223 protein-coding genes and 3 tRNA genes (2 of these 226 running past the window's edge) are annotated in these 225,910 nt (G+C 65.8%); 112 read left to right on the top strand and 114 right to left on the bottom strand.

What is annotated here, in order from left to right:
- Positions 1-1,477, top strand: the 3' portion of a protein-coding gene (locus EUV02_RS09205; RefSeq protein WP_135245942.1) for a TonB-dependent receptor. 605 nt of this gene lie to the left of the window's left edge; only the last 1,477 of its 2,082 coding nucleotides appear in the window; its start codon lies off the left edge, out of view; the stop codon is at positions 1,475-1,477.
- On the opposite strand, the gene EUV02_RS09200 is transcribed toward EUV02_RS09205, so the two are convergent.
- Positions 1,474-2,280 (bottom strand): GDSL-type esterase/lipase family protein, encoded by an 807-nt coding sequence (locus EUV02_RS09200; protein WP_166430578.1) that lies wholly within the window; start codon positions 2,278-2,280, stop codon positions 1,474-1,476. The two genes, EUV02_RS09205 and EUV02_RS09200, sit on opposite strands and share 4 nt — an antisense overlap.
- Positions 2,281-2,377: 97 nt before the next feature.
- On the opposite strand from EUV02_RS09200, the gene EUV02_RS09195 reads away from it, so the two are divergent.
- Positions 2,378-3,853: an NAD-dependent succinate-semialdehyde dehydrogenase gene (locus EUV02_RS09195; protein WP_135245940.1), complete on the top strand. Its 1,476-nt coding sequence runs from the start codon at positions 2,378-2,380 to the stop codon at positions 3,851-3,853.
- A 100-nt stretch (positions 3,854-3,953) separates the two neighbouring features.
- On the opposite strand, the gene EUV02_RS09190 is transcribed toward EUV02_RS09195, so the two are convergent.
- Positions 3,954-4,799, bottom strand: a complete 846-nt coding sequence (locus EUV02_RS09190; RefSeq protein ID WP_166430577.1) for a kinase — start codon at positions 4,797-4,799, stop codon at positions 3,954-3,956.
- Positions 4,800-4,889: 90 nt separating this feature from the next.
- Between EUV02_RS09190 and EUV02_RS09185 the strand changes: the two genes are divergently transcribed.
- A complete protein-coding gene (locus tag EUV02_RS09185) occupies positions 4,890-6,029 on the top strand; it encodes an epoxide hydrolase family protein (RefSeq protein ID WP_135245938.1) in 1,140 nt (379 codons plus the stop codon).
- Here EUV02_RS09185 and EUV02_RS09180 read toward each other — a convergent pair.
- Complete coding sequence (locus tag EUV02_RS09180; RefSeq protein ID WP_135245937.1) at positions 6,026-7,858, bottom strand: DUF885 domain-containing protein; 1,833 nt, start codon at positions 7,856-7,858, stop codon at positions 6,026-6,028. The two genes, EUV02_RS09185 and EUV02_RS09180, sit on opposite strands and share 4 nt — an antisense overlap.
- Before the next feature lie 102 nt (positions 7,859-7,960).
- Between EUV02_RS09180 and EUV02_RS09175 the strand changes: the two genes are divergently transcribed.
- Positions 7,961-8,629, top strand: coding sequence for a metallophosphatase domain-containing protein (locus tag EUV02_RS09175; RefSeq protein ID WP_135245936.1), 669 nt, complete (start codon positions 7,961-7,963; stop codon positions 8,627-8,629).
- Positions 8,630-8,685: 56 nt separating this feature from the next.
- Here the strand turns inward: EUV02_RS09175 and EUV02_RS09170 are convergent, their stop codons facing one another.
- Positions 8,686-9,534: an SDR family NAD(P)-dependent oxidoreductase gene (locus EUV02_RS09170; RefSeq protein ID WP_135245935.1), complete on the bottom strand. Its 849-nt coding sequence runs from the start codon at positions 9,532-9,534 to the stop codon at positions 8,686-8,688.
- A gap of 149 nt (positions 9,535-9,683) precedes the next feature.
- Here EUV02_RS09170 and EUV02_RS09165 point away from each other — a divergent pair, with 149 nt between their 5' ends.
- Positions 9,684-10,493: an enoyl-CoA hydratase/isomerase family protein gene (locus EUV02_RS09165; RefSeq protein WP_135245934.1), complete on the top strand. Its 810-nt coding sequence runs from the start codon at positions 9,684-9,686 to the stop codon at positions 10,491-10,493.
- Here the strand turns inward: EUV02_RS09165 and EUV02_RS09160 are convergent.
- Positions 10,480-11,724: a TCR/Tet family MFS transporter gene (locus tag EUV02_RS09160; RefSeq protein ID WP_135245933.1), complete on the bottom strand. Its 1,245-nt coding sequence runs from the start codon at positions 11,722-11,724 to the stop codon at positions 10,480-10,482. The two genes, EUV02_RS09165 and EUV02_RS09160, sit on opposite strands and share 14 nt — an antisense overlap.
- Positions 11,725-11,787: 63 nt before the next feature.
- Between EUV02_RS09160 and EUV02_RS09155 the strand changes: the two genes are divergently transcribed.
- Positions 11,788-12,120 carry a hypothetical protein gene (locus tag EUV02_RS09155; RefSeq protein WP_135245932.1) on the top strand — a complete coding sequence of 111 codons (333 nt, stop codon included), beginning with the start codon at positions 11,788-11,790 and terminating at the stop codon, positions 12,118-12,120.
- Between the two features lies 1 nt (position 12,121).
- On the opposite strand, the gene EUV02_RS09150 is transcribed toward EUV02_RS09155, so the two are convergent.
- A complete protein-coding gene (locus EUV02_RS09150) occupies positions 12,122-12,865 on the bottom strand; it encodes a carbonic anhydrase family protein (RefSeq protein ID WP_135245931.1) in 744 nt (247 codons plus the stop codon).
- 118 nt (positions 12,866-12,983) lie between these two features.
- On the opposite strand from EUV02_RS09150, the gene EUV02_RS09145 reads away from it, so the two are divergent.
- Positions 12,984-13,211: a sulfurtransferase TusA family protein gene (locus EUV02_RS09145; protein WP_135245930.1), complete on the top strand. Its 228-nt coding sequence runs from the start codon at positions 12,984-12,986 to the stop codon at positions 13,209-13,211.
- An 858-nt stretch (positions 13,212-14,069) separates the two neighbouring features.
- Here EUV02_RS09145 and EUV02_RS09140 read toward each other — a convergent pair.
- Together EUV02_RS09140 and EUV02_RS09135 are read right to left on the bottom strand one after the other, a co-directional pair.
- A complete protein-coding gene (locus EUV02_RS09140) occupies positions 14,070-15,575 on the bottom strand; it encodes a flavin-containing monooxygenase (RefSeq protein ID WP_135245929.1) in 1,506 nt (501 codons plus the stop codon).
- Positions 15,576-15,716: 141 nt separating this feature from the next.
- Positions 15,717-17,261 carry a peptide ABC transporter substrate-binding protein gene (locus tag EUV02_RS09135; RefSeq protein WP_166430576.1) on the bottom strand — a complete coding sequence of 515 codons (1,545 nt, stop codon included), beginning with the start codon at positions 17,259-17,261 and terminating at the stop codon, positions 15,717-15,719.
- Between the two features lie 101 nt (positions 17,262-17,362).
- Here EUV02_RS09135 and EUV02_RS09130 point away from each other — a divergent pair, with 101 nt between their 5' ends.
- The 18 genes from EUV02_RS09130 to ftsZ all read left to right on the top strand — a co-directional run bounded on the left by EUV02_RS09130 (position 17,363) and on the right by ftsZ (position 37,332).
- On the top strand, positions 17,363-18,367 hold the full coding sequence (locus EUV02_RS09130) for a cysteine synthase A (protein WP_135245927.1): 1,005 nt from the start codon (positions 17,363-17,365) through the stop codon (positions 18,365-18,367).
- A 224-nt stretch (positions 18,368-18,591) separates the two neighbouring features.
- Positions 18,592-18,753, top strand: coding sequence for a hypothetical protein (locus tag EUV02_RS09125; protein ID WP_243445839.1), 162 nt, complete (start codon positions 18,592-18,594; stop codon positions 18,751-18,753).
- A gap of 379 nt (positions 18,754-19,132) precedes the next feature.
- On the top strand, positions 19,133-19,597 hold the full coding sequence (locus tag EUV02_RS09120) for a division/cell wall cluster transcriptional repressor MraZ (protein WP_166430575.1): 465 nt from the start codon (positions 19,133-19,135) through the stop codon (positions 19,595-19,597).
- Positions 19,594-20,529: a 16S rRNA (cytosine(1402)-N(4))-methyltransferase RsmH gene (rsmH, locus tag EUV02_RS09115; RefSeq protein WP_135245924.1), complete on the top strand. Its 936-nt coding sequence runs from the start codon at positions 19,594-19,596 to the stop codon at positions 20,527-20,529. The genes EUV02_RS09120 and rsmH overlap by 4 nt, the downstream gene beginning before the upstream one ends.
- A gap of 3 nt (positions 20,530-20,532) precedes the next feature.
- Positions 20,533-21,192 (top strand): hypothetical protein, encoded by a 660-nt coding sequence (locus EUV02_RS09110; protein WP_135245923.1) that lies wholly within the window; start codon positions 20,533-20,535, stop codon positions 21,190-21,192.
- The gene (locus EUV02_RS09105) at positions 21,192-22,937 is read left to right on the top strand and encodes a peptidoglycan D,D-transpeptidase FtsI family protein (protein ID WP_135245922.1); all 1,746 of its coding nucleotides are present in this window, start codon (positions 21,192-21,194) and stop codon (positions 22,935-22,937) included. Before EUV02_RS09110 ends, EUV02_RS09105 begins: the two co-directional genes overlap by 1 nt.
- A complete protein-coding gene (locus EUV02_RS09100; RefSeq protein WP_135245921.1) occupies positions 22,934-24,361 on the top strand; it encodes a UDP-N-acetylmuramoyl-L-alanyl-D-glutamate--2,6-diaminopimelate ligase in 1,428 nt (475 codons plus the stop codon). The genes EUV02_RS09105 and EUV02_RS09100 overlap by 4 nt, the downstream gene beginning before the upstream one ends.
- Positions 24,358-25,746, top strand: a complete 1,389-nt coding sequence (locus tag EUV02_RS09095) for a UDP-N-acetylmuramoyl-tripeptide--D-alanyl-D-alanine ligase (RefSeq protein WP_135245920.1) — start codon at positions 24,358-24,360, stop codon at positions 25,744-25,746. Before EUV02_RS09100 ends, EUV02_RS09095 begins: the two co-directional genes overlap by 4 nt.
- The gene (gene mraY / locus EUV02_RS09090) at positions 25,743-26,822 is read left to right on the top strand and encodes a phospho-N-acetylmuramoyl-pentapeptide-transferase (protein ID WP_135245919.1); all 1,080 of its coding nucleotides are present in this window, start codon (positions 25,743-25,745) and stop codon (positions 26,820-26,822) included. Before EUV02_RS09095 ends, mraY begins: the two co-directional genes overlap by 4 nt.
- Positions 26,819-28,090, top strand: coding sequence for a UDP-N-acetylmuramoyl-L-alanine--D-glutamate ligase (gene murD, locus EUV02_RS09085; RefSeq protein ID WP_135245918.1), 1,272 nt, complete (start codon positions 26,819-26,821; stop codon positions 28,088-28,090). The genes mraY and murD overlap by 4 nt, the downstream gene beginning before the upstream one ends.
- Positions 28,090-29,295, top strand: coding sequence for an FtsW/RodA/SpoVE family cell cycle protein (locus EUV02_RS09080; protein ID WP_135245917.1), 1,206 nt, complete (start codon positions 28,090-28,092; stop codon positions 29,293-29,295). The genes murD and EUV02_RS09080 overlap by 1 nt, the downstream gene beginning before the upstream one ends.
- Positions 29,292-30,389 carry an undecaprenyldiphospho-muramoylpentapeptide beta-N-acetylglucosaminyltransferase gene (gene murG / locus EUV02_RS09075; RefSeq protein WP_135245916.1) on the top strand — a complete coding sequence of 366 codons (1,098 nt, stop codon included), beginning with the start codon at positions 29,292-29,294 and terminating at the stop codon, positions 30,387-30,389. The genes EUV02_RS09080 and murG overlap by 4 nt, the downstream gene beginning before the upstream one ends.
- Positions 30,386-31,837 carry a UDP-N-acetylmuramate--L-alanine ligase gene (gene murC / locus EUV02_RS09070; RefSeq protein WP_135245915.1) on the top strand — a complete coding sequence of 484 codons (1,452 nt, stop codon included), beginning with the start codon at positions 30,386-30,388 and terminating at the stop codon, positions 31,835-31,837. The genes murG and murC overlap by 4 nt, the downstream gene beginning before the upstream one ends.
- Positions 31,834-32,745, top strand: coding sequence for a UDP-N-acetylmuramate dehydrogenase (gene murB, locus EUV02_RS09065; protein ID WP_135245914.1), 912 nt, complete (start codon positions 31,834-31,836; stop codon positions 32,743-32,745). Before murC ends, murB begins: the two co-directional genes overlap by 4 nt.
- On the top strand, positions 32,742-33,665 hold the full coding sequence (locus EUV02_RS09060; protein ID WP_135245913.1) for a D-alanine--D-alanine ligase: 924 nt from the start codon (positions 32,742-32,744) through the stop codon (positions 33,663-33,665). The genes murB and EUV02_RS09060 overlap by 4 nt, the downstream gene beginning before the upstream one ends.
- Positions 33,662-34,540, top strand: a complete 879-nt coding sequence (locus EUV02_RS09055) for a cell division protein FtsQ/DivIB (protein ID WP_135245912.1) — start codon at positions 33,662-33,664, stop codon at positions 34,538-34,540. The genes EUV02_RS09060 and EUV02_RS09055 overlap by 4 nt, the downstream gene beginning before the upstream one ends.
- A complete protein-coding gene (ftsA, locus tag EUV02_RS09050; RefSeq protein WP_135245911.1) occupies positions 34,537-35,820 on the top strand; it encodes a cell division protein FtsA in 1,284 nt (427 codons plus the stop codon). The genes EUV02_RS09055 and ftsA overlap by 4 nt, the downstream gene beginning before the upstream one ends.
- A gap of 75 nt (positions 35,821-35,895) precedes the next feature.
- Positions 35,896-37,332, top strand: coding sequence for a cell division protein FtsZ (gene ftsZ / locus EUV02_RS09045; protein WP_135245910.1), 1,437 nt, complete (start codon positions 35,896-35,898; stop codon positions 37,330-37,332).
- Positions 37,333-37,398: 66 nt separating this feature from the next.
- On the opposite strand, the gene EUV02_RS09040 is transcribed toward ftsZ, so the two are convergent.
- From EUV02_RS09040 to EUV02_RS09010, 7 genes are read right to left on the bottom strand one after another with little or no spacing between them, the layout of a single operon-like run.
- On the bottom strand, positions 37,399-38,067 hold the full coding sequence (locus EUV02_RS09040; protein WP_243445838.1) for an aquaporin: 669 nt from the start codon (positions 38,065-38,067) through the stop codon (positions 37,399-37,401).
- Complete coding sequence (arsC, locus tag EUV02_RS09035; protein ID WP_135245909.1) at positions 38,060-38,479, bottom strand: arsenate reductase (glutaredoxin); 420 nt, start codon at positions 38,477-38,479, stop codon at positions 38,060-38,062. Before arsC ends, EUV02_RS09040 begins: the two co-directional genes overlap by 8 nt.
- A 13-nt stretch (positions 38,480-38,492) precedes the next feature.
- Entirely contained in the window at positions 38,493-40,181 is a 1,689-nt protein-coding gene (locus EUV02_RS09030; protein ID WP_207790150.1) for an alpha/beta hydrolase family protein, read from the bottom strand.
- A gap of 5 nt (positions 40,182-40,186) precedes the next feature.
- Positions 40,187-41,386, bottom strand: coding sequence for a M20 metallopeptidase family protein (locus EUV02_RS09025; protein WP_135245908.1), 1,200 nt, complete (start codon positions 41,384-41,386; stop codon positions 40,187-40,189).
- Between the two features lie 23 nt (positions 41,387-41,409).
- A complete protein-coding gene (locus EUV02_RS09020; RefSeq protein ID WP_135245907.1) occupies positions 41,410-41,745 on the bottom strand; it encodes a 2Fe-2S iron-sulfur cluster-binding protein in 336 nt (111 codons plus the stop codon).
- Positions 41,742-42,917, bottom strand: coding sequence for a cysteine desulfurase family protein (locus tag EUV02_RS09015; RefSeq protein WP_341533708.1), 1,176 nt, complete (start codon positions 42,915-42,917; stop codon positions 41,742-41,744). Before EUV02_RS09015 ends, EUV02_RS09020 begins: the two co-directional genes overlap by 4 nt.
- The gene (locus EUV02_RS09010; RefSeq protein ID WP_135245906.1) at positions 42,875-43,963 is read right to left on the bottom strand and encodes a cysteine desulfurase family protein; all 1,089 of its coding nucleotides are present in this window, start codon (positions 43,961-43,963) and stop codon (positions 42,875-42,877) included. Before EUV02_RS09010 ends, EUV02_RS09015 begins: the two co-directional genes overlap by 43 nt.
- A 100-nt stretch (positions 43,964-44,063) precedes the next feature.
- On the opposite strand from EUV02_RS09010, the gene EUV02_RS09005 reads away from it, so the two are divergent.
- Together EUV02_RS09005 and EUV02_RS09000 are read left to right on the top strand one after the other, a co-directional pair.
- Complete coding sequence (locus EUV02_RS09005; RefSeq protein WP_135245905.1) at positions 44,064-44,711, top strand: alpha/beta hydrolase; 648 nt, start codon at positions 44,064-44,066, stop codon at positions 44,709-44,711.
- A 423-nt stretch (positions 44,712-45,134) separates the two neighbouring features.
- Entirely contained in the window at positions 45,135-46,295 is a 1,161-nt protein-coding gene (locus tag EUV02_RS09000) for a serine hydrolase domain-containing protein (protein ID WP_135245904.1), read from the top strand.
- On the opposite strand, the gene EUV02_RS08995 is transcribed toward EUV02_RS09000, so the two are convergent.
- Together EUV02_RS08995 and EUV02_RS08990 are read right to left on the bottom strand one after the other, a co-directional pair.
- Entirely contained in the window at positions 46,274-46,852 is a 579-nt protein-coding gene (locus tag EUV02_RS08995; RefSeq protein ID WP_135245903.1) for a BLUF domain-containing protein, read from the bottom strand. The two genes, EUV02_RS09000 and EUV02_RS08995, sit on opposite strands and share 22 nt — an antisense overlap.
- Before the next feature lie 361 nt (positions 46,853-47,213).
- On the bottom strand, positions 47,214-47,816 hold the full coding sequence (locus tag EUV02_RS08990) for a BLUF domain-containing protein (protein ID WP_135245902.1): 603 nt from the start codon (positions 47,814-47,816) through the stop codon (positions 47,214-47,216).
- Positions 47,817-47,965: 149 nt separating this feature from the next.
- Between EUV02_RS08990 and EUV02_RS08985 the strand changes: the two genes are divergently transcribed.
- Entirely contained in the window at positions 47,966-48,862 is an 897-nt protein-coding gene (locus EUV02_RS08985; RefSeq protein WP_135245901.1) for a hypothetical protein, read from the top strand.
- Here the strand turns inward: EUV02_RS08985 and EUV02_RS08980 are convergent.
- The gene (locus EUV02_RS08980) at positions 48,851-49,963 is read right to left on the bottom strand and encodes an anhydro-N-acetylmuramic acid kinase (RefSeq protein WP_135245900.1); all 1,113 of its coding nucleotides are present in this window, start codon (positions 49,961-49,963) and stop codon (positions 48,851-48,853) included. The genes EUV02_RS08985 and EUV02_RS08980 overlap by 12 nt on opposite strands.
- Before the next feature lie 18 nt (positions 49,964-49,981).
- Here EUV02_RS08980 and tyrS point away from each other — a divergent pair, with 18 nt between their 5' ends.
- Positions 49,982-51,199: a tyrosine--tRNA ligase gene (gene tyrS / locus EUV02_RS08975; RefSeq protein WP_135245899.1), complete on the top strand. Its 1,218-nt coding sequence runs from the start codon at positions 49,982-49,984 to the stop codon at positions 51,197-51,199.
- A 7-nt stretch (positions 51,200-51,206) separates the two neighbouring features.
- Here the strand turns inward: tyrS and EUV02_RS08970 are convergent, their stop codons facing one another.
- Positions 51,207-51,701, bottom strand: coding sequence for a tetratricopeptide repeat protein (locus tag EUV02_RS08970; protein ID WP_135245898.1), 495 nt, complete (start codon positions 51,699-51,701; stop codon positions 51,207-51,209).
- A gap of 176 nt (positions 51,702-51,877) precedes the next feature.
- On the opposite strand from EUV02_RS08970, the gene EUV02_RS08965 reads away from it, so the two are divergent.
- Genes EUV02_RS08965 through EUV02_RS08955 form a run of 3 tightly spaced genes read left to right on the top strand, consistent with a single transcriptional unit; the run spans position 51,878 to position 53,586 of the window.
- Positions 51,878-52,462 carry a hypothetical protein gene (locus tag EUV02_RS08965; protein ID WP_135245897.1) on the top strand — a complete coding sequence of 195 codons (585 nt, stop codon included), beginning with the start codon at positions 51,878-51,880 and terminating at the stop codon, positions 52,460-52,462.
- On the top strand, positions 52,459-53,169 hold the full coding sequence (locus EUV02_RS08960; RefSeq protein WP_207790149.1) for a cytochrome c3 family protein: 711 nt from the start codon (positions 52,459-52,461) through the stop codon (positions 53,167-53,169). Before EUV02_RS08965 ends, EUV02_RS08960 begins: the two co-directional genes overlap by 4 nt.
- A 21-nt stretch (positions 53,170-53,190) precedes the next feature.
- On the top strand, positions 53,191-53,586 hold the full coding sequence (locus EUV02_RS08955; RefSeq protein WP_135245895.1) for a cupin domain-containing protein: 396 nt from the start codon (positions 53,191-53,193) through the stop codon (positions 53,584-53,586).
- An 81-nt stretch (positions 53,587-53,667) separates the two neighbouring features.
- On the opposite strand, the gene recG is transcribed toward EUV02_RS08955, so the two are convergent.
- Positions 53,668-55,734 carry an ATP-dependent DNA helicase RecG gene (recG, locus tag EUV02_RS08950; protein WP_135245894.1) on the bottom strand — a complete coding sequence of 689 codons (2,067 nt, stop codon included), beginning with the start codon at positions 55,732-55,734 and terminating at the stop codon, positions 53,668-53,670.
- Between the two features lie 72 nt (positions 55,735-55,806).
- On the opposite strand from recG, the gene EUV02_RS08945 reads away from it, so the two are divergent.
- Together EUV02_RS08945 and mfd are read left to right on the top strand one after the other, a co-directional pair.
- Positions 55,807-56,088: a succinate dehydrogenase assembly factor 2 gene (locus tag EUV02_RS08945; protein WP_135245893.1), complete on the top strand. Its 282-nt coding sequence runs from the start codon at positions 55,807-55,809 to the stop codon at positions 56,086-56,088.
- A gap of 106 nt (positions 56,089-56,194) precedes the next feature.
- A complete protein-coding gene (mfd, locus tag EUV02_RS08940) occupies positions 56,195-59,788 on the top strand; it encodes a transcription-repair coupling factor (RefSeq protein ID WP_135245892.1) in 3,594 nt (1,197 codons plus the stop codon).
- Here mfd and EUV02_RS08935 read toward each other — a convergent pair.
- Both EUV02_RS08935 and EUV02_RS08930 read right to left on the bottom strand, forming a co-directional pair.
- A complete protein-coding gene (locus tag EUV02_RS08935) occupies positions 59,676-60,323 on the bottom strand; it encodes a DsbA family oxidoreductase (RefSeq protein WP_166430574.1) in 648 nt (215 codons plus the stop codon). The genes mfd and EUV02_RS08935 overlap by 113 nt on opposite strands.
- 14 nt (positions 60,324-60,337) lie before the next feature.
- Complete coding sequence (locus EUV02_RS08930; protein WP_166430573.1) at positions 60,338-62,164, bottom strand: putative bifunctional diguanylate cyclase/phosphodiesterase; 1,827 nt, start codon at positions 62,162-62,164, stop codon at positions 60,338-60,340.
- A 127-nt stretch (positions 62,165-62,291) separates the two neighbouring features.
- On the opposite strand from EUV02_RS08930, the gene moaA reads away from it, so the two are divergent.
- The 3 genes from moaA to EUV02_RS08915 all read left to right on the top strand — a co-directional run bounded on the left by moaA (position 62,292) and on the right by EUV02_RS08915 (position 64,360).
- On the top strand, positions 62,292-63,335 hold the full coding sequence (moaA, locus tag EUV02_RS08925) for a GTP 3',8-cyclase MoaA (protein WP_135245889.1): 1,044 nt from the start codon (positions 62,292-62,294) through the stop codon (positions 63,333-63,335).
- Positions 63,332-64,111, top strand: a complete 780-nt coding sequence (locus tag EUV02_RS08920; RefSeq protein WP_135245888.1) for an NAD kinase — start codon at positions 63,332-63,334, stop codon at positions 64,109-64,111. Before moaA ends, EUV02_RS08920 begins: the two co-directional genes overlap by 4 nt.
- Positions 64,112-64,285: 174 nt before the next feature.
- Positions 64,286-64,360 (top strand) — tRNA-Asn (locus tag EUV02_RS08915).
- A gap of 21 nt (positions 64,361-64,381) precedes the next feature.
- Here EUV02_RS08915 and EUV02_RS08910 read toward each other — a convergent pair.
- From EUV02_RS08910 to EUV02_RS16025, 5 genes are all read right to left on the bottom strand, one after another.
- On the bottom strand, positions 64,382-65,179 hold the full coding sequence (locus tag EUV02_RS08910) for a crotonase/enoyl-CoA hydratase family protein (RefSeq protein WP_135245887.1): 798 nt from the start codon (positions 65,177-65,179) through the stop codon (positions 64,382-64,384).
- 150 nt (positions 65,180-65,329) lie between these two features.
- A complete protein-coding gene (locus EUV02_RS08905) occupies positions 65,330-67,849 on the bottom strand; it encodes an ABC transporter permease (protein WP_135245886.1) in 2,520 nt (839 codons plus the stop codon).
- A 14-nt stretch (positions 67,850-67,863) separates the two neighbouring features.
- The gene (locus tag EUV02_RS08900; protein ID WP_135245885.1) at positions 67,864-68,544 is read right to left on the bottom strand and encodes an ABC transporter ATP-binding protein; all 681 of its coding nucleotides are present in this window, start codon (positions 68,542-68,544) and stop codon (positions 67,864-67,866) included.
- A 12-nt stretch (positions 68,545-68,556) separates the two neighbouring features.
- Complete coding sequence (locus EUV02_RS08895) at positions 68,557-69,867, bottom strand: efflux RND transporter periplasmic adaptor subunit (RefSeq protein WP_135245884.1); 1,311 nt, start codon at positions 69,865-69,867, stop codon at positions 68,557-68,559.
- 66 nt (positions 69,868-69,933) lie between these two features.
- The gene (locus EUV02_RS16025) at positions 69,934-70,065 is read right to left on the bottom strand and encodes a hypothetical protein (RefSeq protein ID WP_279379513.1); all 132 of its coding nucleotides are present in this window, start codon (positions 70,063-70,065) and stop codon (positions 69,934-69,936) included.
- Between the two features lie 181 nt (positions 70,066-70,246).
- Between EUV02_RS16025 and EUV02_RS08890 the strand changes: the two genes are divergently transcribed.
- The 8 genes from EUV02_RS08890 (at position 70,247) to EUV02_RS08855 (ending at position 76,843) form a co-directional block, all read left to right on the top strand.
- Positions 70,247-71,623 carry a sigma-54-dependent transcriptional regulator gene (locus EUV02_RS08890; RefSeq protein ID WP_243445836.1) on the top strand — a complete coding sequence of 459 codons (1,377 nt, stop codon included), beginning with the start codon at positions 70,247-70,249 and terminating at the stop codon, positions 71,621-71,623.
- Positions 71,620-72,960 carry a sensor histidine kinase gene (locus EUV02_RS08885; RefSeq protein WP_135245883.1) on the top strand — a complete coding sequence of 447 codons (1,341 nt, stop codon included), beginning with the start codon at positions 71,620-71,622 and terminating at the stop codon, positions 72,958-72,960. The genes EUV02_RS08890 and EUV02_RS08885 overlap by 4 nt, the downstream gene beginning before the upstream one ends.
- Positions 72,961-73,037: 77 nt before the next feature.
- Complete coding sequence (locus tag EUV02_RS08880; RefSeq protein WP_135245882.1) at positions 73,038-73,340, top strand: YggT family protein; 303 nt, start codon at positions 73,038-73,040, stop codon at positions 73,338-73,340.
- 27 nt (positions 73,341-73,367) lie between these two features.
- Entirely contained in the window at positions 73,368-73,691 is a 324-nt protein-coding gene (locus EUV02_RS08875; protein ID WP_135245881.1) for a DUF167 family protein, read from the top strand.
- Complete coding sequence (folD, locus tag EUV02_RS08870) at positions 73,688-74,572, top strand: bifunctional methylenetetrahydrofolate dehydrogenase/methenyltetrahydrofolate cyclohydrolase FolD (RefSeq protein WP_135245880.1); 885 nt, start codon at positions 73,688-73,690, stop codon at positions 74,570-74,572. Before EUV02_RS08875 ends, folD begins: the two co-directional genes overlap by 4 nt.
- Positions 74,573-74,576: 4 nt before the next feature.
- Entirely contained in the window at positions 74,577-75,224 is a 648-nt protein-coding gene (locus EUV02_RS08865; protein ID WP_135246460.1) for a MarC family protein, read from the top strand.
- Positions 75,217-76,452, top strand: coding sequence for a glycosyltransferase family 2 protein (locus EUV02_RS08860; protein ID WP_243445835.1), 1,236 nt, complete (start codon positions 75,217-75,219; stop codon positions 76,450-76,452). The genes EUV02_RS08865 and EUV02_RS08860 overlap by 8 nt, the downstream gene beginning before the upstream one ends.
- The gene (locus EUV02_RS08855) at positions 76,445-76,843 is read left to right on the top strand and encodes a GtrA family protein (RefSeq protein WP_135245879.1); all 399 of its coding nucleotides are present in this window, start codon (positions 76,445-76,447) and stop codon (positions 76,841-76,843) included. The genes EUV02_RS08860 and EUV02_RS08855 overlap by 8 nt, the downstream gene beginning before the upstream one ends.
- A gap of 149 nt (positions 76,844-76,992) precedes the next feature.
- Here the strand turns inward: EUV02_RS08855 and EUV02_RS08850 are convergent, their stop codons facing one another.
- Both EUV02_RS08850 and EUV02_RS08845 read right to left on the bottom strand, forming a co-directional pair.
- Positions 76,993-77,418, bottom strand: a complete 426-nt coding sequence (locus EUV02_RS08850; RefSeq protein ID WP_135245878.1) for a DUF6841 family protein — start codon at positions 77,416-77,418, stop codon at positions 76,993-76,995.
- Positions 77,415-78,629 carry an argininosuccinate synthase gene (locus EUV02_RS08845; RefSeq protein ID WP_135245877.1) on the bottom strand — a complete coding sequence of 405 codons (1,215 nt, stop codon included), beginning with the start codon at positions 78,627-78,629 and terminating at the stop codon, positions 77,415-77,417. Before EUV02_RS08845 ends, EUV02_RS08850 begins: the two co-directional genes overlap by 4 nt.
- Before the next feature lie 218 nt (positions 78,630-78,847).
- On the opposite strand from EUV02_RS08845, the gene EUV02_RS08840 reads away from it, so the two are divergent.
- The 4 genes from EUV02_RS08840 to EUV02_RS08825 all read left to right on the top strand — a co-directional run bounded on the left by EUV02_RS08840 (position 78,848) and on the right by EUV02_RS08825 (position 82,736).
- The gene (locus EUV02_RS08840; protein WP_135245876.1) at positions 78,848-79,888 is read left to right on the top strand and encodes a zinc-dependent alcohol dehydrogenase family protein; all 1,041 of its coding nucleotides are present in this window, start codon (positions 78,848-78,850) and stop codon (positions 79,886-79,888) included.
- 77 nt (positions 79,889-79,965) lie between these two features.
- Positions 79,966-80,526, top strand: coding sequence for an SOUL family heme-binding protein (locus tag EUV02_RS08835; RefSeq protein ID WP_135245875.1), 561 nt, complete (start codon positions 79,966-79,968; stop codon positions 80,524-80,526).
- Between the two features lie 100 nt (positions 80,527-80,626).
- A complete protein-coding gene (locus EUV02_RS08830) occupies positions 80,627-81,580 on the top strand; it encodes a UDP-glucuronic acid decarboxylase family protein (protein ID WP_243445834.1) in 954 nt (317 codons plus the stop codon).
- Between the two features lie 4 nt (positions 81,581-81,584).
- Positions 81,585-82,736: a glycosyltransferase family 4 protein gene (locus tag EUV02_RS08825; protein ID WP_135245874.1), complete on the top strand. Its 1,152-nt coding sequence runs from the start codon at positions 81,585-81,587 to the stop codon at positions 82,734-82,736.
- Between the two features lie 5 nt (positions 82,737-82,741).
- Here EUV02_RS08825 and EUV02_RS08820 read toward each other — a convergent pair whose 3' ends face one another.
- The 15 genes from EUV02_RS08820 to EUV02_RS08755 all read right to left on the bottom strand — a co-directional run bounded on the left by EUV02_RS08820 (position 82,742) and on the right by EUV02_RS08755 (position 96,128).
- A complete protein-coding gene (locus EUV02_RS08820; RefSeq protein ID WP_135245873.1) occupies positions 82,742-83,374 on the bottom strand; it encodes a class I SAM-dependent methyltransferase in 633 nt (210 codons plus the stop codon).
- Positions 83,374-84,255 carry a glycosyltransferase family 2 protein gene (locus tag EUV02_RS08815; protein WP_135245872.1) on the bottom strand — a complete coding sequence of 294 codons (882 nt, stop codon included), beginning with the start codon at positions 84,253-84,255 and terminating at the stop codon, positions 83,374-83,376. Before EUV02_RS08815 ends, EUV02_RS08820 begins: the two co-directional genes overlap by 1 nt.
- Positions 84,256-84,259: 4 nt before the next feature.
- Entirely contained in the window at positions 84,260-84,817 is a 558-nt protein-coding gene (locus tag EUV02_RS08810) for an LbetaH domain-containing protein (RefSeq protein WP_207790147.1), read from the bottom strand.
- Complete coding sequence (locus EUV02_RS08805; RefSeq protein ID WP_166430571.1) at positions 84,804-85,976, bottom strand: glycosyltransferase; 1,173 nt, start codon at positions 85,974-85,976, stop codon at positions 84,804-84,806. Before EUV02_RS08805 ends, EUV02_RS08810 begins: the two co-directional genes overlap by 14 nt.
- Positions 85,973-87,409, bottom strand: coding sequence for a hypothetical protein (locus EUV02_RS15650; RefSeq protein ID WP_166430570.1), 1,437 nt, complete (start codon positions 87,407-87,409; stop codon positions 85,973-85,975). Before EUV02_RS15650 ends, EUV02_RS08805 begins: the two co-directional genes overlap by 4 nt.
- Positions 87,409-88,200 carry a glycosyltransferase family 2 protein gene (locus EUV02_RS08800; protein WP_243445888.1) on the bottom strand — a complete coding sequence of 264 codons (792 nt, stop codon included), beginning with the start codon at positions 88,198-88,200 and terminating at the stop codon, positions 87,409-87,411. Before EUV02_RS08800 ends, EUV02_RS15650 begins: the two co-directional genes overlap by 1 nt.
- Positions 88,201-88,238: 38 nt before the next feature.
- Positions 88,239-88,967, bottom strand: a complete 729-nt coding sequence (locus tag EUV02_RS08795; protein WP_135245869.1) for an FkbM family methyltransferase — start codon at positions 88,965-88,967, stop codon at positions 88,239-88,241.
- Positions 88,967-89,779 (bottom strand): FkbM family methyltransferase, encoded by an 813-nt coding sequence (locus tag EUV02_RS08790; RefSeq protein ID WP_166430569.1) that lies wholly within the window; start codon positions 89,777-89,779, stop codon positions 88,967-88,969. Before EUV02_RS08790 ends, EUV02_RS08795 begins: the two co-directional genes overlap by 1 nt.
- The gene (locus tag EUV02_RS08785; protein ID WP_135245867.1) at positions 89,763-91,070 is read right to left on the bottom strand and encodes a lipopolysaccharide biosynthesis protein; all 1,308 of its coding nucleotides are present in this window, start codon (positions 91,068-91,070) and stop codon (positions 89,763-89,765) included. The genes EUV02_RS08790 and EUV02_RS08785 overlap by 17 nt, the downstream gene beginning before the upstream one ends.
- Entirely contained in the window at positions 91,067-92,059 is a 993-nt protein-coding gene (locus EUV02_RS08780) for a hypothetical protein (RefSeq protein ID WP_135245866.1), read from the bottom strand. Before EUV02_RS08780 ends, EUV02_RS08785 begins: the two co-directional genes overlap by 4 nt.
- Positions 92,059-93,558, bottom strand: a complete 1,500-nt coding sequence (locus EUV02_RS08775; RefSeq protein ID WP_135245865.1) for an MBOAT family O-acyltransferase — start codon at positions 93,556-93,558, stop codon at positions 92,059-92,061. Before EUV02_RS08775 ends, EUV02_RS08780 begins: the two co-directional genes overlap by 1 nt.
- A gap of 27 nt (positions 93,559-93,585) precedes the next feature.
- Positions 93,586-94,578 carry a Wzz/FepE/Etk N-terminal domain-containing protein gene (locus EUV02_RS08770; protein ID WP_135245864.1) on the bottom strand — a complete coding sequence of 331 codons (993 nt, stop codon included), beginning with the start codon at positions 94,576-94,578 and terminating at the stop codon, positions 93,586-93,588.
- 105 nt (positions 94,579-94,683) lie between these two features.
- Positions 94,684-95,526, bottom strand: coding sequence for a GDP-mannose 4,6-dehydratase (locus EUV02_RS08765; protein ID WP_135245863.1), 843 nt, complete (start codon positions 95,524-95,526; stop codon positions 94,684-94,686).
- 112 nt (positions 95,527-95,638) lie between these two features.
- A tRNA-Ala gene (locus tag EUV02_RS08760) sits at positions 95,639-95,714 on the bottom strand.
- A gap of 90 nt (positions 95,715-95,804) precedes the next feature.
- Positions 95,805-96,128 carry an FYDLN acid domain-containing protein gene (locus EUV02_RS08755; RefSeq protein ID WP_135245862.1) on the bottom strand — a complete coding sequence of 108 codons (324 nt, stop codon included), beginning with the start codon at positions 96,126-96,128 and terminating at the stop codon, positions 95,805-95,807.
- Positions 96,129-96,260: 132 nt separating this feature from the next.
- On the opposite strand from EUV02_RS08755, the gene aroA reads away from it, so the two are divergent.
- Positions 96,261-97,610, top strand: a complete 1,350-nt coding sequence (aroA, locus tag EUV02_RS08750) for a 3-phosphoshikimate 1-carboxyvinyltransferase (RefSeq protein WP_135245861.1) — start codon at positions 96,261-96,263, stop codon at positions 97,608-97,610.
- A 59-nt stretch (positions 97,611-97,669) separates the two neighbouring features.
- On the opposite strand, the gene EUV02_RS08745 is transcribed toward aroA, so the two are convergent.
- From EUV02_RS08745 to wecB, 3 genes are all read right to left on the bottom strand, one after another.
- Entirely contained in the window at positions 97,670-98,533 is an 864-nt protein-coding gene (locus tag EUV02_RS08745) for a CPBP family intramembrane glutamic endopeptidase (RefSeq protein ID WP_135245860.1), read from the bottom strand.
- 290 nt (positions 98,534-98,823) lie between these two features.
- A complete protein-coding gene (locus tag EUV02_RS08740) occupies positions 98,824-99,066 on the bottom strand; it encodes a hypothetical protein (RefSeq protein WP_166430568.1) in 243 nt (80 codons plus the stop codon).
- Positions 99,067-99,302: 236 nt separating this feature from the next.
- Positions 99,303-100,487: a non-hydrolyzing UDP-N-acetylglucosamine 2-epimerase gene (wecB, locus tag EUV02_RS08735; RefSeq protein ID WP_135245858.1), complete on the bottom strand. Its 1,185-nt coding sequence runs from the start codon at positions 100,485-100,487 to the stop codon at positions 99,303-99,305.
- A gap of 161 nt (positions 100,488-100,648) precedes the next feature.
- On the opposite strand from wecB, the gene EUV02_RS08730 reads away from it, so the two are divergent.
- The 9 genes from EUV02_RS08730 (at position 100,649) to EUV02_RS08690 (ending at position 108,401) form a co-directional block, all read left to right on the top strand.
- Positions 100,649-100,822, top strand: coding sequence for a (2Fe-2S)-binding protein (locus EUV02_RS08730; RefSeq protein ID WP_135245857.1), 174 nt, complete (start codon positions 100,649-100,651; stop codon positions 100,820-100,822).
- Positions 100,823-100,907: 85 nt separating this feature from the next.
- A complete protein-coding gene (gene bfr / locus EUV02_RS08725; protein WP_135245856.1) occupies positions 100,908-101,387 on the top strand; it encodes a bacterioferritin in 480 nt (159 codons plus the stop codon).
- The gene (locus EUV02_RS08720) at positions 101,387-101,722 is read left to right on the top strand and encodes a VOC family protein (RefSeq protein WP_135245855.1); all 336 of its coding nucleotides are present in this window, start codon (positions 101,387-101,389) and stop codon (positions 101,720-101,722) included. The genes bfr and EUV02_RS08720 overlap by 1 nt, the downstream gene beginning before the upstream one ends.
- A gap of 198 nt (positions 101,723-101,920) precedes the next feature.
- The gene (gene cmk, locus EUV02_RS08715; protein WP_135246456.1) at positions 101,921-102,553 is read left to right on the top strand and encodes a (d)CMP kinase; all 633 of its coding nucleotides are present in this window, start codon (positions 101,921-101,923) and stop codon (positions 102,551-102,553) included.
- A gap of 196 nt (positions 102,554-102,749) precedes the next feature.
- Positions 102,750-104,489 carry a 30S ribosomal protein S1 gene (gene rpsA / locus EUV02_RS08710; protein ID WP_135245854.1) on the top strand — a complete coding sequence of 580 codons (1,740 nt, stop codon included), beginning with the start codon at positions 102,750-102,752 and terminating at the stop codon, positions 104,487-104,489.
- Positions 104,490-104,637: 148 nt separating this feature from the next.
- Positions 104,638-104,937, top strand: a complete 300-nt coding sequence (locus tag EUV02_RS08705; protein ID WP_279379512.1) for an integration host factor subunit beta — start codon at positions 104,638-104,640, stop codon at positions 104,935-104,937.
- Positions 104,938-104,968: 31 nt separating this feature from the next.
- Positions 104,969-105,055 (top strand) — tRNA-Leu (locus tag EUV02_RS08700).
- 136 nt (positions 105,056-105,191) lie between these two features.
- Complete coding sequence (locus EUV02_RS15645; RefSeq protein WP_166430567.1) at positions 105,192-105,413, top strand: hypothetical protein; 222 nt, start codon at positions 105,192-105,194, stop codon at positions 105,411-105,413.
- Between the two features lie 150 nt (positions 105,414-105,563).
- Positions 105,564-108,401: a CHAT domain-containing protein gene (locus EUV02_RS08690; RefSeq protein ID WP_135245852.1), complete on the top strand. Its 2,838-nt coding sequence runs from the start codon at positions 105,564-105,566 to the stop codon at positions 108,399-108,401.
- Positions 108,402-108,810: 409 nt separating this feature from the next.
- On the opposite strand, the gene EUV02_RS08685 is transcribed toward EUV02_RS08690, so the two are convergent.
- Positions 108,811-110,250 carry an MFS transporter gene (locus tag EUV02_RS08685; RefSeq protein ID WP_135245851.1) on the bottom strand — a complete coding sequence of 480 codons (1,440 nt, stop codon included), beginning with the start codon at positions 110,248-110,250 and terminating at the stop codon, positions 108,811-108,813.
- A gap of 97 nt (positions 110,251-110,347) precedes the next feature.
- On the opposite strand from EUV02_RS08685, the gene EUV02_RS08680 reads away from it, so the two are divergent.
- On the top strand, positions 110,348-111,640 hold the full coding sequence (locus EUV02_RS08680; protein WP_135245850.1) for a metal-dependent hydrolase family protein: 1,293 nt from the start codon (positions 110,348-110,350) through the stop codon (positions 111,638-111,640).
- Between the two features lie 51 nt (positions 111,641-111,691).
- Positions 111,692-113,509: a DUF885 domain-containing protein gene (locus EUV02_RS08675; protein ID WP_135245849.1), complete on the top strand. Its 1,818-nt coding sequence runs from the start codon at positions 111,692-111,694 to the stop codon at positions 113,507-113,509.
- 208 nt (positions 113,510-113,717) lie between these two features.
- Here the strand turns inward: EUV02_RS08675 and EUV02_RS08670 are convergent, their stop codons facing one another.
- The 3 genes from EUV02_RS08670 to EUV02_RS08660 form a co-directional block, all read right to left on the bottom strand.
- The gene (locus tag EUV02_RS08670) at positions 113,718-114,494 is read right to left on the bottom strand and encodes a dienelactone hydrolase family protein (RefSeq protein WP_135245848.1); all 777 of its coding nucleotides are present in this window, start codon (positions 114,492-114,494) and stop codon (positions 113,718-113,720) included.
- Between the two features lie 74 nt (positions 114,495-114,568).
- The gene (locus tag EUV02_RS08665) at positions 114,569-116,128 is read right to left on the bottom strand and encodes a cryptochrome/photolyase family protein (protein WP_135245847.1); all 1,560 of its coding nucleotides are present in this window, start codon (positions 116,126-116,128) and stop codon (positions 114,569-114,571) included.
- A gap of 65 nt (positions 116,129-116,193) precedes the next feature.
- Positions 116,194-117,051, bottom strand: a complete 858-nt coding sequence (locus EUV02_RS08660) for a metal-dependent hydrolase (protein WP_166430565.1) — start codon at positions 117,049-117,051, stop codon at positions 116,194-116,196.
- A 191-nt stretch (positions 117,052-117,242) separates the two neighbouring features.
- Here EUV02_RS08660 and EUV02_RS08655 point away from each other — a divergent pair, with 191 nt between their 5' ends.
- Positions 117,243-117,821 (top strand): TetR/AcrR family transcriptional regulator, encoded by a 579-nt coding sequence (locus tag EUV02_RS08655; RefSeq protein WP_207790145.1) that lies wholly within the window; start codon positions 117,243-117,245, stop codon positions 117,819-117,821.
- Here EUV02_RS08655 and ung read toward each other — a convergent pair.
- The 10 genes from ung to ccoN form a co-directional block, all read right to left on the bottom strand.
- Complete coding sequence (ung, locus tag EUV02_RS08650) at positions 117,818-118,540, bottom strand: uracil-DNA glycosylase (RefSeq protein ID WP_135245844.1); 723 nt, start codon at positions 118,538-118,540, stop codon at positions 117,818-117,820. The genes EUV02_RS08655 and ung overlap by 4 nt on opposite strands.
- 175 nt (positions 118,541-118,715) lie before the next feature.
- Positions 118,716-118,940 (bottom strand): hypothetical protein, encoded by a 225-nt coding sequence (locus tag EUV02_RS08645; RefSeq protein WP_135245843.1) that lies wholly within the window; start codon positions 118,938-118,940, stop codon positions 118,716-118,718.
- Positions 118,930-119,079, bottom strand: a complete 150-nt coding sequence (ccoS, locus tag EUV02_RS08640) for a cbb3-type cytochrome oxidase assembly protein CcoS (RefSeq protein WP_135245842.1) — start codon at positions 119,077-119,079, stop codon at positions 118,930-118,932. Before ccoS ends, EUV02_RS08645 begins: the two co-directional genes overlap by 11 nt.
- Positions 119,076-121,214 (bottom strand): heavy metal translocating P-type ATPase, encoded by a 2,139-nt coding sequence (locus tag EUV02_RS08635; protein ID WP_135245841.1) that lies wholly within the window; start codon positions 121,212-121,214, stop codon positions 119,076-119,078. Before EUV02_RS08635 ends, ccoS begins: the two co-directional genes overlap by 4 nt.
- Entirely contained in the window at positions 121,211-121,678 is a 468-nt protein-coding gene (locus EUV02_RS08630) for a FixH family protein (protein ID WP_135245840.1), read from the bottom strand. The genes EUV02_RS08635 and EUV02_RS08630 overlap by 4 nt, the downstream gene beginning before the upstream one ends.
- Entirely contained in the window at positions 121,675-123,168 is a 1,494-nt protein-coding gene (gene ccoG, locus EUV02_RS08625) for a cytochrome c oxidase accessory protein CcoG (RefSeq protein ID WP_135245839.1), read from the bottom strand. Before ccoG ends, EUV02_RS08630 begins: the two co-directional genes overlap by 4 nt.
- Positions 123,155-124,135 carry a cytochrome-c oxidase, cbb3-type subunit III gene (gene ccoP / locus EUV02_RS08620; protein ID WP_135245838.1) on the bottom strand — a complete coding sequence of 327 codons (981 nt, stop codon included), beginning with the start codon at positions 124,133-124,135 and terminating at the stop codon, positions 123,155-123,157. Before ccoP ends, ccoG begins: the two co-directional genes overlap by 14 nt.
- Entirely contained in the window at positions 124,128-124,298 is a 171-nt protein-coding gene (locus EUV02_RS08615; RefSeq protein WP_135245837.1) for a cbb3-type cytochrome c oxidase subunit 3, read from the bottom strand. Before EUV02_RS08615 ends, ccoP begins: the two co-directional genes overlap by 8 nt.
- On the bottom strand, positions 124,298-125,032 hold the full coding sequence (gene ccoO, locus EUV02_RS08610; protein WP_135245836.1) for a cytochrome-c oxidase, cbb3-type subunit II: 735 nt from the start codon (positions 125,030-125,032) through the stop codon (positions 124,298-124,300). Before ccoO ends, EUV02_RS08615 begins: the two co-directional genes overlap by 1 nt.
- Before the next feature lie 11 nt (positions 125,033-125,043).
- A complete protein-coding gene (gene ccoN, locus EUV02_RS08605; RefSeq protein ID WP_135245835.1) occupies positions 125,044-126,708 on the bottom strand; it encodes a cytochrome-c oxidase, cbb3-type subunit I in 1,665 nt (554 codons plus the stop codon).
- 206 nt (positions 126,709-126,914) lie between these two features.
- Between ccoN and mgtE the strand changes: the two genes are divergently transcribed.
- The gene (mgtE, locus tag EUV02_RS08600; RefSeq protein WP_135245834.1) at positions 126,915-128,327 is read left to right on the top strand and encodes a magnesium transporter; all 1,413 of its coding nucleotides are present in this window, start codon (positions 126,915-126,917) and stop codon (positions 128,325-128,327) included.
- Positions 128,328-128,332: 5 nt separating this feature from the next.
- Here the strand turns inward: mgtE and EUV02_RS08595 are convergent, their stop codons facing one another.
- Positions 128,333-129,022 (bottom strand): head GIN domain-containing protein, encoded by a 690-nt coding sequence (locus EUV02_RS08595; RefSeq protein ID WP_135245833.1) that lies wholly within the window; start codon positions 129,020-129,022, stop codon positions 128,333-128,335.
- A gap of 68 nt (positions 129,023-129,090) precedes the next feature.
- Positions 129,091-129,789, bottom strand: a complete 699-nt coding sequence (locus tag EUV02_RS08590) for a GIN domain-containing protein (RefSeq protein WP_135245832.1) — start codon at positions 129,787-129,789, stop codon at positions 129,091-129,093.
- Between the two features lie 157 nt (positions 129,790-129,946).
- Between EUV02_RS08590 and EUV02_RS08585 the strand changes: the two genes are divergently transcribed.
- Positions 129,947-130,588, top strand: a complete 642-nt coding sequence (locus EUV02_RS08585; protein WP_135245831.1) for a DUF4136 domain-containing protein — start codon at positions 129,947-129,949, stop codon at positions 130,586-130,588.
- Between the two features lie 72 nt (positions 130,589-130,660).
- On the opposite strand, the gene EUV02_RS08580 is transcribed toward EUV02_RS08585, so the two are convergent.
- From EUV02_RS08580 to EUV02_RS08565, 4 genes are all read right to left on the bottom strand, one after another.
- Positions 130,661-131,161 carry a CarD family transcriptional regulator gene (locus tag EUV02_RS08580; protein WP_135245830.1) on the bottom strand — a complete coding sequence of 167 codons (501 nt, stop codon included), beginning with the start codon at positions 131,159-131,161 and terminating at the stop codon, positions 130,661-130,663.
- A gap of 319 nt (positions 131,162-131,480) precedes the next feature.
- Entirely contained in the window at positions 131,481-131,816 is a 336-nt protein-coding gene (gene fdxA, locus EUV02_RS08575; RefSeq protein ID WP_135245829.1) for a ferredoxin FdxA, read from the bottom strand.
- Between the two features lie 102 nt (positions 131,817-131,918).
- Positions 131,919-132,203, bottom strand: coding sequence for a S4 domain-containing protein (locus EUV02_RS08570; RefSeq protein ID WP_166430534.1), 285 nt, complete (start codon positions 132,201-132,203; stop codon positions 131,919-131,921).
- 19 nt (positions 132,204-132,222) lie between these two features.
- Positions 132,223-134,748: a helicase-related protein gene (locus EUV02_RS08565; protein ID WP_243445832.1), complete on the bottom strand. Its 2,526-nt coding sequence runs from the start codon at positions 134,746-134,748 to the stop codon at positions 132,223-132,225.
- A gap of 349 nt (positions 134,749-135,097) precedes the next feature.
- On the opposite strand from EUV02_RS08565, the gene EUV02_RS08560 reads away from it, so the two are divergent.
- Positions 135,098-136,897, top strand: a complete 1,800-nt coding sequence (locus tag EUV02_RS08560) for a M23 family metallopeptidase (RefSeq protein ID WP_135245827.1) — start codon at positions 135,098-135,100, stop codon at positions 136,895-136,897.
- Positions 136,898-137,031: 134 nt separating this feature from the next.
- On the opposite strand, the gene EUV02_RS08555 is transcribed toward EUV02_RS08560, so the two are convergent.
- From EUV02_RS08555 to thrC, 4 genes are read right to left on the bottom strand one after another with little or no spacing between them, the layout of a single operon-like run.
- Positions 137,032-138,111 carry a GGDEF domain-containing protein gene (locus EUV02_RS08555; RefSeq protein ID WP_135245826.1) on the bottom strand — a complete coding sequence of 360 codons (1,080 nt, stop codon included), beginning with the start codon at positions 138,109-138,111 and terminating at the stop codon, positions 137,032-137,034.
- A 51-nt stretch (positions 138,112-138,162) separates the two neighbouring features.
- Positions 138,163-139,032 (bottom strand): class I SAM-dependent methyltransferase, encoded by an 870-nt coding sequence (locus tag EUV02_RS08550; protein ID WP_135246454.1) that lies wholly within the window; start codon positions 139,030-139,032, stop codon positions 138,163-138,165.
- Positions 139,032-140,270, bottom strand: coding sequence for a M16 family metallopeptidase (locus EUV02_RS08545; RefSeq protein WP_135245825.1), 1,239 nt, complete (start codon positions 140,268-140,270; stop codon positions 139,032-139,034). The genes EUV02_RS08550 and EUV02_RS08545 overlap by 1 nt, the downstream gene beginning before the upstream one ends.
- A complete protein-coding gene (gene thrC, locus EUV02_RS08540) occupies positions 140,267-141,670 on the bottom strand; it encodes a threonine synthase (RefSeq protein ID WP_135245824.1) in 1,404 nt (467 codons plus the stop codon). The genes EUV02_RS08545 and thrC overlap by 4 nt, the downstream gene beginning before the upstream one ends.
- 76 nt (positions 141,671-141,746) lie before the next feature.
- Between thrC and EUV02_RS08535 the strand changes: the two genes are divergently transcribed.
- A complete protein-coding gene (locus tag EUV02_RS08535) occupies positions 141,747-142,121 on the top strand; it encodes a VOC family protein (protein WP_243445831.1) in 375 nt (124 codons plus the stop codon).
- Between the two features lies 1 nt (position 142,122).
- Here the strand turns inward: EUV02_RS08535 and EUV02_RS08530 are convergent, their stop codons facing one another.
- The 9 genes from EUV02_RS08530 to EUV02_RS08495 form a co-directional block, all read right to left on the bottom strand.
- Entirely contained in the window at positions 142,123-142,776 is a 654-nt protein-coding gene (locus EUV02_RS08530; protein WP_135245822.1) for an SURF1 family protein, read from the bottom strand.
- On the bottom strand, positions 142,763-143,119 hold the full coding sequence (locus EUV02_RS08525; protein ID WP_243445830.1) for a DUF983 domain-containing protein: 357 nt from the start codon (positions 143,117-143,119) through the stop codon (positions 142,763-142,765). The genes EUV02_RS08530 and EUV02_RS08525 overlap by 14 nt, the downstream gene beginning before the upstream one ends.
- Before the next feature lie 32 nt (positions 143,120-143,151).
- Positions 143,152-143,985, bottom strand: coding sequence for a cytochrome c oxidase subunit 3 (locus EUV02_RS08520; RefSeq protein WP_135245820.1), 834 nt, complete (start codon positions 143,983-143,985; stop codon positions 143,152-143,154).
- A 4-nt stretch (positions 143,986-143,989) separates the two neighbouring features.
- Positions 143,990-144,586: a cytochrome c oxidase assembly protein gene (locus EUV02_RS08515; RefSeq protein ID WP_135245819.1), complete on the bottom strand. Its 597-nt coding sequence runs from the start codon at positions 144,584-144,586 to the stop codon at positions 143,990-143,992.
- A complete protein-coding gene (locus EUV02_RS16020) occupies positions 144,583-144,717 on the bottom strand; it encodes a hypothetical protein (RefSeq protein ID WP_279379511.1) in 135 nt (44 codons plus the stop codon). The genes EUV02_RS08515 and EUV02_RS16020 overlap by 4 nt, the downstream gene beginning before the upstream one ends.
- Positions 144,705-145,655 (bottom strand): heme o synthase, encoded by a 951-nt coding sequence (locus tag EUV02_RS08510; protein ID WP_135245818.1) that lies wholly within the window; start codon positions 145,653-145,655, stop codon positions 144,705-144,707. The genes EUV02_RS16020 and EUV02_RS08510 overlap by 13 nt, the downstream gene beginning before the upstream one ends.
- A 22-nt stretch (positions 145,656-145,677) precedes the next feature.
- The gene (ctaD, locus tag EUV02_RS08505) at positions 145,678-147,333 is read right to left on the bottom strand and encodes a cytochrome c oxidase subunit I (protein ID WP_135245817.1); all 1,656 of its coding nucleotides are present in this window, start codon (positions 147,331-147,333) and stop codon (positions 145,678-145,680) included.
- 12 nt (positions 147,334-147,345) lie between these two features.
- Positions 147,346-148,401, bottom strand: coding sequence for a cytochrome c oxidase subunit II (gene coxB / locus EUV02_RS08500; protein ID WP_243445829.1), 1,056 nt, complete (start codon positions 148,399-148,401; stop codon positions 147,346-147,348).
- Between the two features lie 196 nt (positions 148,402-148,597).
- The gene (locus EUV02_RS08495) at positions 148,598-149,422 is read right to left on the bottom strand and encodes a crotonase/enoyl-CoA hydratase family protein (RefSeq protein ID WP_135245816.1); all 825 of its coding nucleotides are present in this window, start codon (positions 149,420-149,422) and stop codon (positions 148,598-148,600) included.
- A 31-nt stretch (positions 149,423-149,453) separates the two neighbouring features.
- Between EUV02_RS08495 and EUV02_RS08490 the strand changes: the two genes are divergently transcribed.
- Together EUV02_RS08490 and EUV02_RS08485 are read left to right on the top strand one after the other, a co-directional pair.
- Positions 149,454-150,008, top strand: a complete 555-nt coding sequence (locus EUV02_RS08490; RefSeq protein ID WP_135245815.1) for a (2Fe-2S)-binding protein — start codon at positions 149,454-149,456, stop codon at positions 150,006-150,008.
- Positions 150,005-151,681, top strand: coding sequence for a SulP family inorganic anion transporter (locus tag EUV02_RS08485; protein WP_135245814.1), 1,677 nt, complete (start codon positions 150,005-150,007; stop codon positions 151,679-151,681). Before EUV02_RS08490 ends, EUV02_RS08485 begins: the two co-directional genes overlap by 4 nt.
- Positions 151,682-151,739: 58 nt before the next feature.
- On the opposite strand, the gene EUV02_RS08480 is transcribed toward EUV02_RS08485, so the two are convergent.
- Complete coding sequence (locus EUV02_RS08480; protein WP_135245813.1) at positions 151,740-152,453, bottom strand: glutathione S-transferase; 714 nt, start codon at positions 152,451-152,453, stop codon at positions 151,740-151,742.
- A gap of 169 nt (positions 152,454-152,622) precedes the next feature.
- Here EUV02_RS08480 and EUV02_RS08475 point away from each other — a divergent pair, with 169 nt between their 5' ends.
- The 5 genes from EUV02_RS08475 (at position 152,623) to EUV02_RS08455 (ending at position 155,255) form a co-directional block, all read left to right on the top strand.
- Positions 152,623-153,117 carry a hypothetical protein gene (locus tag EUV02_RS08475; protein WP_135245812.1) on the top strand — a complete coding sequence of 165 codons (495 nt, stop codon included), beginning with the start codon at positions 152,623-152,625 and terminating at the stop codon, positions 153,115-153,117.
- 82 nt (positions 153,118-153,199) lie between these two features.
- Positions 153,200-153,391: a hypothetical protein gene (locus EUV02_RS08470; RefSeq protein ID WP_135245811.1), complete on the top strand. Its 192-nt coding sequence runs from the start codon at positions 153,200-153,202 to the stop codon at positions 153,389-153,391.
- On the top strand, positions 153,388-154,266 hold the full coding sequence (locus tag EUV02_RS08465; protein ID WP_135245810.1) for a fatty acid desaturase: 879 nt from the start codon (positions 153,388-153,390) through the stop codon (positions 154,264-154,266). The genes EUV02_RS08470 and EUV02_RS08465 overlap by 4 nt, the downstream gene beginning before the upstream one ends.
- 85 nt (positions 154,267-154,351) lie before the next feature.
- A complete protein-coding gene (locus tag EUV02_RS08460) occupies positions 154,352-154,762 on the top strand; it encodes a hypothetical protein (RefSeq protein ID WP_135245809.1) in 411 nt (136 codons plus the stop codon).
- A 109-nt stretch (positions 154,763-154,871) separates the two neighbouring features.
- Positions 154,872-155,255, top strand: a complete 384-nt coding sequence (locus tag EUV02_RS08455) for a GFA family protein (protein WP_166430564.1) — start codon at positions 154,872-154,874, stop codon at positions 155,253-155,255.
- 3 nt (positions 155,256-155,258) lie between these two features.
- On the opposite strand, the gene yihA is transcribed toward EUV02_RS08455, so the two are convergent.
- The 7 genes from yihA to EUV02_RS08420 form a co-directional block, all read right to left on the bottom strand.
- Positions 155,259-155,936, bottom strand: a complete 678-nt coding sequence (yihA, locus tag EUV02_RS08450; protein ID WP_135245807.1) for a ribosome biogenesis GTP-binding protein YihA/YsxC — start codon at positions 155,934-155,936, stop codon at positions 155,259-155,261.
- Positions 155,933-157,726, bottom strand: a complete 1,794-nt coding sequence (gene yidC / locus EUV02_RS08445) for a membrane protein insertase YidC (protein WP_135245806.1) — start codon at positions 157,724-157,726, stop codon at positions 155,933-155,935. The genes yihA and yidC overlap by 4 nt, the downstream gene beginning before the upstream one ends.
- Before the next feature lie 37 nt (positions 157,727-157,763).
- Positions 157,764-157,976: a membrane protein insertion efficiency factor YidD gene (yidD, locus tag EUV02_RS08440; RefSeq protein WP_207790144.1), complete on the bottom strand. Its 213-nt coding sequence runs from the start codon at positions 157,974-157,976 to the stop codon at positions 157,764-157,766.
- Positions 157,973-158,305: a ribonuclease P protein component gene (rnpA, locus tag EUV02_RS08435; protein ID WP_135245804.1), complete on the bottom strand. Its 333-nt coding sequence runs from the start codon at positions 158,303-158,305 to the stop codon at positions 157,973-157,975. Before rnpA ends, yidD begins: the two co-directional genes overlap by 4 nt.
- Positions 158,306-158,343: 38 nt before the next feature.
- Positions 158,344-158,478 (bottom strand): 50S ribosomal protein L34, encoded by a 135-nt coding sequence (rpmH, locus tag EUV02_RS08430; protein ID WP_135245803.1) that lies wholly within the window; start codon positions 158,476-158,478, stop codon positions 158,344-158,346.
- A gap of 118 nt (positions 158,479-158,596) precedes the next feature.
- Positions 158,597-159,220, bottom strand: coding sequence for a class I SAM-dependent methyltransferase (locus tag EUV02_RS08425; RefSeq protein ID WP_135245802.1), 624 nt, complete (start codon positions 159,218-159,220; stop codon positions 158,597-158,599).
- Positions 159,221-159,348: 128 nt separating this feature from the next.
- The gene (locus tag EUV02_RS08420; RefSeq protein WP_135245801.1) at positions 159,349-159,717 is read right to left on the bottom strand and encodes a hypothetical protein; all 369 of its coding nucleotides are present in this window, start codon (positions 159,715-159,717) and stop codon (positions 159,349-159,351) included.
- A gap of 167 nt (positions 159,718-159,884) precedes the next feature.
- Here EUV02_RS08420 and EUV02_RS08415 point away from each other — a divergent pair, with 167 nt between their 5' ends.
- The 3 genes from EUV02_RS08415 (at position 159,885) to EUV02_RS08405 (ending at position 162,482) form a co-directional block, all read left to right on the top strand.
- On the top strand, positions 159,885-161,393 hold the full coding sequence (locus tag EUV02_RS08415; protein WP_135245800.1) for a YifB family Mg chelatase-like AAA ATPase: 1,509 nt from the start codon (positions 159,885-159,887) through the stop codon (positions 161,391-161,393).
- Positions 161,394-161,416: 23 nt separating this feature from the next.
- Positions 161,417-161,884, top strand: a complete 468-nt coding sequence (locus EUV02_RS08410; RefSeq protein WP_135245799.1) for a DUF805 domain-containing protein — start codon at positions 161,417-161,419, stop codon at positions 161,882-161,884.
- 124 nt (positions 161,885-162,008) lie between these two features.
- On the top strand, positions 162,009-162,482 hold the full coding sequence (locus EUV02_RS08405; RefSeq protein ID WP_135245798.1) for a DUF805 domain-containing protein: 474 nt from the start codon (positions 162,009-162,011) through the stop codon (positions 162,480-162,482).
- 13 nt (positions 162,483-162,495) lie between these two features.
- Here the strand turns inward: EUV02_RS08405 and EUV02_RS08400 are convergent, their stop codons facing one another.
- Positions 162,496-163,737: a dicarboxylate/amino acid:cation symporter gene (locus EUV02_RS08400; protein ID WP_135245797.1), complete on the bottom strand. Its 1,242-nt coding sequence runs from the start codon at positions 163,735-163,737 to the stop codon at positions 162,496-162,498.
- A 144-nt stretch (positions 163,738-163,881) separates the two neighbouring features.
- On the opposite strand from EUV02_RS08400, the gene EUV02_RS08395 reads away from it, so the two are divergent.
- From EUV02_RS08395 to EUV02_RS08385, 3 genes are all read left to right on the top strand, one after another.
- The gene (locus EUV02_RS08395) at positions 163,882-165,216 is read left to right on the top strand and encodes an AmpG family muropeptide MFS transporter (protein ID WP_135245796.1); all 1,335 of its coding nucleotides are present in this window, start codon (positions 163,882-163,884) and stop codon (positions 165,214-165,216) included.
- 89 nt (positions 165,217-165,305) lie between these two features.
- Positions 165,306-166,157 (top strand): l-ornithine N(alpha)-acyltransferase, encoded by an 852-nt coding sequence (olsB, locus tag EUV02_RS08390; protein ID WP_135245795.1) that lies wholly within the window; start codon positions 165,306-165,308, stop codon positions 166,155-166,157.
- 49 nt (positions 166,158-166,206) lie between these two features.
- A complete protein-coding gene (locus EUV02_RS08385; protein WP_135245794.1) occupies positions 166,207-166,746 on the top strand; it encodes a DNA-3-methyladenine glycosylase I in 540 nt (179 codons plus the stop codon).
- A gap of 130 nt (positions 166,747-166,876) precedes the next feature.
- On the opposite strand, the gene EUV02_RS08380 is transcribed toward EUV02_RS08385, so the two are convergent.
- From EUV02_RS08380 to EUV02_RS08345, 8 genes are all read right to left on the bottom strand, one after another.
- Entirely contained in the window at positions 166,877-168,202 is a 1,326-nt protein-coding gene (locus EUV02_RS08380) for a bifunctional folylpolyglutamate synthase/dihydrofolate synthase (RefSeq protein WP_135245793.1), read from the bottom strand.
- A gap of 4 nt (positions 168,203-168,206) precedes the next feature.
- Positions 168,207-169,064: an acetyl-CoA carboxylase, carboxyltransferase subunit beta gene (gene accD, locus EUV02_RS08375; RefSeq protein WP_135245792.1), complete on the bottom strand. Its 858-nt coding sequence runs from the start codon at positions 169,062-169,064 to the stop codon at positions 168,207-168,209.
- Positions 169,061-169,891: a tryptophan synthase subunit alpha gene (trpA, locus tag EUV02_RS08370; protein WP_135245791.1), complete on the bottom strand. Its 831-nt coding sequence runs from the start codon at positions 169,889-169,891 to the stop codon at positions 169,061-169,063. The genes accD and trpA overlap by 4 nt, the downstream gene beginning before the upstream one ends.
- Positions 169,888-171,096 (bottom strand): tryptophan synthase subunit beta, encoded by a 1,209-nt coding sequence (gene trpB / locus EUV02_RS08365; protein ID WP_135245790.1) that lies wholly within the window; start codon positions 171,094-171,096, stop codon positions 169,888-169,890. The genes trpA and trpB overlap by 4 nt, the downstream gene beginning before the upstream one ends.
- Positions 171,096-171,725 carry a phosphoribosylanthranilate isomerase gene (locus tag EUV02_RS15785; RefSeq protein WP_135245789.1) on the bottom strand — a complete coding sequence of 210 codons (630 nt, stop codon included), beginning with the start codon at positions 171,723-171,725 and terminating at the stop codon, positions 171,096-171,098. The genes trpB and EUV02_RS15785 overlap by 1 nt, the downstream gene beginning before the upstream one ends.
- Positions 171,726-171,731: 6 nt before the next feature.
- Positions 171,732-172,409 carry an orotidine-5'-phosphate decarboxylase gene (gene pyrF, locus EUV02_RS08355; RefSeq protein ID WP_135245788.1) on the bottom strand — a complete coding sequence of 226 codons (678 nt, stop codon included), beginning with the start codon at positions 172,407-172,409 and terminating at the stop codon, positions 171,732-171,734.
- Positions 172,409-172,705, bottom strand: coding sequence for a hypothetical protein (locus EUV02_RS08350; protein ID WP_135245787.1), 297 nt, complete (start codon positions 172,703-172,705; stop codon positions 172,409-172,411). The genes pyrF and EUV02_RS08350 overlap by 1 nt, the downstream gene beginning before the upstream one ends.
- A 69-nt stretch (positions 172,706-172,774) precedes the next feature.
- Entirely contained in the window at positions 172,775-173,530 is a 756-nt protein-coding gene (locus EUV02_RS08345; RefSeq protein ID WP_135245786.1) for a competence/damage-inducible protein A, read from the bottom strand.
- Positions 173,531-173,611: 81 nt separating this feature from the next.
- Between EUV02_RS08345 and map the strand changes: the two genes are divergently transcribed.
- From map to radC, 3 genes are all read left to right on the top strand, one after another.
- Positions 173,612-174,433, top strand: coding sequence for a type I methionyl aminopeptidase (map, locus tag EUV02_RS08340; protein ID WP_135245785.1), 822 nt, complete (start codon positions 173,612-173,614; stop codon positions 174,431-174,433).
- Between the two features lie 149 nt (positions 174,434-174,582).
- Positions 174,583-176,166 carry an amidohydrolase gene (locus tag EUV02_RS08335; RefSeq protein ID WP_135245784.1) on the top strand — a complete coding sequence of 528 codons (1,584 nt, stop codon included), beginning with the start codon at positions 174,583-174,585 and terminating at the stop codon, positions 176,164-176,166.
- Positions 176,167-176,384: 218 nt separating this feature from the next.
- The gene (gene radC / locus EUV02_RS08330; protein WP_243445828.1) at positions 176,385-177,026 is read left to right on the top strand and encodes a RadC family protein; all 642 of its coding nucleotides are present in this window, start codon (positions 176,385-176,387) and stop codon (positions 177,024-177,026) included.
- 50 nt (positions 177,027-177,076) lie between these two features.
- Here radC and EUV02_RS08325 read toward each other — a convergent pair whose 3' ends face one another.
- Complete coding sequence (locus EUV02_RS08325) at positions 177,077-177,454, bottom strand: hypothetical protein (RefSeq protein ID WP_135245782.1); 378 nt, start codon at positions 177,452-177,454, stop codon at positions 177,077-177,079.
- A 162-nt stretch (positions 177,455-177,616) separates the two neighbouring features.
- Between EUV02_RS08325 and purB the strand changes: the two genes are divergently transcribed.
- The 3 genes from purB to EUV02_RS08310 all read left to right on the top strand — a co-directional run bounded on the left by purB (position 177,617) and on the right by EUV02_RS08310 (position 180,730).
- Positions 177,617-178,921: an adenylosuccinate lyase gene (purB, locus tag EUV02_RS08320; protein WP_135245781.1), complete on the top strand. Its 1,305-nt coding sequence runs from the start codon at positions 177,617-177,619 to the stop codon at positions 178,919-178,921.
- Positions 178,922-179,041: 120 nt separating this feature from the next.
- Positions 179,042-179,806 (top strand): DUF2189 domain-containing protein, encoded by a 765-nt coding sequence (locus tag EUV02_RS08315; protein WP_135245780.1) that lies wholly within the window; start codon positions 179,042-179,044, stop codon positions 179,804-179,806.
- 54 nt (positions 179,807-179,860) lie between these two features.
- Entirely contained in the window at positions 179,861-180,730 is an 870-nt protein-coding gene (locus EUV02_RS08310) for a peptidylprolyl isomerase (protein ID WP_135245779.1), read from the top strand.
- 115 nt (positions 180,731-180,845) lie between these two features.
- Here EUV02_RS08310 and EUV02_RS08305 read toward each other — a convergent pair whose 3' ends face one another.
- Positions 180,846-182,747 (bottom strand): potassium transporter Kup, encoded by a 1,902-nt coding sequence (locus tag EUV02_RS08305; protein WP_135245778.1) that lies wholly within the window; start codon positions 182,745-182,747, stop codon positions 180,846-180,848.
- Positions 182,748-182,978: 231 nt separating this feature from the next.
- Here EUV02_RS08305 and ald point away from each other — a divergent pair, with 231 nt between their 5' ends.
- The 10 genes from ald (at position 182,979) to EUV02_RS08255 (ending at position 192,983) form a co-directional block, all read left to right on the top strand.
- Positions 182,979-184,076: an alanine dehydrogenase gene (ald, locus tag EUV02_RS08300; RefSeq protein ID WP_135246452.1), complete on the top strand. Its 1,098-nt coding sequence runs from the start codon at positions 182,979-182,981 to the stop codon at positions 184,074-184,076.
- 11 nt (positions 184,077-184,087) lie between these two features.
- Positions 184,088-184,765, top strand: a complete 678-nt coding sequence (locus EUV02_RS08295; RefSeq protein WP_135245777.1) for a DJ-1/PfpI family protein — start codon at positions 184,088-184,090, stop codon at positions 184,763-184,765.
- 45 nt (positions 184,766-184,810) lie between these two features.
- Complete coding sequence (locus EUV02_RS08290) at positions 184,811-186,058, top strand: hypothetical protein (RefSeq protein ID WP_135245776.1); 1,248 nt, start codon at positions 184,811-184,813, stop codon at positions 186,056-186,058.
- 97 nt (positions 186,059-186,155) lie between these two features.
- Positions 186,156-187,460, top strand: a complete 1,305-nt coding sequence (locus EUV02_RS08285; protein ID WP_135245775.1) for an NAD(P)/FAD-dependent oxidoreductase — start codon at positions 186,156-186,158, stop codon at positions 187,458-187,460.
- The gene (locus EUV02_RS08280) at positions 187,457-188,875 is read left to right on the top strand and encodes a UbiA family prenyltransferase (RefSeq protein WP_135245774.1); all 1,419 of its coding nucleotides are present in this window, start codon (positions 187,457-187,459) and stop codon (positions 188,873-188,875) included. Before EUV02_RS08285 ends, EUV02_RS08280 begins: the two co-directional genes overlap by 4 nt.
- Complete coding sequence (locus EUV02_RS08275) at positions 188,872-190,200, top strand: FAD-binding oxidoreductase (RefSeq protein WP_135245773.1); 1,329 nt, start codon at positions 188,872-188,874, stop codon at positions 190,198-190,200. The genes EUV02_RS08280 and EUV02_RS08275 overlap by 4 nt, the downstream gene beginning before the upstream one ends.
- On the top strand, positions 190,200-190,931 hold the full coding sequence (locus EUV02_RS08270; protein ID WP_135245772.1) for an SDR family oxidoreductase: 732 nt from the start codon (positions 190,200-190,202) through the stop codon (positions 190,929-190,931). The genes EUV02_RS08275 and EUV02_RS08270 overlap by 1 nt, the downstream gene beginning before the upstream one ends.
- Entirely contained in the window at positions 190,928-191,866 is a 939-nt protein-coding gene (locus EUV02_RS08265; RefSeq protein ID WP_135245771.1) for an NAD-dependent epimerase/dehydratase family protein, read from the top strand. The genes EUV02_RS08270 and EUV02_RS08265 overlap by 4 nt, the downstream gene beginning before the upstream one ends.
- 2 nt (positions 191,867-191,868) lie before the next feature.
- The gene (locus EUV02_RS08260) at positions 191,869-192,264 is read left to right on the top strand and encodes a GtrA family protein (protein ID WP_135245770.1); all 396 of its coding nucleotides are present in this window, start codon (positions 191,869-191,871) and stop codon (positions 192,262-192,264) included.
- Between the two features lie 233 nt (positions 192,265-192,497).
- Positions 192,498-192,983 carry a lipocalin-like domain-containing protein gene (locus tag EUV02_RS08255; protein ID WP_166430562.1) on the top strand — a complete coding sequence of 162 codons (486 nt, stop codon included), beginning with the start codon at positions 192,498-192,500 and terminating at the stop codon, positions 192,981-192,983.
- 43 nt (positions 192,984-193,026) lie between these two features.
- Here EUV02_RS08255 and katG read toward each other — a convergent pair whose 3' ends face one another.
- Both katG and EUV02_RS08245 read right to left on the bottom strand, forming a co-directional pair.
- Complete coding sequence (katG, locus tag EUV02_RS08250) at positions 193,027-195,201, bottom strand: catalase/peroxidase HPI (protein WP_135245768.1); 2,175 nt, start codon at positions 195,199-195,201, stop codon at positions 193,027-193,029.
- 206 nt (positions 195,202-195,407) lie between these two features.
- Positions 195,408-195,914, bottom strand: a complete 507-nt coding sequence (locus EUV02_RS08245; RefSeq protein WP_135245767.1) for a DUF2306 domain-containing protein — start codon at positions 195,912-195,914, stop codon at positions 195,408-195,410.
- A gap of 91 nt (positions 195,915-196,005) precedes the next feature.
- On the opposite strand from EUV02_RS08245, the gene EUV02_RS08240 reads away from it, so the two are divergent.
- From EUV02_RS08240 to EUV02_RS08225, 4 genes are all read left to right on the top strand, one after another.
- Entirely contained in the window at positions 196,006-197,799 is a 1,794-nt protein-coding gene (locus EUV02_RS08240) for a DUF885 domain-containing protein (protein WP_135245766.1), read from the top strand.
- A 71-nt stretch (positions 197,800-197,870) separates the two neighbouring features.
- Complete coding sequence (locus EUV02_RS08235) at positions 197,871-198,083, top strand: hypothetical protein (protein WP_135245765.1); 213 nt, start codon at positions 197,871-197,873, stop codon at positions 198,081-198,083.
- A 161-nt stretch (positions 198,084-198,244) separates the two neighbouring features.
- Positions 198,245-198,769: a DUF1993 domain-containing protein gene (locus EUV02_RS08230; RefSeq protein WP_135245764.1), complete on the top strand. Its 525-nt coding sequence runs from the start codon at positions 198,245-198,247 to the stop codon at positions 198,767-198,769.
- 57 nt (positions 198,770-198,826) lie between these two features.
- On the top strand, positions 198,827-199,528 hold the full coding sequence (locus EUV02_RS08225; RefSeq protein ID WP_135245763.1) for a DUF3313 family protein: 702 nt from the start codon (positions 198,827-198,829) through the stop codon (positions 199,526-199,528).
- Between the two features lie 135 nt (positions 199,529-199,663).
- On the opposite strand, the gene EUV02_RS08220 is transcribed toward EUV02_RS08225, so the two are convergent.
- Positions 199,664-200,437: an SDR family NAD(P)-dependent oxidoreductase gene (locus tag EUV02_RS08220; RefSeq protein WP_135245762.1), complete on the bottom strand. Its 774-nt coding sequence runs from the start codon at positions 200,435-200,437 to the stop codon at positions 199,664-199,666.
- Positions 200,438-200,546: 109 nt separating this feature from the next.
- On the opposite strand from EUV02_RS08220, the gene EUV02_RS08215 reads away from it, so the two are divergent.
- Positions 200,547-201,092 carry a YybH family protein gene (locus EUV02_RS08215; protein ID WP_166430561.1) on the top strand — a complete coding sequence of 182 codons (546 nt, stop codon included), beginning with the start codon at positions 200,547-200,549 and terminating at the stop codon, positions 201,090-201,092.
- A 19-nt stretch (positions 201,093-201,111) separates the two neighbouring features.
- Positions 201,112-201,876, top strand: coding sequence for an HPP family protein (locus EUV02_RS08210; RefSeq protein WP_341533707.1), 765 nt, complete (start codon positions 201,112-201,114; stop codon positions 201,874-201,876).
- 29 nt (positions 201,877-201,905) lie between these two features.
- Here the strand turns inward: EUV02_RS08210 and EUV02_RS08205 are convergent, their stop codons facing one another.
- Together EUV02_RS08205 and EUV02_RS08200 are read right to left on the bottom strand one after the other, a co-directional pair.
- Positions 201,906-202,916 (bottom strand): NADP-dependent oxidoreductase, encoded by a 1,011-nt coding sequence (locus EUV02_RS08205; RefSeq protein ID WP_135245760.1) that lies wholly within the window; start codon positions 202,914-202,916, stop codon positions 201,906-201,908.
- 44 nt (positions 202,917-202,960) lie between these two features.
- On the bottom strand, positions 202,961-203,830 hold the full coding sequence (locus EUV02_RS08200; RefSeq protein ID WP_135245759.1) for an alpha/beta fold hydrolase: 870 nt from the start codon (positions 203,828-203,830) through the stop codon (positions 202,961-202,963).
- A gap of 107 nt (positions 203,831-203,937) precedes the next feature.
- Here EUV02_RS08200 and EUV02_RS08195 point away from each other — a divergent pair, with 107 nt between their 5' ends.
- The 6 genes from EUV02_RS08195 (at position 203,938) to EUV02_RS08170 (ending at position 211,080) form a co-directional block, all read left to right on the top strand.
- Positions 203,938-204,675: a TetR/AcrR family transcriptional regulator gene (locus tag EUV02_RS08195; RefSeq protein ID WP_135245758.1), complete on the top strand. Its 738-nt coding sequence runs from the start codon at positions 203,938-203,940 to the stop codon at positions 204,673-204,675.
- A complete protein-coding gene (locus EUV02_RS08190; RefSeq protein WP_135245757.1) occupies positions 204,666-206,051 on the top strand; it encodes a protein adenylyltransferase SelO family protein in 1,386 nt (461 codons plus the stop codon). The genes EUV02_RS08195 and EUV02_RS08190 overlap by 10 nt, the downstream gene beginning before the upstream one ends.
- 77 nt (positions 206,052-206,128) lie before the next feature.
- The gene (locus EUV02_RS08185) at positions 206,129-207,376 is read left to right on the top strand and encodes a hydrolase (RefSeq protein WP_135245756.1); all 1,248 of its coding nucleotides are present in this window, start codon (positions 206,129-206,131) and stop codon (positions 207,374-207,376) included.
- Positions 207,373-208,404 (top strand): arginine N-succinyltransferase, encoded by a 1,032-nt coding sequence (locus EUV02_RS08180; RefSeq protein ID WP_135245755.1) that lies wholly within the window; start codon positions 207,373-207,375, stop codon positions 208,402-208,404. Before EUV02_RS08185 ends, EUV02_RS08180 begins: the two co-directional genes overlap by 4 nt.
- Entirely contained in the window at positions 208,391-209,806 is a 1,416-nt protein-coding gene (gene astD, locus EUV02_RS08175; RefSeq protein WP_135245754.1) for a succinylglutamate-semialdehyde dehydrogenase, read from the top strand. Before EUV02_RS08180 ends, astD begins: the two co-directional genes overlap by 14 nt.
- Positions 209,803-211,080 (top strand): N-succinylarginine dihydrolase, encoded by a 1,278-nt coding sequence (locus tag EUV02_RS08170; RefSeq protein ID WP_135245753.1) that lies wholly within the window; start codon positions 209,803-209,805, stop codon positions 211,078-211,080. The genes astD and EUV02_RS08170 overlap by 4 nt, the downstream gene beginning before the upstream one ends.
- 43 nt (positions 211,081-211,123) lie before the next feature.
- Here EUV02_RS08170 and EUV02_RS08165 read toward each other — a convergent pair whose 3' ends face one another.
- The 6 genes from EUV02_RS08165 to lgt form a co-directional block, all read right to left on the bottom strand.
- Positions 211,124-212,002 carry an SMP-30/gluconolactonase/LRE family protein gene (locus tag EUV02_RS08165; RefSeq protein WP_135245752.1) on the bottom strand — a complete coding sequence of 293 codons (879 nt, stop codon included), beginning with the start codon at positions 212,000-212,002 and terminating at the stop codon, positions 211,124-211,126.
- 70 nt (positions 212,003-212,072) lie between these two features.
- Positions 212,073-213,008, bottom strand: coding sequence for a ribose-phosphate pyrophosphokinase (locus EUV02_RS08160; RefSeq protein ID WP_135245751.1), 936 nt, complete (start codon positions 213,006-213,008; stop codon positions 212,073-212,075).
- A 223-nt stretch (positions 213,009-213,231) separates the two neighbouring features.
- Positions 213,232-213,996, bottom strand: coding sequence for a peptidoglycan editing factor PgeF (gene pgeF / locus EUV02_RS08155; RefSeq protein WP_135245750.1), 765 nt, complete (start codon positions 213,994-213,996; stop codon positions 213,232-213,234).
- The gene (locus tag EUV02_RS08150) at positions 213,989-214,510 is read right to left on the bottom strand and encodes a GNAT family N-acetyltransferase (protein ID WP_135245749.1); all 522 of its coding nucleotides are present in this window, start codon (positions 214,508-214,510) and stop codon (positions 213,989-213,991) included. The genes pgeF and EUV02_RS08150 overlap by 8 nt, the downstream gene beginning before the upstream one ends.
- Complete coding sequence (locus tag EUV02_RS08145; RefSeq protein ID WP_424022184.1) at positions 214,507-215,568, bottom strand: class I SAM-dependent methyltransferase; 1,062 nt, start codon at positions 215,566-215,568, stop codon at positions 214,507-214,509. The genes EUV02_RS08150 and EUV02_RS08145 overlap by 4 nt, the downstream gene beginning before the upstream one ends.
- A 108-nt stretch (positions 215,569-215,676) precedes the next feature.
- A complete protein-coding gene (gene lgt, locus EUV02_RS08140) occupies positions 215,677-216,510 on the bottom strand; it encodes a prolipoprotein diacylglyceryl transferase (protein ID WP_135245747.1) in 834 nt (277 codons plus the stop codon).
- A gap of 95 nt (positions 216,511-216,605) precedes the next feature.
- Here lgt and EUV02_RS08135 point away from each other — a divergent pair, with 95 nt between their 5' ends.
- From EUV02_RS08135 to EUV02_RS08120, 4 genes are all read left to right on the top strand, one after another.
- On the top strand, positions 216,606-217,790 hold the full coding sequence (locus EUV02_RS08135) for an acyl-CoA dehydrogenase family protein (RefSeq protein ID WP_135245746.1): 1,185 nt from the start codon (positions 216,606-216,608) through the stop codon (positions 217,788-217,790).
- A 153-nt stretch (positions 217,791-217,943) separates the two neighbouring features.
- Complete coding sequence (locus EUV02_RS08130; protein ID WP_135245745.1) at positions 217,944-219,083, top strand: acyl-CoA dehydrogenase family protein; 1,140 nt, start codon at positions 217,944-217,946, stop codon at positions 219,081-219,083.
- Position 219,084: 1 nt separating this feature from the next.
- Complete coding sequence (locus tag EUV02_RS08125) at positions 219,085-220,800, top strand: class I adenylate-forming enzyme family protein (RefSeq protein WP_135245744.1); 1,716 nt, start codon at positions 219,085-219,087, stop codon at positions 220,798-220,800.
- Positions 220,800-221,345 (top strand): HD domain-containing protein, encoded by a 546-nt coding sequence (locus tag EUV02_RS08120; RefSeq protein WP_135245743.1) that lies wholly within the window; start codon positions 220,800-220,802, stop codon positions 221,343-221,345. Before EUV02_RS08125 ends, EUV02_RS08120 begins: the two co-directional genes overlap by 1 nt.
- 57 nt (positions 221,346-221,402) lie before the next feature.
- Here the strand turns inward: EUV02_RS08120 and EUV02_RS08115 are convergent, their stop codons facing one another.
- Both EUV02_RS08115 and EUV02_RS08110 read right to left on the bottom strand, forming a co-directional pair.
- Complete coding sequence (locus tag EUV02_RS08115; RefSeq protein WP_135245742.1) at positions 221,403-221,915, bottom strand: hypothetical protein; 513 nt, start codon at positions 221,913-221,915, stop codon at positions 221,403-221,405.
- A 72-nt stretch (positions 221,916-221,987) separates the two neighbouring features.
- Positions 221,988-223,532, bottom strand: a complete 1,545-nt coding sequence (locus tag EUV02_RS08110) for a DUF1254 domain-containing protein (protein WP_135245741.1) — start codon at positions 223,530-223,532, stop codon at positions 221,988-221,990.
- Positions 223,533-223,621: 89 nt separating this feature from the next.
- On the opposite strand from EUV02_RS08110, the gene EUV02_RS08105 reads away from it, so the two are divergent.
- Positions 223,622-224,647 carry an AraC family transcriptional regulator gene (locus EUV02_RS08105; protein WP_135245740.1) on the top strand — a complete coding sequence of 342 codons (1,026 nt, stop codon included), beginning with the start codon at positions 223,622-223,624 and terminating at the stop codon, positions 224,645-224,647.
- Between the two features lie 93 nt (positions 224,648-224,740).
- Here the strand turns inward: EUV02_RS08105 and EUV02_RS08100 are convergent, their stop codons facing one another.
- Entirely contained in the window at positions 224,741-225,607 is an 867-nt protein-coding gene (locus EUV02_RS08100) for a DMT family transporter (protein WP_243445827.1), read from the bottom strand.
- Between the two features lie 21 nt (positions 225,608-225,628).
- Positions 225,629-225,910, bottom strand: the 3' portion of a protein-coding gene (locus tag EUV02_RS08095; protein WP_135245739.1) for a hypothetical protein. The gene runs 186 nt beyond the window's last position; the window shows 282 of its 468 coding nt (coding positions 187-468); its start codon lies off the right edge, out of view — the gene reads right to left on this strand; it ends in the stop codon at positions 225,629-225,631.

Here is a 225,910-nt window from a genome sequence, read left to right as displayed (position 1 = left end):
CAACTGGGACCGCGGCGACGGCTATATCCTGATTCCCGCCAACCAGGCCGGCCCCGTCGATGTGCCGGCATGGTACGACAGCAAGAACATCGCGCTGCGCTTCATCGTGCCGGCGGGCGAGACCACCGAACTCCAGGTCGGCGCGCGCGGCTTCACCGACAACCGGCTGCGCGGCATCGAAGGCACCGAGTCGACCAGCAAGGGCGCCGACGCCAGCGTCCGGCTGATCGGCCGCGGGCGCTGGGGCTATGAAGTGCTCGGCTATGTCCAGGCGCGGCAGTTCAGCTCGGGCTTCGTCTCGGTCAACGCCAGCCGCACCATCGCGACGCCGTCGCTCGACCAGTTCAGCACGCCCGCCAACGGCTACGGTGCCAAGGTCGAATTGCGCCCGCCGGTGGGTGCGAACCAGACGCTGCAGATCGGCGCCGACTTCCGCATCAACAGCGGCACCGACAACGAGAAATTCCGCTACCAGCTCGGCCGCTTCACGCGGCTGCGCGACGCCGGCGGCCAGACGCGCTCGGCAGGCATCTATGTCGAAGACAGCTGGAACGCCACCGAACAGCTGCTGCTCACCGGCGGCGCGCGGCTCGACAGCTGGCGCATTTCAGACGGCCATCTGCTCGAACGCGACCTGCAGACCGGCACGCCGACGCTGACCGAAATCTACCCCGACCGTTCGGGCACGTTGCCCACCGCGCGTGCCGGGCTGGTGTGGACGCCGCTGCCGCCGCTCGACCTGCGCGGTGCCGCCTATATCGGCTTCCGGCTGCCGACGCCGAACGAACTCTACCGGCCCTTCCGCGTTGGCAATGACGCCACCGCCGCCAACGCCGCGCTCGACCCTGAAAAGCTGCGTGGCGCCGAAATCGGCGTCGACTGGGCACCGCTGCCCACCGCCAAGCTCAGCGTCACCGGCTATTGGAACAAGCTCGCGGGCGCGATCACCAACGTCACGCAGGGCTTCGGCCCCGGCGTCTTCCCGCAAGTCGGCTTCGTCGCGGCGGGCGGTGCCTACCGCGTCCGCGAAAACATCGATGCGATCACCGTCTGGGGGCTTGAGGCCAACGCCAACCTGACGCTCGGCGACTGGAGCGCGCAAGGCTCGCTGTCCTGGGCCGACCCAAAGGTCGAAGCCAGCGGCGTGGCAGCGGCGCTAAACGGCCTGCGCCCCGCCAACGCGCCGGTATGGATGGCCAGCGGCACGCTCGGTTGGAGCCATGCCGGCATCAACGCCAGCGCGACCTTGCGCTATGTCGGCGAGCAGTTCGACGACGACCTCAACCAGCGCCCGCTACCGCCCGCCACGACGTTCGACGCCGCCGTCACCGTGCCGCTGCGCTACGGCCTCGCCGCCACCGCCCGCGTCGAAAACCTGTTCGACGAACTCGTCGTGTCGGGCATCTCCAGCACAGGCACTATCGACCGCGCCACCCCGCAGACGTTCTGGATCGGGCTAAGCTGGACGCGCGACTAGCGCGGTGTGGCGCGCGCTGCCGCGAGCGCCGGCACCAGTCTGTCGCGCCAGACGCGGTAGCCGGCCTCGCTCGGGTGCAGGCCGTCGTTGAACAGCTTGGTTTGCTGCAGCCCCGCCGTATCAACGAACGCCGGATACAGGTCGAGCCAGACGACATAGGTGTTGAATGGCGGCGACTTCGCCAACGCCGCGAGCTTCGCGTTGATCGGCTGGACGAGGTCGCGGTTCTTGACCGGGTCATTCGTAGGCAGCAGCGATTGCAACAGGATGCGCGTGCCAGGCTTGCGCGCGTGCACCGCCTCGACCACCGTCTTGACGCCGGCGAAGATGCTGTCGACCGCGGGGTTTTCGGCATCGAAGCTGTTGTTGATGCCGAGCATCAGCACGACGAAATCGGGGTTGAGATCGGCGCGGTCAAGCTCACCCTTGCCACCCGCCGACGCCGGCAGCAGCCGGAACAGCACATGTTCGATGCGGTCGCCCGACACGCCGAGGTTGATCGCGGTGTTGGCCGGCACCGCGCCGCCGAAGCTTTCGTCCCAAACGGCGCGGCCGCAATACAGCCCCTTGAACCACGGGTTTTCGCCAAGGTGCCAGAAATCGGTGATCGAATCGCCCAGAAACACCAGCTTCACCGCTGACAGGTCCTTGGTGTCCGCCAGCATCGCGGTGATGTCGGCCTCGCGCTTCTGCCAGTAATCGACGCGCGCTGTCGGTACGGTGGAGGCGAACTCTGCCGCCGCTGCACTGCCGCCCACACCCAGCGCCAGCACCGCCGCCAACAGCCACTTTTGCAATCGCATCCTCAATCCCCCGCCCATATGATTTGTCAGCATAGCACTGGAGCCGCCCGCCTGAACCCACTAAGACGTGCGGCATTGATTTGCCGAGGATTCCCCCATGCTCGATACGACCGCCGAACGCACCCGCCTTGCTCTCCAGCGCCCCGACCTGCTGCGCGAAGCCGCGTGGGTGAACGGTGAGTGGGTGACCGCGACCGAAACCATCACCGTCACCAACCCCGCTAATGGCCGGCCGATCGGCACGATCCCGGCACTGGGTGCAGCGGAAACCGAAGCCGCCGTCGCTGCAGCCGCCGCCGCCTTCCCGGCCTGGGCCGCCATGACCGCCAAGGCGCGCGGCGACATCCTCAAGCGCTGGCACGCGCTGATGATGGCCAACGCCAGCGACCTCGCGCGCCTGATGACCGCCGAACAGGGCAAGCCGCTCGCCGAGGCCACCGGCGAAATCGGCTATGCCGCGTCGTTCCTCGAATGGTTCGCCGAAGAAGGCCGCCGCGCTTACGGCGAAATCATCCCCGGCCACTTCCCCGACCGCCGGCTGAGCGTGCTGCGCCAACCGGTCGGCGTCGTCGCTGCCGTCACGCCGTGGAACTTCCCCGCCGCGATGATCACCCGCAAGGTCGGCCCGGCGCTCGCTGCCGGCTGCACCGTGGTGCTGAAGCCCAGCGAGCTGACGCCGTTTTCGGCACTGGCACTCGCGGTGCTCGCCGCGGAGGCCGGCGTCCCGGCGGGCGTGTTCAACATCGTCACCGGTCATGCCCCGCCGATCGGCGAGGTGTTGACCACCGACCCGCGCGTCCGCAAATTCACCTTCACCGGCTCGACCGCGGTCGGCAAGATGCTGGCGGCCAAGTGCATGGGCACCGTCAAGAAAGTCTCGCTCGAACTCGGCGGCAACGCGCCGTTCATCGTCTTCGATGATGCCGACCTCGACGCCGCCGTCGAAGGCGCGCTGGTCTCCAAGTTCCGCAACACCGGCCAGACCTGCGTCTGCGCCAACCGCTTCTACGTCCAGGCCGGCATCCACGACGCCTTCGCCGCCAAGCTCGCCGCGCGCGCCGCCGCAATGAAGGCCGGCGACGGCCTCGACGGCCCGACCGAACAAGGCCCGCTGATCGACGGTCGCGCCGTCAAAAAGGCCGCCGCCCACGTCGCCGACGCCCTCGCCGGCGGCGCGACGCTGGTCACCGGCGGCAAGGCCACCACCGGCGACTTCTTCGAAGCAACCGTGCTCACCGGCGTCGCCGCCGACGCGCTGCTGACCCGCGAGGAAACTTTCGGGCCGGTCGCCGGCATCGTCAAATTCGACACCGAAGCGCAAGCCATCGATTACGCCAACCGCGGCCAGGCCGGGCTCGCCGCCTACCTCTATACCCGCGACGCCGACCGCATGACTCGCGTCTCCGAAGCGCTCGAATACGGCATGGTCGGCATCAACACCGGCCTGATCTCGACCGAAGTCGGCCCGTTCGGCGGCTGGCGCGAAAGCGGCCTCGGCCGCGAAGGCTCGCGCCACGGGCTGGAGGAATATCTGGAGATGAAGTTCCTCGTGCGGCAGGTGGCGAGCGCCTAGAGATTCAAAGAGCCTCCGGCGGGCAGGCCTCAGGCCTGCACCAATAGTTTGCGGGCGCCCCACATGCGCCGACGTAGGTTCCGGTGGCGCCGACCCAAACCTATGGTGCAGGCCTGAGGCCTGCCCGCCGGAGGCCCTTGGTCTTCAACCCCGTCAGCCGGTGCGCGCGGTCAATGCTCACCACATAATCCGCGCGGCGCGGTAGCGAGCGCCGCATCGCGCGTGACAGGCGTTCGTAGTGCGCCATGAAGTCGGCGACTTCCGCCATGCTCATGCCGCGGCCGGTGGCGGCGCGCAGTTCGGCTTCCTGTTGTTGGCGCCACGCCAGCGCGGTCGCATAGGCCGGCGTTTGCAGCCAGACCAGCGCGTCGGCCTTTGCGAACAGCGGTACATAGTCAGCCGCCAGTCGCGCGTTGACCCAGCGTCGCCAGATGCCGTGCGGGTCGGCTTGTGCTTCCAGCGCGTTGACCGGTCGCGCCAGTGCGGCAGCGCTTTGTGGCCGCGCGCCGATGCACCAGCCTTCAAACAGCAGCACATCGACCGGCGCGTCGACAATCCGCGGTTCCGCCGCGCGGTCATCGCGGCTCTTGTCGAATACCGGCAGCGCGACCGGCGCGTCGCCGTGCAGCAGTGCGTCGATCAGCTTGTGCCCCAGCGCCACGTCATGCGTGCCGGGCACGCCGCGCGTTGCCAGCAGCGGGTGGACCTGCTGCGCCAGCGCCGCGCGCGTCGCCTTGGGCAGATACAGGTCATCGAGCCCAAGCACCGCGACGCGCAACCCGACGCCGCCCTGCAACCGTGTCGCCAGCGCCGCCGCGAGCGTCGACTTGCCGCTCCCTTGCGGCCCGGCGATGCCGATCAGCTGTGCCCGCCCCGCACGGCGACGTGCCGCGAGTGCCGTCGCCAGCATCTCCACCACGTCGATTTCAGGCTGCGTTTCGGCCACCGCCATTGTCCCCATTTTGCCGCGCCGCACCCTATACAAGCCGCACGCCTTGGTCATAATGACCGTGCATCAAGTCCGGGGAAAGCCACCATGTCCGATACCGTCACGCCGTTCACGCTCGCTGTCCCGCAGGCGCAGCTCGATGACCTTGCGGCGCGGCTGGCGGCGACGCGCTGGCCCGAAAAGGAAACCGTGGCCGACTGGACGCAGGGCAGCCCGCTCGCCAAGGTCCAGGCGCTCGTCGAGCATTGGCGCACCCGCTACGACTGGCGCGCCTGCGAGGCGCGGCTTAACGCGCTCGGCCAGTTCAAGACCAACATCGACGGGCTCGACATCCACTTCCTCCATGTGCGCTCGAAGCATCCGGACGCGCTGCCGCTGATCGTCACGCACGGCTGGCCGGGGTCGGTGATCGAGTTCATGAAGGTCATCGGGCCGCTGACCGACCCGACCGCGCACGGCGGCAAGGCCGAAGACGCCTTCCATGTCGTCATGCCGTCGCTGCCGGGCTTCGGCTTTTCGGGCAAGCCGACGCAGACCGGCTGGGGCGTGCCGCATATTGCGATGAGCTGGATCAAGCTGATGGAGCGGCTCGGCTACACACGCTGGGTGGCGCAGGGTGGCGACTGGGGCGCCGCCGTCACCACCGCAATCGGCGTCATCAAGCCGCCGGCGTGCGCGGCCATCCACGTCAACATGCCGCTGATTTTCCCCGGACCCGAAGACATGGCCGACCTGACGCCGATGGAGGCCAGCGCCGTCGCCGGGCTCCAGCATTATCAGGAGTGGGATTCGGGTTATTCGAAGCAGCAGGGCACGCGGCCGCAGACGCTCGGCTACGCGCTGGTCGACTCCCCCGCCGGCCAGGCGGCGTGGATCTACGAGAAGATGTGGGCGTGGACCGACAACCAGGGCAACCCCGAAGACGCGCTGACGATGGACGAAATGCTCGACAACATCATGCTCTACTGGCTGCCCGCGACCGGCGCGTCATCGGGGCGGCTATACTGGGAAAGCTTCGGCAGCTTCGGCTCGCAGCAGCTCGACCTGCCGGTGGGCGTCAGCATCTACCCCAAGGAAATCTTCCGCTCGTCGCGGCGCTGGGGCGAACGCCACATGTCGAACATCATCCACTGGAACGAAATGCCCAAGGGCGGGCATTTCGCGGCATGGGAGCAGCCGGCGCTATACGTTGGCGAGATCCGCGACTGTTTCCGGCAGGTGCGCTAGCCCGCCTTCTTCGCCGCAATCCAGTCATCAACGCGGCGTTCGAGGATCGGCAACGGCTGTGACCCCGACGCAATCAGCAGGTCGTGGAAGCCCTTGATATCGAACTTCGGCCCAAGCTCGGCCTCGGCCCGCTGCCGCAGCTCCATGATCTTCAACATGCCGATCTTGTAGCCGGTCGCCTGCCCCGGCAGCGTGATGTAGCGGCGGACTTCGGAGCGCGACGCTTCGGGTGACTGGCGGCCGGTCTTGATCATGTAGGCGACCGCCTCGTCCTCGGTCCAGCCGCGCGCGTGGATGCCGGTGTCGGTGACCAGTCGCGCGGCGCGGAACAGTTCGGCGTCGAGCCGCATGAAGTCGCTGGCGGTATCGGGGTAAGCACCGATTTCCTTGCACAGCGCCTCGGCATACAGCCCCCAGCCTTCGCCGAACGCGACATAGCCCGTCACCTTGCGGAACTTCGGCCCGCCGCTCTGCCGCACCTGGATGTCGCCCTGCATGACATGGCCCGGCACGCCTTCGTGGCACATCAGGTCGATGGTTTCGGCGGGGTCCTTGGTATCGCCGACGAGGTGGAGATAGACGCGGCCGGGCCGCGCACCGTCGGGGCTGGGTGGTGCTGCGTGCGCGGCGCCACCGGCGACTTCGCTGAACGCCGGTTCGCGCACGACCTCCATCTTGTACGCCGGCAGCGTGCCGAAATAGGGCGCGAGCAGCGTACGGTTGCGCGCGACAGCGGCGTTCGACGCGGCGAGATATTCGGCGCGCGCCGCATCGTCATACGGCCGCGGCGGGAACAGCCGGGCGCGCTCTGCGTAATAGGCCTCGCGGTCCTTGAAGCCGTCCTTGCGCGCCAGCGCATCCTGTTCGGCCTCGATCCGCGCGACTTCCTTCAGGCCGATGGCATAGATCTGGTCGGCGGTCAGGTCGGTCGTCGTGTTGAGCCGCAGTTCATTGGCGTAATAGGCCGCGCCGCCGGGCAGCGAGATCGCGCCGACGCGGCCACTCGGCGCGGTCGGCAGGTCGGCGCGCGCCCAGGCGATGACGCGTTCATAGGCGGGCTTGATGCCGAGCAGCGCAGTGCGCGCTTCGCCGAGCAGCGCGTCGGCTTCGGCGCGCGGCAGCTTGCCGGCTTTGACCAGCGCCTCGGTCTTGGCGTTGACATCGGCCCATAGCGGCGAGTCTGGACCCGGCCCGAACGGCGCGCCGGTGATGAGCGTCTCGCTGCCGGCGATGATGCGTTCGATCTGGAACTTCGGCGCGCGTATCCCCGCGGCGTCGCTGACCTTGCTGCGTGCGATGGCAGTGTCGAGCACCGCCGGCAGCCCGCGCAGCCGGGCGATATAGTTCTTCAAGTCGACGGTATCGGCGACGGCGTGGGTGTTGACCAGAAAATCGGGCAACTGGCTGTGTGCCGAATAGAGGAACGAATAGAAGGGCGGGCGATAGATGCGGTTGGCCTGCGCCAACGCCGCGCGGTCGGCCTCGAGCGCCCAGATGTCGTAATTGACGCGCGCTTCGGGCGACAGCTTCTCACGGTCGAACTGCGCCTTCATCCGCGCCACGCTGGCGTTGCGCCACGCCAGTTGCTGCGCGGCGGCGGCTTCGCTGATGTCGTTCCAGCGGTCACCGCCAGCCTTGATGCCGAGCCGTGTCGCGAGCTGTGGCTGCTGCTTGACCCATTCGGCGAACTCGGCGTCGAGGAACGCCGTCAGCCGCGCATCCTCGCTGGCAGTGGCTGCAGAAACGGGCGCCGCGGCGCCGGCGCTCGTGGCAGGCAGCATCAGCCCCGCCATCACTGCTGCCACGCCGATTTTGAAGCTGATTTTCATGCTGATTCCCTGTTGGTTGCAGCAACCATAGGCGTTGGCCAAATCGCGGTGAAGCCCTTCTTCGCGGCTGGCCGAATTCGCTGGTGCTGCTAAGCTTATGGCATGGAAACCCGCGTCACCGTCATCAGCGACACGCACTGCCGGCACGGCGAATTCGACCTGCCGGCGGGCGACTTGCTGATCCATTGCGGCGACATGTTCGACCTGTTCAGCAAGCCGCCGCAGCGCCTGTTCGGCCGGACGCCGGACCGTATCGCGGAAATCGATGCGTGGTTCGGGCGGCAGCGTTTCGACCGGATATTGTGCATCGGCGGCAACCATGACCGCGAGCTTGAAGCGGCGCTGGGGCGCCAGCCGCAACCGTTCCGCAATGCGCATTTCCTGCACGACGAGACGGTCGAGTTTCGCGGGCTGAAAATCCACGGCGCGTCATGGGTACCGTTTCTGCCGCGCCATGCCTTCTTCAAGGGGCCGGCAGGGCTCGCCGATGCCTGGGCGAAAGCTCCACCGGGCATCGACATTCTGGTCACGCACACGCCGCCGCAAGGCATCCTCGACGCCGCGCGCAGCGGCAAGTCGTTGGGGTGCCCGGCGCTCGCCGATGAACTGCCGCGCATCGCGCCGCGCGTGCACTGCTTCGGCCATGTGCACGCCAGCGCCGGCCAGCGCAAAATCGGCGAAACGCTGTTCATCAACGCCGCGTCGATTGAAAGCGGCACCGGCAAAATGCTGCCGCCTGTCAGCTTCATACTGACCTCACGCCTCGGCTGAGCCCGCCAAAATCCGGGTGCAGGGCCAAGGCTCTGCCCGCCGGAGGCTCTACCTCCTCAATGCCGCGGCACGCGGTCACGGATGCGGTCGAACCCGGCCTTGATGTTGGCGAAGCGCGCCTCGACCGCCGGCTCGAACTGCGTGTCGGTGAAGATGTAGGGCCAGTCGTTCTCGATGCCTTCGCGCACCAGCTCACCGACATAGAGCGGGTCGATGCCGGCTTCGAGCGCGCTTGAAAACGCCTTGATGAAGTCGGCGATCGGGCCTTCGGTCGGCGGTGCCACGACCTTGACATCGAAGCGCGACGGGATGTTGCGCGTCGAATTCATGATGTTGGTGCGGATGAGGCCGGGGCACAGCACCGACACACCGATGCCGCGCTCCGCCAGCGTGATGCGCAGCCCTTCGGACAGCGCAACGACGGCGTATTTGGTCGCGTCATAGGCGGGGTTCGTGGCGGCGACCAAGCCGGCAATCGACGCGGTCGAAACAATGTGCCCGCCCGGCCCCTGGCGCTCGATCAGCGGCCCGAAAATCTCGAAGCCCCAGACCACCGACAGCAGGTTGACGCCGATGACCCAGTTCCAGCCGCCATCGCTCCACGTGCCGTAGTTGCCACCGCCGCCGACGCCGGCGTTGTTGACCAGAATATCGACGCGGCCGAAGCGCGCCATCGTCGCATCGGCGCCGGTCTGCAGCGCTTCCTTGAGCGACACGTCGGCGACGACGCCCTCGACATCGGCGTTGGTGCGCTTCAATCCCGCCACCGCGGTGTCGAGCGCGTCCTTTTCGATATCGCACAGCATAACCTTGACCCCGGCCTGCGCCAGCGCGGTGGCAATCCCCAGCCCGATGCCCGACGCTGCGCCCGTGACGAACGCCACCTTGCCGACCAGATCCTTCATGCCCGTATAACTCCCCAATGCTGCATTATGCTGCGCAGCATAGTCGGGGCTGCCCCGCAAAATGCCAAGCGGTTTCGCAAGCGTCTGCGCGCTGGACGCGGCAGCGAAAATGCGGAACATGGCCGCTTGCATTCTTAGCGGAGACGAACATGACCAACATCCACCCCGACCAGTTCGAAGTGACGCGCTACACCCTGGTCGACCATGTCGCGACGATCACGCTCGACCGGCCGCATCGGCGCAACGCGCTCAACCCGCGCGCCTATGCGGAGCTCGAGGCGGCGTTCCTGCACGTCCAGTCCGACCCCGAAGTGCGCTGCGTCATCGTGACGGGGGCCGAAGCCAGCTTCTGTTCGGGCGAGGATGTCGTCGAGATGCTGACCGGCAAGGGCCCGACCAAGTCCGCGACGCTGCCGCGCGTGCGGATGCCGGCGACGCCCGCGGCGATGGCAGCGCTCAATTGCGACCGGCCGGTTATTGCCGCAGTCAACGGCCCGGCGGTCGGCTGGGGCATGGAGCTGTCGCTGTTCGCCGATATCCGCATCGCCGCCGACACCGCCAAGTTCGCCGAGCTGTTCATCAAGCGCGGGCTGATCGCCGACATCGGCGGCATGTGGCGGCTTCCCGCCATTGTCGGCCCGTCCAAGGCCGCCGAACTGCTGTTCACCGGCGATGTCATCGACGCCGCGGAAGCGCTGCGCATCGGGCTGGTCACCAAGGTTGTGCCGTTCGCCGATTTGATGGCGGAGGCGAACGCCATGGCCGCACGCATCGCCGCCAACCCGCCGCTGGCGCTGCGCTACATGAAGGAAGGCCTGCGCCGCACCAGCTACGGCGACCCCCACGACATCGGCGGCTGGGCCATCGAAACCATCTTCAAGCTGATGGGCACCGCCGATCACCGCGAAGGCGTCGCCAGCTTCATCGAAAAGCGCCCGGCGGTGTTTACGGGGAACTGAGCGGAGCCTCCACCGCGTCGCGCATCCGCATCGCGCGCCCAAACAACAGCAGCGCCCCGACCGTCAGCAGTGCCGCCATCACGAAGGCCGCGCCGGGCAGCTGGAACGGCGCGGCGGGTGCGGTGAAGAACGCGAACGCCTGCGTCATCACCAGCGGGCCAATGATGGTCGCGAGGCTGAACAGGCTGGCGACCGCGCCCTGCAACTCGCCCTGCCCCGTCTTCGCGGTCAGGTTCGACATCAGCCCCTGCAGCGACGGATAGACCACCCCCGACAGCGCCGCGACGAGGATGCCGGGGTACATCATCCACCCCGCGCCGGCGAAGGCGTAGGTCAGATAGCCGGCAATCGCGCTCAGCCCGCCGGCGACCACCAGCGTGCGCTCACCAAAACGCTGCACCAGCCGCCCCATCAGCAACCCCTGCACCAGGATCGAGCCGACGCCGACCGCCGCAAGACTGGTGCCGACCTGCGCCGGCGTCCAGCCGAAGCGGTAGATGGTGTAGAAACTCCAGGTCCCCTGCAGCGCCTGATGGCCGAGCACCCACAGGAATGTCGCGCTCGCCAGCGCCAGCACCACCGGCTGCGCGGCGCGCAGATGCAGCAGCGCACCCACCGGATTGGCGCGGCGCCACTCAAACGCCCGGCGGTGTTCGGCGTCGAGGCTTTCGGGCAGGATGAACCAGCCATAGGCGACGTTGAGCAACGCCAACCCGCCCGCCACGTAAAACGGCACGCGCAGTCCGTAGGTCGCCAGCATGCCGCCCAGCGCCGGCCCGAGGATGAACCCCAGCCCGAACGCCACGCCGATGCGGCCGAAGTTGGCGGCGCGCTTTTCCGGCGGCGAGACATCGGCGATATAGGCGTACGCGGTGTTGAACGACGCGCCGGTGATGCCCGCGACCAGCCGCCCGGCAAACAGCCATGCCAGCGTCGGCGCGAACCCCATCGCGAAATAATCAACGCTGAATGCCGCCAGCGACGCGAGCAGCACCGGTCGCCGCCCGAAGCGGTCCGACAGCGCCCCCATCACCGGCCCGAAGACGAACTGCATGACCGCATAGCCGAACATCAGCCAGCCGCTGATCTGCGCCGCACCTTCGATGCTGCGGCCGGTCAATTGCACGATCAGCCCCGGCAGCACCGGAATGACGATGCCGAAGCCGATGCTGTCGATCAGCACCGTCACCATGATGAAGGCAAGGCCGTGGTTTGTCCTGCTGGCCGCCATGAATTCCCCCGAAACGCCGCGCAAACCTAGCGCAGCTATCAAGCTGCCGCCACTGCGGTTAGAGTGGCGCTGAACCGGAGGGTCGCCGCCATCATCCTGATACCCATCCTGACGCTGGCGATGCTGCTGCTATTGCTGATCAAGTTCGGCCGTCGCAAACCCGCAGCCGCGTCCGAAACGCCGCCGGTCGCCGAACCCGACTCCGGGCTGCACCACAACTACGGGCTGCCAACGCTGCCCGGGGCGACCGATGGCGACTTCTTCGGCACCGCCGAACCCGATGACGGGGACTTCCGCAGCGGCGGCGGCAGCTTCGGCGGCGGCGGTGCCACCGGCGACTGGAGCGATGACGGCGACGGCGACGGCGACAGCGGCAGCGACGGCAGCAGCGACTAGCTCAGACGAGCGCGATCTTGCCGGTGCTGATGTCGTACATCGCGCCGACCAGCTTGATCTTCCCGGCCTTCTCAAGCTTGGCGAGCACCTCGCTGCGTTCGCGGATGGTGTCGATGACCATGCGGACATTGGTCACCGCCACGGCATCGACAAAGCCATAATTCTTGCCGCTGCGGTCGCCGCTGTACTCGGTCGCATCGACCGCCGATTTGAAGCGCGCCAGCAGCAGCGTCAGGTTGCCGAGCACGACATTGTCGATCGCGCCCTTGATCGCGCCGCACTTGGTGTGGCCCAGCACCATCACCACCTTGGCACCGGCCACCGCGCACGAAAACTCCATCGAGCCGAGGATGTCGTCGTTGACGGCATTGCCGGCGACGCGCGCGCTGAAGGTGTCGCCGATGCCGAGGTCGCAAATCGCCTCGACCGGCGCGCGTGAATCGATGCACGACAGCGTCACCGCCATCGGATACTGGCCCGACGCGCTCGACCGCATTTCGGCAAGAAAATCGCGCTGGCGGTGGACGCCCGACAGGAAACGCGCATTGCCGTCGAGCATCGCCTGCACGACCTGGTCGGGGGTCATCGCGTCGCGCTGCGCCTGCGTCAGCGACGCGGCGCGCGCGCCGTCGGCCCAGCCCAGTCCGCCGACCAAGGCCAGCCCGGCCGCCAGCCCGCCGCCGACCAGTCCGCGCCCGAGAAACCCGCGGCGATCCACGGCGCAGCAATCATCATGTCCGGTCATTTTTGCGTCCCCCAAGTCGTTGCGGCGACAAGTCTGACATGGCGCCAAATGGCTGGCAAGCCGCAGTGCGGTGGCGGGGCGGTGGCGGTCCGCGACGGCCGTGCTACAAGGGGAGGCAATGGAAAATGTCACGACAATCGATGCACGCGGCCTGCGCTGCCCGCTGCCGGTGCTGCGGCTGGCGGCAGCTGCGCGCGATGCCGCGCCAGGCCGCCGCTTCGACCTGATCGCCGATGACGCCGCCGCCGCGACCGACGTGCCGGCGTTCGTGCGCGAACGCGGCTGGGCAGCGCTCACCACCGCACCCGCCGCGCACGGCGCGACCTGCTACAGCATCACGGTGTAACCAAACCCCTCTTCTCCCCTCCCGGAACGGGAGGGGCGTCTCGCGGCACGCGAGCGGGGTGGGCTTCCTGCCCTCTCGAGGAAGAAGGAATAAGCACACCGCAAACGCGATTCTTCTTGACATTACGAACCTAATAGGTTATTAGATCAATCAAGGCGGCGAGGAATGGGAGTTCCTCGTCCAACCTGTCCGGGCTCACGATCGCCACTTGCGTACCCGGGCGTGACGTCTCACCGCCGCGCTTTTCAGCCCCGCGCTCTGTTAGATCGGGAACTTCAGCTCCAAGTGTTCCAAGGAGGACACCTCTACCCTAGTGCTAAACTTTGTACTGAAACCAGTGCTGACCCTAGTGCTGGCGGCGTAAGAAACCGCAAAAACGTCCTCCGCTACCGGCTATCCCGATCAACGTCACAAAGCCTGCCTCTTCCCGATGACCAAGCAACCCTCCCAAGGACGCCGTCATCGGGAAGAGGATTATCTCCACCGTGGCGGTGGGGGTCAGTACCCAAGGACGATGGACCGGGGCGGGGATATCCGCTGGCCGGAAATTCGTCGTGGGTGAGCGCCTTGCCTGAAACCGGCTCCACCAAACAAAAAACCCGCTCATCCCGAGCGAAGTCGAGGGACAAGCCCACGGTTGGGCATGTCCCTTGGCTTCGCTCGGGATGAGCGGGTTTGGATTCTTTTGAATGGCTCGAAAGCAGCGGGGTTGAAGGCCATTCGCGTCAAGCCAGCTGCGCGTGCAACCGGCGGTCCGCTCTACCCCTCCACCATGCGAAGAGCATGGTCCCCCTCCCCGAAGCCGGGGATGATCGAGAGTGGGCAGACCCGGGTCTCGCCGGGCCTGCCCAAATCAGCTCAATCGAAGCGCAGGCGCCCGTCGTCGAGATTGATTGCCGGGATCGAATCCTTCTCGGCCCAGTAATCCTGGCTGTGCTGCCATTCGGGCTTGTCGCCGCGCTTGGGCATCAGGTGCATGCCGCGCATCAGATAGCCGGGGTTGAAGTTTTCGGGGTCGATCCACGGCCCGAGCTTCATGTCCTTTTCATCGTCGCGCAGTTGCGGCACGACGCGCTTGGCACCGCGGCGGTCCATGTCATTGAGCAGCTTGCAGACGAAGTCGGCGACGAGTTCGGTGCGCAGCGTCCAGCTGGCGCGGAAATAGCCCATCACCCAGACGAGGTTGGGTACGCCGGTAAACATCATGCCGCGGTAGGTGACGGTGTCCGAAAACACCATCGGCTTGTTGTCGATGACAAAATCGATGTCGCCGAGCACGTTGAGGTTGAACCCCGTCGCGGTGACGATGATGTCGGCCTCAAGCTCCTTGCCCGACTTGAGCAGGATGCCCTTGGCCGTAAAGCGGTCGATCTCGTCGGTGACGACATCGGCCTTGCCGGCGTTGATGCCCTGGAACAGGTCGCCATCGGGAATGAAGGCGATGCGCTGGCGCCACGGCCGGTAGCTCGGCGTGAAGTCCTTTTCGACCGGATAGTCGGGCCCGAGGAAGGCGCGGACGCCGGCGAGCAATTCGTCGCGGACAGTGTCCGATTCCTCGATGGCGCGGCGGGTGAACACCGCCTGGTCATAGAGCACCTTGCGGCGGACGATTTCGTGGATCCACATCGGGTCGATGTCGAGTTCGACGAGCGTGTTGTAGAGCTCGTTCTCGTTGCGGCCGGGGATGAAATAGGTCGGTGAACGCTGCAGCAGCGTGACGTGTTCGCAGTCGCCGGCAATCGCCGGCACCAGCGTCGCGGCGGTCGCGCCCGAGCCGATGACCAGCACGCGCTTGCCCTTGTAGACGAGGTCTTCGGGCCAGGTCTGCGGGTGGACGATGGTGCCCTTATAGTCGCTCATGCCCGGCCAATCAGGGGTGTAGCCCTTGTTGTGGCGGTAATAGCCCTGGCACATGAACAGGAAGTTGGCGGTGAAGCGCAGCTTCTCGTCGGTGTCGGTGCGGACCGCGTCGATGGTCCAGAGGTTGTCCTTGCTCGACCATTCGGCGTGGACGATCTTGTGCTTGTAGCGGATGTGGCGCGCGAGGTCGTTCTCCTCGATGACCTCGCCCATGTACTTGTTGATCTCCTCGGCAGTGGCGATCGGCGCCGTCGTCCACGGCTTGAAGCGGTAGCCGAAGGTATACAGGTCGCTGTCCGAACGGATGCCGGGGTACTTGTGCGTCAGCCAGGTGCCGCCGTGGCTTTCGAGTGCCTCAAGCACCACGAACGACTTCTGCGGGCATTGCTGGCCGAGGTGATAGGCCGCGCCGACGCCCGAGATACCGGCCCCGACAATCAGCACGTCGAAGTGTTCGACGGCGGCGGTGGACGCGGGACGTGCGGCGGTGGTGGTTGCGGTCATGACAGTCTCCCCAGAGCTGGATTTAGAGATGTTGCTAGCGCCATCTGACGTGGCGATCTTTGATGCAAATCAACCTTGCCATCGCAGCCTGCCGCCAGCCCGTCAATTCGCCATATCGTTTCCGTCGGCGAAGCCTGGCTATCAGTTGATCAGCCGGCGGCGCTGGTTCTTGGTGAGTCGCGCCAGCGGATGGTGGCCGCCGGGGTTGTCGACCCAGCCGCTGACCTGCGGGCTGACCAGCGACCAGCGCACCGGCACGAACAGTGAGATCATCGGCGTGTCGATCAGCATCAGCGATTGGGCCTGGCCGAGCGCCTCGACGCGCTTGGGCGGATCCTTGACTGTGAGAGCCGCGGCGACCAGCGCGTCGGCGTCCTTGTTGCAATAGCCGCCGATGCGCGCCGCGCAGCCCAGCGGGGCCAGCAGCGCCCAGGGCGTATCGACCGGGCTGGCGCGTTCGACGACGGCGAGATCGAAGTCGCCAGCGGCCATGGCGCGGGTGTAGGCGGCATCGGGCTCGGCCAGCGTTTTGGTCTCGACACCAAGCGCCTGCCAATCCGCCGCCACTGCCGCCGCGACCACGGCATGGCCGCGCCCGGCGGGCAGTCGCAGGTTGACGGTGAGCGGGCGGTCGGGGCCGTAGCCGGCATCCGCCAGCAGCGCGCGCGCCGACGCCAGCCGCTCCTCGACCGACAAATGGCTCCAACTTGGCTGCACCGGCGCCGCGACCAGTGAGTCGGGCAGCAGCGCCGCCAGTGGTGGCACATCGTCGGCGGTGAACAGCCGGCGCACCAGCGCCTCGCGGTCGATTGCCATCGCCAGCGCCGTGCGCACCCGGACATCGGCGAGCGGCCCGCTGCGGACGTTGGCGACATAGCCATAGACACCGCGCACCGGCTCGACATGCAAGGTCGCCGGCTTGGTCAGCGCGCGCACCTCGCCGAGGCTACCGATGCCACCGCCGACCACGACATCGGTCGCGTCACGGGTGAAGCGCGCCACTGCCGCCGTCGGGTCGGCGGTCGCGGTCAGGTTGAGCGCACCGAGCTTGACGCTGTCTGCCGCGTGGAAATCGGGGTTGCGCTTGAACCGCTGCTGATCAGGCACGGCGGTTTCGCCGGTATCGCGCAGGAACGCCCCGTTGACCGGCGCATTGCCGCCGCTGCGCCGCACCGTCGCATCGGGCAGCGCCAGCAGCTGCAACAGCTCGGGCATTGGCGCCGACAGCCGAATCTCGACGATGTTGTTCACCGGCGCACTGATGCCGAGCGTCCGCGGCGCCAGCCGGCCAGAGGCAACCTGCGGGGCATTGACGATGCGCCCGAGCAGCGGCTTGAGCGTGCTGCGACTGGCGGGCGCCAGCAAGCGCTGGAATGACAGCACGACCTGTTCGGCAGTCACCGGGCGACCGTCGCTCCACTTGGCCGCGCGCAGCCGGAAGATGACGCTGAGCCCGTCATCGGCAATGCGCCAGCTCGTCGCCAGCCCCGGTACGGTCTGACCCGCGGCATCGAACTGCACCAGCCCCTGGCTGGTAACGTCGAGGGCCTGCTGCCGCATCAGCGTTTCGGCGCGGCCGCCGTCCCCGACGCTGTCAACGCGCAGTGTCGCGCCGCCGCCATCGCTGTCCGGCTTGCACGCGGCGAGACCCACCACCAGCGCCACAGCGAATGCGGCCCGAAGCACGCGATGGGATGGCAAGCTGGACATCCCGCCAATCTAGACAGCCGGCGCCGCACGGGCAACGCGCACTTGAAGCCTAAGGTGCGTGCCGCTAAGCCGGAGGCATGGATAGCCACAAGCAACCCGCCCGCGACGTCCTCGAACTGATCGGCAACACGCCGCTGGTGCGGCTGCGCGGGCCCAGCGAAGCGACCGGCTGCACCATCCTCGGCAAGTGCGAGTTCATGAACCCCGGTGGCTCGGTCAAGGACCGTGCGGCCGCGTTCATCGTCGCCGATGCCGAAGCCCGCGGCGCCCTGCTGCCCGGCGGCACGATTGTCGAAGGCACGGCGGGCAACACCGGCATCGGGCTGACCGTCGTCGCCAATGCCCGCGGCTACAAGACCATCATCGTCATGCCCGACACCCAGTCGCAGGAAAAGCAGCAGACGCTGCGCGCGCTTGGTGCCGAGCTCATTCTGGTCCCGGCGGCGCCATACAGCAACGCCGCGCACTACGTGCACACGTCGCGGCGCATTGCCGAGGAGACGCCGGGCGCGGTCTGGGCCAACCAGTTCGACAATATCGCCAATCGCCTCGCGCATCTGCGCACCACGGCGCCCGAGATCTGGGCGCAGACCGATGGCAACATCGATGGCTTCACCTGCGCCGTCGGCACCGGCGGCACGCTGACCGGCACCGGTATGGGCCTTAAGGAATTCAACCCCGATCTGGTGCTGGCGCTGACCGATCCCGAAGGCGCGGCACTGTACAATTGGTTCGCGCACGGCGAGCTACGGGCAGAGGGCAACTCGGTGTCCGAAGGCATCGGACAGAGCCGCATCACCGCCAACCTCGAAGGGCTGTCGGTGGACACCCAGTTCCGCGTGCCCGACACCGAAGCGCTGGGCTATGTCCATGATTTGCAACAACATGAAGGCCTGTGCCTGGGCCTTTCGTCGGGCATAAACGTTGCCGGTGCGGTACGGCTGGCGCGCGATATGGGCCCCGGGAAAACCATCGTCACCATCTTGTGCGACTCGGGTCTGCGCTACCTTTCGACGATCTACAATCCGGCCTGGTGCGCCGCCAAGGGACTGCCCGCGCCGCCATGGCTGCGCGACGCTTGAGGCACGTCCGATTTGTCATAAACCTGACATTAACCTATTCTGTGCCTATATAGGTGCATCCAAGGCGCGTCGCGCCGGGCAATTCACCCGGCATTTCACGTCGATTGTCACTGCGCACGCACAAGCGTTCGGTGCGCGCAGCGGCAGGCCAAAAGCCGGAGTAGAGTAGCATGCAACGCGTTCGAGTAGGCCTTACCGGGCTTGCCGCAATTTTCCTTCTCGTCATGATTGCCGCCGCGGGCCTGAAGCCTGCGGCCAAAACCGTCCAGCCACAAGGACAGGGCGAAACGCTTGCCGTGCTTGGTGTCGCGCCGAGTTCGGGTGACGCTGTCAAATCGGCGCAAACTACCACGACGACTCCCGAGCGCCGCCCCAGCAAGACCTGACAGCGGCCACGTTCAAATACCGCATCGATACCTAGTCTTCCCGAGCTCTCGCGCGGCCCGAAGTGCTGCGCGCGCGAATCAGCGGCCCACCAGCATTGAATATCACGCCCGCGTCCACAAAGTTATCCACAGGCAATCTTTACCAGATCAAAAGTAGAACATATAATTTTCGCATTTCACAAAGCCCGAAAATCCGCCATTTCTGCCAAATATGCTACTCTGACCCACGTTTTCCCATTGTTACCCATCAAATCCCATGATAACGCTTCTGCACAGTGTATGCGGGGCTGTATCACCCATGATCCGGTAGTGCGCCTCGCAACGGACTAGGCGCGAACGTGGGAAGGTTCGCGCCCTGACGGTGAGGGCGGGACAACAGGTGACGGCGTTTTTCTTCCACGGCTATGCGTTGAACGCGGTCGACGCGAAGAACCGGCTGTCGGTGCCGTCGGGCTATCGTGACACCAACGAAAAGCGCTCGGGCGAAAAGCAGCTGATCGTCGGCCCCGCCGAACGCGCGCCGTGCCTCGTCGGCTATGACGTACTGCGCTTCGAGCGGCTGCAGGCTCAGCTCAACGAGCGCTTTGCAGGCAACTATTCGGACGAACGCGATGATTTCGCGCGCGATGCCTTCGGTCTCAACGAAAGCCTGCCATACGACGAGACTGGCCGCATCATCCTGTCGCAGTCGCTCAAGTTCGCCAGCGGCATCGACAAGCTGGCGTTCTTCATCGCCGCCGGTGACTATTTCGAAATCTGGCACCCGCAACGGCTGATCGAGCACAAGGGCGCGACCAGCCCCGTCGGGCGTATCGTCCAGCAACTGCTCGACGCGCGCAAATGACCGCCGCTCCGCATATCCCCGTGCTGCTCGACGAAGTGATGGCAGCGCTGACACTGGCCAATGGCGACATCTATGTCGATGGCACTTTTGGCGCCGGCGGCTATACGCGCGCCGCGCTTGCCGCGGGCGCGCGGGCCTATGGGATCGACCGCGACCCGCAGGCGCTGGCGCGCGGCGCGGCACTGGCGGCTGAGTTTGCTGGCCAGCTGACGCTGATCGATGGTCGCTTTGCCGATATGGACAAATCGCTGGAAGCACTCGGCGTCACGCAGGTCGACGCCGTGGCGCTCGATATCGGCGTGTCGTCGATGCAGCTCGACCAGGCCGAGCGCGGCTTTTCGTTCATGAACGACGGCCCGCTCGATATGCGGATGAGCAGCGACGGCCCGACCGCTGCCGATTTCCTCAACACTGCGGACGAATCCGAAATCGCCGATGTCATCTTCCAGCTTGGCGACGAGCCGAAAGCGCGTCGTATCGCACGCGCCATCGTCGCCGACCGGCCGCTGACGCGGACCTCGGAACTGGCACGGCTGGTGCGCAGCGTCTGCGGCTACAAGCCCGGCGGCAAGGACCCCGCCACCAAGACGTTCCAGGCCATCCGTATTCACGTCAACGACGAACTCGGCGAGCTTGATGCCGGACTGCGCGCCGCTGAACGACTGCTGCGCCCGGGTGGCCGCTTGGCGGTGGTCAGCTTCCACAGCCTCGAAGACCGCGCCGTGAAGGGATTTTTGCGTAGCCGTTCGGGCAACGAACCTGGCGGATCGCGCCATTTGCCGCAAGCCGGCACCACCGGCCCTGCCCCGACCTTTTGCGCACCGGCAAAGCCGGTGCGTGCTTCCGAAGCCGAAGCGGCACGCAACCCGCGCGCCCGCTCGGCCACGCTGCGCGCGGCAACGCGTACCGCAGCCCCAGCCTGGAGGATTTGACCCATGTCGAGTTCATTTGGTCGATCGCGCTTCATTGGCAATGGCGCACTGATCTCGGTCGCCATGCTGGCTGCACTGGGGTGCTACACGATTTCGCTCAAGGTGTCGTCCGAACGCGCCGCCGTCGACAAGCTGCGGGCGCAGGTCGTTGCCGACGCGCATGACATCCGCATGTTGCAGTCCGAAGTCCGCACCCGCGCCCGCCTACCCGAGTTGCAGCGTTGGAACGATACGGCGCTCGCGCTGAGCCCGCCCAAGGTTGGGCAGTTTGTCCGCGACGGCGTCCAGCTTGCCAGCTACGCCCCCGGGGCACCGCATCAGGCGGCACCGGCGCCGGTCGCGACGGCGCCTGTCAACGTCGCGCCGGCTACTGCCGCGCCGGCGCCGGTTACCGCCGCACCGCTGCTGCCGGTCACACCGCGCACGGCAAACCAGCTCGCGCCTGGCATGAAGACTATCAACTATGCCGTCTCAAGTGCCAGCCGGCCAAGGCTGATCACCGCACCGGCAGCAATGGCGCCGGCAGTCGCAACCAAAGTGCCGGCCAAGCCTGCGGCGGTCTCCGCTGGGCTCGATTCGTCACTGGTTGAGTCGGTCACCAGCGCCGCCGCTGCCGCGCCGGCAGTCGTTGACAACACCAGCACGCCGAAGGCGCCGATGTAATGACGGCGCTGCCGCTCCGCTCTGAAATCCTGTCGGGCGCCGTGGGGCGCCCGCGTTCGGCAGCGAGCAGCCCCATTCAACTCGCCGGCCAACGCCAGCAGACGTTGGCGCTCGGGCGTCAACGGCTGATGACCGGGCTGTTGCTGTTCTGCATTGCCATCGGCGTACTCGTCCTGCGGCTCGCCGATCTATCACTGCTGCAAGGACGTCCGACCGTCGGTGCCAACCGCAGCACGGGGGCAATTCCGGTGCGCGGCGACATCTATGACCGCAACAATGTCGAGCTGGCGCGGACGTTTGAGGCCTATGGCATCGCTGTGGCGCCGCGCAAACTGGTCGGCAATCCGCGCGTCCTCGCCGAACAAATTGCCGCCATCCTGCCCGACAAGACCGTAGACGGCATCTACAAGGAACTGACGGCGCGCAACTCGTTCCGCTACATCTCGCGCCGCGTGCTGCCTGAGCAGGCGAAGCGTATCAACGACCTCGGCGAGCCAGCGATCACCCTCGAACGCGAGCCCGAGCGCCTTTATCCCAACCTCAATCTGGCCGCGCATGTGATCGGCTATGCGGTCGACGGTGTCGGGAAGGTCGGCGTCGAAAAGGCCTTTGACCACCGGCTGTCCGACCCGTCGACACGCGGCACGCCGATGCATCTGTCGATCGATGCACGTGTCCAGCAAGCTCTCGAAAGCGAAATGGGCGCCGTGCTCGCCGACCAGCGTGCCCAAGGTGCTGCGGGCATCGTCCTCGACGTCCAGACCGGTGAGGTGCTTGCGCTCGCGTCGCTGCCCGATTTCAATCCAAACGCCCCGGGCAAGTCCGATCCGGCGACGCGATACAACAAGGTCAGCTACGGCGTCTACGAACTGGGATCGACGTTCAAGACTCTGACGATCGCGATGGCGCTCGACACGGGTGTCGTTACCAGCATGAACCAGAAGTATGATGCGACCAACCCGATCCGCATCGCTGGCTTCACCATCCACGACGATCACGCGCTGCGCCGTCCCGAAACCATCCCAGAAATCTTCATCCATTCTTCGAATATCGGCACCGCCAAGATGGCTGCCGAACTCGGCCGCGATCGACAGCGTGCGTATCTCGACAAGCTCGGCTTTCTGAAACAGGCCGAGATCGAGCTGCCCGAGCGTGCGTCTCCGCATTTTCCGCCGCTGTCGAACTGGGGCGAACTCGCGACGATGACGATCGGCTTCGGCCACGGGCTGTCGGTTAGCCTCGTCCACCTCGCCAGCGCCTATGCCGCGGTGGTCAACGGCGGCGTGCTGCGGCCAGCGACATTGCTCAAGGTCGAACCCGGCCACGCGCCCGCGGGCACGCGTGTGTTCAGTCCCGGCACGTCGGACACGATGCGCGCGCTGCTGCGGCTCGTCGTCACCGACGGCACAGGGCGCAAGGCCGACGCGCCGGGCTACCGCGTCGGCGGCAAGACCGGCACTGCCGAAAAATTGTCGGGTGGCCGCTATTCCAAGCACGCCAACGTTTCGACCTTCGCAGCCGCGTTTCCGATGGATCACCCGCGCTATGTCGTGGTGACGATGATCGACGATCCGCAGGGCAGCAAGGCAACCTATGGCTTCCGCACCGCGGGGATGGTGATCGCGCCCGCGGTGTCGCGGATCGTCCAGCGCATCGGTCCGATCCTCGGCGTCACCCCCGACGTCAACAAAGACGTAGATGTCGCAGCGCTGCTCAGCGAGATCCACGACAAGGCCGCCGAATGAAACTGGGGGCGCTCTACCCTGCTGCGCCGACCAGTGCCGCTGACCTGCGTGTCAGCGGTTTTGCGCTTGATCATCGCAAGGTTGCGCCGGGCACGGTATTTGGCGCCTTTATCGGCACGCGCTTCAATGGCGAGGATTTCATCGCAGATGCCATCGCCAATGGTGCCGTCGCGGTCGTGGCACGGCCCGAGGCCGTCGTCGAAGGCGCACTGCACATTTCCGATGCGGAGCCGCGTCGCGTGTTCGCCCGCCTTGCTGCAAAGTTCTTCGCACCCTTCCCCGCAACTACCGTGGCCGTCACCGGCACCAACGGCAAGACGTCGACCGCTGAACTGACGCGGCAACTGTGGCGGCTGGCCGGTCATGTCGCCGCGAGCATCGGCACGCTCGGCGTCACTACCGCCAACGATCAAGTCTCGACTGGGCTGACCACGCCCGACGTCGTCACCTTTCTGGCCAATATGGCAGGGCTGCAGCGCGAGGGCATCACCCACGCAAGCTTCGAAGCCTCGAGCCACGGTCTGGCGCAGTATCGCACCGAAGGACTGCCGGTTGCTGCCGGGGCCTTCACCAATCTGAGTCGCGACCACCTCGACTATCACGAGACGATGGAGGCCTATTTCGCCGCCAAATTGCGGCTATTTAGCGAAGTCGTCGATGCCGATGGCGCCGCCGTGATTTGGGCCGATGATGCCTGGAGCGAGCGCGCCATTGCGGCGGCGCGCGCCCGTGGCCTCAAGCTGCTGACCGTCGGGACGCTCGGCCAAACTATCCGCATGGTATCGCGGACACCAACCCAGCTTGGCCAGACGCTCGAACTCGAAGCCGGTGGCAAGGCGCACAAGGTCATCCTGCCGCTGATCGGCGCCTATCAGGCCGCTAATGCGCTCGTCGCTGCAGGGCTGGTACTGGCGACCGGCGGTGACCTGGCCACGACCCTCGGCGGGCTGTCACGCCTGCAACCAGTGCGCGGGCGGCTCGAACGCGCGGTCATCACTGCGGCGGGTGCGCCGGTCTATGTGGATTATGCCCATACGCCCGACGGGCTTGTCGCGGCGATTGCGGCGCTGCGGCCGCATACGCGTGGCAAGCTGCATCTGGTCTTCGGCGCTGGCGGCGACCGCGACACCGGCAAACGTCCGCAAATGGGCGCCATCGCCATCGAGCAGGCCGACGTCGTCATCGTCACCGACGACAATCCGCGCAGCGAGGATCCGGCAAGCATCCGCGCGGACATCATGGCAGCGGCCGCCGGCGCCACTGAAATCGGCGACCGCCGCTCGGCAATTGCGGCTGCCATCAAAGCAGCCGACGGCGATGACGTCATTCTGATTGCCGGAAAGGGCCATGAACAGGGCCAGATCGTCGGCAACCGCGTACTGCCGTTCGATGACGTGCAGGTTGCGCGCGAGTGCGCCCAATGACCGCCCCGCTCTGGACAGCAGACGCGATTGCCACAGCCACAGGCGGCACCGTATCCGCGCCGTTCAATGCGGGCGGTGTCTGCTTCGATTCGCGTGAAGTCATCGGCGGCGAATTGTTCGTGGCGCTCAAGGGCGAAACCACCGACGGCCACCGCTTCATCCCGACTGCGCTCGAGCGCGGCGCTTCGGGACTGCTGGTCAGCACGCCGGCCGGCGCACCGCATGTGCTGGTCGCCGATACTACCGCCGCACTCGACGCACTTGGTCGCGCTGCACGGGCACGTACCGCCGCCACGATCATCGGCGTCACGGGCAGTGTCGGCAAGACGGGAGTCAAAGAGGCGCTGCGTGCCGCGCTCGACCGTTTCGCGCCGGGCCACACGCATGCGTCGGTCAAGTCGTACAACAACCACACCGGCGTGCCGCTGAGCCTGTCGCGGATGCCCGCCGATAGCCGCTTCGGCGTCTTCGAAATGGGCATGAACCATGCCGGCGAATTGGCCGCGCTGACGCAGCTGGTGCGGCCCAACATCGCGATCATCACATGGATTGCCAGCGCACACCGTGAATTCTTCGCCAGCGAGGAAGCGATTGCCGACGCCAAGGGTGAAGTGTTCGGCGGGCTCGAGCCCGGCGGCATCGCCATCATTCCGTTCGACAGCATCCACCGCGACCGACTGATCGCCCATGCCAAACCGCACGCGGCGCGCATCATCACCTTCGGTCTGGGCGAAGGCGCCGATGTTCGCGCACTCGATTATGCCATCCTTCCCGATTGCACCACCGCCACCGCCGATGTGCTGGGCACGCGGCTGACGTTCAAGGTTGGCATGGCGGGCCGCCACTGGCTCGGCAATGCGCTCGCGGTGCTCGCCGCCGTGCAGGCCGCCGGCGGCGATCTGGCGCTCGCCGGACTGGCGCTCGCCGAACTGTCGGACCTGCCAGGGCGCGGCAAGCGGCTACGTATAGCGCGTGGTGACGGCAGCGCCGTCATCATCGACGAAAGCTACAACGCCAACCCCGCTTCGATGGCGGCGGCACTTGCAGTCCTCGGCGAAATTCGTCCGTTGCGTCGCGGTCGACGGCTTGCCGTGCTCGGCGCGATGCGTGAACTCGGCAGCGGCTCGGATGACTATCACCTTGGGCTCGCCAGCGCTGTCGCGGCCGCCGGGGTCGATCGCGCTATTCTGGTTGGCGACGAAATCAAACCGCTTGCAGCAACGCTTCGGCAGAAACTCAGCACGCTCTATGTGCCTGATGCGGCGGCTGCGCTCGCGGCGGTGAACGGCGAACTCGCCGAGGATGATGTTTTGCTCGTCAAGGGCTCGAACAGTGTCGGCCTCGGCCGGCTGGTGGCTGAACTGCAGGGGGATGTGGCGTCATGATTTATGTGCTCGCCGACCTGGCCGGCTTCGAAGGCTTTTCCAACCTCTTCCGCTACATCACCTTCCGCAGCGGCGCAGCGCTAATCACTGCGCTCGCCATTGCGCTGATTGCCGGACCGCGCTTCATTATCTGGTTGCGCAAGATGCAGGGCAAGGAAGGCCAGCCGATCCGCGAAGACGGGCCGGCATCGCACCTCATCACCAAGCGCGGCACCCCGACAATGGGCGGCCTGCTCATCCTGATTTCGATGACGCTTTCGACCTTGCTGTGGATGGACCTTGGCAACGGCTACACCTGGGCGTGCCTGTTTGTGACGCTGGGCTTCGGCGCGATCGGCTTCATGGATGACTATGACAAGGTCACCAAGCGCTCGCACAAGGGCGTTTCAGGCCGCATCCGGCTGTTGATGGAGTTCGCCATCGCTGGTGCCGCATGTGCCTGGGTAGTCTGGTACACAGGTGATTCAACGCTGTACTTGCCGCTGCTCAAGGACGGCGGGCTGGCGCTCGGGCTGTTCTACATCGCCTTTGCATCGTTCATCATCGCGGGGTTCGGCAATGCGGTGAACTTGACCGACGGGCTCGACGGGTTGGCGACGATGCCGGTCATCATTGCGGCGCTGACGCTGGGCGTGATCGCCTATCTCGCCGGCAACATCAAATTCGCCGACTACCTCGGCATCCACCATGTCGCCGGCTCGGGCGAGCTGGCCATCTTTACGGCGGCAGTCATCGGCGCCTGCCTCGGCTTCCTGTGGTACAACGCGCCGCCGGCCGCGGTGTTCATGGGCGATACCGGCAGCCTCGCATTGGGCGGCGCGCTCGGCATGATCGCCGTCATTACGCGTCACGAAATCGTGTTGCTGCTAATCGGCGGGCTGTTCGTGCTCGAAACCGTCAGTGTCATCGTCCAGGTCGTCAGCTTCAAGACCACCGGCAAGCGCGTCTTCAAGATGGCACCGATCCACCACCATTTCGAACATCTCGGCTGGAGCGAGTCGACCGTGGTGATCCGCTTCTGGATCGTCGCGATCGTGCTGGCGCTCGCGGGTCTCGCCACGCTGAAGCTGCGGTGATCACGGCAAACGCCTTTCGCGGTAAACGCTACGCGGTCTACGGCCTGGCGCGCACCGGCAAGGCGGTCATCGACGCGCTGGTCGCGAGCGGCGCCGATGTCGTCGCCTGGGACGATAAGCCAGTAGCGCGCGAAAGCTGTGCGGTGCCGCTGGTGGATCTGCATGACGCGAAGCTGGTCAGTCTTGACGCATTGGTGGTGTCGCCCGGCGTGCCGCTACGCACGCATCCGCTGACGCAGCGTGCAGCCAGCGCCGGCGTCAAGATCATCGGCGACATCGAACTGTTCGCCCAGGCACGTGCCGAACTGCCGCCGCACCGCGTCGTCGGCATTACCGGCACCAACGGCAAATCGACGACCACGGCGCTGATCCACCATCTACTGCAAAGCTCCGGAGTGAGCGCACGGCTTGGCGGCAATATCGGACTGCCGATCATGGCGCAGGAGCCACTGCCCGCCGGCGGCGTTTATGTCCTCGAGCTGTCGTCGTACCAGCTTGACCTGACTTTCAGCCTCGACTGCGACGTCGCGGTGCTGCTCAACATTACCCCCGACCACCTCGACCGCCACGGCGACATGGCCGGTTACGCCGCAGCCAAGGCGCGTTTGTTCGCGATGCAGTCGGATGCCCATACGGCGGTCATCGCCGCCGAAGACGATTACACGCGTGCCATTGCCGCCTCGGTCAGCGCGAAGCTGGTCACCGTAGCCGCCGCCGACATCGGCGCCGAACAGGCCGACTGGCCGAGCCTGCAGGGTCCGCACAACGCCCAGAATGCCGCCGCTGCGATTGCCGCAGTGCGCGCGCTGGGACTAACCGACGCGCAAATCGCTGCCGGATTGGCGAGCTACCCCGGCCTCGAACACCGCATGGAGCGGGTGCGCGAGTTAAACGGCGTGTTGTTCGTCAATGACAGCAAGGCGACCAATCCGACGTCGACGGCACCGGCGCTCGCTGCCTACCCGCGCATCCACTGGATTGCCGGCGGCCTCGCCAAGACTCCCGAACTCGACGCCTGCCTGCCGCAGCTTGGCCATGTCGCCGCCGCCTATCTGATCGGCGAGGCGATGCCGGTGTTCTCTGCAATCTTGAAGCCGCATGTTCCCGTCATCGAAGCCGGCACGCTCGATGTCGCGACGCGCACTGCCGCTGCCGCCGCACGCCCGGGTGACACGGTGTTGCTGTCACCGGCCTGCGCCTCGTTCGACCAGTTCAGCGATTTCGAAGCGCGCGGCCGCGCCTTCGTCAGCATTGTGGAGAGTCTGTGATGGCATCACGCGCCGCCCCCGCCAATTCGCTGACTAACTCGCTGTCGGCAACGCTGTCGCGCAACAACCGTTCGGCGCTGGGCCGTTGGTTCTGGACGATTGACCGGCCGCTGCTGGTCATGGTGTTGATGCTCATCGGCTGCGGCGCATTGGCGGTGGCTGCGGCATCGCCCGCAGCAGCGCATCGTTATTCGGGCGGCACAGTGGTCGTCGGCGATCTGTATTACCTCAAGCGCCAGATCCTGTGGATCATTGCCGGCGTGCCGTTGATGCTGGCGGTTTCGATGCTGCCGATTGTCTGGGCCAAGCGCCTGGCGATTGGCGGTACGGCGTTCTGCATCGTCGCGCTGATGCTGGTGCCGATCCTCGGCCATGAAGCCAATGGCGCGACGCGCTGGCTGCAGTTGCCGGGGTTCGGCTTCCAGCCCTCCGAGTTCCTCAAGCCACTGTTCATCGTGACCACGGCGTGGCTGCTGTCGGCACGCATTGAGGACCCGACGATGCCGACAATGCAACTATCGTTCCTGTTGCTGCTCGTCGTCGCGGGGTTGCTCGTCAAACAGCCCGATTTCGGCCAGACGGCATTGTTCAGCGCGGTGTGGCTGGCTCAGGCGGTGCTCGCCGGCATGGGGCTGTCGGTCATCGGCATCCTCATCGTTGTTGCCGCCGGTGGCATCGGCGTCGCGTATCTGTTCGTGCCGCACGTCACCAGCCGCATCGACCGTTTCATCACCGGCGGCGGCGACACCTATCAGATTGACCGCGCGCTCGACTGCTTCCGCGCCGGCGGCCTATTCGGTACCGGTCCGGGCGAAGGCCGGATGAAGTTCAAGCTGCCTGAACCGCACACCGATTACATTTTTTCGGTGATCGGCGAGGAGTTCGGCGCCATCGCCTGCATGCTGCTGGCAATACTATATCTTGCGATTGTCATCCGGGTTTTGCTACAACTGCTTGATGAGGAAGATCCCTTCATCTTTCTCGCAGCGGCGGGGCTAGTGACACAATTCGGACTTCAGGCGGCGATCAATATGGCCGTGAATCTCAAGCTTTTGCCGTCCAAGGGCATGACGCTGCCGTTCATCAGCCATGGCGGGTCGTCGTACCTCGCGCTGGCGATCGGCATGGGTCTTTTGCTGGCGCTGACGCGACGTAATCCGTTCCTCAAGGCGTCGCCCTATGCGCGCCGCTGGCAGGCGGCGTGACCGCTGGCCGCCCCTTCGTACTCGCCGCCGGTGGCACCGGCGGTCACATGGTGCCCGCGCATGTGCTGGCAACTGAGCTGCGCGCGCGCGGGCATGCGGTCCACCTCGTCACCGACGCGCGCGGCCTGCGCTTTCCCGGACTCTTTGAAGGTTTCCCGCGTACGGTCGTCGATGCCGCAAGTACCGGTCGCAGCGGCATGCTGGCGTTGCCCAAGGTCGCCGCGAGCATCTGGCGCGGCCGCGGCACGGCGCGCCGGCTGTTCGCCGACATCCGCCCGCGCGCTGTCGTCGGCTTCGGCGGCTATCCGGCGCTGCCCGGCCTGCTGGCGGCACTGTCGATGAAGCTGCCCACCGTCATCCATGAACAGAACGCCGTGCTCGGCCGCGTCAACCGCTTCCTCGCGCCGCGCGTCGACCGCATTGCCACCAGCTATGCCAAGGTCCGCCGCCTCGCTGCCGGCTGGGCGGGCAAGACGGTGTTGACGGGCAATCCGGTGCGCCCCGAAGTCATCGCCGCACGCGCCGTGCCGTTCCTTGCCGATGCGCCGCGGCTGCGGTTGCTTGTCACCGGCGGCAGCCAGGGCGCCAGCATCCTGTCGCAGGTCGTCCCCGCAGCGGTTGCCGCACTGCCCGACGCGTTGCGCGCGCGGCTAGATGTCGTGCATCAGGCCCGCGACGAGGATGCCGCCGCCGTCACCGCCGCCTACCGCGCCGCTGGCATTGAACCAACGGTCGCCGCCTATTTCGTCGACCTGCCCGCCGAAATCGCCGCCAGCCATGTCGTCGTGGCGCGCGCCGGAGCGTCGACGGTTGCCGAACTCGCTGTCGCCGGGCGCCCGTCTATCCTCGTGCCGCTGCCGATTGCCACCGACGACCACCAGACCGACAACGCCCGCGCCATTGCCGACCTGGGTGGCGCGCAGGTCATTGCACAACCGGCGTTCACGCCTGCTGCGGTCAGCGCTGCACTCGTCACCTGGCTGGGCGATCCCGTGGCACTGGCGCGCGCTGCGGCCGGCGCACGACTGGCCGGCCGTCCTGATGCCGCGTCGGCGCTGGCCGACCTTGTTATTGCCGTTGCGGAGGCCGCATGAGTACCCGTCCCACTCCGCTCGTCTCGCCGGCGTTCGGCCGCCAGCTCGGCACGATCCACTTTATCGGCATCGGCGGCATCGGCATGTCGGGCATCGCCGAAGTCATGCACAACCTCGGCTTCAAGGTGCAGGGCTCGGACGTCGCCGAAGGTTATGTCGTGCAGGGCCTGCGCGACCGCGGCATCAATGTCACCATTGGCCACAAGGCCGAAAACCTCGGCGACGCAGCCGTTGTCGTGACTTCAACCGCGATCCGCCGCGACAATCCCGAAGTCGAGCGCGCGCTCGAACGCCGCATCCCCGTTGTGCGACGCGCCGAAATGCTTGCAGAGCTGATGCGACTGAAGTCCTGCGTCGCCGTCGCCGGAACGCACGGCAAGACCACCACGACGTCGATGGTGGCAGCGCTGCTCGATGCCGCAGGCTTTGACCCGACGGTCATCAACGGCGGCATCATCAACAGCTACGGCTCGAACGCCCGGCTTGGCGCCGGTGAGTGGATGGTTGTTGAAGCCGATGAAAGCGACGGCAGCTTCTTGCGGCTCGGCGGCACGATCGGCGTCGTCACCAACATCGATCCCGAACACCTTGATCACTACGGCAGCTTCGACAAGGTCAAGGACGCCTTCGTCCAGTTCGTCGAGCATGTGCCGTTCTATGGCGCCGCCGTCCTGTGCATCGACCATCCCGAAGTCCAGGCTATCCTGCCGCGCGTGCAGGACCGCCGCATCGTGACCTATGGTTTCAGCGCGCAGGCCGATGTCCGCGGCGAGGCCGTGACGCCAGTGCCGGGCGGCAACCGCTTCGCGGCCGTCATCCGCAACCGCGACGGCAGCACGCGCCGTATCGACGATCTGATGCTGCCGATGCCCGGCCGCCACAATGTCCAGAATGCGCTGTCGGCGGTCGCCGTCGCGGTCGAGCTCGGCATTGCCGATGCCGACATCATCACCGGCTTCGCACGCTTCGGCGGCGTCAAGCGACGCTTCACCAAGGTCGGCGAAGTCATCGTCGAAGGCGGCACTGCGACGATCATCGATGACTATGGGCATCACCCCGTCGAGATCAAGGCTGTGCTGGCCGCCGCGCGGGAAGGCGCACAGGGCCGCGTCATTGCGGTGGTCCAGCCGCACCGCTTCACGCGGCTGCAGTCGCTGATGGCCGAGTTCCAGACGGCGTTCAACGATGCCGATGCGGTGCTGGTCGCGCCGGTCTACACGGCGGGCGAAGCGCCGATCCCCGGCGTCGACAGCGATGCACTGGCGACCGGACTGAAGCGCGCCGGCCATCGCTCGGTCGGCACCGTGACCGGCGCCGATGACCTTGCCGTGCGCCTTGCGGCGATGATTGCCCCCGATGACATGATCATCTGCCTGGGTGCCGGTGACATCACCAAATGGGCCGCCGGCCTGGCCAGTGCCATCAACACCGCGCGGGGTGGCGGATGAACGCCGCGCCGCGCCTTGCCCATCCCGCCCTGCCGCCGCTGCGTGGTAGTGTTGCCGCGCATGCCAGCCTTGCCGACTTCATCTGGTTCCGCACCGGCGGCGAGGCCGAGTGGCTGGTGCGTCCTGCCGATGTCGATGACCTGTCGACCTTCCTGACAGCACTGCCCGCCGATGTGCCGGTGCTGCCCGTCGGCGTCGGGTCGAACCTCATCGTCCGCGATGGCGGCGTCCCCGGCGTTGTCGTTCGCTTGCCGAAGCGTTTTGCATCGGTCAGCGTGGAAAGCGATGTCGTGACGGCGGGTGCGGCAGCCATGGGCATCACCGTCGCCAGCGCGGCGCGCGACGCATCGCTCGCGGGCCTGGAATTCTTGCGCGGCATCCCCGGCACGGTCGGCGGCGCGGTGCGGATGAACGCCGGTGCCTATGGCCGCGAAGTCGCCGACTGCCTGATCGACGCGACCGTCGTCCACCGGGATGGCCGCGTCGAAACTTTGGCTGCCGCTGCCTTGGGCTTTTCGTATCGCCATTCGGGGCTTGAAGACGGCGCCGTCGTGGTCAGCGCGCGGTTTCGTGGTGTCCCCGGCGACAAGGCCGCGGTCACCGCCGAAATGGATCGCATTGCTGCCGAGCGCGAAGCCTCACAGCCGCTGCGCTCGCGCACCGGCGGCTCGACGTTCAAGAATCCGCCGGGCGAGAAAGCCTGGCAGCTCGTCGATGCGGCCGGCTGCCGCGGGCTGAAGATCGGCGGCGCGCAAGTCAGCGAAAAGCACACGAACTTCCTGCTTAACACCGGCAAGGCGAGTAGTGCCGACATCGAAGCGCTGGGCGAGGAAGTCCGGACGCGCGTCAAGGCGCAGTCGGGCATTGAACTCGAATGGGAAATCCAGCGCGTGGGTGTGAAGCAATGACGGCACGGCTTCATGTGGCCGTGCTGATGGGCGGGTGGTCGAACGAGCGCCAGGTCTCGCTGACGTCGGGTGCGGGGATCGCTGCAGCATTGCGCCGCATCGGCCACAAGGTCACCGAAATCGACATGGACCGCGATGTCGCGTTGCGGCTGCGCGAGATTGCACCCGATGTGGTGTTCAACGCGCTGCACGGCACGCCCGGCGAAGACGGCACGGTGCAGGGCATGCTCGACCTGATGGGCCTCAGATACACGCATTCGGGGCTGACCGCCTCGGCGATTGCCATCGACAAGCAGCTCACCAAGGCGATCCTCGCGCCGCGTGGCATCCGCATGCCCGGTGGCCATGTCGTCAAGTCGGCATCGCTGCACGACGGCGACCCGCTGCCGCGCCCCTATGTACTGAAGCCCGTCAACGAGGGCTCGTCGGTCGGCGTTGCCATCGTTACCGACGCATCGAACTATGGCAATCCGATCGCACACTCTGCCGAAGGCCCGTGGCAGCAGTTCGACGAACTGCTCGCCGAGCCGTTCATCGCTGGCAAGGAACTGACCGTTGCGGTGCTCGACGGCGAGGCGTTGGCGGTTACCGAACTGATGCCGACGCAGGGCTTTTATGACTATGACGCCAAATACACCGACGGACTGACCGTTCACCAATGCCCCGCTGAATTGCCCGCCGACGTCACGCAGGCGGCGATGAAAATGGCGGTCGATGCGCACATCGCGCTGGGTTGCTGCGGCGCGACGCGCTCGGATTTCCGCTACGATCCCGCGCAGGGCCTGGCCGGACTTTACCTGCTTGAGGTCAATACCCAGCCGGGCATGACTCCGCTCAGCCTGGTGCCCGAGCAGGCCAAGTATCGCGGTATCGATTACGACGCGCTGGTAGCGCGTATTGTCGCGAGTGCGCTGGCATGAGCAGCGTCGCCCTCAAGCGCGGCGAAGTCCGCAAGCGCCCTGCCGCGCGGCGCCCGGCGCCACAACCATCACTGCGGCGCATCGCAGTGCCAATTTCGGCGGCCGTATTGCGCCGCAACGCCATTACGGCGTTCATCTTGTTGGCGCTGGCGGCGGGCGTGGTGGTCATCACCCTGCTCGGACTGCCGCAGCAATGGTGGATGGCGACCGCGCAGGCCGCAGGCCGCGCCGGCTTCGAAGTCAAGCATGTCGAGGTTGCGGGCGTTCAAAAGGCACCCAAGTTGAAAATCTATGGTGCCACGCTCGATGGTCCGACCAACTCGATGCTGCTCGTCGATCTTGATGCAACACGCGCCAGACTGCTCGCACTGCCTTGGGTTGCCGACGCCAGCGTTTCGCGACGACTGCCCGATACGCTGCGCGTTACGATCGTCGAGCGCGCGCCGATGGCGCTTTGGCAATACCAGCATCAGCTTACGGTCATCGACAAGAGTGGCAGAAAGCTGACTAACGAGAATCTTCTGGAATATGCCAAGCTGCCGCTTGTCGTCGGACCGGGTGCCAACATTCAGGCGCATGACTTGCTGATGCTGCTCGCGACCCAGCCCGATATCGCTGACAAGGTCGATGCCGCGACGTTCGTCGGCACACGTCGCTGGGATGTGCGTTTCAAGTCGGGCGAGACGCTGGCGCTGCCCGAAGGCCGTGCAGCGGCCGCCAAGGCGCTCGCCAGCTTCGCCAAGCTCAACCGCAGCAACCAGCTGCTCGACCGCGGCTTTGCGCGCTTCGACATGCGCTTGCCCGGCAAGATGACAGTGCGGGTGCGCAGCGACGCCGGCAGTACCAACCCTACGCCGCGCGAGATGTCGATATGAGCGCCGCCAAGGTAAGCCGCGGCGTCGGCCGCAGCGAACGCACCATTGCCGTGCTCGATGTCGGCACGTCGAAGGTCGCTGCGTTGATCGCGATGATCGGCAGCGAAGGTAATGAACCGCGTGTCATCGGCACCGGCCAGCGCGCCTGTCAGGGTGTCCGGCGCGGGCTGGTCGCCGACATGGAAAAGACCGAAAGTGCGATCCGCGCGGCGATGGACCAGGCCGAACGCAGCGCCGGCGTCACGGCCGATGCTGTGTATGTCAACATTTCTGCAGGCGGGCTCGACAGCGAGGTCGTCACCGTTGAAATCGACATTTCCGGCCATGCCATCACCAAGATCGACATCGACACGTTGCTCGCCGCCGGGCGCGCCCGCATCGACCCCGGCACCCGCGCCGTGCTGCATGCGCAACCGGCGCTTTACACGATCGACGGGCTGACAGGCGTCGCCAATCCGTTTGGCTTCCATGCCGACCGTCTAGGCGTCGACATTCATGTCGTCACCGCCGAGACGCCGCCGATCCGCAATCTCGACCTTGTCGTGCGCACTGCCCACCTCGGCGTTCACACTATCGTCGCCGCGCCAGTCGCTTCGAGCCTCGCCTGTCTGGCGCGAGAAGAACGCGAGCTTGGGGTCGCGCTGGTCGAAATTGGCGCAGGTGTCACCAATGTCGCGGTGCACGCTGGCGGGCAGCTTGTCGGCCTCGCGTCGATCGCCATGGGTGCCGGCGATATCACCAACGACATCGCCAGCGCCTTTGCCACCAAGCGCAGCCATGCCGAGCGGCTGAAGACCCTGCATGGTGCTGCCATCACCGTGCAAAAGGATAATCACGAAGTCATCGAGATCCCGCCGGTCAGCGATGACGAAGGTGCCGAGGGCCAGCGCGTCCCAAAGGCGCAGATTGTCGGCGTCATTCGCCACCGCCTCGACATGCTGTTCGGCGAAGTGGCCAAAAGCCTGATCGCCATGGGCTTCACCGGCCCGCAGGCGCGTCAGGTCGTGCTGACCGGCGGTGGCGCGGAACTCAAGGCCATCGCCGATTTCGCCCAGGGCGTGCTGGGCCGCAACGTCCGCATTGCCCGCCCGCGTGGCCTCACCGGATTGCCCGACGCCCAATCGAGCTGCGCCTTCGCAACGCTCGCCGGGCTCGCACTGTTTGCCGCCGAAGACGTCCCCGACCTGTGGAACAAGGGACCGACACCTGCACCATCCAACCCCCGCAGCGGCGGCGGGCGCTGGCTCAACATGTTCGATCGCCTGAAGTCATCAATCTGATCCAAGACCAAGAAACGAACTTTACCGCAACAAGGCCCAATCCGGGCGCCAAACAGGGATAGAGGGAGACCTGAAATGCTTGAACTGAAACGACCCGAACTGACCGAGCTCAAGCCCCGGATTACCGTTATCGGTGTCGGCGGCGCGGGCGGCAACGCAGTCACCAACATGATCAACGCCAATCTGCAGGGCGTCGATTTCGTCGTGGCGAACACCGATGCACAGGCGCTCGCCGCCAGCCAGGCCGAAACCCGCATCCAGCTCGGCCTGAAGATCACCCAGGGCCTGGGCGCCGGCTCGCGCCCCGAAATCGGCCGTGCTGCCGCCGAGGAAACCATCGACCAGCTTGATGCCAGCCTCGAAGGCGCGCACATGGTGTTCATCACCGCCGGCATGGGCGGCGGCACCGGCACCGGTGCGGCCCCCGTCGTCGCCCGCGCGGCGCGCGAAAAAGGCATCCTGACCGTCGGTGTCGTCACCAAGCCGTTCGCGTTCGAAGGCATCCGCCGGATGCGTTCGGCCGAAGAAGGCATCGCCGAACTGCAGAAGCACGTCGACACACTGATCATCATCCCCAACCAGAACCTGTTCCTGATCGCCAACGCCAACACGACCTTCAAGGAAGCGTTTGCGATGGCCGACCAGGTCCTGCACCAGGGCGTGCGCGGCATCACCGACCTGATGATCATGCCCGGCCTGATCAACCTGGACTTTGCCGATATCCGCACCGTCATGTCCGAAATGGGCAAGGCGATGATGGGGACCGGCGAGGCTTCGGGCGACAACCGCGCCATCGAAGCCGCAGAGAAGGCCATCGCCAACCCGCTGCTCGACGAAGTCAGCATGCGCGGCGCCAAGGGCGTCATCATCAACATCACCGGCGGCGATGACCTCCGCCTGATGGAAGTCGATGAAGCCGCGACCTATATCCGCGAAATGGTCGATCCCGAAGCCAACATCATCGTCGGCTCGGCGTTCAACCCCGACCTCGACGGCGTGATGCGCGTGTCGGTGGTCGCCACCGGCATCGACGCCGTCGCCCGCACGCCGTCGGTGGCCGTCCCGACCAAATCGTCCGAATGGGGGGGCGTCCGTACCGCCTTCCCGACCACATCAGCGGCACGGCCGGCGACACCTGCGGTTGCCGAACCGGTGGTCGCGGCGGTTGTCGAGTCTGTCGAAATCGAGGAGGCGCCGCTGGTCCTCGAAGCCCCCGAAGTCGCCGAGCTCGATCTTGAGCCCGTCGAGGAAGCACCGGTTGCCAGCTTCCGCTTCACCCCCGGCGACCAGCCAATCGCTGCCGTCACGGCACCGGTCGAGCCCGAGCCGATGGTGCTCGAAGACGAAGCCGAGGCCGAACCGGCGCCTTCGCTGTTCCAGAAGATGCTCAACCTCAGCCGCTCGACCAAGCCGGCGCGTCCAGCAACGCTGGCGCCCGAGCCCGAAGTCTCGACCGATGCCGGTGCCGACATGGAGATCCCGCGCTTCTTCAAGCGCCAGATTAACGACTAGGCCATCGGACTTTGAAACGTCTCGACCCGCGTCTGCTAACCACCGCAGACGCGGGCCGACCCTGCGTCAGCGGTGAGGCACGTCGAACAGCTTGCGCGCCACAACCGCAGCAAGCAGCGCGCCGGCAAATTGCGCCGCAACGAACCCCGGCACATCGACTGGCCGGATACCGGCGAAACTGTCGCTGAGTGAGCGCGCTACAGTAATTGCCGGATTGGCGAAGCTGGTCGAAGCAGTGAACCAATAAGCTGCGCTGATATACAGCGCCACCGTCGCGGGCACCCATGCCGACCGGTGGCGCACCGTGCCGAGGATCGTCAGCACCAGGCCAAAAGTTGCGACGCCTTCGGCGAGCCATTGGCCGCCGCCGGTGCGGACGTGGCTCGAAAGCTGCCAGATCGGCGCTTCAAACATCGCATGCGCTACGCAGACGCCGATGATGCCGCCGCCGAGCTGGACCAGCGCGTAGGCCAACGCGTCGGCGCGCCCGAGATCACCACGCAATGCCATGACCAGCGACACCGCTGGATTGAAGTGGGCCCCGGAAACCGGCCCGAAGACCGTGATCAGCACAAACAGCATCGCGCCGGTGGCGAGCGTGTTGGCGAGCAAAGCCACCGCGACATTGCCGCCCGCGAGCTGCAACGCCATGATGCCCGAGCCCACGACGGTAGCGAACAGCAATGCCGATCCGAGTGCTTCGGCCACCAGTCGGCGCGCCAACGATTCAGGCATTGTCGGACTTGCGCGCGGGTACGACTTCGCCGTCTTCCTTGGTGAAGTCGGTCGCCAGCGGGGCGTCGAGCAGGCCGAACACCAGTTCCGACGGCCGGCATAAGGCGGTGCCCTTGGGCGTCACCACAATGGGCCGGTTGATCAGGATCGGTTCGGCCAGCATGGCGTCGAGCAGTGCGTCGTCGGAGAGCGCCGGATCGGCGAGGCCGCGCTCGGCATAGGGCGGCGCCTTTTCGCGGATCAGTGCGCGGACACTGCCGCCGCTTGCCGCGACCAGCGCCTTCAGCGTGTCGCGTGACGGCGGTGTTTTCAGATACTCGATGACCTGTGGTTCGATGCCCGCCGCGCGGATCATCGCTAATGTGTTGCGCGAGGTCCCGCAAGCCGGGTTGTGGTAGATGGTAACGGTCACACGCAGGTTCCTTTCAGCCAAATTGCGTCGCGGTGCCAGCGACGACGTACCAAGCGACAAGCAGCGCGCTCAGCAACGCGCCGGGGATAGCGCTCGCGGTACGCCGCCAACATGCCACGGTGATGACACCGAGCGCGGCGAGCAGGGGAATGAACTGGATGGCGATGACGGTAGTCAACGGATCGAAGCCGGTGGGCAGACGTCCGGTGGCAAACAGCAGCGCATAGTCGAGCCCGAGTAGCAGGGCGAAGCCGCCCGCGAGCGCACCGACGGCGACGAATGTCTGGCGCCACGGCCCCTCGCCCGCGACCATCAACCGGCCGAGTAGCGCGCGCTGGCTGACAATGAAGAACAGCAGCATCGGCAGCAGGTAGATGGGCAGCATCCGCGCCTGCGCGGCGCTGAGCGGTTTGAGCGCGACGACCCAGAAGCGCAGATCGACGATGAACAACGCAGCGATGGCCTCAACCAAGGCATAGGCAAACCCAACAGTCAGCAGCGCCAGGGCCAGCGAACGGCCCCAATAGGGCGCGACATAGGGCACTGGCGGCTGGCGGCGGTCGAGCGCCCAGGTGATCGCGGCATTGACCAGCATCCACAATACGACCTGCGTGCTGACGGTTTGCGGCAGCAACGCGCTGGGCGGCAGCAACAAAGTGACGGCGATGAACACCGGTAGTAGCGTCAGCGGCGGCACCAGCGTTGTCAGCCAGAAGCTCCGGCGCCATTGCGCGTCACGGCGGCGCACGCGCGGTTCGGGAGTGCGGCGCAAAGGCGCAAACGGTGGCAGCGCTAGCAACCGACTGAACGCGCCGACAAGCAACGGCACGATGCCAGCCAGTGCGACGCCGGTGGCGAGTTCCTTGGTCAGCCAGATGTGATCGGTCAGCGCGCGCGGCTCGCCGCCTTGCAACGTGCGGCCGAACCAGTCGAGGCTGTCGGCGACGGCGGCATGGCTGATGTGATCGCCTGGATGCGTGGCGACCGGCGTCGTCAGCCGGCGCGCGGTACCGGCAGCGATGTCACCGTAGATGCGGCCGGGGATGACCGGCGAAGTCGTGCCGAACAGCGCCTGCAGTTTCGGGCTGGTTGCAACATCCTGTGCACGGTCGACACCCCACATGATCGTCGAGAATTCATCGAAACGGCTGAACACCACCGCGACGTTGCGCGGCCAGCTTGGCGTGCCGTCGGCAGCAAACGGCTTGCCCGTCGATGACCCTTCGAGGACTATAGACCGGTAGCCGTCGGGCAGCGCGGAGGCCGCCGCCAGCACCGTCCAACCGCCCATGCTATGACCTTCAAGGCCGATGTTGGCGGTATCGACATAGGGCAGTGACCGCAGGTAACGCAGCGACGCCGGACCGCCGAAGCCGTTGGCAAACGCCGGGCCGCTACTATAGCCATGCCCCGCTTGGTCGATTGCCAGCACTACATAGCCGCGGCGCGCGAATTCGATCGCGAAGGCGCTCTGTGTTTCAGCGGTGTTGATATAGCCATGCACCGCAAGGATGGCGGGGGCCTTGTGCGCCGCATCGACACCGGCGGGGATATAAAGCAGCGCGCGCAAGGTCGTGCCATTGTCGCCGGCAAAACGGATGTCGGTGACACGCGTGCCGTCCGCCGACTGGATGCGCGACGCCGCCCAGCTGCCGCCAATGACCAGTAGAAGGCCGAGCACCAGCAGCCAGAACCCGCGCACCGGGGCTACTCCGCGAACCCCTCCGCAAGATAGCGTTCGGCCAGCGCGCAGTGCAGCGCGACACCGCGGGCCAGCACCGAGTCGTCGATGGTCATGCGGTTCGAATGCAACCCGCAGCAGCTGTGCCAGCCGGTGGCGACCGGCGCCGCGCCCAGGAACATCATCGCGCCGGGCGCGCGCTGCAGGACATAGGCGAAATCCTCGGCGCCCATCATCGGCGTCGGCATTGTCGCCCAGGCGTCGGCGCCGAACACGTCCTGTACGGTGCGTTGCGCCAGCGCGGCGGCGCGGCTGTCGCAGACGGTGACCGGGAAGCCTGTCTCGATGTCGATTTCGGCGGTGGCGCCGTAAGCCAGCGCGGTATGTTCGACGATGGCCTTCAATCCGGCGTGCATCGTGTCGCGGGTACGTTCGGACAGTGTGCGCAAGGTGCCCCACATCTTGGCTTCGGCGGGAATGACGTTGTCGGTCGAGCCCGCCTCGATGCGGCCAAAGGTAACGACGGCGGGGTCAAACACAGAAATCGTCCGGGTGATATAGGTCTGGATTGCGCCGACAATCGCGCACGCCACCGGAATCGGGTCGAGCGCGTCGTGCGGCATCGAGGCATGGCCGCCTCGCCCGTTGACGGTGATGCGCAATTTGTCCGACGACGCCAGCAGCGGCCCGGCACGGCCGGCGAACACGCCCGCCTGCATGTTGGGCGACATATGCAGCGCGAACGCGGCGTCGGGCAGCGGGTCAATCAGCCCGTCATCGAGCATGTGGCGCGCACCGTGCCAGCCTTCCTCGCCGGGCTGGAACATGAACAGCACCGTGCCGGCCAGCCTGTCGCGCTTGGCGCACAGCACCTTCGCCGCACCGACGAGCATCGCGACATGCGCGTCATGGCCGCAGGCGTGCATCGCGCCATCGGTCTGCGAGGCATAATCGAGCCCAGTGTGTTCGGTCATCGGCAGCGCGTCCATGTCGCCGCGCAGCAGCACGGTGCGGCCGTTTGCAGCACCCTTGAGCACCGCGATCAGCCCGGTGGTCGATGGCCCCTCGCGGAATTCGAGCGGCAGCCCGGCAAGCTCGGCCTTGATGCGCGCGGTGGTCTTGGGCAGGTGCAGCCCGACTTCCGGTTCGGTGTGGATGGCACGGCGCAATGCGACGGTTTCGGGGAGCAGCGCATCCGCATCGGCGGTCCAGTCGGTCAGCAGCATCGTCGTCTCCCCCGGGTTTGTTGTCAGCGCCGCGACATGTCGACCGCCGCGGCAGGCATCCGCACTTCAAGGCTTTCGAGTGCATCGGTCAACCAGATTTGGCACGCCAACCGCGAGGTCCGCCCGACGCCGGCGGCGAAGTCGAGCATGTCCTCCTCCTCGTCGGTCGGCGGCGGCAATTTGGCAAAGTCGGCGGCGCCGATCAGCACATGGCAGGTCGAGCACGCCATCGCACCTTCGCAGGTGCCTTCGAGCGGCTGGTCGTTGACCTGTGCGAGGTCGAGCAGCCGTGTGCCGGGCTTGGCCTCGACCTCGGTCACGCTGGCGCCATCGGCGGAGATGAAGCGCACCAATGTCATGCGGCGCGACCTGCTTTGAGCCGCGCGACGACTGCGTTGAGTTCAGAGGCGGCAGTGTCGATGTCGGCTTCGGTGGTGAAGCGGCCCCAGCCGAGGCGCAGGCTGGCACGCGCCGCTTGCGGCGAGCGCCCGAGCGCCAGCAGCACATGGCTCGGCCGCCCCGACTGTGCCGCGCAGGCCGAACCCGACGAAACCGCAATGCCGCGCAGCGACGACAGCAGCCGCTCGCCGGCGATGCCGATGACTTCGAAATTGAGATTGCCCGGCCAGCGCGGGTCGAGCGCGCCATTGATGCGATAGTCGAAGTCGAGTTGGCCGAGCAGCCGGTCGCGCAGCCTGCGGGCATGCGCCTCTCCCGTCTCAAGTTCGGCCTGCGCCAGCGCCGCCGCCGCACCGAGTCCGACGCACAGTGCCGTCGGCAGCGTGCCCGAACGCCCATCCTCCTGCCCGCCGCCTTGGAGCAGCGGTTCGAGTTCGACGCCGTCGCGGATGTAGAGTGCGCCGATGCCCTTGGGCCCGTAGCATTTGTGCGCGGTGACGCTGAGCAGGTCGATGCCGAGCGCGTTGACGTCAACGGGCATTTTGCCGAAGCCCTGAGCGGCGTCGCAGTGCATCAACGCGCCGTGCCGATGCGCGATGCCGGCAATATCGGCGATCGGCTGGATGACGCCGATCTCGTTGTTGACGAGCATAGTTGAGACCAGCGCGACTTCATCGCCCGACACGGCAGCTTCGACGTCGTCGATATCGACCAACCCGTCTTCGCCGACCGGCAGCACCGTCAACGTCGCGCCGAGCCGTTCGAGGTAGCGCGCGGTTTCGAGCACGCAGCTATGTTCCGTCGCCACCGTCACGATGCGGTTGCGGCGCTGCCCCGGCGCGGTGAGCACGCCCTTGAGCGCCCAGTTGACCGACTCGGTGGCGCCGCTGGTGAACTGCACGCGGTCGGGCGCCGCGCCTATCAACACCGCCACCTGTTCGCGCGCCAGCGCCACGGCGGCGGCGGCCTCATAGCCCCAGCGGTGCGCCGAATGCGGGTTGCCGAACTTTTCGACGCCCCAGGGCTCCATCGCGGCGGCCACACGCGGGTCGAGCGGCGTCGTCGCGCCATAGTCGAGATAGACCGGCATCATGCCGCGCGGCTCGCCTGCCGCGCCGCCAGCGCTTCCCACGCGGCGGCAAAGCCATCGATTTCGGCCTCGGTGGTCAACCAGCCGAGACTGACGCGGATCGACTGGCCGGCCAATGCCGGGGCAATCCCCATCGCGGTCAGCACATGGCTGGTGGTCACCTTGCCCGATGAACACGCCGCGCCGGCGCTGACCGCAAAGCCGGCCAGATCGAGCGCCATGACCTGCGTCGAGGCGGCGACTCCGGGCATCGCGAGGTTGCTAATAGTTGGAAGGCGGGGTGCACCGGCGCCGTGAACGATGGCGCCCGCCGCGCGCAGTCGTGTTTCGAGCCGGTCGCGCAACACACCGACACGGTCCTGCCAGCCGGCGTCGGCGGTACGTGCCACGAGTGCGGCGGCAAAGCCGGCAATGCCGGGCAAATTCTCGGTGCCGGCGCGGAAGCCGCGTTCCTGGCCGCCGCCGCGCTGGACGCCGACAAGGTCTTCGGCGCAGCGCGCGATTAGCGCGCCGACACCCGGCGGGCCGCCGAGCTTGTGCGCCGACACCGCGACAAAATCGCCGTGCGGGCAGGCGATTTTGCCGGCACCCTGCACCGCATCGACGAGCAGGCGGCCACCCGCCGCATGGACCAGCGCCTGCACGTCGGCCAATGGCTGCAGCGCGCCGGTTTCATTGTTCGCCTGCATCACAGCGACCAGCGCCGGGCCGGCTGCGAGCAGCTTTTCGAGCGCATCAAGGTCCACACGGCCTTCGCCGTCGACCGGGATGATTTCGGCACCCGCCGCCTGCGCGCGCACTGCATCATGTTCGACCGCCGACACCAGCCGCCGCGTTGCGACCACGCCGTTCAACGCCAGCCCCAGCGCCTCGGTGCCGCCGCTGGTGAACACCAGCGCCGACGGCTGGCAGCCGAGACCGCGCGCGATGCCTTCGCGGGCGTCCTCCAGCGCGGCATGCGCGGCACGGCCGGCGCGGTGCACCGATGACGGATTGGCCCAGTGCGCCGCCGCCACCGTCATCGCTGCCACCGCTGCCGGATCGATCGGCGCGGTCGCGGCATAATCGAGATAGGCGGGTGCGTTCAGCTTGGGCTCCGGCGGTTTACGTTGCGATTTTGGCGCTGGTGACTATATAGACGCCAACGGTGCCCGAGCGCACCCCCTCACCTCAATCTGCGCAGGTCCGATGCCCGAAGTCATTTTTGCCGGCCCCGAAGGCCGCCTCGAAGGTCGTTACCAGCCCGCCAGCCGGCCGCGTGCCCCCGTCGCCATCCTGCTCCACCCGCATCCGCAGGGCGGCGGCACGATGAACAACAGCATCGTCATGGCGATGTACAACACGTTTGTCCGTCGTGGGTTTGCGACGCTGCGCTTCAACTTCCGCGGCGTCGGCCGCAGCCAGGGCACTTTCGACAACGGTGTCGGTGAGCTGTCGGATGCCGCGAGCGCGCTCGACTGGATGCAGCAGTTCAACCCCGAAGCATCGACGACCTGGGTCGGCGGCTTCAGCTTCGGCGCGTGGATCGGCATGCAGCTGCTGATGCGCCGCCCCGAAGTGCGCGGCTTCCTCAGCATCGCACCGCCCGCCAACATGTACGACTTCACCTTCCTCGCGCCATGCCCGTCGTCGGGCCTGATCGTCGATGGCGGGGCCGACGAAGTCGTGACCGGCAGCAGCGTCCAGAAGCTCGTCGACAAGCTCAAGACGCAGCGCCACATCACCATCGACCATGCGACCATTCCGGGCGCCAACCACTTCTTCGAGCATGAGATGCCCGATTTGATGAAGGTGGTGGATGCTTATCTGGACAAAAGGCTCAGCGCGGACCGCTAAGGCGTAGCGCAGCCAGCGCACAAGGCGAGAATTGCCCTTCGCGATTTTCGACTTGGGCGCGGACTCGCGCAGGCCCGGCCGGCGGGTCGGGCGGACACCCCGCCCGAACCCGTCCGACGGCGTGGCTTTGCCACGACGGGCCGCTTGAACCCCTACATACCTAAAACCCGCTCATCCCGAGCAAAGTCGAGGGACATGCCCAACTGTCGGCGCGTCCCTCGACTTCGCTCGGGATGAGCGGTGTTGGTTTATTTTCAATGCAACAGAGTACAGTTGCGCGATTCGCCCACCTCAACAATCGCAACAACTTGCGCGCCGAATCTGGTCAGTCTTTACGGGTCCAGCGTTATTGCGCGTGCACGCCCTCCATCCTAAGCTTTCGTTGAACGCAAATCATTACGTTATGATAACGAAAGCAACGCCATGACCATCGCCCAAGCTCTGTCCGCCGCATCGGCGCAGCACCTTACCCCCGGCTTCGTCGCTGCCGCGTCGCACAACGGCAAGTCATTGTTTTCGCAGGCCTTCGGCAGGCTGGCGCCCGGCACCCCCACCCCGATGACCGAGGACTCCATTTTCTGGCTCGCCTCGATGACCAAAGCGGTGACCGCGACCGCCGCGATGCAGCTCGTCGAAGCCGGCAAGCTCGACCTTGACGCACCGCTGGGCAACCTGCTCCCCGAACTCGGCCGCGCGCAGGTGTTCGACGGCTTTGCCGCCGATGGCAGCGTCAAGTTGCGCGCCCCCAAGCGCCCGATCACACTGCGCCACCTGCTCACCCACACCTCGGGCCATGTCTATGACATGTGGAACGCCGACTTCGCCAAGGCGGCGAAGGTGCTCGGGATCCCGAGCCTTGGCACCTCATTGAACGCCGCGTTGAACACACCGCTGATGTTCGATCCCGGCACCAACTGGGAATATGGCATCGGTATTGATTGGGCCGGCAAGGCGGTCGAGGCGGCGTCGGGCAAAGCGCTCGACGCCTATGTCGAAGACCATATCGCCGCACCGCTGGGCATGGTCGATACCAGCTTCACCCCGCGCGCCAGCTGGGCGACGCGCCACGCCGGCATGACCGCACGCGCCGCCGACGGCAGCATCGCCACGATCGATTTCGCCACAGCCGAAGACCCAGAATTCCACGGCGGCGGCGGCGGGCTGCACGGCACGGCGCATGATTATCTGCGCTTCCTGCAGATGGTCCTGAACGGCGGCACGCTCAACGGCGCGCACATCCTCAAGCCAGAAACCGTGCGCGTCATGCAGGCCAACCACCTTGGCGACGTCGCCCTGCGCACACTGACCAGCGCCGCGCCGCACCTGTCAAACGACCTCGATCTGGCACAGGGCGCCCCAGCGCACTGGGGGCTGAGCTGGCAGATCAACCCGGCGCCCGGCGCCGATGGCCGCAGCGCCGGCAGTCTCGCCTGGGCCGGGCTCGCCAACTGCTACTATTGGGCGGACCCCGCGACCAACGTCGCGGGCGTGCTGCTGATGCAGATGCTGCCGTTCGCCGACGCGCAGGCGATGGCGCTTTTCGGGGCTTTCGAGCGCGCGGTCTATGCCGCAGTGAATGCGTGATCGCCCGCATCTAGCGCCAGGGCGTCAATGTCGCCGCTGTCGCGTACGTCGGCTTCGACCATCAGCCGCACCAGTCGGTTGATTTCGCCGCGCGCGCCGAACGCCGACGCGGTGATCGCCCGGAATGTCATGCGGCCGACAAAGCTCGCGGGGCCGGCATAGGACGTCGACCAGCCGTCGAACTGCCTGGCGCCCACTTCGCCTTCTTCAAGCAACAAGCCATTGGCGTGGCGCGGGTCGCTGCGCAGCGCCGCCAGGCAGTTTTCGACGTCGGCGCGCGGCCCTTCGAGCAGTTGCGCGAAGCCCCTTTTGGTCAACATCAACCCGCCGGTCAGCCGGAATGCCCGCGCCCGTGCGGCCGTTTCGGCGCGGATATCGTCGATGCAGCACTCGAGCGTGTCGTCCGCAAGCCCGTGTTCGCCGAGATAGAGGATTTGATAGAAGCGCCAGCCAGTGGAGTCTGCAGTTGCCGCGCAGTTGCGACCGCGGTCCCTGTCGCAATCGGCGGTTCGCTGACCCCGTCGTTCAATCAGACACCCGATACATGTTGTTGCCATCCCAACAACTCCATCCAGAAACCAGAAAAGTGTGCGTTGCCGCGCATCGACGAAGAAACGTCACGCGGCGCCAAAGGTTCCATCGACGTCACAAAAAAATCGGCAAAGCCAATGCAACTGAATGCAACTAGGTGCACTGGTTGCATTTTTTCATTGCGGGTAGGGTTTGTTTCTCGCACGCGACAGGCAATCCTGCATCGCAGGCATGCCCGACTGACGTGCGCGATCACCACCTGCAATGACGGCTTTTTGCTGCCGATGGATATTGCTGTGCGCTACTGCCTTTGGCACGGGCGTGCTGCTGATGCAGATGCTGCCGTTCGCCGGCGATGGCGCAGTTCGGCGCGTTCGAGCGCGCGGTTTATGCCATGTTCGGCGCCTGATCGGCGACGGCTTGCAGCGCGGCATCAAGGCCGACGTCGTTGCAGTCGCCGGCTTCAAGCATCAACCGGACGAGTCGATTGATGTCGCCGCGCCCACCCAGTGCCGCGCCGGCGATTGCCCGGAACATTGTGCGGCCGATGAAGCTTGCGGCATCGGCATAGGACACGGACCAGCCACTGAACTGCCGCGCGCCGACCGCGCCTTCCTCGACCAACAGCGCATTGGCGTGGCGCGGGTCGCTCTTCAGCCCGGCAAGGCATTCTTCGACCTCGTCACGCGGACCTTCCAGCAGTTGCGCAAATACGTTCTTGGTCAACATCAGTGCACCGGTGAGCCGGAATGTCCGCGCCCGCTCGGCCGTTTTGGCCTCGATGTCGTCGATGAAACCGTCGAGCGCCGCGTCCGACATCCCGTGTTCGCCAAGGTAAAGAACCTGATAAAAGCGTCGGCCAGTTGGCCCCGTCGTCGCCGCGCAACTTGCCCCGCTACGCAAGTTGCAATCGACAGTCCGTTGATCGCGCCGCTCGATAAGACACCCAGTGCACTTCGCTACCATCACAGCTGCTCCCTCCAGCAACATCAAAAAGGCTTTGATATGCAGAGTTAATGAAATTAGTTACATTAGTGAAACGTGCAGCGACAGCCTTAGCGATGCATTAAATATGTGCAACCCTTGCATTTTTGCAGTTTGTGTCGCATTTGTTTCGCCTGTGTGACGGGTGGTTTTGCATGGCCAGCTTTGCGACAAAGCTCGAATTGATCCTCAAGGCGCTATCAATCTCGCGCGGCCGCGCTGCCGCCGAAATGGGCGTCGACAAGCCGCTGGTCGGCCGCTGGGTTTCCGGTGCCGTCCACCCTTCGGCACGCAGTCTCGAACGGCTGACTGTATGGATTGCCGGCTATCAAGCGGGCTTTTCACTGCTCGACTGGGATGTCGATATCGCCGAGCTGGCGAAGCGGTTTGGTGTCACGACACCGCCGACGTTGCGGCTTCGCCCCGACGATGTCCTCGAACCGTTGCTGGCCGCGCCCTTGATCGAGGAGGCGCGCGACAATGTCGCACGTCGTGGCTGGGCGTATGAGGGTTTCTGGCGCTCGACGCGACCATCAGCACTGGCCCCCGGCAAATTCATACGCGAACATTTGATGATCAGTTGCAACGGTGGCGGCGCGATGGTGATTGCGCTGGGTGCCGTGAAGATGCGGCTCGATGGCTACGCCGTGTTGTTCGACAATCAAATGCTCGCATTCGTCGCCGACAGTGAAAACACCAACCTCGTGTTCGCCATATTGAATCTGGTCGCAAGGCTGAAGGCCGAAGTGCTCGACGGCCTGACCCTCACGCGCCTCGCCGATTCGAGCGGTTCACCGGTCGCCGAGCCGGTGCTGCTCGAACGCGTCGGCGACCTGTCGGGCAATGACGATGCCGATAAGGCGACGTTCGAGGCGCTGTGCGCACAGAGTACGGTGATCCCGGGCGAATCGGTTCCCGACGATGTGCGCCGCCACCTGTGCCGCGACTTTGGCCCGACGGCGTTCGCCAATGGCGGCGAACTGCTGCTGGTCATGCGCGCCTCACAGTCGATGGCGCGCGGGCCGCTGTTCGAACCGCCATCAGGGGCGTGAAATCACCCCGCCGCACATCGGGGCTGCGACGCCGGTGGTTTGCGGGAAGCTGATCGGCAGGCCCATAAGCGTCCGCGCACCGAGATAGGCAAAGGCTTCGGCTTCGAGCGCGTCGCCGTTCCAGCCCGCCGCTTCGACAGGCAACGTTTGGACGCCGGTTCGCGCCGCCAGCATCGCCATCAGCGTCGCATTGTGGCGGCCGCCGCCGCAGACCAGCAGCCGCAACGGGCGCGCGGGGACGTGGTTGAGCGCCAGCGCGACGGTCACCGCGGTGAACGCCGTCAGCGTCGCGGCGCCGTCGGCGAGGCTGAGCCCGCGCGCCGCGCCGAGCGAGAAGTCGTGGCGGTCGAGCGATTTGGGCGGTGCAAGGTCGAACCACGGCAGGTCGGCCATTGCCGCGACGACCTGTTCGTGGACACTGCCCGACGCGGCCAGTGCACCGCCGGCGTCATGGCTCAGCCCGGCTTCGGCGCGGACCCAGTCGTCGATCAGTGCATTGCCGGGGCCGGTATCGAACGACCCCCAGTCGTCACCGGCAAACCAGGTAATGTTGCCGACGCCGCCGAGGTTGAGCACCGCGACCGGCCCCTGGCTGCGGAATCCCGATACCAAAGCGCGGTGATAGGCAGGGGCCAAGGGCGCGCCCTGCCCGCCGCTTTCGACATCGGCGCAACGGAAGTCATGCACGACGGTGATGCCGGTTTCGCGCGCCAGCAGCGCGCCGTCGCCGATCTGCCACGTCCAGCGCCGGTCGGGGCGGTGCGCGATGGTCTGGCCGTGGAAGCCGACGAGCGCGACATCGGCCGCCGCCACGCCGGCCTGCGCCAGCAACGCCTTGACCGCCGCTGCGTGCGCGAGCGTCTGGTCGCGGGCCACCGCGTCAATTTCGGCGTGCGGGGCCGGTCGTTCCATTGTCAGCGCCGCCGCAATCGCACCGCGCAGCCGCGCGCGCATCGGTTCGTCATAGGCGACGCTGTGGAATGCCAACGGCGCCACCAGGTCATGGCCGTCGGTGCGGATCAGCGCCGCATCGATGCCGTCCATCGACGTGCCCGACATCAGGCCCACCGCGAGCAGACTTTCGCTAGCCCCCGTGCTCATGCTAGGCACCCTCCCGCCATGACATACAAATCCGAATTCCTCCGTGTCCTAGACGAGCGCGGCTATCTCCACCAGATCACCGACGCCGACGCGCTCGACGCAGCGGCGGCGGGCGGCGTCGTGTCGGCCTATGTCGGTTTCGATTGCACCGCACCGAGCCTGCATATCGGCAATCTCGTGTCGATCATGATGCTGCGCAAGCTGCAACAGACCGGCCACAAGCCGATCGTGCTTTTGGGCGGCGGCACCACCAAGGTCGGCGATCCGTCGGGCAAGGATGCCGGGCGCCAGCTGCTCGATGACGCGCGCATTGCCGGCAACATGGCGACGATCAAGCGCATCTTCGAACGATTCCTGACCTTCGGTGACGGCCCGACCGATGCAGTGATGGTCAACAACGCCGACTGGCTCGACAAGCTGGAATACATCCCGTTCCTGCGCGACATCGGCCGGCATTTTTCGATCAACCGGATGCTGACATTCGATTCGGTCAAGCTGCGGCTCGACCGCGAGCAGCCGCTGAGCTTCCTCGAATTCAACTACATGATCTTGCAGGCTTATGATTACCTCGAACTGTCGCGGCGCTTCGGCTGCCGGCTGCAGATGGGCGGGTCGGACCAGTGGGGCAATATCGTCAACGGCACCGACCTTATCCGCCGCGTCGACAGCAAGGATGCGTTCGGATTGACGACGCCGCTGATCACCACGTCGGACGGCGCCAAGATGGGCAAGACGGCGAACGGCGCGGTCTGGCTGCACGAGGATTCACTGCCGAGCTATGACTACTGGCAGTTCTGGCGCAACACCCAGGACGCCGATGTCGGCAAGTTCATGCGGCTGTTCACCGAAATCCCCGAAGCCGAAATCCGGCGCTACGAAGCGCTCGAAGGTGCCGAAATCAACACCGCAAAGAAGGCGCTCGCCGACGCCGCAACCGCGCTGTGCCGCGGTGCGGAGGCCGCCGCAGCGGCGGCCGAAACCGCGCGCGCGACGTTCGAGGCGGGCGAGGCCGGCGGCGACCTGCCGTCGCTTGCCATCGGTGCGGATGGTATCGGGCTGCTCGATGCGCTTGTCGGACTGAACATGGCGGCGTCAAAGGGCGAAGCGCGGCGGCTGATTCGCGGCGGCGGCGTCAAGGTCGATGACGTGACTGTCAGCGACGAAGCGCTGCATCTGCCGGGTGCGGCGAAGCTGTCGGTCGGCAAGAAGCGCCACGGCGTGCTGGTCGCCGGCTAAAGTCCGCTCACTGCGGCCACGGCCGCCAGCCTTCGACGCGCTTGCTGAGCACTTCAACTTCGGCCGGGGCGAGTGCCAACTCAAGCCGCTTGGCGAGCTCCAGCGCTTCGGCGCGCAGCTCCGCGTCGCCACGTGCTGCCGCAAGCTGCGCCCATACCCAGGCATCATCGGTATCGCGGTTGACGCCCTTGCCGGCGGCCAGCGCCCGCGCCAGCGCCAGTTGCCCTGGCGCATAGCCGCGGCTGGCAGCGCGGAACCAATAAGTCGCGGCGGTGGCGGGATCGGCAGCAACGCCCTGCCCGCGCGCATACATTGTACCGAGCATGGTTTCGCCGATGGCCGAACCGTGATTGGCGAGCGTGGTGAACTGCGCATGCGCCTGGCTGTAATCGCCCGCCGCGTACGCGCTTAAACCGGCGTCGAGCACGCCCTGCGCCCACGGCATCGCCGCCGACAGCGGTGCCGCCAGCGCCAGCAATGCCCCCAAAACCCAAACTCTCATGCTGCCACGCCTAGCCCGCGCCGCCACGCAGGGCAAGTTTGCTTGGCGCATGATGGAACCGATGCGCGATGTGTGGCTTTGATTAACATCAAGGTTACGGCCGCGAAACGGGTGTATGTTAAAGTTTAACGAGGTGGAAATGTACGACCAACGCGAATTCCGAGGCTGAACCGCCGATGGCTTGGCGCACCAGCATATTGACGCGGGAAATCCTGCCGTTCGCGCTGTCGTTCGCGGCGCTGATCGGCGGCGTGCTGCTGATCGATCTGGTGCTGCATCTGGCGGGGCTGGTGTGGATCGGTCGCTATCTCGGCATTGTCGGCGTCGCGATCATCCTCGGCTCGTTCAGCTATTCGCTGGCCAAGCGCAAATGGATCAAGCCGTTCAACCCCGTCGTGCGGCTGCGCCGGCATGAACGCTGGGCCTGGGCCGGCGCGTTGCTGATTCTGGTCCATGCCGGCATTCACTTCAACGCGTTACTCGCCTGGCTCGCAGTCGGGGCGATGCTGATCAACGTGCTCAGCGGGTTGACCGGCAAGTATCTGCTGCAGCGGGCGCGGGCCCGCATGGGCCAGACGCGCACCGACCTCGCGGCCCATGGTAGCGACCCCGCAGAAATCGAAGCGCAGATGTATTGGGATAGCCTGACCTACGGCATCATCAAGCAATGGCGCAGCCTGCACGTGCCGATCACGCTGGCGTTCGCGGTGCTGGCGCTGGCGCATATCATCAGCACCGCGCTGTTCTGGGGCTGGCATTGAACGGCAAGATCTTCCTCGCGCTGATCGCCGCGCTGCTGGCGGGCATCATCGCGCTGGCGTTCGTGCAACCCTTGCCGATGGTCGGATCGGGGCCGCTGATGCCGGCGCACGCCAAGCTCGCCACCGATTGCTTTGCCTGCCATGTGCCGTGGCGCGGCGTCAGCGCGACGCGCTGCACCACCTGTCACGCAGTAGCGGACATCGGTCGCAAGACTAGCCTCGGCGTCGCGATCGTGCCGCCGAAACCGGGGTTCCACCAGAAACTGGCCGGGGTCGACTGCCTCGGTTGCCACACCGATCACATGGGCGCGCAGCCACCGCTCAGCTTCAGCCATGCGCTGCTGGCGCCGGCGGTTCAGCGCCAGTGCTCGACCTGCCACGCCGCGCCCAAAACGCCGATGCACCGCAACTTCGGCAGCGATTGCGCGAGCTGCCACACCACCAAGGCCTGGGCCCCCGCGACGTTCGACCATGCGCGCTATTTCGCGCTGACCGGCCCGCACAATGTGCCGTGCGCGACCTGCCACATCCGGCAGGATACCTCGCGCTACACCTGCTACGGCTGCCACGAACACCGCCCCGAACAGATCCGCGCCGAACACCGCGAGGTCCGCGCCACCAACCTCGACAATTGCGTCCAGTGCCACCGCAGCGCCGACGGAGAGGGCGGCGAAGGTGGCGAGGGCGGCGAACGCGACGAAGACTGACCCCCCACAAAGGAAACGACCATGAAGGGCTATATCGCCGACATCGAGGAACTGACCGAAGACAACGCCAACTTCCGCAAGGTGCTCTACACCGGAAAGCACCTGCAGCTCGTGCTGATGGCGCTCAAACCCGGCGAAGACATCGGCGCCGAAGTCCACACCACGCACGACCAGTTCTTCCGCGTGGAAAAGGGCAAGGGTGAAATCATCATCGACGGCAAGACCAGCAACATCAAAAGCGGCTTCGCAATGATCGTGCCCGCCGGCGCCAAGCACAATGTCATCAACACCGGTGACAAGCTGATGCGACTTTACACGCTCTACGCGCCGCCGCAGCACGTCGACGGCATCATCGCGCTGACGCGTGCCGATGCCGAGGCGTTGCATGAAGAGTATGATGGGAAGACCACGGAGTAGGTTGAAGGGCCTCCGGCGGGCAGGCCTGAGGCCTGCACCCGATTGTTGGGTGCAGGGGTCACCCCTGCCCGCCGGAGGCCCTTAACCTGACCTCAGCAACGCCACCGCACTATCGCGTTCAAACAGATACAACAGCACCCTCGCGGCGCGGCCACGCTCGCTGTCGAGGCCACCGTCGCGGTCGAGCAGCAGCCGCGCGTCATCGCGGGCGATCGGCAGCAGCGCGGTCATGCGGTCGAGGTCGGCGAGTTTGAATTCGGGTTCGCCTGATTGCTTGTGGCCGAGCATTTCGCCCGCGCCGCGCAGCCGCAGGTCTTCTTCGGCGATGCGGAAGCCGTCGTTAGTTTGCCGCATCAGTGCCAGCCGGGCGCGTGCGGTTTCGGTGATGTCGCCGCCGCGCAGCAACAGGCACACCGAATGCGCGGTGCCGCGCCCGACGCGGCCGCGCAGCTGGTGGAGCTGCGCGAGGCCGAAGCGTTCGGCGGCTTCGATGATCATCAGCGAGGCGTTGGGAACATCGACGCCGACTTCGATGACGGTGGTGGCGACGAGCATCTGCAAGCGGCCCGCGGCGAATTCGGCCATCACCGCGTCCTTGTCGGGTCCTTTCATCCGGCCGTGGACCAAGCCGACGGTGTCGCCGAAGCGCTGTCTCAGCGCGGCGGCGCGGGTTTCGGCGGCGGCGGTGTCGCCCGACTCGGTGCCTTCGACCAGCGGACACACCCAATAGGCCTGCTTGCCCGCCGCAAGGTGGCGCGCCAGTCCGTCGACGACTTCGGGCAGGCGTTCGAGCGCGGTGACGCGCGTTTCGATCGGTTGCCGCCCCGGCGGCAGTTCGTCGAGCCGCGACTGGTCCATTTCGCCGTAAGCCGTCAGTGCCAGCGTGCGCGGGATCGGTGTCGCGGTCATCACCAGCAAATGCGGCGGCACATCGGCCTTGGCGGCCAACATCAGCCGCTGCGCGACGCCGAACTTGTGCTGTTCGTCGATCACCGCCAGCCCCAGCGCCTGATAATCGACCGCATCCTGGAAAATCGCGTGCGTGCCGACCAGAATGTCGATTTCACCGTTCGCCAAGGCCCCGAGCAGTTCGGCACGCGCGCGGCCCTTGTCGCGGCCGGTCAGCAGCCCAACGCGCACCGGCAGCCCGTCGAGCAGGTTGAGCAGGTTCGCATGATGCTGGCGCGCCAGAATTTCGGTCGGCGCCAACAACGCGCCCTGTGTGCCCGATTCGACGGCAGTCAGCAGCGCCATCAGCGCCACCAGCGTCTTGCCCGAGCCGACATCGCCCTGCAGCAGCCGCAGCATCGGCACGGCCTGCGCCATGTCGCCGGCAATCTCGCGCGCCGAGCGTTGTTGCGCGCCGGTCAGCGGCCACGGCAGCCGCGCCAGCAGCGCCTCGGTCAATTTGCCGGTGCCCGCCAGCGGCCGGCCGCGCCGCCGCCGCGCCGACGCGCGCACCAGCAGCAGCGCCAGCTGATTCGCCAGCAGTTCGTCATAGGCCAGCCGATCATGCGCCAGGACCTCGTCCTCGAGCCGGTGCGCCTGCGCCAAAGCGTCGCGCCAGCTGGGCCAGTCGTGCTGCGCCATCACCGACGGTTCGATCCATTCGGCCAGTTCAGGCGCGCGCGCTAAGGCGGCCTGCGCCAACACCCCCATGCGGCGGTTGGTGATGCCTTCGGTCAGCCCGTAGACCGGCTCGCGTTCGGGAATTTGGCTGCGCTCGGAGACCTTGAGCACGAAGTCGGGGTGCGCCATCTGCAGCCCCTGCCCGTAGCGATCGAGCTTGCCCGACACGAGGCGCGCCTCGCCAATCGGCAGCAATTTCCGTGCGTAACCGCCGGCCTGGCCAAAATAGACGAGGTCGATCCAGGTGTTGGCCTTGTCGCGGCAGCGCACCCGCATCGGCGCGCGCAGCCCGCCCGACTGATACGACAGCACCTCGAGATCGATCGTCACCAGCCGGTCGACATAGGCCAGATCCAGTTCGTCGATGTTGACGCGTTCGAGCGCCATTACCGGCAAATGGAACAGCAGATCGACCGCGCGCGTCAGCCCGAGCCGCGCCAATTGCCGCGCCTGTGCGCTGCCGACGCCGGGCAGCGCGGAGACTTCAGCGAACAGCGGGTTGAGGGTTTCGGGGCGCATGGTAAAGGGGAGCCTAGCTGAACGCGCCCGCCGGATAAACCGGTGCGGCGCTAATTGGCGTTGGAGCGCTGCGTGACCGAACCCAAATCACTCGACTTCCGCAAGCGCCGCGCCGCATTCCGCGCCTGGCACCGCGGCACCCGTGAAGCCGACCTGATGATCGGCGGCTTCGCCAACGCTTACCTCCCAGAATGGGACGCCGCCGCGCTCGACTGGTTCGAAGCGCTGCTCGAGGAACAGGACGTCGATGTCATGGCCTGGGCGATCGGCACGCAGGTGGTGCCGGCGCGGTTTGAAAGCCCGTGGATGGAAAAGCTGCAGCGGCTCGATACGATTTCACGGACGATGCGATGATGAAGGGCCTCCGGCGGGCAGGGGGTTGCCCCTGCACCCATATTTGGGGCTGTCAATTCATATGGGTGCAGGGCCCGAGGCTCTGCCCGCCGGAGGCTCTTAGCCGATGATCGACCTGCGCAACTTCGTCACCGCGCGGCGCCCGCTGACCTTGGCCGGCTGCGCCTCGGGCTATTTGCCGTGGCTGATGGCCGATGTTGCGCGGGCGTCGAAGGGGCGCGCGGTGTTCATCGCCGCCGACGAAGCCTCGGCGCGCAGCGTGCTCGACGCGGCGCATTATTTCGCGCCCGAGCTGGCGACGCGCTATTTCCCGGCGTGGGACTGTTTGCCGTATGACCGTGCCTCGCCGTCGATGCGCGTTTCGGCGGACCGCATGGCGACGCTGGCGGCATTGGTTCAACCCAACGAGGGCGCCGAACTGCTGGTCACCACGGTCAATGCGGTGTTGCAGCGGATCCTGCCGCGCGACCGCATGGCGGGGCTGAGCGCGGCGTTGAAGCCCGGGATGCGCATCGACCGTGACCGGCTGGCGGCGACGCTGACCGCGAACGGCTTTGTCCGCACCGACACCGTGGTCGATGCCGGTGAATTCGCGATTCGCGGCGGGTTGCTCGACTTGTTTCCGGCGGGCGAGGAGCATGCGCTGCGGCTTGATTTCTTCGGCGATGAAATCGAGACGATGCGCTATTTCGACCCGGCGACGCAGCGCACGATCGGCGCCTCGACGGGGTTCAACCTGCTGCCGGTCGGCGAGGTGCTGCTCAGCGAAAACAGCATCCGCAACTTCCGCGGCGCCTATCTCGAACGCTTCGGCGCCACCGCGACCGGCGACCCACTCTACAGCGCCATCAGCGACGGGCGACGACTGGCGGGGATGGAACATTGGCTGCCGCTGTTCGAAGCGAAGCTCGGCACGCTGTTCGACTATCTGACGCCCGATTGCACGATCATCCGCGAAGCCGGCGCCGAGGCTGCGATCGAAGCGCGCTTCGAGGCGATTGCCGACTATCACGACAACCGCACCACCGCGCTGACCGCCAAAAAGGGCAGTTACCGACCGCTGCCGCCGCACGCGCTCTACCTCGATCCCGAGGAGTGGAAGGTGCTGTGCAGCGCGCGCCACGTCCATCTGACCTCGCCCTACAGCGTCCCCGAAGGCACCCGCGACACTATCGATTGCGGCGTGCGTTCGGCACGCGATTTCGCCCCCGAACGCGCCGCGCAGGCCAATATCTACGAAGCCGTGCACCATCACGTCGCGACGCTGCATGTCGAGAAAATGCGTGTCGTGCTTGCCAGCTATTCGGCCGGCTCGCGCGAGCGTCTGCACGGGCTGCTTGGCGACCATGGCGTCACCAACACCGTGCTGGTCGACAGCTGGCAGGAGGCGCTGGCGGCCTCAACGGCGGGCCAGGTCGCGCTGACCGTCATTGCGCTCGACCACGGCTTCAGCACACCCGACCTCGCGGTGCTGACCGAGCAGGACATGCTCGGCGACCGGCTGGTGCGGCGACGGCGCTCGGCGCGCAAGGCCGATGCCTTCCTGGCCGAGCTGTCGATGCTGACGCCGGGCGATCTGCTGGTGCATGCCGACCACGGCATCGGGCGCTACGAGGGGCTGGTGGCAATTTCGGTCGGGCGCGCGCCGCACGACTGCGTCTGGCTGACCTATGACGGCGGCGACAAGCTCTACGTGCCGGTCGAAAACATCGACGTGCTGTCGCGCTACGGCTCGGACAGCGACGGCGTCGGGCTCGACAAGCTCGGCGGCGTCGCCTGGGCCAACCGCAAGGCGCGGATGAAGGACCGCATCCGCGAAATCGCCGGCGATTTGCTCAAGATCGCCGCCGAGCGCGCGCTGCGCGAAGCCGACATCATCAGCCCCGACGCGCACGGGCTGGCGGCCTTCGTCGACCGCTTCCCTTATGCCGAAACCGATGACCAGCAGCGCGCCATCGACGATGTGCTGGGCGACCTGTCATCGGGCAAGCCGATGGACCGGCTGGTCTGCGGCGATGTCGGCTTCGGCAAGACCGAGGTGGCGTTGCGCGCCGCCTATGCCGCCGCCATCGAGGGCCATCAGGTAGCCGTCATCTGCCCGACGACGCTGCTGGCACGCCAGCATTTCGCCAACTTCCGCGAGCGCTTCGCTGGCTTGCCGATCGAGGTGCGCCAGCTGTCGCGCCTGGTCACCGCCGCCGACGCCAAGGCGGCGCGTGAGGGCCTCGCGGACGGCACCATCGATATCGTCGTCGGCACGCACGCGCTGCTGGCGAAGTCGGTCGAATTCAAACGCCTCGGGCTGGTCATCGTCGACGAGGAGCAGCGCTTCGGCGTCGTCCACAAGGAGCGGCTGAAGAACCTCAAGACCGACGTGCATGTGCTGACCTTGACCGCGACGCCGATCCCGCGAACGCTGCAGATGGCGCTGACGGGCCTGCGCGAACTGTCGATCATCGCGACGCCGCCAGTCGACCGGCTCGCGGTGCGGACCTATGTGATGCCGTGGGACGAGGTCGTGCTGCGCGAGGCGCTGCTGCGCGAACATTACCGCGGCGGACAAAGCTTCTTCGTGACACCGCGCATCGCCGACCTGCCCGATATCGAGGAATTCCTGCGCGAGAATGTCCCCGAAGTTAAATATGTGACGGCGCACGGCCAGATGGCACCGACCGAAGTCGAGGAGCGTATGAGCGCGTTCTACGACCGCAAGTATGACGTGCTGCTGTCGACCACCATCATCGAAAGCGGGCTCGATATCCCCAGCGCCAACACGCTGATCATCCACCGCGCCGACCGCTTCGGCCTTGCTCAACTCTACCAACTCAGAGGCCGCGTCGGGCGCGCCAAGGTCCGCGCCTATGCCTATATGACGACGCCCGCCGACAGCGTGATGACCGAGACCGCCGAGAAGCGGCTGCACGTGCTGTCGAGCCTCGATTCGCTCGGTGCCGGCTTCCAGCTCGCCAGCCACGACCTCGACATACGCGGCGCCGGCAATCTGCTCGGCGACGAGCAATCTGGGCATATCCGCGAAATCGGCTTCGAACTGTACCAGTCGATGCTTGAGGACGCGATCCTGGCGGCGCGTGCCACCGGTGCCGGCTTGCGTGCGCCCGACGAGGCATTCTCGCCGCAGATCACCGTCGATGCGCCGATCCTGATTCCGGAGGACTATGTCCCCGATCTCAACCTGCGGATGGCGCTCTATCGCCGCCTCAATGAACTCCCCGACCGCGCCGCGATCGACGGCTTTGCTGCCGAGATGATCGACCGCTTCGGGACGTTGCCCGAAGAAGTCGCCAACCTGCTCGCCGTGCTCGAAATCAAGCAATATTGCACGCGCGCCAACATCGCCAAAGTCGATGCCGGCGCGAAGGGCGCGGTGGTGACGTTCCAGAACAACAGCTTCCGCAATACTGCGAGCTTGCTCGACTATGTCGCGCGGCTGGGCGAACGCGCCAAGTTCCGCCCCGACCAGAAACTGTTCGTCGGCGGCGAATGGGGCGGCACCGAGGCACGGCTCAAGGGTGCGCTGGCGCTATCGAAGTCGCTGGCGCGGATTGCCGAAGGCGCGACAGTCAAGCCTACTGTGAAGCCAACTGCGCCGACTGCTCCAGCGCCGAAGCCAACGCCGCCGGCGGCTGTGCCCCCACGACCAGCAGTTTTCCGTTCAAAACGAAGCTGGGAACGCCGGTGATGCCCGAATCGCGCGCGCGCTCGGCCTGATCCTCGATAAGCGTCCGGTCGGCGTCACCGGCCAGCAAGTCGCGGACCAACGCGCCGTCCATGCCCGCACCCTCGGCGATCTTCACCAACACATCGGCGTCGGAGATATCAGCGCCCGCTTCGAAATGCGCCACGAACAGTGCGCGTGCCACTGCGTCAGCGACGCCGGCACCCGCTGCCCAGCGCATCAGCCGGTGCGCGTCGGCGGTATTGGGCAGATGCTTTACCTTTGACAGGTCGAGCGCCAGCCCGGCGTCGGCGGCGGCGGCTTCGACATTCTTGCCGAGCTCACGGGCGCGTTCGACGCTGCCGAACTTGGCGATCATATAGGCGTTGCGGTCGGCGCCCTTGGGCAGCCCGGGGTTGAGGAAATACGGGTGCCAGCGCCAAGCGACGGGCTGGCCGGCGGTCAGCGCCGCATCGAGATTGCGCATGCCGATATAGCACCACGGGCAGATGAAATCGGACACCATGTCGACTGTTGTCACTGCACTTGCTGGCGTCATGGCCAATTCCTCCCTCAACTTGCGATGCGCGGCGCCGGCTGTTCGGCAGCGTCGGCATTCCATGATTTGACGAACACCGCCAGTGCCTCGGCCGACATCGCCGGGGCGCAATGGAAACCCTGGTACCAGTCGCAGCCGGCAGCGGCAGCCATTTCGAGCTGGGTGGCGTTTTCGACGCCTTCGGCCATCACGCACATGCCCAGCCCGTGCGCCATTTCGATGATCGACTGGACGACGATGCGGTCGCGGCTGTCGCCGCCGAAGTCGGCCACCAGGCGCTTGTCGATCTTGACGAAATCGAGCGGAAGCGCGCGCAGATAGGCTAGGCTCGAATAGCCGGTGCCGAAGTCGTCGAGCGCGATGCGGATGCCGTGCGCGCGCAGCCGTTGCAACGTCGCTGCGGCGACATCGAGGTTGGCGATCAGGTCGCCTTCGGTAACTTCGATCATCAACTGGTCCGGCGGAAAGCCGGTTTGCACCAGCGCGCCGACCATCGCCTCGACAAAACCTTCGGCGGCGAGATCGGCGGCAGTGGCGTTGATCGACATGCGCAGGTCGTGCAGGTCGGGATTTGATGCGACCGCTACCGACAGCGCCAGTTCCCGAATTCGGTCACCGAGCAGCACCGCGACCTCGGCGCTTTCGGCGACCTCGAGCAGCGTTTCGGCCGACAGTTGCCCAAGCACCGGATGCTGCCAGCGTACCAGCGCCTCGGCACCGACGATACGCCCGGAACTGATTTCGACTTGCGGCTGGAACACCATCTCAAGTTGGTTGGTGACGAGCGCGGTGCGCAGGTCGGTCTCGAGCCCGGCCATACGCAGGATGCGCTCGGCGCCCGGCGCCGACTGGAACACCTCGATGCTGCCGGGCTCGCGGGCGCGCGCCTGCAACAGCGCGGCGCTGGCCTGGCGAAACAGCACCTCGGTGGCCTCCGCACTGACCACTTCGTGACTGTCCGCCGGTTTCGCCACCGAATCGGCAACCGCAATACCGATGCGACAGCCGAGATGGATGCGGTTGTCGCCTACAATAAAGTCGTCTTCGAACACCGCATTGACCTGTTCTGCCAGCTGCGTCGCGTCCGATAGGCGCACTGGCCCGGGCAGAACGAGCGCAAATTCGGCGCCGGCAAGCCGCGCGACCATGCGGGGTTCGACGGTCTCCAGCGCCGCCGATGCCGACACCACCGCCTGCAACCGCGCGGCGACGTCCTTGAGCACCGCATCGGCAACATTGCGGCCATAGGCGGCGTTGAGCTGGCCGAAGCGCCCGATGGCGACGATCAACAGGATTGCACGCGGGTCATAATCCGACGGCGCTGCGAGGATGAGTTCGAGCCAGCCGCGGACATGCGCCGCCGACGCCAGCCCGGTCAGCGGATCGCGTCGCGAGGCATCGCTGTCGACGCTGCGGCCGCTGGCGACATTGTCGAGCCGTTCGACATGCAGCTGGCTGAAACCGATAGCCGACACCAGCTGTGAATTAGAAAACGGGCTGGTCAGCACATGCGTCGCCCCGGCACGCCCGACCGTCGATTCGGCCTCGGCATCGTTCTTCGACAGCAGGACCAGCAACGCGCCGCGCCGCGCTTCGACCTGCAACGCCAGTTCGCGCGCTGCGCCGAGCCCGGCGACAAAGGCGCCGCGCGCATCGACGATGATGCTCCGCGTTTCGGGGGTGGCGAATCCGGCAAGCGCCTGTTCGAGCGTGCGCACGACCGCTGCATCGAGCCCGGCCTCCACCGTCACCGCTTCAAGCTCGCGCGCGTATCGCGGCGAAAAGATCAGGATCGCGGGATTGTTCGCCTTGAGCATCGGTGGCCAATCATTTTGCGCCATTAATCGTAGCGCGACTGCCTGCATACGGCCAGCAACTTTCGACAAAAGCGCGCGTTCGAGACGTTCCACAAGTTGCCACAAGCGCGCAGGGGTGGACTTCGCACGCGCCAGCGGCCAATTTGGCACCATGGAAACGGTCACCGTAACACGCACGCCGGTCGCGCCGCGGCCATCGACGGCCCCGCTCGTCGATCCGTACGGCCGAGCCATCCGCTATCTGCGGATTTCGGTGACCGACCGCTGTGACTTCCGCTGCGTCTATTGCATGTCCGAAAACATGACGTTCCTGCCCAAGGCCGATGTGTTGAGCTTCGAGGAGATCGACCGGCTGGCGAGCGCCTTCATCCGGCGCGGCACCACCAAGCTGCGGCTGACCGGGGGCGAGCCGCTGGTCCGGCGCGGCATCGTCGAGCTCGTGCAGCAACTGGCGCGCCATATCGGCCATGGCCTAGAAGAAATCACGCTGACCACTAACGGCTCGCAGTTGGCGAAATATGCGCAGCCGCTGTTCGATGCCGGGATGCGGCGGATCAACGTCAGCCTCGATACGCTAGACCCCGACCGGTTCGCGCAAATCACGCGGTGGGGGCGGCTACCGCAAGTCCTCGAAGGCATCGCTGCCGCCAAGGCCGCCGGGCTGCACGTCAAGATCAACATGGTGGCGCTCAACGGCGTCAATGATGACGAATTCGGCGCGATGCTGGACTGGACCGCGGCGCAGGGTCACGACCTCGTGCTGATTGAAACGATGCCGCTCGGCGAGATCGACGGCGACCGCAACGAGCAGTATCTGCCCTTGAAGGCCGTGCGCGCCGAACTCGAACGCACGCGCACGCTCGTCGACCTACCCGATTCGACCGGCGGCCCGGCGCGCTACGTGCGCGTCGCCGAAACCGGCCAGCGGCTGGGGTTCATCACGCCGCTGACGCACAATTTCTGCGAAAGCTGCAACCGGGTGCGACTGACCGCGACCGGCACGCTGTTCATGTGCCTCGGCCAGGACGATGCCGCCGATCTGCGCGCCGTGCTGCGCGCCAGCCCTGACGATGCTGCGCTCGACGTCGCGCTCAATGAGGCCATCGCGCGCAAGCCCAAGGGTCACGACTTCATCATCGACCGCACCGCGCGCGCGCCGGCGGTCAAGCGCCACATGAGTGTCACCGGCGGATGAGCTATAAGTCCGACCGTCTCGCGCTGCTGGTATCGCCGACGCCGCAGGCCGAAGCCGCGGCCGAGGAACTGCGCACGCTGTACGACTGGGTGCCGATTGACGATGCCGAGATCGTCGTAGCGCTCGGCGGCGACGGCTTCATGCTGCAAACGCTGCACGCCGCGCTGCATGAGCGCCGGCCGCGCCCGGTGTTCGGGATGAACCTCGGCACCATTGGCTTCATGATGAACGAATTCAGCGCCATCGACCTGCACGGGCGGCTGCGCAAGGCCAAGGGCTTTACGCTGCACCCGCTGGCGATGACGGCAACCACCGTCGCTGGCGTCACCGTTGCGTCGCCGGCGATCAACGAAGTGTCACTGCTGCGCGAAACCCGCCAGGTCGCCAAGGTCGAAATCAGCATCGACGGCCGCGTCCGCATGGCGGAACTGGCGTGCGACGGCGTCATGGTGGCAACGCCCGCCGGCTCGACCGCCTACAACCTGTCGGCCAACGGCCCGATCCTGCCGCTGTCGAGCGACCTGCTGGCACTCACCCCGATCAGCCCGTTCCGGCCGCGGCGCTGGCGCGGCGCGTTGATCCCCGACGCCTCGGTGGTCGAATTCCGCGTGCTCGAAGCCGACAAGCGCCCGGTCAGCGCGGTTGCCGACCAGCTCGAAGTCCGCGATGTCGCACATGTCCGCATCACCACCGACAAATCGGTGTCGCTCGAACTGCTGTTCGACCCCGAATATGCGCTCGATGACCGGATTTCGCTCGAGCAGTTTTTGAGCTGAGGCTGGGAAGAGCCTCCGGCGGGCAGGCCTGAGGCCTGCACCCATTTGAAGAGCGCCAGACAATCGGGTGCAGGGCCTGAGGCCCTGCCCGCCGGAGGCTCTTCAGCTTCATGCAGATTTAATCCGCTTTGCGCTTGTCGTCCCGCAAACGCATTGCTATAGCCCGCGCCTCGTTCCTCGGTAGCTCAGTGGTAGAGCATCCGACTGTTAATCGGATGGTCGTAGGTTCGAATCCTACCCGGGGAGCCATTTTCCTTACATTGTGCGCGATTAGCGCCCCTCGAACTTGGGTTCGCGCTTGTCGATCAGCGCGCGGACGCCTTCTTCGTGGTCATAGGTCAGGTGCGCGACGGCCTGGTTGGCGGCGGCGAGCTCAAGCGCGGTGTCGTAGCTGATGCCCTGGCCCTGGCGCAGCATGTTCTTGGTCATGCGCAGCGCATGCGGCGGCAGTGCGGCCATCTTGGCGGCCATGGCCAGTGCTTCGTCCATCAACGTGTCATGCGGGACAACGCGGCTGACCAGGCCGTAGCGTTCGGCGGTCGCGGCATCGACGACATCGGCGGTGAAGAACAGCTCGGCGGCGCGGCTCATGCCGATGGTGCGCGGCAGCAGCCAGGTGCCGCCGTCGCCGGGGACCAGCCCGAGCTTGAGAAAAGTCACACCGAACTTGGCGCGGTCCGAGGCTATCCGCACATCGGCCATGCACGCGACATCGCAGCCCAGCCCGATCGCCGGGCCGTTGACGGCGGCGATGACCGGCAGCTGCAACCCGTAGAGCGCGCGCGCGGCGCGGTGGATGTTGGTCCGGTAGCCTTCGCGGATATCGACGCCGCTACCGGCGAACGCGCCGCTGCGTTCGGCCATCGCCTTGATGTCGCCGCCCGCCGAAAAGCATTTGCCCTCGCCGGTCAGCACGATGACGCGAATGGACTGGTCGGCATTGAGTTCGGCACACGCCGCCTCGATCGCCGCACCGTCACCGGGCGCCCCGAGCGCGTTCATCATTTCGGGACGCGTCAGACGCAGAATAGCGATGGCGCCGCGTTTTTCGGTGGCAACAATGGACATGGTTCTATTCCCCAGATGGACGCGCCTGTTTCGGCAAGAAACGCAGCGGCGTCCAGTGGGAAAGCGTGAAGAGCCTCCGGCGGGCAGGGCTGAGCCCTGCACCCTATTATTGGGTGCAGGGGCTAGCCCCTGCCCGCCGGAGGCCCTTTCCTACTCGTACCTCAGTGCCAGTGCCGGGCTGCGGCTCGCGACGCGTAGTGCGTGGCCGATGATCGTCGCGGCAGCGATACCGGCCGCCAGCAGCCCGGCGAGCACGAACCACTGCGGACCGAGGTCGATGCGGCGTGCGAAGCCGTCGAGCCAGTCGCGCATCAGCCACCACGCCACCGGCCAGGCGATGAGGTTGGCGATCAGCACCGGCCGCGAGAACTGCCAGACGAGCAGCCGGACGATGTCGCGGTTGCGCGCGCCGAGCACCTTGCGGATGCCGATTTCGCGGGTGCGGCGCTCGGCGGTGAAGGCGGCGAGGCCGTAGAGGCCGAGGCAGGCGACAAAGATCGCGAGGCCTGCAAAGCCCGCAAAGGTCTTGGCGCGTGCTTCGTCGGCGTCATACTGCTGCGCGACGATGGCATCGGCGAACTGCGCCTCGAACGGCACCTGCGCGGCGTAGGATTTCCACACCGCCTCGACCTTGTCGCGCACAGCACCGGCGCGGGCGGCGTCGACACGCACCACCATGTCGGACATGTAGCTGCGGTCATAGACGAACATAATCGGCTCGACGGGCTCGCGGAACGAGCGCAGCTGGATGTCGGGGACGACGCCGACGATGGTGGTCGGCACCAGGCCAAACTTTTCGTCGACCATGCCGGTGCGGATGGTCTTGCCGACGGCATCGGCGGGGTTGGCAAATCCGAGCTGCTTGGCACCGCTGGCGTTGACCAGGATGTTGATGCCTCGGCCGGCGAGTGCGGCTTGCGCGGCCATGTCGCCTTCGGGGAACTGCGCGTCGTCGTGCGGATTGGCGCGGTCGAAATCGCGGCCGGCGAGCGGCTTCAGCCCCATCGCCTTGAAGAAGCCGGTGTCGACATTGTAGCTGCTCATCAGCACCGGCTGCGGGTTGCCGTCGACGCGCACCAGCGTGTTGATGCGGCTGTCGGTGGCGACGCCGATGGTGGTGCGGCCGACGCCGTGGACGCCGTCGATGCGCCCGATGGCTTCGACCATATTGTCGGCGACCGGCTGGATCTGCTTGCGGCCGATGCCGGTGACCTGGAGCAAGCCGTCGCGGCTGTAACCGGCGTCGGCCGAGCGCGCGTAGAAGGTCTGCGCGGTGACGACGGCAGTGCAGATGGTCAGCGCGATCGACACCGCGAACTGCAGCACCACCAGCGCGCTGCGCAGGCCGCCCGCGCCGAACAGCCGGGCGACGCCGCCGCTGGCTGTTTCAGTGCCCGAGCGGTTCGATTTGAGCACCGGCGCCGGATCAAAGCCCGACAGCACCAGCGCCGGATAGGCACCCGCCGCCAGCCCGACGAGCAGCGTCAGCCCGAGCACCGGCAGCAGCACGCCGCCATCGCCGAAGTAGCGCAGGTTGAGATCGGCGCCGAGGAAGTCCGACAGCCGCGGCAGCACCAGTTCGACGATGGCGAGTGCGACCACCATCGCGAGGCCCGCGACGAGCAGCGATTCGCCGAGGAACTGGATGATGAGCTGGCGGCGGCTGGCGCCCATGACCTTGCGCAGCGCGACTTCGCGGGCGCGGTGGCCGGCACGCGCCGTCGACAGGTTGGTGAAGTTGATGCACGCCATCGTCAGGATGAGCAGCGCGATCAGCGCGAATGTCGTGATGCTCTTGGCATCATTGGTCGGCGTCATCGCCGAATCCGTCGCCGGGCCGAGGTGGACCGCGGTCACCGGCGCCAGCTTCCAGTCGGTGGTATCGCCTTCGCTGACCATCGTGCCGCCGACATTGTTCGGCGCGATGTTTCGCTTTTCCCAGGCGGCGAGGCGCGGTTCGATGTCGGCGAAGCTCTTGCCGGGCTTGAGCTGGACATAGTTGTAGCCGCTGTTCCAGCCATAGGCTTTGTAGAATTCCGGCTGCCAGCCCATCAGATCGGGGTTGAACGGCACCAGATATGCCATCTTGATATGCGAGTTGCGCGGAATGTCCTTGAGGATGCCGGTGACGCGGTAGTCGACGGTCTTGCCGTTGCGGACCATCGACAGCGTCTTGCCCATCGGGTCGGCGCTGCCGAAGCGCTTGGCGGCTTCGGATTGCGTCAGCAGCAGCGAGTTCATGTCGCGGAACGCGGTGCGGCGGTCGCCGCGCACCAACGGCAGCTGGACGATATCAAGGAAGTTGCGTTCGGCCATCATGACTTCGGCAGTGGTCGCTGCGCCGTCCTGAAGGATGACCGGCTTGCCCATGCTGACATAGGCAACCTGCGCGATTTCGGGGAAATCCTTGGCGAGCGTGCGCCCGACGACATAGGCAGACATCTGCTGCGCGCTGGTACGGCCATTTTCGGGATCATTGTGGAAGGTCTGCACCTGGTAGGCGGTCTCATGCCCCGGCAGCCACTGGTCGTAAGTCGTTTCGTAGCGCACGAACAACAGCAGCAGCAGGCACGCCGCCATGCCGATGGCGAGGCCGAGGATGTTGATCAGCGCAAACGCCCGGTTGTTGGCGAGCGACCGAAACGCGACGGTCATGTAATTTTTCAGCATGGCTGGGCGCTCCTTCAGGCGGCGCGGCGGGTTTCGATCAGCACGCGGCCGTCGAGCATGTTGACGGTGCGGCTGGCATAGTCGGCGTGCGCCGGCGAGTGCGTGACCATGACGATCGTCGCGCCGTCGTCGTTCAAGGCACGCAGCATCCGCATGACTTCCTCGCCGTGCGCGGTGTCGAGGTTGCCGGTGGGTTCGTCGGCGAGGATCATCGGCGGTGCCGCGACCACGGCGCGGGCGACGGCGACGCGCTGCTGCTGGCCGCCCGACAACTGGCTCGGGCGGTGGCCGGCACGGTGCGCGATGCCGACCTTGTCGAGCACGGCGTCGACGCGGGTCTTGCGCTCGGCGGCGCTGATTCCGTGATAGAGCAGCGCCAGTTCGACATTCTCGCGCACCGACAGCTCGTCGATGAGGTTGAAGTTCTGGAAGATGAAACCGATGCGGCGCTTGCGGATGTCGGTGAGTTCGTTTTCGGTCAGCCGCGCGACCTCGCGGCCTTCGAGGCTGTAGTCGCCCGCCGTCGGCCGGTCGAGCAGCCCGATGATGTTGAGCAGGGTCGACTTGCCGCAGCCCGACGGCCCCATGATGGCGACGAATTCGCCCGCGTCGATCTGCAGGTCGATGTTGTCGAGTGCGGTCGTTTCGACCGACTCGGTGCGATAGGCTTTGCGCAGTGATGACAGCTTGAGCATGGGGTTCTCCGTTCAGTCGCGGGCGAGTTTGAGGCGGTCCTTGTCGGCAAAGCCGGTGTAGGCCGAGGTGATGACGCGGTCGCCGGGGGCGAGCCCGCCGATGACTTCGATGGTTTCGGGATTGCGGCGGCCGAGGCGGACGGGGCGCTTTTCAGCCGACTTGCCGTTCTTGGCGACGACGAAGACGAAGTTGCCGCCGCTGTCGGTGTAGAAGGCGCCGTTGGGGATAAGCAGCGCCGGCGCCGGATCACCGAGCGTCAGCCGCGGCTGCAGCGTCTGACCGCGCTGCAAGGCGGCGGGTTCGGGGTCGTCGAAGGTCAGGTCGGCGGTGAAGGTGCCGCCCTTCACTTGAGGATAGATTTTGGCGACGGTCAGCGCATAGGCCTTGCCGTTCGTTTCGAGCTTGGCGACCTGGCCAGTGCGGACGCGTCCGAGGTAGAATTCGTCGATATCGGCGACCAGCTTGTTGCGGCCGGCGCTATCGACTTGCCCCAGCCGTTCGCCACGGTTGAGGCTTTGGCCGACTTGCGGGTTGAAGCCACTGAGCGAGCCGCCCACCGGCGCGCGGATGGTCAGCGCGTCGAGGCTGGCGCGCGCGAGCGCGAGGTTGGTGGTGAGCTGCGTCGCCGAGGTGCGCAGCTGCGCCATCTGGCTTGCCTGCAGCCGTTCTTCGGTCGCCAGCGTCTCGGCGGTTATGGCGCGGCGCTGCTGGAGGTATTTGGCCTCGTCCTGGCTGTCCTTGAGCGCCTTGCCCGACACCCAGCCACCGGCGGCGAGCGTCGTGTCGCGTTCAAGCTGGCGCGCGCTCTTGCGCGTCTGCCATTCGATTTCGGCGAGGTTGCGACGGTTTTCGAGACGCGAGCGCTGGAGCTCGAGTTCCTGGCTGCGCATGTTGTTGAGCTGCTGGCTGACATCGGCCTCGCGCGCGATGACATCGAGCTGCAGCGTCGCGTTCGACAGCACCGCGAGCGGCTGTCCCGCGGTGACCGTCGCGCCGTCCTCGACGAGCACGCGGTCGATCCGCCCGCCTTCGACGGCATCGAGATAAACGGTGACCAGCGGCGTGACGCGGGCGCGCAGCGGCACGAAGTCATCGAAGGTGCCGCGGGTGACGGTCGAAACGGTGATGTTGGTCGCATCGATGGTCTGCGAGCCGGCACTGCCGGCGATCATCCACGTCGCAGCGGCGCCGAGCACCAGCAGTGCAGCAGCACCAACAATCAGTCGCGTGCGCAGCGGCAGGCGCTTGCGCTCGATCGGCTTGTCCATGCCGGCGCCGGCTTTGGCGGGCGGTGCTTGGTGGCTGAGGCTGACGACGGTCATTCAATTTCTCGCTTCAAAATGGCCGGCGGGCACGCTGAGGGGCGACGCGCCCGCCGACAAGCACCATCACCGCGGGACTGCGACGGTGTGGGAAAGCGGGGCGGCCTGCAGCGGCGCGGCACTACCGGCGACGATAACGAGCGTCGCGGTGACGGCGAGCATGGCGCTGAGCAGCGTGCGGGGGAGCGTGTTGAGCATCGTTAGATCCTTTCAAGCTGGCCGTGGGGAGAGCGGCCGTGCTCAAGGCAATGCAGGGATCGTGCCAACTTCTATTGCATTGAATTTGAACAATTTTCGTGAAATACCGCGCTGCATCGCCGCAGCCCACTGTTCATTTCCGGACAGAGACTGTACGAATCCGGACAGTGGAGGAACGCACGTGGCGAGTTTCGGCACCGCGCTGATCATTGACGATGATGCCGATGTCGCGTTGTCGGCGCGGCTGCTGTTGCGGCCGCTGTTCGCCGAGGTGGTGGTGGCGCACGACCCCGGCGCACTGCCTGGCCTGCTGGCGGCGCACGACCCCGATGTCATCCTGCTCGACATGAATTTCGCGCGCGGCCAGAGCAGTGGCAGCGAAGGTTTCAAGGCGCTGGAGGCCATCCGCAAGCTCGATCCCGACGCGGTGGTGGTCATTATCACCGCCTATGCCGGCGTCAATATCGCCGTCGAGGCGATGAAGCGTGGCGCCACCGATTTCGTGACGAAGCCGTGGGACAATGCCCGGCTGCTGGCGACGGTGCAGACCGCCGCCGCACTGCGCGCCAGCCGCCGCGATGCCAGCGTCGCGCGCCAGAAAGTCGCCGAAATCAGCAGCACGGCGGCACGCCCCGAAAGCCCGCTGCTCGGCAACTCGGCGGCGATGGCGGGGATTTCGGCGCTGATCGACCGCGTCGCACCGACCGACGCCAATGTGCTGGTGCTCGGCGAGAACGGCACCGGCAAGGAGCTGGTGGCGCGCGAAATCCACGCGCGCTCACGCCGCGCCGACGGACCGTTCGTGTCGGTCGACCTTGGCGCCGTCGCCGAAAGCCTGTTCGATTCGGAGCTGTTCGGCCATGTCAAAGGCGCCTTCACCGACGCGCGCGCCGACCGCATCGGGCGCTTCCAGGCCGCCGACGGCGGCACGCTGTTCCTCGACGAAATCGGCAATCTGCCGCTGCACCTGCAACCCAAACTGCTCACCGCGCTCGAACAGCGGCAGGTCCAGCCGGTCGGCAGCAACCGCAAGATCGGCATCGATGTCCGCATCATCGCCGCGACGAACCTCGCGCCCGATGCGCTGGCCGACGAACGCCGCTTCCGCCCCGACCTGCTGTTCCGGCTCAACACTGTCGAGATTACGCTGCCGCCCTTGCGCGAACGGCGCGGCGACATCGCGCTGCTGCTGGGTCATTATCTCGCGCACTATGCCCGCAAATACGGCAAGCCGCTGCCGGTGCTGCCCGCCGACCTCGCCGCACAACTCGCTGACTATAACTGGCCGGGCAACGTCCGCGCGCTGCGCCATGCCGCCGAGCGCGCCGTCATCCTCGCCGCCGGCAGCGCGTTCACGCCCGAAGACTTCCCGTTGCCGCGCACCGCACCCTCGGTGACGGTCGCAGTGCCCGACACCGACATGAACCTCGAACGCAGCGAACGCCGCATCATCGAACGCGCGCTCGCCAAGCACGCCTACAACATCTCGACCGCCGCCGCCGAACTCGGGCTGACGCGCGGCTCGCTCTACCGCCGCATGGAAAAGCACGGGCTATGACCGGCTCTGCCTTGGGCCGCCGCTTCGATGTGGGCTTGCTGCTGCGCATTGCCGTGCTGCTCGCGGCAGGCAGCGCCTTGGCCTGGGCGATCACCCGCCCCGGACTCTACGCCACCACACTGCTGGCCGGTCTGGCGACCCTCGCCGCGCTGGCCGAACTTTGGAGTTTCCTGCGCCGCACCAACATCATCGTTGCGCGCTTCGTCGAATCGGTCAGCCATGGCGATTTCAGCCAAAGCTTCGACGCTGGCCCGCAGGGCGGCGGCTACGACGTGCTTGGCGCCAGCCTAAACGCCGCCGTCATACAGCTGCGCGACGAACGCAGCGCCACGCAGGACGAAAACCGCTTCCTCGCCGCGCTGATCGACGATGTCCCGAGCCCGCTGCTTCGCATCGACGCCGATGATCGCGTCCAGTTGCTCAACAAAGCCGCACGCCGACTGCTCGGCGGAGCACCGACGGTGCGGCTGGCCGACCTAGCCGCGCACGGGGTCGCCTTTGCCGCTGATGTGACGGCGTTGCGCCCCGGCGAACGGCGCAGCACGCGGCTGGTCATCGCCGGTGCGCCGACTGCGGCGTTGCTGTCCATGGCCGAAGTGCGACAGCCGAGCGGCCCGGTGCGCATTGTCGCGGTGCAGCCGATCCAGCACGAACTCGACCGCGCCGAACTCGCGGCACAGACCGATCTGGTGCGCGTGCTGACGCATGAAATCATGAACTCGATGACGCCGGTGACCAGCCTGTCGGCGACCGCCGCGCAGCTGATCGCCGCCGCCGACACCGGCCGCGACCCCGCCATTGCCGACGCCCGCGCCGCGATCGAAACCGTCGCACGCCGCGCCGAAGGTGTCATGCACTTCGTCCGCACCTACCGCCAGCTGACTCGTCCGCCCGAACTGCGACGCCGCCGTGTCGCGCTGCCCGAAATGTTTGCCGAACTGGCGCGGCTGTTCGCCAGCGACTGGCCGGCGTTACCGCTGACGGTGCAGGTGCCCAATGGCCTTACCATCGATGCCGACCCCGACCTCATCGCGCAGGTGCTGATCAACCTATTGCGCAACGCTGCCGAAGCCGCGTCGGGCCATAGCGATGCGCCGGCAGTGACGCTGGCCGCGACCGCGCTCAAAGGCGGCCGCGTCGCCATCGATGTCACCGACAACGGCCCCGGCGTGCCCGAAGACCAGCGCCAGGACATCTTCCTGCCGTTCTTTTCGACCAAGGCCGAAGGCACCGGCGTCGGCCTCAGCTTGGCGCGCCAGATTGCGCTGGCCCACGATGGCGCGCTGACCTGCGAGGTCGCGGACGGCGGCGGCGCACGCTTCCGGCTGGTCATCTGAGCCGTCAGCGCCATTGTGAGGCGATTGCGCCGCTGCGGGCAAGCCGCTAGACGGAAGCCAGCAAGTTGGAGTGATGCATGAACACCGTTGGCGCCCTCGTCAGTATCATCATCATGGTGTTGCAGTGGATTGTCTGGCTGATCATCGCGCAGGCCATCCTGTCGTGGCTGGTGGCGTTCAACGTCATCAACCTGCACAACCGCTTCGTCGACGGGGTCTACAGCTTCCTCAACCGCATTACCGAGCCGCTGTTGCGGCCGATCCGCAAGGTGCTGCCCGACCTCGGCGGCATCGATCTGTCGCCGATGGTGCTGATCCTCGTCATCATCGTCATCCAGCGCATGCTGCCGGCGCTGCTGCTCGATACCGGGTTGATCTGATCCGATGACGGCGCTCGGGTTGACGCCATGACGGCTTGGTCTATGCACGCTGGCAGCATCCGGCTGGCGGTGCGGGTCAGCCCGCGCGGAGGCCGCAACGCCGTCGAGGGGCTGCGCGAGGATGCGGCGGGTACGCAGCATTTGGTCGTCCGCGTGTCGGCGGCACCGGTTGACGGCGAGGCCAATGAAGCAGTCGAATCCACCGTCGCCAAATGGCTTGGCATAAAGCCGCGTATGGTTGAAATTATCAGCGGCGAAACCGCGCGGGTAAAGCTGCTACGCATCGACGGGGATCCGGTGGCGCTGTCGCGCAAGCTGCAATCGCTCACTGCAACGGAGGTCGCTGCATGAGCGCCAGGATTATTGATGGCAAGGCCTTCGCCGAGGGGCTGCGCGCGCGCATCGCTGCCGCAGTGCCCGAATTCGCGGCGGCCGCGGGCCGGGTACCGGGGCTGGCGGTGGTGCTCGTCGGTGACGATGCGGCGAGCCAGATCTACGTCCGCAACAAGGGCAAGCAGACGATTGAGGCCGGCATGCATTCGGTCGAAATCCGGCTGCCCGCCAACGCCACCCAGGCCGAAGTCGAAGCCGTGGTCGCGTCGCTCAACGTCGATCCGGCGATCGACGGTATCCTCGTGCAATTGCCGCTGCCCAAGCATCTCAACGAAGCGCCGGTGATCAACGCCATCGACCCTGACAAGGACGTCGACGGGCTGCATCCGGTGTCCGCCGGGCGGCTGGTCGCCGGACTGCCGGGGCTGGTACCGTGCACGCCGATGGGTTGCATGCTGCTGCTGCGCGACGTGCTCGGCGATGTCGGCGGCGCCGAGGCGCTGGTCATCGGCCGCTCGCGGCTGGTCGGCAAGCCGATCGCGGCGCTGCTGACCAACGCCAACGCCACGGTGACGCTTGCGCATTCGCGCACGCATGAACTGTCGGCGCATGTCCACCGAGCCGATATCGTCGTCGCAGCTGTCGGCGTGCCCGAACTGGTGCGCGGCGCGTGGATCAAGCACGGCGCCACCGTCATCGATGTCGGGATGAACCGCATCGACGTGGGTGGCGGCAAGACGCGGCTGGTCGGCGACGTGGCGTTTGCCGAAGCCGTGACCATAGCGGGCGCCATTACCCCGGTGCCCGGCGGCGTCGGCCCGATGACGATTGCCTGCCTGCTGCGCAACACGCTGGTCGCGGCGCACGCGCGTGCCGGGCTGGCGCCGCCGCCGGTCTGACGCGGTGCTCGCGCTGTTCATCTCGTCGTTCGTGACGCTGTTCGTGGTGCTCGATCCGCCGGGCTGCGTGCCGATTTTTTCCAGCCTGACCAATGGCGCCAGCGTCGCGCACCGCCGCGTCATGGCGCTGCGTTCGGTGGTCATCGCCAGCATCGTGTTGGTGCTGTTTGCGCTGTTCGGCGAACCGTTCCTGCGCGCGCTCGGCATCAGTTTGGCGGCATTCAAGATCGCCGGCGGCCTGATGGTGTTCCTGATCGCCATCGACATGGTTTTCGAAAAGCGCACCGAACGCCGTGAAAACCGCGCCGAAAGCGTCAAAAGCGCTGCCGCGGCGGCCGCCAAACCGATCGAGGAAGAAGACATTTCGGTGTTCCCGATGGCGATCCCGATGCTGGCGGGGCCGGGCGCCATCGCGGCGATCATGCTGCTGACGGCGCGCACCAACGGCATCGCCGAAACCGCGACCGTCCTCGGTGCGCTGGGTGCGGTGATGCTGTTGACGTTGGTTTCGTTGCTCGCGGCGGGGCCGTTGATGAAACTGATGGGCGCCAAGTTCGAAGGCGCGCTGACCCGCCTGCTCGGCGTTATCCTGGCAGCGCTGGCGGCACAGTTCGTCGTCGACGGCATCAAGGAAAGCTTCAAGCTTGCCTGACCGGCGCGCCTTGCGCTTCGAGCGCCGCCAGCGGGACGAGGTACCGTCGCCCGACCAGATATCGCTGGGGCTCGACTTTGAAACCGGGGCTCCCGAGCTGTCGGTGGTTATGCCGTGCCTCAACGAGGCCGAAACGCTCGCCATCTGCATCATCAAGGCCAAGCGCTTTCTGGTGGAAAACAACGTCCACGGCGAAGTCCTCATCGCCGACAATGGCTCGACCGACGGCAGCCAGTCGATTGCCCGCCAGCATGGTGCACGCGTCATCAATGTACCGGTGCGTGGCTATGGCGCGGCACTCGCCGCCGGCATCGAAGCCGCAGCCGGCCGCTATGTCGCGATGGCCGACGCCGATGACAGCTATGACTTTCTCGGGTTGATGCCCTTCCTCGAACGGCTACGTGCCGGCGACGATCTGGTGATGGGCAACCGCTTCAAGGGCGGCATTGCACCAGGCGCGATGCCGCCGCTGCACCGCTACCTCGGCAATCCGGTGCTCAGCCTGGCGGGGCGCTTGTTCTTCAAAGCCCCGGTCGGCGATTTCCACTGCGGGCTGCGCGCCTTCCGTCGCAACGCCATCCTGCAACTCGGGCTGGTGACCACCGGCATGGAGTTCGCCTCCGAGATGGTCGTCAAGGCGCAACTCGCCGGGCTCAAATTGTCCGAAGTGCCGACCACGCTGGTGCCCGACGGCCGTAGCCGCGCGCCGCACCTGCGCAGCTGGCGCGATGGCTGGCGCCATCTCAAATTCCTGTTGACCTACGCGCCCAAGTGGCTGGCGTTTTACCCCGGCCTGATTATCGGCGGCATCGGGTTGATTGGCACGCTGCTGACCATTCGCGGCACCTTCCACATCGCCGGGCTCAACTTCGGCGTCCACAGCCTATTGCTGTTCGCCACCGGCATCATGGTCGGCGCGCAGTTGGTCAGCTTCGCGGTGCTGGCGCGGCTGTTCGGCGTCCATGACGGGCTGTGGAAGACCACCGACAACATCGAACTGGCGCGGCGCTGGTTCACCATCGACCGCTGCGTGGTCTATGGACTTTTGCTGGTTTTGGCCGGTCTGGGATTCCTGATCTGGGCGGTCGGTGGCTGGGCGGTACTCGGCTTCCACGACATCCATGGCGAACGACTGATGCGTGTGTCGATCATGGCGGTGCTGTTCCTGTCGCTTGGCGTGCAGGCGATGATATCGGGGTTCATCGCCGCGCTGCTCGGCAATGACTGACCGGCCGCGCGACCTGCCGGTCTGGGTCGGCCAGTCGGCACGCTACGGCGTCGTCGGCGTCATCGCGCTTGCCATCGATGTCAGCGTTCTGGAGGTGCTGGTCCGCGTCGGCATGTCGCCGTATCTGGCACGCGTCTTCAGCCTCGCGGTGATGGTCTGCGCCACATGGTGGCTCAACCGCACGCTGACCTTCCGGACCCAGGCCGCACCGACACTGCGCGAATTCGCGCACTATGTCATGCTGGCGCTAGCCGGTCTGGCGCTGAACTACGGGCTTTATTCGGCCGCACTGTGGCTCACCGGCAGCCGCTGGGTCGGCATTGCGCTGGGTACCGCGGCGGCGGCGGTGTTCAACTTCTTCCGCTACCGCAAGCTGTTCGCGCCAGTTTAAGTTTGGAAAAGAGCCTCCGGCGGGCAGCCCTCAGGCCTGCACCTTTGGTTTGGGGCGGTGCTACCACAGCGCAGGCTGGCTTGTGATGTGCCGAGGCAAATTATTGGTGCAGGCCGCGGCCTGCCCGCCGGAGGCTCTTTATCTGGCCCTTATGCCCAGCCCGCGCCCGCCCAGGCATCGACTTCGCCCTGCGCGTCGATGACGACGATGTGCCAGCCCTCGTCGTCCTTGGCCAGCGTGTACTGGCTCGGAAAATGCAGCACCTGTGCACCGGCACCGTCGTCGAAGCGCCATTGCACCGTCGCGCGCGCGGCCTCGTCGGGTAGTGCTTCGATGCTCAAGCCAAGGCGGTGGATCTTGCGAACCTCGTTGTTGCGATATTTGTCGATGAGCTTTTCGAGGTTGACCAGCGCTTCGGCGTCATCTTCGAAAAAGTGGCTGCCGGCGCGTGTGGCGATCAGGTGCGGGAAGCCGAGGCAGTCGAGCAGCGCCTCGACATCGAACGCGTCCCACGCCGCGGTGTAGCGGTCGAAGAAAGCGCCGATTTCGACGTCGAGTTCAGCGTCATCGCTCATGAGCGGTCGCGCTGGCCGAGCAGCCGTAGCCGCAGCGCGTTCAATTTGATGAAGCCCTTGGCGTCGCGCTGGTCATAGGCACCGGCGTCGTCTTCGAACGTCACGATGCGCGACGAATAGAGCGAGTGCGGCGACTTGCGGCCGACGACGTTGACGCTGCCCTTGTAGAGCTTGAGCCGGACGGTGCCGGTGACCTTTTCCTGGCTATAGTCGATGGCGGCCTGCAGCATCTCACGCTCCGGTGCGAACCAGAAGCCGTTATACACCAATTCGGCGTAGCGCGGCATCAGCTCGTCCTTGAGGTGCGCAGCACCGCGGTCGAGCGTGATCGATTCGATGCCGCGATGCGCCGCCGCATAGATGGTGCCGCCCGGCGTTTCGTACATGCCGCGCGACTTCATGCCGACGAAACGGTTTTCGACCAGGTCCAGCCGCCCGATGCCGTGCGCGCGGCCGAGGTCGTTGAGCTTCATCAGCAGATTGGCCGGCGACAGCCCGACGCCGTCGACCGCGACAGCATCGCCGCGTTCGAAATCGACGGTGATGTACTGCGGCGTATTCGGCGCATCCTCGGGATTCACCGTGCGCGAATAAACATAGTCGGGGACTTCTTCCCAAGGATCTTCGAGCACTTTGCCTTCGCTGCTGGTGTGCAGCATGTTGGCGTCGGTCGAGAACGGGCTTTCGCCGCGCTTGTCCTTGGCCACCGGAATCTGGTGCGCTTCGGCGAACCCAATCAGCGCCTCGCGGCTCGTCAAATCCCATTCGCGCCACGGCGCGATGATCTTGATGTCGGGTGCCAGCGCATAATAGCCGAGCTCAAAGCGGACCTGGTCATTGCCCTTGCCGGTGGCGCCGTGGCTGACGGCATCGGCGCCGACGAGACGCGCGATTTCGATCTGCTTCTTGGCGATCAGCGGCCGCGCGATCGACGTGCCGAGCAGATACTGCCCTTCGTAAAGCGCGTTGGCGCGCATCATCGGCATGACATAGTCGCGCACGAATTCCTCGCGCAGGTCCTCGATGAAGATCTGCTTGACGCCGAGCAGCTCGGCCTTGGCGCGTGCCGGCTCGAGCTCCTCGCCCTGCCCCAGGTCGGCGGTGAAGGTCACCACTTCGCAGCCATAGGTCTGCTGCAGCCACTTCAGGATGACGCTGGTGTCCAGCCCGCCCGAAAATGCCAAAACGACCTTCTTGATTTCCTGCGACATCGCGCGTCCTTCGTCCGAAACTATGCGCCGCAGGTCTTAGTGGCCAACGGGGGGATTCGATAGGCATTTTTGCGGATGGCGTCTCCGGCGGGCCGACATGGCGCCGGCACCCGATTGTTTCGGCCTTGCACTGGAACCACTGGCCCGGTTGGGCGTTGGAAGGCTGTCCTGCATCGCGTCGATCTTGCGGGCGACCTGCAACCAGGAGCACGCCGGCCATGAAGGCATTTGTTTACAACGGTCCCGGGAAAATGGCGCTGGAAGACCGGCCCAAGCCCGAAATGTCGCAACCCGGCGACGCGATCGTCAAGGTGTTGAAAACCACCATCTGCGGCACCGACCTGCACATCCTGAAAGGCGATGTCGCCACCTGCACCCCCGGGCGTATCCTCGGCCACGAAGGCGTCGGTATCATCGACTCGGTCGGCACCGGCGTCACCATCTTCAAAAAGGGCGACAGGGTGCTGATCTGCTGCATCACCGCCTGCGGAAAATGTGAATATTGCCGCCGGCAAATGTATTCGCACTGTACGACAGGCGGCTGGATCCTCGGCAACACCATCGACGGAACCCAGGCCGAATTCGTCCGCATCCCCTATGCAGAAACCAGCCTCTATCCGATCCCGAAGGGCGCCGACGAAGACGCGATGGTAATGCTCAGCGACATCTTGCCCACCGGCTTCGAATGCGGTGTCCTCAACGGAAAGGTTTCGCCGGGCGCCACTGTCGCGATTGTCGGTGCCGGACCGATCGGGCTCGCGGCGCTGCTGACCGCACAGCTCTATTCGCCTGCCGACATCATCATGATCGACCTTGATGACAACCGCCTCGCCATGGCGCTCAAGTTCGGCGCGACGCACGCGGTCAACAGCAGCAACGGCAAGGCCGCAGCGACCGTCAAGTCCATGACCGACGGCAAGGGTGTCGACACCGCGATCGAAGCCGTCGGCGTCGCAGCGACCTTCGAGCTGTGCCAACAGCTCGTCGCGCCCGGCGGGACAATCGCCAACATCGGCGTGCACGGCCACAAGGTCGACCTGCATCTTGAAACGCTGTGGTCGCAAAACATCGCGATCACCACGCGGCTGGTCGATGCGGCCACCACGCCGATGCTGCTCAAGACGGTGCAATCGGGCAAAATCGACCCGGCGCGGCTGATCACGCACCACTTCAAGCTCGACAAGATTCTCGACGCCTATGATACCTTTGGGCGCGCCGCCGAAACCAAGGCGCTGAAGGTCATCATCGACAACGACTGAGAGACGGGCGAAATGCTGTCATGAAGCCACTGCATCTGGCCCTTGTCGTCGGCCTCAACCTGCTGGGAGCCCCCGCCATGGCCACCGAAGAACCGCCGTTCACTGTCAGCGTCAAGCAGGGCGATTTCGAAGTGCGCGACTATCCGGCGCTGGTCGCCGCGGAAGTCTCGGTCAGCGGCGACCGCAAGGATGCCGCCTCGAAGGGCTTCCGGCTTCTCGCCGGCTACATCTTTGGCGGCAACACGCGCCAGCAAAGCATCGCAATGACCGCGCCGGTCGTACAGGCGCCCGCCGCCAGCGAGAAGATCGCGATGACGGCGCCGGTACTGCAGACCGGTGGGGACGGCAACTGGGTGGTGCGGTTCATCATGCCGCAGGGTTCGACGCTGGAAACTTTGCCGAAGCCGAACAACCCCAAGGTCCAGTTGCGCGCCATACCGCCGTCGCGGATGGCCGTGGTCCGTTTCAGCGGTCTGGTCGGTCAAGATGCGGTCGACGCCAAGACCCTCGCGCTGACACAGTTCGTCAAGGCACAGAAATTGCAGCCGACCGGCGCGGCGTCGCTGGCGCAATATAACCCGCCTTGGACACTGTGGTTCATGCGTCGCAACGAAGTGATGATCCCGGTCGCGCGCTGAAGCTGCAGTACCTGCCGCAGCTCCGGATGCCTGCCTTCCAGTTGACGCTTTGTAATGCCCCCGCTACCGCTCGCGATGTCTGAAGACGTTGGAGATGTTCATGCTGGCTGCGGCAAAACGCGTTCTGGTGACCGGTGGGGCGGGCTTTCTCGGCTCGCAGCTGTGTGACCGGCTGATCGCCGATGGCCATGACGTGCTGTGCCTCGACAATTTCTTCACCGGCCACAAGCGCAACATCGCGCATCTGTTCGGCCACGACCGCTTCGAACTGATGCGCCATGACGTGACGATGCCGCTGTATGTCGAGGTCGACGAGATTTACAACCTCGCCTGCCCGGCGTCGCCCATCCAGTACCAGATCAACCCGGTGCAGACGACCAAGACCTCGGTCCACGGCGCGATCAACATGCTCGGGCTCGCCAAGCGCACCGGCGCCAAGGTGTTCCAGGCGTCGACCAGCGAAGTCTACGGCGACCCCGAAGTCCATCCCCAACCAGAAAGCTATTGGGGCCAGGTCAATCCGATCGGCCCGCGCGCCTGCTATGACGAAGGCAAGCGCTGCGCCGAAACGCTGTTCTTCGACTATCACCGCCAGAACCAGGTGCGCATCAAGGTGGCGCGCATCTTCAACACCTATGGCCCGCGCATGGACCCCAATGACGGCCGCGTCGTGTCTAACTTCATCGTCCAGGCGCTGACGGGCAAGCCAATCACCATCTACGGCGACGGCAAGCAGACGCGCAGCTTCTGCTACAGCGATGATCTCATCGAAGGCTTCATCCGCCTGATGGACAGCCCCGACGGCGTCACCGGGCCGGTCAACCTCGGCAACCCCGGCGAGTTCACGATGATCGAACTAGCGGAAAAGGTCATCGCGCTGACCGGCTCCAAGTCGAAGATCATCCACGAACCGCTGCCCACCGATGACCCGCGCCAGCGCCGTCCGGTGATCGATCTGGCCAAGTCGGCGCTCGGATGGGAACCCAAGGTCGATCTTGAAACCGGCCTCAAGCGCACCATCGCCTATTTCGACAGCCTGCTGGCCGAAGGCTGACATCATGGCGAATGCGGCCAAGCCGCGCGCCGCGGTCATCACCTCGGGCAATCCGCGCGATGTCGCGACCTGGTCGGGCATCCCGTTCCACATGCTGCAGGTGCTCGAAAGCCGCTTCGATGTCGTCGAAGTCGTTGAGGCGCCGTGGCCGTGGTGGTTCCACAAGTTCGGCAAGCTGCTCAAGCTGGCGGCGCTGGGCCGCTGGGAATATCATTTCTCGGCGCGCTACACGGCGTTCGCCGGGCGTCGGCTGGTGGCGCAACTGAAGGCGGCTCGGCCCGACGTAGTGCTGGCGATTTCGGCGAGCCCGATGGCGCATCTGCTCGTCGATGATTTCCGCGTGGTCAACATCGCCGATGCCACGGTGCGCTCGATGCTCGGCTATTACGACAGCTTCACCCAGCACATGGGTGGCGACGGCAGCGCCGCCAACGCCATTGAGGCCAAAGTCGTGTCGGGGGCATTCCTGTCGCTGTATCCGTCGGCCTGGGCGCGCGATTCGGCGCTGAATGATTATGGCGCCGATGCGGCGCGCACGCAGATCATCGAATGGGGTTCGAATATCGCTGCCGCCACCACGGCGCCGCGCCAGCTGCCCGACGGGCCGCTACGGCTGCTGTTCGTGGGCATCGAATTCGACCGCAAGGGTGGCCCGCTGGCGATTGCCACTGCCGCCGCACTGGCGGCGCGCGGCATCGATTGCCGGCTCGACATCGTCGGTGCGAGTGCCGATTCGTTTGGCGGCACCGTCCCCGCCAATGTCGAATTCCACGGCTTCGTCAGCAAGGCGACGCCCGAAGGCCGCGCCAAGATCGCAGCGCTGTTTGCCGACGCCAATTTCTTCCTGCTGCCAACGCGCGCTGAATGCTTCGGCATCGTCTTTGCCGAGGCCGCATCGCGCGGGCTGCCGACGATCAGTTACGCCACCGGCGGCGTGCCGTCAGCGGTACTGTCGGGGGTCACCGGACAATTACTGCCGCTCGATGCCGGTGCCGACGCCTTCGCCGATGCCATCGCCGCGATCGTCGCGTCACCGACGCGCTACACCGAAATGTCGCGTGCCGCGCTGGAGGATGCCCGCGTGCGGCTCGACTGGGGCGTCTGGGCCGATCGCGTCGCTGCCGCCGTAAGCGCACAGCTCGCCATCGACGGCTGACGCGCTCAGGCGGGGCGCTGCGCCACCAGAATCATCGATTTGGCGAGCGCCGGTATCCGACCGACGCGGGCAAAACCGGTAACGCTGAATCCCGCCTCTTCGAGCAATGCCGTCAACGTCGCGCGTGACCAGAATTTGATATGGCCGTGGTCCCACAGCGCGGTGAAATGCGTGTCGAAGCCGTTCGTCAGCGCAATCGCCAGATTCTTGAGGTAGCCATGATAGGGCGTCGACACGACCGCCGTGCCGCCCGGCGCGGTCAGGTTGAACAGCGTCCGCGCCCAGTCGCGCGGCGCATAGACATGCTCGACGACTTCGAGGCTGATGACGCGATTGAACTTGCCGAACTTCGCGGCGAGGTCATCATATGCCGAGCCATAGTGCAGATCGAGCTCGGGGAAGCGCCGCTGTGCGTTGGCAATGCCGTCGGTCGAGACATCGACACCGCTGACTTTCCAGCCGTGTGTCGCGCATTGCGCGCCGACGGTGCCATTGCCGCAACCGAGGTCGAACAGCCGCGCATCGCCCGCCGGCGGCCCGAGCAGCCGCAGCACCGTCGGCAGCAGATAGTCATGGCTCGCATCGGCGTCGTCGCCGTAATAATTATAGCCGCTGATCGAGGTGGATTCGGTCGCCATCAGATCCTGTGCCCATATTCTGCCGCGACCACTTCGGCGAGGCTGGCGCCCCGACTACGCATGAGCCCGCGGATTTCATAGACCTTCACATCGACCAGAAAGCGGTACCAGCCGCCCTGCAGGCCGTGGAACGCCAGCCCCTGCCAGCCATCGAGAAAGCCGAGCAGGATGAAGTAGCGATAGATGAAATAGGCAAACGCCCGCCCGCCGAGCGGCAGATGCGCATAGACGTTGCGCTTGACCCAGCGCTTGACCCCGGCCTGCCGGCCGATGTCGCCCGCCGCCGCCGAATCGACGCGGGTTTCGCGCAGCAGTTCGTCGATGGCTTCGCGCGTCGCATAGCCGTTGTGCTTCTGCGTCCACCACGTCACCGAATTGAGGTTGATGTCGGCGATATCGCCATCGACATGCGTCACCGCACCATCGACGAGGATATGTTCATCCATCCAGCGATCCTCGCAGCGCCCGCGCCCGGTCCGCCAGACGCGCAGCACGCGCACCGGATAGATGCCGCCCCAGCGGATCCAGCGCCCGAGGAAATGGATCTGGCGGTTGACGGTCAGCCCGGTGGCGGCTTGCGCGTCGAGCCCGGCCAGCGTCGCGGCCAATTCGGGAGTGACGATTTCATCGGCATCGAGCCGCATGATCCAGTCGGTCGTCGCGCCCGCATGGTCGATCGCCCAGTTGAACTGCGTCGCATAGTTGATCCACGGGTTCTGCAGCACATCGGCACCGTGCGCGGCGGCGATGTCGCGAGTGCCGTCATCCGAGCCGCTGTCGACAACGACGATGCGCTGCGCCACGCCGGCGACGCTGGCGATGGCGCGGGCGATGTGGCGCGCCTCGTTGTGCGCCAGAATGATGACGGTCAGGCTGGCCATGGCGTCAGCGCCAGCCCGCATCAGCGCGACGGCGGATGAAGCGCGCCGGCGTGCCGCCGACGATTTCGCCGGTGCCGACGTTACCGAGCACCGTCGAGCGCGCCCCGACCACCGCACCTTCGGCGATGCTGACGCCGGGTGCGACGAACACATCGGCGCCGACCCAGGCGCGGTCGCCGATGCGGATCGGCGCGGCGACGAGCGGAAGCCCCGGCACATCGGGATCATGGCTGGCGGTGCACAGATAGCTGTACTGGCTGACGGTGGCTTCGCGGCCGATATGGATCAGCGCCACGCTGTAGCAATCGACATCATCGGCAAGGCCCGACCCCGGCTCCATAACCAGATTCCACGGCGCCCAGATGCGCGCGCGCGGATACGGATGCACGCCGGCGCCGATGCGCGCGCCAAACAGCCGCAGCAGCAGCCGGCGCCAGCCGTGCAGTGGCCGGGGCGACGGGCGATACAGCAGCACATAGACCACCGCCCACAGCAGCCGCGCCAGCTTGTTGCCCGCCGACAGCACCACCAGCGTCCGCGGCACACGTTCAGACGTCGACAAAATCGGGCTCCCTGCCGCCATGTTCGAGCCAGCGATAGAATGAAGCGGTCGCAGCCGCAATCTTGTCCCAGCCAAAGCGCGCAGCCACCCAGCCATGGCCGCGTTCGCCCATTGCCCGCCGCGCCGCCGGGTCCAGCGCCAGCGCCGCCTGCATGGCATCGGCGAGCGCCGCCGGTGTCGGCGCCACCCACCAGCCGCAACGCTGCTCGGGCAGTTCGGCCCAGGGCGTGCCGTGCGTGGCGATAACCGGCAGCCCTGCCGCCAGCGCTTCGGTAACAACAATTCCGAAGTTTTCGGAAAAACTCGGCAGGATGAATACTGCCGCACGCTTGAACAGCGCGGGCTTGTCGGCATCCTCGACATGGCCGGTGAAGTTCACCCGCGCGTCCAGCCCGAGCCGCGCGACATGGCGTTCGACTTCCGCGCGGTGGCCGCCTTCGTCGGGGCCGGCGATTTCGAGGTTCCAGCCGGCAAACTGCGGTGTCGCGCAGATTGTCGCCCAGGCATCGAGCAGGCCAATTAGATTCTTCTTCGGGTGCAGCCGCGACAAGAACAGCACGGTTTTCGACGCCGGATCGGTGGCGGGCGGCAGCACCGGGCAATCGATACCATTGGCAATCACCGCAATCGGCGTGCGGGGGAACAGCTTGCGGATTGCTGTGCGCTCGGGCTCGGCGGTCGCCAGAAGTCCCGCCGCACCGGCCAGCGCGCGGCGCTGATAGGCCCACCACGCCAGCTTCTTGCGGCCGGCGTGATAGGCCATCGCCCAGGGCTCGAGCATGCCGTGCGGGCTGATGACATAGCGAAGGCGCTGCGCCGCAACGGCGCTATACACCGCGATGTTCGACGGCGCCCAGATGCCGTTGTCATGGATAATCGGCACCTTTCCGGGGTGCGCGGTAGCGGCCGCCGCAATCGCCGCCGCCATGCCGGGATAGCGGGTTAGCAGCGGTCCCCGTAAAGTCGACACGAAGCGCGGCGCCAGCAACGCCGGCGGCGGCAGCACCAGCGCCCCGTCATCGGCAGCGCTGCCGCTGACCAGTTCGACCGCAACATCGGTTTCGGTCAGGGCCGTCGCCAGTGCCGCCACGGCGCGCGCAACGCCGCCGGCGCGGGCCGACAGACTGCCGACAGTGTGGACGGCAACGATATCGGTCATCGCGCCGGCGTGCCGGCCAATGCGGCAAGATGGGGCGGCGATGTGCGGGTTCGATTGGCGACCGCGCACAGCGCCGCCAGCATGCCTGCCATATGGTAGAATTCGCCAATGAACTGCGCGCTGGCGAAAAAGATGACGATGGTCATCGCCGCCATGGGCACCACCGGCGCCAGTGCCGGAATCCGGCGGATGGCCACGGCGCCATCGATCAGCAGCACCAGATACCAGAGCAGGAACAGCCCGAGCCCGATGAAGCCGATTTCGGAAATCAGCCGCAGATACTGCGTCTTGGCGGTGAAGACGCCGCCCAGCGCATACCATTGGAACTCTGGATCGATATAGCGCTGTGCATAAAGATGCGCGTTGCCCAGGCCCACACCGGCAATTGAATCGAGCGGGTGCGCCTGAAAATAGCTGATGATCGCCAGATCAAAATCCTCGACCGCGCCGCTGGCATCGATGCGTTCGATGGTGCGCTGCGCCAGCAGGTCGAAAATCGGAAAACCGCTGGCTTCGATGGCCGCCGCGGTCAGCGCGAACGGCAATATCACCGCGCCGATCATCAAGGCGATGCGCGCGCCCGAAATGCGCAGCCGCACCCCGAACAGCCGTGCCAGCGGGAATTGCACGATGCTGCCGAGTGCCCAGATGAGCAACGCCGAGGTCGACAGCGTCGCCAGCGTCGACAGCGCCAGAAAGAACCAAAGTGCGATCAGCTTGCGCCGCGACACCGCCTTCGATATCGCCCCCACCGCCTGGATGATCAGCATCGCATAGACCATCGCACCGCCGAGCGTGCGCGGCTCGCCGGCAAACGAATTCATCCGGAAGACGTTGATCTTGCCGAACTGGACGACGCCTTCGCTCAGCACGACATGGCCGCCGGCCCAGTTGTTGAAAAATCCGATGGGCATCGGGTTGGTTCCGGTCCCGACCCAGACCACCAGTTGCATCCAGCCGATGACCGCGAGGACCAGCGCCGACAGCACATAGGTCCGCGCCATCGCAGCTATCATATCGGTACTGCGCGCCCACAGCACCACCAGCAGCATCGGGCTCATCGAAAACGTGTACATCGCCATCTGGATGATGGCGCGCGCCGTCGGACCGCGCAGCCCTGTCGTGTTGAGCGCCACATCGGGCACCCGCGCCACTTGCAGCAATGAGGTCAGTAGTGCCCAGAACAACAGCGCCGCCAGCAGCCGCCCGGCCGCCATCGGCACCCCTGTCCAGCCCGGCTGCAGCGACCGCGCGAAGGTGCACAGCAGTAGCGCCAGCATCATGATCTGATAGGCGTTCACCCAGAGCCCGAAGTCGGTGTAGAGCCCACCCCAGGGGATCAGGAACACCATCGCCAGCAGCGCGCGTTCGGGGCGCATGGCGGCCAGCCAGAACGCGAAGCAGACATAGGCGAGGATGAGTAGCAGGCCCATTATCGCCGCTGCTGCAACCGCGCACGCGCCCCGTCGAGCGTCGCTTGTGGATTCCCCAGCCGTCGCGCCAGCAGGTACAGCCGTGCCAGCACGCCGTCGCCAAGCCTTGGCGGCCGGCCGAGCGCCTTGGCGGCAATCCGCGCAACATCGATGCGCATCGCTTCCGCCAAGCGCCCGCTGCCGGTGATTGTATCGCCGTACAGCCGGAACGCCCCGAGCCGGTCAGGTATGTTGACGATGCGGGCGCCGGCCAGCGCCATGTCGATCAGCAATTCAGCATCCCAGCAGGTGCGGTTGGCGATATTGAAGCCGCCGGCGCGCGCAAACGCCGTGGCGCGGAAAAAGCAGCCCTGCTGGATGAAGGTCATCGCGCCGTGTCCATAGGCGCCGCGGCTGAAGCGGCTCGACTGCGCGGTGCGGAGCTGTCGATCATGGTCATCGATGATGACGCCATTGCCGAGCACGACATCGACCGCGGGGTCGGCGAAAGCAGCGGCAACGCGCGCCAGTGCGCCGGGCAGCAACAGGTCATCGGCGTTGATATAGCCGAAAATGTCGCCGCACGCCGCCGCAAAGCCCTTGTTGAGCCCGTCGGCGGGGCCTTTGTCGGGGTCGAGCAGCACCGTCGCGATGCGGTCGCCGTAGCTTGCGATGATCTCACGGCTGCCATCGGTCGAGCCCGGATCGACGACGATATAGTCGAGCCCCGGATAGTCCTGCCCGACAATCGAGTCGATGGCTGCAGGCAGAAACCGCGCCTGGTTGAACGAAATCGTCACGATGGAAATCACCGGCAACGGCGCTCGCACTGGTGGGGCGGCGGAATCGCTCAAGCCGCATCCTCGCGCACGAAGATGGCGTCGATCTGCAGCAGCCGGCCACTCGCTGCATCGGCGAAGCCCTGCCACAGCGTCCATGGCGCGAAGCCGGCGCTGCGCAGCCGTGCCATCATGGCTTCCGCGAGCAGCTGGTCCTGATACAGCGGGGTCAGCGACAGTTCGAGCTGGACGCCGCGCGCCCGCGCCAGCGTCTCGGATGCACCGTCGAGCACTGCACCTTCAAAGCCCTGCGTATCGATCTTCAGGAACAACTGCGACGCAGGCTGCAGCCATGTGGGGGCGATGCTGTCGAGCCGGGCCAGCGGCACCGCTTCCTGCCCGGTATAGCGTGAATCAGGTGCCGCATCGCCATGGCTGTCGAGCATCGGCAGCACCGAACTGCTGACCGAATTGCCCGCAACGTTGATCATCACCTCGCCGTCTTCGGCGCCGATGGCGCCGCGCGGCGCGACATGCCAGTTGCGGTCGCCGGCGCTCGCGGCCGTCAGCGTGGCGTGCGCAGCGGCCAGCGGCTCGAACGACACGATGGACCCGTCATAACCGAGCTTGCGGACCAGCCCGCCATATTGGCCGATGTTGGCACCGACATCGAACAGCACGTCGATACTCTGGCGCTTGAGCACATTGGCAAGCTGCGCGTCGGGCGAATACGCCGGGTTATGACGGCGCAGCTCGAGCCCGGCCCCCAGAAACGCCGATTTGACAATACGCTTCACCATTACGCCACCTGAAACACGATATTGTATTTGTGGACATCACGGTCGCGGTCATAGGGCCGCAACGCTCCGCCCGCGCCAATGACATGCGGCACATAGCCATAGCCTGCCAGCGACGTCATGACCTGCGCGATCGAGGTGTCGAAAATGGCGAGACTGGGCTCGTACAGTTCGATCATCATCACGCGCGGCCGCCGCGCCGGATCACCGAGCAGCCCCGTCGCGCCGGCCAGGATCATGCCCTCGGCGCCCTCGACATCGGCCTTGAGCACATCGATCCGCGCCAGCCCATGCTGCGCTGCATAGCTGTCGAGGCGGACAATCGGCACCGTCAGCATGCGCGCCAGCGACTTGCGGTTGGTGTCGCGGATCGACGAATAGGCGCTGTCTTCGGCCTGCGCGAAGCTCACCGTGCCGTCCTCGCCGCCCACCGCGCACTGGTTGAGCTGGATGTTTTCGAAGCGGTTGAGTTCGGCACTGGCGGTCAGCAACGCGGCATTGAGCGGCAACGGCTCGAACGCATGAACGCTGCCATTGGTGGCGATTTGCGCCATCAGCATGGTGAAATAGCCGACGTTGGCGCCGATATCGATGCAGACGGAATCGGGACGCAGCACCGAGCGCAGGAACGCGGTTTCGTCGATTTCGAAATTGCCGACGAAATGGATAGCGCGCCCGACTTCCTCGTTGGCGCGGACAAGCAACACATAGCCGTTGGTTTCGGTCTGGATCACGCGGGGTATGGCACGGGGCACGCTTAGCAGCGAAGCCTTGTAGCGCAGCAGGGCGAGGACATTGTCAAACAGGCTGGGCATGGGTTTTCCAAAAACGACGCAACGGCTCATAATTGATGAGCAGGGCGATACCATAGATAATCCGTGCCGTCGCAATACCGACAATCCCGAACCGCCCGACCAGTAGCAGCATCGCCACCAGCGTCAGCGCCCCGGCAAACAGGTTCGAAAGCGCTACAAAACGCATGCGACCCAGCCCGAGTAGAATGAAATGTGGCAACACGCCAAGCGAAAGCAACCAATAGGCGATGGCCAACAGCCCCAGGGTCGGCGCCGCCGCGGCCGCAACATCGGTGCCAAGCCACAGCGTCAGTATCTGTACCCGGAACACTAGCAATACGAGCGCGATGCCGGTGGTCGCTGCGCCGAGCAACAACACGCCGCGGACGATCAACCGCTGCACCCGCGCCGGATCGCCTTGCGCCATCGCGCGGCCGACCTTGGGAAACACCACGCTGGCGGCTGCGGCGGCGAAGGCATGCAGCGGCTGCGCCAATTGCGTCGCGACGGCATAGTGCGCCAGCGACGCAGCGCCAAGCGCACTGCCAATGATGAAGCGGTCGGCGACGCCAAACGCCAGCCCGCCGACGCCCTGCAGCCAGCCCCAGCCGGCATCGCGCAGGATGCCATGATGTTCGGCAAGGCTCGGTCGCAGCGATTTCAGCTGCAGCCAGCGTTCGACGACAATGACACGCACCGCCAGCCGCGCGAGTGCGGTCAGCACCAGCGCGGTGTAAAGCGCCGCCAGCGTCCCGAACACCGCAACTGCCGCCACCGAAGCGCCAATCTGCAGCGACCGCATCCACATTTCGATTGTCGCGATGGTGCGAAACCGCTCGCCGCCGCGCAGCGTCGAGGTGAAGACGTTTTCGACTTGTTCGATGAGCGCGATGGCCGCCGCTGTCGCCCCGGTGAGCAGCACCGCATCGCGCGCGCCCATGCGCACCAGGAATGTCCCGCTGCCGACGAGGAACGTCGCGAATATCGCCAGAGCGAGCAGCAACCCGCCGGCCAGCGCGATCGCCAGCGAGCCGCGCACCAGCAGTTCGACATCGTTGCGGTCGCGCGCCGCAATCCCGTGCGCGATGGCGCGCACCGTCGCCGCACCGGTGCCAATATTGAGGAAGGCGCCAAAGCCGATCGTCGCCGAAAGCAGCGCCCATTGGCCATAGCCGTCGGCGCCGAGGTGCTGCAGGAAGAACGGCGTGGTAACCAGCAGCAGCACCGGATACCATGCATATTCGACGACCGACCAGAATGACCCCATCAGCCGCTGCCGGTTTTGCAGGAGCCGCTTCACCTGCAGCTTCATGGTTCAACGCCGGCGGGGGGACAGCCGCCCGCCTTCAGCACGGCGGCCAGCCGCGGTGCCAGCAGCGACGAGTGCGCGTGCTGATGCGATTCAGTGAGATGGTAGCTGGCATCATAGAAATACGACCGCGGATACAGGCTGCGGTTGGGCAGCACCAGCAGGCAGCCGCCGGCAGCGGCATAGTGCCTGCTGAGCAGCACCAGCGCTTCGGGGGCAATTTCCGTGTCATCGAATGTCGTCGGCAGCCCACCAACCACGATGACACCGCGAGCCCGCACTCGCGCAAGTTGCAGGCTGACTTTCGACCAATAATCGGCATCCTCAAAACTCTGCTTCGAGACGCTGAGCTTCGGCAACGCCGCATTGCGCGCCCGATATGCCTGCGCCTTGGCGTCGGTGTGGCCGGTTTCGTCGCCATGCGCGTTCATCGTGGCCAGATTGGTGCGCCGGTCGATCCCGGCGCGTTCGAGCAGCATTTCACCGACCGCTGAAATCGCAAAGCGCAGGTCGAAACTGAACAGCGCGCGCAGCACGCCACGCCAGCCATAGATTTCCGGCAGCCGCCGCGCCGCCGCATGAACGAGATAGGCACCTTCATCGCCGACATCGTCGCGCATCGGATAGGCCGGGTCGTAGTATTCGAGCGGCAGGTACAGCAGGTCACCCGGTCGCATCCTGTCGATATAGGCGTCGATCTGGTACTTCAGGCCAATGCTCGCGGTCGTCGACAGATTGGCGCAAGCGATGCCGGTGTCTTGGGTGATCTGTGCGCAGCTGTGCGAAAAGCGCCCGTTCGACCCAGCCAGAATCAGGATACGCGGCGACGGCGTGGCATCCATGATGCGCTGCTTCTGGTCGATATAGGCACCCATAATGTCGAGCGTCAGCGGTTTGTGCACCAATGTTGCAAACAGAAGCAGGTACGCCGCAATGCCGGCGACGATCGCTGCTGCCATGGCAGCCAGATTGAGAAGGGCGGCGCGCTGCATCAGAACTGGAAATACATGAATTGCTTGGGCGTGGCGAAGAACAGCGCATGCACGACAAACCCGGCGGATGCGCCGATGACCAGCAGTCGCGCGCGGTTCGACATGAAGCGTGCCTGCTTGCCGAACAGCGCGATCGCCAGGCCCGCTATCAGCAGCACGGCCTGCTCGAAAATCCCCATCAGCGTGCCGGCCCCGAGCGTCGGCATGCTGCCGGTGATTGTCGCCCAGCGTCCGAGGCGTGGCAGAAAGTCGACGATCTGCGCCGGCAACACCACACCGTTAAGTCCGAACATGCCGCGATAGATGGCGCCCGCCGTCGCGGCGCTGTCGGCGCGGAACAGCACCCAGGCGAGTACCACCGCGACAAATGTCAGCGCCCAGCCCAGCGCCTGCGCCACAATTCCGCGAAACCGGTCCGGCCCGACGATGACACGCCATAGGTGGTTGATGACCAGCAGCGCACCATGCGCCGCGCCCCACAACACAAATGTCCAGTTGGCGCCGTGCCACAGCCCGCCGAGTAGCATCGTCGTCATCAAATTGACGTGACGGCGCCACGCGCCGAAGCGGTTGCCGCCGAGCGGAATGTAGACATAGTCGCGCAGGAAGTTCGACAGCGTGATATGCCAACGTCGCCAGAAATCGATGATGCTCGTCGACTTGTACGGTGAATCGAAGTTGATCGGCAGCGTCACGCCAAACAGCAGCGACAGTCCGATCGCCATGTCGGTGTAGCCCGAAAAGTCGAAATAGAGCTGCAGCGTGTACGACAGCGCCCCCATCCAGCCATCGACGAACGTCACCGTCTGGCCGCCATGCGCCAGCGTGAAGAACGAATTGGCGAAATCCGCGAGGCTGTCGGCGAGCAGCGTCTTCTTGGCCAGCCCGATGCCGAAAATGCTGAGCCCGGTGTAGAACAGGGGCCAGTTCAGCCGATAGGTTTCGGGCTTGCGAAACTGCGGCATCATCTGCGCGTGATGCAGCACAGGCCCTGAAATCAGGTGCGGGAAATAGGTGACGAATAGCAGATAGTGAATGAACCGGCGCTCGGTGACCTTGCCCTGATAGCAATCGACGATGAAGGCGATTTGCGTGAAGGTGTAGAACGATATCCCGATCGGCAGCACGATGCCGAGCAGGCCGACTTCACGAATACCCGCAGCCCCCAACGCGACATTGGCGTTGACGATGAAGAAGTCGGCGTATTTGAACGTCGCCAGGACCAGCAGATTGACCGCCAGTGCAAAAATCAGCCGCCGCTTGCGCGTCATATCGGCCAATTGCGTTGCTGGCGTGACCAGTATCCCCATCAAATAGTTGAAACCGATCGAGCCCAGCAGCAGCGGCAGCGCCGCAACGCTCCACCAGCCGTAGAACACCAGCGACATCAGCCCGAGCCAGCCCGCCGCAGCGGCGTGGCTGCGGCGCGCGATCAGGAAAAATCCGACCAGCGTGATCGGCAGGAAGCCGAACAGGAAAACAGGGGTGTTGAACAGCATCTAGGGGGTTATCGGTTACGCAGCGTATCAGTTGCTGCGCTTGCGTCGTCCGAACAACATGGCGATGGCGGCACCGAACAGCAGCCCGGCAATCGTGCTGCCGATCAAGGTCGGCAGCGGTCGCGGGCTGGTCGGCCGCAGCGACGCCGTCGCCGGTCCGAACGGTTCGGCAGCAAACGGCGCGGCGTTGTTGACCAGCATCATCTGCTTTTCCTGGTCGGCAATCGAATCGAACAGTACCTGGCGATATTCCGCCATGCTGACGGTGCCGAGCTTGTCGGTGAGATAGGCGATGTTCGATTCAGTGCGCGCGCGCGATTGCTCGCGCAGCAGCTGGTCGGAAACGCGGTGCAGCTCGGTCAGGAACTTGACGGCAAACACCGGGTCGACCGACTGGATCGAGATCGTCACCAGCGGCGTCTTGATATTCTGGTCGATACTGATGTTTTCAGCCAAGAACAGCTGCATCTGTGCCGCGCCCGGCGGCTCCCAAGCATAGACCGGCAGGCCCAGCATGCCGAAGACGGCGTTTTTGGCAGTGCGCGCAGCACTCGCGGGCTCACGCCAGCGCTTGGTCGCGGCATCCCAATGCGGCGCAAAAATCGTATGCATCAATTCGGGGTTGTCGGCCATGCGCTTGGCGACGGCGCGTGATTGCAGTCCCTCGACATATAGCTTGAACGGCGTCGCGGTTTCGCCCGCAAGCCCGCCGACGCCGGCAATCGCGGCGAGTCCGCCCAGCGAGCCGAGACCCGATGACCGCGCGGAAGCCGGCTGCGTCGCCGAAACGCGCAGGCTGGCGGTGTATTCGTAATCGGCATTCCACAGGTAAATCAGTGCCAACAGGGCGAATGCCGCGCCGCCGGCCGCGACCCACCACCATTTGGCACGCAGGTTTTCGAGCAGCGCGCCGAGCCAGCGATGGTCGTCAACGGGCATATTGGCATCAAATTCAGGGACGGGCGGGCTTGCCGCGCCGGCGTTGGCAGCGTTCGCCAGGTCGTTGGACTGCTTTACCATTGTCACCCCAGAACATACTGCCGGCTGGCATAATCGGCTGTGCCGCAATCAGGCAGCGTTTGGCACACGGCCCGACATTCGTCCATAACAGGTTTCAGCCCGCTGTCAGGCCAAATGCGCGCCGGCGCCAGCGGCCTCGCAGAGTGTTTCGACCAGATCCTTGCCGAAGGTATCGGCACGCCAGCGCAGCAGCGTCTGTGCCGGTACCGGGTCGCCGATGACCGCCGCCACCGCCGGCACGGAGAACGCCGGATCGATATCGACATGCGCCTGCCAGTCGAGCCCAAATGTATCGAACGCCTGCGCGACGAAGTCCTGCAAGGCGATGGGCCGACCGGTGCTGATGGCGCAATCGGCGGCGGCGCTGGCCGACAGCATCTTCGTCATCGCATCGACATATTCGGGCGCCCAGCCGATGTCGCACAGCGTATCGAGCGCACCGATGCGCAATTTCTCGCCGCCGCCGTGTTTGCAGGCGTGGGCTGCCTCGACAATGTGGCGCAGCAGCGCGCTGGGCGGCGCGAGGCGCGATTCATGCGCGCCGAGCAACCCCGTCACCGCGAAGACGCCGTGCGATTCGCGGAACTGCCGCACGGCGGCCACAGCCTCGGGCGTCGCGGCCGATGCCGCCGCGAACAGCCGTAAGGCCGGGGCACGGTCGCGGATGGCCTGCAGCCACGTCGTGACGTCGGGCGAGGCGGCGAGGTGATAAATCTGGTCAGGCTGCAGCGTGTCGAGCAGCTTGGCCATCGCATCGGGCGTTGCCGTGGCCGCATCGAAGCGGTGCAGCTTTACCGCATCAGCCACGCCGACAATCGCCAAGCGTGCACCCGCCTGCGCATGCGTATTGCGCGTCGTGGCGAAAACATTGGCCCCGCGCGCCAGCAGCAGCCGCGCCAGATAGGCGCCGTCCTGTCCCGAGCCGCCGACGATCAATGCAAGGGTCATCACGGCCTCCGGAGAACGGCGCGCCGCGTGGCGGACCAGGAACCAAAGAATTTCAATTTCGGATTTGCGCGGAATTTATTTGTTTGGCGCGCTCTGCGCGCCGGGCATGAAGTGGTGGAGCGTAACGGGATCGAACCGTTGACCTCTACAATGCCATCGTAGCGCTCTCCCAGCTGAGCTAACGCCCCGTACCACTTCGTGCCGGCCCCTACTGTGGGGCGGAGGCAGGCAAATAGGCGAATGCGCGGGACAGTGCAAGCCCCGCGCATGCCTGATTTTCAGCCTTCTTCTTCCTGATCGCTGTTGACCACAGTCGACAGGTCGTCGTCGTCACCCAGATCGACATCGGGCGCTTCGGTGTCTTCGGCTTCCGCGACATCGAGATCGAGATCATCGACGAGCACTTCCTGGCCGTCTTCGCTGACAATCGCCGTCGGCTTGGCGGCTTCGAACGGCAGCGGCTGCTTCGACTTCAGAATCGGTTCCGGAATCCACGCCTGACCGCAGGCGATGCAGGTCACCGGTTCATCGATGGTCAGGTCATAAAAGCGCGTGTTGCACTTCGGGCAGGCACGCTTGGTGCCCCATTCGGCTTTTACCACGTCGAGTCTCCAAATTCATTCTGACGCGCCTGCGCCAGCGCGGCTTGGCTGGACAGGCTGTTTGAATCGCCAAGTTCGATTAAGCGCCGCGCCTTGCCACAGCCATGCGGCGCTGTCAAAGCGTGCCCCGATATGAACGCAGATTCCCACACCTCGCAACCCGTGCCCTTGCGGCTGTTTGCCTATGGCCCGCTGGCGGGCACCATCACTGTCCCGGGCGACAAGTCGATTTCGCACCGCTCGCTGATGTTCGGCGCGCTCGCGGTCGGCGAAACCATCATCGACGGGCTGCTCGAAGGCGAGGACGTACTGGCGACCGCCGCCGCGCTGCGCGCCTGCGGCGCCGACATCACCCGCACAGCTACGGGCCGCTGGCACGTCCACGGCGTCGGCGTCGGCGGACTGCTGCAACCGCGCACCGCGCTCGACATGGGCAACAGCGGCACGTCAACGCGCCTGCTGATGGGACTGTTCGCGACGCACCCCATTACCGTGACCTTGACCGGCGACGCCTCGCTGTCGCGGCGGCCGATGGCGCGCGTCACCGAGCCGCTGACGCAAATGGGCGCAACCTTCACCACCGCACCCGGCGGCTGCCTGCCGCTGACGATGGTCGGTGCGGCGCTGCCGCTGCCGATCCGCTACGTGCTGCCGGTGGCATCGGCGCAGGTCAAATCGGCGGTGCTGCTCGCCGGGCTCAACACGCCGGGACGCACCACCGTCGTCGAAAAAATCGCGACGCGCGACCACAGCGAACGCATGCTCGCCGGCTTCGGCGCACAGCTACACATCGAGGACACGCCCGCAGGGCGCGAAATCACCATCACCGGCGAGGCCGAGCTGCGGCCGCAGCAACTCACCGTTCCAGGCGATCCGTCGTCTGCCGCCTTCCCGCTGGTCGCGGCGCTGATCGTGCCGGGCAGCAGCGTCACCGTCACCAACGTCGGCATCAACCCGACGCGCGACGGGCTGCTGCGCGTGCTGGCGATGATGGGCGCCGACATCACCCAGACCAACATCCGCAGCGTCGGCGGCGAAACCGTCGCCGATGTCACCATCAACGCCGGCGTGCTGACGGGTATCGAGGTGCCACCCGACGTTGCCCCCTCGATGATCGACGAATTCCCCATCCTGTTCGTCGCCGCCGCGTTCGCGCACGGCCGCACGACCTTGCGCGGCCTCGAAGAACTGCGCGTCAAGGAATCCGACCGGCTGGCAACCATGGCGGCCGGGCTCATCGCCTGCGGCGCGCGCGTCACCGAACTGCCCGACGGCCTGATCATCGACGGCAGCGGTGGCGAGCCGCTAGCCGGCGGCGCCACCGTCGCCGCCAAACTCGATCACCGCATCGCGATGAGCTTCGCCATCCTGGGTCTCAACTGCCGCGACGCCGTCACCGTCGACGACGCCCGCCCTATCGCCACCAGCTTCCCCGACTTCCTGCCGCTGATGGCGAAGTTGGGGGCGAGCAAGGGGCAGTAGAAGGGCCTCCGGCGGGCAGGGGTGACCCCTGTACCCGGTTATTCAAGCGCGTCTGCGGCTTAGCGTTTCCACATCGGCGGCATCAGGTGGCCGCGGCGGATGGCGATGCGCAGCAGGATCACGCCAGCCGTGGTGCAGAAGACCAGCGCGACGACCGAATGCTCCATCCCGAAACTGCCCCCGGTCAGCAGTTCCGGCCCCACGATATTGGCCTTGAGCAGGCCCGGCGTGGCCGCAGTACCCGACACAGCGCCCGAAAAGACCGCCGACTGGAAATAGTTCCACGCCGAGTGGAACCCCATGCAGATCCACAGACGGCGGGTGACGAGATAGGCGGCGGCGAGCAGCAGACCGGCCTCGATGGAGATATAAATGGCGCCGCCAATCGTCGCCCCCGGGTTCATCAGGTGAAGCAGGCCGAACACCAGCGATGAGACCACGATGCCCGTCCAGCTTCCGAAAACGGCTTCCACCGATCGGAACAGCACGCCGCGGAAAATCAGCTCTTCGAAAATGCCCGACTTGATGGCCAGGGCCAGGTTGGGCAGCAGGAACATCAGCGGATTGAACCCGTCGACCTTGTAGATCCCGAGGATCATCAACGTCACGGCACTTGCTGTGTAGAGGCCCGCCCCGATCATCGCGCCGACACCCCATTCGCCGGCCAGACCCGGCGTAGAGAGTTCGGTCACCTCGCGGCGTTCGATGAACTTGCCATAAGCGACATAAAGCGCAATCGCCGCCAGCCCGAGCCCGATCTGGATCGGAATGTTCAGCAAGGGCCTGTCAAAATAGTCCTCAAGGAACGACTGGGCCTTACCCATGAAGTAGAACAGGACACCGCCCAGAACGATCAGGCGCGTCAATGGAAAATTCAGCACGCGAAACCACAGCGGCTGAGCGGCAACGATTGTATCTGTCATGTGACCCCCTTCTCGCCGCCAGTGCGCGTCGCATACCGTTTTTCATTTGCCGGAAACGGCAAGTCAAGGCCGCCCGCCATCGCGCGAAACCTGACCTGCTTTCGGGTGCGGCATGTTTTTGGACGTAAGCCCCGTCGCCACCAGCTTGGCCGACTTTATGCCGGCCGGGGGCTAGCAAGGGGCTGTAGAAGGGCCTCCGGCGGGCAGGCCTGAGGCCAGCACCCGATTGTTTGAGAATGACCGGAATGGGGTGGGAAGGGGAAGGTCGGCTTTACCGCAGCGCAAACCGGTTAGCGACCAAACGGATCGAGTATGAAGAGGATCATAGGAGCGAGCATCACACCGATGCTGAAGATGCTCGCGATCCTGAGCCAGTGAAATGTTGGCTTTAAACCACCGAAAAGCAGAACAGCGTTGCCAGCGACAATTGTAAACAGCGTACCAAGGGTCGTAAGCAGGCGCGGGTTCGCCGTAGTACCGAATATCCCAGTGATGAGCCAAGCATTTGCCAACCAAAACAGTGCGAGCATCACGGCTACGAACGCCACTTTGCGCTGGACAGGTAGCCTGACTTTGTCTCCGTACGGCATTACAAACTTATGCGCTTCATCAAGGACGCGCGCAACTATCGGCAGCCTTTAGGCAGTGATGACTGCCCGCTTAATGTCTGCAACGGGGTCGTTTGCTGACCGGCAGCTAATGCCACCTCCTCGTCGCTTGCACTAATGCGAGCGAGAAAAAGGGCGCATCAAACAACCGGGTGCAGGGGTCACCCCTGCCCGCCGGAGGCGCTTTTGACCAAAACCTTGCCGCCATATTCGCGCGTCAGCACCGCGACGATGCGTTCGGCGGCGTGGCCGTCGCCATAGGGCAGGCTGGCGCGGGCCATGCGCTGATGTGCGGCGGCGGCGTCGAGCAACGCACGGACGCCGGCGACAATGGCGGTGGTATCGGTACCGACAAGCCGCGCGACGCCGGCGGCGATGCCTTCGGGGCGCTCGGTGGTTTCGCGCAGCACGAGCACCGGCACGCCGAACGCCGGGGCTTCTTCCTGGACGCCGCCGGAGTCGGTGAGCACCAGCGCGGCGCGCTGGAGCAAGTGGATGAACGCCGGATAGTCGAGCGGCGGCACCAGATGCACGCCCGCTACGCCGCCGAGCCCGCACTGCACCGCGGCGCTGACGGCGGGGTGCGGGTGGACGGGCACGACGATGTCGAGCGCATCCGATTGCGCCAGCAGGCGCACCGCGGCGATCACCGAGGCGAGCCGCGCGCCGTGGTTTTCGCGGCGGTGGATGGTCAGCAGCAGCAGGCGTCGCGCCGGACCCAGCATCGCGAACTCACTGTCGAGCAGCGCCGTCACCGCCGGCGCGCGCGCCAGTGCCGCGGCGGTCGCGTGCAGCGCATCGATGCCGGTGTTGCCGCTGACATGGATGCGGTCGGCGGCGATGCCTTCGGCGAGTAGCGCGACGCGCGCCGATGGCGTCGGCGCGAAATGCAGCGCCGCGAACTGCGCGATGGCGCGGCGATGGAATTCTTCGGGGAAGGGTTCGTTGTCATCGCCGCTGCGCAGCCCGGCTTCGACATGCACCACCGGAACGCGCGCATAGGCGCCGGCTTGGGCCGCCGCGAATGCCGTCGCGGTATCGCCCTGGACAATCAGCGCGACGGGCCGGTGGTGCGCCAGCACCGGTTCAAGCGCCGCAAGTACGCCGGCGACGACGCCGAGCGGCGTCTGGTGCGCGCGCATGATATCGAGATCAATGTCGGGGACGATGCCAAAACCGGCAAATGCCGCGTCGAGCAAGTCGCGATGCTGCGCCGAAGCACAGACGACACATGAAAATTGCGGATGGCCTTCTAGCGCCATTATCAACGGCGCAAGCTTGATGACCTCGGGCCGGGTCCCGGCCACGAACAGAAGCGTTCGTCGCGGCGGGGACCAATTCGCCATTGTAACAAGCTACGCTGGTTCGGGGGCGCGGCGCAAGGCGGCATTGCGGCTGCCGATTCCACCAGGGCCTTGCGAGCTTGATGCGAATCACTTGCATTAGTTCATCCACTAATGCTATTGGTTCGCAATTGCCGGAACATGCCGGCATTGGTGGAGGTCGCGTGATCGTTTGTGTGTGCAACGCACTGGGTGAAGCGCAGGTTCGCGAAGCGGTCCGCGCCGGCTCGAAGCGCCCGGCGTGCGCCTATGCCCGGTTCGGTTGCAAGCCCGTCTGCGGCCAGTGCCTGCCGTTCGCGCGCCAGGTCATCCGCGACGAGTCCGCGCGCGCCAACTGATACAGTCGCGGCAATTTGGCCGGTTCTGCGGCGCCCGCAACGGCGCTATAAGTAACCCATTGGCGCATGCAGAAGGGGCTCCCGCATGAAGGGCGACACCAAGGTCATCGAATTCCTCAACGCCGTGCTGAAGGGCGAATTGACCGCAATCAACCAATATTGGCTGCACTACCGGCTGCTCGACAATTGGGGCGTCAAGAAACTCGCCGACTATGAAAAGCATGAATCGGTCGACGAGATGAAGCACGCCGACCGGCTGATGGAGCGCATCCTGTTCCTCGACGGCCTGCCCAACCTTCAGGCGCTCGGCCGGCTGCGCATCGGCGAAACCGTCGAGGAAGTGCTCAAGGCCGACCTCGAACTCGAACACGAAGCCATCGCGCTGCTGCGCGAGGCGATCATCCACAGCGAAAACGTCCGCGACTTCGGCAGCCGCGAACTGTTCGTCGACATCCTCACCGCCGAGGAAGAACATGTCGATTTCATCGAAACGCAGTTCGAACTGATCGCCCGCACCGGCATCCAGAACTACATTCAGCTCAACAGCGAAGCGGCGGGAAGCTGATGGCGCGCATCGACTTCATCGAACTGCCCGCCACCGACATCGCCGCTAGCCAGGCCTTCTATACCGCAGCCTTCGGCTTCGACATGACCGCCTTCGGGCCGAGCTACGCCTGCACGATGGCCGGTGATGTCGACCTCGGGCTTCAAGCCGATGCCGCCGAGGCCACTGCTGCACCGCTGCCGGTCATCCACGTCGATGACCTCGACGCGGCGCTCGCGGCAGTCACACAGGCCGGCGGCGTGCTGACCAAGCCGGCGTTCGGCTTTCCCGGCGGGCGGCGCTTTCATTTTCGTGATCCGGGTGGGAATGAACTGGCGGCGATGCAGGCGGACTAGGGTTTAAGGGCCTCCGGCGGGCAGGCCTGAGGCCTGCACCCAATTGCTGGGACGGATCAACCATCGCGACGTTCGCGTCCGATGCACCGACGCAAGCTTATGGGTGCAGGCCTCAGGCCTGCCCGCCGGAGGCCCTTCGCGCACTTGTCGCCCTCCGCCCTGCCGGTCTATGCCCCACCCATGACTTCGCATCACGCCATGATCATCGCTGTCGACGGCCCCGCCGCGAGTGGCAAGGGCACCATTGCGCGCGCGCTGGGGCGGCAATTCGGGTTACCGCATCTCGATTCGGGCAAATTGTACCGCGCAGTGGCACTGGCGATGTTGCGCGCCGGCCTTGACCCTGGCGATGCGGCGGCGGCAACGACGGCGGCGCAGGCGCTCGACATCGCATTGCTCGACGCACCCGAACTGACGCTCGACACGACGGCGTTTGCCGCCTCGATCGTCTCGGCGCATCCAGGCGTGCGTGCGGCGTTGGTCGCGCGTCAGCGGGCGTTTGCCGACCAGCCCGACGGGGCGGTGATCGATGGCCGCGACATCGGCACAGTTATCGCCCCGCACGCCACTGCCAAACTGTTCGTCACCGCCAGCCCGCAAGTGCGCGCCGCACGGCGCCATGCCGAGCTTGCTGGCCGGGGCGAAGCCGTGGCTCTGGAGACGGTTTTGGCCGATATTCTCGCGCGCGATGCCCGAGATTCGAACCGTGCAGTCTCGCCGCTGGTGCAGGCTGCCGATGCCGCCTTGCTCGATACGAGTGAAATGAGTATAGACGCGGCCGTCGAACGGGCCGTGGCGCTGGTCAAGGCGCAGCTCGCAGCGGCAGCTTGAAGCGAAATTCCTGCATGGACGGGCCCCGAGCCCGTTGCCGTGCGTTTTGCTTTTCCCGGCTGTTTTCGACGGACAAGGGGAGCATGGCATGGTGCCATGCTTCGGCGAAGAACGGGTGGCATGGTGCCATTCGGGGCAATGACCGGACAAGCCGCGCGCTGCGGTCGGCGCCCAAAAAACGAAGGTTATGAACTAGATGGCATCTTCCGCCCAACCGACCCGCGATGATTTCGCAGCCATGCTCGAAAGCTCGCTCGGCAAGAACCAGAGCTTTGAAGGTCGCGTCGTCAAGGGACGCGTCACCGCGATCGAGAATGATCTCGCGGTTATCGATGTCGGACTGAAGTCCGAAGGCCGTGTCGCGCTGCGCGAATTCGCTGCACCGGGCATGAAGGCTGAAATCAAGGTCGGCGACGAAGTCGAAGTCTATGTCGACCGCGTCGAAAACGCCCAGGGCGAAGCGATGCTGTCGCGCGACCGTGCGCGCCGCGAAGGCGCCTGGGACGCACTCGAAACGCAGTATGCCGCGAATGAACGCGTCGAAGGCGTCATCTTCGGCCGCGTCAAGGGCGGCTTCACCGTCGACCTCAGCGGCGCAGTGGCGTTCCTGCCCGGTTCGCAGGTCGACATCCGCCCGGTGCGCGATGTCACCCCGCTGATGAACCTGCCGCAGCCGTTCGTAATCCTGAAGATGGACCGCAAGCGCGGCAACATCGTCGTGTCGCGTCGCTCGATCCTCGAAGAAACCCGCGCCGAAGCCCGCACCGGCCTGATCCAGTCGCTCGCCGAAGGCCAGATCGTCGATGGCGTCGTCAAGAACATTACCGACTATGGTGCGTTCGTCGACCTCGGCGGCATCGATGGCCTGCTTCATGTCACCGACATGAGCTACAAGCGCGTCGGCCACCCGAGCGAAGTGCTCAACATCGGCGACACGCTGCGCGTGCAGATCGTCCGCATCAACCGCGACACGCAGCGCATCAGCCTCGGCATGAAGCAGCTCGAAGCCGATCCGTGGAGCGCTGCAGCTGCCAAGTATCCGGTTGACGGCAAGTTCAAGGGCCGAGTCACCAACATCACCGAGTACGGCGCGTTCGTCGAACTCGAACCCGGCATCGAAGGCCTGGTGCACGTTTCGGAAATGTCGTGGGTCAAGAAGAACGTCCACCCCGGCAAGATCGTTTCGACGTCGCAGGAAGTCGAAGTCATCGTGCTCGAAGTCGATGAAGACAAGCGCCGCATCAGCCTCGGCCTCAAGCAGGCCCAGCGCAACCCGTGGGAAGTCTTCGCCGAAGCGCATCCGGTGGGTTCGATCGTCGAGGGCGAAGTCAAGAACGCCACCGAATTCGGCCTGTTCATCGGGCTCGACGGCGATGTCGACGGCATGGTCCACATGTCGGATATCGCGTTCGGCCTGACCGGCGAACAGGCACTGGCGCAGCACCACAAGGGTGAACGCGTCCGTGCCCAGGTTCTCGAAATCGACATCGAGAAGGAACGCATCAGCCTCGGCATGAAGCAGCTCGATGAAAGCCGCGTCAGCGGCGGCGCCACCGGCGCTGCAGCAGTTGCCGGCGAAGCGGGCAGCGAGTTCAAGAAGAACCAGGTCGTCACCGTGACGATGGTCGAAGCGCGCGACGGCGGCATCGAAGTCCAGGTTGGCGAAGACGGCCCGCTGGCGTTCATCAAGCGTGGCGACCTCAGCCGCGACCGCGACGAACAGCGCCCCGAACGCTTCCAGGTCGGCCAGAAGATCGACGCGATGGTCATTGGTTTCGAACGCGGCAAGAAGCCGATGGTCTCGATCAAGGCCGCGCAGATCGCGCAGGACAAGGAAGCTGTCGAAAAGTACGGTTCGTCCGACTCGGGCGCCTCGCTCGGCGACATCCTCGGTGCCGCGCTCAACCGCGCCAAGGAAGGCAGCGACAAGGCCTAAGCGCCGAACCGCTGACGACCAGCATACGAACATCAGGCCCCGCCGATTGGTTTCGGCGGGGCTTTTTGTCGCGTGCCAAGATTTCGGTGCAATTCCAGTAAAATGGAGTATCGTCTTGCGCTTCGGGGGCTGATGGCGCGAGTCGCGGTTGGTAGATGGGGGATCTATGATTCGGTCGGAACTGGTACAGGCAATCGCGGCGGCGAATCCGCAACTCACCAAGGAAATCGTCGAAAACCTGATCGACACGATATTCGGCGAGATTACCGAAGCGCTGGCCGCAAACCGCCGCGTCGAACTGCGCGGCTTCGGCGCGTTTTCGACACGCGCGCGCGATGCCCGCGTCGGCCGCAACCCGCGCACCGGCACATCGGTGTCGGTCAGCGCCAAGCGCGTGCCCTATTTCAAGCCCGGCAAGGAATTACGCGAACGCCTCAACTTGTCGTAGAGACGCGCACTCGCCAGCTTGCAAAGCCCACGCCCACGTGGCGGAACTGGTAGACGCAAGGGACTTAAAATCCCTCGGCCGCAAGGTCATGCCGGTTCGAGTCCGGCCGTGGGCACCAATATTCAGGTGGTGATTGGCGCGCGCCTTCGCCCATTTGACTAATCGTTGGACATCAACGGCAATATCCGTCATTTTTTGCGTATCGACGCAAGCCTTGGCACTTTGCGATGCTTGCCAGCACGGGGAGACTTGAGATGTCAACGACACGCGGTGGAGATGCAGGAGGTCGCAGCGGCGGCCGCGGTGCGGACGAAGTCGAAGAAGGCACGCGCAGCGGCGGCGACATCAGCAAGCCCAGCGGCGGCCGCGGTGGTGGCGACCTCGGCGGCACCAGCGGTGGCCGCGGCGGTGGTGACGCCGGCGGACGTAGCGGCGGGCGCGGCGGTGACGCCGGTGGACGCAGCGGCGGACGCTAAGACATTGCGCCGGTCGTCGCGACCGGCCTGACGACATGACGCCGGCGCCGGAAATCCAGCGCCGGCGTTGTTGCAATTGCGGGCAACAGGCGCGAATGAACAAACCCGCGCGCCACATCGATCCGACACAACAACAGCTGGTCCGAACCCATGGCCGACACGCCCCCCCCTCCAAGCGACATGCCCGCCGAGGCGCTACGCCTGACCGTCGTCAACGGCGACCTGTCCTACGCGCATTATCCGGTCATCGTCGGGCACTTTGCCGGCGACTCGATTTCCGGCCCCGAAGCACGACTCGATGCGGCGCTCGATGGCGCGCTGTCGCGGCGCTATGCGCTCGGCATCTACCCCGCTAGCGTCGGCAGCGTCACCTATGCCGCGCAACCCGTTGACCGGCGCCCCGGCGGCGTCGTTGTCGGGCTCGGCAATATCGCCGATTTCAGTGCCGGCACGATCCGCAGCGCGCTTATCGCCGGACTGATTGAACTGGCGCTCGGCGAAGGCCAGATCGCCCGCGTCCGCGACACCATCGGGCGACTTGACGGCGGCGCGAACCCGACCCCGCGCAACGGCGCCGCGATGGTGATGATCGGCACGCGCACTGGTGTCGTCTCGATGACCGATACACTGGCCGCTATGCTTGGCGCGATTGTCGAAGCGCAACGCCGGCTCGCCGAACAAAAACTGCGGCCGTTCACCAAAATCCAGATCTTCGCGTACATGGAAGATACCGCGCATACCATCTGGCACACGCTCGACCGGCTGATCGCCACCCCGCAATTCCGCGGCGCCTTCGCGCTCGACGGCGAAGTCGCCTATCGCGACGGCGCCGCGCGGCGCATCGCCCGCGACGACAACCTCGATGCCTGGCGCGCGCTGCAGATCCAGGAGGCTACCCTCGTCGATGGCAGTAAGGGTTTGCGCTTCGCGTCGATCGGCGGCAGCGCGCGTGCCGAAGGCATGCTGGTCGCCGGCAACCGCGAGTTCGTCGATAAGTTCTCCGCAACCATCTACAATGCGCACGAACCCGCTGCTGCGTGGCAGTCCGCCGCGCGGTCGCTGTACCAGCTGATCTGGCCGCCGCAGCTCAAGGCGACGCGCTTCGACAATCGTCACCTGCGTCTCATCCTCGATACGACAGCGGCTTCGCTGCCGTTCGAGCTGATGGACGACCGGCAGGAGCACGAAACCGATCTCGACGGCAGCCGCCCGCCAGCGGTGCGGTTCGGCATCCTGCGCCAGCTCATCCAGCAGGACTATGCACGCCGCCAGACCGCCACATCGGGCGAACGCACTGCGCTGGTCATCGGCGACCCGCACGACGGCGACTGGAACTTCGGCTTCAAACGCCTGCCCGGCGCGCAAGCCGAAGCGTTACAAGTCGCCGACCAGCTCGAAAAAGCCGGCTTCACTGTCACTCGGCTGATCGGCGCCGGCAATCCGCCCGAAACCGTTATCGAACATGTGCTGCGTGGCGGCTGGACTGTGCTGCACGTTTCGGCGCACGGCATTTTCGATTTCACCTTCAAACGCGAGGCCGATCTCGAAGACTCGGGCGCGATTCCCGCCGGCAGCGCACAGCGCTACACCGGCGTGCTGCTCGGCGACCATATCGTCATCAGCCCCGCCATCCTGCAGGCGATGCCCGACCCGCCGACCTTTGCGTTCATCAACTGCTGTGAACTCGCCGCCATCTCACCGCGCTTGGAAGAGCGTTTCCACACCAGCGGCCGCCCCGAATTCGCCGCGAGCTTTGCCGCGCAACTCATCGCCATGGGCGCGCGCGCTGTCATCGCCGCCGGCTGGACGGTCGATGACAAAGGCGGCAAACTATTCGGCAGCGAAATTTACGGGGGCTTGCTGGCCAACAATGCCGGCTTCGGTGAAATCGTCTTGAACGCCCGCACCGCCGTCTATGAGGCCAACCCCGACGACAGCACCTGGGGCGCCTACCAATGCTACGGCGAGCCCGACTGGCGGCTCAGCCCGAAGAACGGCGACGAACCCGCCGCCGCGACGTCGCTGCCGCGCGGCGCGCGCCTCGCCTTCGCGTCACCCGCCGAAGCCATTGCCTTCATCGACACCATTCGCGAGCAGATCGAAGTCGGCTCGGGCCGCAGCAGTAACCGCGACGCGCTGCTCAAGTCGCTGACGACGCTGCACGCCCGCTTCGACAAGCGCGGCTGGCTCGCCCGCCCGCAAGTCGCCGAGGCGCTCGGCCGCGCCTTTGCAGCACTCAACGAACCCGCCACGGCGATCGAGCTGTTCGAACGCGCGCTGCACGAAGACGCGCTGCCGTCGGTGCAGCTGCTCGAACAACTCGCGACACTGCGGCTGCGCACCGCCGTCGCACCGCTCGACGGCGGCGGCTTCGCCCCCGACGCGTTCGACCGCATCGCCGCCGTACGCGCCGATATCGAGGCGCTGTGCAAGATCGCCGGCCCTACTGTCGAACGGCTGACGCTGATCGGTGCCACCTACAAGCGTGAGGCACTTCTGCAATCCGGCGCCGCCGTCGATACGACGCTTGCCACGATGCGCGATTGCTACCGCGCCGCCTGGACCCTCGCGCAACAGCGCGGCGACGCCAATGCCTATTACCCCGGCCAGCTGGTGGTCGAGGCCGGGCTGCTCATCGACCTGCGTGCCGGCCATGCCGCCAGCGACACCACCAAGGCCGACCTCACCCAACTCGCCGCCGACCTCGCTGTTGGAGAGGAACAACTCGACGACTATTGGCACGCCGCCAGCCGAGCCGGCTACCTGCTGTTCGAACAACTTGCCGCCGGCACGCTGTCACAAGCCGCGCACGACGCCATCGTCCACTGCTACGACAAGGTCATGCTCCGCTGCGGCAGCAACTTCGAATTCGAAACCACGCTGTCCGACATGCGCTACATGCGCACCCAACTTGGCACCGGCAATGGCGCGGCGGCGGCGGCATGGATCGCGTCGATCGAGGATGCGATTGCGCGATTGGAGGCGTAGGCTAAGAGCCTCCGGCGAGCAGGCCTGAGGCCTGCACACATTTGAAGTGCCCACAACAATTGAGTGCAGGCCTTACGAAGACCTTACAGCATTCAATCCAAATGGAATGAGTCCGCATAGTTAATATGCAATGCGAGCGAAAGCAAATTGTACGTTAAAGAATAGAAAACATGGTGCGCCCAGGACGATAGATTGCTGACGCAAATATCCGCGTGCGCAATCGTGGTTGAATGCAGAGTATTTGGGCAGGGCCCGCGGCGCTAATCCCACGCACAAATGCCACGTCTATATTGGATGATGCTCTCGGCGCCTATGCCTGGGAAATGAGGAAGCGGCGGCAGCGGCGAACTTGTTCCTGATCTCGACTTGCCCGGGCCGATGTGGCGCCGAGTCAGGGTTAATACGGCTGCTAGCCGGGTTGATTTACCCGCGCCGCCAGTTCGGCCGCGATACGCGCCTGTTGCTCGGCATTGATCGGCCAGCGTGCGGTCAGCGCCGCCGCAATCGCCAGCAGCACTGCGGGTGGTGCGGCGAACATGAACACCAGGCCACTGACGGCGTCTGGCGTGTTCGCCTCGCCCAGTTTGGCGACGAAGCCGATGGCATCAAGCACCTGATAGGTAAGCCCGACCGCCAGCGCATAGCCAAGCTTGCTGACCGCAATCAGCGTCGCGAAGAACAACCCGGTGCGCTGGTGCCCGGTGCGCACCGTCTCGGCGTCGGACAAGTCCGCGAGCATCGAGCGCAGCAGCAACGCCGCAGCGGCATAGGGCAATCCGGCCAGCGCCATCGCCACGGCGGTCAGCGTGAAAGTGCCGCGCGGCAGGAACAACAGGCTGGCCTGGAACAGGGCGTAGATGATCAATGACAGCATTAGTGTGCGATGCTTGCCGATGCGACGCGACAACGCCACCCAGACCGGCGCCGCGAGCAGCCCGGCGATGAAATAGATCAGCAGCAGCAGACTCGATTGCGCCGGGGTGAAGCCGCGTGCAGCCTCGAAAAAGAACATCAGCAGCGCGCCGGCCATGCCCGCTGCCAGCGCGACGAGGAAGTCGATAACCATCAACCGCCGCAGCAACGGAATTTTGAGCACGGCGACCATGTCGCGCAGCCGGTGCGCGTGGCCACCGATAACGGCGCGTTCGGGCACGATGCGCAGCATCGCCAGCACCGCTAGCGGCAGCAACACCAGCACCAATGCACCCATCGCATGGATGCCCGCCGAATGGTTGTTGTCGGGCGTGAACTGCGCCACCAGCGGCGGCACCATCAGCATCATCACCATGCCGAGCACGTTCGCCATCTGCCACCAGCCGAACACGCGCGAGCGTTCGTGGTAATCATCCGACAGTGTCGCACCCCATGCCGTCTGCGCCAGCTGCAACGTCGAATAGCCGACATACATGACCAGCAGCCCGATAAAGGCGCGCAGCGGTGACAGGCCGGGCGGCGCGTAAAAGACCAGCGCAATGCCGGCGACCATCATCACTGCCGACCCGGCAACCCACGGGCGATAACGGCCAAAGCGCGTCGTCGTCCGGTCGATGATGTGCCCGACGATCGGGTCGAGCGGTACGTCGATCAGCCGGACCATCAGAAACAGCAGGCCGACAACCGAGAGGCTGAGCCCGAGCGGGCCCGAATAATAGGGCGGCAGATAGACGACGAACGGCAGGCCGGCGGCCGCAAGCGGCAGGCACGGGGCTGAATAGGCGGCCAGTACAGTCGCCTTGACCCGGTTTTGACCCACGATGCCGATACTCCCGCAAGATTGTCGCGCCGCGTTATCCGCACCGTCGCTGTTTGGTGGCCACCGTGCAGAAACCGGCGCGGCGCGGCAAATCAAAAATGTGCTGCTGCGACAATTGTGTCAGGCCGGTTTGCAGCCGCCGCCAAATGGCCTAGGCTCGTTCGCAACAGAACTGTCACATTCAGGGGGCTCCATGTACAAACTTTTGCTGGCGACAGCGCTTGCCGCAGCTTTGCCGGTCAACGCCGAAATCACCGCGATCCGCGCCGGCCATGTCATCACCGATGCCAGCCAGCCGGCGCGCGGGGCCTCGACCATCCTCGTCGAGAACGGCCGCATCATCGCAATCAACGATGCCGCAGCCGCCATCCCGGCGGGCGCGACCGTCGTCGACATGTCGGGCAAGACGGTGCTGCCCGGCCTCATCGACGTCCATGTCCATCTCGGTGGCTATTCGGATGACCCCTGGTATGCCGGCGTCGCGCCCAAGCGGACCGAGGAATATGCCGTCGCCATCGGGTTGAACAATGCGCTCATCACCGCACGCGCCGGCTTCACGACGGTGCGCGAAGTCGGCGGCGGCCAACGCGCCACCATTGCGGTCCGTGACGCCATCAATGACGGGCTGGCGCCAGGGCCACGCATCCAGACCGCCGGATCCACCCTGTCAATCATCGGTGGACACGCTGACAACACCGTCGGCATCAACCCGGAAATCGGCGATGCGCTCGACAAGATGTATCCGCAGATCGGTGTCTGTACCGGCGCTGACGGCTGCGCCACCGCCGTCCGGCTGGTCGCCAAGTCGCGCGCCGACCTCATCAAAATCGTTGCCACCGGCGGCGTGCTCGATGACGGCAAGACCGGGCTCGAACAGCATTTCACCAACGCCGAAATGAAATCGATCGTCGACACCGCGCACAGCCTCGGGCTCAAGGTCGCGGCACATGCGCATGGTGCCCGCGGTATCGAGGCAGCGGTCAACGCCGGCGTCGACTCAATCGAGCACGGCACCTTCGCCGACACCACCGACATCAACCTGATGAAGGCCAAGGGCACCTATATGGTCGCGACACTGATGGCGATCGAAGGCCTTAAAGAGCATCTCGGCAAGGGCTTCTTCACCCCCAATGTCGAAGCCAAGGGTCTGCAGACAGTCGGCATCCAGGGCAAGGCGTTGGCGGCCGCCTACAAGGCCGGCGTGCCCATCGCGCTCGGCACCGATTCCGGGGTCTACAAACATGGCCGCAACGCCGAGGAACTGCCGCTGATGGTCAAGCTCGGCGGCATGAGCCCGAAGGACGCGCTCTATGCGGCGACGATGGGCGGCGCCAAGCTGATGGGCATCGAGACTGAAACCGGCTCGCTGGTCGCGGGCAAATCGGCCGACCTCATCGCTGTCGATGGCGACCCGCTCACCGACCCCGCAGCCGTGCTCAAAATCCGCTACGTCATGGTCAAGGGCAAGCCGATTTCGTTGCAATAGACACCAAACTGTTTTACCCGACTGACACACTCAAAAATTCCGGGAGACCCCATGATTGTTCGCCTGACCCTCGCCGCGCTGCTGCTCGGCACCGCGCTGCCGGCTGCTGCTGCCCCTGCACCTGCCGCGGCGCCAGTTGCGGCCACTGCCAATACGCCGGCCGCAACGCTGCGCGCGCTGTTCGTCAAGAGCGACGAAGACAGCATGGCGCGCAACCCGGTCAGCGCGCTGTTCCGTGGCGATCCACGTTACGCCGACCAGTTCGGAGACTACATCTCGGATGCTTACATTGCCGCTGAAAAACAGGCAGCGATCGACGAACTCGCGGCGCTCGCCAAGATCGACCGCGGCTCGCTCAGTGCCAATGACCAGATCAGTTATGACGTGTTCAAGTGGCAGCGCACCACTGACCTGCGCGGCCTGCAGCCCGACATCCTGGCCGCCACGGTCGTGCGTCCCATTGACCATTTCAACGGCCTGCATCTGGCCTATGCTGACCTTTCTTCGGGCGAGGGTGTCGCCCCGTTCAAGACCGTTGCCGACTATGAGAACAACCTGAAGCGGCTAAAGGGCTTTGACGGCTTCCTCGACGAATCCATTGTCCGTTTCCGCCAGGGCATGAAGTCGGGCGTCGTCCAGCCCAAGCTCGTCGTCAAGAATGTCATCGAACAGCTCGATGGACTGATCGCGCAGGGCGTCACCGGCTCGGTGTTCTACAAGCCTGTCACCAAATTCCCCGAAGGATTCAGCGAGGCCGATAAGATCCGCCTGAAAAACGAATATGCCGCTGCCGTGCAGAACGGCGTGCTGCCGGCATTCACCCGGCTGCGCGACTTCCTGAAGTCCGATTACCTCCCGGTGGCACGCGACAGTGTCGGCATCTCGCAAATGCCTGGCGGCGCGGCGCTGTATCAGTATCTGATCCAGTCGCAGACCACGACCGACATCACCCCCGAACAGGTCCACGCCCTCGGCCTGTCCGAAGTCGCGCGCATCACCGGCGAGATGGAGAAGGTGAAGAACACCGTCGGCTTCAAGGGCACGCTTCAGGAGTTCTTCGTCGCCGTGCGCGAAGATCCCAAGCAGCACGCGACCAGCGGCCAAGCGTTCGGCGACGGCTTCCGTACGATCGGCAAGCAGGTCGACCTCAAGATCCCGACGCTGTTTTCGACCATCCCCAAGTCGCCGCTCGAAATCCGCCCGGCGCCGGCCTACGCCGAAAAGACCCAGGCGGCGGGCTATTACAACCCCGGCACCCCCGACGGCTCGCGGCCGGGCATTTTTTACTACAACACCTATGACATCAAATCGCGTGCCGCCTACGGCATGGAAACGCTCTACCTGCACGAAGGCATCCCCGGGCATCACTTCCAGATCAGCCTCGCACAGGAAAACACCGACTTGCCGCCGTTCCAGCGCTTCGGCGGCAACACCGCGTTCGTCGAAGGCTGGGCGCTTTACGCCGAAAGCCTCGGCGCCAAGCTCGGCATGTACACCGACCCCTACCAGCTCTACGGCCACCTCGATGACGAGATGCTGCGCGCCATGCGCCTCGTCGTCGACAGCGGCATCCACGCCAAGGGTTGGACGCGCGATCAGGCCATCGCCTATATGATGGCCAATTCGGCAATGAGCCGCACCGACGCCACCGCCGAAGTCGAACGCTACATCGCCATCCCAGGGCAGGCGCTCGCCTACAAGATCGGCCAGCTGCAGATCGCCAAGGTCCGCGCCAAAGCCGAAGCCGCGCTCGGGCCGAAGTTCGATATTCGCGACTTCCACGCGCAAGTACTCGACACCGGCGCACTGCCGATGGCGGTGCTCGAAAGCAAGATCGACGCCTGGATCGCCCGCGGCGGCGGCAAGTAGCGCCTACGCGAATGTGGTCAGTCTTTACGGGTGCTGCGTTTGCGCACGCGGGACCCGCTTAAAGAGCCTCCGGCGGGCAGGCCTGAGGCCTGCACCCGATTGAAGAGCGCCAAACAAATGGGTGCAGGCCTCAGGCCTGCCCGCCGGAGGCTCTTAGCTTTACACTTAGTTTAATTTCGAACTAACTAATTTGATATCAAACTATGAGTCAAGCAAGTCCGAGCCGTTGCCGGAAGAATGCGATGGTCCGCACCTCGGCTTCCTTGCCGGGGCCGCTGGTCGGCAGGTGGATGGTCAGCACTGAATGTGGCGCATAGCCGGTGTTCTGGCGGGCGTCGGCATCTTCGAGTTCGACGCTTTCGAAACGGTCGCCGAATTCCTTGCGGTAGCGCTCGAAGCGCCCGCCGGGCACGAGTTTGTCGGATTTGTAGCGCAGGCCCAGCAGCGTCAGATCCTCGGCCTCGAAGCGCGACCGCGCGCAGGCGATTTCGGCGTCGGAAACGTCGATGGCGCCGTCCTTGCCGCCGCGCAGCGGCAGCGATGGTTGCGACAGCACCGGCGCCACTACCGATGGCTCGGTCATCATCGCGAGCGCAAAGCCACCGGTGAAGCACATGCCGAGGGCGCCGACGCCCGGCCCGCCGCAGTCGGCGTGGGCGTGACGCGCCAGTGCGCGCAGCCAGTCGACAATCGGGCTCGATTTGCCGCCGTTCCACGCGCTGAATTCGCGGCGGATGCAGACATTCATGAACATCTGTTGCACCGCATAGCCCGTCGACAATGGCTTGCCCGGTGTGCCGAACAGGCTGGGCAGAAACACCGTCATCCCCGCATCGACAACACGGTCGGCAAATTCGACGACCTGTGCATGAAGGCCCGGAATTTCATGGATGATGATGACCGCCGGCCCGCTGCCGCGCCGGTACACCGGTCGCGTATATGGCGCGTGATTGAAGTCGGACAGTGCATAGTCTTGAAGTGGCATTGCTGGCGCTCCCCCCGTCATTCAGGCGCCAACGTGGCGGATTGCGCGACAACAGGCAACCGGGGCGGGCCGCGTCAGCGTCGTGGTGTGGCGCCGAGCATCGTCCGCGCCGCTTCGGCGTCGTCGAGCAGCGTCTCGCGTTTCGCTGCGCCAAAGCCGTCGAGCGTCCGGTACGGCATTGCGAGGCGGACATTTTTGCCGAGGACGGTGCGGTTGCGTTCGAGAAACCCCCAGTACAGCCGGTTGAACGGGCAGGCCGCCGCACCGGACTTGGCTTTGACATCGAAGCGGCAGTTTCCGCAATAATCGCTCATCCGGTTGATATAGGCGCCCGAGGCGGCATAGGGCTTCGAGCCGATAATGCCGCCATCGGCAAACGTCGCCATGCCGCGCGTGTTGGGCATTTCGACCCATTCATAGGCATCGGCATAGACCGTCATGTACCAGTCATCGACGGCGTCGGGGTGGACACCCAGCAGCATCGCCAGATTGCCGGTGACCATCAGGCGCTGGATGTGATGGGCATAGGCATGGTTGCGCGTCGTCGCCACGGCATCGGCAACGCACGCCATGTCGGTCTCGGCGCTCCAGAAGAAATCCGGAAGCTTGCGGTCGGCGTCGAGCGCGTTGAACGCACCGTAGCCGGGCATTTTCAGCCAATAAACGCCGCGGACGAATTCGCGCCAGCCGAGTATCTGCCGGATAAACCCTTCGACCGCATTGAGCGGCGCCCGACCGGCGCGGTAGACTGCTTCGGCGCGGCGGCAGGTGTCGAGCGGATCGAGCAGCCCGATGTTGAGCGATGACGCAATCAGGCCGTGCCACATCCACGGCTCTCCGCGCGCCATGGCATCCTGCCACGTCCCGAAGTCGGGCAGGATGTTGACCAGAAAGTCTTCGAGCACCGCCTCGGCCTCGGCTGCCGTCGTCGGCCAGCCAAAGCCGTCGAGGTCACCGAAATGATCGGGATACAGGCGCGCCACATCGGCAATTGCTTCGACGGTGGTGGCGTTGGGCACGGTGCGCGCCCTCGCCGGCGGCCGCAGATCGCGCGGCAGCCGCTGGCGATTTTCGGCGTCGAAGTTCCACCGGCCGCCCTCGGGTTCGGCGCCGTCCATCAGCAGGCCGGTGTCGCGGCGCATCTCGCGGTAGAAAAACTCCATGCGCAATTGCCGGCGCTCGCCGGCCCAATCGCGGAAGCGTTCACCTGAACAGATGAACCGGCGGTCGGCGCGGATTTCGACCGGCACTGCAGCACTATCGGCGAATGCCTGCAGCGCCGTCGCCAGCCGCCATTCGCCGCATTCGGTCATCACAATGCGCGAGCAGCCGGTTTCAGCGAGGCCGCGCGCCAGTTCGCCGGCGATCGAATGGCTGTTCTGTGGCGCGTCGATGCGGACATAGCGCACCCGCAGCCCGGCCGCGGTCAACCGCGCCGCGTGGTTGCGCATGGCCGCGAAAACCAGCGCAATCTTTTGCTTGTGGTGGCGCACATAGGTGGCTTCGTCGTTGACCTCGGCCATCAAGACGATGTCGTTCCGGCGATCGACGCCGTCGAGCGCCGACAACGTGTCCGCCAGCTGATCGCCGAGCACAAGCCGGATCGTGCCGCTACTTGTCGTATCGGTGTTCAAGCTTCAAACCTTCCACAGCGCCGGCGCGACCACGCGATCCCACAATGCCGCGTGGCAAGCAAATGCTAAGCGTTGGTAGGCAATGCCTGGCCCGCCGGATCGGGTCCGCGATAAAAGCGTGTCATGTCCTCGCCGCGTTCATAGCTGTCGAACCAGCTGTCGGCCCAGACCGGCAGGCGTTCGTGTTCGGGGTTGTGCCAGGGCATTTGCGATGCCAGCAGGCCGGCTTGCAGCTTGAGCCGGTCGCGCAGCGGCACCGCCGCCAGTGGATTGCGCACCGGCCGAACGGCGGGGCCTTCATCGACATGGGCAGTAAACAGCGCTGCCATCGTCTCGAAATTCTGCATGACGTGACGCCGGACATGGCGGAACATCCGCATGCGGTAGAAACTGTCGCCGTAGAGCGCGTTGAAGATGATCAGGGCCGAGCTGCGGTGTTCGATTTCCTCGCAGAAGTGCCACAGGAACAGCGAGGAGACGCGCGGGTCGCCATTGCCGAACAAGACATCGCGATGCTCGATGATGGTGCGGAACACCGGTGTGAACGTCGCTTCCAGCGCGGCGGCGTAGCCGAGGTGGAACTTCAAATCATGCCGGTCATAGATGTCGTCATAGCAGTCGATGGTCGCATCGAGCGCCTGCTGCAGGCCGGGATGGCGTTCGATCAGTGCGCGGACGTGGTGCGTATGGCGCAACGAATGCTGCGCCTCCTGAATGCGGAAACCGCGCGCTTCAGCGAGCGCCGCCGGGTCGGTGATCAGCCGCTCGGCGTCAGCGACGGCGCGGCAGAAATAGCGCTCGAGCCCGATGGCCCAAAACGACACCTGGTTCATGAAAAACGAGAAGCCGGGATTTTCGGGGTTCCAGATGAACTTCACCCCCGAAAACTCGAACGGAATCTTGCGAAGCTTCAGGTCAGTCACCGGCCAAACTCCCGACGGTATCTCGATCCATGCAGCGCGCGGCACCGCACCGGCCTTGTCTAACATGAGCCAGTGCTCATATGTTACTCGCGTTTGACCGACACAGCGGAGATGCAGCCTTGCCCACGACACAGCGACCGACCCCAGCTAAGCCGCGGCGTCAGCCCAGGCAGCAGCGGTCGGCGCAGCTTGTGGCGGACATATTCGAGGCGACTGCTCAGGTTTTGGCCGAACGCGGGCCTGAGCGGGCCAGCACCAACCGCATTGCCGAGCGCGCCGGTGTCAGCATCGGGTCGATCTACCAGTATTTCCCCAACAAGGCTGCGCTGTTCGACGCGCTGGCGCAGGACCGTTTCCAGAAGCTTAACGCGCTGACGCTCGACCGGCTATCGCAGGCGATCGACGTGCCGTTCCCGCAGGCCGCCGAAATCGTGCTGCGCAGCTTCATCGACTTCCTCACCGAAAATCCCGGGCTCGGCCGCATCATCGTCGAACTGATGCAGCCCTATAATCGCACGCCAACGCTGATGGTGGCCGAGGCGCAGGCGGTGCAGGCAGCGAAAACCTATCTGATGCGCTTCCACGATACGCTCGCCATCGTCGATCTTGATACCGCAGCGCGGCTGTCGGGGCTGGTCATCGCGGCAGTCGGGACGCGGGTTCTGCTCGACCGGCCATCGCCCGAGCGTCGCGAACTGATGATCCGCGAGACGGTGCGCATGCTGTCGCTGTATGTCGGCGCCGTCCCGCCCGCCACGGACCCCAACTAGCCGGCGTCGGGCAGCGCCCAATCGACCGGCGTGCGCCCGTGCGCCATCAGAAATGCATTCGCCTGGCTGAAATGCCGACACCCCAGAAAGCCGTTGTGCGCCGACAGCGGCGACGGGTGCGCGGCCTTCAGCACCAGATGCCGCGACGCATCGACGAACGCCGCCTTGCGCTGCGCATAGGCGCCCCACAGCATGAACACCACCGGCTGCGCCTGCGCGTTGACGCAGGCGATGACCGCGTCGGTGAAGCGTTCCCAGCCGCGCCCCTGGTGCGACGCTGCCTGCGCCATTTCCACCGTCAGCACGCTGTTGAGCAGCAGCACGCCTTGCTGCGCCCAGCTCTCCAGATTGCCGTGACGCGGACGCGGCAGGCCGAGGTCGGCCTCAAGCTCCTTGTAGATATTGCCCAGCGACGGCGGCGGCCGGACACCGGGCGGCACGCTGAAGCACAGCCCGTGCGCCTGCCCCTCCCCGTGATACGGGTCCTGCCCCAGAATGACGACCTTGACGCTATCGAGCGGTGTCGCATCGAGCGCGTGGAACCACAGTTTCGCCGGCGGAAAGATGCGCTTGCCCGCCGCGCGCTCGGCCAGCAGGAACGCCCTGAGGTCGGCCATGTACGGCGCAGCGAACTCGGCGGCGAGCGGCGCCTTCCAGCTTTCGCCGAGCACGATATCGCGGCTTTTGCGCGTCACTTCGTCGTCGGGCGTCTGGTTCATTGGGCGAGACATGCAACGGGGTCGGAGGGAAGGCAAGAGCGAGGAAAGAGCCTCCGGTGGGCAGGCCTGAGGCCTGCACCCGAAATTTGGGTCGGCGCATCATGCGCCAGCGTGGTTTATGTAGCGCGGCCCAAATACATGGGTGCAGGGGCAAGCCCCTGTCCGCCGGAGGCCCTTAGTCCTGAAGGATCTTCCGCCGCGTCGTGCCGAGGTGGCAGACCTTGGCGCAGTCGGGCATCGGCGCGGGCTTGGTCGGCGCGCCGGGGCTGGCGACCAGCCGCACGCCGTTGCCGGTGCACAGTTCGACCATGCCGCCCGCCGGCATCGCCATTGCCGAGGCGGCGAGCATCCATGCGGCGAGGCAGGCGGGTGCGGCGGTGAGCGGCGACTTAGTCAGCATCTTCGTCCTCGATCAGAATGCGCGCGGCGGCGCCGTCGAGATCATCGAACTGGCCGGTGCGCAGCGACCAGAAGAACGCCGCCAGCCCGCCGAGGCCGAGCAGCAGCGCCACCGGGATCAGGAATACCAGGCCGTTCATTTGGCGTTCGCGGCATTGCGCAGGCGCAGCGCGTTGCCGATGACCAACAGCGACGAGCCCGACATGGCGAGTGCGGCGATCAACGGTGTGACCAGCCCGGCAATCGCCAGCGGTACTGCAATGACGTTGTAGCCGATCGCTAGGGCGAAGTTCTGGCGGACGATGCGCTGCGTGGCGCGCGCGACGCGCACGGCGGTGGCGACCGGCAGCAGGCTGTCACCCAGGAACACCGCGTCGGCGGCGTTCTGCCCGGCGTCGCTGGCCGATGCGGGGGCCATCGAAACATAGCCTGCTGCGAGCGCAGGGCCGTCGTTGAGGCCGTCGCCGACCATCAGCACCTTGGCGCCGTTCGCGGTCAGCGCGGCAATCGCCTCGAGCTTGTCCTGCGGCAGCATCGCCGCCTGTGCGGGCAGCCCGAGTTCGGCGGCGACCGGCGCGACGCCGGTGACGCTGTCACCCGACAGGATCGACCCGGGTAGGCCAAGTGCCGCGAGCTGCGCGACAGCGGCGGCGGCAGCGGGGCGCATTGCATCGGCGAAATCGAGCATCACCGGCGGCGCGTCGCCGATGGTCAGTGCGCAGGCGAGGCCGGCGGCAATCGTTTCGGGACGGCCGAGCGCGACGTTGGCGTCGCCGCAGCGTGCGCTGACGCCAGTGCCGGGAGTTTCGGTGATGTCGGTGAGCGTGGCAGGTGTGATGCCCGACGCTATCAGCGAACGGCGCAAGGCTTCGCTGAGCGGGTGACGGCTCGACTGCGCCAGTGCGAGTGCAACCGACTTCTGCGCGGGCGTCAAAACATCGAGATTGAGCGGTTCGGGACGGCCGAGCGTCAGCGTGCCGGTCTTGTCGAACACCGCGGCATCGGCGTCCGCCAGGCGTTCGAGCGCCGAGCCGTCCTTGACCAGCACCCCGGCGCGCATCAACGCGCCCGCTGCGACGATCTGCGCCACCGGCACCGCGAGCCCGAGCGCGCACGGGCAGGTAATGATCAGCACCGAAATCGCAATCAGCAGCGAGCCGTGCCAGCCGGCACCGGCGATCATCCAGCCGACCAGGCTGAGCAGCGCCAGCGTGTGGACGGCAGGCGCATACAGCCGCGCGGCGCGGTCGGCGATGCGGACGTAGCGTGATTTCGATTGGCCCGCCTGCTCCATCAGCCGCGCAATATCGGCAATCGCGGTGTCGGCGCCGGCGGCGGTGACCTGCACGCGCACTGGCGCGGTCAGGTTGAGCGTGCCGGCATGGACCAGCGCGCCGAGTGCCACCGGCACCGGCACGCTTTCGCCGGTGAGCAGCGAGCGGTCGAACTGGCTGGCGCCGTCAAGCACCACGCCGTCGGCAGCAAGGCGCTCGCCCGTCGCGACATGCATCACCATGCCCGGTTGCAGCGCGGCGGCGGCGCACCAGTAGGTGCGGCCTTCGGCGTCACTGACCAGCGCGCCCGGCGCGGTGTTGCGCAGCAGCGCAGAGACGCCGTCGCGGGCGCGGTCGCGCATGACGCTGTCGAGCCAGCGCCCGGTGAGCAGGAAGAACAGCAGCATGACGGCAGAGTCGAAATAGGCGTGTGCGCCGCCTGTCACGGTTTCGTACAGGCTGAGCGCGCAGGCGAGCGTGACGCCGATCGAAATCGGCACGTCCATGTTGGTGTGGCCGCTGCGCAGCGCCGCCCAGGCCGATTTGAAGAACGGCCGGCCTGCATAGGCGACAGCCGGCAAGGCAATCATCGCCGAAAGCCAGTGGAACAGCTCGCGCGTTGCGCCGGTGGCGCCCGACCATACCGACACCGACAGCAGCATGACGTTCATCGCGGCAAAGCCGGCGACCGCCATCGCGCGCAGCAGTTCGCGGCTATCGTCGGCAGCGTCGGACGCCAGCGCCTGGCCCAGCGGTTGCGCCTCGAACCCCAGCCCGGCAATCGCCGCCTGCATTTCGGGCGGCGTCAGCGCCGGCAAATGCGCGATGGCGACGCGTTTGGCGGTCAGGTTGACGCGCGCGCTGACGATGCCTTCGGTGCGCGGCAGGCCGGTTTCAAGCTTGGAGATGCACCCCGCACAACGCATTCCCGGGACCGAGAATGACGTTTCCGCCAGCGGCGTCGCCGCTAGCAGTCCTTGCGCGGGAAGCGGCGCGTTCATTGCAGCGTGTCGAGCAGCCGCGCCTCGGCTGTGCCCTGATGCAGCTCGACGCGCACCTGCCAGCGACCGGGCGGCAGGCTTTGACGCGCGCGCAGGCTGTGGTCGGCGTCGGTATAGAAGGTCAGTGCGATATCGGGCGCGCGGCCGAGCGGATGCGACGCGACGCCGGTCGCGGTTAGCCCGACGAGCGGCGCGCCGGCCTTGGTCACCAGCAGCATCGGGCTGCGTTCGCTGTCGAGGCTGAGCTTTGTCGTCCAGCCCAGCGCCTTCTGGTCGCGCGCCGCCTGCAGCCAGCCATTGTACTGCTGGCTGGCGACATAGCTGTTATCGACGACGGTGCCGCCGAAAGTGGCGATGGCAAAGCGCGCCATGACCAGATTGACCGCGATGACGACGCCGAAGAACGCCACCAGAATGGCGGTCATGTGATAGCCGGTGAAGCGCTTGGTGGCGGTCTGGCTCATTCTTCCTCCTCCTCGATCGGCTTGGCGCGTTCGAAGTTGGCGACGACGCTGTCGGCTTCGCTGCGGCCGGCACCCGTCGCCTCGTATGTCGCGCTGATCGTCAACGGCGTCCGCTGCGGGCCGGCGCCGGGGGCCGCCACGAACAGCCGCACCTTGGTCACGCTGTCGGCGGGCACCCGCACGCGCATTGTCGACGCCGCGGTCGCGCGGCTGCCGGCTTCATCCCACGCTACCGCACCGGGAACCCCGGCAATCGCCAGCGTGACGACGCGTGGGCGGGTTTCCATGTTGCGGATCTTGACGGTGTAGTTGTTGCGCACCTCGCCGTCCGAAAGTTGGACGAATGCCGGGTTGCGGTCATGCTGCGCGCTGACATCGAGCCGCGTGCGCTGGCCGAGCGTGAACAGCATGGCAGCGCCGATCGACGCCCAGATGGTGAAATAGATGATCGTCCGCGGCCGCAGCAGCGTCTTCAATACCGGCGGCGCGGTGCCGCCGGCCTTTTCGATGACGGCATCTTCAAGCGTCGCATAGTCGATCAGCCCGCGCGGCCGGCCAATCTGGTCCATGACCTTGTCGCAGGCATCGATGCACAGCGCACAGGTGATGCAGCCGATCTGTGGCCCTTCGCGGATGTCGATGCCCGTCGGGCAAACTGAAACACACTGGTCGCAATCGATGCAATCGCCGAGCTTGCCGTCAAAGCTCGCGTCGGTCGTCGCGGCCTTCTTCAGCCCCTGCGTACGCGGTTCGCCGCGCCAGTCCTTGTAGGTGACGATCAGCGACTTTTCGTCGAGCATCGCGGTCTGGATGCGCGGCCACGGGCACATGTAGATGCACACCTGCTCACGCATGAAGCCGCCGAAGATGAATGTCGTCGCGGTCAGCACGCCGACGGTCGCATAGGCGACACTGGGCGCATCGCCGTGGACGAACTCGCGCAGCAACGTCGGCGCATCGGCGAAGTAGAAAATCCACGCGCCGCCCGTCGCAATCGCGATCAGCAACCAGATAGCATATTTCGCCGCGCGTCGCGTCGTCTTGGCGGCGGTCCACGGCGCATTCGCCAGCCGGATCTGCGCGTTGCGATCACCGTCGATCCAGCGTTCGACATGCTGGAACAGGTCGGTCCACACCGTCTGCGGACAGGCATAGCCGCACCACGCGCGGCCGACTGCCGAGGTGACGAGGAACAGCCCGATGCCCGCCATCACCAGCATGCCCGCGACGTAATAGAATTCGTGCGGCCAGATTTCGATCGCGAACATGTAGAAGCGCCGGTGCGCCAGATCGACCAGCACCGCCTGATTGGGCGCATAGGGCCCACGGTCCCAGCGCAGCCACGGCGTGACATAGTAGATCGCCAGTGTGACGATCATGATCGCCCACTTCAGCCGCCGGTAAAAACCATCGACCGCCTTGGGATAGACGCCCTTGCGCTTTTGATAGAGCGGGCTGTTCGGGCTCGTGAGGTCGCTAAGGCTGGACATTGGGAGTCGCCGTTGCAGCGTCGGCAGGTGCTGCAGCCGGCGCCCCCCCGGGCGCAGCTGGGGAAACCGGAGCAGCGACGGTCGCAGCGACCTGTGGCGCCGCCTCACCACCACCGAGCGAATAGACATAGGCCGCGAGCATCTTGATCGTCACCGGATCGAGACGGCTGTTCCAGCGCGGCATGACCCCGCCGCGGCTGTAGGTGATGGTCCGGCGCAAGGTCGCCGCGTCTCCGCCATACAGCCAGATGCTATCGGTCAGCTTCGGCGCGCCGACAGTGCGGCCCCCCTGCCCCTGCGCGCCGTGGCAGACAACGCAGTTGGCGGCAAACAACACGGCACCGCGCGCCGAGGCGGCATCGGGCTTTTGCTGGCCCGAAATCGTCCGGACATAAGCGACCAGGCTGTCGATTTCGGCCGGGTTCAGGATTTCGCCGAACACCGGCATCGCCGAGATGCGGGTTTCATCATGGTCGGGATTGCGGATACCATGCGTCAGCGTTGTCTGGATCGTCGCCAGATCGCCGCCCCACAGCCAGTCATCGTCGTTGAGGTTGGGATAGCCCTTCGACCCGGCAGCACCCGAACCGTGGCACTGCACACAATGCACCTTGAACGCGGCGCGGCCACCTTCGATGGCGGCGGCCATCAGTTGCGGATTGGCCGGCAGCGATTCAATCGGGATATCGGCAAGCGCCTTGGCAATCGGCGCGCGGCGCGCCGCGGCAGCTGCCATTTCGCTTTCGAACTGGCCGTGGCTGCTCCAGCCGAGGAAGCCGCGCGTTGCGCCATTGGCCAGCGGGATGGCCGGGAACAGGAACACATAGACGACGGCAAAGACGATGCAGGCGTAGAAGATCAGCAGCCACCAGCGTGGCAGCGGCGTGTCGAGCTCTTCGATGCCGTCCCATTCGTGCCCGACGGTCGAGGTTCCGGTGGGGGCATCGATGCGCTTGTTCTTAGCCATGATCGTCATCCTCGAATATCATGTTCGCCGCCCGGTCGTTGTGCTGGCTCGAACCCTTGCGAAAGGTCCAGCCGACGAACGCCACGAACAGCACCCCCATGAACACCAAACCCCAGCTGTCGGCGAAGTGCCGCAGCGCTTCATATTCAAGCTGAAGCGACATCAGCGCGGCTTCTCCTGCGCCGCAGCCGCGTCGAAATCGACCAGCGTGCCGAGCATTTGCAGATAGGCAACCAGCGCATCCATTTCGGTCAGGCGCTTGGGGTCGCCGTCAAAGTCGCGGACCTGCGCCTTGGGATAGCGCTTGAGCAACGCCGCGGTATCGGCATCGGGATCGGCCTGCGCCTTCAGATCGGCATCGGCGGCGGCAATCGCTTCTTCGCTGTACGGCACGCCGACGCGGCTGAGCGCGCGCAGGTCGCGACCCATGTCGTGCGCCTTGAGGTCGTTCTCCGCGAGGAAGGCGTAGGGCGGCATGATCGATTCAGGCACCACGGCGCGCGGATCGGTCAGATGCTGGACATGCCATTCGTCCGAATAGCGGTTGCCGACGCGCGCCAGGTCAGGCCCGGTGCGCTTCGAACCCCATTGGAACGGATGGTCGTACATGCTTTCCGCTGCCAGACTGAAGTGGCCATAGCGTTCGACTTCGTCGCGGAACGGCCGGATCATCTGGCTGTGGCAGTTGTAGCAGCCTTCGCGCATGTAGATGTTGCGACCGGCGAGTTCGAGCGGCGTGTAGGGCCGCACGCCCTCGACCTTTTCGACCGTCGAGTCGATCCAGAACAACGGCGCGATTTCGACGATGCCGCCGATTGTCACCACCACCAACGACAGCACCGCGAGCAGCGTGACATTGCGTTCGATCTTCGTGTGGTCGAAGAATTTGCTGGCCATGTCAGGGCTCCTTATTCGGCTGGCGCGGCGGTGGGGGCGAGCGGACGATCGGTCGCCGCATCATACGGCGTCTCGGTCATCGGCGCCTCGTCGCGCAGCTTGCCGGCGATGGTCATCCAGATGTTGTAGGTCATGACCAATGCGCCGCTGAGGTAGAGCAGCCCGCCGGTGGCGCGAATGACGTACATCGGGAACATCGCGTGGACGACTTCGACGAACGAGTAGACGAGGTAGCCGTCGGCCCCATATTCGCGCCACATCAGGCCCTGCATGATACCCGCCACCCACATCGCCGAGGCGTAGAGCACGATGCCCAGCGTCGCGAGCCAGAAGTGCCAGTTGATCATGCGCAGGCTGTACATGCGCTGGCGGTTCCACAGGCGCGGCGTCAGGTAGTAGAGTGCCGCGAAGGTGATCATGCCGTTCCAACCGAGCGCGCCCGAGTGGACATGGCCGATCGTCCAGTCGGTGTAATGCGACAGGCTGTTGACCGTCTTGATCGACATCATCGGGCCTTCGAAGGTGCTCATGCCGTAGAAGGCCAGCGCCAGCACCATCATGCGGATGATCGGGTCGGTGCGGATCTTCTCCCAGGCGCCGTTGAGCGTCATCAGGCCGTTGATCATGCCGCCCCATGACGGCATCCACAGCATGATCGAGAACACCATGCCCAGCGTCTGCGCCCAGTCGGGCAGCGCGGTATAGTGGAGGTGATGCGGACCCGCCCAGATGTACAGGAAGATCAGCGACCAGAAGTGGATGATCGACAGCCGGTAGCTGTAAACCGGGCGCTCGGCCTGCTTGGGCACGAAATAATACATCATGCCGAGGAAGCCCGCGGTCAGGAAGAAGCCCACGGCGTTATGGCCGTACCACCACTGCGTCAGCGCATCCTGCACACCGGCGAACGCCGAGTAGGACTTTGAGCCGAGGTAATAGGCCGGCACCGCCAGATTGTTGACGAGGTGCAGCATCGCGACGGTAATGATGAACGCCAGGAAGAACCAGTTGGCGACATAGATGTGCGGTTCGCGGCGCTTGACCAGCGTGCCGACGAACACCGCAAGGTACGACACCCAGACGATGGTCAGCCAGATATCGACATACCATTCGGGCTCGGCATATTCCTTGGCCTCGGTGATGCCCATCAGATAGCCGGTCGCGGCAAGCACGATGAACAGCTGGTAGCCCCAGAACACGAAGCGCGCGAGGCCGGGGAAGGCCAGACGGGCGCGGCAGGTGCGCTGGACGATGTAAAAACTGGTGGCGATCAGCGCATTGCCGCCGAACGCGAAGATGACCGCCGACGTGTGCAGCGGCCGCAGCCGCCCGAACGTCGTATATTCAAAGCCGAGGTTGAGCGCCGGGAATGCCAGTTGGCAGGCGATGTAGAGCCCGGCGAGGAAGCCCGCGAGGCCCCAGAACACCGTGGCGATGACACCCCAGCGGATCGGGTCGTCGTCGTATTTCGTCTGGTCGGCCGGAGATTTGAGGATGCCGTTGGCGATGCCGTAGACATCGGCGCTGCGCAGCGTCACCACCGCGGCGAGGAATGCCGCAATCGCGACGATCAGCATGTGCACCGCGAAGCCGCTATCGGCGGCAAATGCCATCGCAATCAATGCGAGCAGCGACAGGAAGAACCATCCCGCCGACTTGACCACTAATCCACTCATTGGCCTAGGCCCCCGTTTGCAGTGCTGACGTGAATGCGCTTCAGATAGTCCGTCAATGCCTGTCATTTCGCAAGCGCGATATACGGGATTTCCCCTATTGGCCGGGTCCGCATGCGCGCCTGTGCTGTATGCCCCCGACGCGTTTTCGGCCCGCTTCGTCTGTGGCTCGGCGCTGGCAACTGCGCGCCGTACCGCTATAAGGCCTAATGGCTGATTTGGTTCCAGAAGCAGGCATGGTGCCGGCGACGCGCGAGGTGCTCGAAGACAACCGTCTTCGGCGCGACTTCGTCGACGATGTTGTCGCGGCACTCGAAGCCGATGACAGCGACGGCGCGCGCGCGCTCGCGGCACCGCTGCACCCTGCCGACATCGCCGACCTGTTCGAACTGATTCCCGCCACCTACCGCCAACCGCTCGCCGAAGCGCTCGGCGACACGCTCGACGCCGACGTCATCGCCGAAATGAACGACTGGGTCCGCGAGGCGCTGCTCGATGTGCTCAGCGCTAGCCAGGTCGCTGATGTCGTCAGCGAACTCGATACCGATGACGCGGTGTCGATCGTCGAGGAGCTCGACCCCGACGAACAGCGCGAGGTGTTGCGCGCACTCGACCCCGACGACCGCGCCGCGATCGAAGAGGCGCTGAGCTACCCCGAGGAATCCGCCGGCCGCCTGATGCAGCGCGAGTTGGTCGCAGTGCCCGAACACTGGAGCATCGGCCAAGTCATCGACTTTCTCGGGCTGGCGCCCGACCTCGCCAGCGATTTTTGGGAAATCTTCGTTGTCGATCCCGGCCACAAGCCGATCGGCACGATGCGGTTGTCATGGGTGCTGACGACGCCGCGGTCGATCGCCGTCGCCGATGTCATGCAGCGCGAACAGTCGCTGATCCCGGTCGACCTCGATCAGGAAGAAGTCGCGTTCCGCTTCCAGAAATACGCGCTGATTTCGGCCGCCGTAGTGGACCCTGTCGGGCGCCTTGTCGGCGTCATCACCGTCGATGACATCGTCCACATCATTCAGGACGAGGCCAGCCAGGACGTGCTGCGCCTCGCCGGCGCCGGCGACGGCGACATCAACGAGCCGCTGCGCAAGACGATTCCGGTGCGGATGTGGTGGCTGCTGATCAACCTCGGCACCGCCATCCTCGCGTCGAGCGTCGTTGCGGCGTTTGAATCGACCATCGCCAAACTGGTGACGCTGGCGGTGCTGATGCCGATTGTCGCCGGCATGGGCGGCAACGCAGCAACACAGACGATGACCGTCACGGTGCGCGCGCTCGCCACCAACCAGCTGACCTCGTCGAACTCGCTGCGCATGATCGGCCGCGAACTGGCGATCGCCTGCGCCAACGGGCTGGGCTTCGGCATCCTGATGGGGATCGCCTGCCAGCTCGTCTATCACGATACCGGGCTGAGCCTCGTGCTGTTCGCCGCGATGGCCATCAACAGTCTGGTCGCCGGGCTGTCGGGCGTCATCGTGCCGCTGGTGCTCGAACGCTTTGAAATCGATCCGGCGGTGACGTCGACAGTGTTCGTCACCACCATGACCGACGTCATGGGCTTCTTCTCGTTCCTCGGCCTCGCGGCGCTGTTCGGGCTGACGTCAACGCCCGGCTGACGGGATCAACCGCAGGTTACCGTGCCGCTGCCGGCCTTGCTGACCTTGCACTTGGCACCGCCGTGGATGCGGGCATCGCCCGAGCCGGCAATCGAGACATCGGCGCTGGTCGTGGCATAGGCGTCGATATCGCCCGAACCGGCGATCGAGGCGTTCAGGCTGGTGCATTGCAGCTTGCCGATGCGGACATCGCCCGAGCCGGCAATATCGACATGCGCGGCGCCGCAGCGGCCGGCGGCATCGACATCGCCCGACCCCGCAATCGACAGCCGGACGGTGCCGGCATCGACCGACGGGAAGCGTCCCTCGCCCGATCCCGAAATGCCGGCAGTGAATTCGGGCACCTTGATCTGGTTGACGAGTATCGACCCCGACCCCGACAGGTCGACGCTGCGCAGCATCGGCACGGTGACCGCGACCTTGATCTTGCCGCTGTCCCAATGGACGCCCCAGCCGCTCTTTTTCATGCCGATGCGCAGCGTGCTGCCGTCAACGCGGATGTCCATGCGGTCGAGCGTGTCCTTCGACGCCTCGACGCTGACGCTCGGAGTCTTGCCGGTGGTGACGGTGATGTCGGCCGAGCCGCTGCTCGCCAACTTGTCAAAGCTGCCAACCGGGAAGCTGCGTTGGTCGGCGTGCGCGGCGCTGCCGAGCAGCAAGGCGGCGACCAGAGCGATTTTCGAAGCGTTCGACATGGCGATCTCCTGAATGAGCGTATTGTCTGAATAATACACTCGTTCCGCCACCTGTCCAGCGTAAAAGTTCAGCCGCAGTTCGCCTTGCCGCTGCCGATCGCCGATACCGTGCAGCGCGCGCCGCCGCTGACGCCGACATTGCCGCCGCCGGTGATCGTCACCTTGGCGCTGGTCGTGGCAAAGCCGCGGATGTCGCCCGAGCCGGCGGTTTCCGCGACCAACGTTGCGCAGCGCAGCCGCGCGATGTCGATATCGCCCGAGCCCGTCGATGCCGCCTTGGCATCGCGGCAGCGGCCAGCGGCAACAATCGAGCCCGAACCTGCCGTCGTGAAACTCGCCGCCTGCACGTCGATGGCTGCGATATCGATGCGCCCCGGTCCGGCGAGCGCTGCGGTAAAGCCCGGCGCTGCAACGCGGTTGATGCTGACAGCGCCGGCACCGCGCAGCGCCACATGGTTAATCATCGGCACGGTGATGCGCAGCCTCACCCGCGCCGCGCCGGCGCTCAGCCCGCCGCGCAGTTGCGGCGCGACATCGAGGATGCCGCCCTCGTCGCTGACCACCAGCCGGTCGAGCTCGGCGCGCTCGCCTTGCGCGGTCACGCCCACGGCCTCGCCGGTGACGATGTCCACTGCCGTGATATCGGTCAGGCGAATACTGTCGAAGCGCCCGACGGGAAAGCTGCGTTCGGCAGCCGACAGCGCTGCTGCGCCACAGCATAGTTGCAACACCAGTGCCGCCCGGATTGCCGTCCGCTTGCCCGTCATTCGCGCTCCATTCCGGGATGTCTATTTTGGCCCAAATTGCTGTTACACGAACATGTCGCCCAAACGAAGCGGCATCGCGCCGGGGGCGGCATTGGACTTGACGCCGCCATGCCAATAACGGACATGTCGCCCGTTGGTTCACGGGGAAGGTCAAGCCATGCGTCTCAAAAACATTCTCTCGACAGCGGCGCTCGGCGTCGTGCTCGCTACCGGTCTCGCCAGCTGCGGGCCGACCGATTATTCGTCGGTGACCGTGCTCGCCGAGCCGACGCCCGTCGTCGGCACTACCTTTGCGTGGAAGACTGTCGCGCCGTCGACGCAGCAGGAAATGTATCCGGGCATCGACAATCCGATTTTCCGTCAGCGCGTCGAACAGGCATTCAACACCGCGATGGCCGCCAAAGGCTACCAGCAGGTGTCGGACGCTGCGACCGCCGATCTGGTGCTCGCCTACCGCGTCGGCGTGCAGCAGAAGAGCCAGCTCGATGTCCAGTCGACGCCGGGCGGCTATTATGGCGGTGGCCCGATGATGTGCGGGAGCTTTGGTTGCGGCGGCGGCTGGGGCTGGGGCTATTACGGCCCGCCGCAGACGTCGGTGACGCAGATCAACTACACCGAAGGCGGCCTGATGCTCGATATCATGGCCGGCAAGACCGAAACGCTCGAATGGCGCGCGCTCTACAAGAACCGCGTTACCGCCAATACCGCGACGCAGGCCAGCCTAGATGCCATCGCGGCACGCGTCGTCCAGTCACTGCCCAACGCCGGCGGCATGCCCGCGACACCCGCGAAGAAGTAGCGCCACCAACCCAAAACAAAACCCCCGGCAGCGCGTGCTGCCGGGGGTCTTTTTTTGTGCAGGTCGAAAGGCTCAGGCGGCCTTGAGAACCTGTTCGATCTTGAGCTGCGCTGCCGGCTCGTCGATGTTTTCCATCGCCGCGAGTTCGCGCGCCAGGCGGCCGATGGCGGCTTCGTAGATCTGGCGTTCCGAATAGCTCTGTTCGGGCTGGTCTTCGGCACGGTGCAGATCGCGCACCACTTCGGCGATCGAAACGAGGTCGCCCGAGTTGATCTTGGCTTCATATTCCTGCGCGCGGCGCGACCACATCGTGCGCTTGATGCGCGGCTTGCCCTTGAGCGTCGTCAACGCTTCGGTCAGCGTTGCCTGGCTCGACAGCTTGCGCATGCCGACGCCTTCGGCCTTGTTGGTCGGGACACGCAGGGTCATGCGCTCTTTTTCGAACCGCAAAACATAAAGTTCGAGCTGCGTACCGGCGATTTCAGAGCTTTGAACCTCGACCACCCGGCCGACGCCATGCTTGGGATATACGACATAGTCGCCGACAACGAAGCTGAGCACAGTGGTGGCCATTCGGGGAAGTCCTTTCGTTGTGGGCAGAGATCCTCGACCGCGAAGCGCCATGCCCCGCCCAAAACGGGTGGCCGGCAAATCAGGTCGTTGGAATTCCTGCCCGTCCTTGCAACAATTAGCGTCAAATCTGGCTGTCTGATCGCCTGCAGGTCGGGCAATCGGTCGGCCGAACGAATCTGCGAAAATGTTATCGCAGGCGCTATGTAACAGAAAAATGACTCTAATTCCATGCTTATATGGCACGGCACTGCTACCGGTGGTGGCCCGACCGGGGTGTGCGCACGAACTACAGCATTGCGCGGGGCAGCCCGCGACGGACTCAGCCCTCGCCGGGCTTGTCGGAGAAGAACTTCTCGAACTTGCCGTCGACGCCCTTGAAGGCATCGGCATCAGCGGGCGTCTCGCCCTTGACGGTAATGTTGGGCCAGCTCGCCGACAGGCTGGCGTTGAGTTCGAGCCACTTTTCAAGGCCTGATTCGGTATCGGGCAGAATGGCTTCGGCCGGGCATTCGGGTTCGCAGACGCCGCAATCGATGCATTCATTGGGATTGATGACGAGCATGTTCTCGCCTTCGTAGAAGCAGTCGACCGGGCAGACCTCGACGCAATCCATATACTTGCACTTGATGCAAGCTTCAGTGACCACGTACGTCATCGTCAAATCCCCCGTTGGGTTAGGCTATCGTTGGCCAATTGCTAGACGTGCGCGATAGCCGCCGTCAATGGGGCAATCGGGCTTTTGCAGCCTTTCGGCGCTTCAGCCCGCCGCGGCAGTCTGGCGCAGGTCGGTATAGAGCCGGCTCGCCTCGACATAGGGCCGGCGGGCATCGGCCAGCCCCTCGACACGCACCACCACCACTTCGTCATTGTGCGGGAAACTGACCACCGATCCGGCCCGGACCAGCGCCGAAGCGCGGTCGATGACACGCCCGTCGAGGCGCAGATAGCGGCTTTCGCACAAATGCTGCGCGGCGCTTCGCGATTTCGTCAGACGTGCAAACCACAACCATTTGTCGATCCGCAATCCCTGACCATAGACCAAGTGGGGGGTTCCTTTCTGCTTAATGCGCGGCGCTGCGCGCGGGGTGATCCGCCAGTTTGGCGAAGGGCGAAAAGCTCGGTGGCGGCACGGGTGCCGGGGCGGTGCGCGGCGTCCGCGCCCCGCCCCAGGCAAACGCCTGGTTACCATCGACCGAGCGCAGCCGGTAACCGAGCCCGCGCATCAGCCGGACGAAACCGTCGGGCCGCAGGCCGATGCTCGCCACCCAGGTGGCATCGGGGACGAACGGCGCGCGGCCATCGCGGATGCCGTGGACGGCGCGCGCCAGCCGGTCGACCATGTCGATGCGCACCGCCTGTGCGCCGACGCTCATGAATCCCGCGACGTCGTAGAAGCCCGGCACCACATCGGTGCCGACATCGATGGTGACGCGGCCCGGCGCCGGTGGCGGCGGCAGGGCGTCGAGCCCGAGCGCGCTGCGCTGCGCCACCGCCCATAGCGCCAGCCGCCAGCGCGTCGGCTCGGGGCGCAATAGCTGGTCGATGAACACATGTGCGAAGCCGAGCCGGACGCGGCATTGCGCCAGCAAGCGCCGGTCACCACTGGTCAGCGCGGCGATTTGTGCCGCCACCGCATCACGGCGCAGGCAGCCCATGGTTTCGACCAGTTGCACGACCAGCCCGCGCGCGGCGGGCGAAAACTGCGGCGTCAGCCCCGCCAACTGCATCAGCGGCGCGAGGTGGCGCGACCGCACAGCCGCGACCCAGGCCTTGAGCCGTGCGGCGATGCGCGCGCGGTCCTCGGGGCGCTTGCTCGCGACATCGGCATCGACTTCGATGCGCGGGTTGAGCGTGTCGCGCCCGGCGTGCAGGCTGGCGACGCGCGCACCGTTCCAGGTGATGGCGGGCGGCAGCGTGCCGTTGAACACCAGTTCGAACGCGCTGTCCGCCGACGCCACCAGCGCGGCAGCACGGCGGGAGAATTCGGCGGGCAAATGACGTTCGGCGGCGGCAAGCAGCAGCCGCTTTTCGCTGGCGCGCGCGCTCGGGTCGGCGGCGAAGCGGAAGCCGTTCAGCTTGCCGATCGGCTCGCCTTCGACCGCGACGGTACCGTCATCATCAACAGCAACACGCAGCGCGCCACCGCGCATCTTGAGGTCGCGTAGCAGCAACCCCGTGCGGCGATCGACAAAGCGCTGCGTCAGCGCGGTGTGCAGCGCGTCCGACAATCGGTTTTCAAGGTCACGCGTCCGCTCGGCCCAGTGCGCGGCATCGCCGAGCCAGCCGGGGCGGTTGGCGATATAAGTCCAGGTCCGCACACCGGCGATGCGGTCGGCAATCGAGGCGATATCGCCCGCGACGCTGTCGAGCGCCGCGACTTCGCTGCCGATCCAGCCCGACGGCAGCTTGCCGTCGCCTTCGGTCAGGTGCCGGAAGACCCGGCCGACCAGCCGCGCATGCGCCTCGGCGCCGGTCTTGCGGTAGTCGGGCAGGCTGCAGGCCGCCCAGAGCCGGCTCATCCCCGACCGCACGCCGTGGGCACGCTCCATCGCCCAGGGCTCGCCCGCCAGCCGCTTGAGCACGCCAAGGTCGACGGCTTCATCGCCGCGCACCAGTTCGCCCACCGGCGGCCGTGCCTCGAGCGTCGCGACCAGCTTGGGCATCGAGCTGAAATCGAGCGCGGCGTTGCGCCACACCAAATGCGACAGCGGCGCGAAATGATGGCCTTCGATGCGCTCGATTTCCTCGGGCTCGAACGCGGCGGCGCCCTCGCCGCCCAACTGGACGATGCCGAAGGTCCCGTCGCGCTGGTAGCGCCCGGCGCGGCCGGCGATCTGCGCCATTTCAGCGGGCGTCAGCCGGCGCTGGCGGCGACCGTCGAACTTGGCCAGCGACGCGAACGCGACATGCGCGATGTCCATGTTGAGCCCCATGCCGATGGCATCGGTGGCGACGAGGTAATCAACCTCGCCCGACTGGTACATCGCGACCTGGGCGTTGCGGGTGCGCGGGGACAGGCTGCCCATCACCACCGCCGCGCCGCCCATCTGGCGCCGCAGCATTTCGGCGAGCGCATAGACCTGCGCTGCGGTGAAGGCGACGATCACCGAGCGCTTTGGCAGTCGCGACAGCTTGCGCGGCGGCGTGTAGGTCAAAGTCGAAAACCGCGGCCGCGTGATGATTTCGAAGTCGGGCAGCAAGCGCCGGATCAGCGGCCGCAGCGTTTCGGAGCCGAGGATCATCGTTTCGGCATAGCCACGTGCGTGCAGCAGCCGGTCGGTGAAGACATGGCCACGTTCGGGGTCGGCGCCGACCTGCGCTTCGTCGATCGCGACGAAGGCGACGTCGCGGTCGTTGGGCATCGATTCAACCGTGCACAGGAAATAGCGCGCGCCCTCCGGCACGATCTTTTCCTCGCCGGTAATCAGCGCGACTTGGCTCGCGCCCTTGATCGCGACGACGCGATCATAAACCTCGCGCGCCAGCAGCCGCAGCGGGAAGCCGATCATGCCGCTGGCGTGGCCGCACATGCGCTCGATGGCGAGGTGGGTCTTGCCGGTGTTGGTGGGGCCAAGGACGGCAGTCAACCGACTGCCATGGGGTGCCGGGGTCGCAACCGGCGGACGTTTGAAGGCAAAAGCGCCGCTCACGTCCCTGCCCTATGGGGTGGACCCGGGCAGTGGCGGGCCGAAAGCCTGAGGAAGCTGCGTCGTGGCATCGCGTCCAATACAAGGCAGAATCTACATGTAGTAGCTTACATACTCTGACTCACGATTCAAGTGACCATATAAAGACACTCGCTTCATCGCAATCCGGCCGCTTCCGGGTGCTGGTGCGGTTGACTTGACCCCCATGCTTGGACAGGTTTCGCCGCAGTCGGGGGAAAACGGCGGAGACGGGGTTTTGTACGAGCCGGGGGTGCGAGAGTTTGACACGGTGACAGCCACGCCGGCAGGCAGTGCCTCGCCCCAATTTGCGCGCAACGCGAGCGATGGCTGGGCCGCGCGGCTACGCCGCTTCGGCATCGACAAGCTCGGCGTCGATGTCAGCCGCTTCGATCTCAGCAATTTGCGCGACGTCGATCTGCGCGTCGACCTCGGCCACCGTATCGGCACCCGCGACTGGTGGCTTGGCGCTGCCACCATAACCTTGCTGTGCGCGCTGGCGCTGCGCGGCGGCTTTAGCGTCGCCCCGCTGCCGGTGCCGGCGCGCGCGCCCTATACCGCCAGCCAGGTCGAAGACGCCGCGCCCGATGCCATCGGCCCGCTGGCGCTCGGCGCCGCGACCGGGCGCTACGTACCGCCGACGCGCATGGTAGAGGCACTCGCCGAAGCCCCCGAACGACCACGCATCGAAGCCACCGCGCGCGTCCGCGGCGGCGAAAGCCTGGCGCGCGCGTTGCGCCGCGCCGGTGTCGGCGAGGCCGATGCCGCCACCGTCAACCGGCTCGTCGGCGGCCGCGCCGTCAAGCCGGGCACCGCGATCGATCTCGTGCTTGGCCGCCGCGAGACCAAGTCGGTACCGCGCCCGCTCGATAAGCTGGGCTACCGCGCCGCGTTCGACCTGCGCATCGAAGTGCTGCGCAACGAAGCCGGCGAGCTGGTGCTCAAACGCATCCCGATCGCTGTCGACAACACGCCGCTGCGCATTTCCGGCACGGTCGGCAGCGGGCTGGCACGCGCCGCGCGCAGCGCCGGTGTCCCCGCCAAGGCGGTCGCCGATTACATTCAGGCGATGGGCTATGTCATCGACATGCAGCGCCAGGTCGGCAAAAAAGACCGCTATGACATGGTGCTCGAGCACCGCCGCGCCGAAACCGGTGAAACCGAAACCGGCGGGCTGATCTACGCGGCGCTGACGCCGGCAAAGGGCGACAAGGTCGAATTGCTGCGCTGGGGCAGCGGTGCGGGTCAGTTCTACCGCGCCAATGGCGAAAGTGCGCGCAAGGGGCTGATGCGAACACCCGTCGAAGGCGCGCGACAGACATCGGGCTTCGGCATGCGTTTCCACCCGATCCTGAGCTATTCGCGCCTGCATCAGGGCACCGATTTCGGCGCCGCCTATGGGTCGCCAATCATGGCGGCGGCCGGCGGCAAGGTCATACTCGCCGGCCCGCACGGCGGGCACGGCAACTACATCATGATCCTGCATCGCCCCGGGCTGGCGACGGCCTACGCGCACCTCAGCCGCTTCGCCGTTAAAATCGGCCAGCAGGTCGCGCAGGGGCAGGTCATCGGCTATGTCGGCTCGACCGGGCTGTCGACGGGCCCGCACCTGCACTACGAAGTCTGGGTCAACAATGTGCCGGTCAACCCAATGTCGATCAAGTTCACCGGGGGCACGCAACTCGGCGGCAGCGACATGGGCCAGTTCAAGGCCAAGCTTGCATCAATGCGCAACCTGCACCCCGCCGGCTCGATCGATGACGGCGACGCCGCGCCGATGCAAACCAACCTGACGCGCGCCACGCCGGTTGAGGAAGAACCGCCGGTCGCCGCACCGCCGGTCAAGGAAAAGCCCGTCGCCAAGGCACCCGCGAAAGCCAAAGCCCCCGCCAAGGCCAAGGTGACCAAGAAGGACAGCGCCAAGACGGCCAAGGCCAAGCCATCGTCGAAAACCGCAAAGGCGAAGTCCACCAAGGCCAAACCGGCGGCCAAGTCGAAGGGCGCGACCAAGGCAAAATCTACTTCGAAGGCCAAGACCGCGAGCAAGACCAAGGCGAAGGCCGGGCATTAATTCAAGAGCCTCCGGCGGGCAGGCCTGAGGCCTGCACCCGATTGTTGCCCGTGACACACCAACGGCCTCGGTTGCTACAACACCGGCAGCATATGGGTGCAGGGCCTAAGGCCCTGCCCGCCGGAGGCCCTCACTCAGTTTCGGTCGGGAATTACGCGGTCGCGGCCCAGCCGCTTGGCGGTGTAGAGCGCGCTGTCGGCGCGGGCGATGACGCTGTCGGGGGTGTCATCGGGGTGGTTGATTGAAACACCGGCGGAGAAGGTGATGCGTCCCATGCTGGCGCCGTCGGCGGTGCGGCGGATGATCTGACCGGCGAGTGCGCCGCGCAGCCGGTCGATGGTTGCCATTGCCGCGTCGAGCTTCATGCCGGGCAGGAAAGCGACGAACTCCTCGCCGCCGAGGCGCCCGACGGTGCCGGTTTCGCCGACGCCGAGCGCCAGATGCTGGCCGACGAAGCGCAGCACTTCGTCGCCGAGCGCATGGCCCCGTTGGTCGTTGATGTTCTTGAAATGATCGATGTCGACCATCGCCACCGATAGGTCCTGCTGCGCGTCGGCGGCGTGCATCTGGGCGTTCGATAGCGCCTCGATAAGGCCGCGGCGGTTGAGCAGGCCGGTCAGCGCGTCAGTCACGGCGGCGTTTTCGGCCTTGCGGAGCTGGTCGCGCAGCGCTGCGGTTTCGGCGGCGGCGGCTTCGAGCTCGGTCTCCATGCGGCGGTTGGCGGCGACCATAACCGTGGTGGCGGCACCGAGTGGCTGGATCAGCGCGGCAAGTTCGCCGGCGGTGGCCGGTGCGCGCGCCCCGTTGAGTGCGGCATCGCCGTCGGCAATCGCGCGGCCATAGATGGCGAGGTCAGCCTGGCCGTCACGCAGATGCTGGCTCAACCGGTCGGTCTGTTCGCGTGCGGTTTCGACGAGTTGCGCGATAGCGCTGGCGTCGGATTCGCCACAATGGTCGCGGCGCAGTTGCTTGACCGCTGCCATGTCGATTGGCCCGGCTGCCAGTGCTTCATCGAGCGCGCGGGAAATCGCATGCTCCAGGCCGCCAAGGTAGCGCCAGAACAGGTCATAGACATCGGGCTCGGGCGGCAAGCCGGTCTGCACCAGCAGGTCGCGCAGCCGGTCGAACAACAGCAGTTGCGGGTGGCCGAGTGCGCCGGCAAGGCGGTCGTCGGCGGTGGTGGCACCGGTTGTGGCGGCTGGCGACTGTTCCATTTCGACCCCTTGAAGCTCTGGGTCGAATAACGGCGCTGGGCCCCTATGGCTTTATGCCTGCGCGGCTGTCCAGCGCACAAAAATCGCCGTCGGCAGTAAACGTCCACGCGCTTCTTCGGCAATCGCCATTTCGCCGACCTCGATATGACCGCCGAGTGGCGCGAAAACCTCGGCCACCAGCTCGCCGATGGCGACCGCCGACATGCGGATGGCATAGACCGTCAGCACCAGGAACGACGAGTTCGCGTCGAGCAGCGACCGTGCCAGCGCCACCAGTTCGGGCAGGTCGCGGTAGAGTTCCCAGATCTCGCCGTCGGGACCGCGGCCATATTTGGGCGGGTCGAGGATGATGCCGTCGTAGCGCTTGCCGCGCCGCACCTCGCGCCGCATGAACTTGAGCGCGTCGTCAACCAGCCAGCGCACTGCGCGGTCGCCGAGCCCGCTCAGCCGCGCGTTCTCGACCGCCGACGCCATCGCCTTTTTCGAGGCATCGACATGCGTGACATTGGCGCCCGCCGCCGCGCACGCCAGCGTGCCGACGCCGGTGTAGCCGAACAGGTTGAGCACGTCCTTGCCCTGACTCAGCCGCCCGGCCATCCAGTCCCAGTGCACCGCCATGTCGGGGAAGAACGCCAGATGGCGGAAATTGGTGTTCGCCGCCCAGAACTTCAGCGGGCCGCGCGACAGCGGCCAGCTTTGCGGCACCTTCGCGTCGAGGTTCCAGCGCCCGCCGCCATCCTCTTCGGAGCCGCCGACGAATTCGCCGTGCGCCTGCCAGTCGAGGCTCGCGGGCGTCCACATCGCCTGCGGCTCGGGCCGGATGAAGCGGTAGGGGCCGTAGCGCTCGAGCTTGCGGCCATGGCCGCTGTCGATCAGGCCATAGTCGTCCCAGGCTTGCGTGACGAGCAGTGACAGCTCCATCACGCGGCTTTCCGCACACGCGGGGCGGCGGCGCCGACGCTGGCGCGTGCCACCGGCCCGGCGAGCAGTCGTGCACCCGCCGCGCGCACCATATCGACATCACAGGCGTCGAGCCGCGCAATGACTTCGGCAGGTGGCACGATGCGGCCGCGCAGCAGCAACTGCCGCGCCAGATACTCGGCTTGGCCCGCGGGGCCTTCGAGCGCCATCAGCAGCCCGGCACGCACCTGCGCGCGGGCGCGCGACAGTTCGGCGGGTTCAAGCCCGGCCGCACATTGCGCGAGCACGGTTTCGCTCAGTGCAATGGCGCGCGCGGCGTCGCGCTTGGCGGTCGCCAGATAGACCGAAAACAGCCCGGTTTCGGCATAGGGCGTGGTGCTGGCGTAGATGCTGTAGGCCAGCCCGCGTGCTTCGCGCAGTTCCTGGAACAGCCGCGATGACATGCCGCCGCCGGCTGCGGTGGCGAACAGCAACGCCGCATCATGGTCGGCGTCGTCATGGCCGGGCGCAAGGTAGCCGAGCGTCAGATGCGCTTGTTCGAACTTGCGCGCGTCGTGGCGGACATCACCGGCAAAGCGCCCGGGTACCGCCAACGGTCGCGTGCCGGCAGGCAAGTCGCCAAAGCGCGCCGCGACCAGCGCCACCAGCGCATCGTGATCGACCTTGCCGGCGGCGGAAATGACGCAGGAGCCCGCCAGATAATGTGTCGCCAGCCAGTCGCGCAGCATCGCCGCGTCGAGCCCGGCGATGCTGTCCTCGCTGCCGAGGATCGAGCGGCCGAGCGGCTGGTCGGGAAATGCGGCTTCCTGCAGATGGTCGAAGACAATGTCGTCGGGGGTATCGCGGGCTTCGCCGAGTTCCTGCAACACGACCTGGCGTTCACGTTCAAGCTCGGCTTCGTCGAACGCCGGCGCACGCACCAGATCGGCAATCAGGTCGATGCCGAGTGCCAGATCCTCGGCGAGCAGCCGCGCGTGAAACACCGTCATGTCGCGCGCGGTATAGGCGTTTAGTGAGCCACCGACATCCTCGACGGCTTCGGCGATGGCGCGGGCACTGCGCGTCGCGGTGCCCTTGAACGCCATGTGCTCGAACAAATGCGCGATGCCGTTGACCTGCGCGGTCTCATGTCGCGAGCCGGTATCGACGTGCAACCCGACCGCCACCGTTTCGACCATCGACATCGTCGTCGAGACGATACGAAGCCCGTTAGGCAGCGTGGTCAGCCTGGTGCTCATGCGGTTCGGGCCACCGCACGCGCCGCGATGAAAGCCTCGACCGCGCCGAGTTCGGCGGGCAGCACGTCGTAGCGTTCTTCGCGGTCGAACAGCCCCGAAACCCGCGTCGGCATCGTCGGGCGCACGCCGGCAGCGCGTTCGACGGCGTCGCGGAACTTCGCCGGATGCGCGGTCGCCAGCGTCACCACCGGGCCGTTGATGTCCGCCGCAAAGGCGCGCCCCGCCGCTAGACCGATCGCGGTGTGCGGATCGATCAGCTCGCCGCATTCGGCATAGGCCCAGCGCAAGGTCAGCGCCATTTCGTCGGCATCGACACGGTGACTGTCGAACCAGTTGCCGGCGCGTTGCAGCGCGGCGGGCGGAATGACGAGCTTCTTGTCGGCTTCGAAACCCTGCATCGCGGCGGTCAGCGCGGCAGCGTCGCGGCCGTACAGGTCGAACAGCAGCCGTTCGAAGTTCGAGCTGACCTGGATGTCCATCGACGGCGCCGCGGTCGGTTCGACATGGCCGACCGAATAGTCGCCATTGGCGAGCGCGCGCGCCAGAATGTCGTTGACGTTGGTCGCCACGATCAGCCGGCCGATCGGCAGGCCCATCTGGGCGGCGACATAGCCGGCGAACACATCGCCGAAATTGCCCGTCGGCACCGCGAAATTGACCTTCACGCCCGGCGCCCCAAGCCGCACAGCAGCGTAGAAATAATACACCGTCTGCAGCATCAGCCGCGCCCAGTTGATCGAATTGACCGCCGACAGGTTGAAGCGGCCGGCGAACGCCGGATCGTTGAACATCGCCTTGACCAGCGCCTGCGCGTCGTCAAAATTGCCCTGCACCGCGATGTTGTGGATATTGGGCGCCATCACTGTGGTCATCTGGCGGCGCTGGACGTCGGACACCCGGCCTTCGGGGTGGAGCATGAACACATCGAGGCTGGCGCGACCGGCCAGTGCCGCAATCGCCGCCGATCCGGTGTCGCCGCTGGTCGCGCCGATGATCGTCAGATGTTGGTCACGGCGCGACAGGAACTTTTCGAACAGCAGCCCAAGCGCCTGCATCGCAACGTCCTTGAACGCCAGCGTCGGCCCGTGGAACAGCTCAAGCAGCCAGTGGCGGCTATCGAGCTGCACCAGCGGCGTCACCGCAGCATGCGCGAAGCTACCATAGGCCTGCGCGAACAGCGCGCGCAGCTCGTCTTCGGTCAATGCATTACCGACAAAGCCGCGACAGACGCGCACCGCGGTTTCGACATAGTCGAGCCCGGCGAGGTCGGCGATCTCGTCACGCGACAGCTGCGGCCAGTGGGTCGGCAGGTAAAGCCCGCCATCGCTCGCCAGGCCGGCGAGCGTCGTAGCTTCGAAATCAAGAATAGGCGCGGTGCCGCGCGTGCTGATATATTCCATAAGGCGAGGAGCCTTAGCGATGCAGCGACGGCGCGGCAAGTTTCTGAGGGAAGGCAAGCCAACCATGTTCAGCCATGTGACCCTGGGAACCAATGATCTGGCGCGCGCGACTCCATTCTATGACGCCGTCATGGCGACGCTGGGCTACCGGCAATTGTTCCCGATGCAGGGTGCACTGGCGTATGGCCCCGACGTCGCCGGTCCCAAACTGTTTGTTGTCACGCCGTTCGATCAGGCGCCAGCCAGTGTCGGCAATGGCACGCACTGCGCGTTCATCGCGCGCGACCGCGCGACGGTTGACCATTTTCATACGGCGGCACTTGCCAACGGCGGCAGCGACGAAGGTGCCCCGGGGCTGCGGCCGCACTACCACCCAAACTATTACGGCGCGTATGTCCGCGACCTCGATGGCAACAAACTGCAAGCGGTTTGCCACAGCGCGAACAGCTGAGTTAGTCGCCGCGGCGCCAGCGCCGCACGTAGATGCCGAAGATCGTCAGCAGCACCAGCGCGAAGCCGAACCACTGGATCGCGTACGACAGGTGATTGTCGGGCAGGTCGCCGGGTGTCGGCACGCGCGACGGTGCCAGCGGCGGCACGGACTGCTTGGGTATCAGCATGAAGCGCGGGCGGCTGGCGTCCTTGCCGTAGGGGCGTTCGATGATCAGCCCGTCAAAGGTCGTGTCGACATTGAGCTTTGTCAGCGTATCGGGGCGCTGCGACCAGCCCGCCACGACGACGAACGCCGGCTTGATGTCGGCGGGCGTGCAGTTGACGAGCAGCAGATAACCCGATTGGCCGTCGGCGCTGTCGCCGCCCTTGATGTCATACGGCGCGATACTGCCTGGTGCACAATGAACGCTGGCGCGGCGGTAGAGCAAAGATTTTGCCCCGTCGCGCGCGGCGTTTAGCCCGGCGGCATCGAGCACCGGCATGGACGGCGCTGCGGCAAGCTCAGCGTTCAGGTGGGCTTTCCATTCGCGGCGATGAAGTTGCCAGATGCCGAGCCAGATCAACACTGGCACCATCACCAACGTCATCAGCGTGGCGCCGAGCGGCAGGCCGCTGCGGCGGGTCTCAGGCGGCTGAGGCTCAGTCTGGGCCATCGTTCGCTTCACTGAGAGCGGCGGCGGCTTCGTGGCGGTATTCCATCGCGATCAATATCGCCTTGGCAAGCCGCAGCAGCCCGAGCGTCAGCCCGGTAGCGAGCGGAATCCACAACAGCGCGTGAAGCCAGATCGGCGGCGCAAACGACAGCTCAAGCCACAGCGCGAGGCCGAGGATGATGCCGCCGACGATGAAGATCAGGAACGACGCCGCGCCGTCACCGACATTGAAGCTGGCAAAATCCAGCCCGCAATGCCGGCAGCGCGGCGCGAAGGTCACTACGCCGCTGAACAGCCCGGCCTCGCCGCAGCGCGGGCATCCGCCGCGCAGCGCAGTGAGCAACAAGTCAGGCGTTGGCGGCGGGGCCGGATCGATCAATGCGGGGTATTGGCCAGCACTGCCGCGCCGAAGTTGCTGCCCCAGACGTAGATCGAGATGAACAGGAACAGCCAGACGACGTCGACGAAGTGCCAGTACCATGCCGCCGCTTCGAAGCCGAAGTGCTGCTTTGGGGTGAAGTCACCCTTGTAGGCGCGGATCAGGCAGACGATCAGGAAGATCGTGCCGACGATGACGTGGAAGCCGTGGAAGCCCGTCGCCATGTAGAAGGTCGAGCCATAGATGTTGCCGGCGAACGCGAATTCGGCGTGCATGTACTCCATCGCCTGGATCGACGAGAAGGTCAGCCCGAGCAGAATGGTGAGCCACAGGCCGGTCTTCAGGCCTTCGCGGTCATTGTGGATCAGCGAGTGGTGCGCCCAGGTCACCGTGGTGCCCGACAGCAGCAGGATCAGCGTGTTGAGCAGCGGGAAGACGAACGGGTCGAGCACTTCGATACCCGCCGGCGGCCAGACGCCGCCAACCGCTTCGACATGCGACGGATACAGCGCGGCATTGAAGAAGGCCCAGAACCACGCGACGAAGAACATCACTTCGGAGGCGATGAAAAGGATCATGCCGTATCGCAGGTGGAGTTGGACGATCGGCGTATGGTCGCCGCCATTGGCTTCGGCGATGACCTTTGCCCACCAGCCGTAGAAGGTGAACAGCACGGCCGCGGTGCCGAGCGCGAACACCCACGGGCCGACAGCGGCCTTGTGCATCCAGGCAATCGCGCCCGAGGCCATGATCAACGCCGAGAAGGCACCGATAATCGGCCACGGATCGGGCGACAGAATGTGAAACTGATGCGTTTTGGCAGACGCCATCGAACTACCCCTTCGGTGCGGATTTTCCTTCTACCCGCGTCGCGTTGTCCGCGTCTACCGGGAAGAAGGTATAGGAAAGCGTGATTTCATCGATCCGCGCGGCTTCCTTGTCTTTCAGGATCGCGGGATCGATGTAGTAGCTGACCGGCATGTCGACGGACTCGCCGGGCTTCAGCGTCTGCTCGGTGAAGCAGAAGCAGGCAATCTTGACGAAATATTTGCCGGCGATGTCGGGCGAGACATTGAACGTCGCGCGCCCGGTCGTGGTGCCGGCGGTCATGTTGGTCGCCTTGAAGAACGCCAGCTTGCGTTCTCCGATACCCACCGAAACGCTGTTGGCTTCGGGCGCGAACTGCCACGGCATGCCCGGCGCGACATTGCCGTCGAAGCGCACCTTGACGACGCGGCCCAACGGGTCGGCCTTGACCGGCAGCGTGGCCACATCGACGCGCTGCGTCGTTCCACCATAACCCGTCATCTGGCAGAACAGCCGGTACAGCGGCACGCTGGCATAGGCGAGCGCCAGCATCGCCAGCGCAAAGCCCGCGGCAATCAGCCCGGTGCGACGGCGGGCAACGGCAGAGGCGTCAGCCGTGCTCATATGACGAACTTGACTACGGTGATCACGAAGAACAGCACCGCAAGGCCGCCGAGCAGCAGCCCGAGTGCCTTGTTGCGCGACTTGCGCGCCGCGATGAAGGCTTCGGTCTGGGCGTCGGTCATGCGTTCCATGGGAGGATCCAATAATCGACGACCAGCGCTGCGAACAGCATGAACAGATAGAGCAGCGAGAAACGGAACATGCGCTTTTCGGGCGCCATGTCGGCCGCCAGCGTGGCAGTGTTGCGCCACACCGCAAGCGCGCAGGCGATGAATCCCAGGCCGAACACCAGCGCGGTACCGCCGTAAATCCAGCCGGTCAGGCCGAGCGCCCAGGGCATCAGGCTGACGGGCACCAGCACCAGCGTGTAGAGCAGAATCTGGCGGCGCGTCGCGGTGGCGCCCGCAGTGACCGGCAGCATCGGCACGCCCGCCTTCGAATAATCAGCCTCCATGAACAGCGCGAGCGCCCAGAAGTGCGGCGGCGTCCACAGGAAAATCAGCGCAAACAGCAACACCGGCAGCGCGCTGATGTCGCCGGTCACCGCGGCCCAGCCGATCAGCGGCGGAAACGCGCCCGCAGCACCGCCGATGACGATGTTCTGCGGCGTCCGGCGCTTGAGCCCGACAGTGTAGACCAGCACGTAAAACAGGATCGACACGGCAAGAATTGCCGCAGCGAGCCAATTGACCGCGACGCCCATGATCGCCACCGAACCGACAGCAAACGCCACGCCGAAGTTGAGCGCCTCGCCGCGGTCGACACGGCCGGCGGGCAACGGGCGATTTGCCGTACGCTTCATCAGCGCATCGATATCGGCTTCATACCATTGGTTGAGCGCACCCGCCGCACCGGCGCCAACAGCGACGCACAACATCGCGACGAAGCCGATGACAGGGTGGATATGCCCGGGGGCAACCGCCATCGCGCAGGCCGCGCTGAACACGACGAGCGTCATGACGCGGGGCTTGAGCAGCGCGAAATAATCGCGCCAGTCTGCAAGCCCCGCGACATTTGTCGCTTGAAGTTCACCCGCGACGTAGGTCGCCGGAAGTTCGGTCGTATTCACCCGTGGCAACCTGCGCTGACCATCACTTGATGATCGGCACGGTCTCGAACTGGTGGAACGGCGGCGGCGACGACAGCGTCCATTCGAGCGTATTGGCGCCTTCGCCCCAATAGTTATCACCGACCTTCTTGCCGGCCGCGAGCGACCAGATGACGTTGACGAAGAAGAACAGCATGCCGAACGCCATGATCGCATAGCCGTAGCTCGAGATCAGGTTGTAGTGGGCATAGGCCGCCGGATAGTCCGGAATACGACGCGGCATGCCGTCCATCCCCAGGAAGTGCTGCGGGAAGAACAGGAAGTTCACGCCGATCGTGAAGATCCAGAAGTGCAGGTGGCCCAGCGTGTTGTTGAGCTGGCGGCCGGTCATCTTGCCGAACCAGTAGTAGAAACCGGCGAATAGCGCGAACACCGCACCCAGCGAAAGCACGTAGTGGAAATGCGCCACGACGTAGTAGGTGTTGTGCATGTAGGTATCGATGCCGGCGTTGGCGAGCACGACACCGGTCACGCCACCGATGGTGAACATGATGATGAAGCCGATCGCCCAGATCATCGGCAGCTCGAAGCTGATCGAGCCACCCCACATCGTCGCGATCCACGAGAAGATCTTGATGCCGGTCGGCACCGCGATGATCATGGTGGCAGCGGTGAAGTAGAACTTGGTGTCGACGCTGAGGCCGCTGGTGAACATGTGGTGGGCCCAGACGACGAAGCCGACGAAGCCGATGGCGACCATCGCATAGGCCATGCCGAGGTAGCCGAAGACCGGCTTCTTCGAGAAGGTCGAGATGATCTGGCTGATGATGCCGAAGCCCGGCAGGATCATGATGTAGACTTCGGGGTGGCCGAAGAACCAGAACAGATGCTGGTACAGGATCGGGTCACCGCCGCCTTCGGGCGCGAAGAACGTCGTGCCGAAGTTGCGATCGGTCAGCAGCATGGTGATGGCACCGGCGAGCACCGGCAGCGACAGCAGCAGCAGGAACGCGGTGACCAGCACCGACCAGACGAACAGCGGCATTTTGTGCAGGGTCATCCCCGGCGCGCGCATGTTGAAGATGGTGGTGATGAAGTTGATCGCGCCGAGGATCGACGACGCACCGGCAAGGTGCAGCGACAGGATCGCCATGTCGACAGCTGGCCCCGGGTGGCCCGAGGTGGCAAGCGGCGGATAGACCGTCCAGCCGGTACCGGCGCCGTTGAAGCCCGGAGGTCCGGGCACGAACATCGAGCCGAGCAGCAGCAGGAACGACGGCACCAGCAGCCAGAACGAAATGTTGTTCATGCGCGGGAACGCCATGTCGGGCGCACCGATCATGATCGGCACGAACCAGTTGCCGAAACCGCCGATCATCGCCGGCATGACCATGAAGAACACCATGATCAGACCGTGCGCAGTGATGAAGACGTTCCACAGATGATAGGAGGCGTCGAGGTTGCCCTGCGTGAACCAGGTCAGCCACTGGATGCCGGGTTCGGCAAGTTCGAGGCGCATGATGCCCGAAATCGCGCCGCCTATGATCCCCGCGAAAACCGCGAAGATCAGGTACAGCGTGCCGATATCCTTATGGTTGGTCGAAAACAGCCAGCGCTGCGCAAAGCTCAGCGTCGGGTGATCGTCATGGCCATGGTCGTGGGCGTGGCCATGGGCGTCAAGCGCGTGCTCGGTTGCCATGATCGGGTCCTCTTAGTTGGTCGCAGCCGGCGCGGCGGCCGGTGCGGGCGTTACTTCAGCAGTGGCCGGCGCTACGGGCGCCGGTGCGGCTGGGCCGCCAACTGCGGTTGCGGTCGCGGCGTCGGCAGCCACAGCGGCGTTGCCGGCGGCATCAGCAGCGGCGGGCGCTTCGGGCGTGATGCCGTTTTCCTTCTGCTTGGCGGCGACCCACTGCGCGAACTTCTCCTTCGAGACGACTTCGACAGTGATCGGCATGAAGCCGTGGCGCGTGCCGCAAAGCTGGTTGCACTGGCCGTAATAGACGCCTTCCTTGGCAGCCTTGAACCAGGTTTCGTTTATGCGGCCGGGCACGGCGTCCATCTGCACCCAGAACGACGGGATCGACCAGGCGTGGATGACGTCGACGGCGGTGACCAGCACCTTGACGGTAGTGCCGACCGGCACGACGACGCGATTGTCGGTTTCGAGCAGGTAAGGCAGGTTGGCCTTGTCGGCCTCAGGCTGCGTCAGCGCAATCGCATCGAAACTGAAGCCGCCATTGTCGGGATATTCATATTCCCAATACCATTGGTGGCCGGTCGCCTTGATGGTCAGCTCAGCCTTGGGCGGATCATATTGATTGGCGAGCAGCCGGAACGACGGCACCGCAACCCAGACCAGAATGAGCACCGGAACCAGCGTCCAGCCCACTTCGAGCAGCGTATTGTGCGAATTGCGCGATGCGACCGGGTTTGCCGCAGCGCGGAAGCGGACCATCGTCCACAACAGCAGCAGGATGACGAAGATCGAGATGCCGATGATCAGCGGGTTGAGGATGCCGTTGAGCATCGCCGCGCCTTCTTCGCCAATCGGCGTGAACTGTGTCTGCACGCCGCGTGCGCCCGACGGCTGGCCGATGCCCGCAATGGGGGCCGTCGGCGGCACCGCAGCCGCGGCATTGACGGCCGCCGTGGTCGCTGCAGCCGTCGCGGTTGCGGCGGCTTCCTGCGCCCATGCCGCGCCGCTGGCGGCGAAGCTTGCGATGGCGGCGCCGGTGCCGGCAGCCAGTTGTTTCAGTACGCGCATCATACCCCCGAAGTTCAAATGGCTCCGGCTCGCACCGGAGGGGCAGTGTAATCCGGCAGGTGCCGGAAGGGAAGTTGGCGGCTTATAGGCGCGGCCTGCGCGCTTCGACAAGCGTCCAGTCCGCCGCAGGGGCGGGCAATATGCATTTTTTACAGCTTGTAGCGACAATGCGTCACGCCGGCCCCCGCCCAAAGCAGCGTTACGCCTTGAGATCGGCGAACTTTGCGACGCTGCGGCTGGTCTGCGCGGTCACCGCATTCTTGACATCGTCGCCCTGCAGCATGCCGGCATTCCACACCGCGACATAGTCGAGGCCCTGTTCGATGGTCATGTCGCGGCCGGCGTTCAGCACCTGCTTGATGCCGGTAATCGCCAGCGGCGACTTGCCGGCAATTTCGCGCGCCATCGCCATGCCGGCTTCGATCGCGGCCTCATGGCTGTCGGCAACCTTGTTGAGGAAGCCGTATTGCGCCGCCTCGGCAGCCGGGAAGCGGCGGCCGGTGTAGCAAAGCTCGCGAATCAATCCTTGCGGCAGCAGATACGGGATGCGCTGCAACGTGCCCACGTCCGCCACGATGGCGATGTTGATTTCCTGGATGGTGAAGAAGCAGTCGGCGGTACCGATGCGCATGTCGCAGGCGGTGACGAAATCGACGCCGCCGCCGATGCAACCGCCCTGCACCACCGCGATGACCGGCACGCGGCAGCGGTCAACGACGGTGAAAGTGTCCTGCATGTGCTTGACGTGGCGACGGAATGATTCGCGGGCGCGGCCGAGATCGCTGCTGTCGCCGCCGCCGCCGAGCGAACCGGCCGCCATCTTGAGATCGAGCCCGGCGGAGAAATGCTTGCCCGTCGAGGCGATGACCACGGCGCGGACGCTGGTATCGGCGTCGATCGCTTCGAACACGGTGATCAGCTCGGTCCAGAATGCCCGGTTCATCGTGTTGAGCTCGGCGGCGCGGATCATCGTGACGCGTGCAATGCCGTCCTCGACGGTCAGGCTCAAAGTCTGCAATTCCATTCGGTGTCTCCCCGGTCTAATGAACATCCCCATGACCAAATTCACCGTCAACGGCAACCCCGTGCACTACAAGATGGATCCCGAGACGCCGCTGCTGTGGGCGCTGCGCGATGCATCGAACCTGACCGGCACCAAATTCGGCTGCGGCGCCGGGTTGTGCGGCGCCTGTACCGTCCACATCGACGGCGTGCCGACGCGGTCTTGCCAGGTCAGCATCGGCGCCATCGAAGGCACGCTGGTCACCACTATCGAAGGCCTGTCGGATGACCGTTCGGACCCCGTCCAGCAGGCGTGGATTGCCGAACAGGTGCCGCAATGCGGTTACTGCCAGTCGGGGATGATCATGGCGACGGTGGCGCTGCTCAAGACCAACCCCAACCCGACCGACGCCGATATCGACGCGGCCATCACCAACCTGTGCCGCTGCGCCACCTACCCGCGCATCCGCAAGGCGATCCACCGCGCCGCCGCCAGCCTGACCGCCGGCGGTGCTACCGCCGCTACCCCGGCACCCGACACGACGCTGTCCGAAGCCGCGCGCCGGACGCCAGCGCTCAACCCCAACCCCGCCGGCCGCGCAGAATGACCGCGGCGCGCTGGACGCCCAAGCTGTTCAGCGTATTGAAGGACGGGTACGGCGCCGCCGAACTGCGTGCCGACGCGCTCGCCGGGCTCACCGTCGCCATTGTCGCACTGCCGCTCGCCATGGCGCTCGGCATCGCCAGCGGCGCCTCGCCCGACAAGGGGCTGGTTACCGCGATTGTCGCGGGCTTCTTCATCTCGCTGCTCGGCGGCTCACGCGTCCAGATCGGCGGGCCGACCGGCGCCTTCGTCGTCATCGTCTTCAATGTCATCGCGCAGCACGGCTATGACGGCATGGTGCTGGCCACCGCGATGGCGGGCGTCATATTGATGATCGCCGGCTATGCGCGTGCCGGGCAGTTGGTGAAATTCGTGCCAGCCCCCGTCGTCACCGGCTTCACCGCCGGCATCGCGCTGATCATTGCCACCAGCCAGATCAAGGACTTCTTCGGGCTGAGCATGGCGACGGTGCCCGCCGACTTCCTGCCCAAATGGCAGGCCTATTTTCACGCCGCCGGCACCGTCAACTGGTCCGCCGCCGCGATCGGTGCCGGTGCGCTGGCGCTGATCCTCGTTTTGCGCCGAACCGCCCCGAAGGCGCCAGGGTTCCTGATCGCGATTGTCGCTGCTGCTGTCGTCGTCGCGCTGCTCAAGCTGCCGGTCGACACCATCGGCTCGCGCTTCCCGAACATGCAGGCCGGGCTGCCGATGCCGCACATTCCGGCGTTCAGCCTCGCCAAGGTGCAGGAAGTGCTGCCGTCGGCGTTCACCATCGCGTTTCTGGCGGGGATCGAATCGCTGCTCAGCGCGGTCGTCGCCGACGGCATGACCGGCTTCCGCCACCGTTCGAACCAGGAACTCGTCGGTCAGGGCGTCGGTAACTTCGCCTCGGCGCTATTCGGCGGCATGCCCGCCACCGGCGCCATTGCGCGCACCGCGACCAACGTCCGCAGCGGCGGCCGCTCACCCGTCGCGGGCATGCTGCACGCGGTATTCCTGTTGCTGTTCGTATTGTTCGCCGGCGACCTGATGGCGTTCGTGCCGATGGCGGCGCTAGCAGCGATCCTGTTCATTGTCGCCTGGGGGATGAGCGAAATCGACCGCGTCCGCATGCTGCTGCGCATGCCCAAGGCGGACCGCGTCGTGCTGGTGCTGACGTTTTTGCTCACCGTGCTCGTCGACCTGACGGTGGCGATCGGTGTCGGCGTGACGCTCGCCTCGCTGATGTTCATGGCACGGATGAGCGAGACCGTCGCCATCAACGCCGGCGCCACGATGGTCCCCGAAGAAGGCGATACCGCCGGCAACGGCCAGCGCGACACGCTGCCGCCCGGCGTCGAGGTCTTCCAGATCACCGGCCCGTTCTTCTTCGGTGTCGCCGGCGAGTTGCTCGACACGCTGCGCCGCCTCGGCCAGCCGCCGCGCGTCATCATCCTGCGGCTGCGACTCGTGCCGTTCCTCGATGCCAGTGGCGCCGCCGCGGTCGAATCGTTTGTCGAACAGGCGCACAAACTCGGCAGCAAAGTCATCCTGTCAGGCCTGCAAGCCGGCCCGCGCAGTGTCCTCGCGCACGCCGGGCTCGGTCGCGCCGGCGGCCGTGTGGTGTTTGCGCATGATTATGCCGAGGCACTGGTCAAGGCGCGGGCGCTGACAAGGGCCTCCGGCGGGCAGGCCTGAGGCCTGCACCCATTTGTTGGGTGCAGGGGCAAGCCCCTGCCCGCCGGAGGCTCTTAAATCAGGCCGGCACCCCACCCGGAATCAGATAGCGCGCGAACGGGAAAGTCTCGGCCTTGGCGGCGGCCGTCCATTCCTGCATCCACGGGTGCGCGAGTACCTCGGCGACATAGGCGGCCGACACATCGCTGACCGGCAGACCGTAGGTGGCGATGCGCGTCACGACGGGGGCGAACATCATGTCGGCGGCGCTGAACGTGCCGAACAGGAACGGGCCTTCATGCGCTTCGTCGATCGAATGGAACTTGCCGCGCGCTTCGTTCCACAGCGCATCGATGCGCGCGACATCGGCCAGCACTTCGGGTGACGGCGCGAAATCGGGGAAGTTGAACTTGAGGTTCATCGGGCAGCCCTGGCGGAGTGCCGTGAAGCCGGCGTGCATTTCGGCGCTGATCGACCGTGCCAATGCGCGAGCGGCCCAGTCCTGCGGCCAATAATGCCCGCGGCTGATGCGTGCGGTGCGGACCTTGTCGGCGAGCCAGTCGATGATCGCCAGGCTGTCCCAGATCGCCATGCGCTGGCCGGTGGCGTCGGTGTGCCACAGCGTCGGCACCTTCGATGACGGCAGCTCGCCCTTCGAGCTGCCGGCATCCCATTCGGGCGTGTCCATCGGCAGCACGACGGTTTCAAATTCGAGCCCCGATGCCTTGCAGGCCAGCCAGCCGCGCAGCGACCAGCTGCTGTAGGTGCGATTGCCGATGATCAACGTGTACATGGCGGGGCTCCCTCAAGGTTGTTTGCCCAAGGGTTAGAGCATTTCAGGCACGCGGGTAAGCGCAATCCGCGCTGCGGCCGAATTGTCCATTTCTTGCCAATCGGCAAGCCATGCATCTGTTACCTCGGACCATGCGGCAGGCTGTCGCATCGCTCAGGGGAGAATATTCATGGCTCGCATCCTCCACACGATCATCGCGCTCGCGGCATGCGTCGCGCTGCCCGCCGCTGCGCAGACCACCGTCGCACCCGTACCGGCAACCGACCAGATGGCCGTCGACCAGTCGGCGTGCAGCAGCGCCGCAACGCAGGCCACCGGCTATGTGCCCGGGCAGACGCCGCCGCCGCCAATGACCAACCCCAACGCCGGCGCGCGCGTCAGCGGTGCCGCCGTCGGCGCGGTCACCGGCGGCGCGGTGGGCGTCGCGCAGAACAACAACCATCCCTATGCACCGCAGGGGGTGCAGGACCAGCATCGCCAAGACCAGGCGCAGGCCGGCGCGGTCGCCGGAACGATGGTTGGCGGCGCCAAAGTCCGCCAGGGCCGCCGCGAAACCGCCAAGGCGCAGCAGACCGCAACGACGCAGCAACAGGCGAAGGCGACAGCGTGGGAAAACAGCTACGGCGCCTGCATGACGCAGCGCGGCTACGTCGCGGCAAAGTAGCGCGCTTGCAATTTTGCGGAGTTGTGATACGCATTATCCAAGGCGGGTGAACCGCCACGGGGGCCCGTAACTGGGGAATGCCATGGCCATAATCCGCTTATTGCTGACGTTGCAGCCGCTGCTGTTCGGGCTGGGCTTTCTGGCGCCGCTGGCCGTGCAGATCATCACGCGCACCGGACTGACGCCGCCGTTCGGGCTGACGCCTATGCTCGCCGGGTTGCTGGTCGGCGGCACGCTCGGCGCCATCGCCAACCTGCGGGGCAGCTGGATATGACGGTCCAGCTACCGGTGGATACCGCCACGCTGCGCGCCCGCGAAAAGGCCATCGCCGAAAAATACATTGGCGGCACGCCGTGGCTGATGATCGCCTGGGGCCTCGGCAACTTCACGCTATGGCTGGCGCTGTGGCCGCTGACGCTGACCGGCGCGCTGCCGCTATGGGCCGGTTTCATCATCGCCTGCGTTTGCGTCACGCAGAGCTACCTGCCGTCGCACGATGCCCAACACGATATCATCGTGCCGCGCTCATCGCGCTGGCACTGGCTCAACGAACTGTTCGGCCATATTGTCATCTTCCCGCTCGGCCTGCCGTTCCGCACCGCGCGCACCACGCACCTTGAACACCACCGCCACGCCAATGACCCGGCGCTCGACCCCGACTATAATGTCCATGCCCCCAGCGCCGCCGCCGCCATCTGGAAATCGCTGCAAAACCGCCAGCCGCGTGGCGCCGGCTCGAAACGCTACGGCCAGATCCTGATGGCGCTCGGCACGCCCGACGCCAAGGCGGCGATGATCGACGCGGTGCTGATGAACCTCTTCAACCTCGCGCTGCTCTGCGGCCTCGCGTGGAGCGGCTACGCCATCGAAGCGGCGTTGCTGTGGTGGCTGCCGCGCCAGATCGCCATTACCTACATCAATTTCTACCTGAGCTGGGCGCCCCACCACCCCGCCACCGAGACCGGCCGCTACCGCGAAACCCGCGCGTTCCGCAGCATATGGGGCAACATCGGGTCGAGCGGCATGCAATACCACATCATCCACCACCTCTATCCCAACATCCGCCTCAACTGGACGCCCGCCGCCTTTCGCGAACTGCGGCCGATATTGGAGGCGCGGGGTTGCGAGCTGGGTGGGTTGAAGGGCTGAGAAAGGGCCTCCGGCGGGCAGGCCTGAGGCCTGCACCCATTTGTACTTTGTTGCTGCGGCGGGCTTACGCTGACAAAGTGGCGCGATGCTGTACGCGATTTTCTTAATGCTGGCCGCGGCGAACCCGCAGCCGTTCGCATGGGTGACCTATATTCCCGGCGAGAGCATCATCCACGGCGTTGCCGAAACCGACTCGCGTGATTTGCGGATCGACTGCACCACCAGCGGCAGGCTCGACGTCATCATTTGGTCGGATGTCGCCGCCGCGTCCGGTGCCACCGTGCCGGTTGTCCTCAAGGCCAATGGCAAAAGCTACCGTGTGCCGGCGGTCGTCTTCGATGGTGACATGCCGCAACTCGTCGCGCCTGTGGCGGCCGATCACCCATTCATCCGGGCGTTGCTGCGCGGCCAGTCGGTATCGGTGAACAACAATCCACCCGTCCCGGGCACCGGCGCCGCACAACACCTCAAGCCGCTCATCGCCGCCTGCAAATAACCGGGCGCAGGGGTCACCCCTATCCGCCGGAGGCCCTTCCCCCCGTCAACGACAGAATTGCCACGCCGCCGCTGGCGCGTTTATGTTCGCGCCGCGAGGAGGCTGCGTCATGACCCAAACCGCCCGTTGCTGCTGCGGCGACCTGACGATCACGATTGCCGGTGCGCCGTTGATGAGCGCGATTTGCCACTGCGACAGCTGTAAGCGCCGCACCGGCAGTGCGTTCGGCTGGCAGGTCTATGTGCGCGATGACGATGTCGTGGAGACCATAGGCGCGGCGCTGGTCTATCAGGTGCCTGTCACGCCGCCGGCGGCACGGTCGTTCTGCGCGCGCTGCGGCACGACGCTGTTCTGGAAGGCCGACATCTTCCCCGGCATGACCGGCATCGCGGCAGGCGGGTTCAGCGATCCGCCGACGCCGACGATGTCGGCTTCGAGCAGCAATCGCTGTGTTTGGCTTGAGCTGCCCGCCGGCTGTCACGCCAGCCCGTAGCGGTCAGGCGTTTACCGCCGCCATCACTGCGGCGCGCAGTTCGGGAATCCCCTCGCCCTTCTCGCTGCTGGTGGCGAGCACGGTCGGGAACGCTGCCGGGTGGGTGCGGGCCTGGGCTTCGACCTTGAGGCGGGTGGCTTCGAGCTCGGTCGGCTTGATCTTGTCGCCCTTGGTCAGCACGATCTGGTAGCTGACCGCCGCCTTGTCGAGCAGCTTGAGGATGTCGAGGTCGACGGGCTTGAGCCCATGGCGCGCGTCGATCAGCAGCAGCACGCGCTTCAACACCGCTCGGCCGCGCAGGAAGTCGAACACCAGATTCTGCCAGGCGCGCACGATGTCTTTGGGGGCTTCGGCATAGCCGTAACCGGGCATGTCGATCAGCCGGAAGGACAGCGGTTCGCCGACGTTGAAGACGTTGAGTTCCTGCGTGCGGCCCGGCGTGTTCGAGGTGCGCGCAAGCCCCTGACGCCCGGTCAGCGCATTGAGCAGCGACGATTTGCCGACGTTCGACCGCCCGGCGAAGGCAATCTCGGGCACCTTGGGCTCGGGCAGGAATTCGAGCTTTGGCGCCGACAGCAGGAAGTCGAGCGGCCCGGCAAACACCCGGCGTGCGTCCTCCAGCCGCCGCGCCAGCGCGCGCGGGTCTTCGGGCGGGTCGGACGGGAGTTCGATATCGGTCACTTGCGCTTGGTACTGACTGCCGATGGCGTTGCCTCGATGACCGGCGACGCCGGCATCGGGTATTTCTTCATCATCAGCCACTGCTGCGCGATCGACACGAGGTTGTTGGTCACCCAGTACAGCTGCAGACCGGCCGCGAACGGCGCCATGATGAACATGAAGATCCACGGCATGAACGCGAACACCTGCTTCTGGACTTCGTCCATCGGCGCCGGGTTGAGCTTCTGCTGGACCCACATGGTGATACCCAGCAGCACCGGCAGCACGCCCAATGCCAGGAACCCCGGCGGGTGGAACGGCAGCAGCCCGAACAGGTTGGTGACGAGCAGCGGATCGGGCGCCGACAGATCCTTGATCCACAGCACGAACGGCTGGTGGCGCATTTCGGTCGACAGCATCAGCGTCTTGTACAGCGCGAAGAAGATCGGAATCTGCAGCACGATCGGCAGGCAGCCCGCCAGCGGATTGACCTTTTCCTTCTTGTAGAGCGCCATGATTTCCTGCTGCTGGCGCGGCTTGTCATCCTTGTAGCGCTCCTGCAGCTCCTTCATCTTGGGCTGCACGAGGCGCATTTTCGCCATCGATTGATATTGCTTGTTGGCAATCGGGAACAGCGCGGCGCGGACGATCAGCGTCAGGCAGATGATCGCCACACCGAAGTTCCCGGTAAGTTTGAACAGCCAGCTCAGCAGGTGGAAAATCGGCTGCGCGATGAACCAGAACCAGCCCCAGCTGACGGTGCGGTCGAACAACGGGATGCCGAGATCGGCCTTATACTTGTCGATCAGCGCAACTTCCTTGGCGCCCGCATACAGGTGCGAGACATTCGACGCGCTGGCGCCGGGTGCCACCACCACGGCGGGGTCGAGGAAATCGGTCTGGTAGCGGTCACCCGCGGCGGCCGCGAAATGCGCCGCGACCGGCAGCTTCTGGTTGGGGATCAGCGCGGCAATCCAGTATTTTTCGGTCATGCCGAGCCAGCCGCCGGTGGTCGCATAGCTTTGCGGGCCATCCTCGCGCAGCTTCTTGAAGCTGGTTTCGCTATCCTTCAGACGGCCGTCCATCACGCCCAATGGCCCGACGTGCAGGTTCGACGCATCCTTTTCGTGGAACTCGCCAGTATGGCTGACCAGCCCGTAGGTGCGCACGGTGACCGGCGCAGTACCGGGGTTGGTGACGTTTTGCGTGACGGTGAACATATAGTTGTCATCAACCGCGAGGCGCAGGTCGAACACCACGCCCTTGGGGTTGGTCCAGGTCAAGGTCACCGGCGACGTCGGCGTCAGCTTGGGCGCGGACGCCGTCCACAGCGTATCGGGGCCGGGCGCGTCGGCACCGGTCCAGCCGAACTGGCTGAAATAGGCGCCGGCGGTGCCCGACGGGGTGAACAGCCGAACCGGCGGCGAGTTCTTGTCGATGGTCTGGCCATAGGTCGTCATCAGCAAGTCATCGATGCGACCACCGCGCAGGTTGATCGAGCCCGACAACCGCGGCGTTTCAATCGCAACACGCGGCGACTGCGCCAGCACGACATTGATCGGCTGAACAGCGCCCGCGACGGCGACGCCGGGGACGCTGCCCTGCACGACCGCGCCCGGTGCCGTCGGTGCTGCCGGCTGCGGCGCACCACCGAACCAGGTCTGCATCAGCGTCGGCTGCGGCGCCGGGCCGCCCGATGCGGTTACCGGCACCGGCTGCTTGGGCAGATATTTCTCGGAAACAAAGCTCCAGCCGAGAAAGATCATCGCCGACAGCACGACGAACAGGATCATGTTACGATTGTCGGTCACAGCAGACTTTCAACATTTTGATAGGACGAATCGCCAGTCATGGAACGGGGTCATAGCCTGAGCCGCCCCATGGGTGACAGCGCAATATGCGGTGCAGCCCGAGCCAGCCGCCCTTGATCGGACCGTAGCGCTCGATCGCTTCGATCGCATAGGCCGAGCAACTGGGGGCGAAACGGCACGACGGCGGCAGGATACGCGACAGCGTGACTTGCCACAGCCGGATCGGCCAGATCATCAGCTTGCCGATCATTTGGCGCCGGCGCATTTCGCGAGTGCCTTGCGCAAATCGGCGTCGAGCGCAGCAAAATCGCGCGTCAGCCCGGCGTCGCGGCCAATCAGCACATGGTCAGCACCGGCAATGCCGGCTTCGGGCAAGACCTGCCGCACCAATGCGCGCAGCCGGCGCTTCAGCCGGTTACGCACCACCGAATTGCCGATTTTTTTGGTGACGGTGAAGCCGGCGCGCATCTGCGGGTCGGCATCAAGGCGGTCACGCACCAGCAACAGAAAGCCGGGCGTCGGCGCGCGACGGCCGGCGTAGGCCGCCAGAAAGTCGCGCCGTGCAGAAATGATGATCATGGGTGCCGAAATCGGGTCCGGCGCCGGCGAAACGCGAACTAGGCGCTCAGCTTCGCGCGGCCCTTGGCGCGGCGGTTGGCGAGCACCTTGCGGCCACCCGGCGTTGCCATGCGCGTGCGGAAGCCATGGCGACGGGCGCGCACGAGCTTGCTGGGCTGAAAGGTCCGCTTCATTACATTATCCTCAGAATCAAGGCGGCCAACGCAAGCTGGCCGAAATCAAGGGTGGGCGCATAGCGGCAGCGCGTGCCCAAGTCAATGCACAGCGGGGGCGTGGACGCGCAATACGGCTTCAAGCCGGCGTCGCGGTGCCCCATTCGCTCCAGCCGGCAAAGCGCGGCGTGCCGGGCAGATACATCGACTCGCTCTTGGTCAGGTTGAACCCCGCCGCCTTGATCGTCTCCGACACCGGTCGCGTCAGGTGACAGCCACCGGCGATGCGCTTCCAGATGGGCTCGACGCGGTGCTGCCATTTCTGGACACCGGCATCGGGTGCCAGCCCGTGCTCGCTGAAAAACAGGGTGCCGCCGGGCTTGAGCACGCGCCGCGCCTCGGCGAGCGCCTTGGCCGGCGTGTGTACCGAACACAGCGTGAAGGTGCAGACGATGCTGTCGAAGCTGTGCTCGCCGAAAGGCAGCGCCTCGGCGGTGCCCTCGCGCACTTCGACCAGCAGGCCCTGCGGCCGCGGTGCCTCGGTGGCGATGGCGCGCAGTTCGGCGCTCGGGTCGACGCCCTGGACGCTGATGACGTTCTTGGGGTTGTAGAACGGCAGGTTCAGCCCGCCGCCGATGCCCAGCTCAAGCACCCGGCCCGTGGCGAGCGGCACGACCTTGGCGCGCTGCTTGGCGATCGGCTTGCTGCCGCAGGCGCAGCCGATGACATACGGCAAGATGTGGCGATCATAGAATCCGGTCATTTCGAGCCCCCAATAGATACTGCACTCTTGCAAGCTGCACCTTTCGGCACAAGCCCTGTCAACGAATGATTAACAATTTCAATCGCCGGGTGCCAGCCGTCTGGTGCGACTGTCGGCGCAACGCGACGTCAGTCGCGCGTTGCGGCCGACACAACATCGCGCTGCTGCGGCGGCAGGTCATCCGAATTCGCCGCGACCTGATTAACGGCCGCGGGCGCCGGCACCTTGCGGCGGCGGCGCATGCCCATGTCGGTAATCCGGCCGGCGCGCGGGTAGCGGTGCTGCCAGCGCACATATTTGCGCCGCGCCCACAGCGAGTTCTTCAGGATCAGCGCCAGCCCGAAGCCGAACACGATGATGCCGATCGGAATGGGCTGTGGGACTGTCGCCAGCACCGGCGCCGCGAGCAGCAGGACAAATCCCGCCGCCAGTTGCGCCACGCGCACAGGTTCGCTGCGGATCAACGTCTGCAAGAAAGTGGGACGCGTGCGCTGCATTCCACAGCGATTAGGAGGGGGTTGGCGGGCGCGCAAGGCATCATGGCTTAACGGCGGCCAAGCAGACCTGTGTAGCAGGCTTGTGTGATGCGATTGTCGCGCTACTGTGGCTTCAGGGTCATGGTTTTTGCTGCGGGACAGGTGGCTGTTTCCGCAAAGGAAAATTCATGGTCGCACATGTCGCCACTGTCGCGTTCCTCGGGCTCGAGGCACGCAGCGTCGATGTCCAGGTCCAGATCACCGGCGGCATGGCGGCATTCGTGCTCGTCGGGCTGCCCGACAAAGCGGTAAAGGAAAGCCGTGAGAGGGTGCAGGCGACACTCGACGCCATCGGACTGGCGCTGCCGCCGCGCCGTGTCGTGGTCAACCTGTCGCCCGCCGACCTGCCCAAGGAAGGCTCGCACTACGACCTGCCGATCGCGCTCGGGCTGCTCAGCGCGATGGGGTTGGTGTCGGCCGAGGTGCTCGATCAATATGTCGTCGCCGGTGAGCTCGGGCTCGATGGCCGCGTCGCGCCGGTGCCGGGCGTACTGCTCGCCGCGCTGCACGCCGCCGAGCACGAACTCGGGTTGATCTGCCCGGCCGCGCAAGGCGGTGAGGCAGCGTGGGCGGGCGAAGTCGAGGTGCTTGCTGCGCCCGACCTGCTGACATTGATCAACCACCTCAAGGGCACGCAACTGCTGTCGCCGCCCGTCCGCACCATCGCCGAGGGCAGCTGGCACGGCCCCGACATGAACGAGATCAAGGGTCAGGAAACCGCCAAGCGCGCGCTCGAAATCGCCGCCGCCGGGGGCCACAATCTGTTGATGAGCGGCCCGCCGGGGTCGGGCAAGTCACTGCTCGCCGCCGCCTTGCCGGGAATCCTGCCCGAACTGACGCCCGCCGAGGCGCTGGAGGTGTCGATGGTCGCGTCGATGGCGGGCGAGCTGGAGGGCGGCAAACTGCTGCGCGCCCGCCCGTTCCGCGCGCCGCATCACTCGGCCTCGATGCCGGCACTCGTCGGCGGCGGCGCCAAGGCGCGGCCCGGCGAGGTCAGCCTCGCGCATCTCGGCGTGCTGTTCCTCGACGAACTCCCCGAATTCCAGCGCGGCGTGCTCGATTCGCTGCGCCAGCCGCTCGAAACCGGCGTGGTGATGGTGGCGCGCGCCGCCGCCCACGTCACCTATCCGGCGCGCGTGCAGTTGATCGCGGCGATGAACCCGTGCCGCTGCGGCCATCTGGGCGACGCGAGCCAAGCCTGCTCGCGCGCGTCGAAATGCGCAGCGGATTATCAGGCACGCGTATCGGGGCCGCTGCTCGACCGCATCGACCTGCATGTCGATGTCGCCGCGGTCAGCGCCGTCGACCTGACCTTGCCGCCACCGTCCGAAAGCTCGGCGCAAGTCGGCGCCCGCGTCGCCAAAGCCCGCGCCATCCAGACCGCGCGCTACGCGAACCACAAGGCGCGCAGCAACGCCGAGGCCGACGGCAAGCTGCTCGAGGAAGTCGCCACCCCCGACGAACCGGGGCGCAAACTGCTGACGCAAGCGACCCAAGCGCTGCGGCTGTCGGCGCGCGGCTATCACCGCGTATTGCGCGTCGCCCGCACGCTCGCCGATCTCGAGGGCAGCGCAGGGGTAACGCGGCTTCATTTCGCCGAAGCATTGAGCTATCGTCGGCAAGCGCCGGTGAATTGAACGGCCAACGCGGGGGACAGACAATGGACAAAACGGCAACGCAGTGGATGGTCGAGCCGCTGAAGAAGTACGCGACCTTTTCCGGGCGGGCACGGCGCAAGGAGTTTTGGTGGTTCTATCTTCTTTGTGTTCTCGCCATTGTTGTGTTGTGCATTGCGTTCGCGCTACTCAGTGCTGGTGACGCAATGGGAGTTGCTGCACTGTTGCTCATACCGATTTTGGCGCTTTTCGTACCATTGGTTGCCGTGCAGGTTCGCCGCTTACACGATGTCAATAGAAGCGGCTGGTGGTTGCTGGGTTCGGTTGTCTTGGGAGCGCTAAGCGGCGGAATTGACGCGACAAAATTGCCCCAAACGGAGCCGCTGGCGGTACTACTTGTTGCCTTGGCGCAACTTGGCTTTGGTATTCTCATACTGGTCTGGCTCTGCAGCCGCGGCACCATCGGCGAAAACCGCTTCGGACCGGACCCGCTCGCCGCACCCGATGCATGACTCCATGACGGATGCCCGAACTGACAACTAGCGGTGAAGCCATACTTCATATCGCCGAAGCCTTGAGTTATCGTCGGCAGGCGCCGGTGAATTAAGGGGTTCCGGGCAAGTGAGGGGACACACAATGGACAAGTCGGCAACGCAGTGGATGGTCGAACCGCTGAAGAAGTACGCGACCTTTTCGGGGCGGGCGCGGCGCAAGGAATATTGGTGGTTCCAGCTGTTCGTGATTCTGCTGACGCTGCTGGCGCTTGCCGCTGACGTGATGATCAACGGGCTTGATGCGATGATCGCCGGCGCCACCGGTTATGTCGAGGCAGTGGTATCGCTGGCGCTGTTCCTGCCGTCGGTGGGGGTATCGGTGCGACGGCTGCACGATACCGACCGGCGTGGCTGGTGGCTGCTGATGCCGCTGCTGCCGGCACTGATCCTTGGCGGTGCGGCGGGCGCGATGGCTGTCGGCGTCGAAGGTGCGGGCAAGTGGATGGCAGCCGGCGGCTTGCTGCTCGCCATCACGTCGGTGCTGTTACTCGTCTGGTATTGCAGCCGCGGCACCATCGGTGAAAACCGCTTCGGGCCTGACCCGATAGCCGAGTGACGGTGCGGCGGGCTCAATCCGCAGGTTTCTCCGGCCCGAGCTCGCCTTCCCATTTTGCCACAACTGCCGTCGCCACCGCATTGCCGACCACATTCGTCGCGCTGCGCCCCATGTCGAGGAAGTGATCGACCGCGAGGATGAGCAGCAGCCCGGCCTCGGGAATCTTGAAGAAGCTCAAGGTCGCGGCGATGACCACCAGGCTGGCGCGCGGCACGCCGGCCATGCCCTTGCTGGTCACCATCAGCAGCAGCAGCATGGTGATTTCCTGCCCCAGTGACAGGTCGATGCCATAGGCCTGCGCGATGAAGATCGTGGCGAAGCTGCAATACATCATCGAGCCATCGAGGTTGAACGAATAGCCGAGCGGCAGCACGAAGCTGGCGATGCGCGGCGGCACCCCGAAGCGTTCGAGCGCCTCCAAGGTCTTGGGATAGGCGCTTTCCGAACTCGCGGTGGCGAACGCCAGCAGGAACGGCTCGCGGATCGCCTTGCTCAGCCCGATGATGCGCGGCAGCCCGATGACCACCGCGCCCGCCGCGAGCAACAACAGCCACAGCATCGACAGGCTGAGGTAGAAGCCGCCGATGAACTTGCCGAAGGTGACCAGGATGCCCAGCCCCTCGGTGGCGACTGCGGCGGCGACCGCGGCAAACACCGCGAACGGCGCGAAGTTCATCACATAGCCGGTAATCTTGAGCATCAGCTGCGCCACCGCATCGAGCAGGTGCGTCAGCGGCTTGCCGGTATCGCCCAATGCCAGCAGCCCGACGCCGGCGAACACCGAAAACACCACGATCTGCAGGATCTCATTGGTCGCCATCGCCTCGAAAATCGACTTGGGCACCAGGTGCGTGACAAAGTCCTTGAGGCTGAACGCTGCATGTTCGACCCCCGACGCCGCCGTCACCGGCGGCACCAGCCCGACACCGACGCCGGGCTGCAACCAGTTGACCATGATCAGCCCGAGCGTGATCGACACCAGCGACGCGGCGATGAACCAGCCGAGCGTCCGACCGAACATCCGGCCAAGCGCCGAGCCGTCGCCCATGTGCGCGATGCCCACCGTCAGCGTCGACAGCACCAGCGGCGCGATGATCATCTTGATCAGCCGCAGGAACAGGTCGGTGACAATCGACAGATACCCGGCAATGTCCTTCGCCACATCGGGCGACGCAGCATAGGCATTGACCGCCCAGCCCGCGAACAACCCCGCCACCAGCGCCGCCAGAATGTAATAGGTCAGGCGCTTGCCCATGCACGGTCCCCCTGTCTCGACACCCCAAATGACGCGGGGCGTGGCGCACGCGACGCTGTGACCACGGTTAGCGCGGAAAGTCAGCGAACGCCATATGTGACCGCGGCTGATGACAGCCGCGTCAGGGACGCTATGGTGGCACCCATGACCGAAATGCCCGCTTCCACCGCCCCCGCCGACTGGCGCCGCCACCTGCCGCCGGGCATGCGCCCCTATGCCGAACGCGCGCCGATCGGCGCGCTGCTACTCGGCATTTCGTCGGGGTTTCCGTTCGCAATGATTGGCGCGACGTTGACGACGCGGCTGGCCGAAGCCGGCATCGAGAAAAAGGCGGTGACGGCGTTCGCGCTCGCCTTCCTGATGTACAATTTCAAGTTCCTGTGGGCGCCCGCCATCGACCGGGTGCGGATTCCGCTGCTGGCGAATGCCATTGGCCAGCGCCGGGCGTGGCTGGTTTTGGTCGCGGCCGCCGTGATGGCGGCGGTGGCGTGGCTCGGGCTGGCAAACCCGCAGACATCGCTGTCCACCGTTGTGGCGGCGACCTTGTGCGTGGCATTTGCCGGCGCGACCTATGACATCGTCATCGACGCGTTCCGCATCGAAACGCTGACCCCCGAACAGCTCGGCGTCGGGTCGGGGATGTCGCAATATGGCTGGCGCATCGGATCATCGGCGGCAGGCGCGCTGGCGCTGGTCATCGCCGAGCGCGCCGGCTGGAGCACTGCCTATGTCGCGGCCACGCTTTTCGCGCTGCCGGCAGTAGCGGCGGGCGTGCTGCTCGGCGAGCCGGTACGCCATGCGGTGGTCAAATCGACCAAGCGCGGCTGGGCAGCGGTGAGCGATGCCGTCATCGCGCCGCTCGCCGACTTCATGCAGCGCCCCGGCGCCGGACTGGTGCTGGCGTTCATCCTGATCCACAAGCTCGGCGATACCGTCGCCAACCTGTCGTTCCGGCTGCTGTTCAATGACCTGGGGTTCAGCAAGGACGAAGTCGCCTACTATGACGTGGCGTTCGGGCTGGTGGCGTTGCTCGTCGGCGTGTTCGTCGGCGGCATCCTCTACACGCGGCTCGGGCTCAAGCGCTCGGTGCTGGTCAGCCTGATCCTCATGGCGGTGTCGAACCTCAGCTTCGCGGCGTTGGCGCAGGCGGGCCATTCGAACATCGGCATGGCGGCGGCCATCGGCTTTGAAAACTTCAGCAGCGGCATCGGCGGCGTCGCGGTGGTCGCCTATCTGTCGGCGCTGTGCGACTTGCGCTTCACCGCGACACAGTTCGCGCTGCTGTCGGCGGCCGCCTCGGTGCTCGGCCGCTTCGTCAGCGGCACGACGGCGGGCGCGATGATCGAGGCGCTGGGCTATGTGCAATTCTATCTGCTGACCACCGTCGCGGCGCTGCCCGGCATCCTGTTGTTCGTGGTGATGATGCGGCGTGGGCTCGTCGATGATGTCGCGATTGCAGCGCGCAACGCCGCGCGCTGACTGTCACGCAGCGGTCATGGCCGAGTGACCAGTCTGTCATTTTCGGTCGCTAGGGCAACGCCATGGTGAAACGGCACGGCGGAGCAAGCATGGGCCTTCCAGTACGAACACCCGCGGCGCGGCCAGGCTGGACGCCGGCGCCACCCGAAACGCCGATTCGCGTCGGGCAGCTCGAAGTCCGGCTGGCGCAATCGGGCGTCGAAGTCGCCGCCGCACAAGCGCTGCGCTACAAGATTTTCTACGACGAGATGGGCGCACAGCCGACGCACGCGATGCTGGCGTCGCGGCGCGACATCGATGCGCACGACAATGTCTGCGACCACCTGCTGGTCATCGACCATGACGCCGGTGTCCGCGGGCAAGTCGTCGGCACCTACCGCCTGCTGCGCCAGTCGGTGGCGCAGGCGCATGGCGGCTTTTATTCGGCCGGCGAATATGACCTGACGCCGCTGCTCGCGCAGGCCCCCGCCAGCGGCCAGTTGCTTGAACTCGGGCGCAGCTGCGTCGCCCCGGCCTACCGCAACGCCACCACGATCAGTCTCCTTTGGCGCGGCATCGCCAGCTACCTGCAGGCGCACCGCATCGGCCATTTGTTCGGCTGCGCGTCGCTGCACGGCACCGACCCCGCCGCGCACGCCGCCGAGCTGTCATACCTCTACCATCACCACCTCGCGCCACCCGAACTGCGCGCCCGCACGCTGCCGGCGCATTTCGTCGAAATGGACCGCCTCCCCGCCGAACGCATCGACGCCCGCGCCACCGCACGGACGCTGCCGCCGCTGCTCAAGGGCTATCTGCGCGTCGGCGCGATGGTCGGCGACGGCGCATTCATCGACCGCCAGTTCAACACCGTCGACGTGTTCGTGGTGATGCCGGTGGCGCAGATCACCCGCCGCTATGCCGGCCGCTTCGACCTCGGCGCCGACGCCACCGCCGCTTGACCCCGACGGCTCACGGCGGTTGAATGGCGCCGCGACAGGGGAGTCCGACATGCGCTGCAGCTGGGCCGAGGGCGATGCCGTCATGGCCGCCTACCACGACGATGAATGGGGCGTGCCCGTCCGCGACAGCCGCGCGCTGTGGGAAATGCTGATGCTCGAAGGCTTCCAGGCCGGGCTGTCATGGCGCACCATCCTGCACCGCCGCGACGGTTTCCGCGCCGCCTTCGCCGGATTCGACCCTGAAATCGTCGCGCGCTTCACCGCCGGTGATGTGGAGCGGCTGATGCAGGACCCCGGCATCATCCGCGCCCGCGCCAAGATCAACGCCACCATCGGCGGTGCCCAGGCATTCCTGCGCATGCAGGCTGCCGGCGAGGACTTCAGCGCCTTCGCATGGAGCTTCGTCGGCGGCGTGCCGCTGGTCGGCGACGGCGTCACCGTCCACGCGCAGACCCCGCTGTCGGTGGAAATCTCGAAGGCGCTCAAGGCGCGCGGCTTCAAATTCGTCGGGCCGGTGATCACCTATGCGTGGATGCAGGCGGTCGGGCTAGTCGATGACCATGCGGGGGGTTGTTTCAGGCGAAGCTAAGGGCCTCCGGCGGGCAGGGACTTGTCCCTGCACCCATCAGTTTGGGTGCGCGCAACCATAGCCAACGCCGGGCGGGAGCACCGACCCAATATATGGGTGCAGGGACAAGTCCCTGCCCGCCGGAGGCTCTTTAAACCGGCGCCTGCGCGTTCGCGGCCAGCACTTCACCCGCCAGATGCAGCGAACCGGTAATCAGCACCACCGGCGGCCGCGCGCGGTCGCTGCCGCGGGCGATTTCGGACAGTGCCTCGGCGACGCTCGACGAGGTGCTCGCGGGCAGGCCGGTTTCGCGGGCGATGCGCACCAGTTCGGCGGGGTCATGGTGTTCATGGCGGGCGATCGGCACGGCATAGACGGCGGTGGCGCGGCCGGCGAACGGCTTGAGGAAGCCTGCGGCGTCCTTGGTCGAAAGCATGCCGAGTACGATGTAGAATGGCCGTTCGGCGAGCGCATGACCGCGGAAGGCATCGGCGATGGCGCGGCCGGCGGCGGGGTTGTGGCCGCCGTCGAGCCATACTTCGGCGTCACCGGGCAAGCGCTCGGTCAGCGGCCCCTTGTCGAGTTTTTGCAACCGTGCCGGCCATTCGGCCCAGCCCATGCCGGCCCGCAGCGCCGAATCGGGCACGACGACCGCCGACTGGTGGCGCAGCATCGCGACGGCGAGTGCGGCATTGTCATACTGGTGCGTGCCGGCCAAGCGCGGCAGCGGCAGGCTCAGCTTGCCCGCCGCGTCGCGGTAGTGCAGCTGGCCTTCGTACAGCGCGCAGTCCCAGTCCTCACCGCGCACAAGCGTCTTGGCGCCGACGAGGCCGGCGACTTCGGCGATGCGTGCGGTGACGGTCTTGGGATAGCGCGACAACAGCATCGGGACGCCCTTTTTGGCGATGCCAGCCTTTTCGCGGGCGATGTCGAGGATCGAGTTGCCGAGCCAGCTCTGGTGATCGATGCCAAGCTGCGCGATGCCGGTGACGACGGGGTTTTCGATGACGTTGGTCGCGTCGAGCCGCCCGCCGAGCCCGACTTCGAGGATGCAGGCGTCAGCGGGTGTGCGCGAGAACGCCAGCAGCGCCACCGCCGTCGTCAGTTCGAAAAAGGTGATCGGCATGTTGGCATTGACGTTGAGCACGTCGCGTATGTGGAGCATCAGCGCATCGTCGTCGATCAGATGCCCGGCGACGCGAATACGCTCGTTGAAGCGCACCAGGTGCGGCGAGGTATAGACATGGACGCGCGCGCCCGACGCTTCGAGACAGGCGCGCAGGAACGCCACCGTCGAACCCTTGCCGTTGGTGCCCGCGACATGGAACACCGGCGGCAGCTTGCGATGCGGATTGCCGAGCCGGCTAAGCAGCCGTTCGAGCCGGTCGAGCGACAGGTCGACGGTCTGCGGGTGCAGCTTGAACGCCACCGACAGCAGCGCATCAAGGACCGGGTTTTCGGAGTGCGCTGCCTCCATGCCGTCAGGCAGCCACGCGTTGGCGCATCAGTAGTTCCACCAGCCGCGCCAGGGTCGCGTGCAGGTCCTTGCGCGGCACCACCATGTCGAGCATCCCGTGTTCGAGCAGGTATTCGGCGCGCTGGAAGCCTTCGGGCAGTTTTTCGCGGATGGTGTTTTCGATAACGCGCTGTCCGGCAAAGCCGATCAGCGCACCGGGTTCGGCGATCTGGATGTCGCCGAGCATGGCGTAGGACGCAGTGACGCCGCCGGTCGTCGGGTCGGTCATCACGACGATGTACGGCAGCCCCGCCTCGCGCAGTTCGGCGACCGCGACGGTGGTGCGCGGCATCTGCATCAGGCTCAATATGCCTTCCTGCATGCGCGCCCCGCCGGCGGCGGTGAAGATGATGAACGGCGCGCGGGCTTTGACCGCCGCCATCGCGCCGGTCAGGAACGCCTCGCCCACTGCCAGCCCCATCGAGCCGCCCATGAAGGCAAAATTCTGCACCGCAACCACGGCATCGACGCCGCCGATCTTGCCGGTCGCGACCGCCATCGCCTCGGGCTCACTCGTCGCGGTGCGCGCTGCCTTGATGCGGTCGGTGTATTTCTTCTGGTCGCGGAAACCGAGCGGGTCTTCGGGCACTGCCGGGATTTCGAGGCGAGTATGTACGCCACCGTCGAACACCTGCGCGAAGCGTTCCTTCGGGCCGATGCGTTCGTGGAATTCACACTTCGGGCAGACGCCGAGGTTCTCGTCGAATTCCTTGGTATACACCATGGCATTGCAGGCACGGCACTTGTGCCACAGATTGTCGGGCGTCTCGCGGCGGCCGAGGAAACCGGTCAGGCGCGGGCGGATGCGGGTGAGCCAACTCATTGGGCAGCCTCCTTGCGGGCGCCGTGCACCGCGGTGCTCAGCGAACGGACGAATGCTTCGACCTGCTCTGGCAGGTCGTTGGCGCGGGCTTCGGCAGCCGCGCCGATCAGCGAGACGATGGCCGAGCCGACGACGACGCCGTCGGCATGGCGCGCCACGGCTGACGCGTCATCGGGCGTCTTGATGCCGAAACCCACGGCAATCGGCAGCTTGGTCTTGGCCTTGAGTCGCGCCACGGCAGCGGCGATGTCGGTGGTCGCCGCCGATGCGGTGCCGGTGATGCCGGCGACCGCGACATAATAGACGAAACCCGACGCGCCGCCGAGCACCTTGGGCAGCCGCACTGCATCGGTCGTCGGCGTCGCGAGGCGCACCATGTGCAGGCCGCTGGCTTGCAGATACGGCGCCAGCTCGGCGTCCTCTTCGGGCGGCAGGTCGACGATGATCGTGCCGTCGAGGCCCGCCGCCGCGGCATCGGCAGCAAAGCGCTCGGGGCCATAGCTCAGTACCGGGTTGAAATAGCCCATCAGGATGATCGGCGTGTCATTGTCCTCGAGCCGGTAGACGCGCACCATTTCGAGCAGCTCGCGCAGCTTCATATGGTGGCCAAGCGCACGGATATTGCCCGCCTGAATCGCCGGGCCATCGGCCATCGGATCGGTAAACGGCATACCGAGTTCGACGATATCGGCACCGCCCTTGACCAGCGCGCGCAGCACGCGGGCCGAGGTTTCGAGGTCGGGGTCACCGGCGGTGACGAAAGTGACCAGCGCGGCGCGGTTGGCGGCGGCGCAAGCAGCGAAGCGGGCAGAGAGACGGTCGGTCATAGGCCGAACCCCAGTGCTTCGGCGACGGTGAAGATGTCCTTGTCGCCACGGCCGCACAGATTGGCGATGATGACCTGGTCCTTGGCCATCGTCGGGGCGATCCGGCGCAGTGCCGCGAGTGCGTGTGCGGGTTCGAGCGCCGGGATGATGCCCTCGGTCCGGCACAGCATCTGGAAGGCGTCGAGCGCTTCCTGATCGGTGGCGGATTGATACTCGACGCGGCCGATGCTGTGCAGCCAGGCGTGCTCGGGGCCGATGCCGGGATAGTCGAGGCCCGCCGAAATCGAATGCGCCTCGGTGATCTGGCCGTCATCGTCCTGCAGCAGCAGCGTCTTGTTGCCGTGGAGCACGCCGGGGCGACCACCGGCGAGGCTTGCCGCGTGCGCATCGGTTTGAAGGCCGTGGCCCGCTGCCTCGACGCCGATGATGCGGACGCTTTCGTCGTCAAGGAACGGATGGAACAGCCCGATGGCATTCGAGCCGCCACCGATCGCTGCGCACAGCAGATCGGGCAAGCGGCCTTCGGCTTCCAGTATCTGTTCGCGCGCTTCCTTGCCGATTACCGACTGGAAATCGCGCACCAGCTCGGGATACGGATGCGGGCCGGCCGCGGTGCCGATGATGTAGAAAGTGTCGTGAACGTTGGCGACCCAGTCGCGCAGCGCGTCGTTCATCGCGTCCTTGAGCGTCTTCGAGCCAGATTCGACGGCGCGCACTTCGGCGCCGAGCAGCTTCATGCGGAAGACATTGGGCGCCTGCCGCGCAATATCGCGCGCACCCATGTAGATGACGCACGGCAGCCCGAAGCGTGCCGCGACGGTGGCGGTGGCGACGCCGTGCTGGCCGGCGCCGGTTTCTGCGATGATCCGCGTCTTGCCCATGCGGATGGCGAGCAGGATCTGGCCGATGCAGTTGTTGATCTTGTGCGCGCCGGTGTGGTTGAGCTCGTCACGCTTGAAATAGATTTTCGCGCCGCCGAGTTCCTCGGTGAAGCGCGGCGCATAATAGAGCGGGCTGGGCCGCCCGACATAATGCTTCATCAGATCGTCGAACTGCGCGGCGAACGCCGGATCGGCTTGTGCGGCGCGGTACGCGGTTTCGAGTTCGAGGATCAGCGGCATCAGCGTTTCGGCAACATAGCGCCCGCCGAACGCGCCGAAATGGCCGTTCGCGTCGGGACCTGATCTCAAGCTTGCTGCCACCACTACGCCCTCACTGCCGCGACGAATGCGCGGATTTTCTCGACCGACTTGACGCCCGGTGCGTCCTCGACCCCCGACGACACATCGACCAGCGGCGCCGCCGTCGCGGCGATTGCCGCCCCGACATTGCCGGCATCGATGCCGCCTGCGAGACCCCATGCCATGCCGGGATTGAAATTCCCAAGCAATTGCCAGTCGAAGCGCAGACCGTTGCCACCGCTGAGGGGTGCTCCACTAGGCGCTTTGGCATCCAACAGCAACCGGTCGGCCACGCCTTGCGACGCCTTGACCGCCGCGGCAATGTCGGCGCGCGTCGCGACGCCGGTGGCGCGCCAGACTTCGCGGCCGTGGCGGCGCACCTCGGCGATGCGCGCCGGGGTTTCACTGCCGTGCAGTTGCAACACGTCGACGAAGGAGGCTGCTGCCGCCAGCAGCGCATCATCGGCATCGACAAACACGCCGACGCTTTTGACGTGTGCCGGCAGCCGCGCCGCGAGTGCGGCGGCGGCCTCAAGCGACACGTTGCGCGGGCTGCGCGTCACGAACATGAAGCCGATATGACTGACGCCCGCCGCGACGGCCGCATCAAGCGTGTCGGGCGTCGACAGCCCGCAAATCTTGATCAGCGTCATGACCGGTTAAAGGCTGGCGGCAATGGCCGCCGCTGCCGCCGCCGGATCGGCCGCACCGGTAATCGGCCGGCCAATGACCAGCATCGACGCACCGGCATCGCGCGCGGCGCGCGGCGTCATCACGCGCTTCTGGTCGCCCACCTCGGCGCCTTCGGGGCGCACGCCGGGGACGACGAAATAGCCCTTCGGCCATGCTGCCTTCATCGCGGCGACCTCGTGCGGCGAACAGACGATGCCGTCGAGCCCTGCGGCGCGCGTCAGTCCGGCGAGCCGCGCGACTTGCGCCGCCGCACCGTCGCCGACACCCATCGCCGCCATGTCGGGGTCATCAAGACTGGTCAGCACCGTTACCGCGATCAGCTTGGTCCGCGCCGGGCAGGCCTCGCGCGCCGCCGCAAGCATCGCCGCGCCGCCACCGGCATGGACATTGACCACCGCGAGATCGAGCACCGACAATGACCGCAGCGCACCGGCGACGGTGTTGGGAATATCGTGCAGCTTGACGTCAAGGAAGACCGGCAGCCCGAGTTCGCCGATTGCCCGCACGCCCGCCGGCCCGTTCGCCATGAAGAATTCGAGCCCGAGCTTGAGGCCGCCGACATGCGCGCCGACCGCACGCGCCAGCGCCTGCGCCCGCGCCAGGTCGGGCGTATCGACCGCAACAAAGACCGGATTGGCGCGCACTAGGGCTTCGCGATTGAAATCGGCTCGACGCTGGCCGGCGGCGTGCGCTCGATGACGGTGTCGGTCACCGCCTTTTCGGCGCGCGCCAGCTTACGCTTCCACGTCGTGCGCGACGCGATGTGCATCAGATAGGTCGGCAGGAACCCCGCGAGGAACGCCAGCAGCACCAGTGCCGGCTTCTTGATGACGATCGACCATGGCCCGAGCGCGATATCGACATCGGTCCAGTTGAAGAACACGAACGCCAGAAACACGGCGAACGCCATGCCGGTCAGAATGAGTTTGATGGTCCGCATTGCAAATCCCCCGATAGCGCCAACCGGACTAGAGCCCAAGCCGTAAACGCATCGCTAACGGCGCGCGTTTCAGATTTCGCCGTCGACAGGTTCGAGTCCGGCGTCGCGCAATTCCGCCAGCAACGCCTCGGCGGCCGTCGCCAGCACATGCGGGTCGGTCGACCGCAGCACGAAATTGGCACCGGTGCGGCCGTCGCGCCAGAACGGGTAGCTGCCGATCTGGACGCCGTCATGCGCCTTTTCGACGGCGCCGAGCAGCACCGCGACGCGGCTTTCGGCGGTCCAGGCGCCGACCGAGCGGCTCAGCACCGGTGCGCCGCCCTCGAGCTTGCCATCGAGCGAGGCGAGCATGCCCTGCGTGATCACCGGCACGCCCGCCATGATGAAGATATTGTCGATGCGGATGCCCGGCGCGCCGGTGCGGGCGTTTTCGAGCAAGCTCGCGCCTTCGGGGACGCGCGCCATGCGCAGCCGCGCATCGGTCAGCTTGTCCTTGTAATAGCCCGCCAGAATCGCCCGCGCTTCGGGGTGGATGACGACGCCGACACCCAGCGCCGCGGCAATCGCATCGACGGTGATGTCGTCATGCGTCGGCCCGATGCCGCCAGTGGTGAAGACATAGTCGTATTTGATGCGCAGCGCGTTGATCGCCTCGGCAATCGCGTCCATTTCGTCCGCCACGACGCGCACCTGTTTGAGCCGGATGCCCTGCACGTTGAGCCATTTCGCCAGATAGGCAAGGTTGGCGTCCTGCGTGCGCCCCGACAGGATTTCATCGCCGATGATGATCAGCGCGGCGGTCCAGATGCGTGTTTTATCGGTCATCACGCCGGTTTAGCCGAGCCGCACGCGCGTGGGAAGCGTGGCAATGTTGCGCAGCCGCCGGCGAGTGCCTATTATGCCGCTATGAACATTGCCGAAGATTATGCCGACCTTGACGAGCGCACGCAGGGCATCCGCCTGCACGACGCTGCCGCGTTCGCCGGGATGCGCGCTGCCGGACGGCTGGCGGCCGAAGCGCTCGACATGCTGGTGCCGCACGTGGTGCCCGAAGCGCTGACCATCGATCTCGATGAAATGGTCCGCAATTTCGTGCTCGACCGTGGCGCCGTGCCCGCCACCATCTTCTACCGCGGCTACAGCCACTCGTCGTGCATCAGCATCAACCATGTCGTCTGCCACGGCATCCCCGGCGCCAAGCGCCTGAAAGACGGCGACATCGTCAATATCGACGTCACAGTGGTCGTCGACGGCTGGCACGGCGACACCAGCCGCATGTTCCTCGTCGGCGACGTCGGCGTGAAGGCCAGGCGGTTGGTCGACATTACCTGGGAATGCCTGCAACGCGGTATCGCGGCCGCCAAGCCCGGCAACACCGTCGGCGACATCGGCTATGCCATCCAGTCCTATGCCGAGGCGCAGCGCTGCTCGGTGGTCCGCGATTTCTGCGGCCACGGCCTCGGTCGCGTCTTCCACGACGCGCCCAACATCGTCCACTATGGCCGCCCCGGCCGCGGTGCCAAGCTGGTGCCGGGCATGTTCTTCACCATCGAGCCGATGATCAACCTCGGCAAATATGACGTGAAGCTGCTCGACGACGGCTGGACGGCGGTGACGCGCGACCGCTCGCTCAGCGCGCAATTCGAACACAGCATCGGCATCACCGAGGATGGCTGCGAAGTTTTCACGCTCAGCCCCGCCGGATTGAACAACCCGCCCTACTTCTGAAGCGGCAGCGCTGCGCGGCCCTCCTGAACTTCTGGATTTGTGATAGCTGCCGGTCGGTTACGGCGCGCTGCGAGCAAGCAAGCCCCAAGTCTGCCGGGGTTTACCGAACAGGTCCCGCTTGCTAGCTTCAATAGTCAGGGGGAAAATTCATGAGCCGTCATTTGCTTGCTGCCAGCTTGCTGGCCTTGACCGTCCATTCCGCGGCAGAGGCTGCGGCGCCGGCGCCCCTGAAGGCGGAAGCGACGGCATTGATTGATGCGCGTGCCGGCGAGTTGGCAGGCATGATCGACCAGGTCTTCAGCTTTGCCGAGCCGGGCTTTCAGGAAGTAAAGACCAGTGCCTATCTGGCCGGCATTCTCGAAAAGAACGGCTTCAAGGTTACGCGCGGCGTTGCGGGCATTCCCACCGCGTTCACCGCCACCTGGGGCGAAGGCGGCCCGTTGATCGCGCTGGGCAGCGATATCGATGCGCTTCTCGGCCTGTCACAGACGCCGGGGGTGCCGTTCGCCAAGCCGATGGTGATCGGCGCACCGGGTCATGGCGAGGGACACAATAGCGGCCTGCCGATGATGATCGTTGCTGCCATTGCCGCGAAGCAGGTGATGGAAAAGAACGGCATCAAGGGCCGCATCATGGTCTGGCCGGGTGTGGCCGAAGAATTGCTGGCTACCAAGGCCTATTATGTGCGTGCCGGCCTGTTCAAGGATGTCGATGCCAATCTGTTCGCCCATGTCGGCGATGACCTCGACACCACGTGGGGACCGCTAAGCTATACCGCTGCGCTGAGCGTCGAATACACCTTCCTCGGTCGTACCGCGCACGCCGCCGGCAATCCCTGGGACGGGAAGAGCGCTCTCGACGCTGTGGAGCTGATGGACACCGGCTGGAATTTCAAGCGCGAGCACCTGCCCGTCACCCAACGCAGCCACTATGTCATCACCAATGGCGGCGGCCAGCCCAACATCGTGCCGGGAGTCGCCAGCGTCTGGTATTACTTCCGCGATACCAGCCTGCCCGCCGTCAAGAACATGTTCGGCACCGCCAACCAAATTGCTGACGGCGCGGCACTGATGACCGGAACCAGCGTCACCCACCGCATCCTCGGCCATGCCGCAACCAATTACGGCAACCGCCCCCTTGCCGAAGCGGCCTTTGCCAACATGAAGGCCGTCGGGCTGCCCAACTGGAGTGATGCCGACCAGAATTTCGCGCGCGCCGTACTGACGGGCTTTGATCGCAAGCCGCAGACGCTGGCCAGTGGAGACCCGCACCTGTGGTCACCGCAAAACCCCAATCCCGAACCCAATGCCGGCTCGGACGATATCGGTGACATCATGTGGACGGTGCCGACGATCACCATCCGTTACCCCTCAAACATTCCCGGCATTTCCTATCACAACGTCATGGCCGCTGCCGCGATGGCAACGCCGATCGCCCATAAGGGGGCGGTAGTCGGCGCCAAGGTGGCCGCGCTGACCGTGCTCGACTTGATGACAACCCCTGAACTCGTCGCCAATGCCAAGTCCTGGCAGCAGGAGGTGCAGTTCAAGACCGAGCACTATCAGCCGCTGCTTGGCCCGGACGACCAACCGGCCATCCACCTGAACGCCGACCTGATGGCGAAGATGCGCCCGGCCATGGAAAAATATTATTTCGACCCGAAGAAGTATCGATCCTACCTCCAGCAGCTCGGCATCGATTACGACAAGGTCGCGATACCGGCGAAAAACTGAACGCAATGATCATGCCACTGTTGGTGGCTTGCTCCGACGAAACGGCGTCCTCGACCGCCCCGGACTCGTCGAGCGTTCGTATGAAGCGCCCGAAAAGCCCCGCAAGGGGTTGATTGCAGGGTCGCGGACGCGCACTCTGCACGCAGGGTCGAACATCGAACGGGGGCATGCGCTTGCTGACCGACCCATCAACTGACTCCGTCGGCCACCGAAGCCGGATGCGCGCGCGGCTTTTGGAAGGCGGCGGTGACGCCTTCCTCGACTATGAACTGCTCGAATATGTGCTGGGGCTGGCGATTCCGCGCCGCGATACCAAGCCGCTCGCCAAGTCGTTGCTGCGCGAATTCGGCAGCTTTCCGGCGCTGCTCGCGGCGTCGCCAGCCGAACTGCAGCGCATCGACGGACTGACCGAGGGCGCCGCTGCCGCGCTCAAGTTCATCGAGGCGGCGTCGCTCAGGTCGTTGCGGGCGGCCGCGCTCGACCGCCCGGTGCTGTCGGGCTGGCAGGCGCTGAGCGAGTATCTGCACGCCGCTATGGCACACCGGTCGGCCGAGGAATTTCGCGTCATCTTCCTCAACAACCGCAACATATTGATGCGCGACGAGGTCATGTCGTCGGGCACGGTCAACGCCGCGCCGGTCTATCCGCGCGAAATCGTCAAGCGCGCGCTCGACCTTTCTGCGAGCGCGGTGGTGCTGGTTCACAACCACCCGAGCGGCGACCCCTCGCCCAGCCGCGACGATATCGCGATGACCAAGGCCATTGTCGAGGCCGGGCGCCACCTCGGCCTCGCCGTTCATGACCATGTCATCATCAGCAAGACCGGCCACGCCAGCTTTCGGGCGCTCGGCTTGCTCTGACGCCGTCCCGGCCAGCTGGCGCTAGGCCGACCGGGAGGGCGCCGGGCCGTTTACTGCGGCGTTACGGTCTTGACCGTGGTCTTGGTGGTCGTGGTGTGCTTCGCTATCGCACGCTTATGCGCGGCTATCTGCGCGCTGGTCGCGTAGTGCGTGCCATACATCCAGTGGCCATTATGCATATGGACACCGGCGGGCATGTGCGACGTCGATGTTGTTGCCGACTTGTGCGTCGTTGTTGTCGATGACGTGGCGGGCGTCGTCGTCGTCGTGCTCGACATCGACATCGGATCGGTGGTCGTTGTCGTGGTTGCCGCTGTCGGCGTCGTTGTCGAAGTCGATTGGCGAGTCGTCGTTGTCGATGCCGTCTGGGCATTGGCTGTCGTGGCGAGCAGCATTGCTGCGGCGACAAATAGGATCTTGGTCTGCATCTGGCTTACTCCGTTTGAACAGCAACGTGCTGCCATGGCCGGACAACCAGCGACGTCGAAAAGAGTTGCATCAACGGCCGAGGCGAAGGACCGCGCGCAAGCGAGGGGTTAAACTTGGCGGGCGGCTGTGCTACCCGCGCCGGCATTGAATTGGAGACGAGCATGATTCCGCGTTATTCGCGCCCCGAAATGGTGGCGATCTGGGAACCCGAAACGCGGTTTCGCATCTGGTTCGAGATCGAGGCGCACGCGATGGACGCGCTCGCCGAGCTCGGTGTCGTCCCAAAGGACGCCGCCAAGGCCGTGTGGGAGCGCGGCAAGTTCGAGGTCGAGCGCATCGACGAGATCGAGCGCGAGGTGAAGCACGACGTTATCGCCTTCCTGACCAACCTTGCCGAGCATGTCGGCGATGAGGCGCGCTTCGTCCACCAGGGCATGACAAGCTCGGACGTGCTCGACACCTGCCTCGGCGTCCAGATGGCGCGCGCCGCCGACCTGATGATCGCCGATGTCGATGCGCTGCTCGTCGTGCTCAAGCGCCGCGCCTATGAGTTCAAGGACACGCCGACGATCGGCCGCAGCCACGGCATCCACGCCGAACCCACCACCTTCGGGCTGAAGCTGGCGCAGGCCTATGCCGAGTTCGCGCGCTGCCGCGCACGGCTGGTGATGGCGCGCGACGAGGTCGCGACCTGCGCGATTTCGGGCGCCGTCGGCACCTTCGCCAACATCGACCCGCGCGTCGAGGAGCATGTCGCCAAGGCCATGGGGCTGTCGGTCGAGCCGGTCAGCACGCAGGTCATCCCGCGCGACCGCCACGCAATGTATTTTGCCACGCTCGGCGTCGTCGCCGGCTGCGTCGAACGCCTCGCCACCGAAGTTCGCCATTTGCAGCGCACCGAAGTGCTTGAGGCAGAGGAATATTTCTCGCCGGGCCAGAAGGGCTCGTCGGCGATGCCGCACAAGCGCAACCCGGTGCTCACCGAGAACCTGACGGGTCTGGCGCGGCTGGTGCGCGGCTATGTCACCCCGGCGCTCGAAAATGTCGCGCTGTGGCACGAACGCGATATCAGCCACTCGTCGGTCGAACGCATGATCGGCCCCGATGCGACGGTGACACTCGATTTCGCGCTGGTGCGCCTGACCAACGTCATGGACAAGCTGGTGGTCTATCCCGACCGCATGCTGGCCAACCTCAACAAGATGGGCGGGCTGGTCCATTCGCAGCGCATCCTGCTGGCGCTGACACAGGCCGGCGTCGACCGCGAAGGCGCCTACCGCCTCGTCCAGCGCAACGCGATGCGCGTCTGGGAATCGGACGGCAAGCTGCAGCTGCTCGACTTGCTCAAGGCCGACGCCGATGTGACGGCCGCGTTGCCGGTGGCGCAGATCGAGGCGTTGTTCGACCTGGGGCATCACATGAAGCATGTCGACACGATCTTCGGGCGGGTATTCGGGAAGTCATAAGAGCCTCCGGCGGGCAGGCCTGAGGCCTGCACCCGATTGAAGATACGCGGCTTGCCGCATCGCCTGACTTGATGCACCATCCGCCTCGACGGGGGTCGACGGGGTGGGAGTGTCACGGCGATGGCAGGTCAGGCTCAGGTCGCGCCGGTAACGGTCGCGCGCAATCTCACGACAAATGATCTTCGGGCCGCACTGGCGGCGGGCTGGGCGGACTTCAAGGCCTGTCCGGCATTCGGGCTGTTTTTCGCGTCGATTTACGTCGCTGCCGGGCTGCTGCTGTATTTCGAGCTTTATGCCCGCGGCAAATTTCTATGGCTGATTGTCGCCTCGGCGGGGTTTCCGCTGCTCGCGCCGTTCACCGCGGTCGGCCTCTACGAAGTCAGCCGCCGCCGCGAGGCCGGCCTGCCGATGCGCTGGGGCGCGGTGCTGGGTGCCTCGCGCGGGCGCGGCGACGAACAGATCCTCACCATGGGCGCCATCCTGTTCGTCGCGTTCAGCTTCTGGCTGATGATCGCGCACGGCATCTACGCGGTGTTCATGTCCGAATCGAATTACGGCCCGCAAGGCATCGAACTGTTCATGAGCGGTACCGGCCTCGCGATGCTGATCGTCGGCAGCATCGCCGGGGCGCTGATCGCCTTTGCCTTTTATTCGATCACCGTGATCAGCCTGCCGCTGCTCGTCGACCGCGACCTTGATTTCGTCACCGCCATTATCGTCAGCCTCGCCACCGTCCGGTCGAACACGGTGGTGATGACGATCTGGGCTGCCGTCATCGCGATCACGCTGTTTGTCGCGATGCTGCCGCTGTTCCTGGGGCTGTTTGTCGTGTTGCCAGTACTCGGACACGCGACCTGGCATCTGTACCGGCGCGTTGTCGTCTAGGCTGCTTGACGCTTGACGCTTGCGCGGCTGCGCCAACCTCGGCAGTCTGTCGCGATGAAACATACCCTGCGCCGCCATGCCCTGCTGTTTGCTGCCCTGCTGCTCGCCACCGCAGCCGCACCGACGCCGTCGGATATCGAATCTTCCGCGCCGCCTGCCGCCTGGGCGGCGATAGCGCCCGATGACCTGGTGGTGTTCGATACGCCGCGCGGCAGCTTCATCATGCAGTTGGCACCGCAGTTTGCCCCCGCGCATGTCGCGGCGATCAAGGCGATGGTGCGGCGCGGCGCCTTTGGTGGCGGCGCGGTGGTGCGCGTGCAGGACAACTACGTCGTGCAATGGGCAATTCCCGAAAACAAGGTCGTGCCGGCAGCGCCGCTGCCGCCCGAGTTCGAGCGGCCGCTCGCCGGGCTGACGTTCACGCCCATTCCCGGCCCCGATGCCTATGCCGATGCCGGCGGCTTCATCGACGGCTTCCCGGTCGCGGTCGACAAGGCGGCCAAGACCGGCTGGCTCCAGCATTGCTACGGCATGGTCGGCGTCGGGCGCGGCAATGCCCCCGACAGCGGCGACGGCGGCGAGCTTTACGCGGTCATCGGCCATGCGCCACGCCACCTCGACCGCAACATGGCGGGCGTCGGGCGCATCGTCGCCGGCATCGAGAAGCTGTCGTCACTGCCGCGCGGCACCGAGGCTCTGGGCTTCTACAAGACCGAGCGCGAGCGGCTGCCGATCACCGGCGCCCGCATGGCGAGCGACCTGCCCGCCGGCGCACAGCCGCGGATCGAGGTCATGCTGACGACGTCACCGAGCTTTGCCGATTACATGAAGGCGCGCGCCAACCGGTCGGATGCGTTCTTCATGCGGCCGGCGGGGGCGGTGGATGCGTGCAATGTCCGGGTTCCGGTACGGGCCGGGAAGTAGAGCCTCCGGCGGGCAGGACCTCAGGCCCTGCACCCAATTGTTCGGCGCTCTTCAAATGGGTGCAGGGCCTGAGGCCCTGCCCGCCGGAGGCTCTTAGACCCCTCTACGCCGGGCGCTAGATTTCGACCTGCGAACCCAGTTCGACAACGCGGTTGGTCGGCAGCTTGAAGAACTCCATCGCGCTTTCGGAGTTTGCCAGCATCCACGAGAACAGCTTCTCGCGCCAGATCGGCATGCCCGGGCGGTCCGACGCCAGCAGTGTCTGGCGCGCCAGGAAGAAGCTGGTGTCCATCATCTTGATCTTCGGCCCGCAATTTTCGACGAGCTTGAGCACGCCGGGAATGTCGAGCTCCTGCATGAAGCCGTAGCGGACGACCATGCGGTAGAAGTTGGCGCCGAGGTCACGCACTTCGACACGATCCTCGCCGTCGACATACGGCACTTCGTCGATCACCACGGTCAGGATCAGGATGCGTTCGTGGAGCACCTTGTTGTGCTTTAGGTTGTGCAGCAGCGCATGCGGCACGCCTTCGGGCGACGAGCTCATGAACACCGCGGTGCCGGGCACGCGGATGGCGGCGGTGGCGGCGGACTTGATGAACACCTCAATCGGCATGGCGCTTTCGCGCAACCGTTCCATCATCAGCCGGCGGCCCTTCGCCCAGGTCGTCAGGAAGGTGAAGGTGATGGCGCCGACGAGCAGCGGGAACCAGCCACCGTCGGGCACCTTGGTCAGGTTCGAAGCGAAATAGGCCGTATCGACGATGAAGAACACCGCGAGCATCGGAATCGCCCACAGCTTGTTCCATTTCCAGATGGTCAGGATCAGCACCGAGACGAGGATGGTGTCGATGAACATCGTGCCGGTGACCGCGATACCGTAAGCGGCCGCAAGGTTGGTCGACGACTTGAAGCCGAGCACCAGCAGCACCACGAGGAACAGCAGCGCCCAGTTGATCACCGGAATGTAGATCTGTCCGGCGGCGCGCGCGCTGGTGTGGGTGATCTTCAGGCGCGGCAGGAAGCCGAGCTGGACCGCCTGTTGCGCCACCGAGAAGGCGCCGGAAATCACCGCCTGGCTGGCGATGACGGTGGCAGCGGTGGCGAGGATGACCAGCGGCAGCCGGAGCGATTCGGGTGCCATCAGGAAGAACGGATTGACGACATGCGCCGGCGTGGCGAGCAGCAGCGCGCCCTGGCCGAGATAGTTGAGCGTCAGCGCCGGCAGCACGATCCACAGCCAGCTGATGCGAATCGGCCCGCGTCCGAAATGCCCCATGTCGGCATAGAGTGCCTCGGCACCGGTGACGGCGAGGACGACCGAGCCGAGCGCCAGGAAGCCGCGTAGCGGGTCATCGAGGAAGAACTGCACCGCCCAATAGGGGTTGAGCGCGCCAAGAATTTCGGGGTTGCGCACGGCATTGACGACGCCGAGCACCGCCAGCGTGCTGAAGTAAAAGATCATGATCGGGCCGAACAGCGCACCGACCTTGGCGGTGCCGCGTGACTGGATGACGAACAGCCCGATGAGGATGGTGATGGCGATCGGCAAGACCACCGGCTCGAGCTTGGCCTCAACAACGATCAACCCCTCGACCGCCGACAGCACCGACATGGCGGGCGTGATGATCGCGTCACCAAAGAACAGCGCGGTCGCCATGACGCCGAGCAGCACCAGCCAGCGCGCGCGCCCTGCGCCCGGCGACAGCCGCGAAATCAGCGCCAGCAGGGTCAGCGAGCCACCTTCGCCGCGGTTGTCGGCGCGCATGATGACGCTGACGTACTTGACCGTGACGATCAGCATCATCGACCAGAAGATCAACGAGACGACGCCGAAAATGTGCAGCTGGTCGACCGCCAGCGGGTGATGGCCGATGAAGGTTTCCTTGAACGCGTAGAGCGGGCTGGTACCGATATCGCCGAACACGACGCCGATGGCGCCGACGGCGAGCTTTACCGCACCATCAGGATGATGGTGGCCGGCGCCCGGTTTGGCTTCTGCGGCTTGTGCTGTCATCAGTCCTGACCATGGACCTTGGTGCACGCGAGGCTGCACCGGTTTGAAACGCGGACGATCACGATAGTGTTGCCCCTTGCCGACCTTGCGGTTCCAAAGCCCCAGTCGAGGCGCGGGCGTTAGCACAGTGCCCCATGCCCCGCAACTGTCGCATCCAGGCGTCGCACATTCAGGCGACAAGGCTATTGCCACACGTTATGAATAGCGCGGATTTGTCAGGGAGTGATGACCATGCATGTCGGTGTGCCCAAGGAAATCAAGGTTCACGAATATCGCGTCGGACTGACCCCGCCTTCGGTCGCCGAGCTGACCGCGGCCGGCCACACGGTCACCGTAGAAACCGGCGCCGGCGGCGGCATCGATTTCACCGACCGCGACTATGTCGCCGCCGGTGCGACGATTGTGCCGACCGCCGCCGCGGTGTTTGCCGCCGCCGATATGATCGTCAAGGTCAAGGAACCGCAGTTGCATGAATGCGCGATGCTGCGGCCCGGACAGGTGCTGTTCACCTATCTCCACCTCGCCGCCGACAAGCCGCAGGCCGAGGCGCTGATGAAATCGGGCGCGATCTGCATCGCCTATGAAACCGTCACCGAGCGCGCCGGCGGGCTGCCATTGCTGCGGCCGATGTCCGAAATCGCCGGCCGCATGTCGGTGCAGGTCGGCGCGCATTATCTTGAAAAGGCGCAAGGCGGCCGTGGCATCCTGCTCGGTGGCGTTCCCGGCGTGGCACCGGGGCGCGTGGCGATTCTGGGCGGCGGCGTTTCGGGGGTCAACGCGGCGCAGATGGCGGTCGGCATGCGCGCCGATGTCACCATCTATGACATCTCGACGCTGCGACTCGCCGAAATCGACGACATGTTCGAAGGCCGCGTCAAAACCCAGTTCAGTTCCAAGGCCGCCATCGCGGCGGCGATTGCGCGGGCGCACGTCGTCATCGGCGCGGTGCTGATTCCGGGTGCGGCAGCCCCCAAGCTGGTGACGCGCGACATGCTCAAGCTGATGAAGCGCGGCTCGGTACTGGTCGATATTGCCATCGACCAGGGCGGCTGTTTCGAGACCAGCCGCGCCACGACGCACGAGGACCCCGTCTATGTCGTCGACGGCATTATTCATTACTGCGTCGCCAACATGCCCGGTGCAGTGGCGCGCACTTCGACGTTTGCACTCAATAACGCGACACTGCCGTTCGTGCTGCGGCTGGCCAATCTCGGTGCCGATGCGGCGCTGGCGTCCGACCCTCATCTGGCAATGGGGCTCAATGTCAGCGGCGGGCATATCCGCCACGCCGCCGTTGCCGAGGCGCTCGGCCTGCCGCACGTTGCCTGAGGGGACCGCGCATGGCTTTCCGGATCGGCTTCCTGCTCTATCCCAACCTGACGCAGCTCGACATGACCGGGCCGGCGCAGGTGCTCAGCCGCATGCCCGGCGCGACGGTCGACTTTGTCTGGAAGGACAAGTCACCGATCATGAGCGACTGTAACCTCGCGCTGATGCCGACGCTGACGCTGGCCGACAGCGGCCAGTTCGACATGGTCTGCGTGCCCGGTGGCTATGGCTGCACGGCGTTGATGACTGATGGTGAAATCCTCGACTGGCTGCGCGCGCAGGCGCCGGGCGCCAAGCTGATGACCAGCGTCTGCACCGGCTCGCTGATTCTAGCGGCGGCAGGGCTGCTCGACGGCTACCGCGCCGGTTGCCACTGGGCCTGGGGCGACAGCCTGGCGCTGTTCGGGGCGACCTTTGTGCAAGAGCGCGTGGTGTTCGACCGCGACCGCATCACCGCAGGCGGCGTCACCTCGGGGATCGATTTTGCGTTCAAGGTCATCGAATCGATGCACGGCCGTGACGTGGCCGAAAGCATCCAGCTGACACTGGAATATGACCCGGCGCCGCTTGGTGGCGGCACGCCAGCGACGGCACGGCCCGAAATCCTCAAGATGGTCAAGGCGCTGCTCGACAAGCGGATGGGCGACCGCGTTGGCGAAATCGAAGCCGCCAGCAAGGCGCGGCACTGACGGCAGCTGGAAGGGCCGCGCGGTGAACGGCGGGTTGGGGGCAAGGTGACAGGCAGAACAGAATCCCGCGGCGCATTGCTGCCGTTCATCGCCGCGCTGTTGGCGGTGGCGATCGCCTGCCGCCGGACGATCTTCGGCATGCTGCGCTACGCCGACTACAAGTTCACCGACATTTCGCCGTACAATATCGCCGTCCTGACCCCGAACTATTTCGACAATGGCTTCATCCGGCGCGGGCTGGGCGGCAGCATCGTCTATCTGATCGACGGTGGCACGGCGGCGCATGGCGGGTCGGCCGCCGCCATCTACCAATTCTTCGGTGCGGTCATGCTGGCGCTGCCGATGGCGCTGCTGCTGCGGCGGCTGATCGCGCGCGATGACCGGCTGTGGCGCTGGTTTGCCGTGTTCATGCTGGTGTCGCCGCAGCTGTTCTGGGGCTGGAGCCGTGATCCCGGTCGTAGCGACATGCTGATCTGCGGCATCATCGCGTGGAGCCTGATCGCCGCGCTTGGCGGACGCTTCTTCATTCCGGTGCTGCTGTTGTTCATCGGCTCGCTGATCCACGAGACTGCGATCATCTACGGTGGTCCGATGCTGGTGGCGATGTGGTTTCTGACGCACCGGCAAGGCAAGGTCGATTTGGCGCACGGTATCAGCGCATATGCGCTGCTGATGGTCCTGCTGGCGCTGGCGGCACTGGCGCGCCAGCACTTTGGCGATGATGTCACCGGCATCGCTGCGACGGTGCGGGGTGCACGACTGGTCGCCGACAATGGCCGGATTTTCGACATCGCAACCTATCTTACGTGGAGCGGCTTCCGCTCGATCGGGACCAGCCTGTGCATGGCGTTCAGCGACCGCGCGGTGCCATGGGTGATTGCGGCGTGCTTTGTCGTGCTGCTGGTCAACTGCCGCGTGCTGTTCGACCGCTCGCTGCTGGTCAAATGCCTGCTCGGCTTTGTCGCGCTGGTGCCGATGATCTTCATGTCGGCGATTGCCATCGATCACGGCCGCTGGCTAATGTTTGCGGTCAGCAACGCGTGGCTGGCTGTGGTGGCGGTGCGTGTCATGGGTATCGAGACCGCCCAGCCGACAGTGCGCGACCGCCGCATTTCGGGCGCGCTGCTCGCCGCACTGGTTCTGATGGGCCCGACATCGGCGCATTTCCCGAGCTATCTCGCCGAAAAGCTGATGCCGCGTCTGTTCACCAACAACCACCCGAAGTGGCTACAGGATTGCACTCCCGACTGGCAGGCGACGCTTGGCCCGCCCGAAGCCGTACCGCAGCACTGATCCGCCGCAACAATCAATGCTTGTTGGCGGCGATATAATGTTGCGATATGGCCGCGTCGGACGCGTAAAGGCGCATTTCGGGGGCTAGGGTTTTGAGATGACACGGCTGGTCGTCATCGGATCGGGCGCGATGGGGCTTGCCGCCGCATGGGAAGCGGCGCGCGCCGGCCATGACGTGACCCTGCTCGAAGCCGGTGATGTGCCGGGCGGCATGGCCGCGCATTTCGATTTCGACGGGCTGTCGATCGAACGCTTCTACCACTTCATCTGCACCACTGATTTCGCCACCTTCAAGTTGCTCGAAGAACTCGGCATCGCCGACCGGCTGCGCTGGCGCGCCACCACCATGGGGCATTTTTCGGGCGGAAGGCTGCACGAATGGGGCAATCCGGTCGCCCTGCTGCGCTATCCGGGGCTGAGCCTGTGGGCACGGCTGCGCTACGGCGTGCTGGCGTTCGTATCGACGCGCCGCGACCGCTGGGACGCGCTCGAAACGCAATCGGCGCGCGAGTGGATCACGCGCTGGGGCGGTGCCGAAGTCTATGACAAGATGTGGAAGCCGCTGTTTGACCTGAAGTTTTACGACTATGCCGACCCGATTTCGGCGGCGTGGATCTGGACGCGCGTCAAGCGCATCGGCCGGTCGCGCAAGTCGCTGTTCGAGGAAAAGCTCGGTTATCTCGAAGGCGGCAGCGAAACGCTGGTCACTGCGCTGGCCAATGGTTTCGCCAAGGCCGGCGGCAAATTGCGGCTATCGACCCCGGCGCTGCGCGTCGAAACCACCGATGGCCACGTTACCGGTGTCGTGACGCCCGAAAGCACCATCGCCGCCGATGCAGTCATTTCGACGATGCCGACGCCATTGGTGTCAAAGCTGGTGCCCGACCTGCCCGCGGACTGGAAGGCGCGCTATGATGCCATCGCCAATATCGGCGTGTGTTGCCTGATCTTCAAACTCAGCCGCTCGGTGACGCCGCACTTCTGGGTCAACATAACCGAACCCGGCGTGCCGGTTCCGGGCATCATTGAATTCTCGAACCTGCGCCCCCTCGGCGGCGATACGCCCGGCGGCGACACCATCGTCTATGTCCCCTACTACATGCCGGTCACCCACGAAAAGTTCGGCTGGAGCGACGACGCGCTGCTCGACGAGGCGTTCGCCGCGATCCGCCGCGTCAATCCGGCGGTGACGCAAGCCGATGTGCTCGGCCGCCGCGTCGCACGGTTGCGCCATGCCCAGCCGATCTGCGAGCCGGGGTTTGCCGCGAAGATCCCGCCGGTCGAAACGCCGATTGCCGGGCTGCAAATCGCCGACACCTGTTTTTATTACCCCGAAGATCGCGGCATTTCGGAAAGCGTCCGGCTGGGGCGCGAAATGGCGGCAAGGCTGGGCCAGGCATGAACGCCCCCGTTCCACTCGCTGTCGATGTCGATGGCACGCTGCTGATGACCGACCTGCTTCACGAAAGCGCGCTGCAGTTCGTTGCGCGGCATCCGTTCCAGACGCCGCGGCTGTTCGGCTGGCTGACGCAAGGGAAGGCCGCGCTCAAGGCACAGCTCGCCGACCGTGTCGACCCCGGTGTCGCCGCCTTGCCATTGCGCCCTGAAGTCGTCGCGCTGATCCGCACCGCACAGGCCGAAGGCCGGCCGGTCTATCTCGCCTCGGCGTCAGACTCGCGACTGGTCGAGGCGTTGGCCGACCATATCGGCGGCATTGCCGGCGTCATCGGCAGCGACGGCACAACAAATATGGCTGGCGAAGCCAAGGCGGCGCAACTGGTGGCGCGCTTCGGGCGCGGCGGCTTCGACTATGTCGGTGACACCGCCGTCGATCTGCCGGTTTGGGCGGCGGCGCGCCAGGCGCTGGTGGTGGCGCGCAGCCCGCGGCTGGCGGCGCTTGCGGCGCAGGTCGCGGCCGATACACAGGTGGTGGCGACGCCGCACCGCCGGCTTAAGGACTATGTGCGCGCCATCCGCCCGCACCAATGGGCGAAGAACAGCCTGGTGTTCCTGGCGATGTTCGCCGGCCACAAGCTCAGCATCGAAAACCTCATTCTGTCGACGCTGGCGTTCGTCTGCTTCTGCACCGCGGCATCGAGCGCCTATGTCGTCAACGACCTGCTCGACCTGCCCGGTGACCGCGCACACCCGCGCAAGGCCAGGCGGCCGTTCGCATCAGGGGCGCTGCCGGTGCTGGACGGGGTGGTGCTGGCAGCGGCGATGATGGCGCTGACAATCGGGGTCGTGTCATTCCTGCCACCGCCGTTCATGCTGGTACTGGCCGTCTATGTCGCGACGACGCTGGGCTATTCGATGGTGTTCAAGCGCTATGCCGTCATCGACGTCATCGTGCTCGGCGGGCTCTACACGATCCGCGTCGTCGGCGGCGTCGTGGTGATCCGCAGCAGCGACGCGCAATGGCTGTTGATGTTCAGCCTGTTCCTGTTCCTCAGCCTGGCGATCATCAAGCGCTGTTCGGAACTGGTGCAGCTGCGCGAACGCGGCATCGCCGACACGCCGGGGCGCGGCTACCGCGTCAGCGACCTGGCGGTGCTGCAGCCGATGGCGGCGGCAGCCGGGTATGGCGCCGTGCTGCTGTCGGCGCTTTATGTGTCGAGCTCCAAGGTGGCGCGGCTGTACGAACATCCCAAGTGGCTTTGGCTGATCTGCCCGTTCATCCTCTACTGGATCAGCCGGGTTATGGTGCTGTCGGGGCGCGGCGAGTTGCACGATGACCCGGTCCTCTTCGCGATCACCGACCGGCTGAGCTGGCTGACTGCGGCGGCGGTTGTCGCGGTCGTGCTGGTGTCGGCTTGAACATCCAGCTCGGCGGCTGGGGGCGCTATCCGCGCGCCAGCTGCGCGGTCACCACCCCCGACACCCCCGATGCGGTGTCGGCAACGCTGGCGGCGCTGCCCGACAGCATCGCGCGCGGCAACGGTCGCGCTTACGGCGATTCCGCGCTCAACCCCGATGGCGTTATTTCATCGGCGCGGCTGTCGCACCTGCTGTCCTTTGACGACGCCACCGGCACGCTGACCTGCGAGGCCGGGGTGCTGCTTGGCGACATTACCGATGCGCTGCTACCGCGCGGCTGGTTCGCGCCGGTCACGCCGGGCACGCGGTTCGTGACGGTCGGTGGCATGGTGGCATCGGACGTTCACGGCAAGAACCATCACGGCGCCGGGTCATTCGGCGACCATCTCGACTGGGTCGACCTGGTGCTGCCCGACGGGCGCACGTTGCGCGCCTCACGCGACAGCGAGCCCGAGTTGTTCGCCGCGACCTGCGGCGGCATGGGGCTGACCGGCGTCATCGTCCGCGCCGCATTCCGGCTGCAGCGCGTCGAAACCTCGCGCATCCGCCAGCGGACATTGCGCGCACCCGATCTGGCGGCGGCGCTCGAGATTTTCGAGGCGTCGGCGGCGTCGACATACTCCGTCGCTTGGATCGACGGGCTGGCTGGCGGCGCGCGGCTCGGGCGGTCGGTGGTGCATCTGGGCGAGCATGCGCGATTGGATGAACTCCCGGCGGCCGACCGTGCGACGCCGTTCGCCCGCGCCGCGCGGCGACCGCTGACGGTGCCGATCGACTTCCCGGGGTTCGCGCTGTCATGGCCCACGGTCAAGGCGTTCAACGAATTGGCCTATCACCTGCCCGCGACCGGCGATCGGATGGTCGACCTTGACCCCTATTTCTACCCGCTCGATGCCGTGTTCGGCTGGAACCGCATCTATGGCGCGCGCGGCTTCGTGCAGTACCAGTGCGTGCTGCCGGTAGCCGAAAGTCCGTTGGGGCTGCGGCGGCTGCTTGAAGCGATTGCCGCGGGCGGCGGTGCGTCGTTCCTCGCGGTACTCAAGCGCATGGGGCCGGCGTCGTTCGGGATGCTGAGCTTCCCGATGGAGGGCTATACGCTGGCGATGGACTTCCCCGCGACACCCGCCAATCTGGCACTGCTGGCGCGGCTCGACGCGATTACCGCTGAGCATGGCGGGCGCATCTATTTGACCAAAGATGCCTGCACGACGCCGGCGGCGGTGGCGCGCGGCTATCCCAGGCTCGAAGCGTTTCGCGAGGTGCGGCGGCGCTACGGACTTGCCGGACGCATCGAATCGCTGCAATCGCGCCGTTTGGAGCTGTGATGAACGAAATCAAACACCCCGTGCTGATCATCGCCGCCGGCTCGGATATCGGTGCGGCGCTGGCGCAAGGCTATGCTTCGCGTGGCTGCGAGCTGATTCTGACGGCGCGCGATCCGGCGACCTTGGCGACGTTGAGCAGCGACCTCGAACTGCGCCACCGCGTCGGGGTGAAGCTGGTGGCATGCGATGTCGTTACCACCGACCCCGACGCATTCTTCGACAGCCTCGGCGTCGTGCCCGGCACGGTGGTGATGGTCGCCGGACTGCTGGGTGACCAGGCGCAGGCCGCCGTCGACACCGCGCAGGCCAATGCGATCATGGCGACCAACTATAACGGTCCGGCGCGGTTGCTGCTGGCGGCAGCGCGGCGGATGACGAGCGGCACGATCATCGGCATCAGCTCGGTGGCGGGCGACCGCGGGCGCGCGTCGAACTTCGTCTATGGCTCGGCGAAGGCCGGGTTCAGTGCCTTCCTATCGGGGTTGCGCAACGCGCACTTCAAGGCCGGGCTGCACGTGCTGACCGTCAAGCCGGGGTTCGTCGCGACCAAGATGACCGCCGGCATGGACCTGCCGCCGCTGCTGACCGCGCAGCCGCGCGATGTCGCCGAGGCCATCATCAAGGCGCAACTGGGCGGCCGCAATGTCATCTACACCAAGTCGCTGTGGTGGCTGATCATGACGATTATCCGCCACATTCCCGAAGCCATTTTCAAGCGGCTGTCACTGTGAGCAAATCCGACAAAATCGTCATCACCGGCGGCGCTGGGCTGGTCGGGCAGAATCTTGTCGCGCGGCTGAAGGACCGTGGCTTCAGACGGATCACAGTCATTGACAAGGCAGCGACCAACGCCGGCATCCTGCGCGAGCACCACCCTGATATCGAAGTCATCGCCGCCGACCTCGCCACCGACAACGGCTGGCAGGGCGCGCTGGCCGGCGCCGCCGCGCTGGTCCATGCGCATGCCCAGATCGGCGGGCTCGACCCGGCCGAATTCGTCCGCAACAACCAGACCGCGAGCGAGCGCGTCATGGCGGCGGCGGTGGCAAACGCGGTGCCTTATGTCGTCAACATATCGTCGTCGGTGGTCAATTCGGCGGCGCGCGACGACTACACCGAAACCAAGAAAGTGCAGGAGGCCATCGTCGCCGCGACTGGCATCCCGCAGGTCATCCTGCGACCGACGCTGATGTTCGGCTGGTTCGACCGCAAGCATGTCGGCTGGCTGGCGCGCTTCATGGAGCGCGTGCCGGTGTTCCCGGTGCCTGGCACGGGGCGGTTCCTGCGCCAGCCGCTGTATGCCGCCGACTTCTGCAACGTCATCGTCGCCGCCATCGAACAGCGCATTACCGGCGCCTACAACATTACCGGCCAGGAACGCATCGACTATATCGATCTGGTGCGCGCGATGAAGCGCGCCACCGGCGCCAAGGCGGTCATCGTCCGCATCCCCTACGGCCTGTTCGCGCTGTTGCTGCGGACCTATGCGCTGGTCGATAGCAACCCGCCGTTCACCGAAAAGCAGCTCGCGGCGCTGGTGACGCCCGACGTGTTCGAGGTCATCGACTGGCCGGGCATCTTCGGCGTCAAGGCGACGCCGCTGCAGACCGCACTCGACGAGACCTTCCGCCACCCGGTCTATTCGAAAATCGCGCTGCAGTTCTGACCGTGTCGAAGCAGTTCGCCAGCTTCATCGTGACCGGCGGGATTGCCGCCGGGGTCAACCTCGCGTCACGCTGGGGGCTCAACTGGTTCATGCGCTTCGAGTTCGCGGTTGCGCTCGGCTATCTGGCGGGGATGACGACGGCGTTCGTGCTGGCGCGGCGTTTCGTGTTCGACGGCAGCGGCGGCAGCTGGATCGGCGAGTACGGCCGCTTTGCCATGGTCAATGTGATGAGCTTTCTGGTCGTGCTCGGCGTGTCGGTCGGGCTGGCGGACTACGCATTTCCGGCGATGAACATGACCTGGCACCCACATGACGTGGCGCACCTGAGCGGCGTGCTTTCGCCGATTGTGCTGAGCTTTTACGCGCACAAACACTTCTCTTTTGCCCGGCGAAACTGACCGGTTGCCGAGGGCAATCTGGTCAGTCTTTACGGGTGCAGGGACTTTTGTGGCCCATTCGCAATGCGGCTGGATTTACGCGGCTGGCGCGACGTGCAATCTTCGCCGCACCAGTGCCAGATACAACCGGCAATGCTGGAAATGCGCTGGTCGTGCAAGGCGTACACATTTAACGCTATTGGTGTAGTACGTTCACATCAGGGGGGCCTATGATCCGAACACTTGCCGGCGGCATGCTTATCGCACTGCTGCTCGCGGGCGGCGCCCACGCCACACCGGCCGAGGAGGCCGCCAAGGCCGCCGCCATCGGGCTTGCCGGAAGCTGGCAGTTGGTGCGGTTCGAAAATACCGATGCGAAGGGTAAGGTCGAGAAGCCGTTCGGCGAGCATCCGCGCGGGCTGTTCGTCTATGACAACACCGGCCATCTGAGCATCAACATCACGCGCAACCCGGCAACGCCGCCGTTCGCCAAGGGCGACGACGCCGGCACCGACGCCGAGGTGCGCGCTGCTTACGATGGCTATGTCGCCTATTTCGGCACCTATCGCGTGGACACCGCGAACAATGCGGTGATTCACGTCGTCGAAGGCAGCCTGAAGCCGAGCTACACCGGCACCGACCAGCCGCGGCCGTTCAAACTGACCGGCGACGTCCTGATCATCGGCAAGACCAATACCGACGGTTCGAAAACCTACCGCGAGTTGCACCGGCTGCGTTGAAGTCCGCCGCCGCTCCGGCTGATGAGGGAGCGGCGGCAAAGCCTCATTTCAGGTCGAAGCGGTCGAGGTTCATGAGCTTGGTCCACGCCGCGACAAAGGCGCTGACGAACGCCTTTTCGCCGTCGGCGCTGGCATAGACTTCGGCGAGCGCGCGCAGCACCGAGTTCGAGCCGAATATCAGATCGGCGCGCGTGCCGGTCCATTTGAGCGCCCCGGTCGCACGGTCGCGGCCCTCGTAGATGCCTGCTTCACCGGCGCTCCACACCGTGCGCATGTCGAGCAGGTTGACGAAGAAGTCGTTGCTCAATGTGCCGGCGCGCTGGGTCAGCACGCCGTGGCTGCTGCCGCCGCTGTTGGCGCCGAGTGCGCGCAAGCCGCCGACCAGCACCGTCATTTCGGGTGCGGACAACGTCAGCAACTGCGCGCGGTCGACGAGCAATGCCTCCGCCGACTGGCCGTGACCGGCCGCGAAATAGTTGCGGAAGCCATCGGCGGCAGGCTCAAGCGGCGCGAACGAATGGGCGTCGGTCTGGGCCTGGCTGGCATCGGTGCGGCCCGGCGTGAACGGCACACTGACCGCATGACCCGCCTTGCCCGCGGCGTCCTCGACCGCGGCACAACCACCTAGCACGATCAGGTCGGCGAGGCTGACCTTCTTGCCGCCCGTTGCACCCGCATTGAACGCAGCCTGCACCGCTTCGAGCTTGGCGAGCACTTGCGCCAGTTCGGCGGGGTCGTTGACCCCCCAGTCCTTCTGTGGCGCCAGTCGCAACCGCGCACCATTGGCGCCGCCGCGCTTGTCGCTACCGCGGAACGTCGAGGCCGACGCCCAGGCGGTGCGCACCAGCTGTGCCGTCGACAGTCCCGACGCCAGCAGCTTTTGCTTGAGCGCGGCAATGTCGGCGGCGTCGACCAGCGCATGATCGACCTTGGGCACCGGGTCCTGCCAGATCAGTTCTTCGGCGGGCACCAGCGGCCCGAGGTAGCGGGCGATCGGCCCCATGTCGCGGTGTGTCAGCTTGTACCACGCCCGCGAGAACGCGTCCGCCAGCTGGTCGGGATTCTCGCGGAAACGCTTGGCGATGACCGCGTAGTTGGGGTCCATCTTCATCGCCATATCGGCCGTCGTCATCATCGGCGCGTGACGCTTCGTTGGGTCATGCGCGTCGGGCACCGTGGTGGCGGCAGCCGGATCGGTTGGGCGCCACTGCTGCGCGCCGCCAGGTCCGTGCGTCAGCTCCCAGTCATAGCCGAGCAGCGTGTCGAGATAGCTGTTGTCCCACCGGATCGGCGTCGGCGTCCACGCGCCCTCAATGCCGCTCGAAATGGTGGCATCGCCGTTGCCGCTGCCGAAGCTGTTCTTCCAGCCCAGCCCCTGCTGCTCGATCGGTGCGCCTTCGGGCTCGGGGCCGACATATTTGCCCGGGTCGGCAGCGCCGTGCGCCTTGCCGAAGGTGTGGCCGCCGACGGTCAGCGCGACGGTCTCCTCATCGTTCATCGCCATGCGCGCGAAGGTTTCGCGGATGTCGCGCGCCGACGCCAGCGGATCGGGGTTGCCGTTGGGGCCTTCGGGATTGACGTAGATCAGCCCCATCTGCACCGCGCCGAGCGGGCCCTGCAGTTCGCGCTCGCCGCTGTAGCGCTCGTCATCGAGCCACTTGCCTTCGGGGCCCCAGTTGATGTCCTCGGGCTCCCAGACATCGACGCGGCCGCCGCCGAAGCCGAAGGTCTTGAGCCCCATCGAATCGAGCGCGACGGTGCCCGCGAGCACCATTAAATCGGCCCATGAAATGGCGCGGCCGTACTTCGCCTTGACCGGCCAAAGCAAGCGGCGCGCCTTGTCGAGGCTGACGTTGTCGGGCCAACTGTTGAGCGGTGCAAAGCGCTGCGTGCCGTTGCCGGCGCCACCGCGGCCATCGGCGATGCGGTAGGTGCCGGCGCTGTGCCACGCCATGCGGATGAAGAACGGGCCATAGTGACCATAGTCGGCGGGCCACCAGTCCTGCGAGTCGGTCATCAGGGCGTGCAGGTCGGCCACTACGGCGTGCAGGTCGAGCGCCTTGAACGCCGCTGCGTAATCGAAATCGGCGCCGTACGGGTCGGCGGCGGGTGGGTTGGCGTGCAGCCCGCCGAGGTCGAGCTGCCCCGGCCACCAGTCACGGTTGGACATCACCCGGCTGGCGCCGTGCATCACCGGGCATTTGGCTTCGTCGGTCATCGCGAGTCTCCTGCTGGAAATTGATTATGCCACAGGATGCAGGGTTATCACTCATCAATCCAATCGATTTTATTGGCCTCACTGATTGATTTTGTCGCACACAGTAGAAGAGTCTCCGGCGGGCAGGCCTGAGGCCTGCACCCATTTGTTTGGCGCTCTTCAACCGGGTGCAGGGGTCACCCCTGCCCGCCGGAGTCTCTAAAGCTCTAACCGAACAGCCACTGCCCGAGCAGGCGGTTGAACGGGAAGGTGAAAAATCCGGCAATCAGCAGCGCGCCGATGACCAGCCCGCGCACAGTCGCACGGTGGCCAACGACATTGTGCGCGCGGGCCTGCAGGATCAGCCGCGGCACCATGACCAGCACGAACACCGACAGCAGCGCGATCGGGCTGACCAGCCGGCCGCCGGCGGGTGGGATGGTCAGGCTGAACAGCGCCGTTGCCCACATCGCACCCGCCCAAATCCAGCCGAGCTGGCGGTGGCGCCGGTCACCCTTGCGCCGCGTCAGCATCACCGGCGTCAGCACCAGCACGACGGCGGTGGTGGCGAGGTGGAACCAGATGGTGCGCGGCACCTTGGCCCAGTCGGCATGACCGCGCGCCACGGCGACAATCACGACGGCGAGCAGCGCCCATGCCAAGGCGCCAAGCAGCCGGTCGGGGAGAAGGCGGTCAAGCAGCGACGGACGCACCGGAGGTGCTACACTGGCCATTGGCATTCTCCGCGCGCGCGTTGATAGTGGGACATTAGCTGCCACGGCGCGCATGCTCGCGGCAAGACCATTGATGACAGGGGATTGGCCAATGCGTAATTTGATTTTGGCGGCGTTGCTGGCGAGTGCGGCGACCTGCGCGGCACCGGTGGCGGCTCAAACGACGGCAGCAGCCGTGACACCGGCAACGGCGCAACTGGCGGCGCTGATCAAAGAACATTGGGCCTGGTATCTGGCGAACAACCCGGTGCAGGCGAGCATTCTCGGCGTGCGGTCCGGCGACGGCAAGCTCGGCGATCCGTCGCTCGCCGCCGCCGACCGCCAGGCTGCCGAGGCCGAGGTGTTCATCAAGCGCCTCGACGCCATCGATCCGGCGGGCCTGAGCGAAGCCGACCGACTCAACCGGCTGGTGCTGCGGCGGTCACTGGCCGATCAGGTCGAGGGCAACAAATTCCCGCAGCGGGCGATATTGTTCTCGAACCGCGACGGCTGGCACACCTTCTTCGCAGTGCTGCCCGACCTGACGCCGTTTTTCACAAAGGCCGATTACCTGAGCTATATCGAACGGCTCGAGGTCTATCCGGCGTACAACGCCGCGTCGATCGCGGTGACGCGCACGGCATTGAAGGGCGGCCAGGTGCAGCCGTGCGAGTCGATGATCGGCTTCGAGAAATCGATTTCGGGGACGATTACCGACACCCCCGAAAAATCGGTGTTCTGGGCGCCGTTCGGCAAGCAGCCGACGACGATCAGCGACGCCGACTGGGCGGCATTGAAGGCGCGTGCGGCGAAGGCGATTTCGGGCGGGGTGATGCCGGCGTATCGCGAACTGCTCGACTTCTATGTCAAGGATTACGCCCCCAACTGCCGCAGGACCGTCGGCACCTCCGCGTTGCCGCAGGGCGGCGAATATTATGACTTCCTCGTCCGCAGCTTCACCACTACCAACATGACTGCCGAGCAGGTGCATGCGCTGGGGCTCAAGGAAGTCGCGCGCATCACCGCCGAAATGGACGCGGTGGTCAAGCAGAGCGGCTTCAACGGCGACCGTGCGGCCTATGTGCAGATGCTGCGCACCAACCCCAAATATTATGCCAAGACGCCGCAGGAGCTGATGGAAAAGACCGCGCTGGTCAACAAGACCGTCGACGGCTGGATGCCCAAGCTGTTCGGCACGCTGCCGCGGCTGCCCTACACGATCCGCGAGATCCCCGCCGCGACCGCCGACGGCAACACCACCGCCTATTACAATGAAGGTTCCTATCTGACCGGCACGCCCGGCGTCTATTTCGTCAACACCACGCACCTCGACCAGCGGCCGCTGTACGAAATTCCGGTGCTGTCGGTGCATGAGGCGGTGCCGGGCCACCACCAGCAGATTTCGATCGCGCAGGAAGCGCCGCTGCCCGATTTCCGGCGCTACGCGACATTCTTCACCGCGTTCGTCGAAGGCTGGGGACTGTATTCTGAGCGGCTCGGCATCGAGATGGGGCTGTACGACACGCCCGAAAAGAATATGGGGCGGCTGAGCTACGAGGCCTGGCGCGCCAATCGCCTGGTGGTCGATACCGGCATCCACGCCAAGGGTTGGACGCGCCAGCAGGCCGTCGATTACATGCTGGCGAACACCGCCTTGTCGAAGACCAACATCGACGCCGAGGTCAACCGCTACATCACCGGGCCGGGCCAGGCGCTCGCCTACAAGATCGGCGAGTTGACGATCCGCCGGCTGCGCACCAAGGCCGAAACCGAGCTCGGCACGCGCTTCGACTTGCGCAAGTTCCACGACGCGGTGCTCGAAAACGGCGCGCTGCCGATGGATTTGCTCGAGGCCCACATCGACAGTTGGATCGCCGCGCAAAAGGCGTTGCCGGCGGCAGGTTGACCTGCTGCGACAGCGGCTTCAGTTGACATTCAGCCGCGCGGTGCAAACATGCGTTAACAAGGAGTAACATCATGTTGGGACGCATCATTACCGCCGCCGCCGGCGGCGCCATCGCCAAGCAGGTCGGCGGCGTCGCGGCCGGACCCGTCGGCATGGTCGCGGGCGCGGTCTTGCCGGGGGTGCTGCGCCGGCTCGGGCCGGTCGGCATGATCGCCGCGGCCATCGGCGGCTATGCACTGACCAAGGTCATCGAGAAGCGCCGCGCGGCGGGGCCGACGGTTTAAGGGCCTCCGGCGGGCAGGGGCTAGCCCCTGCACCCGATTGAAGCGCGCCAAATTATGGGTGCAGGGGCAAGCCCCTGCCCGCCGGAGGCTCTTCGCTTGCATTGACAAGCAAAGCGCCCACCCCCAGTTGAAGCGCGCAACACCAAATTGGGGAATTCATCATGTCCGGTCCGCGCATCGCTGCCATCATCAGTCGCTTCGATTCACGCCTCGCCACGCTGCAGGGCCTGCTCGACAAGGCGCAGGCGCAATGGGCGGACGCGGGCAAGGACGCCGGCGCGCTGATCGGCTGCAAGCTGGCCGATGACATGCTGCCGCTGGCCAACCAGATCCTGTTTACCTGCCACCAGCCGAACAACTTCCTCGACTGGGCGACCGGCGTAGCGGTGCCGACCGAACTGCCGGCGACGCTCGCCGAGGGTGCGACGCTTATCGCCGCGACGCGCGCGCGGCTGGCGGCGTTCGATGGCGCCGATGCGCTGCTCGAAAGCGAGAAGGTCATCAGCCTGCCGGGCAACATGGGCATCAAGCTCGACGGCGCCGCCTATGTCGATGACTGGCTGCTGCCGAACTTCTATTTCCACCTCGTCACCGCCTACGCCATCCTGCGCCGCGAGGGGGTCAACATCGGCAAGTTCGATTACATGACGTATCTGGCGCCGCTGGTGCGACCGCTCGGCAATTGACATCGCCGCGGGCGCATGGCCTCCTGAGCCCAACAGACTTGGCTCGAGGATAACCCCATGCGCATGTTTCCGACGATTGCAGCGGCGTTGCTGATCGGCAGCGCCGCCATCACCGCCCAGGCGGCAAACTCACCCGAAAGCTGGTCGGGACTGGTCGAGGTCAACGCCCGCCAGTTCGATTCGGCGTTCCTGCTGCCCGGTGCCGATTTCCGCCCCTATACCAAGGTCATGCTCGACGAGCCGCAGGTGGCTTTCCGCGACAACTGGCTGCGCAGCGTCAACAGCGGCAGCGGGTCGCGGGCCCGCACCCGCGTCACTGAAGCCGATGCCGAGCGCATCCTCGCCACTGTGTCAACCAACACCACCGACATTTTCGCGCGCGAGTTCGAACGCGCCGGCTTCAAGGTAGTGACCGCCGCCGGCCCCGACGTGCTGCGGGTGCGCATCGGCGTGGTCAACCTGTTCGTCAACGCCCCCGACACGCTGAGCGCCGGCCGCTCGCGCAGCTTCACCACCAACGCGGGTGAAGCGACGCTGATCATGGAAGTGCGCGATTCGCAGACCAAGGCGCTGCTCGCCAGCGTCGCCGACCGGCGCCAGACACAGGGCCCGGGCGGCCAGGCGACGACTGTCTCGAACACCGCCGAGTTCAATTCACTCGCGAGCCGCTGGGCGCGGACTGCCGCCAGCGGGGTGGTGGCGCTCAAGGACGCGTCGCCGGTGCCCGAAACGCTCAAGCAAGGGCAGCGGCTTAAGTAGAGCCTCCGGCGGGCAGGCCTTGGGCCTGCACCAATAGTTCGGGTCGTTGCTATCATTTGCAGCGCGGGCTGTTGTCCGCGCCGCCAACAAATTGGTGCAGGCCCAAGGCCTGCCCGCCGGAGGCCCTTATCTACCTCAGCGCCGGCCCTGCCCGTCGTCGATCTTGATATAGGTGCCGGTCACGGCCTCCGAGGCCGGTGACAGGAAGTACAGCAAGGTGCTGTCCATCTGCGCCGGCTGGCCGATGCGCTTGCGCGGGAAATGTTCGCTGATGTCGCCGATGCGCGCCAGCATGCCGTCGAGCATTTCGGTCGAGAAGGCGCCCGGGGCGATGGCGTTGACGTTGATGTCGAAGCGCGCCCATTCGACCGCGAGCGCCTCGGTCATGCGGATGACGGCGGCCTTGGAAATCGAATAGAGCGCCGCGCCGCCGCCCGAATAATCGAACGCCGCGACCGAGGCGATGTTGATCATGCGGCCGGGCTTTTCAGCGGCGATCAGCCGCTTGGCGACTTCGCACGACAGGATGTAGGGCGCGCGGACGTTGGTATCGAGGACGCGGTCGATGAGGTCGAGCGGCATCTTGTGGGCGCGCTGGGCGTCGGGGATGCCGGCGTTATTGATCAGGATATCGATCAGCCCGAACTTGGCTTCGACCGCGGCGACGACGCCGACGAGTGCATCGGCATCGGTGACATCGAGCGCGAACGCTGCGGCAGTGCCGCCGGCGGCAGTGATTTCGGCGACAGCGGCGTCAAGCCGGTCGACACGACGGCCGGTCAGCGCGACCTTGGCACCGCAAGCAGCAAGCACATGCGCGAACCGCAGGCCAAGCCCCGACGAGGCACCGGTCACCAGCGCAACGCGGCCGGTCAGATCATTCGAAACATTGGGTAGTGGAAAGGTCATGGCTGATTCCCCGGTGGTTATGATTTGATGGCGTTGAAGCATGTCGCGACGCGCTTGTCACGCCCGCTTGACGTTTACGTCAATTGAGCAAACACTCCAGGCATCAGCCATGGGGGCCAAACCGATGAAGACGATGAAACTGGCCGGCACAGTTGCAGCGATGGCGCTGATGCTGGCCCTGAGTGCATGCAACAAGCCGGCCGAAACCAGCGCGCCTGTCGCGGCAGCAGCGACCGATACCGCAAAAGTCGATACCGCCGCCGTCGCCGAGTCGGTAAAGGCCGATGTCGCCGGGTTGGTCGCGGCATTCAACGCCCGCGATGCTGCCAAGGCCGTCAGCTATGACGCGCCCGAATATGTCAGCATGATGCACGGCGTGCCCAATGTCGTCGGCCCCGAAGCCGACCTGATCGCCACCAAGGCGCAGGTCTCCGACCCCAACGCCAAGCTGGCGGTCAGCGACGAAAGCGTCGACATCGCGGCATCAGGCGATCTGGCGGTATACCGCGCCACCTATGCCTATACCTTCACCGATGCCAAGACCAAGGCACCGACCACCGAAACCGGCAATTGGGTACTGGTGTTCAAGACACGGCCCGACGGCGCGCGCAAAATCTCGCTCGGGGTGATTTCGGACCTGCCGCCGGCAAGCTGACGCGCATTTCGCGCGACACGTGGCGCCACCGCGCTACAACGCCGGTGACGATGCAAGCTTCGAGGACGGCATGAAGGCGCGCACAGCCCGGCAGTGGCAAATGTTCCAGCCGATTCTGGCGGGCGCCAACGCGCGCGACCGCGCCATTGCCTGCCTAGGTGCGCTGATCGGCATTGCCGCGACCTCGGCGCTGTGCAGCGCGCTGCACCTGGGCGACGTGGCGCTGCCGTTGCTGATTGCACCGATGGGGGCCTCCACCGTTCTACTGTTCGCGCTGCCCGCCAGCCCGCTCGCGCAACCCTGGTCGATCATTGGCGGTCAGGTGGTGTCCGCGCTGGTCGGCATCACCGTCGCCAAGTTCCTCGCCCCGTCAGCGTTCGCCGACGGGCTGGCGGTAGCCGCCGCCATCGCCGGCATGTCGCTGCTGCGCTGTCTGCACCCGCCCGGCGGTGCCACCGCGCTGATTGCCGTCATCGGCGGCCCGGCGATCCATGCGGCCGGCTACAGCTTCGCATTGGTCCCCGTTGGGCTCAACGCCGTGGTGCTGGTGGCGACCGGCATCGCCTTCCACCGGCTGTCGCGCCGCAACTATCCGCACCGTGCGATGCCGATGCCGCCGCCGGTCGCCGGCGAACGGGTGCTGGCGCGCGCCGATATCGATGCCGCACTCGCCGACATGCACGACAGCTTCGACATCAGCCGCGACGACCTTGATGCGCTGTTGCAACTCGCCGAGCATCATGCGGCGGAACGGGTTAAAGGGCCGCCGGCGGGCAGCGGCTAGCCCCTGCCCGCCGGAGGCGCTGTTGTCCCTTACGGCGGCGTGACTTCGACGAGCAGCTTGCCGAAATTGCCGCCGCTGTAGAGGTCCTTGACGGTTTCGGCGGCGTGTTCGAGGCCCTTGCGGATGTCCTGGCGCGTCTTCAGCTTGCCGGTCATCATCCAGCCTGCCATTTCCATCGCGGCCTCGCCGAAGCGCGGCATGAAGTCGGTGACGATGAAGCCGCGCACGGTCAGGCGGCGCATCAGCATCATCGTCCAGATGCCCGGCGGCTCGGTGCCATCGATGTCGTTATATTGCGAGATCATGCCGCACAGCGGGATGCGCCCGAACAGCTTCATCCGCGCCAGCACGGTTTCCATGATCTTGCCGCCGACCTGTTCGAAATTGATGTCGACGCCTTCGGGGGCGAGGCGGTCGAGTTCCTTGCCGACGTCCTGCGACTTGTAGTCGATGCAGGCGTCGAAGCCGAGTTCGTTCACCACATAGTCGCACTTGGCCTTGCCGCCGGCGATGCCGATGACCTTGCAGCCCTTGATCTTGCCAATCTGGCCGACGACTTGCCCGACGCCGCCGGCAGCGGCCGACACGACGATGGTTTCGCCGGGCTGCGGCTTGCCGATATCGAGCAGGCCGAAATAGGCGGTCGGGCCGACAAGTCCGAGCGTGCCGAAGCTTTCAGCCAGGGTGATGCCGGGCAGTTCGGGCAGGCGCGCGAGGCCGGTGCCGTCAGTCAGGATATAGTCCGCCCATTCGCCGAGCCCGGCGTAGAGGTCGCCGACGTTGACGCCGTCCTTGTTCGACGCCGCGACGCGGCCGCAGACGCCGCCGCGCATGCCGGCGCCGATTTCGACGGGCGGCATGTATTGTTCCTGGTCGCTCATCCAGATGCGGTTGGTCGGGTCGAGCGACAGGTAGATGACGCGCAGTACGAACTGGCCGGGGCCGGGTACGGGCATGGCTTCGGTAGTGTAGACGAGGTCGCCGTCGGCGATGTCACCGACGGGGCGGCGTGCGAGTTTCCAGACGTGGCGGTCAGTCATGTTCATCTCCCCAGAAAATTTGCCGCACTTTGGCGGTGGAACGGTCAGCCTGCAAGCTCGGCCAGAAACGCGTCGATGGCCTTGGTGCTGGCGGTTTCGTCGAGCGTAGGTGCATGGCCGACGTTGGCGATCGTCGCGGTCTTAAGGCGCGGCAGCCGCGCCGCCATCGCCTTTTGCGTCGCGGCGCTAAAAATGTCCGACAGCGCGCCGCGCAGCGACAGCACCGGCATGTCGGCGAGCGCATCGAGCGCCGCCCACATGTCATGGCCGGCATCGCCGCCGGGCAAGCGCATCGGGTCGGCGATGTGCGCGTCATAATCGAGCACGATGCGGCCGCTGCTCGAGGCGCGGGCGACGCGGTGCGCGAACACCAGCCACTCCTCGAGGCCCCATTTGGGATAGATGCCGGGGTTGCGATCGGCGAGGTCGCGCGCGGCATGGACCCAGGTCGGCCACGGGCCGCCGTGGCCGACACTGGCACGGACTCGCGCCAGCCCCTTTTCTTCGATCACCGGGCCGATGTCGTTAATGACGGCGGCCGCCATGCGGCCGGGCTGCGTGCTCGGCAGCAGCATCGCCAGCAGCCCGCCGAGCGATGTGCCAATGACGACGACCTTGTCGACACCTGCCGAATCGAGCAGCTGGCCGATGTCCTGCAGGTAGGACAGCGGCACATAGGTCAGCGAATCCTTGGCATAGGCCGATTCGCCACGGCCGCGCAGGTCGGCGCAAAGTACCCGCCAGTCGGGCGCGAGTCGTTCGGCCAGCCGGTCAAAGTCGCGGGCGTTGCGCGTGAGTCCCGGCAGGCACAGGATGGCGGGCCGTTTCGAATCGCCGGCATAGTCGCGGTAGTGCAGGCGCAGGCCGTCGAGCGACCAGTACCAGCCATCGGTATAAGGAGTGTCGGCGCGCATGGTTTTGGTCCGGTTGGAGGCCGGTCAAGGCCCTGTTCAGAAACTTTTGACTATGACTCAGTTATGAGTATATGCTCCGCGATTGGGGATAGGTGAGAAGAATCATTGTGGCAACGCGTGCACTAGAGACGCCGGCCAAGCGCCGTGCAACGACCATCGTAGTCGATGCTGTAAAGGTCGACGCCGCGAAGGCGGATAGCCGCGCGCGTCGTTATGATCCGGCCGAAACGCGCCAGCGCGTGCTCGCCGCTGCCAACATGCTGTTTGCCACCAAGGGCTACGGCGCCACCGGTACCGCCGATATCGCGCGCGAGGCCGATGTTTCGGAAGGCTCGATTTTTTATCATTTCGGTTCGAAGCGCAATTTGCTCGCCGACATTGGCCGCATGTACGGCGAATCGATGATCGAGGTCATGTGGCAGGGCGACCCGCTCGAAGACCTTGAACCCGGCATCATCCTGCGCCGCGCCTTTGAATTCATGTTCCAGCACCGCGAGTGGGAAAAATACACCGACACCGGCTGCGACACTGGCGCCAAGATGGGCAAACCCGCCGGCATCCACGGCAACCCCGAAGCCGAACCCTTTTACCTCAGCTCGCGCGACACCGTCTGCGCCTGGACGACCAAGCAGCACGAAGCCGCCTATGCCAAGCACGGCGGCCCGGCCAACCTCAACATTCCGATCGCTTCGGCACTGACCTATGCAGTCGTCGGCAACGCCATCGAAGCCGTCATGTCGACCACCGATGAAGCCGCGCGCCAGGCTATCATCGACGAAACCATCCGCTTTGTCCGCGCTGCCTATGGCTATGACGACAACGGCCGCATGCTGTCGTGTATCTGACATCGCGCGTCGCCATCCACGAACTGGGTGACGGCTTTTACGACGCAGTGGCACCCGCCGATTTCCCGCAAACCATCCTGCGATTCCGCAACGACCGTGCCGCGGCCGAAGTCGGGCTGGAGGGTCTGGACGATGCGCAATGGTGCACGCATTTCGGGCGCTTCATGCCGTTGCCCGGCAGTCTGCCGCAGCCGCTGGCGCTGCGCTATCACGGCCACCAGTTCCGCACCTACAACCCCGAACTCGGCGACGGCCGCGGGTTTCTGTTCGCGCAAATCGAAGACACGCGCGGTCGCTTGCTCGACCTTGGCACCAAGGGTTCGGGGCAGACACCGTGGAGCCGGTCGGGCGATGGCCGGCTGACGCTCAAGGGCGGCGTGCGCGAGATGCTGGCGACCGAAATGCTGCAGGCGCTCGGGCTGAACACGTCGCGGACCTTCTCGCTGATCGAAACCGGCGAGGACCTGGCGCGCAGCGATGAACCCTCACCGACGCGCAGCGCGGTGATGGTGCGGCTGAGCCACAGCCATATCCGCTACGGGACGTTCCAGCGCCTCGCAGCGCTCGACTTGCCAGAAGATATGCGGCGGCTGATCGACTATGTGCTGCGCCACTATTTTGGCGGCGCGCCCGACATCGCCGATACCGACTCGCAGGTCGCGGCGCTGATCGACCATGCGGTGACCGGTGCGGCGACCCAAGCCGCCGGCATGATGGCGGCGGGGTTCGTCCACGGCGTGCTCAACACCGACAATATCAACATCACCGGCGAGTGCTTCGATTACGGGCCCTACCGCTTTGCGCCGGTGTGGGACCCGGACTTCACTGCCGCCTATTTCGACCATCACGGGCTATACAGTTTCGGGCGGCAAGCGGAGGCGTTGCAATGGAACGTCTTCCAGCTCGCGGGTGCGTTGCGATTGCTGGCCAACGTTGAAACGCTGACCCCGGCGCTCAAGGATTTCGGCGCGCGCTATGATGCGGCGCTGACCGCGGCGCTGCTCAAACGGCTGGGCGTCGCGCCATTGAATGCTGCGGCGGACAGCGCGGTGGCGGTGGCGCTGATGACCGCACTCGAAGCTTCGGGCGTTGGTCTCGACAGCTTCTGGTTCGACTGGCGCGGCGGCAAGCTGCGGCGCAACGCGGGCACTTACGTCTACCCGGGCTTTGCGGCGCTCGCAGAGGCGCTGGAAAACCACGTTGCCGCCGATAATCTGGCGCACCCTTACTGGGCCGATGCCGCGCCGTGTAGCCTGCTGATCGACGAGATCGAGAGCATCTGGGCGGCGATTGCCGAACGCGACGACTGGGCACCGCTCGATGCCAAGGTCGCCGCGATCCGCCGCATGGGCGAAGCCATGGACACACAGCCCTAAACTCACAATAACATCAGGCTGATAGAAATATCACAATGCGTGTGGCGTTTTGCCGGGCTGCGCGGTAAGGCTGCGGCATGATCGAATCCACTGCCTTGCCCACCCCGAAGCTGTCGCCGGTCGAGGCTGATTGCCTCGCCACGCTCGACGCCGCGCGCGAACCTTTGGTGGCGCGCATCGAAGCCTGGGCAGCGATCAATTCGGGGAGCCGCAACAAGGCCGGGCTGGCGACGATGGCGAGCGAACTGGTCGGTGCGTTTGGCGTGCTGGACGGGGCGATGCAGTTGCTCGATCCGACGCCGGTGAATGCCGTCGATGCGACCGGCACGGCGAAGCCGCTGTTCCACGGCCAGAACTTCCATCTGGTCAAACGTCCCGATGCGCCGGTGCGGGTGCTGCTGACCGGGCACATGGACACGGTGTTTGCCGTCGACCACGCGTTCCAGACCTCGAAGTGGCTCGATGCCGACACGTTGAACGGCCCCGGCACCGCCGACATGAAGGGCGGCATTGCTGTCATGCTGGCGGCGCTACAGGTGCTCGAAGCCTCGCCGTTTGCCGGACAGCTCGGCTATGAAGTCGTCATCAATTCGGACGAGGAAGTATCCTCGCTGGGTTCCGGCGCGCTGCTCGCCGATGCCGCCAAGCGCTGCCACCTCGGGCTGACCTATGAACCGGCATTGCCCGACGGCACGCTGGCCGGCGCGCGCAAGGGCAGCGGCAATTTCGCTGCGGTCGTGCATGGTCGCGCCGCACACGCCGGCCGCGAACCCGAAAAGGGCCGCAACGCCATCGTCGCGGCAAGCGACCTCGCGCTGCGGCTCGCGGCGCTGGTCAAATCGATTCCCGGGCTGTCGTGCAATCCGGCGAAAATCGACGGCGGCGGGCCGAACAACATCGTACCCGAAATGGCAGTGCTGCGCTTCAACGTCCGCCCCGCCAGCCCCGAAATGCAGCAGGAGGCGCAGGTCGCGATTGCTGCGGCGATCGCTGCGGTCAGCGCCGACCATGACGTTCACATCCACCTCGACGGCAGCTTCGCGCGGCCGCCCAAGCCGATGGATGCCAACCAGCGGCGGCTGTTCGAACTGGTCAAAGCCTGCGGCCACGACATCGGCCTCAGCATCGGCTGGCGCGACACCGGCGGCGTCTGCGACGGCAACAACCTGGCTGCCACCGGACTTGCGGTCGTCGACACGCTGGGGCCGCGCGGCGGCTCGATCCATTCGGCCGACGAATTTCTGTGTGCCGACAGCCTTGTCGAGCGCGCCAAACTGTCGGCGCTGATTTTGATGCGCGTCGCGCAGAACGGCTGGGTGCGATGAGCTGGCGTGTCCGTCCCGCGCGCGGCAGCGACCTTGATGCGCTGTACGAACTGGCGATGATGACCGGCGGCGGTTTCACCAACCTGCCGCAGGACCGCGACGCGATGGCAGCGCGGCTGGCGCGCTCCGACGCGGCGTATGCCAAGGACATCAGCGCGCCCGATGACGAGCTGTATATGCTCGTGCTCGAAAACAGCGCGACGGGGCGCATCGGCGGCACCGCAGTGGTGTTCAGCCGCATCGGCGTCGAATGGCCGTTCTATTCGTACAAGCTCAACCTGCTCCAGCAGAATTCGAAGGAGCTGAACAAGACCTTTGCGATCCAGTCGCTCAACCTGACCAGCGATCACGACGGCGCCAGCGAAGTCGGCGGGCTGTTCCTGCATCCCGAATTGCGCACCGGCGGGCTGGGACGCTTGCTCGCCAGAAGCCGCTACCTCTTCATCGCGTGCCATAGGCAACGCTTTGCTGAACGGCTGCTCGCCGAACTGCGCGGCGTCATCGACCCCGATGGCGGCTCGCCGTTCTGGGACGGGCTGGGCCGCGCGTTCTTCGGCATGAGCTTCCAGGACGCCGACAGCTTCAACGCCATCCACGGCAACCAGTTCATCGCCGACCTGATGCCCAAGCACCCGGTCTATGTCGCGCTGCTGCCCGAAACCGCGCGCGCCGTCATCGGCCTGCCGCACCCCAATGGCCGGCCGGCGATGGCGATGCTCGAGGCGGAGGGCTTCAGCTATGACGGCTATGTCGACATCTTCGACGGCGGCCCGACGATGACGGTGCGCACCGACAATGTCCGCAGCATCCGTGACAGCCGGCGCGGCGATGTCATGGCGCTGGTCGATGACCATGGCACGATGGGCCGCGCGCTGCTGGCGAGCGGCCAATTGTCGGGGTTCCGCGCCTGGATCGGCCACGCACAATGGGTTGACGGCGCCGAGGCCGCCGGGCTGTTCCTGCCGCGCGGCGAGGCCGAGGCGGTTGGCGTGAAAATGGGAGACAAGGTGCGTCATGTCGGCTTCTGAACTCGAATCGATCGATCCCTGCACCGGCGAAACCGTCTGGCGCGGCGCGGCGGGCAATGTCGATGCGGCGGTTGCCAGCGCGCGCGCGGCGCTGCCGGACTGGGCCGCGGCGGGGCTCGACGCACGCATCGCGCAGGCGCGCAGCTTTCAGGAAGTGGTGCGCGACCAAGCCGACCAGTTCGCAGCGCTGATTGCCACCGAAACCGGCAAGCCGCTGTGGGAGACGAAAACCGAAGTCGCCAGCGTCATCGCCAAGGTCGATATTTCGATTACCGCACAGGCCGAGCGCGCGGGGTCGCGCAGCGGCGAAGTCGCCGGCGTGCGGCAGGCGCTGCGCCATAAGCCGCACGGCGTGATGGGTGTGCTCGGGCCGTATAACTTCCCGGCGCATCTGCCCAACGGCCATATCGTGCCGGCGCTGCTCGCGGGCAACACTATCGTCTTCAAGCCGTCGGAACTGACGCCCGCTGTGGGTGAGTTCATGGCGCAATGCTGGACGACCGCGGGCCTGCCCGACGGCGTCATCAATGTCGTGCAGGGCGCCGGCGACACTGGCCGCGCGCTCGCCGGGCATGACGGTTTGGACGGGCTGCTGTTCACCGGCTCGGCGACCACCGGCGCACATCTGGCGCGGCAGTTTGCCGAAACGCCGTGGAAGATGCTGGCGCTCGAAATGGGCGGCAACAACCCGCTGATCGTCTGGGATGTCGACGACGCGGCACTCGATGCGGCGGCCGCGCTGGTCGTGCAATCCGCCTATCTGTCGGCGGGGCAGCGCTGCACCTGCGCGCGGCGGCTGGTCGTCAAGGACGGCGCGTGGGAGCCGCTGATCGACCGCGTTACCGGCCTCATTGACCGCATCATCGTCGGCGCGCCGTTCGACCAGCCACAGCCGTTCATGGGCCCGGTGATCGACAACCGCGCCGCCGATGCGCTGCAGGCCGGGTTCGCTGGACTGGCGTCGCGCGGCGGCGATGTCATCCGCATGCTGGCGCGCCGCGACATGACCAAGCCGCTGCTCAGCCCCGGCCTCATCGACGTCACCGATGTTGCCGACCGCCCCGACAGCGAAATGTTCGGGCCGGTGCTGCAGATGATTCGTGTACCCGATTTCGACGCCGCGCTGGCGGAGGCGAACAACACGCGCTTCGGGCTGTCGGCGGGGCTGATCGGCGGCGATGCGGCACTGTACGACCGCTTCTGGCAGGCCAGCCGCGCCGGCGTCGTCAACTGGAACCGCCCGACCAACGGCGCCGCCTCTAACGCGCCGTTCGGCGGCATCGGGCTGTCGGGCAACCATCGCCCGAGTGCCTACTACGCCGCCGACTATGTCGCCTGGCCCGTCGCCAGCCTCGAGGCCGACGCCATCGAAGGGTCGATCGCCACGGGCCTGCGCGCGTGAGTCTCGTCGAAATTAACTTCGACGGGCTGATCGGGCCGAGCCATAACTATGCCGGGCTCAGCCTCGGCAATGTCGCGAGCGCGAAGAATGCCGGCGGCGTGTCGAAACCGCGTGCCGCCGCGCTGCAGGGGCTGGGCAAGATGCGCACCGCGATGGGACTTGGGCTGACGCAGGGGCTGTTGCTGCCACTGCCGCGCCCCGACGCATCCGTGCTGCGGACACTGGGCTTTGCAGGAGATGACGATGCCGTCTGCGCCGCCGCCTGGGCCGCCGATCCGGCGCTATTCGCGCAGGTGTTTTCGGCGTCATCCATGTGGACCGCAAACGCCGCCACAGTGTCGCCCGGCCCCGACACCGCCGACGGGCGCTGCCACCTGACCGTCGCCAACCTGTCGACCATGCCGCACCGGAGCATCGAGCACCGCCACACCGAAGCTCAACTGCGCGTCGCGTTCGGCGGCGAAGCGTTCGCGGTACACGCCGCCGTCCCCGCCGTCTTCGGCGACGAGGGCGCGGCAAACCACATGCGCATGGGCAGCGCGCACGATGCCGCCGGCATCGAAATCTTCGTCTACGGCGAACCAGGCGGGCGGTTTCCTGCCCGCCAGAGCCGCCGCGCGTCCGAAGCCGTGGCGCGGCTCAACCAGCTCGACCCGGCACGCACGCTGTTCGTCCAGCAGGCGGTCGCGGCGATCGAAGCCGGCGCGTTCCACAATGACGTCGTGGCGGTGGCCAACGGCCATGTGCTGTTCTGCCACGAACAGGCGTTCGAAAATCCCGCCGACTTCTATGCCGCGCTGACCGTAGCGCTGCCCGGCGCCATCATCGTCGAAGTGCCGGCAAGCGCCGTCAGCCTCAACGACGCGATCACGTCATATCTGTTCAACTCGCAACTGCTGACGCTGCCCGACGGCAGCATGGCGCTAATCCTGCCGACCGAGGCGCAGGAAAACCCCCGCGTCGCGGCGTATCTCGACGGCCTGGTCGCCGGCAACGGCCCGATCCGCAGCGTGCACTTCGTCGCGGTGCGCGAATCGATGAAGAACGGCGGCGGCCCGGCGTGCCTGCGACTGCGCGTCGTCGCCGACCCCGCCACCGTCGATCCGCGCTTCCTGATGTCGCCCGCCAAGGCCGACCGGCTGGAGGCGCTGGTCGCTACGCATTGGCCCGAAGCTATCGCGCCCGCCGACCTCGGCAATCCGGCGCTGTGGGCGCAGTGTCGCGCGGCGCGGGCGGCGTTGTTGGGCGAACTGGATTTGAAAGAATTGGTCTAAGAGCCTCCGGCGGGCAGGCCTGAGGCCTGCCCGCCGGAGGCTCTTACGGCCTTCCAGCCCGTGAACTATTCACTGTCGCCACCAGCAACCGCCCCAGCGGCGCATCGGCCGCATGATGCCCGACCGAGGTCTTGGCGGTCAGCATGAACAGCGTCTTGCCGTCGTCGCCGCCGAGCATGCAGGCGTAGCACGGGTCGCCGGTGTCGATGATTTCGAGCACTTTGCCGCCCTGGGCGATGCGCAGGCACTGCGGTGCGACCGGGTTGGCGATCCAGATGGCGCCGTCGGCGTCGAGCGCGATGCCGTCGGGAATGGCGGGTGTGGTCGGGGCCCAGATGCGGCGGTTCGACAGGCTTCCGTCAGGGGCGGTGTCGAACGCGGTGAGGACGCCGGCGAGCGTTTCGCCGATGATGAGCGTGCGGCCATCGGTGGTGATGACGCTGCCGTTGGGGAAATGCATGTCGGTGGCGGCGACGGACACGCTGCCGTCGGGTGCCACCAGCGCCAGCTTGGCAGTGACGTGGTCGCCGAACACGCTTTCGGTACCGCGCGTTTCGAGTTCGTGATCGAGGTTGAAACCGAAGTTGCCGACATACGCGCGGCCCTGGCTGTCGACGACCATGTCGTTGCAGTGGAAGGTCGCAATACCTGAAAGGTCGGCGTGAACACTGACGACGCCGTCCGCGGTGCGCCGCAGTAGCTGGCGCTTGGTCATGCTGACGATGAGCATCGAGCCATCGGGCATCCAGCCCAGCCCCGACGGCTGGTCGTCGATGGTGAATTCGGTGCGCAGGTCGCCCGCCAGCGATACCGATTTGACCGCGTGCGCGTAAAAGTCGCTGAACCACAGCCGGCCGTCATGCCAGCGCGGGCCTTCGCCGAAATAGATGCCATCGGCCAGTATGCGTGTCGTGCTTGCCATATGGACTCCCCTTTTTTCGGAGGAGGCTAGCATAGCCCGCGCGGGCTTCGAAGCGCTTGCCGCGCGCGCCTTAGTCGAACAGGCTCGAAACCGACGCCTCGTCCGAAATCCGGCGCATCGCCTCCGCCAGCAGCGGCGCAATCGTCATCGTGCGGATTTTCTTCGCGGCGCGGACGGCTTCGACGGCGCCGATCGAATCGGTGATGACGAGTTCGGTAAGCTCGCTGGCTTCGACGCGGGCGACAGCGCCGCCCGACAACACGCCGTGGCTGACATAGGCGGTGACGCCGATGGCGCCGGCGGCGGTCAGCGCGACGGCGGCGTTGCACAGCGTGCCGGCCGAATCGACGATGTCATCGACGAGCACGCAGAAGCGGCCGCGGACGTCACCGATGATGTTCATCACTTCGGATTCGCCGGCCTTTTCACGGCGCTTGTCGACGATGGCGAGCGGGGCGTTGCCGAGGCGCTTGGCGAGCGCGCGGGCGCGCACCACACCGCCGACGTCGGGCGACACCACGGTCAACGGCTTGCCGCCATATCGCGCCTCGATATCGGCACTCATCACCGGTGCGGCGTAGAGATTGTCGGTCGGGATATCGAAAAAGCCCTGGATCTGTCCGGCATGCAGGTCGACCGACAGCACGCGGTCGGCGCCGGCGACGGTAATCAGATTGGCGACGAGCTTGGCAGAAATCGGCGTGCGCGGGCCCATTTTGCGGTCCTGGCGGGCATAACCGAAATAGGGAACGACGGCGGTGATGCGCTTCGCCGAGGCGCGCTTCAGCGCATCGATGCAAATCAGCAGCTCCATCAGATTGTCGTTCGACGGTGCCGATGTCGGCTGGATGACGAAGACGTCCTCGCCGCGGACATTCTCGTGAATTTCGACGAAAACTTCTTCATCGGCGAAGCGCCGGACGGCCGCCTTGGTGAGCGGCAGTTCGAGATACGCCGCGACCGCCGAAGCAAGCTCGGGATTGCTGTTGCCCGCCAAGATTTTCATGGATTGTGTCCCCGACCCGCCGATGGGGGCGTCATAGCCGCGCTGTCATGGAACGGCAACAAGGTGCGCGCTTGAAACGGGCAAAATTGTAGAGCCTCCGGCGGGCAGGGCCTTGGGCCCTGCACCCGAATATTGGTGACGTGCCACTGCGGCCAGCGCTGCTTTGCATGCACCGGCGCAAAATCCCGGGTGCAGGGCCCAAGGCCCTGCCCGCCGGAGGCCCTTAACCCAATGCAATCACAGACAATTGCCGCCCATAGTCGCCCTCGCCTGCATGCGTCGTGCGGCGGAAGCTGAAATAGCGGTCGGGCTGGGCGTAGGTGTCCTGTCCAAGCAATTCGATATGGCGCAGGCCCTCGGCGGCGAGGCGGCTGGCGACCATGGCTTCGATGTCGAACTGGAAATGGCCGGGCTTGCCGGGGATGAAGAAGCGGTCGTGTTCGGGATCATCGGCGAGAAAGCGGTCGCGGAAGCCCGAATCGACCTCGTAGCTGCGTTGCGCAATACACGGCCCGACGGCGGCGGCAATGTTGGCGCGGTCGGCACCGAGCGCTTCCATCGCGGCGACGGCGGCGGCAGCGACGCCGGTCAACGTGCCCTTCCACCCCGAATGTGCCGCGCCGATCACGCCGGCATGCGTGTCGGCGAACAGGATCGGCACGCAATCGGCGGTGAGGATGCCGAGCACCAGCCCCGGCGTCGCGGTGACCAGCGCGTCGGCGTGCGGGCGCGCATCATCGGCGAACGCGCCAGTGACCGGTACGGCGATATTGCTGTGGACCTGGTGCAGCGTCACAAGCGTTGCGCCGGGTGCCACGGCTTCGACGGCGCGGCGGCGGTTTTCTGCAAGCGCGGCGCGGTCATCGCCCGAGCCGAGGCCGACGTTGAGCGATGCGAAGATGCCGGTCGAGACCCCGCCCTCGCGCCCCAGAAAGCCGTGGCGGGTGCCGGCGAGTGCGGCGCTGGTCAGGAACGGCGGATTAGTCATCGAGCTTGCACCGCATCACCAGATCCTCGTCGGCATGGTCGCCGACCATGAATGCATAGCGGCCGACCTCGTAGAAGCCGTAGCGCCGGTAGAACGCCTGCGCGCGCGGGTTTTCGGTGAATACCGACAGGTACAGGTCCTGCACGCCGCGGGCGCGGGCTTCGGCGATAAGCCAATCGGTAAGCTGGACGGCAATGCCGCTGCCGTGAAAGCCGGAAAGCACATAGAGCTGGCGCAACTCGCCGGCGACACGGCCAGCGTCAGGCTCGAACGGCAAATGTGGCGGACCGAATTTGGTGTAGCCGATGGCGCGGTCGCCATCGAACGCCAGCCGCACCGCATACGCCGGGTCGGCAAGTTCGGTCGCCCAGTTGGCGGCACTGTGGTTTTCGAGGAATTTTTCGAGGTTGGCGGCGCTGTAAAGGTGCCCGAAGGTCTCGACGAACGTCGTGGCACCGAGCGCCGACATTGTTGCGGCGTCATTGGTGGTGGCGGTGCGGTAGCTGATAGTCATGGCGCCCCTGTGCCAAATCCCGCCGGCGTTGGCCAGTCGCGGCCGGTCAGCGCCAGCGCCTTGAACAGCGCGCCCATCGTCACCGTCAGCCGCACTGTCGCGGCTTCGATATGCGCACGGCCACGTGTGTCGGCACGCGCCTTGAGCGCCTCGGCGCGCTGCGCGAGGCCCAGCGCCAGCAGGAAGTCACCCTGCCCGACCGGCCCGTGCGCGGTCGTGCCCGCCGCCTCCGCGAGTGCCGCGAAATCGACATGCGCAGTCAGGTCGACCTCACCCGGATCGGCGAACGGATCGACATAGCCGTGCGCGCGCACCGCTTGCAGCGTGTCGCCGGTGGCGGGGCCAGTATAGCCATAGTCGATGAACAGCGCCGCACCGCCGCTTGCCGCCAGCCGCGCGCCGATTTCAGCGGCGATTGCGGTGGCGGCTGGGCTGGTTTCCCACACCGACCCCACCGGCGCATCGGCCAAAGCCGGCGGCACCAGCGCATCGAGCGGCAGCGCCCCGGCACCGGCGACAAAGCGCGTGCCGTCATGCGTCACCATGCGCTCGCGCCAGCCGGCGGCGGTGCGCTGCAACTGCCGCACCGGCAGCGCGTCAAAAAATTCATTGGCGATGACCAGCAGTGGCAAGTCATCTGGCACCTGCGCCAGACTGTCGTGCCATACCGCATCCGGCAGCAACCGCGCCTGCGCCGCGCGCAGCACTGGGCTGGTTTCAACCAAATGCAGGCTCGTCGCCGCATGAAACCCCGGCACCTTCGCCGTGGCGCGCCAGAAGTCGGCCATCAGCGTGCCGCGCCCGGGACCGAGTTCGACCAGCCGGACACGCGGGCTGCCAGCGCGCAGCCACAAATCGGCGGCCCAAAGCCCGATCAGTTCGCCGAACATCTGGCTGATTTCGGGCGCGGTGGTGAAATCCCCCGCCGCCCCCAGCGGGTCACGCGTGACGTAATATCCGTGCTGCGGATCGCCCAGCGCGCGCGCCATCCATTGCGCCACCGGCATCGGGCCGGTGGTGGCAATTTCGCGCGCGAGCTGTTCGGCGAGAGTGTTCAAGAGCCTCCGGCGGGCAGGCCAGTTTTTGTAAGCAAATGGGGGGCCTGCATCCATTTGAAGCGCGCCAAACAATCGGGTGCAGGGGTCACCCCTGCCCGCCGGAGGCTCTTATTTCTCATTGATCGCGCGACCGCGCGACGTGGCAATCAACCACGCACCGGCCAGAAACAGCGGCAGGCTCAAAGTCTGGCCCATCGTCAGGCCGGTCGACAGCGTGCCCAACTGCGCATCGGGTTCGCGGAACAGCTCGACGATCAGCCGCATCGCGCCGTAGCCGATGCCGAACACCCCGGCGAGCAGCCCCGGATACAGCCGCGCGCGGGTCTTCCAGAACATCAGGCTGAGGATGATGAACAGTAGCAGCCCTTCCAGCACCGCTTCGTAGAGCTGGCTCGGGTGGCGCGGCAGCGGGCCGGCGCCGGGGAAGGTCATGCCCCAGGATACGGTGGTGACGCGGCCCCACAGCTCGCCGTTGACGAAGTTGGCGAGGCGCCCGAAGAACAGGCCGACCGGCGCGGTGACGGCAACATAGTCGAGCAGTCGCAGCTTGCTGATTTTCTGGCTGTTGGCATACAGCATCACCGCGATGATGACGCCGGCGGTGCCGCCGTGGAAGCTCATGCCGCCCTGCCACAGGTAGAAAATCGACAGCGGATCGGCGGCGAACTTCGGCAGGTCGTAGAACAGCACATAGGCGATGCGGCCGCCGAGGATGACGCCGAGCGTCGCCCAGGTGATGAAGTCATCGACTTGCGGCTTGGTGTACGGCGCGTCGCCCTTCGCGATCATGCGGATCAGATACCACCACGAAAACAGGATGCCGGCGATATAGGCGAGGCTGTACCAGCGGAGCACCACCGGCCCGGCCTCGAGCGCCACCGGCGACAGCCCCAGCGCGGTATAGTCGAGCGAAACGCGCATGAATTCGAGCATGTGTGGCATTTTTCCCTTTGCCCGCAGGCGATGGCCGCACCATAGTCGCCCCAAGGCAGAACACAATTGCCACATGGCTTCAACTTGACCTTGGGAGATCCCGCGTGTCCGACGCACTTGAACAATTCCGCAGCGAAACGCGCGCCTGGCTGGAGGCGAATTGCCCCGCCGAAATGCGCACGCCGCAGACCAGCGAAGATGAAACCTGCTGGGGTGGCCGTAATTTCAAATTCACCAGCCAGGCCCAGAAGGACTGGATGGACCGCATGGGCGCCAAGGGCTGGACAGTGCCCGAATGGCCCAAGGCCTACGGCGGCGGCGGGCTGAGCAAGGAAGAAGCCAAGGTGCTGTCGAGCGAGCTGCGCCGCATCAAGGCACGCTCGCCGCTCAATTCGTTCGGTATCTGGATGCTCGGGCCGGCGCTGCTCAAGTTCGGCAGCGAGGAACAGAAGAAGCATTATCTGCCGCAGATCGCCCGCGGTGAAATCCGCTGGTGCCAGGGCTATTCGGAGCCGGGCTCGGGGTCCGACCTCGCGAGCTTGCGCACTTCGGCCGAAGACAAGGGCGACCATTACCTCGTCAACGGCCAGAAGGTGTGGACGAGCTATGCCGACAAGGCCGACTGGATTTTCTGCCTCGTCCGCACCGATCCGACGGTCGCCAAGCACCACGGCATCAGCTTCCTGCTGTTCGACATGGCGTCGCCGGGCGTCAGCACCGCACCGATCAAGCTGATTTCGGGCGCCTCGCCGTTCTGCCAGACGTTCTTCGACAATGTGAAGGTGCCCAAGGAAAACCTCGTCGGCGTCCCCGGCAAGGGCTGGGACATCGCCAAATATCTGCTGACGCACGAGCGCGAAATGATCGGCGCGATGGATACCGGCGATGCACGCGAGACGATGGCGCAGGTCGCGGCGCGCAAGATCGGCCTTGAAAACGGCACGATCGCCGACGCCGCGCTGCGCACCGACATCATCCGCCACGAAATCGATGCCTGGGCGTTCGCGCTGACGATGGAACGCGTCAAGGACACCGCCAAGGCCGGGCAAGGTGTGGGCGCGCTGTCGTCGATGCTCAAATACTATGGCACCGAGCTCAACAAGCAGCGCATGGAGCTGCTGATGTCGATCGGCGGCAGCGACGGCCTGCTGTGGGAAGGTGACAACAAGGGCGACGGCGACCTGTCGCGCGGATGGCTGCGCAGCCGCGCCAACTCGATCGAAGGCGGCACGTCGGAGATCAACCTCAACATCATCGCCAAGCGCGTGCTGGAATTGCCGGGCGCGTAAGGCCGCCGCCTCTGCTCCCCTCCCGGAACGGGAGGGGCCGGGGGTGGGATTTTCTTCGATTTGGGGCGGTTGGTGACGAAGGGCTCGCGAAGCTCGCGCCCACCCCCGACCCCTCCCTTGCAGGGAGGGGAACAGACAACGGGAGTTTTAAACGTGGCATTGGTACTCAACGAAGATCAGGCGATGATCCGCGACTCTGCGGAAGGTTTCTTCAAGGCGGAGGCACCGACCACGGCGTTCCGCAAGCTGCGCGACAGCAAGGACGCCACCGGCTTTGACCGCGCGCTGTGGAAGAAGATGGCCGAGATGGGCTTTGCCGGCGTGCTGGTGCCCGAAGGCCATGGCGGGTCGGGCTTCGGTTATGTCGGCGCCGGGCTGATCCAGGAAGCCATCGGCCGCAACCTGTCGCTGTCGCCCATGCTGTCGACAGCAATCCTCGCCGCCACCGCGCTGCTGGTCGGCGGCACCGACGAGCAAAAGGCCGCGTATCTGCCGAAAATCGCCAGCGGCGACCTGCTGATGGCGCTCGCCAGCGATGAAAAATCGCGCCACACCCCCAACCATGTCGCGACCACCGCCGCCGCCTCGGGTAACGGCTTCAAGTTGAACGGCACCAAGAGCTTCGTGCTCGACGGCCATGTCGCCGACAAGCTGATCGTCGCGGCGCGCACCTCGGGCGCCGACGGCGACACCGACGGCATCACGCTGTTCCTCGTCGACCCCAAGGCCGCCGGCGTCAGCATCGCGCGCCAGCCGATGGTCGACAGCCGCAACGCCGCCAAGGTCGTGCTGAACGACGTGCAGGTCGACGGCGCCGATGTGCTGGGCGAGGTCGGCAACGGCTGGGCCATCCTCGAACGCGCGCTCGATGCCGGGCGGGCGTGCCTCGCGGCCGAAATGCTCGGCGTCAGCGCCCAGAGCTTCGAGACCACCGTCGACTACCTCAAGACGCGCGACCAGTTCGGCGTCAAGATCGGCAGCTTCCAGGCGCTCCAGCACCGCGCCGCGCACCTGTTCTGCGAAGTCGAGCTGGCGCGCTCGGTCACGCTGCGCGCGTTGCAGGCGCTCGACGAAGGCGATGACCGCGCCAGCATCTTCGCGTCGCTGGCGAAGGCCAAGGGCGGCGAAGTCGCCAAGCTCGCCACCAACGAGGGCGTCCAGCTCCACGGCGGCATCGGCATGACCGACGAATTCGATATCGGCCTCTACATGAAGCGCGCCCGTGCGGCGCGCGAAACCTTCGGCGACATCGCGTTCAACGGCGACCGCCTCGCCAAGCTGATGGGGTACTGAAATGGCGTTCGAAGCCGACGTCCTGCTCGACAAGACCATCGCCGCACTGACCGCGCCCGGCGGCCAGTTCGAGCTGGTCACCGCCACCGTGCGCGGCGCCGAGTACCCGACGTTCAAGATGGCCCCCGACAGCCTGCGCGACTATCTGGCGTTCTTCTTCATGTCGCAGGGCGACAAGGAATTCCTCGTCTACCGCGACGAGCGCACGACCTTCGCGCAGGTCTACCAACAGGCGCTGCACATCGCCGCCGTGCTCCAGCACCGCCATGGCATCGCCAAGGGCGACCGCGTTGCGGTGGCCATGCGCAACTATCCCGAATGGGTCTCCGCATTCGTCGCCGGCTGCATCCTCGGCGCCGTCGTCGTGCCGATTAACGCCTGGTGGACCGCCGAGGAACTCAACTACGGCATCGCCGACTCGGGCACGCGGCTGGTTATCGCCGATGAAGAACGCGCGCGGCGGCTGGCGGGCAATCCCGTCAAGGTGCTGACAGTGCGCACCAGCAAGGCCGTCGCCGACGAACTCGGCCGCGTCCGGCTGGAGGACGAACTCGACGTCGCGCCCAAAACGCCATGGTATCTGCCGCCGATCGGCCCCGAAGACGATGCGACGATCATGTACACCAGCGGCTCGACGGGCAATCCCAAGGGCGCCGTCGCGACGCAGCGCTCGGTGGTGACCGGCGCGCTCAACTATTTGGTGGCCGGCCTCGCGATGCTGCAGATGAGCCAGGCTGCTGGCGTCACGCTGCCCGAACAGCAGGTCATGCTGCTCAACGTGCCGCTGTTCCACATCACCGGCTCGGTACCCGTCATGCTGGTGTCGATAGCCATCGGCCGCAAGATGGTCATCATGCACAAATGGGACGCCGGCGATGCGCTGCGGCTGATCGAAAAGGAGCGTGCGACCTATTTCGTCGGCGTGCCGACAATGAGCCTCGAACTCATGCAGCACCCCGACCATGACAAATACGACCTGTCGAGCCTGATGGACATCGCCGGCGGCGGCGCGCCGCGCCCGCCCGAACATGTCGAGCGCCTCGCCACCAGCTTCCCCAACGCCCGCCCGGCTTTGGGCTACGGCCTCACTGAAACCAACGGCGTCGGTGCCGGCAACCTGCGCGACAGCTACCGCCGCAAGCCCAATTCGACCGGCCGCGCGTCGAAGCCGCTCGTCGAAATCGGCATCTTTGACGATGACATGAAGCCGATGCCGACCGGCGAACGCGGCGAAGTCTGCATCCGCTCGGTCGCCAACGTCCGCGGTTACTGGAACAACCCGACCGCCACCGCCGCGGCGTTCCTGCCGTCGGGCTGGTTCCTCACCGGCGACATCGGCTATCTCGATGACGAAGGCTATCTGTTCATCGTCGACCGCAAGAAAGACATCATCATCCGCGGCGGCGAGAACATCAGCTGCGTCGAAGTCGAAGCGGCGATCTACAGCCACCCCGCCGTCGCCGAAGCCAGCGTCTTCGGCCTGCCCGACGAACGCATGGGCGAACTCGTCGGTGCCGTCGTCTACCCCAAGCCCGGCGAGACGCTCGAGATCGAGTCGCTGCTAGAATTCGTCAAACGCGACCTCGCCGCGTTCAAGGTGCCGGCGAAGATCTGGCTGTCAAAAGAACAGCTTCCGCGCTTGGGCAGCGCCAAGATCGACAAGGTCGCCTTGCGCAAGCATTATCGTGAAATCTACGCCGCCGAAGGGAACCACTGATGTTCACCACCATGCTTGAAGGCACCCAAGAAGACTGGAGCCATATCGCGCAGGAACACGCCAAGCACCAGAAGACCACTGCCGCTACGCAGATCATGGACTCGCTGCGTCGTCTCGAAGCTATCGAAGTCGGCTTCGGCGCCAACCAGCTCGCGCACAGCTTGATGACCGCAACACTCGCCCGCCAGGACGGCGCCACCGACGAGGAAATCGTCGCCGCGCTGTGCCACGACATCGGCAAGCTGATGAGCATCCCCAACCACGGCGCCATCGCCGCCGAAATCCTCAAGCCCTACGTGTCGGACGACCTGTACCACACGATCAAATGGCACCAGGATTTCCAGGGCCGCTACTATTACGAATTCCTCGGCAAGGAAGGCAACGCCCGCGACCGCTTCAAGGACGAGCCGTGGTTCGCCACCGCCGAAAAGCTCGTCGACCGCTGGGATGCCCCCGCCTTCGACCCCGACTTCAAAGCCGACAGCCTCGAAAGCTTCGAACCTTTGGTGCAGAAGATTTTCAGCAAGCCGACGCGGGCTTACTGAGGTGTAGGGCGCGCCGCGCGGGCAGGGCCGCAGGCCCTGCACCCGGTTGGTGGGCAACTATGGCTTGTCGCGCAGCGCGATCAGCGCCAGCGTTTCGGTCCATGCCTGGTAGATGCCGCAGAACAGGAACAGCGTGCTCGATACCGCAACGGCAAATGGGCCATATCGGGCGCTGGTGAGCAGTCCGCCGCCGCCGGCGGCGAGGCAAAGGCTCGCGGCAACGGGTATCAGGTTATAGGTGACCCAATCGACCGCGCCATCAATGGCGCTGAGCTGGACGCGGCGGCGCATGCGGATGCCACCGATGCGGTAGATCGTGCCGGCAACGCCCAGCAGCACGAGGATCAGGCCGCTGAGATGGTCCGAATGCCATGGCACCAGTGCGATCATGCTTTGCAGCAGCACCGACGCAAAGCTGTACAGCGCCGGTGTCATCGACGCATCGGCAATTTCCCGCGTGCGCGATGTCGACAGGCCGTTGCTCAGCGTCACGACGACGAACAGCAGGCCGACGAGGGTCGCCGCCGCCGCGCCGGTCAGGCCGAAGAAATTGCTCCAGTCGTTCAGCATCGGCGGCGGCGCAAAGTCCCTGTCTTGGGGTTTGGCATATCCCGCTGCCAAGCCCGAAACAAGGCCATGGCGCTAGTCGATCCGCTCGATTTCGCTCGGCCGCCAGGTCTTGGCGAACCAGGGTTCAAGCGGGCCGTAGAGGCGCAGGATGGTGTTCCACGACGTACCCGGCATCGTCTGGACCCAGTTGATCGACTTGCCGGCGGGCGCCTTGGGGCCGAACCAGACGTCGACCGAGCCGTCCTTGTTGACCAGTAGACCCTTGGTCTGGCTGCTGACGCTGGGCTGGCGCTGGTCGGTCTGGATCATCGACCGCGTCTGGTCGCTGTAGACGATGACCGACCAGAAATCCTTGACTGGCACGTTGGGCGGCAGGTGGAGGCGATAGGACTTGCCGCCGTCGAGCGACTCGCCCTTCGCGTCGCGCGCCGTCCAGGCGTATTGCGAGCCCTTGCCGACCATCTTTTCTTCCATCGCCGGCGTCACGCCGGTGGCCATGAAGTAGTAGAAGGCCGCACCGTCGAGGTTGAGTGCGCCCGGCGCGGTCTGGAAGGTGTAGCCGCCGACGAACGGCAGCTGCCAGTTGCTGCCCTCATAGTAGAAGCCGATGCGGTCGCGGGCATGGAACGAAATCGTCCGCGCCGTCGCGTCGCCGACCTTGGCGGCGTCATCGAGGATCTTCTTCATGCGCGCATCCGGCGCGAACGGCTGGCCCTTGACGATGCCGATCGACTGGAACAGCCCGCTGGTGACGGGGTCGAGCGAGTCTGCGGGCTCGGCCTGCACGACCTGGTTGAGCAGGTCCCAATAGCCGTTTGAACCCGGGCCGACGCTGTTGAGCGGCATGCCCGACAAATTGACCATGTTCATCGATGCCGGCGGCGTCGCGGCCGACGCCAGCGGGTAGATCTTGGCGTATTTCCGGACCAGATCAACGGCGGGCGCCGTCGATCCGTCGACGAGGAAATTGCGCCAGACGATCCAGTTGTTGAAGGTGCGCGGGCGGACGACGGTGTAGCCGTCGGGGATCGCGCCGGTGTAGCCCGGCGGCACGAACAGATATTTGCCGCCGGCGCCCTTGTCGGCACCGGTGATGCCGACATCGACGACCCAGCGGTACCACATGTCGTTGACGGTGCCGAGCGACTTGGGCGGAATCTCGACCACCAGCGGGCCGTTGGTCAGGTCGACCCAGACCCAGGAATAGACGGTATTGTCGTTGGCGGTCAGGAAGATCGAGCGGCTGTCGACAAGGTTCTCGAAGATCGGGATGGTGGCGTTGACCGGGCCGAGCGCGCGCACCGCATTGCGGTTTGCCGCCTGGTTGACCGGCGGCAGCGCCAGCAGATAGGCCTGCACCGCGCGCTGGAAATCAAGATTGTCCCACAGCTTGGTGGCGGTGTCCTTGTCGGGGAAGCCGCCGGTGAAGCGCAGCGTACCGAGGCTGGTTTCAACGCGGTCGGGCGTGCCGACACCCGGCGGGGTCGGCGTCGAATATTTGACCTTGGGATCGGCCGGCGGGCCGGTCAGCACCTGTGCGACGGCGGGGACTGATAGCAGTGTCGCGGTGACTGCCAACCGCGAGGCACGGACGATGAATTGAACCGGCTTGCCCATGACAGGAACTCCTAACAGGGTTGTTGGATTGCGTCGCAATAGCTAACAGATTTGCCAGCGTTCAGTTTTAGTTTGGAGGACATCGCACTGTGTCCGCCCGCCTTGAAGTGTCATATCAACGTGCCGGCGCGTTCGCGTGGATGGCCGGGCTTTTGCGCGACCTTGGCACCGATCCGGCCGACGTCAGTCGCGGGCTGGACATCGACCTTGATGCCGTCACCGCAGATAGCCGGCTGGTTTTCGCCGATTGCCTGACGCTGCTCGAACGTGCTGCCGAACTAACCGGCTGCGCACACTTCGGGCTATTGCTCGGCGCGCGCTATCCGTGGCGCGCGCACGGGCTGATCCACGATCTGGCAAGCCATGCCCCGACGCTGCGGCAGGCGATGCTCGATTTCGTCACCTGGCAGCTGGGGTATTGCAGCGGCGCAGTGGTCTATCTGTTGCCGATGGGTGACGATGTGGCGTTCGGCTACGGGATCTATGGTGGCAACTCGCCCGGCAGCCGCCAGCTTTATCAGGTCTGCGTGGCGATCGGCTGCGCGATGATCCGCGAACTCTCGAATGGCGAGGTGGCGCCGGCCGAGATTCAATTTGCCTATGATAAGCCGGCCGACATTGCGCCGTACCGGCAGATTCTGCATGCGACGCCGAGATTCAACCAGCTGCAGTCCTGCCTTGTGCTTTCGGCAGCGACGCTCGGCGTGCCGCGACCGGCTGCCAACCCGGTCGAACGCGCCCGGCTGATCGCGACGATGGACAGCAGTTTTGATGCCGGCCCAGGGGCGACGTCGCGCAAGCTGCGGCACCTGCTGCGCCCGCAGTTGCTCGGCGAAGACGCCTCCATGCCGGCCGCAGCGTCGGTAATGGGGATTGCGCCGCGGACGTTGCGGCGACGCTTGCTCGCCGAAGGCCTGACCTTCGAAGCGGTGCGCGACGATGTGCGGTTTGCGGTCGCGCGCGAATTGCTTGAGATGACGCGGCTGCCGGTCGGCGATGTCAGTGCCGCGCTGGCGTTTGCCAGCCACTCGGCGTTCGACCAGGCCTTCCGGCGCTGGAGCGGCACCAGCCCGTCGGCATGGCGGCGCCAGTTCCTGCCCGGCAATTTCAGCTAGGCTACCGCGCCAAGATGACGGCAACGCGCCGCGAAGCAGACACAATACCGCCTTTGCACGCGCCGTCATGGCGCCAAATCGTCGGTGCACGCCTCAGGAGGCCCGCCGCGCCGGCAACCGCACTAGCACCAGCGCCGACAGCACCAGCACGCCGCCGATGATGACGGTTGGCCCGAGCACCTCGCCGAAGCGGACGACGCCGATGGCGGCGGCGATGGCGGGTTGGACGAGCAGCGTGAGGCCGACGACGAGCGGTTTGAGGTGGCCGACGGCGTAGACGATCAGCCCCTGGCCGAGCACCTGGCTGGTGAAGGCGAGTGCCACCACCGGGCGCCAGTCGGTCGGCCAGAACGGCCCCGGCCCGGCTTGCGCGAAGGCGAACAGCGCGAGCGCGCCGAAGCTGCTGGCGAGGATGAGCGTCGGGACCGCCGCGACCTGCCCACGCATGCGGTCGATGACGATGAGGTAGCCGGTGTAGAAAATCGCCGCGCCGATGCACAGCAAGTCCCCGGCGAAGTGCCGCGCCGACAGTTCGAAGCTGGTGCCGAGCAGCAGCAGCGTGCCCGCCGCGGCCAGCGCCATCGCCGACCACATCCGCGGCGTCGGCCGCGTGCGCGTGGCGACGAAGCCATAGAGCGGCAGCAGGAAGCTCGCGGCATTGGGGATCAGCGTGGCGTTCGCCAGCGTCGTGCGCACCAGCCCGAGGTGCCAGAGCGCCAGATCGATTGCGAAAAACAGCCCGGCGAGCGCGGCGGGCAGCAGCAGCGACCGCGATAGTGGCGGCATCGGCTGGCGCACTAGCCTCGCGATCAGCATCAGCGGCAGCACCGCGAGGCTGAGCCGCCAGAACGCTGCATCGACGGGGCCGACATCGGCTTCACGCACCAGCCAGCCGCCGAACGCCAGCGCGGTGCTGCCCGCCAGCATCGCGGGAAAGGCGAATGCGCCTGGACGTGACACGGGAACCGCTAAACCCGAATCCTAGTTCGGGTTCGCCCAGTTGTTGATTTCCTGCTGCATGCAGCCGGTGTAGCCGCCCGGCCCGATCGACGAGCACTGGCCGATTCCGCCGCCGGCGCCGCCGGCACCGCTGCCGAGCATCAGCGAGCGATCCTGGACGAACGGGCTGACCTGCACACCCGAGTTGGCGGTGCGCAGGCCCGGCGGGATGCGGTAGCGATCTTCGTCGGGCTGGCGCGCGCAGACGACGATTTCATCGCTGCTGGTCGCCTTGGGGCACGGGTCATTGCCGAACACGATGAC

The organism is Glacieibacterium arshaanense (assembly GCF_004681125.1).
Classification (GTDB): Bacteria; Pseudomonadota; Alphaproteobacteria; order Sphingomonadales; family Sphingomonadaceae; genus Polymorphobacter_A; species Polymorphobacter_A arshaanense.
The sequence above is the reverse complement of the archived record's forward strand: the minus strand, read 5'-3'. Positions and strand labels throughout refer to the sequence as shown.

Bases quoted from the DNA above. Each gene is read 5' to 3' on its own strand.
- EUV02_RS09200 (WP_166430578.1), bottom strand. From the start codon at position 2,280: ATGCGATTGCAAAAGTGGCTGTTGGCGGCGGTGCTGGCGCTGGGTGTG.
- EUV02_RS09195 (WP_135245940.1), top strand. From the start codon at position 2,378: ATGCTCGATACGACCGCCGAACGCACCCGCCTTGCTCTCCAGCGCCCC.
- EUV02_RS09185 (WP_135245938.1), top strand. From the start codon at position 4,890: ATGTCCGATACCGTCACGCCGTTCACGCTCGCTGTCCCGCAGGCGCAG.
- EUV02_RS09180 (WP_135245937.1), bottom strand. From the start codon at position 7,858: ATGAAAATCAGCTTCAAAATCGGCGTGGCAGCAGTGATGGCGGGGCTG.
- EUV02_RS09175 (WP_135245936.1), top strand. From the start codon at position 7,961: ATGGAAACCCGCGTCACCGTCATCAGCGACACGCACTGCCGGCACGGC.
- EUV02_RS09170 (WP_135245935.1), bottom strand. From the start codon at position 9,534: ATGAAGGATCTGGTCGGCAAGGTGGCGTTCGTCACGGGCGCAGCGTCG.
- EUV02_RS09165 (WP_135245934.1), top strand. From the start codon at position 9,684: ATGACCAACATCCACCCCGACCAGTTCGAAGTGACGCGCTACACCCTG.
- EUV02_RS09160 (WP_135245933.1), bottom strand. From the start codon at position 11,724: ATGGCGGCCAGCAGGACAAACCACGGCCTTGCCTTCATCATGGTGACG.
- EUV02_RS09150 (WP_135245931.1), bottom strand. From the start codon at position 12,865: ATGACCGGACATGATGATTGCTGCGCCGTGGATCGCCGCGGGTTTCTC.
- EUV02_RS09145 (WP_135245930.1), top strand. From the start codon at position 12,984: ATGGAAAATGTCACGACAATCGATGCACGCGGCCTGCGCTGCCCGCTG.
- EUV02_RS09140 (WP_135245929.1), bottom strand. From the start codon at position 15,575: ATGACCGCAACCACCACCGCCGCACGTCCCGCGTCCACCGCCGCCGTC.
- EUV02_RS09130 (WP_135245927.1), top strand. From the start codon at position 17,363: ATGGATAGCCACAAGCAACCCGCCCGCGACGTCCTCGAACTGATCGGC.
- EUV02_RS09125 (WP_243445839.1), top strand. From the start codon at position 18,592: ATGATTGCCGCCGCGGGCCTGAAGCCTGCGGCCAAAACCGTCCAGCCA.
- rsmH (WP_135245924.1), top strand. From the start codon at position 19,594: ATGACCGCCGCTCCGCATATCCCCGTGCTGCTCGACGAAGTGATGGCA.
- EUV02_RS09110 (WP_135245923.1), top strand. From the start codon at position 20,533: ATGTCGAGTTCATTTGGTCGATCGCGCTTCATTGGCAATGGCGCACTG.
- EUV02_RS09105 (WP_135245922.1), top strand. From the start codon at position 21,192: ATGACGGCGCTGCCGCTCCGCTCTGAAATCCTGTCGGGCGCCGTGGGG.
- EUV02_RS09100 (WP_135245921.1), top strand. From the start codon at position 22,934: ATGAAACTGGGGGCGCTCTACCCTGCTGCGCCGACCAGTGCCGCTGAC.
- EUV02_RS09095 (WP_135245920.1), top strand. From the start codon at position 24,358: ATGACCGCCCCGCTCTGGACAGCAGACGCGATTGCCACAGCCACAGGC.
- mraY (WP_135245919.1), top strand. From the start codon at position 25,743: ATGATTTATGTGCTCGCCGACCTGGCCGGCTTCGAAGGCTTTTCCAAC.
- EUV02_RS09080 (WP_135245917.1), top strand. From the start codon at position 28,090: ATGGCATCACGCGCCGCCCCCGCCAATTCGCTGACTAACTCGCTGTCG.
- murC (WP_135245915.1), top strand. From the start codon at position 30,386: ATGAGTACCCGTCCCACTCCGCTCGTCTCGCCGGCGTTCGGCCGCCAG.
- murB (WP_135245914.1), top strand. From the start codon at position 31,834: ATGAACGCCGCGCCGCGCCTTGCCCATCCCGCCCTGCCGCCGCTGCGT.
- EUV02_RS09060 (WP_135245913.1), top strand. From the start codon at position 32,742: ATGACGGCACGGCTTCATGTGGCCGTGCTGATGGGCGGGTGGTCGAAC.
- EUV02_RS09055 (WP_135245912.1), top strand. From the start codon at position 33,662: ATGAGCAGCGTCGCCCTCAAGCGCGGCGAAGTCCGCAAGCGCCCTGCC.
- ftsA (WP_135245911.1), top strand. From the start codon at position 34,537: ATGAGCGCCGCCAAGGTAAGCCGCGGCGTCGGCCGCAGCGAACGCACC.
- ftsZ (WP_135245910.1), top strand. From the start codon at position 35,896: ATGCTTGAACTGAAACGACCCGAACTGACCGAGCTCAAGCCCCGGATT.
- EUV02_RS09040 (WP_243445838.1), bottom strand. From the start codon at position 38,067: ATGCCTGAATCGTTGGCGCGCCGACTGGTGGCCGAAGCACTCGGATCG.
- EUV02_RS09025 (WP_135245908.1), bottom strand. From the start codon at position 41,386: ATGCTGCTGACCGACTGGACCGCCGATGCGGATGCGCTGCTCCCCGAA.
- EUV02_RS09020 (WP_135245907.1), bottom strand. From the start codon at position 41,745: ATGACATTGGTGCGCTTCATCTCCGCCGATGGCGCCAGCGTGACCGAG.
- EUV02_RS09005 (WP_135245905.1), top strand. From the start codon at position 44,064: ATGCCCGAAGTCATTTTTGCCGGCCCCGAAGGCCGCCTCGAAGGTCGT.
- EUV02_RS09000 (WP_135245904.1), top strand. From the start codon at position 45,135: ATGACCATCGCCCAAGCTCTGTCCGCCGCATCGGCGCAGCACCTTACC.
- EUV02_RS08995 (WP_135245903.1), bottom strand. From the start codon at position 46,852: ATGGCAACAACATGTATCGGGTGTCTGATTGAACGACGGGGTCAGCGA.
- EUV02_RS08990 (WP_135245902.1), bottom strand. From the start codon at position 47,816: ATGTTGCTGGAGGGAGCAGCTGTGATGGTAGCGAAGTGCACTGGGTGT.
- EUV02_RS08985 (WP_135245901.1), top strand. From the start codon at position 47,966: ATGGCCAGCTTTGCGACAAAGCTCGAATTGATCCTCAAGGCGCTATCA.
- EUV02_RS08980 (WP_135245900.1), bottom strand. From the start codon at position 49,963: ATGAGCACGGGGGCTAGCGAAAGTCTGCTCGCGGTGGGCCTGATGTCG.
- tyrS (WP_135245899.1), top strand. From the start codon at position 49,982: ATGACATACAAATCCGAATTCCTCCGTGTCCTAGACGAGCGCGGCTAT.
- EUV02_RS08970 (WP_135245898.1), bottom strand. From the start codon at position 51,701: ATGAGAGTTTGGGTTTTGGGGGCATTGCTGGCGCTGGCGGCACCGCTG.
- EUV02_RS08965 (WP_135245897.1), top strand. From the start codon at position 51,878: ATGGCTTGGCGCACCAGCATATTGACGCGGGAAATCCTGCCGTTCGCG.
- EUV02_RS08955 (WP_135245895.1), top strand. From the start codon at position 53,191: ATGAAGGGCTATATCGCCGACATCGAGGAACTGACCGAAGACAACGCC.
- recG (WP_135245894.1), bottom strand. From the start codon at position 55,734: ATGCGCCCCGAAACCCTCAACCCGCTGTTCGCTGAAGTCTCCGCGCTG.
- mfd (WP_135245892.1), top strand. From the start codon at position 56,195: ATGATCGACCTGCGCAACTTCGTCACCGCGCGGCGCCCGCTGACCTTG.
- EUV02_RS08935 (WP_166430574.1), bottom strand. From the start codon at position 60,323: ATGACGCCAGCAAGTGCAGTGACAACAGTCGACATGGTGTCCGATTTC.
- EUV02_RS08930 (WP_166430573.1), bottom strand. From the start codon at position 62,164: ATGGCGCAAAATGATTGGCCACCGATGCTCAAGGCGAACAATCCCGCG.
- moaA (WP_135245889.1), top strand. From the start codon at position 62,292: ATGGAAACGGTCACCGTAACACGCACGCCGGTCGCGCCGCGGCCATCG.
- EUV02_RS08920 (WP_135245888.1), top strand. From the start codon at position 63,332: ATGAGCTATAAGTCCGACCGTCTCGCGCTGCTGGTATCGCCGACGCCG.
- EUV02_RS08910 (WP_135245887.1), bottom strand. From the start codon at position 65,179: ATGTCCATTGTTGCCACCGAAAAACGCGGCGCCATCGCTATTCTGCGT.
- EUV02_RS08905 (WP_135245886.1), bottom strand. From the start codon at position 67,849: ATGCTGAAAAATTACATGACCGTCGCGTTTCGGTCGCTCGCCAACAAC.
- EUV02_RS08900 (WP_135245885.1), bottom strand. From the start codon at position 68,544: ATGCTCAAGCTGTCATCACTGCGCAAAGCCTATCGCACCGAGTCGGTC.
- EUV02_RS08895 (WP_135245884.1), bottom strand. From the start codon at position 69,867: ATGACCGTCGTCAGCCTCAGCCACCAAGCACCGCCCGCCAAAGCCGGC.
- EUV02_RS16025 (WP_279379513.1), bottom strand. From the start codon at position 70,065: ATGCTCAACACGCTCCCCCGCACGCTGCTCAGCGCCATGCTCGCCGTC.
- EUV02_RS08885 (WP_135245883.1), top strand. From the start codon at position 71,620: ATGACCGGCTCTGCCTTGGGCCGCCGCTTCGATGTGGGCTTGCTGCTG.
- EUV02_RS08880 (WP_135245882.1), top strand. From the start codon at position 73,038: ATGAACACCGTTGGCGCCCTCGTCAGTATCATCATCATGGTGTTGCAG.
- EUV02_RS08875 (WP_135245881.1), top strand. From the start codon at position 73,368: ATGACGGCTTGGTCTATGCACGCTGGCAGCATCCGGCTGGCGGTGCGG.
- folD (WP_135245880.1), top strand. From the start codon at position 73,688: ATGAGCGCCAGGATTATTGATGGCAAGGCCTTCGCCGAGGGGCTGCGC.
- EUV02_RS08855 (WP_135245879.1), top strand. From the start codon at position 76,445: ATGACTGACCGGCCGCGCGACCTGCCGGTCTGGGTCGGCCAGTCGGCA.
- EUV02_RS08850 (WP_135245878.1), bottom strand. From the start codon at position 77,418: ATGAGCGATGACGCTGAACTCGACGTCGAAATCGGCGCTTTCTTCGAC.
- EUV02_RS08845 (WP_135245877.1), bottom strand. From the start codon at position 78,629: ATGTCGCAGGAAATCAAGAAGGTCGTTTTGGCATTTTCGGGCGGGCTG.
- EUV02_RS08840 (WP_135245876.1), top strand. From the start codon at position 78,848: ATGAAGGCATTTGTTTACAACGGTCCCGGGAAAATGGCGCTGGAAGAC.
- EUV02_RS08835 (WP_135245875.1), top strand. From the start codon at position 79,966: ATGGCCACCGAAGAACCGCCGTTCACTGTCAGCGTCAAGCAGGGCGAT.
- EUV02_RS08830 (WP_243445834.1), top strand. From the start codon at position 80,627: ATGCTGGCTGCGGCAAAACGCGTTCTGGTGACCGGTGGGGCGGGCTTT.
- EUV02_RS08825 (WP_135245874.1), top strand. From the start codon at position 81,585: ATGGCGAATGCGGCCAAGCCGCGCGCCGCGGTCATCACCTCGGGCAAT.
- EUV02_RS08820 (WP_135245873.1), bottom strand. From the start codon at position 83,374: ATGGCGACCGAATCCACCTCGATCAGCGGCTATAATTATTACGGCGAC.
- EUV02_RS08815 (WP_135245872.1), bottom strand. From the start codon at position 84,255: ATGGCCAGCCTGACCGTCATCATTCTGGCGCACAACGAGGCGCGCCAC.
- EUV02_RS08805 (WP_166430571.1), bottom strand. From the start codon at position 85,976: ATGACCGATATCGTTGCCGTCCACACTGTCGGCAGTCTGTCGGCCCGC.
- EUV02_RS15650 (WP_166430570.1), bottom strand. From the start codon at position 87,409: ATGGGCCTGCTACTCATCCTCGCCTATGTCTGCTTCGCGTTCTGGCTG.
- EUV02_RS08795 (WP_135245869.1), bottom strand. From the start codon at position 88,967: ATGGTGAAGCGTATTGTCAAATCGGCGTTTCTGGGGGCCGGGCTCGAG.
- EUV02_RS08790 (WP_166430569.1), bottom strand. From the start codon at position 89,779: ATGCCCAGCCTGTTTGACAATGTCCTCGCCCTGCTGCGCTACAAGGCT.
- EUV02_RS08785 (WP_135245867.1), bottom strand. From the start codon at position 91,070: ATGAAGCTGCAGGTGAAGCGGCTCCTGCAAAACCGGCAGCGGCTGATG.
- EUV02_RS08780 (WP_135245866.1), bottom strand. From the start codon at position 92,059: ATGCAGCGCGCCGCCCTTCTCAATCTGGCTGCCATGGCAGCAGCGATC.
- EUV02_RS08775 (WP_135245865.1), bottom strand. From the start codon at position 93,558: ATGCTGTTCAACACCCCTGTTTTCCTGTTCGGCTTCCTGCCGATCACG.
- EUV02_RS08770 (WP_135245864.1), bottom strand. From the start codon at position 94,578: ATGGTAAAGCAGTCCAACGACCTGGCGAACGCTGCCAACGCCGGCGCG.
- EUV02_RS08765 (WP_135245863.1), bottom strand. From the start codon at position 95,526: ATGACCCTTGCATTGATCGTCGGCGGCTCGGGACAGGACGGCGCCTAT.
- aroA (WP_135245861.1), top strand. From the start codon at position 96,261: ATGAACGCAGATTCCCACACCTCGCAACCCGTGCCCTTGCGGCTGTTT.
- EUV02_RS08745 (WP_135245860.1), bottom strand. From the start codon at position 98,533: ATGACAGATACAATCGTTGCCGCTCAGCCGCTGTGGTTTCGCGTGCTG.
- wecB (WP_135245858.1), bottom strand. From the start codon at position 100,487: ATGGCGAATTGGTCCCCGCCGCGACGAACGCTTCTGTTCGTGGCCGGG.
- bfr (WP_135245856.1), top strand. From the start codon at position 100,908: ATGAAGGGCGACACCAAGGTCATCGAATTCCTCAACGCCGTGCTGAAG.
- EUV02_RS08720 (WP_135245855.1), top strand. From the start codon at position 101,387: ATGGCGCGCATCGACTTCATCGAACTGCCCGCCACCGACATCGCCGCT.
- cmk (WP_135246456.1), top strand. From the start codon at position 101,921: ATGATCATCGCTGTCGACGGCCCCGCCGCGAGTGGCAAGGGCACCATT.
- rpsA (WP_135245854.1), top strand. From the start codon at position 102,750: ATGGCATCTTCCGCCCAACCGACCCGCGATGATTTCGCAGCCATGCTC.
- EUV02_RS15645 (WP_166430567.1), top strand. From the start codon at position 105,192: ATGTCAACGACACGCGGTGGAGATGCAGGAGGTCGCAGCGGCGGCCGC.
- EUV02_RS08690 (WP_135245852.1), top strand. From the start codon at position 105,564: ATGGCCGACACGCCCCCCCCTCCAAGCGACATGCCCGCCGAGGCGCTA.
- EUV02_RS08680 (WP_135245850.1), top strand. From the start codon at position 110,348: ATGTACAAACTTTTGCTGGCGACAGCGCTTGCCGCAGCTTTGCCGGTC.
- EUV02_RS08675 (WP_135245849.1), top strand. From the start codon at position 111,692: ATGATTGTTCGCCTGACCCTCGCCGCGCTGCTGCTCGGCACCGCGCTG.
- EUV02_RS08670 (WP_135245848.1), bottom strand. From the start codon at position 114,494: ATGCCACTTCAAGACTATGCACTGTCCGACTTCAATCACGCGCCATAT.
- ung (WP_135245844.1), bottom strand. From the start codon at position 118,540: ATGAACCAGACGCCCGACGACGAAGTGACGCGCAAAAGCCGCGATATC.
- EUV02_RS08645 (WP_135245843.1), bottom strand. From the start codon at position 118,940: ATGCTGACTAAGTCGCCGCTCACCGCCGCACCCGCCTGCCTCGCCGCA.
- ccoS (WP_135245842.1), bottom strand. From the start codon at position 119,079: ATGAACGGCCTGGTATTCCTGATCCCGGTGGCGCTGCTGCTCGGCCTC.
- EUV02_RS08635 (WP_135245841.1), bottom strand. From the start codon at position 121,214: ATGAACGCGCCGCTTCCCGCGCAAGGACTGCTAGCGGCGACGCCGCTG.
- EUV02_RS08630 (WP_135245840.1), bottom strand. From the start codon at position 121,678: ATGAGCCAGACCGCCACCAAGCGCTTCACCGGCTATCACATGACCGCC.
- ccoG (WP_135245839.1), bottom strand. From the start codon at position 123,168: ATGTCCAGCCTTAGCGACCTCACGAGCCCGAACAGCCCGCTCTATCAA.
- ccoP (WP_135245838.1), bottom strand. From the start codon at position 124,135: ATGGCTAAGAACAAGCGCATCGATGCCCCCACCGGAACCTCGACCGTC.
- EUV02_RS08615 (WP_135245837.1), bottom strand. From the start codon at position 124,298: ATGTCGCTTCAGCTTGAATATGAAGCGCTGCGGCACTTCGCCGACAGC.
- ccoO (WP_135245836.1), bottom strand. From the start codon at position 125,032: ATGGCCAGCAAATTCTTCGACCACACGAAGATCGAACGCAATGTCACG.
- ccoN (WP_135245835.1), bottom strand. From the start codon at position 126,708: ATGAGTGGATTAGTGGTCAAGTCGGCGGGATGGTTCTTCCTGTCGCTG.
- mgtE (WP_135245834.1), top strand. From the start codon at position 126,915: ATGGCTGATTTGGTTCCAGAAGCAGGCATGGTGCCGGCGACGCGCGAG.
- EUV02_RS08595 (WP_135245833.1), bottom strand. From the start codon at position 129,022: ATGTCGAACGCTTCGAAAATCGCTCTGGTCGCCGCCTTGCTGCTCGGC.
- EUV02_RS08590 (WP_135245832.1), bottom strand. From the start codon at position 129,789: ATGACGGGCAAGCGGACGGCAATCCGGGCGGCACTGGTGTTGCAACTA.
- EUV02_RS08585 (WP_135245831.1), top strand. From the start codon at position 129,947: ATGCGTCTCAAAAACATTCTCTCGACAGCGGCGCTCGGCGTCGTGCTC.
- EUV02_RS08580 (WP_135245830.1), bottom strand. From the start codon at position 131,161: ATGGCCACCACTGTGCTCAGCTTCGTTGTCGGCGACTATGTCGTATAT.
- fdxA (WP_135245829.1), bottom strand. From the start codon at position 131,816: ATGACGTACGTGGTCACTGAAGCTTGCATCAAGTGCAAGTATATGGAT.
- EUV02_RS08555 (WP_135245826.1), bottom strand. From the start codon at position 138,111: ATGGAACAGTCGCCAGCCGCCACAACCGGTGCCACCACCGCCGACGAC.
- EUV02_RS08550 (WP_135246454.1), bottom strand. From the start codon at position 139,032: ATGGAGCTGTCACTGCTCGTCACGCAAGCCTGGGACGACTATGGCCTG.
- EUV02_RS08545 (WP_135245825.1), bottom strand. From the start codon at position 140,270: ATGAGCACCAGGCTGACCACGCTGCCTAACGGGCTTCGTATCGTCTCG.
- thrC (WP_135245824.1), bottom strand. From the start codon at position 141,670: ATGGAATATATCAGCACGCGCGGCACCGCGCCTATTCTTGATTTCGAA.
- EUV02_RS08530 (WP_135245822.1), bottom strand. From the start codon at position 142,776: ATGGCCCAGACTGAGCCTCAGCCGCCTGAGACCCGCCGCAGCGGCCTG.
- EUV02_RS08520 (WP_135245820.1), bottom strand. From the start codon at position 143,985: ATGGCGTCTGCCAAAACGCATCAGTTTCACATTCTGTCGCCCGATCCG.
- EUV02_RS08515 (WP_135245819.1), bottom strand. From the start codon at position 144,586: ATGAGCACGGCTGACGCCTCTGCCGTTGCCCGCCGTCGCACCGGGCTG.
- EUV02_RS16020 (WP_279379511.1), bottom strand. From the start codon at position 144,717: ATGGAACGCATGACCGACGCCCAGACCGAAGCCTTCATCGCGGCGCGC.
- ctaD (WP_135245817.1), bottom strand. From the start codon at position 147,333: ATGGCAACCGAGCACGCGCTTGACGCCCATGGCCACGCCCACGACCAT.
- coxB (WP_243445829.1), bottom strand. From the start codon at position 148,401: ATGATGCGCGTACTGAAACAACTGGCTGCCGGCACCGGCGCCGCCATC.
- EUV02_RS08495 (WP_135245816.1), bottom strand. From the start codon at position 149,422: ATGGAATTGCAGACTTTGAGCCTGACCGTCGAGGACGGCATTGCACGC.
- EUV02_RS08490 (WP_135245815.1), top strand. From the start codon at position 149,454: ATGACCAAATTCACCGTCAACGGCAACCCCGTGCACTACAAGATGGAT.
- EUV02_RS08485 (WP_135245814.1), top strand. From the start codon at position 150,005: ATGACCGCGGCGCGCTGGACGCCCAAGCTGTTCAGCGTATTGAAGGAC.
- EUV02_RS08480 (WP_135245813.1), bottom strand. From the start codon at position 152,453: ATGTACACGTTGATCATCGGCAATCGCACCTACAGCAGCTGGTCGCTG.
- EUV02_RS08475 (WP_135245812.1), top strand. From the start codon at position 152,623: ATGGCTCGCATCCTCCACACGATCATCGCGCTCGCGGCATGCGTCGCG.
- EUV02_RS08470 (WP_135245811.1), top strand. From the start codon at position 153,200: ATGGCCATAATCCGCTTATTGCTGACGTTGCAGCCGCTGCTGTTCGGG.
- EUV02_RS08465 (WP_135245810.1), top strand. From the start codon at position 153,388: ATGACGGTCCAGCTACCGGTGGATACCGCCACGCTGCGCGCCCGCGAA.
- EUV02_RS08460 (WP_135245809.1), top strand. From the start codon at position 154,352: ATGCTGTACGCGATTTTCTTAATGCTGGCCGCGGCGAACCCGCAGCCG.
- EUV02_RS08455 (WP_166430564.1), top strand. From the start codon at position 154,872: ATGACCCAAACCGCCCGTTGCTGCTGCGGCGACCTGACGATCACGATT.
- yidD (WP_207790144.1), bottom strand. From the start codon at position 157,976: ATGATCGGCAAGCTGATGATCTGGCCGATCCGGCTGTGGCAAGTCACG.
- rnpA (WP_135245804.1), bottom strand. From the start codon at position 158,305: ATGATCATCATTTCTGCACGGCGCGACTTTCTGGCGGCCTACGCCGGC.
- rpmH (WP_135245803.1), bottom strand. From the start codon at position 158,478: ATGAAGCGGACCTTTCAGCCCAGCAAGCTCGTGCGCGCCCGTCGCCAT.
- EUV02_RS08425 (WP_135245802.1), bottom strand. From the start codon at position 159,220: ATGACCGGATTCTATGATCGCCACATCTTGCCGTATGTCATCGGCTGC.
- EUV02_RS08420 (WP_135245801.1), bottom strand. From the start codon at position 159,717: ATGCAGCGCACGCGTCCCACTTTCTTGCAGACGTTGATCCGCAGCGAA.
- EUV02_RS08415 (WP_135245800.1), top strand. From the start codon at position 159,885: ATGGTCGCACATGTCGCCACTGTCGCGTTCCTCGGGCTCGAGGCACGC.
- EUV02_RS08410 (WP_135245799.1), top strand. From the start codon at position 161,417: ATGGACAAAACGGCAACGCAGTGGATGGTCGAGCCGCTGAAGAAGTAC.
- EUV02_RS08405 (WP_135245798.1), top strand. From the start codon at position 162,009: ATGGACAAGTCGGCAACGCAGTGGATGGTCGAACCGCTGAAGAAGTAC.
- EUV02_RS08400 (WP_135245797.1), bottom strand. From the start codon at position 163,737: ATGGGCAAGCGCCTGACCTATTACATTCTGGCGGCGCTGGTGGCGGGG.
- EUV02_RS08395 (WP_135245796.1), top strand. From the start codon at position 163,882: ATGACCGAAATGCCCGCTTCCACCGCCCCCGCCGACTGGCGCCGCCAC.
- olsB (WP_135245795.1), top strand. From the start codon at position 165,306: ATGGGCCTTCCAGTACGAACACCCGCGGCGCGGCCAGGCTGGACGCCG.
- EUV02_RS08385 (WP_135245794.1), top strand. From the start codon at position 166,207: ATGCGCTGCAGCTGGGCCGAGGGCGATGCCGTCATGGCCGCCTACCAC.
- EUV02_RS08380 (WP_135245793.1), bottom strand. From the start codon at position 168,202: ATGGAGGCAGCGCACTCCGAAAACCCGGTCCTTGATGCGCTGCTGTCG.
- accD (WP_135245792.1), bottom strand. From the start codon at position 169,064: ATGAGTTGGCTCACCCGCATCCGCCCGCGCCTGACCGGTTTCCTCGGC.
- trpA (WP_135245791.1), bottom strand. From the start codon at position 169,891: ATGACCGACCGTCTCTCTGCCCGCTTCGCTGCTTGCGCCGCCGCCAAC.
- EUV02_RS15785 (WP_135245789.1), bottom strand. From the start codon at position 171,725: ATGACGCTGATCAAGATTTGCGGGCTGTCGACGCCCGACACGCTTGAT.
- EUV02_RS08350 (WP_135245787.1), bottom strand. From the start codon at position 172,705: ATGCGGACCATCAAACTCATTCTGACCGGCATGGCGTTCGCCGTGTTT.
- EUV02_RS08345 (WP_135245786.1), bottom strand. From the start codon at position 173,530: ATGACCGATAAAACACGCATCTGGACCGCCGCGCTGATCATCATCGGC.
- map (WP_135245785.1), top strand. From the start codon at position 173,612: ATGAACATTGCCGAAGATTATGCCGACCTTGACGAGCGCACGCAGGGC.
- EUV02_RS08335 (WP_135245784.1), top strand. From the start codon at position 174,583: ATGAGCCGTCATTTGCTTGCTGCCAGCTTGCTGGCCTTGACCGTCCAT.
- radC (WP_243445828.1), top strand. From the start codon at position 176,385: ATGCGCGCGCGGCTTTTGGAAGGCGGCGGTGACGCCTTCCTCGACTAT.
- EUV02_RS08325 (WP_135245782.1), bottom strand. From the start codon at position 177,454: ATGCAGACCAAGATCCTATTTGTCGCCGCAGCAATGCTGCTCGCCACG.
- purB (WP_135245781.1), top strand. From the start codon at position 177,617: ATGATTCCGCGTTATTCGCGCCCCGAAATGGTGGCGATCTGGGAACCC.
- EUV02_RS08315 (WP_135245780.1), top strand. From the start codon at position 179,042: ATGGCAGGTCAGGCTCAGGTCGCGCCGGTAACGGTCGCGCGCAATCTC.
- EUV02_RS08310 (WP_135245779.1), top strand. From the start codon at position 179,861: ATGAAACATACCCTGCGCCGCCATGCCCTGCTGTTTGCTGCCCTGCTG.
- EUV02_RS08305 (WP_135245778.1), bottom strand. From the start codon at position 182,747: ATGACAGCACAAGCCGCAGAAGCCAAACCGGGCGCCGGCCACCATCAT.
- ald (WP_135246452.1), top strand. From the start codon at position 182,979: ATGCATGTCGGTGTGCCCAAGGAAATCAAGGTTCACGAATATCGCGTC.
- EUV02_RS08295 (WP_135245777.1), top strand. From the start codon at position 184,088: ATGGCTTTCCGGATCGGCTTCCTGCTCTATCCCAACCTGACGCAGCTC.
- EUV02_RS08285 (WP_135245775.1), top strand. From the start codon at position 186,156: ATGACACGGCTGGTCGTCATCGGATCGGGCGCGATGGGGCTTGCCGCC.
- EUV02_RS08280 (WP_135245774.1), top strand. From the start codon at position 187,457: ATGAACGCCCCCGTTCCACTCGCTGTCGATGTCGATGGCACGCTGCTG.
- EUV02_RS08270 (WP_135245772.1), top strand. From the start codon at position 190,200: ATGAACGAAATCAAACACCCCGTGCTGATCATCGCCGCCGGCTCGGAT.
- EUV02_RS08255 (WP_166430562.1), top strand. From the start codon at position 192,498: ATGCTTATCGCACTGCTGCTCGCGGGCGGCGCCCACGCCACACCGGCC.
- katG (WP_135245768.1), bottom strand. From the start codon at position 195,201: ATGACCGACGAAGCCAAATGCCCGGTGATGCACGGCGCCAGCCGGGTG.
- EUV02_RS08245 (WP_135245767.1), bottom strand. From the start codon at position 195,914: ATGGCCAGTGTAGCACCTCCGGTGCGTCCGTCGCTGCTTGACCGCCTT.
- EUV02_RS08240 (WP_135245766.1), top strand. From the start codon at position 196,006: ATGCGTAATTTGATTTTGGCGGCGTTGCTGGCGAGTGCGGCGACCTGC.
- EUV02_RS08235 (WP_135245765.1), top strand. From the start codon at position 197,871: ATGTTGGGACGCATCATTACCGCCGCCGCCGGCGGCGCCATCGCCAAG.
- EUV02_RS08230 (WP_135245764.1), top strand. From the start codon at position 198,245: ATGTCCGGTCCGCGCATCGCTGCCATCATCAGTCGCTTCGATTCACGC.
- EUV02_RS08225 (WP_135245763.1), top strand. From the start codon at position 198,827: ATGCGCATGTTTCCGACGATTGCAGCGGCGTTGCTGATCGGCAGCGCC.
- EUV02_RS08220 (WP_135245762.1), bottom strand. From the start codon at position 200,437: ATGACCTTTCCACTACCCAATGTTTCGAATGATCTGACCGGCCGCGTT.
- EUV02_RS08215 (WP_166430561.1), top strand. From the start codon at position 200,547: ATGGGGGCCAAACCGATGAAGACGATGAAACTGGCCGGCACAGTTGCA.
- EUV02_RS08205 (WP_135245760.1), bottom strand. From the start codon at position 202,916: ATGACTGACCGCCACGTCTGGAAACTCGCACGCCGCCCCGTCGGTGAC.
- EUV02_RS08200 (WP_135245759.1), bottom strand. From the start codon at position 203,830: ATGCGCGCCGACACTCCTTATACCGATGGCTGGTACTGGTCGCTCGAC.
- EUV02_RS08185 (WP_135245756.1), top strand. From the start codon at position 206,129: ATGATCGAATCCACTGCCTTGCCCACCCCGAAGCTGTCGCCGGTCGAG.
- EUV02_RS08180 (WP_135245755.1), top strand. From the start codon at position 207,373: ATGAGCTGGCGTGTCCGTCCCGCGCGCGGCAGCGACCTTGATGCGCTG.
- astD (WP_135245754.1), top strand. From the start codon at position 208,391: ATGTCGGCTTCTGAACTCGAATCGATCGATCCCTGCACCGGCGAAACC.
- EUV02_RS08165 (WP_135245752.1), bottom strand. From the start codon at position 212,002: ATGGCAAGCACGACACGCATACTGGCCGATGGCATCTATTTCGGCGAA.
- EUV02_RS08160 (WP_135245751.1), bottom strand. From the start codon at position 213,008: ATGAAAATCTTGGCGGGCAACAGCAATCCCGAGCTTGCTTCGGCGGTC.
- pgeF (WP_135245750.1), bottom strand. From the start codon at position 213,996: ATGACTAATCCGCCGTTCCTGACCAGCGCCGCACTCGCCGGCACCCGC.
- EUV02_RS08150 (WP_135245749.1), bottom strand. From the start codon at position 214,510: ATGACTATCAGCTACCGCACCGCCACCACCAATGACGCCGCAACAATG.
- lgt (WP_135245747.1), bottom strand. From the start codon at position 216,510: ATGCCACACATGCTCGAATTCATGCGCGTTTCGCTCGACTATACCGCG.
- EUV02_RS08125 (WP_135245744.1), top strand. From the start codon at position 219,085: ATGGCGTTCGAAGCCGACGTCCTGCTCGACAAGACCATCGCCGCACTG.
- EUV02_RS08120 (WP_135245743.1), top strand. From the start codon at position 220,800: ATGTTCACCACCATGCTTGAAGGCACCCAAGAAGACTGGAGCCATATC.
- EUV02_RS08115 (WP_135245742.1), bottom strand. From the start codon at position 221,915: ATGCTGAACGACTGGAGCAATTTCTTCGGCCTGACCGGCGCGGCGGCG.
- EUV02_RS08110 (WP_135245741.1), bottom strand. From the start codon at position 223,532: ATGGGCAAGCCGGTTCAATTCATCGTCCGTGCCTCGCGGTTGGCAGTC.